At 39.4% G+C, this 167,283-nt stretch carries 142 protein-coding genes, 1 rRNA gene, 1 pseudogene, 2 riboswitches and 4 other annotated features; of the genes and pseudogenes, 91 read left to right on the forward strand and 53 right to left on the reverse strand.

All coding sequences use genetic code 11. The features are described 5' to 3' along the window. Window positions 1-901, forward strand: a 901-nt coding sequence (locus M5A78_RS05950; protein ID WP_248734371.1) for an RNA-guided endonuclease InsQ/TnpB family protein, incomplete at its 5' end; no start/stop codon positions are given. Between the two features lie 143 nt (window positions 902-1,044). Here M5A78_RS05950 and M5A78_RS05955 read toward each other — a convergent pair. From M5A78_RS05955 to M5A78_RS05965, 3 genes are all read right to left on the reverse strand, one after another. Next, complete coding sequence (locus tag M5A78_RS05955; protein WP_248734372.1) at window positions 1,045-1,311, reverse strand: phosphocarrier protein HPr; 267 nt, start codon at window positions 1,309-1,311, stop codon at window positions 1,045-1,047. Between the two features lie 72 nt (window positions 1,312-1,383). Then, complete coding sequence (locus M5A78_RS05960) at window positions 1,384-1,986, reverse strand: YitT family protein (protein WP_248734373.1); 603 nt, start codon at window positions 1,984-1,986, stop codon at window positions 1,384-1,386. 56 nt (window positions 1,987-2,042) lie between these two features. After that, a complete protein-coding gene (locus tag M5A78_RS05965; protein ID WP_248734374.1) occupies window positions 2,043-2,759 on the reverse strand; it encodes a ribulose-phosphate 3-epimerase in 717 nt (238 codons plus the stop codon). Window positions 2,760-3,291: 532 nt separating this feature from the next. On the opposite strand from M5A78_RS05965, the gene M5A78_RS05970 reads away from it, so the two are divergent. The 3 genes from M5A78_RS05970 (at window position 3,292) to M5A78_RS05980 (ending at window position 7,183) form a co-directional block, all read left to right on the forward strand. Next, on the forward strand, window positions 3,292-3,768 hold the full coding sequence (locus M5A78_RS05970) for a PTS sugar transporter subunit IIA (protein ID WP_248734375.1): 477 nt from the start codon (window positions 3,292-3,294) through the stop codon (window positions 3,766-3,768). Between the two features lie 355 nt (window positions 3,769-4,123). Continuing rightward, entirely contained in the window at window positions 4,124-5,527 is a 1,404-nt protein-coding gene (locus M5A78_RS05975) for a Sapep family Mn(2+)-dependent dipeptidase (RefSeq protein ID WP_248734376.1), read from the forward strand. A gap of 12 nt (window positions 5,528-5,539) precedes the next feature. Then, window positions 5,540-7,183, forward strand: a complete 1,644-nt coding sequence (locus M5A78_RS05980) for a PTS transporter subunit EIIC (RefSeq protein ID WP_248734377.1) — start codon at window positions 5,540-5,542, stop codon at window positions 7,181-7,183. Window positions 7,184-7,274: 91 nt separating this feature from the next. On the opposite strand, the gene M5A78_RS05985 is transcribed toward M5A78_RS05980, so the two are convergent. Together M5A78_RS05985 and M5A78_RS05990 are read right to left on the reverse strand one after the other, a co-directional pair. Beyond that, a complete protein-coding gene (locus tag M5A78_RS05985; protein WP_248734378.1) occupies window positions 7,275-8,801 on the reverse strand; it encodes a BglG family transcription antiterminator in 1,527 nt (508 codons plus the stop codon). A 16-nt stretch (window positions 8,802-8,817) separates the two neighbouring features. Further along, window positions 8,818-9,459: a transaldolase family protein gene (locus M5A78_RS05990; protein WP_248734379.1), complete on the reverse strand. Its 642-nt coding sequence runs from the start codon at window positions 9,457-9,459 to the stop codon at window positions 8,818-8,820. Window positions 9,460-9,759: 300 nt separating this feature from the next. Here M5A78_RS05990 and M5A78_RS05995 point away from each other — a divergent pair, with 300 nt between their 5' ends. Both M5A78_RS05995 and M5A78_RS06000 read left to right on the forward strand, forming a co-directional pair. Continuing rightward, entirely contained in the window at window positions 9,760-10,911 is a 1,152-nt protein-coding gene (locus tag M5A78_RS05995; RefSeq protein WP_248734380.1) for an iron-containing alcohol dehydrogenase, read from the forward strand. 19 nt (window positions 10,912-10,930) lie between these two features. Then, window positions 10,931-11,743, forward strand: coding sequence for a Cof-type HAD-IIB family hydrolase (locus tag M5A78_RS06000; protein WP_248734381.1), 813 nt, complete (start codon window positions 10,931-10,933; stop codon window positions 11,741-11,743). Between the two features lie 956 nt (window positions 11,744-12,699). Here M5A78_RS06000 and M5A78_RS06005 read toward each other — a convergent pair. The 7 genes from M5A78_RS06005 to M5A78_RS06035 all read right to left on the reverse strand — a co-directional run bounded on the left by M5A78_RS06005 (window position 12,700) and on the right by M5A78_RS06035 (window position 20,680). Next, window positions 12,700-12,894: a twin-arginine translocase TatA/TatE family subunit gene (locus tag M5A78_RS06005; RefSeq protein ID WP_248734382.1), complete on the reverse strand. Its 195-nt coding sequence runs from the start codon at window positions 12,892-12,894 to the stop codon at window positions 12,700-12,702. Between the two features lie 25 nt (window positions 12,895-12,919). Continuing rightward, window positions 12,920-14,524, reverse strand: a complete 1,605-nt coding sequence (locus M5A78_RS06010) for an FAD-dependent oxidoreductase (protein ID WP_248734383.1) — start codon at window positions 14,522-14,524, stop codon at window positions 12,920-12,922. Between the two features lies 1 nt (window position 14,525). Beyond that, window positions 14,526-15,122, reverse strand: a complete 597-nt coding sequence (locus M5A78_RS06015; RefSeq protein WP_248734384.1) for a cytochrome c3 family protein — start codon at window positions 15,120-15,122, stop codon at window positions 14,526-14,528. A gap of 18 nt (window positions 15,123-15,140) precedes the next feature. Then, window positions 15,141-15,599, reverse strand: a complete 459-nt coding sequence (locus M5A78_RS06020; protein ID WP_248734385.1) for a cytochrome c3 family protein — start codon at window positions 15,597-15,599, stop codon at window positions 15,141-15,143. 19 nt (window positions 15,600-15,618) lie between these two features. After that, entirely contained in the window at window positions 15,619-17,163 is a 1,545-nt protein-coding gene (locus M5A78_RS06025; protein WP_248734386.1) for an FAD-binding protein, read from the reverse strand. A gap of 254 nt (window positions 17,164-17,417) precedes the next feature. Then, window positions 17,418-18,113 (reverse strand): response regulator transcription factor, encoded by a 696-nt coding sequence (locus M5A78_RS06030; protein ID WP_248734387.1) that lies wholly within the window; start codon window positions 18,111-18,113, stop codon window positions 17,418-17,420. Then, window positions 18,107-20,680 carry a sensor histidine kinase gene (locus tag M5A78_RS06035; protein ID WP_248734388.1) on the reverse strand — a complete coding sequence of 858 codons (2,574 nt, stop codon included), beginning with the start codon at window positions 20,678-20,680 and terminating at the stop codon, window positions 18,107-18,109. Before M5A78_RS06035 ends, M5A78_RS06030 begins: the two co-directional genes overlap by 7 nt. A gap of 207 nt (window positions 20,681-20,887) precedes the next feature. On the opposite strand from M5A78_RS06035, the gene M5A78_RS06040 reads away from it, so the two are divergent. Further along, complete coding sequence (locus M5A78_RS06040) at window positions 20,888-21,307, forward strand: hypothetical protein (RefSeq protein WP_248734389.1); 420 nt, start codon at window positions 20,888-20,890, stop codon at window positions 21,305-21,307. Between the two features lie 161 nt (window positions 21,308-21,468). Here M5A78_RS06040 and M5A78_RS06045 read toward each other — a convergent pair whose 3' ends face one another. Together M5A78_RS06045 and M5A78_RS06050 are read right to left on the reverse strand one after the other, a co-directional pair. Further along, window positions 21,469-21,885 carry an NINE protein gene (locus M5A78_RS06045; protein WP_248734390.1) on the reverse strand — a complete coding sequence of 139 codons (417 nt, stop codon included), beginning with the start codon at window positions 21,883-21,885 and terminating at the stop codon, window positions 21,469-21,471. 9 nt (window positions 21,886-21,894) lie between these two features. Continuing rightward, window positions 21,895-22,212 carry a TM2 domain-containing protein gene (locus M5A78_RS06050; RefSeq protein WP_248734391.1) on the reverse strand — a complete coding sequence of 106 codons (318 nt, stop codon included), beginning with the start codon at window positions 22,210-22,212 and terminating at the stop codon, window positions 21,895-21,897. Between the two features lie 460 nt (window positions 22,213-22,672). Between M5A78_RS06050 and M5A78_RS06055 the strand changes: the two genes are divergently transcribed. The 8 genes from M5A78_RS06055 (at window position 22,673) to M5A78_RS06090 (ending at window position 32,186) form a co-directional block, all read left to right on the forward strand. Continuing rightward, window positions 22,673-23,110 carry an Rrf2 family transcriptional regulator gene (locus M5A78_RS06055; protein WP_248734392.1) on the forward strand — a complete coding sequence of 146 codons (438 nt, stop codon included), beginning with the start codon at window positions 22,673-22,675 and terminating at the stop codon, window positions 23,108-23,110. Window positions 23,111-23,220: 110 nt separating this feature from the next. Beyond that, entirely contained in the window at window positions 23,221-23,871 is a 651-nt protein-coding gene (locus M5A78_RS06060) for a DsbA family oxidoreductase (protein WP_248734393.1), read from the forward strand. Between the two features lie 122 nt (window positions 23,872-23,993). Continuing rightward, window positions 23,994-24,596, forward strand: a complete 603-nt coding sequence (locus M5A78_RS06065; RefSeq protein WP_248734394.1) for a nitroreductase family protein — start codon at window positions 23,994-23,996, stop codon at window positions 24,594-24,596. 458 nt (window positions 24,597-25,054) lie between these two features. Beyond that, window positions 25,055-25,287 (forward strand) — a binding site (T-box leader). A 49-nt stretch (window positions 25,288-25,336) separates the two neighbouring features. After that, window positions 25,337-25,569: a binding site (T-box leader), on the forward strand. 305 nt (window positions 25,570-25,874) lie between these two features. After that, complete coding sequence (locus M5A78_RS06070; protein WP_248734395.1) at window positions 25,875-27,635, forward strand: aromatic amino acid hydroxylase; 1,761 nt, start codon at window positions 25,875-25,877, stop codon at window positions 27,633-27,635. Window positions 27,636-27,845: 210 nt separating this feature from the next. After that, window positions 27,846-28,097 carry a 4a-hydroxytetrahydrobiopterin dehydratase gene (locus tag M5A78_RS06075; RefSeq protein ID WP_248734396.1) on the forward strand — a complete coding sequence of 84 codons (252 nt, stop codon included), beginning with the start codon at window positions 27,846-27,848 and terminating at the stop codon, window positions 28,095-28,097. Window positions 28,098-28,436: 339 nt separating this feature from the next. Beyond that, a complete protein-coding gene (locus M5A78_RS06080) occupies window positions 28,437-29,975 on the forward strand; it encodes a spore germination protein (RefSeq protein ID WP_248734397.1) in 1,539 nt (512 codons plus the stop codon). Then, window positions 29,962-31,062, forward strand: a complete 1,101-nt coding sequence (locus M5A78_RS06085) for a GerAB/ArcD/ProY family transporter (protein ID WP_248734398.1) — start codon at window positions 29,962-29,964, stop codon at window positions 31,060-31,062. Before M5A78_RS06080 ends, M5A78_RS06085 begins: the two co-directional genes overlap by 14 nt. Continuing rightward, window positions 31,059-32,186 (forward strand): Ger(x)C family spore germination protein, encoded by a 1,128-nt coding sequence (locus M5A78_RS06090; protein WP_248734399.1) that lies wholly within the window; start codon window positions 31,059-31,061, stop codon window positions 32,184-32,186. The genes M5A78_RS06085 and M5A78_RS06090 overlap by 4 nt, the downstream gene beginning before the upstream one ends. A 100-nt stretch (window positions 32,187-32,286) precedes the next feature. Here the strand turns inward: M5A78_RS06090 and M5A78_RS06095 are convergent, their stop codons facing one another. Continuing rightward, window positions 32,287-33,084: an alpha/beta fold hydrolase gene (locus M5A78_RS06095; protein WP_248734400.1), complete on the reverse strand. Its 798-nt coding sequence runs from the start codon at window positions 33,082-33,084 to the stop codon at window positions 32,287-32,289. Window positions 33,085-33,404: 320 nt separating this feature from the next. Here M5A78_RS06095 and M5A78_RS06100 point away from each other — a divergent pair, with 320 nt between their 5' ends. Next, window positions 33,405-33,962, forward strand: a complete 558-nt coding sequence (locus M5A78_RS06100) for an NADPH-dependent FMN reductase (RefSeq protein WP_248734401.1) — start codon at window positions 33,405-33,407, stop codon at window positions 33,960-33,962. A gap of 57 nt (window positions 33,963-34,019) precedes the next feature. On the opposite strand, the gene M5A78_RS06105 is transcribed toward M5A78_RS06100, so the two are convergent. Then, window positions 34,020-34,238: a DUF2922 domain-containing protein gene (locus tag M5A78_RS06105; protein ID WP_248734402.1), complete on the reverse strand. Its 219-nt coding sequence runs from the start codon at window positions 34,236-34,238 to the stop codon at window positions 34,020-34,022. 39 nt (window positions 34,239-34,277) lie between these two features. Further along, entirely contained in the window at window positions 34,278-34,496 is a 219-nt protein-coding gene (locus M5A78_RS06110) for a DUF1659 domain-containing protein (RefSeq protein ID WP_248734403.1), read from the reverse strand. Between the two features lie 294 nt (window positions 34,497-34,790). Between M5A78_RS06110 and M5A78_RS06115 the strand changes: the two genes are divergently transcribed. From M5A78_RS06115 to M5A78_RS06145, 7 genes are all read left to right on the forward strand, one after another. Beyond that, window positions 34,791-35,423 carry an FMN-dependent NADH-azoreductase gene (locus tag M5A78_RS06115; RefSeq protein WP_248734404.1) on the forward strand — a complete coding sequence of 211 codons (633 nt, stop codon included), beginning with the start codon at window positions 34,791-34,793 and terminating at the stop codon, window positions 35,421-35,423. Between the two features lie 503 nt (window positions 35,424-35,926). Then, window positions 35,927-36,556 (forward strand): AmiS/UreI family transporter, encoded by a 630-nt coding sequence (locus M5A78_RS06120; RefSeq protein ID WP_248734405.1) that lies wholly within the window; start codon window positions 35,927-35,929, stop codon window positions 36,554-36,556. Window positions 36,557-36,883: 327 nt separating this feature from the next. After that, a riboswitch (cyclic di-GMP riboswitch) is annotated at window positions 36,884-36,969 on the reverse strand. A gap of 460 nt (window positions 36,970-37,429) precedes the next feature. Then, window positions 37,430-38,437, forward strand: coding sequence for a glutaminase (locus M5A78_RS06125; RefSeq protein ID WP_406603669.1), 1,008 nt, complete (start codon window positions 37,430-37,432; stop codon window positions 38,435-38,437). 383 nt (window positions 38,438-38,820) lie between these two features. Continuing rightward, window positions 38,821-41,253 carry a sensor domain-containing protein gene (locus M5A78_RS06130; RefSeq protein WP_248734406.1) on the forward strand — a complete coding sequence of 811 codons (2,433 nt, stop codon included), beginning with the start codon at window positions 38,821-38,823 and terminating at the stop codon, window positions 41,251-41,253. A 29-nt stretch (window positions 41,254-41,282) separates the two neighbouring features. After that, entirely contained in the window at window positions 41,283-42,152 is an 870-nt protein-coding gene (locus M5A78_RS06135; protein ID WP_248734407.1) for a GGDEF domain-containing protein, read from the forward strand. Between the two features lie 183 nt (window positions 42,153-42,335). Continuing rightward, a complete protein-coding gene (gene glpK / locus M5A78_RS06140; protein ID WP_248734408.1) occupies window positions 42,336-43,826 on the forward strand; it encodes a glycerol kinase GlpK in 1,491 nt (496 codons plus the stop codon). 242 nt (window positions 43,827-44,068) lie between these two features. Then, a complete protein-coding gene (locus M5A78_RS06145) occupies window positions 44,069-45,730 on the forward strand; it encodes a glycerol-3-phosphate dehydrogenase/oxidase (protein WP_406603671.1) in 1,662 nt (553 codons plus the stop codon). 344 nt (window positions 45,731-46,074) lie between these two features. On the opposite strand, the gene M5A78_RS06150 is transcribed toward M5A78_RS06145, so the two are convergent. From M5A78_RS06150 to M5A78_RS06180, 8 genes are all read right to left on the reverse strand, one after another. Then, window positions 46,075-46,218, reverse strand: a complete 144-nt coding sequence (locus M5A78_RS06150) for a YvrJ family protein (RefSeq protein ID WP_248734410.1) — start codon at window positions 46,216-46,218, stop codon at window positions 46,075-46,077. Between the two features lie 131 nt (window positions 46,219-46,349). Next, window positions 46,350-46,568: a DUF2922 domain-containing protein gene (locus tag M5A78_RS06155; protein WP_248734411.1), complete on the reverse strand. Its 219-nt coding sequence runs from the start codon at window positions 46,566-46,568 to the stop codon at window positions 46,350-46,352. Window positions 46,569-46,607: 39 nt separating this feature from the next. Further along, entirely contained in the window at window positions 46,608-46,826 is a 219-nt protein-coding gene (locus M5A78_RS06160) for a DUF1659 domain-containing protein (protein ID WP_248734412.1), read from the reverse strand. Window positions 46,827-47,115: 289 nt separating this feature from the next. Continuing rightward, window positions 47,116-47,904, reverse strand: coding sequence for a sigma-70 family RNA polymerase sigma factor (locus M5A78_RS06165; RefSeq protein ID WP_248734413.1), 789 nt, complete (start codon window positions 47,902-47,904; stop codon window positions 47,116-47,118). 79 nt (window positions 47,905-47,983) lie between these two features. Continuing rightward, entirely contained in the window at window positions 47,984-48,457 is a 474-nt protein-coding gene (locus M5A78_RS06170; RefSeq protein WP_248734414.1) for a hypothetical protein, read from the reverse strand. A 168-nt stretch (window positions 48,458-48,625) separates the two neighbouring features. Next, window positions 48,626-49,366 carry a twin-arginine translocase subunit TatC gene (gene tatC / locus M5A78_RS06175; RefSeq protein WP_248734415.1) on the reverse strand — a complete coding sequence of 247 codons (741 nt, stop codon included), beginning with the start codon at window positions 49,364-49,366 and terminating at the stop codon, window positions 48,626-48,628. Between the two features lie 277 nt (window positions 49,367-49,643). Beyond that, window positions 49,644-49,775: a hypothetical protein gene (locus M5A78_RS24675; RefSeq protein ID WP_264760437.1), complete on the reverse strand. Its 132-nt coding sequence runs from the start codon at window positions 49,773-49,775 to the stop codon at window positions 49,644-49,646. Between the two features lie 5 nt (window positions 49,776-49,780). Further along, a complete protein-coding gene (locus M5A78_RS06180) occupies window positions 49,781-50,239 on the reverse strand; it encodes a hypothetical protein (RefSeq protein WP_248734416.1) in 459 nt (152 codons plus the stop codon). A gap of 332 nt (window positions 50,240-50,571) precedes the next feature. Here M5A78_RS06180 and M5A78_RS06185 point away from each other — a divergent pair, with 332 nt between their 5' ends. The 11 genes from M5A78_RS06185 (at window position 50,572) to M5A78_RS06235 (ending at window position 63,805) form a co-directional block, all read left to right on the forward strand. Next, a complete protein-coding gene (locus tag M5A78_RS06185; RefSeq protein WP_248734417.1) occupies window positions 50,572-51,975 on the forward strand; it encodes a M28 family peptidase in 1,404 nt (467 codons plus the stop codon). A 752-nt stretch (window positions 51,976-52,727) separates the two neighbouring features. After that, window positions 52,728-54,272 carry a glutathione ABC transporter substrate-binding protein gene (locus tag M5A78_RS06190; protein ID WP_406603672.1) on the forward strand — a complete coding sequence of 515 codons (1,545 nt, stop codon included), beginning with the start codon at window positions 52,728-52,730 and terminating at the stop codon, window positions 54,270-54,272. 423 nt (window positions 54,273-54,695) lie between these two features. Further along, window positions 54,696-55,619, forward strand: a complete 924-nt coding sequence (gene nikB / locus M5A78_RS06195; protein WP_248734419.1) for a nickel ABC transporter permease — start codon at window positions 54,696-54,698, stop codon at window positions 55,617-55,619. A 12-nt stretch (window positions 55,620-55,631) separates the two neighbouring features. Next, window positions 55,632-56,528, forward strand: coding sequence for an ABC transporter permease (locus M5A78_RS06200; protein WP_248734420.1), 897 nt, complete (start codon window positions 55,632-55,634; stop codon window positions 56,526-56,528). Window positions 56,529-56,542: 14 nt separating this feature from the next. After that, window positions 56,543-57,532, forward strand: coding sequence for an ABC transporter ATP-binding protein (locus M5A78_RS06205; RefSeq protein WP_248734421.1), 990 nt, complete (start codon window positions 56,543-56,545; stop codon window positions 57,530-57,532). Further along, entirely contained in the window at window positions 57,525-58,496 is a 972-nt protein-coding gene (locus M5A78_RS06210; protein ID WP_319942257.1) for an ABC transporter ATP-binding protein, read from the forward strand. The genes M5A78_RS06205 and M5A78_RS06210 overlap by 8 nt, the downstream gene beginning before the upstream one ends. A gap of 32 nt (window positions 58,497-58,528) precedes the next feature. Next, a complete protein-coding gene (locus tag M5A78_RS06215) occupies window positions 58,529-59,404 on the forward strand; it encodes a sugar phosphate isomerase/epimerase family protein (protein ID WP_248734422.1) in 876 nt (291 codons plus the stop codon). 67 nt (window positions 59,405-59,471) lie between these two features. Then, complete coding sequence (locus tag M5A78_RS06220) at window positions 59,472-60,539, forward strand: Gfo/Idh/MocA family protein (protein ID WP_248734506.1); 1,068 nt, start codon at window positions 59,472-59,474, stop codon at window positions 60,537-60,539. Next, entirely contained in the window at window positions 60,532-61,437 is a 906-nt protein-coding gene (locus tag M5A78_RS06225; protein WP_248734423.1) for a sugar phosphate isomerase/epimerase family protein, read from the forward strand. Before M5A78_RS06220 ends, M5A78_RS06225 begins: the two co-directional genes overlap by 8 nt. A 172-nt stretch (window positions 61,438-61,609) precedes the next feature. Further along, the gene (locus M5A78_RS06230; RefSeq protein ID WP_248734424.1) at window positions 61,610-62,764 is read left to right on the forward strand and encodes an ROK family transcriptional regulator; all 1,155 of its coding nucleotides are present in this window, start codon (window positions 61,610-61,612) and stop codon (window positions 62,762-62,764) included. A 39-nt stretch (window positions 62,765-62,803) separates the two neighbouring features. After that, window positions 62,804-63,805: an asparaginase gene (locus M5A78_RS06235; RefSeq protein ID WP_248734425.1), complete on the forward strand. Its 1,002-nt coding sequence runs from the start codon at window positions 62,804-62,806 to the stop codon at window positions 63,803-63,805. A gap of 83 nt (window positions 63,806-63,888) precedes the next feature. On the opposite strand, the gene M5A78_RS06240 is transcribed toward M5A78_RS06235, so the two are convergent. Both M5A78_RS06240 and M5A78_RS06245 read right to left on the reverse strand, forming a co-directional pair. Further along, window positions 63,889-65,427, reverse strand: coding sequence for an ABC-F family ATP-binding cassette domain-containing protein (locus M5A78_RS06240; protein ID WP_248734426.1), 1,539 nt, complete (start codon window positions 65,425-65,427; stop codon window positions 63,889-63,891). A 452-nt stretch (window positions 65,428-65,879) separates the two neighbouring features. Continuing rightward, window positions 65,880-66,638 (reverse strand): SDR family NAD(P)-dependent oxidoreductase, encoded by a 759-nt coding sequence (locus M5A78_RS06245; protein ID WP_248734427.1) that lies wholly within the window; start codon window positions 66,636-66,638, stop codon window positions 65,880-65,882. Between the two features lie 155 nt (window positions 66,639-66,793). Between M5A78_RS06245 and M5A78_RS06250 the strand changes: the two genes are divergently transcribed. The 5 genes from M5A78_RS06250 to M5A78_RS06270 all read left to right on the forward strand — a co-directional run bounded on the left by M5A78_RS06250 (window position 66,794) and on the right by M5A78_RS06270 (window position 72,945). Next, window positions 66,794-68,044 carry a helix-turn-helix domain-containing protein gene (locus M5A78_RS06250; protein WP_248734428.1) on the forward strand — a complete coding sequence of 417 codons (1,251 nt, stop codon included), beginning with the start codon at window positions 66,794-66,796 and terminating at the stop codon, window positions 68,042-68,044. Window positions 68,045-68,231: 187 nt separating this feature from the next. Then, window positions 68,232-68,520, forward strand: a binding site (T-box leader). Between the two features lie 157 nt (window positions 68,521-68,677). Next, on the forward strand, window positions 68,678-69,535 hold the full coding sequence (locus M5A78_RS06255; RefSeq protein ID WP_248734429.1) for an SAM hydrolase/SAM-dependent halogenase family protein: 858 nt from the start codon (window positions 68,678-68,680) through the stop codon (window positions 69,533-69,535). Window positions 69,536-69,816: 281 nt separating this feature from the next. After that, the gene (locus M5A78_RS06260) at window positions 69,817-70,374 is read left to right on the forward strand and encodes an ECF-type riboflavin transporter substrate-binding protein (protein WP_248734430.1); all 558 of its coding nucleotides are present in this window, start codon (window positions 69,817-69,819) and stop codon (window positions 70,372-70,374) included. A 37-nt stretch (window positions 70,375-70,411) separates the two neighbouring features. Then, window positions 70,412-72,124, forward strand: coding sequence for an ABC transporter ATP-binding protein (locus M5A78_RS06265; RefSeq protein ID WP_248734431.1), 1,713 nt, complete (start codon window positions 70,412-70,414; stop codon window positions 72,122-72,124). Next, window positions 72,115-72,945, forward strand: coding sequence for an energy-coupling factor transporter transmembrane component T family protein (locus M5A78_RS06270; RefSeq protein WP_248734432.1), 831 nt, complete (start codon window positions 72,115-72,117; stop codon window positions 72,943-72,945). Before M5A78_RS06265 ends, M5A78_RS06270 begins: the two co-directional genes overlap by 10 nt. 169 nt (window positions 72,946-73,114) lie before the next feature. Here M5A78_RS06270 and M5A78_RS06275 read toward each other — a convergent pair whose 3' ends face one another. The 3 genes from M5A78_RS06275 to M5A78_RS06285 form a co-directional block, all read right to left on the reverse strand. Beyond that, on the reverse strand, window positions 73,115-74,110 hold the full coding sequence (locus M5A78_RS06275; protein WP_248734433.1) for a hypothetical protein: 996 nt from the start codon (window positions 74,108-74,110) through the stop codon (window positions 73,115-73,117). A 142-nt stretch (window positions 74,111-74,252) separates the two neighbouring features. Next, window positions 74,253-74,876, reverse strand: a complete 624-nt coding sequence (locus tag M5A78_RS06280) for a hypothetical protein (protein WP_248734434.1) — start codon at window positions 74,874-74,876, stop codon at window positions 74,253-74,255. Between the two features lie 123 nt (window positions 74,877-74,999). After that, a complete protein-coding gene (locus tag M5A78_RS06285) occupies window positions 75,000-75,239 on the reverse strand; it encodes a hypothetical protein (protein WP_248734435.1) in 240 nt (79 codons plus the stop codon). Between the two features lie 210 nt (window positions 75,240-75,449). Here M5A78_RS06285 and M5A78_RS06290 point away from each other — a divergent pair, with 210 nt between their 5' ends. After that, window positions 75,450-75,764, forward strand: a complete 315-nt coding sequence (locus M5A78_RS06290) for a PadR family transcriptional regulator (RefSeq protein ID WP_248734436.1) — start codon at window positions 75,450-75,452, stop codon at window positions 75,762-75,764. 17 nt (window positions 75,765-75,781) lie between these two features. Beyond that, window positions 75,782-76,540 carry an HAAS domain-containing protein gene (locus tag M5A78_RS06295; RefSeq protein ID WP_248734437.1) on the forward strand — a complete coding sequence of 253 codons (759 nt, stop codon included), beginning with the start codon at window positions 75,782-75,784 and terminating at the stop codon, window positions 76,538-76,540. A gap of 235 nt (window positions 76,541-76,775) precedes the next feature. Here M5A78_RS06295 and M5A78_RS06300 read toward each other — a convergent pair whose 3' ends face one another. The 4 genes from M5A78_RS06300 to M5A78_RS06315 form a co-directional block, all read right to left on the reverse strand. Continuing rightward, window positions 76,776-77,852, reverse strand: coding sequence for a branched-chain amino acid aminotransferase (locus M5A78_RS06300; RefSeq protein ID WP_248734438.1), 1,077 nt, complete (start codon window positions 77,850-77,852; stop codon window positions 76,776-76,778). 93 nt (window positions 77,853-77,945) lie between these two features. Beyond that, window positions 77,946-78,707: an SDR family NAD(P)-dependent oxidoreductase gene (locus tag M5A78_RS06305; protein WP_248734439.1), complete on the reverse strand. Its 762-nt coding sequence runs from the start codon at window positions 78,705-78,707 to the stop codon at window positions 77,946-77,948. 178 nt (window positions 78,708-78,885) lie between these two features. Then, the gene (locus tag M5A78_RS06310) at window positions 78,886-79,029 is read right to left on the reverse strand and encodes a DUF4085 family protein (protein ID WP_248734440.1); all 144 of its coding nucleotides are present in this window, start codon (window positions 79,027-79,029) and stop codon (window positions 78,886-78,888) included. Window positions 79,030-79,070: 41 nt separating this feature from the next. Then, window positions 79,071-80,150 carry a nitric oxide synthase oxygenase gene (locus M5A78_RS06315; protein WP_319942258.1) on the reverse strand — a complete coding sequence of 360 codons (1,080 nt, stop codon included), beginning with the start codon at window positions 80,148-80,150 and terminating at the stop codon, window positions 79,071-79,073. 315 nt (window positions 80,151-80,465) lie between these two features. Between M5A78_RS06315 and M5A78_RS06320 the strand changes: the two genes are divergently transcribed. Together M5A78_RS06320 and M5A78_RS06325 are read left to right on the forward strand one after the other, a co-directional pair. After that, window positions 80,466-82,670, forward strand: coding sequence for a methyl-accepting chemotaxis protein (locus tag M5A78_RS06320; RefSeq protein ID WP_248734441.1), 2,205 nt, complete (start codon window positions 80,466-80,468; stop codon window positions 82,668-82,670). A 368-nt stretch (window positions 82,671-83,038) separates the two neighbouring features. After that, window positions 83,039-84,526: an aldehyde dehydrogenase family protein gene (locus M5A78_RS06325; RefSeq protein WP_248734442.1), complete on the forward strand. Its 1,488-nt coding sequence runs from the start codon at window positions 83,039-83,041 to the stop codon at window positions 84,524-84,526. A 140-nt stretch (window positions 84,527-84,666) separates the two neighbouring features. Here the strand turns inward: M5A78_RS06325 and M5A78_RS06330 are convergent, their stop codons facing one another. Both M5A78_RS06330 and M5A78_RS06335 read right to left on the reverse strand, forming a co-directional pair. Further along, entirely contained in the window at window positions 84,667-85,143 is a 477-nt protein-coding gene (locus M5A78_RS06330; RefSeq protein ID WP_248734508.1) for a glutathione peroxidase, read from the reverse strand. 82 nt (window positions 85,144-85,225) lie between these two features. Further along, window positions 85,226-85,897: a lysoplasmalogenase gene (locus M5A78_RS06335; protein WP_248734443.1), complete on the reverse strand. Its 672-nt coding sequence runs from the start codon at window positions 85,895-85,897 to the stop codon at window positions 85,226-85,228. A gap of 324 nt (window positions 85,898-86,221) precedes the next feature. Between M5A78_RS06335 and M5A78_RS06340 the strand changes: the two genes are divergently transcribed. The 8 genes from M5A78_RS06340 (at window position 86,222) to M5A78_RS06375 (ending at window position 96,131) form a co-directional block, all read left to right on the forward strand. Next, the gene (locus tag M5A78_RS06340) at window positions 86,222-86,437 is read left to right on the forward strand and encodes a hypothetical protein (protein WP_248734444.1); all 216 of its coding nucleotides are present in this window, start codon (window positions 86,222-86,224) and stop codon (window positions 86,435-86,437) included. Between the two features lie 314 nt (window positions 86,438-86,751). Next, the gene (locus M5A78_RS06345; RefSeq protein WP_248734445.1) at window positions 86,752-87,207 is read left to right on the forward strand and encodes a VanZ family protein; all 456 of its coding nucleotides are present in this window, start codon (window positions 86,752-86,754) and stop codon (window positions 87,205-87,207) included. Window positions 87,208-87,504: 297 nt separating this feature from the next. Next, window positions 87,505-87,722: a binding site (T-box leader), on the forward strand. A gap of 89 nt (window positions 87,723-87,811) precedes the next feature. Further along, window positions 87,812-89,074 (forward strand): tyrosine--tRNA ligase, encoded by a 1,263-nt coding sequence (gene tyrS / locus M5A78_RS06350; protein ID WP_248734446.1) that lies wholly within the window; start codon window positions 87,812-87,814, stop codon window positions 89,072-89,074. A gap of 47 nt (window positions 89,075-89,121) precedes the next feature. Beyond that, window positions 89,122-89,799 carry a protein rep gene (locus M5A78_RS06355; RefSeq protein WP_248734447.1) on the forward strand — a complete coding sequence of 226 codons (678 nt, stop codon included), beginning with the start codon at window positions 89,122-89,124 and terminating at the stop codon, window positions 89,797-89,799. A gap of 704 nt (window positions 89,800-90,503) precedes the next feature. Further along, on the forward strand, window positions 90,504-91,946 hold the full coding sequence (gene tyrP / locus M5A78_RS06360; RefSeq protein WP_248734448.1) for a tyrosine-tyramine antiporter: 1,443 nt from the start codon (window positions 90,504-90,506) through the stop codon (window positions 91,944-91,946). Window positions 91,947-91,982: 36 nt separating this feature from the next. Next, window positions 91,983-93,875, forward strand: coding sequence for a tyrosine decarboxylase (tdc, locus tag M5A78_RS06365; RefSeq protein ID WP_248734449.1), 1,893 nt, complete (start codon window positions 91,983-91,985; stop codon window positions 93,873-93,875). 209 nt (window positions 93,876-94,084) lie between these two features. Continuing rightward, the gene (nhaC, locus tag M5A78_RS06370; protein WP_248734450.1) at window positions 94,085-95,470 is read left to right on the forward strand and encodes a Na+/H+ antiporter NhaC; all 1,386 of its coding nucleotides are present in this window, start codon (window positions 94,085-94,087) and stop codon (window positions 95,468-95,470) included. A 361-nt stretch (window positions 95,471-95,831) separates the two neighbouring features. Beyond that, on the forward strand, window positions 95,832-96,131 hold the full coding sequence (locus tag M5A78_RS06375) for a YerC/YecD family TrpR-related protein (RefSeq protein WP_248734451.1): 300 nt from the start codon (window positions 95,832-95,834) through the stop codon (window positions 96,129-96,131). Window positions 96,132-96,299: 168 nt separating this feature from the next. Here the strand turns inward: M5A78_RS06375 and M5A78_RS06380 are convergent. Beyond that, window positions 96,300-96,506: pseudogene (locus M5A78_RS06380) on the reverse strand (DUF2500 domain-containing protein); the annotation flags it as partial. Window positions 96,507-96,995: 489 nt separating this feature from the next. Here M5A78_RS06380 and M5A78_RS06385 point away from each other — a divergent pair. The 4 genes from M5A78_RS06385 to M5A78_RS06400 all read left to right on the forward strand — a co-directional run bounded on the left by M5A78_RS06385 (window position 96,996) and on the right by M5A78_RS06400 (window position 105,364). After that, window positions 96,996-101,288: a S8 family serine peptidase gene (locus M5A78_RS06385; protein ID WP_248734453.1), complete on the forward strand. Its 4,293-nt coding sequence runs from the start codon at window positions 96,996-96,998 to the stop codon at window positions 101,286-101,288. Between the two features lie 355 nt (window positions 101,289-101,643). Beyond that, the gene (locus M5A78_RS06390) at window positions 101,644-102,528 is read left to right on the forward strand and encodes a hypothetical protein (RefSeq protein ID WP_248734454.1); all 885 of its coding nucleotides are present in this window, start codon (window positions 101,644-101,646) and stop codon (window positions 102,526-102,528) included. 57 nt (window positions 102,529-102,585) lie between these two features. Next, a complete protein-coding gene (locus M5A78_RS06395) occupies window positions 102,586-103,938 on the forward strand; it encodes a hypothetical protein (RefSeq protein ID WP_248734455.1) in 1,353 nt (450 codons plus the stop codon). A gap of 709 nt (window positions 103,939-104,647) precedes the next feature. Then, the gene (locus M5A78_RS06400) at window positions 104,648-105,364 is read left to right on the forward strand and encodes a polysaccharide deacetylase family protein (RefSeq protein ID WP_248734456.1); all 717 of its coding nucleotides are present in this window, start codon (window positions 104,648-104,650) and stop codon (window positions 105,362-105,364) included. A gap of 159 nt (window positions 105,365-105,523) precedes the next feature. On the opposite strand, the gene M5A78_RS06405 is transcribed toward M5A78_RS06400, so the two are convergent. From M5A78_RS06405 to M5A78_RS06415, 3 genes are all read right to left on the reverse strand, one after another. Beyond that, window positions 105,524-106,852 (reverse strand): (Fe-S)-binding protein, encoded by a 1,329-nt coding sequence (locus M5A78_RS06405; protein WP_248734457.1) that lies wholly within the window; start codon window positions 106,850-106,852, stop codon window positions 105,524-105,526. Further along, a complete protein-coding gene (gene glcD / locus M5A78_RS06410) occupies window positions 106,849-108,261 on the reverse strand; it encodes a glycolate oxidase subunit GlcD (RefSeq protein WP_248734458.1) in 1,413 nt (470 codons plus the stop codon). Before glcD ends, M5A78_RS06405 begins: the two co-directional genes overlap by 4 nt. Window positions 108,262-108,421: 160 nt before the next feature. After that, entirely contained in the window at window positions 108,422-109,543 is a 1,122-nt protein-coding gene (locus M5A78_RS06415) for a CdaR family transcriptional regulator (RefSeq protein ID WP_248734459.1), read from the reverse strand. A gap of 162 nt (window positions 109,544-109,705) precedes the next feature. On the opposite strand from M5A78_RS06415, the gene M5A78_RS06420 reads away from it, so the two are divergent. The 5 genes from M5A78_RS06420 to M5A78_RS06440 all read left to right on the forward strand — a co-directional run bounded on the left by M5A78_RS06420 (window position 109,706) and on the right by M5A78_RS06440 (window position 115,008). Next, a complete protein-coding gene (locus tag M5A78_RS06420) occupies window positions 109,706-110,569 on the forward strand; it encodes a Cof-type HAD-IIB family hydrolase (RefSeq protein WP_248734460.1) in 864 nt (287 codons plus the stop codon). Between the two features lie 168 nt (window positions 110,570-110,737). Beyond that, a complete protein-coding gene (murQ, locus tag M5A78_RS06425) occupies window positions 110,738-111,646 on the forward strand; it encodes an N-acetylmuramic acid 6-phosphate etherase (protein WP_248734461.1) in 909 nt (302 codons plus the stop codon). A gap of 25 nt (window positions 111,647-111,671) precedes the next feature. Further along, window positions 111,672-112,526, forward strand: coding sequence for a MurR/RpiR family transcriptional regulator (locus M5A78_RS06430; protein WP_248734509.1), 855 nt, complete (start codon window positions 111,672-111,674; stop codon window positions 112,524-112,526). A 116-nt stretch (window positions 112,527-112,642) separates the two neighbouring features. Then, complete coding sequence (locus M5A78_RS06435; RefSeq protein WP_248734462.1) at window positions 112,643-114,004, forward strand: PTS transporter subunit EIIC; 1,362 nt, start codon at window positions 112,643-112,645, stop codon at window positions 114,002-114,004. After that, complete coding sequence (locus tag M5A78_RS06440) at window positions 114,001-115,008, forward strand: MupG family TIM beta-alpha barrel fold protein (RefSeq protein WP_248734463.1); 1,008 nt, start codon at window positions 114,001-114,003, stop codon at window positions 115,006-115,008. The genes M5A78_RS06435 and M5A78_RS06440 overlap by 4 nt, the downstream gene beginning before the upstream one ends. 350 nt (window positions 115,009-115,358) lie before the next feature. Here M5A78_RS06440 and M5A78_RS06445 read toward each other — a convergent pair whose 3' ends face one another. Beyond that, the gene (locus tag M5A78_RS06445; RefSeq protein ID WP_248734464.1) at window positions 115,359-116,648 is read right to left on the reverse strand and encodes a globin-coupled sensor protein; all 1,290 of its coding nucleotides are present in this window, start codon (window positions 116,646-116,648) and stop codon (window positions 115,359-115,361) included. A 327-nt stretch (window positions 116,649-116,975) separates the two neighbouring features. Here M5A78_RS06445 and M5A78_RS06450 point away from each other — a divergent pair, with 327 nt between their 5' ends. Then, on the forward strand, window positions 116,976-117,254 hold the full coding sequence (locus M5A78_RS06450) for an AbrB/MazE/SpoVT family DNA-binding domain-containing protein (RefSeq protein ID WP_248734465.1): 279 nt from the start codon (window positions 116,976-116,978) through the stop codon (window positions 117,252-117,254). Between the two features lie 77 nt (window positions 117,255-117,331). Then, window positions 117,332-119,011 (forward strand): ABC1 kinase family protein, encoded by a 1,680-nt coding sequence (locus tag M5A78_RS06455; RefSeq protein WP_248734466.1) that lies wholly within the window; start codon window positions 117,332-117,334, stop codon window positions 119,009-119,011. A 209-nt stretch (window positions 119,012-119,220) separates the two neighbouring features. On the opposite strand, the gene gpmA is transcribed toward M5A78_RS06455, so the two are convergent. From gpmA to M5A78_RS06475, 4 genes are all read right to left on the reverse strand, one after another. Continuing rightward, window positions 119,221-119,988, reverse strand: a complete 768-nt coding sequence (gene gpmA, locus M5A78_RS06460) for a 2,3-diphosphoglycerate-dependent phosphoglycerate mutase (RefSeq protein WP_248734467.1) — start codon at window positions 119,986-119,988, stop codon at window positions 119,221-119,223. Between the two features lie 79 nt (window positions 119,989-120,067). After that, the gene (locus M5A78_RS06465) at window positions 120,068-121,369 is read right to left on the reverse strand and encodes an NCS2 family permease (RefSeq protein WP_248734468.1); all 1,302 of its coding nucleotides are present in this window, start codon (window positions 121,367-121,369) and stop codon (window positions 120,068-120,070) included. 253 nt (window positions 121,370-121,622) lie between these two features. Continuing rightward, entirely contained in the window at window positions 121,623-122,834 is a 1,212-nt protein-coding gene (locus M5A78_RS06470) for an aminotransferase (RefSeq protein ID WP_248734469.1), read from the reverse strand. Then, entirely contained in the window at window positions 122,831-123,337 is a 507-nt protein-coding gene (locus M5A78_RS06475) for an Lrp/AsnC family transcriptional regulator (protein WP_248734470.1), read from the reverse strand. Before M5A78_RS06475 ends, M5A78_RS06470 begins: the two co-directional genes overlap by 4 nt. Window positions 123,338-123,510: 173 nt before the next feature. Here M5A78_RS06475 and M5A78_RS06480 point away from each other — a divergent pair, with 173 nt between their 5' ends. From M5A78_RS06480 to M5A78_RS06495, 4 genes are all read left to right on the forward strand, one after another. Then, the gene (locus M5A78_RS06480; protein WP_248734471.1) at window positions 123,511-123,972 is read left to right on the forward strand and encodes a hypothetical protein; all 462 of its coding nucleotides are present in this window, start codon (window positions 123,511-123,513) and stop codon (window positions 123,970-123,972) included. Between the two features lie 616 nt (window positions 123,973-124,588). After that, the gene (galE, locus tag M5A78_RS06485; RefSeq protein ID WP_248734472.1) at window positions 124,589-125,560 is read left to right on the forward strand and encodes a UDP-glucose 4-epimerase GalE; all 972 of its coding nucleotides are present in this window, start codon (window positions 124,589-124,591) and stop codon (window positions 125,558-125,560) included. 278 nt (window positions 125,561-125,838) lie between these two features. Further along, window positions 125,839-127,152 (forward strand): dicarboxylate/amino acid:cation symporter, encoded by a 1,314-nt coding sequence (locus M5A78_RS06490; RefSeq protein ID WP_248734473.1) that lies wholly within the window; start codon window positions 125,839-125,841, stop codon window positions 127,150-127,152. Between the two features lie 376 nt (window positions 127,153-127,528). After that, window positions 127,529-128,362, forward strand: coding sequence for a YitT family protein (locus M5A78_RS06495; protein ID WP_248734474.1), 834 nt, complete (start codon window positions 127,529-127,531; stop codon window positions 128,360-128,362). Window positions 128,363-128,513: 151 nt separating this feature from the next. On the opposite strand, the gene M5A78_RS06500 is transcribed toward M5A78_RS06495, so the two are convergent. Next, window positions 128,514-130,541: a molybdopterin oxidoreductase family protein gene (locus M5A78_RS06500; protein WP_248734475.1), complete on the reverse strand. Its 2,028-nt coding sequence runs from the start codon at window positions 130,539-130,541 to the stop codon at window positions 128,514-128,516. A gap of 154 nt (window positions 130,542-130,695) precedes the next feature. Further along, a complete protein-coding gene (locus M5A78_RS06505; protein ID WP_248734476.1) occupies window positions 130,696-132,375 on the reverse strand; it encodes an N-acetylmuramoyl-L-alanine amidase in 1,680 nt (559 codons plus the stop codon). Between the two features lie 556 nt (window positions 132,376-132,931). Between M5A78_RS06505 and M5A78_RS06510 the strand changes: the two genes are divergently transcribed. Beyond that, a complete protein-coding gene (locus tag M5A78_RS06510) occupies window positions 132,932-133,378 on the forward strand; it encodes a ferritin-like domain-containing protein (RefSeq protein WP_248734477.1) in 447 nt (148 codons plus the stop codon). A gap of 136 nt (window positions 133,379-133,514) precedes the next feature. On the opposite strand, the gene M5A78_RS06515 is transcribed toward M5A78_RS06510, so the two are convergent. Beyond that, window positions 133,515-133,796 (reverse strand): hypothetical protein, encoded by a 282-nt coding sequence (locus tag M5A78_RS06515; protein ID WP_248734478.1) that lies wholly within the window; start codon window positions 133,794-133,796, stop codon window positions 133,515-133,517. Window positions 133,797-134,192: 396 nt separating this feature from the next. On the opposite strand from M5A78_RS06515, the gene M5A78_RS06520 reads away from it, so the two are divergent. Further along, a complete protein-coding gene (locus M5A78_RS06520) occupies window positions 134,193-134,807 on the forward strand; it encodes a transposase (protein WP_248734479.1) in 615 nt (204 codons plus the stop codon). Continuing rightward, entirely contained in the window at window positions 134,792-136,288 is a 1,497-nt protein-coding gene (locus M5A78_RS06525) for a YifB family Mg chelatase-like AAA ATPase (protein ID WP_248734480.1), read from the forward strand. The genes M5A78_RS06520 and M5A78_RS06525 overlap by 16 nt, the downstream gene beginning before the upstream one ends. 121 nt (window positions 136,289-136,409) lie before the next feature. On the opposite strand, the gene M5A78_RS06530 is transcribed toward M5A78_RS06525, so the two are convergent. Together M5A78_RS06530 and M5A78_RS06535 are read right to left on the reverse strand one after the other, a co-directional pair. Continuing rightward, the gene (locus M5A78_RS06530) at window positions 136,410-138,065 is read right to left on the reverse strand and encodes an aminotransferase class V-fold PLP-dependent enzyme (RefSeq protein ID WP_248734481.1); all 1,656 of its coding nucleotides are present in this window, start codon (window positions 138,063-138,065) and stop codon (window positions 136,410-136,412) included. Then, window positions 138,055-138,624: a glycerol-3-phosphate acyltransferase gene (locus M5A78_RS06535; RefSeq protein ID WP_248734482.1), complete on the reverse strand. Its 570-nt coding sequence runs from the start codon at window positions 138,622-138,624 to the stop codon at window positions 138,055-138,057. Before M5A78_RS06535 ends, M5A78_RS06530 begins: the two co-directional genes overlap by 11 nt. A 630-nt stretch (window positions 138,625-139,254) precedes the next feature. Between M5A78_RS06535 and M5A78_RS06540 the strand changes: the two genes are divergently transcribed. From M5A78_RS06540 to rbsK, 6 genes are all read left to right on the forward strand, one after another. Continuing rightward, the gene (locus M5A78_RS06540) at window positions 139,255-140,277 is read left to right on the forward strand and encodes a LacI family DNA-binding transcriptional regulator (RefSeq protein WP_248734483.1); all 1,023 of its coding nucleotides are present in this window, start codon (window positions 139,255-139,257) and stop codon (window positions 140,275-140,277) included. Window positions 140,278-140,310: 33 nt separating this feature from the next. Continuing rightward, window positions 140,311-140,709, forward strand: coding sequence for a D-ribose pyranase (rbsD, locus tag M5A78_RS06545; protein WP_248734484.1), 399 nt, complete (start codon window positions 140,311-140,313; stop codon window positions 140,707-140,709). A gap of 33 nt (window positions 140,710-140,742) precedes the next feature. Further along, complete coding sequence (locus M5A78_RS06550) at window positions 140,743-142,239, forward strand: sugar ABC transporter ATP-binding protein (RefSeq protein WP_248734485.1); 1,497 nt, start codon at window positions 140,743-140,745, stop codon at window positions 142,237-142,239. Further along, a complete protein-coding gene (locus M5A78_RS06555) occupies window positions 142,232-143,212 on the forward strand; it encodes an ABC transporter permease (protein ID WP_248734486.1) in 981 nt (326 codons plus the stop codon). The genes M5A78_RS06550 and M5A78_RS06555 overlap by 8 nt, the downstream gene beginning before the upstream one ends. A gap of 18 nt (window positions 143,213-143,230) precedes the next feature. Further along, a complete protein-coding gene (locus M5A78_RS06560; RefSeq protein WP_248734487.1) occupies window positions 143,231-144,190 on the forward strand; it encodes a substrate-binding domain-containing protein in 960 nt (319 codons plus the stop codon). Between the two features lie 93 nt (window positions 144,191-144,283). Beyond that, entirely contained in the window at window positions 144,284-145,216 is a 933-nt protein-coding gene (rbsK, locus tag M5A78_RS06565; RefSeq protein WP_248734488.1) for a ribokinase, read from the forward strand. A gap of 193 nt (window positions 145,217-145,409) precedes the next feature. On the opposite strand, the gene tagU is transcribed toward rbsK, so the two are convergent. Both tagU and M5A78_RS06575 read right to left on the reverse strand, forming a co-directional pair. Then, window positions 145,410-146,336 (reverse strand): polyisoprenyl-teichoic acid--peptidoglycan teichoic acid transferase TagU, encoded by a 927-nt coding sequence (tagU, locus tag M5A78_RS06570; RefSeq protein WP_248734489.1) that lies wholly within the window; start codon window positions 146,334-146,336, stop codon window positions 145,410-145,412. A 488-nt stretch (window positions 146,337-146,824) separates the two neighbouring features. Next, window positions 146,825-148,075, reverse strand: coding sequence for an N-acetylmuramoyl-L-alanine amidase (locus tag M5A78_RS06575; RefSeq protein WP_248734490.1), 1,251 nt, complete (start codon window positions 148,073-148,075; stop codon window positions 146,825-146,827). Window positions 148,076-148,398: 323 nt separating this feature from the next. Between M5A78_RS06575 and wecB the strand changes: the two genes are divergently transcribed. The 4 genes from wecB to M5A78_RS06595 all read left to right on the forward strand — a co-directional run bounded on the left by wecB (window position 148,399) and on the right by M5A78_RS06595 (window position 152,337). Further along, window positions 148,399-149,547: a non-hydrolyzing UDP-N-acetylglucosamine 2-epimerase gene (gene wecB, locus M5A78_RS06580; protein ID WP_248734510.1), complete on the forward strand. Its 1,149-nt coding sequence runs from the start codon at window positions 148,399-148,401 to the stop codon at window positions 149,545-149,547. Window positions 149,548-149,756: 209 nt separating this feature from the next. Beyond that, window positions 149,757-150,143, forward strand: coding sequence for an SMU1112c/YaeR family gloxylase I-like metalloprotein (gene gloA2, locus M5A78_RS06585; RefSeq protein ID WP_248734511.1), 387 nt, complete (start codon window positions 149,757-149,759; stop codon window positions 150,141-150,143). Window positions 150,144-150,502: 359 nt separating this feature from the next. Next, window positions 150,503-151,162 (forward strand): 5-bromo-4-chloroindolyl phosphate hydrolysis family protein, encoded by a 660-nt coding sequence (locus tag M5A78_RS06590; RefSeq protein ID WP_319942259.1) that lies wholly within the window; start codon window positions 150,503-150,505, stop codon window positions 151,160-151,162. Beyond that, a complete protein-coding gene (locus M5A78_RS06595; protein ID WP_248734491.1) occupies window positions 151,159-152,337 on the forward strand; it encodes a toxic anion resistance protein in 1,179 nt (392 codons plus the stop codon). Before M5A78_RS06590 ends, M5A78_RS06595 begins: the two co-directional genes overlap by 4 nt. Before the next feature lie 152 nt (window positions 152,338-152,489). On the opposite strand, the gene M5A78_RS06600 is transcribed toward M5A78_RS06595, so the two are convergent. Further along, complete coding sequence (locus M5A78_RS06600; protein WP_248734492.1) at window positions 152,490-153,266, reverse strand: M15 family metallopeptidase; 777 nt, start codon at window positions 153,264-153,266, stop codon at window positions 152,490-152,492. 226 nt (window positions 153,267-153,492) lie between these two features. Further along, window positions 153,493-153,577, forward strand: a riboswitch (cyclic di-GMP riboswitch). 52 nt (window positions 153,578-153,629) lie between these two features. Between M5A78_RS06600 and M5A78_RS06605 the strand changes: the two genes are divergently transcribed. From M5A78_RS06605 to M5A78_RS06660, 12 genes are all read left to right on the forward strand, one after another. Continuing rightward, entirely contained in the window at window positions 153,630-153,794 is a 165-nt protein-coding gene (locus tag M5A78_RS06605; protein ID WP_248734493.1) for a hypothetical protein, read from the forward strand. Window positions 153,795-154,159: 365 nt separating this feature from the next. Continuing rightward, window positions 154,160-154,306 carry a hypothetical protein gene (locus M5A78_RS06610; RefSeq protein WP_248734494.1) on the forward strand — a complete coding sequence of 49 codons (147 nt, stop codon included), beginning with the start codon at window positions 154,160-154,162 and terminating at the stop codon, window positions 154,304-154,306. A gap of 575 nt (window positions 154,307-154,881) precedes the next feature. Continuing rightward, complete coding sequence (locus M5A78_RS06615; RefSeq protein WP_248734495.1) at window positions 154,882-156,564, forward strand: serine hydrolase domain-containing protein; 1,683 nt, start codon at window positions 154,882-154,884, stop codon at window positions 156,562-156,564. Window positions 156,565-156,592: 28 nt separating this feature from the next. Further along, window positions 156,593-158,656 carry a glycoside hydrolase family 3 protein gene (locus tag M5A78_RS06620; RefSeq protein ID WP_248734496.1) on the forward strand — a complete coding sequence of 688 codons (2,064 nt, stop codon included), beginning with the start codon at window positions 156,593-156,595 and terminating at the stop codon, window positions 158,654-158,656. Between the two features lie 118 nt (window positions 158,657-158,774). After that, window positions 158,775-160,034: an exo-beta-N-acetylmuramidase NamZ family protein gene (locus tag M5A78_RS06625; RefSeq protein ID WP_248734497.1), complete on the forward strand. Its 1,260-nt coding sequence runs from the start codon at window positions 158,775-158,777 to the stop codon at window positions 160,032-160,034. Between the two features lie 861 nt (window positions 160,035-160,895). Beyond that, on the forward strand, window positions 160,896-161,798 hold the full coding sequence (locus M5A78_RS06630) for an ABC transporter ATP-binding protein (protein ID WP_248734498.1): 903 nt from the start codon (window positions 160,896-160,898) through the stop codon (window positions 161,796-161,798). Then, window positions 161,799-162,536 carry an ABC transporter permease gene (locus M5A78_RS06635; RefSeq protein WP_248734499.1) on the forward strand — a complete coding sequence of 246 codons (738 nt, stop codon included), beginning with the start codon at window positions 161,799-161,801 and terminating at the stop codon, window positions 162,534-162,536. A gap of 6 nt (window positions 162,537-162,542) precedes the next feature. After that, a complete protein-coding gene (locus M5A78_RS06640; RefSeq protein ID WP_248734500.1) occupies window positions 162,543-163,664 on the forward strand; it encodes a sensor histidine kinase in 1,122 nt (373 codons plus the stop codon). 3 nt (window positions 163,665-163,667) lie between these two features. Then, window positions 163,668-164,270 carry a response regulator transcription factor gene (locus M5A78_RS06645; RefSeq protein WP_248734501.1) on the forward strand — a complete coding sequence of 201 codons (603 nt, stop codon included), beginning with the start codon at window positions 163,668-163,670 and terminating at the stop codon, window positions 164,268-164,270. Window position 164,271: 1 nt separating this feature from the next. Continuing rightward, complete coding sequence (locus tag M5A78_RS06650) at window positions 164,272-164,487, forward strand: hypothetical protein (RefSeq protein WP_248734502.1); 216 nt, start codon at window positions 164,272-164,274, stop codon at window positions 164,485-164,487. A 729-nt stretch (window positions 164,488-165,216) separates the two neighbouring features. After that, the gene (locus M5A78_RS06655; RefSeq protein WP_248734503.1) at window positions 165,217-166,500 is read left to right on the forward strand and encodes a UDP-glucose dehydrogenase family protein; all 1,284 of its coding nucleotides are present in this window, start codon (window positions 165,217-165,219) and stop codon (window positions 166,498-166,500) included. 465 nt (window positions 166,501-166,965) lie between these two features. After that, a 16S ribosomal RNA gene (locus M5A78_RS06660) occupies window positions 166,966-167,283 on the forward strand; the annotation flags it as partial.

Raw genomic sequence — 167,283 nt, forward strand, 5'->3', positions numbered from 1 at the left:
ATATAAAAAAGCAGCTATTAAATGCAAGGATAAAAAGCTGCTGTTTAGCAATGGAAAACAACAATCCCCCTTAGTGATCCCTCAACCAAAGCACATTGATTTCCATACAATAAAAAGTGCCCAAATCGTTTGGCACAAAGATCAATACTGGATGCATATAGCGGTGGAGGTACCAAAACAAAAGCAAGTACAAGGTAATAAGGAAGCTGGCTGTGATTTAGGGCTCATACATGCGGCTGTTTTAAGTGACGGAAACAATCACTTCATTGTCACAGGAAGAGAACTTCGCTCGTTACAGCGCTACAGAAACAAAAAGTTAAAAGAGCTTCAGAAGCTCATTGGCCGGAAAAAGCCAGATTCGAACAAAAGGCAAAAACTCATTTTGTGTAAACGCCGTTTTTTAGAAAAACTGGAACGGAGAATTGAGTACCTATTGCATACGATTTCGAAAATGGTCACCGATTGGTGTGTGGAAAACCACATTAAAGCACTCTATATCGGAACACCGGATGGCGTTCAAAAGAATACGAAGAAGAAAAAGAAAACAAGAAAAGAAATTCGTCAACAATTGTCCAATTGGAGTTTTGGGCAATTAATTGAAAAAATAACATACAAATTGAAACTTCGAGGAGTCAAAGTCCAACTTGTGGAAGAGTCCTACACTTCCGGTACGTGCCCTTCATGCGGAGAATTCAGTAAACAATGGAATCGAAACTTCCACTGTCCGTGTGGTGCGAAAGGACATCGGGATCTAGTGGGTGCCGTGAATATTTTGGACAAGTCTATCAATAAACAATTCAAGAAAAATCGAGAACTACCAAAAATAGAAGATACAAAGTATCGCCGAGTCCTTTTAACCCCCATTGTCCCGCACAATGGGGCTAAAAGGGCAGTGGCGTAGTGCCTATGATTGGGCTGCGGTATGTGTTTTTCACTACATGTCGTAATGAACTGGAGAAGCAGTAAGACCTAGAAGCCCCGGCTGACAGGCGGCTTTGATGAAGGTTTAAAAAAGAATCCCCTGGATTTATCCATGGGGAGAAGTCAATCTGCTAACCCTTCCTTATTTAAAGTATCTTGCAAAGAGGTTAATGCCTCTTGCTCATCTTTACCTTCTGCACTGATTTTAATTTCAGCACCTTGTCCAATTCCTAGTGACATAACACCAATAATTGATTTTAAGTTAGCTTTTTTCTCTTTGTATTCGATATTTATATCAGAATCAAACTTACTTGCAGCATGTACTAACAAAGTTACTGGGCGAGCGTGTAGACCTCCCACAGCTATTACCTTGAATTGTTTTTCAACCATTACTATCAAACTCCTTCATAAGTTACAAATTGGTATTTTAATAAACATTGTGTCAATCCTAAATTTCCGCACCTATACAAGAGCACTAGATGAGAATTTTCCAACAATAAATTTAATGGAATAGATTATTACTAATAGTGATAGAAAAGAATAGATTGATATGCTATAGTTTTTACTAATCACGCCTGAACTAATAACAACGAGACCGTCTAGAACTAATAGAATCTTTGGTATTTTTAAAGATTTAAACACTTTATTGATGAGCAAGGCGGCAAGATCTGTTCCTCCAGTCGCACATTGTCTAACGATGGCAATACCAATAGCTGTTCCAACCAATAATCCACCAACAATCCCTGCTACTAATAAATTATCCGTTACGTGGGTATCCGGTATTAATTTTAGAAAAACAGGTCCGATTAATGTTATATATAATGTTTTCACTCCGAAACTCTTACCGAGAAAAATGACTCCCAATATCAATAATGGAATGGAAATCAGCGGGGACATGTATTCAACGGGCACTCCTGTAAAGGAGCTGAAGATAATAGACATGCCAGTTATACCGCCGGGTGCCATTGTATGCTCCTTAAAAAACAGATTAACAGCTAATGCTATTAATAAAGCAGATATTGTAATAAGTAAATAATCTTTAATCAATACTTCCTTTTTCATCATGTACTCCTTAGCTTTTAAAAAAAACCTCTCATTTTCATAATGAGAGATTTTCTTATTTATTCTAACCCGAATTTTTCTGATGCTGCATCAATAGCCGCTCTACATTTCTTAACTCCTGCTGTAATTCCTTCTTTATCTTTAAAAATAGCTGAAGAAAGAATGACAATATCAGGGTTACACTCAATTAGAGGGTCCATATTATCGAAGCGTAATCCTCCGTCGATAGCTAATTCACACTTTGGATTCTTTTCGTCAATCATCTTTCTTGCCCTTCTAATCATATCTAGGGAGCTCTTTCTCCAACCCCAATTGTCTTTTCCATCGGTTTCATCGACACCATGAACGACAATTTGCAAGCGATCGATATCATAAATTGCTTCATCCACAAAGCATAAAGGCGTGTAACATCCAACTGTTAAACCAACCTTCATACCAAACTCTCTACAGTAATTGATAATGTATGCCAATGGAGCCCCCAAGAAGTTTTCTGCAGGAATGATCAGCATATTACAACCTGCTGCTGCAATTTTTTCAATGAACAAGCGGTCCATATCTTTAGTATATATATGGCATTCGATGTGTTTATCAGTTATCGGTCTGATAGCTTCGATAATTTGGTGACCACCCATTAATTGCATGTTCTTCAAGTCGTGCATGTCTGCAGCATCACTATGAATATAGTCTATCCCTGCATTGGAAGCTTCCTCTACAACTGATGCAATGTGACCATAATTTACATGTGCTAACCCTGCTGCTATTTTAATATGTTTCATAAGTCAATCCCTCTTTCGCTTCACCATATTTGTTACATCTATTTCATTTGTAGAACTGAATAATTCACCTAGCAAACTTCCTTTAGAATATTGTTTGATTGTAGTCAACTAGGTAAAAATCCTTTGTGAGACTGAATTTTGCTTCTCTATGATTTCATCTTACATTTCTTTATTATTTACCGTCAATAGAGTGAGCTACTCTTAAAATTACCTTTAAATAGTGGTAAGAATTATACATCTAGGTTTTACCACAGTTACCTCTTGTAAGTAATGAATAGTATATTTCCTTTAATTGCAATGGCTTTTCGAGGAAGGTGGCACCAGTCGACCTACACGATGGTCTGTTCCAAAATGGAGGGGGTGCCTTATTATAGTGGTATAGGGTTTTTTCACTTAATTTTATAATTGCCCAAAAAGTAATTGTTTGTTTTTTTCTGTTTCTTTGTGGAAATGATTATACACTATCGCTTTATTGTATTAATAAAATATTGTGAATATAATTTAGTTAGTTTAACTGAAGGGAAGATAAAAAATGTTAAAATTTTTTAACAAGGAATTTCAATTATTATCACCTGTTGATGGAGAAACATTTGATTTGTCACTTATGCCAGATCCAGTATTTGCTCAAAAGATGGCAGGTGATGGGGTGGCTATAAATACATCGGGAGATATATTTGTGGCTCCTGCTGATGGAGAAATTACCCTTATTCTCGAAACAAATCATGCATATGGAATGAGAATGGACAGCGGAATGGAAGTATTAGTCCATATTGGTGTTGACACGGTAGAATTAGGCGGGGAAGGATTTACTCGACTTATAGAACCAGGTCAAAATGTTAAAGCAGGCACGCCTATCATAAAAATTGATCGAGAGTTTCTATTGGAGAAAAACTATTGTTTACACACACCATTATTAATAACGAATATCGACAAAACTAAATCGATTACTCCTCATTTAAATCAATCTGTCAAATCTGGCGAAGGTATCGCTATCTCATATAAAGTTTAAATACCATATGGAGGATGTTCAAAAACAACTAAGGACGTTTCCAAATGTTCAGCACTAAAATGACCCAAATCAGACCAAGATATTCTACATTTAAAATAAGAAGACTATTAAAACTTAGATTTTAATAGTCTTCTTATTTGTTTAGACAGCTTTTCTTTCTGTGACTGTTTACTCTCATACATATAGAAAGCTTTTAACATTTCTTCAAATGAAAATCACAACTAATTGCCATAATATTAAGGTAGTTATTATCAATATTGGAACCCTTGTCACTACATACCATGGCGCATATAATTTATTTGTGAACTGAATTAGAATATCAACTTCTCTATAAATCTCATTTACAAAGGAGGTAATGACTATATTAGACAGATCATATATACAAGAACAAATAAAAGGCGAGAAAGATAATCTCATAAGAGACATTGCCTCTCTTGTGGAAATACCATCCATAAGACATGTGGAGAATAAATATGAAAATGCACCATTTGGTAAAGATATACGAGATGCATTTGATATGTTCATAAAGATTGCAACAAGAGAAGGGCTACTATGTGAAGATTTCGAAGGCTTTGCACTACATGCTGAATACGGTAAAGGTGATGAAATTATCGGAATATTAGGACATCTAGATATAGTACCGATATTCGAAGACGATCAATGGAATACAGATCCCTTTAAGCTCGTTGAAATAGATGGGCATTTATATGGTAGGGGCGTTAATGATGATAAAGCTCCTTTGATCGCTGCACTATATGCCTTGAAAATTTTAAAAGAGGCTAATGTCGAATTTAAGAGAAGGGTGAGGTTGATTATAGGTGGGGCTGAAGAAACAACATGGGAATGTATGGAACACTATTTTTCCAATAATCCTCAGCCAATTTATAGTTTTTCACCAGATGGGGACTTTCCAATTGTAAATGGAGAAAAAGGAATCATAAATTATACTTATACGTACAGTGCAATTACAGATGTTGATAGTATGCATAATCTTATTAAAATTGAGACTAAAGATGAAGATGGCTTTGTATGTGATTATGCAAAAGTTACCTTTAAATCCTCTAATATTGATAAATTAAAAGAGTTACTAAAAGAGGCTGAATCAATTGTTATTGATGGAGAGAAAGTCATTGTTATTTACACTGGTTTGAGAGCGCTTTCTAGAAACCCTCATAGAGGGATAAATGCACTTTTTAAACTAGGTAAAGACTTAAACCATTTAATAGAATTGAATGCAAAAGGTCAATATTTAAGACGTCTTTTAAATCAATATTTTTTGGATGATGTAAAAGGGGAAAAGGTAAACCTTTATGATGAAGATGAAGTAATGGGTTTTACCACCCTTTGTTTAAAAAATGTGAACTTTAGAAACGAAGAAATTGTTATTCATTTCGATTTTAGATATCCAAAGTCATCAAATAAAAATCACATTAAACATACTTTTGAAAAAATAGCCGAGGACAATCATATACAACTAACCATTACGAAGGAACTAGATGTTCATTATGTAAGCCCAGAAAGCGAACTGATCAAAAACTTACAAATGGCATATAAAAATGTAACTGGTGAAGATGCAGAACTATTTTCTAAAGGCGGTGCCTCATATGCGAGAACATTAAAAGAAGGTGTAGTCTTTGGACCCACGTTCAGTGGTGACACGCCAAATACACATAAAGCAAATGAAAATATAAAACTGCAAACCTTATTTAAAGCAATTGAGATTTATTGTGAGGCGATATATTTATTGGCTTGTAAATAGAATGGGGGAATAATGTTGAAGAATAAGATACAGGTTATTTCAGGCGCTATGATGATACCTATTATTTTATTAGTTGTTGCGGGGGTATTTATTGGAATAGGTTCAGCATTTGTTAATATGGAAAATGTTGCGGCCCTCGGTCTAGCTGGAATTATTAAGGAAGGTGGATTTCTACATTCATTCTTTAGGGTCATAAATGACTTAGGATTTATGGTTATGAGATTCCTCCCAATATTCTTTGCTGTAGGGATAGCTTTTGGTCTATCCAAGAAAGAAAAAGGTTGGGGAGCTTTTGGCGGTTTAGTCATGTATATTGCTTTGAATACTGTTATCAGCACTATACTGAATATCAATGGATTGACTGCAGAATCTACAACAGCAGAAGCTTTCATGAAAGCAGGATTCTCTGATCAAGATGCATTAAATAAAAGTTCACTATATACAACATTTTTAGGGATTTTTACATATAACTTTAGTATTTTTGGTTCAATCATTTCAGGTGCTGTAGCAAGTGCCGTTCATAATAAATTTTGCAACCAAGAGTTGCCAAATGCACTTTCATTCTTTTCAGGTCCACGTTTTTCGATTATGATGATGTTTGTCTTTTCAATTCCACTAGGGTTACTTATGTATTTTATATGGCCATACATTGGAAATGGTCTTGCCGCAGTTGGCGGTTTCATTGGAAGCAGTGGTCTAATTGGAACATTTACTTTCGGAGCACTGGACAAGGCTTTATTACCAATTGGAATCCATCACTTAATTGCATTCCCGATCGAATATACAAGCATAGGGGGCGTTAAGGAAATAGGTGGTAAGATATTTGAAGGTGTAAATAATATAAAATTAGCACAAATGGGAGATCCGAATACAACTGAATATATCACACGTAATTTCTCAACAGGTCGTATTCTTAATCACTTTGGAGCGTTACCTGGCATTGGATTGGCCATTTATGTTTGCGCTAAGCCTGAGAATAGGAAAAGAGTATTGTCAATCTTAATTCCAGCCATACTTACAGCAATGTTGGTTGGTGTTACAGAGCCAATCGAGTATACATTTTTATTCGTAGCACCATTATTATATTTCTTTGTATATGTTCCAATGAATGGTCTTGCTTATGTATTAACGGAAGCATTCCATGTATCGATTATGGGAGAATCATTTAGAAACATGTTTCCAAACTTTTTACAACCCGATAAAGTGAGTGCATTACCTTTACTATTCCTTATCCCTTTATACTTTGCACTATTTTTCTTTGTCTTTAGGTTCTTGATTAAAAAATTCAACATTAAGACACCAGGACGTGGGGATGAAGAGGTAAAGTTCTTCTCTAAAAAAGATTACAAGGAGAAAAAAGGTGAAGTTGCAAAAAGTGAAGTTGCAGCTGCAGTTGCACAAACGGATCAAGAGGCTCAAATCACTGGTATAATAGCGGGGTTAGGCGGTGCTGAAAATATTGAAAACGTTACAAACTGTGCGACCCGACTTCGAGTAGAATTAAAGGATAGCGAAAAAACCGTTAGTGATAATGTTTGGTTAAACGAACTTGGAGCAATTGGTGTAGTTAGAAAAACTAAATCTATACAAGTAATATATGGTGCACATGTCATTATCTTGGCAAGCAAAGTAAAAGATCAATTAGGGTTGGATTAATAAAAAGAAGAAGTGATATAAATTGTATCGTAGAAGCAGTGGCTTTCCATTATAGACCATGTGCTTCTACGATTTTCTACTAGATTTCCCTTTAATTAGACAAACTATTTTTATCTGAATAGATTTTTTTGATAATTGAATTTAACAGTCGTATATCAAGTTCTTTCAAAAGAGGACTAATGGTAAGGATCCTAGTCGAATTAGTAATTGTCAATGGAATGGTTGTGATGATCAAATCAATACCTCGAAGATCATAATCGAATATAGAAGTAGATGTTTTTAATGCTACAATTTCTAGTTGATTGAATTCCATTTTCAGTTTATTGACTAAGAGCTGAGAAGTACCAATACTGCTATGACAAACGATAATTGTTTTTAAAGGTTTCTTGGCTCTGTCAATGGCTGTTACTAAATGAAGAGTCAAATAACCAATTTCTGATTCATCAACGTTACAATTCAAGGATTCTTTTATTATATAGGTAGACTGTTTGGCTACGTCATATGTGTATGGATAGACATTTTGTATATCCTCTAGAATGGGATTGTTTAGTGTTAACCCATGCTTAAGTCTGATAATGGCTGGAGCTAGATGCATGGTAAGAGAAGAAAGAAGTTCCTTATCTTTACATAACGGTATCGACAATGCCTTTTCCCAGCAGAGAATAACCTGTTTTGCAATTTTATACGATTCGTTCTGTTGTGATTCTTCTTGATCTTTGCTCGTATCAGTCTTAGAACCTTTAATATGCACAAGTAAATAAGCAATTTCATGTTGGTTAAATGTGATATTAAATTCTTCACCAACTGCATTAAATATAGTTTCGACTTCAAAGAATTCTGGATCGCTCTTTAGTTCCTCTAAAAATTCTTCGGAAAGAATGATATTCTTATTTTCAGAAATCCTTTTAATACATATGGCTATCAGTATTAAAAGTGAAAAAAGTGATTCGTCAGAAAACCTAAATCCACCTAATGAATTCTTAGTAAAAACTAATCTTTTAAGCGTAGGTAAATCAATATCTAAAATACTCCTTAAAGAAACTGAGAAAGTATCTTCCTCAGTTTCTTTATGTGATTGAAAATAGCCAACCAGTTCTAAATGACTCTTCTGCAACCTAATCAGTGATGTAATGGCTTTTCGCAAATTCTTTTCTTTCCCGATGATTTCTAACCCATGGTTTGTTTTACGAATTAGTTCAATTTTGTACTCCTTCAGCCATTGATGTATTTCTAGTAAATCTTTATGAATAGTTGCCCGACTCACATATAGTTGGCTAGAAAGTTCATGAATTCTTATCTTATTTTCACCCGTGAGTAATTTCTCGAGGATAATGCACTTCCGGTCCAGTGGAGAATAGGATTCAACCACATGTGTTTTTTCCTTTATCTCCTGCAAAACTCTTAGTTTTTTATTTTCTTCACCTAGTATTGCTACTCCTACGCCAGTTTTCTTATCCAAAACTAGTTGAAATTCTTTTATCCAATCTTCAAGCAAGAACAAATCATTTCTTATTGTTTTATTCGAAACGGCTAATGATTTTGAGATGGTATCGACAGTTATATAATCGTTAGATCGCAGCAAGAGTTCTGTAATTGTTGCCAAGCGTTTACTTACCATGCTATCACCCCGAATTCTATTTTAGAAGTTGTAGCCAATGATGTTCAAAAGTTTCGGCGCCATCGATTGTTAATTGATGAGACATGGCTTTTTCAAAAATACTATAAGAAACTGCTGCATAGTCTGCACCAGCTAATGCAGCTTGTTCTAAATGATGAACGTTTTTGATAGATGCAGCTACAACTTTTGTATGATAGTTCTTGTTTTTTATAACGCTGCAAATGTCCGTAATGGTCTGAATGCCATTCACGCCAATTTCATCATTTCTACCGATGAAAGGAAAAATATAATCAGTTCCTGCATCTATGGCTATCGTTGCTTGATTTGTATTAAATATGAGCGTAGTGGCTATCTTGATGCCTCTTTTGCTCAAGATGTTAATCAATTTAAGTCCCAACGGTGAAAAATTAACTTTGATAACAATAGTAGGATTAATAGCTAATATTTTATCTACGGAATCAAGCATTTCTTTCAAGGTTGGCTCAATGACTTCTGCAGTCAGGATTTTTGGTGACAATGCATTGACTTCTTTCAAGAAATCATAGAATTTAACACCTTCTTTAAGATACATGGATGGGTTTGCTGTAACACCGCTTACACCTAATGCTAAAGCTTCTTGTATTTCTTGTATGTTAGCCGTATCAATAAAGTATTGCATAGGTATGATCATTCCTTAAATTAATATTTTATCCTCTTTTTAAAACTTTACCCTTGATTATACACTATATTGAAGGTTACCAATAAAGGAAAATATGTATAATATTTGCCGTAATGATATGGAAAAAAGATTACTTCTATTCATTCGTAAATAGACGATAATTGTTTATAAAATACCATAAGTTTAAGCTAATTTTTGTTATGGCTCTTCTATTGAATAGTCAAGAGTACAAAACCTATAATGATTTTATAATAATGTTTTAGGCGTTCTCGAATAGTTGAAAAAATAGGAGGAAAATCCATGTTTAATTACTATCAACCATCTAAGATACATTTCGGAAAAGGTAGATTAAAGGAGCTAGCCAATATAGCAAGTAAATATGGGAAAAAGTGTTTGCTTGTTACTACGGAAAATGTCGCACCTTTAGATAAATTGTATGATAGAGTAAAAGAAATTCTTGGAAATGTAGCGATCGAAGTCATTCATTTTGATAAAGTCTTACCAAATCCAACAATAGAAATGGTCACAGAAGGGTTTGAACTGGCGAAAAGTGAGAAAGTGGATTTCGTCTTAAGTGTTGGTGGGGGTTCGAGTATTGATACCGCGAAAATAATAGCATTAACAAATGGATTGGATAAAATAGATTGGGATTATTTATTCTCAACCTATACAAATCCTTTTGAGGATTATGATAAATTAACGGATAAAAACTTGCCTTTAATAGCTGTATCAACGACTTCTGGAACGGGAAGCCAAGTTACACAAGCAGCTGTCATTACGAGAGGAACGGAAAAGAACACAATTTTCCACAATGATAACTTTTCAAATGAGTGTATAGTAGATCCCGAGTTGATGATAACTCTACCACCAAGAATTACAGCTTCTACAGGTTTTGATGCATTCACCCATGCTTTTGAGAGCTTCATTAATCCAAAGGCGTCAATTATGACGGAAATCCAAGCATTGAAAGCCATCGAGTTGGTAGTGAAATATTTACCGAAAGCTATGGAAGATGGAGCAAATATTAATTATAGAGAACAATTAGCAGTTGCCGATACCTTTGGAGGCATTAGTTTAGCAAACGCAGGTGCTGCTGCACCACATCCATTGTCAGAGATTATTGGCGGAGTTACACATATACCACATGGAGAAGCATTGGCAGTTGTATATCCAGGTTTTATAAAATTTTTCAATGATGACTATATAGAAAAGTTTGCCATAGTGGCTAGAACTTTCAATGTTGAATTAGAAAGTGTAAGCGAAAAGGAAGCAGCCACTGCTTTATACGATGAAATAACTAAGTTCTTATCCATGGTTGGATTGTCTAAGAAACTGAAGGATTTCTACATCTCAGATGATCAGTTTGAGCAAATCATTAACAATCCTATATTAGGAGTTTTACCATTTGGTTCAAAAGAAAAGCTTCAAGAAATTATGAGAGCATCCTATTAACTATTCTCTGGAGGTATTTATGAAGTATAAATTAATCTGCATTGATATGGATGGTACACTTTTAAATAATAAATTCACCATACCTGATGAGAATATCAGAGCTTTGAAGGAAGCTATGGAAAATGGCGTTAAAATTGCCTTAGTTACAGGAAGACCTTTTAATATTGCCAGCTACTTTAAACGATTTTTAGGTGATGACGTTTTAATTGTTGGTACGAACGGAACATATTATAAATATGGAGAAGTACTTTATAAAAAGACTCTATCTGCAGATGAAATCGAATCCATTTACAACATAGCCGAAAAACATAAGCTTACAGCATATTTTAAAGGTCATAACATTGTTCTTTCAAATGAAAAAATTCCTGAAAATCATCAATATAAAATGATTAACACCTATTTAAATGATGAGGAAAAAATGAATCTGTTTGATAATTGTTCTTTACAGTTTACTTTGGAAAACCATAATGAAAATATATGTAAATGTATCGTCTTCTCGGACGATACAGAGGCTGTGAATAAAGCGAAGCAGGAGTTAAAACAATATAATATTTTGGAAGTTGTTAGTTCACATGTGAATAACTTTGAGGCCATGCAGCTCGGAACATCCAAGGGAGTAGCTGTAAAGAGCTTATGTGACAGCTTAAATGTAAAGCCTGAAGAATTGATCTGTATTGGTGATAATGAAAATGACCTTTCAATGATACAATTTGCCGGACTGGGAATTGCTATGGGAAATGCCCCTGAGGAAATCAAACTGCAGGCAGACTATGTAACTGATAATAATGTAAACTGTGGTGTAGCAAAAGCATTGGATCTATTTCTAAAATAGAGGTTCATCATAACTTTTTGTGTGAAATCAAAAGTGGGGGACAAATATAAACTGAGTGACTATTTATTTCGTCTAAATGAGCTTGATCATCCACGAATGTTCTCTACTGAGCACCATATCGAGTTTTCAGGGGGGAATAATGTACCAGTGGGGATAGAAATTGAAGGCTATAAAGGTACCTCATTTTACGATAAAGTGGTTAGAATTTCATTGGATTAATAGACTAACAGGAAGAACCTAAATCAGGTTCTTCCTGTTTATTTTCTTTTTTAAAATGATGACAGAAGCATGCCTGTTAACGCTGTATGACCAAATTTCTGAACGAATCTCCCTGGTTCCCTAACCGCGCGAATCGGCGGCTCATTCAGTTTATGATGAACCAAATCAAAAAGATCCGTGCCAAGCAAGGTGATACAAGAGAGATTACTTTACTCTATTATTTAATGTGAAAAAGAAGTATTGATAACTTACAAGAAGTAACTGTGGTAAAGTGCCCGAAACCCAGCGGAAAGAGGTAAAAAGGTAACGTAGAGAGGTTCTACGTGCCCGAAACCAAGTGGAAAGAGGTAAAAAGGTAACATAGAGTAGTTCTACGTGCCCGAAACCAAGTGGAAAGAGGTAAAAAGGTAACGTAGAATGGTTCTACGTGTCCGAAACCAAGTGGAAAGAGGTAAAAAGGTAACATAGAATGGTTCTACGTGCCCAAAACCGCGGAGGAAGTTTCACCAAAGAGGTAATATAAAAAAGCCTTTGGTCCCATGAATCACATACATCTCTATAATAAGGAAATACAATTACCTGAGCCAGGCTGAATCTCTTCCTTTGTAAAACATAAAAATGCCTGGAAGTCGTCAGAGTTTAACTGACAACCTCTAGGCATCATCATCGAACAGAATTCTTGATACTTAACCGATCAAAAGGAAACGCGATCCGTCTCCTTTTTGACCGCAAACGACTTAATTTTTTTCGATTATTTCTTTGACATCTTTTACTTCGTCGACGATATCACCTGTCAGTTCCCTTGTCGAGCGCTTAAATTCCTTTATGGTCGTGCCAATTGCACGGCCTAGTTCAGGAAGTTTTTTCGGTCCAAACACAATCAGCGCCAATATGAAAATTAATACTAAACCGGGAATTCCTATGTTCGCCATCGTTCGGCCTCCTTTAGTAAACGGATTATTTCTTCTTTACCTGTAATTCTACGGGTATCATCGCGGAAACATTGTCACCGGAGATGAGCCCAAAAGCCCCACAATCCGGGACTGAGCAAGCGGTAAGACGCATTGCGCCGTGAACTCCGCCGGTTGCTTCACCAGCAGCGAACAGGCCTGTGAAGATTTCGCCCGTTGTGCTATTAAGCATTTGGGCCGCTTTATTGATCCGAACCCCGCCCGGAGTATACGTGCATTTTGGTGTCAAGGGCATCGCATAGAAAGGAGCTTTCTTTAATGCTGCGCCGTTCATCTGGGAAAAATCTTTGCTAAACTCTTTATCGACACCGCTGTCTAAGGCGGCGTTATAATCAGCGACCGCTTTCTGGAGAACCAATGGATCATAGCCGAAATGTTTGGCTACTTCTTTGATCGATTGGAACTTATACATTGTGCCTTGATAGCCATTTTTCGCGTCCATGCTCAATTGAAATCGCTGTTTATCATGGAAGTTATCAGCACCCGTTTGGTCGTAAATTAAGAGAGGTGCTTTCCCGTCAAATTTCTGCTTTTCTTTTAAAATGGTCATCCCGATGGTATTGCGGTTGCCAAATTCATTCACAAACCGCTTTCCTTCTGGATTAACGAGCATCCCCCACATTAGATCCTCGGTTGGAATGGGGTAAGCGAGGCGGAATAACGATAAATTAACCGCTTGTGCGCCGTGGGACAGGAGCATTTGCAAGGTTCCTGAACGCGCCCCCGGATTGGCATCACTGTTTGTCTCTTCTAAAATATCTGCCTCAGCACCAAGGAGCTTCTTATCGCGGCAGTATCCGCCGCTGGCAAATACAATCCCTTTGCGGGCGCCGACATACTTGATTTTGCCCGTTTGATTTTGTTCATCGTCCTTCTCTGGGGCATCGAAGTTAAAATAGTAGTTTTCTCGTACCTGGATACCGACGGCACGGCCATTATCAAAGACAATATTATCAACCCTGCAGCGTTTGCGCATTGTCAGCCGATCAGCTAAACTCTTTTTCGCATAGTCATGTAAGGGTCTAATGACAAAGGCTCCGCCCCCAGCCCAAACGGCACGGGCAACTGAATGTCCGCCCAGTTGTTTGAATTCCTTAAAAACGACGCCTCTGTCTTTAAGAAAATGATAAAAACGGGTGGTCATCGTTGCAACCGTTAATGCTAATTCGGGATCACCGTAATCCTCCGACACCTTTCTCATATCCTGAGCCATTAACTCCGGACTGTCTTTAATACCACGGGCCTTTTGCTCATCACTTCCGACACAGGAAAAATTTAATCCGCTGATGAGAGAGGTTCCTCCCAAAATATTCATTTTATCAACCACTAGTACTTTGTTGCCCTGTTCTGCGGCTGTAATTGCTGAGGTGGTTCCGGCAAGGCCGCTTCCCACGACGATAATATCAAATACCTCATCAAACTCGACATCGGTATTTTCCTCCGCCTCTACAAAAGGGGCTAAACTTGAAACTGAAAGGGCAGTCGCTGTGGCAGTAACTGCGCCTGCCTTTAAAAAGGTTCGACGATCCATCACTGTTCCTCCTCTTGTTTTTTTCTTTCCTTCATTCCTAAAAACGCAACAGTTCCTCACGTTATTTTTCGTCGAGGTATTTGTCCATATCGATTAACTTGTGGCGCAATTCACCATTATGGCCGACATTCGTATGACAGGATACACACTCAATCGCTTGCTTTGACCCTTTTTTGCTTAAGTAATACGTATGCATTTTCTTTGCTTTCTGATTGTCTGTCTTAAATTTGCCGTTATCAATGTCCTGATGACAGGAAATACAGCCGCTTGAGTAGACAAAATCCTCGCGATTTTTCCGATTCTGATAATATTTTTCATCGGAAAATTGCCCACTGAAATGCGTGATTACTTCTTTCGTCCCGCTGACGACTTTGGTAGATAAAAAATCGATTTGGGAATCCTGTGGTAGATGGCATTGGACACAGTCCGCTTTAAATCCTACTGAATTGGCTCCCCCATGAATATCGCGCTCATACGTTTTTTTAAAGGTATTCATTTCGTGACAGCTGCCGCAAAATTCAGACTTGCCTGTGGCGTGAATCACTTTTGTTGAAAATAACGCGATCATGATCGTGACAAACGCCGTTGCCAGGATAATTGTGATAAAGGCTGCTTTTCCTTTAACATAGCTTCGAATACTAAACTTTTTCGTTTTCATTTCGTTGCCCACCTTTCACTACGGAGTAGATTTCATCCAAACTTTTGTGTCATGGCAGTTCGCACAATAGTTGACCGATGGTTTATGTTCACGGTGACAGTCCGCACAATCCAATTGGTCTTTGTGGTGGAATCCATCATGTGGATTGACTTCCTTTTTATCTAAAAACGAGGTTCTTTTTGCTACTTTTTTATAATCACCATGACAGGTCAAGCATTGTTCTTTTTGCAAAGGAAGTACTTCCTTTGGGTCTTTAAAATCGCCATGGCATGTTACACAATCAAACCCTAGTTTTTTATGTTGATCATTTTTTGAAGGGTAATCTTTCTGGAGCTCCGTCAGTTTGGAAGCAGGAAGTGTTGTTGCCGGCATGTTAACTGCTGTCTCTTTACTTTGCTCTTTGGCATTCATGCCTTCATAGACAAAGGCAATACTAGCTATCACCAATACCCCAAGTACGATAAGTAATTTTTTCACGTTTGTTCGCCTCCTATGCCTAATTCAACTTCACTGCTTCCATGGCTGCCGCCTGTTCGCCTGCGATCATTCCAAATGTCCCGCAATCAAGCGTGCACATTCCTTCTATTATTTGGGCGCCGTGAACTCCGCCGACTGCTTCGCCAGCAGCAAATAAGCCCTTAAATGGTTTGCCAGTTGCCATTTTTAAAACCCGGGCCTTCGGATCAATTCGGAGACCGCCCGTTGTGTAATTGAGCTCAGGTTCTACTTTTATGACATAAAAAGGTGCATTCTTTACCGCGGCCCCGTTTAATTCGCCAACCATTTTCATAAACACTTCATCTTTTTTGCTATCAATGGTTTGATGATAGTCAGCAATGGTTTTTGCCAAGGCAACAACCGGAATGCTGTATGCACTGCTAAGCTCTTCAATGGAAGCAAATTGTTGGAGCGAGCCCGCCTGTACTGCGGCATCTCTTCGTTGCTTATCGGAAATCAGCTCAAATCCGGTCTTGTCAAATACACAAATCGGCGACTTACCGCCCAGTTTATTTTTTGATTTAAACGCAATTCGGCCAAACTTGTTGGGATTTCCTTCATCCGCAATTCGGCTACCGGCAGCATCGACCATTAATCCATAATAAAAGTCACGTTCATACAGTGGATAGGCAAAATGATACAACGAGGTATTAACGGGATGTGCCCCTTTTACAATCATTGCTTTCAGTAGTCCGGCCGTTGAACCTGGATGCGCCGATCCTGACAGCTCTGATAATTTCCCGAAATAGTTTGCTTCTCCCGAGATAAAGGCTTTATCATGGGCAAACCCACCGTTTGCTAAAATGATTCCTTTTGTTGCTCCGTAAACTTTGAAGACGCCCGAACGGTTAATCAGGTCATCATCATGGGTTTTGCTGCTCACGTATTGCTCGCGTACCTTTACGCCGATTACTCTGCCGTTAGCATCGGTGAGTACTTCATCGACTTTGACCTGCTTGCGAATCTCGCACTTGCCATTTAAATACGTGTGCATTTTCTCTAAAACTTTTTTACCGCCATCCGCGAGCCATAATGTCCGGGGCACAGAATGTCCTCTTAGCGGTTTAAGCTGCTCAAAGGTAATTCCAAGCTTGCTTAAAAGCTGATAAAAGCGAGGGCTGTTTTTCGCCATTTCCTTAATTAATTCAGGCGCTCCGTAGTTTTCGCCTACTTTCTGTAGATCCTTGATCAGGATCTCAGGGGAGTCCTTGATTCCTTTTTGTTTCTGTTCCGCACTTCCAGGGCAAGAAAAGTGAAATTCTTGGTTAATGGAACTGCCTCCTAGGTACTCCATTTTCTCGGCGATTAAGACCTTATTTCCTTTTTCGACGGCAGTCATCGCTGCCACTGACCCGGCCAAGCCGCTTCCGACGACAATCACATCAAACACTTCATCAAATTTGATTTTGCTCGATGAACCTTTCACAGTCTTTTTTGCAGTCTTCCCCAAGACCGATATGGGCAGGAGTCCTCCTACAGCCAAGACAGCAAAAGCCATTGCGCCCTGCTTTAATAATTCCAGGCGAGTTGTTTTTTCTTTCATTGTTCTAGTCACCTCGTTTGTGATTTTTTTCACAAAAAATACTTCATATCATCATGATAATAAAAAGCGCCTTACATCCTCATAACAGTCGTTGAAAAAGACCTTACAAAAACATTTCATTCAAAAAACGGACATAAATGAATTTTCAACGAAAAAAGGGCAAAAAAAGAGGCTGCCGCAAACGGTGTCATTCCCTGCTAACTCGCGATGAAGTGAGCAGGGGAATGATCTCATTTGAGACTGCCTCCAATAGGTTATTCGATCATGTATCCCACACCAGGATAGGTGATAATGTATTCGATCTTATTCTCGCCATTTGCTTTTCGTAATTTTTGCCTCAGTCTTGCGATTGTTACCCGTAAATAATCAATATCATTCCGGTATTCTGGACCCCATATCTGTTTCAGCAGTTCTTCATGGGTAAGGACTTTGCCGCGATTTGTGGCAAGGTAGGCAAACAGCTTGTATTCGGTATTGGAAACATCTGCTTTCCTTCCATCGACACTAATCCGTAGTTTGGCGTAATCAATTTGTAAATTTATTATTGTACTAGAGGTAGCAATTTCGGCTGGCGGCTGCTGCGCTCCTGTTCTTCTTAGGACCGCACGGATGCGGGCATATAATTCTTCTAATGTAAACGGCTTTGTCATATAGTCATCTGACCCTAAATCAAGCGCCGTCACTTTATCGCTGGCATCATGGCAGGCAGACAGCATAATAACGGGAACAGTAGAAAAACTGCGTAACGCTTCTAACACCTTAAATCCATCAATCTCAGGCATTAAGATATCAAGAAGGACTAAATCCGGCATGATTCGATCATAATTTTCGAGCATCTCATGCCCGTTTGTATAGGTGACAACTTCATAATTTTGTGTTCGTAAATTTGCGGACACCAATCTGATTATTTTCGGCTCATCATCGACAATGACAATTTTTTGTTTCAGCATTCGTTCACCTGCTCCACTTTTGGGATCACTATGGTAAAAGTACTTCCTTTATTGATTTCACTTGCAACGTTCACTTTCCACCCGTGGGAGTCGAGAATTCCCTTACAAATCGCGAGCCCAAGACCAGTCCCACCCGTTTTTCGGGTCCGTGAAATATCCACATGGTAAAATTTATCGAATATTTTCAGCAAATGTTCCGCTGCCATTCCAATGCCATTGTCCTGAAAATCGATAAAAATATTCCAGTCATCCTCATAGATCCTTACAAGAATCGTTGGATTGCCGCGGCTGTAGCGAATGGCATTGGTAATAATATTCCTGATTACTTGTTCGAGCCGTTTCATATCAAAGAAGAGTACTTGCTCTGACGATTCAGTCCACGTATAAATGATTTTTGCCTGATCAAAGGGGGGCTTCCTTAGTCCCTGCAGGACCCCTTCCACGAACGAACCGATTCTTGTCTGTTCTTTAATTAGGACAAGTGCATTGGAATCTATTTTCACAATATCAAGCCAATCACTAGTGAGCTGTTCAAGCCTTTTAACATCGTCCGTCATTCCAAGAAAAATTTCGTCAATAAACGCTTCCTCCCACTCCACATCCTTTCGCATCAAGGTTTCAATGCTGCTGTTTAAGGTGGTAAGCGGTGTTTTAAATTCATGTGAAGTAAACGAAATGAGTTGATTTTTTAACAAATCCATTTCTGTTTCCTTCGTAATATCGCGTAAGACAAGTCCGAAGCCAAAGGTTTCCTCCTCATCATGAACAGGAAACTTTGTAAGCGATAAATGTTTTTGCTTTCCGTCTTTTCTGTTAATGGCAAAATTCACATGGCTTGTTTGCTCGTCGAGAGCAGATAAAAGGTGCTCTCCATAATTCTCCTCGGAAAAACGGATAAGCGACAAAATTGCGGCTAATTTTTTATTTACGATCTGGACATGGCTGAGTTCAAGGGTTTGCGCAAATAAATCGTTCGCGTAGGTAATTTCCGCTTGCTTCGTAACTAAGACAAATCCATCATTCATATTTTCTGTCGCTGTCTTCAGAATGGCGTTTCGATTGCGAAGATGTGCCAATAACATGTCGTTATATACCACCATCGCTAAGGATCTCGCGAACACCTGCAGAAACTCCTGATTAGGTAAGTCGAGCATTTGTCCAATAAATAAATATCCGAGCCTCTTTCCGGTAACGGAAACAGGGACAGAAAACTGTCCAATCGGGAGTGGGGCGTGAGTACTTATTTCCTCTTCTGCCGCATATGTAACGGGAGTCTCTACTAATTCTGACAGTTCCTTAAGTGTAGACGATAGAAATTCCTGCGGTTCCATGACAGGTAAAGGCTGATAATTAAGCCTGTTAATTAATTCGAGCTGATGGTTTTTCAACACTAACCCTTTTGTCCGCTCCTCGATCCGTCTTTCTAAGTCTAGATTGAGGTTGATTAGTTCTTCGCGGTTCTGAAAAACTTTACTACCCATTTCATAGAACCGATGCAGGAGTAGGTTAAATTCCCGGGCAGCATTAAGAATCTGGATCCGATCAAAGTTTTTTAGCGAAAACGATTTTTCCTCAATGGCTGCCGAATAGTCAAGCAAAACATTAATGGGCTCCAACATCCGCCGTGACAAGAGCCGGGACAGATATTGAGTAAATAGAAGCGTTACGAATAAAACCATGCCAAGAAGAAATAAGGCACTACGGATACTTTCTGTTTTGATGGAAGCAGGCTTTGCCACATAAACCGTCCAGTTTAAGGAGGGGATCATTTCAAATTGTAAATATTCGTAACGATGATAGACGGTCGAGTAATACTCACCATCGCCGCGGTTGCGTTTTTCCAAATGATTCTGTTCCTTATGGTTTTTTACATCGTAATTCTTGCTGATTGAAGGCTGGACCGGATGATAAATAATTTTCTGCTCCTGATCCTCAACGACAGGGTAGGCACCTGTTCCGTAGTCATAATCGGTAATCAGATTGGTTAATGCAGTCAGATCAAGCGTGCCAAGGACATACCCTTGAAATTGATTTTCATAAAGAATCGGCGCTGCGATCATGATCAGTGGTTTTTTCGAATGTCGTCCTAACAGGATCGGCGTCACCACCGTTCGTTCCGCTGCTTTAATTTCCTTGAAATGGTCCCGATTGCTGATATCTTCCCCTAAAAGAAATTCTCCGTTTTGACGATTGCAAGGGTAGGAAGCGATAATTTTCCCTTCGCTGTTGCCAACGTACAATTCAATAAACCCAGGGAGCTTGGTTTTCCCACCTTTAAGAAGCATGGTCATAAACTCACGGTCGCTATTTTGCGATTGTGAGAGATTATAGCTTATCGATTCAATATAGTTAACATGAAAATTGACATACGTTTCAACCGATTCTGCCAGGCGCTGCGTGGCATACTTCTGATTTTTAGATGTCTGGGATATGAAATCGGTTATTTCGATACTATGAAAAATCCCGAGGATCCCAATAGGAACGATCGTAATAATAATAAAAATAAGCGATAACTGTTTTTTTATCGTCATGTTCTTCATGTCATGGGTCCTTTTCTCTGTTTTCAACGTTTTCCCTTTCGCTATTAGTGTAAATGAAAAATAGCCACTATAAGCGTCTGTACCTTGAACAGAATTCGACATTTTTAGATAAAAGATGTCGAAATAGGAGTGAAGTTCTAAAAGATTCATAAATTAGATGAAAAAACGTGATTTTGCCATTGTATAATCACTTTATACTTATATTTTTAACAGAATGTAGAGGATGAGAAGCACATGAAAAACCTGCTTAATCCGAAAAAACTTATGACCATCTCAATCGTAGTGACGGGATTTCTAGCTGCTTCTTTCATCGGTGCTCTTTTCTGGAACAAATCAGCGGGTGTTGCCACTTATGAGGAATATTTAAATGTGATCAAGGAACCGTACCAGCTCCTTTATTCCAATCTGCAAGCTCTCCCAGAGCATCCAACTGAGGCAGCAGTCTATCGAATTTACGATCAGTTTGATAGGGATGTTCATCAGGTGAAGATTTCAAGTCATGCAGAAAAGAAAGTGGAGGAGAACTACAAGCAGCTAATAGAGCTGCCTGAAACGTTTAAAGAGGATTATGATCGATCGGCCTATAAATACTCGACCCTCATCGGCCAGACGAGTCATGTGAAAATGATACTGGAGTATCTGGATGGCAAGTAATTGAGATGAAGGACACTTTACCAGCAACAGGATTTCATGAATAGGTTCATCCTTATTTTCTATTCTCCATCAAAGCTGCTCTATTGCTTTTTTACCAAAACCATTAAATCAATTTCCATGAGTTAAAAGGTATTACTACAAGGAAAAAACCAGAATGAAAATCATTCTGGTTTCCGGAAGTTTCTTTGTTCTCTAATTGAATTGAGGATGAGAATTTCAGCATTCTCATTCAAATCATCTATACGTTTATTTAAGAAGAATGCATCAATCCATGACCATATAACTGAACCTATTAAAAGGAAAATGAATATAGACATGAAAAATTGAGTAAAACCATTATAGTATTCCACTGTCGATAATATAATAATAATAGCAATAATCGGAATAATACTTGTTAATAGCATAGCTGAAGCATATTTATAATTCTCAGTATAGAAGCGATGCGCTCCAAAGAAACTCATTCCAGCCCATAAACCCCAAGCTGCTTCTTTATTTTTCTTCCGTTTTAACATTTCTGATTCAAGAACGGCTAGTTCCTCTAATGTAAGGTCCATCTTCGATATATTCAAGTTATTCATTGTTATCGATTAATTTCCTACCATAGAGTTCTTTTTAGCATTTTTTAATAAACGAATTTCTGAAAGGATTTCATTTTCAATCGTTTCGTTAGTATCTTTAATCATACCGTTTAGCAAGAATAGGTCAATAAATGTCCAAATACCTAAACCCCCAAATGTTAATAACATAGCAACAGCCGTACCTGTTTTCCCTAAATAAAAACGATGTCCACCGAAACCTCCAGTGAAAAACCAAAGCAACCAAGTAGTACCAGTTGATTTTTGTTTTTTGCTCATCTCTGAACTAAGGAGTTGTAAATCCTCTGATGTAAGATCTTGTTTTTTCATAATTGACATTTTCTAAATCCAACCCTTCGATATAATTTAATAGATTGCTCTATTAATTATATATTTTATCATCAAATTGTGAATAATTGTGAGAAATTTACTAATTTTGTGTAAAAAAATGTCTCTTTGACACGTATTAAGAAATATGACTTATACCCTTTAAACGCTTCCCGAACCTTGCATAATAAAATTGCCTTTTCCAAGTCGAGGAGTATAGAACCTTAAACATGAGGCGCTGACAGAACTTCAGCTGGCTCTCATGAATTATGTGTTAAAAGCACGGATGACAGTGCCTCTTTAGATTGATTAATAAACTAAGGTTAGTTTTTTATTCCTTATTTTAGTTTGCCCTTCCCAAGGTGACGTTGAACTTGCAAATATGATTTTAGATTTTTTATCACCAAGTAGTTGACTTCTATTTCTGTTGTAACTATAATAGTTACAACAAGGGGTGATGAATTTGAAAATTAGTAGTCGCTTTACAATTGCTGTCCATATTTTATCTCTCATAAACAATAATCCAGCAGCGATTTGTACTTCAGAATTTATGGCAGGAAGTGTAAATACAAACCCAGTTGTGATTCGACAAATATTGTCATATCTAAAGAAAGCTGGTCTAGTTCAAGTCCGCCGTGGAACAGGAGGGGCTTCTCTTGTGAAAGATTTACGTGATATTACGCTATTAGATGTGTATCGTTCAGTAAGCGTTGTAAAAGAAGAAAACTTATTTCATATCCATGAGCAGCCAAATCCAGATTGTCCAATAGGTGCTAACATACAAAATGTTTTAGAGGTTATTTTAGTACAAGCACAAGAAGCAATGGAAAGCGTGTTGGAAAACATTACAATGGAACAAGTAGATACAACATTAATAAATAGGATAAATTCTTCACAATAAATAAATCTCCATGTGCAGTTCTCTGTATTGAGACGTACATTTTTTTTACCCCTCGTTGTAACTATTTTCATTACAACGAAAAAATAATAAAGAGAAAGGTGAGAAACTAAATGACTGTAAAAATTAAAGCTTATTCTGATTTCATATGTCCATTTTGTTTTTTAGGAAAAGGCCCGTTAGATGAAATCGCAAAGGAAAAAGATGTTGAGGTAGAATGGATGCCATTTGAATTACGTCCGAGTCCATATCCGAAAATTGACCCATGGCAGGATCCTGCAAAATTAAGCTCCTGGGATTCCTTTATTCAGCCTGCTGCGAAGAAGTTAGGGATTGAAATGCGTTTACCGCGTGTTTCTCCTCATCCATATACAAATTTGGCTTTTGAGGGATACCAGTTTGCGAAAGAACATGGGAAGGGAAATGAATACCATCACAAAGTTTTCACCGCGTTTTTCCAAGAAGAACAAAACATTGAGGACATCGAGGTACTAACAAACATAGCCGGTGTTGTGGGACTTTCAAAGGATACTTTTAAGGAAGCATTAGTATCGCGGAAATATCGTGAAGCTCATCAAGAGGCTTTAAAACATGCTTATGATGAAGCGAAAATTTCGGCTGTTCCAACATTTGTGATTGGCGAAGAAGTGATTCAAGGGTTAGCTAGCAAGGAAAAATTAGCACAAGTCTTTGATAAGGAATTGGAAAAAAACAAAGCAAATGAACTTGATGACATGCAATGTGATAGGAATGGGTATTGCTAATACTAGATTCAAACAGTAGTGGACCGTTATAGGTATTTTCTTACTTTAAATAACGTTCGAACTGTAAAAAGATCTATGTATATATATAGTTTTTATATTAAACAAAAAATGGAGGATTCAAAATGTCAACAACTACAACAACTTTAAAAGAAGCAATCATCAACCGTCGTTCTATTCGTAAGGTGAAAAAGAATGAAAATATTACAAAAGAAAGAATCAACGAAGTATTAAAAACAGCTTTACATGCACCGACATCTTTTAATATGCAAAGTGGACGCATTGTTGTGCTTATGGACGCTGAGCATGAAAAGTTCTGGGATATCGTAAAAGAAACGCTACGTCCACTTGTTCCAGAGGAAAACTTTGGAGCAACCGTAGAACGATTACAAGGATTTCGCGATGGAGTGGGAACCGTTCTATTTTTTGAAAACCAAGAAACAGTAAAGCAAATGCAAGAAAATGCACCATCCTATAAAGAAAATTTCCCTAACTGGTCACAACAAGGAAGTGCAATGTTGCAGTACGCAATATGGATGTCTTTATCTGCTGAAGGAATTGGAGCGTCACTACAGCATTACAATCCAATTATCGATCAAGAAGTGAAACAAACTTGGAATATTCCAGGAGAATGGAGCTTAATAGCACAAATGCCATTTGGTGAGCCAAACGAAGAAGCTGGTGAAAGAACATTCTTGCCTTTTGAAGATGTTGTTAAATTTTATTAAATAGCCGAGAACTCTAGCGGTTTTAATCATGAGATGAATCGTCAGCGATTGCATTAGGAGGAAAAAGATGACAATTACCCTTCGATTCGCTGATATATCATAACAAGTCGCTGATAAAACCAACAGAGTCGCTGATATATCATAAAATTCGCTAAAAAGCTAAATATAGCAAGATCTTTTAGAGAAAAATTGGTGGAATTCGCATTTAAAATCATGAAGAGAATGAAAATTTTCATCCGAATCAATGGAATTTGGCAGATTTAGTAATAAAAGCAACAGTATTTGCGAAAACAGTCTTTAGAAAAGGTCACATATTTTATCATTTTTTTCGAAATGGAATAAGAAAAATCAGTATTGGAGCAGATTTGATTTAATACTATATCATTATAATATTTAAACCTTGACAATATGACTAATCTCCCTTTATAATTCGATTTACTAAAAGAAATGTTATATAGTGTAGAGCGTTGAAAGGAATACAGTAGTGCTTAGCAATTTTGTCTTCAGAGAGCTGATGGTCGGTGCGAATCAGTACAAACGTAAGCATGAATTACACTCCCGGAGTTTCTTTTTCGTAGTAAAGACATCTGTCTTTATGAAGGGAAAGACGGCGTCATAGCCGTTATCAGAATGAAGTGGTGAGCGTATGCTCGCAACTAGGGTGGTACCGCGAAGTCTATTCGTCCCTACTGGTTTATTCCAGTAGGGACTTTTTATTTTTTTTATAAAAATTTAATACAATACAAGCATAGAAGGGAATACAGTAGTGCTTAGCAATTTTGTCTTCAGAGAGCTGATGGTCGGTGCGAATCAGTACAAACGTAAGCATGAATTACACTCCCGGAGTTTCTTTTTCGTAGTAAAGACATCAGTCTTTATGAAGGGAAAGACGGCAACATTGTCGTTATCTGAATGAAGTGGTGAGCTTATGCTCACAACTAGGGTGGTACCGCGAAGTCTATTCGTCCCTACTGGTTATTCCAGTAGGTTTTTTTGTGTGGAAAAGGGGCGGAGCGCCGCAAAAACCAATCAGTATATTAAATCCGAGTGAAAAATAAACATTTTACACTTCGAATTAGGGAAGCTAAGCTCTGCTCACACCGCCTTTATTATGTTGACGTATTACTCATATCAAGATCATTTCCATGTATGGGTTGGGAGTTGAAACTCATGTTAGTTTTTTTTGAAAAGGAGGAGTAATGATGAAACTGAGAATTCGATTACCTTGTTAAGAGAATTCACAACAACATTGAAAAGATAGAAAGGATGAAATCTAGTATGAACGAACTATCAAAATCCACAAAACAGATTCCAGCTCATTTGAGACAATTTGTCTCGGAGCAGCACTATGAAGAGTACACACCGATTGATCATGCGGTATGGCGATATGTGATGAGACAAAATCATCATGCCCTAAAGGATTCTGCCCATCCGGCATATGTGGAAGGTCTCCGTGCATCAGGAATCGACACGGAGGCAATACCAAATGTATCAGACATGAACGAGCACCTTTCAAAAATTGGCTGGGGAGCTGCTATTGTAGATGGATTAATTCCAGGTGTTGCCTTTTATGATTTTCAAGCACATGGTATTTTGCCAATTGCCGTGGCTATTCGAAAGGTAGAAAACATCGAATATACACCGGCACCGGATATTATCCACGAATCCGTAGGTCATGCACCAATCCTATTTGATTCTAAATATGCTTCATACGTCAAACGATTTGGAGAAATTGGTTCAAAGGCATTTGCGACAAAAGCAAAACATGAAGTATTTGAGGCAGTAAGAAATCTATCTATTGTCATGGAAGATCGCCATTCCACACCTGAACAAATCGAAGAAGCAAAACGATTGCTAAGCGATAGGAAAAAATCAGTAACGGGTTTGTCAGAAGCAGATCAAATCTCGCGGATTTTCTGGTGGACAGTGGAGTACGGATTAATAGGAACGTTGAAGAACCCTCAAATATACGGTGCCGGACTGTTATCTTCTGTAGGAGAAAGCAAGCATTGCCTATCTGAAAACGTGGTAAAACTTCCTTTTTCTATAGAGTCTTGTATTCAGACAAGCTACGATGTAACGACCATGCAGCCGCAATTATTTGTTTGCGAGAATTTTGATCAATTAACAGAGGCTATCGAAAAGTTTGCCGATTCAATGGCCTTTCGAAAAGGTGGAACAGAGAGCTTAGATAAGGCGCTCCAATCTGGTGGTACGTCGACATTTGTCCTGAACTCGGGATTACAAATTACTGGAACGATCGAAAAAATGCTTAAGGATTCAGATGGAGAAGCTATTTACGTGAAAACAACAGGACCAACAGCTTTGGCTATGAATGATAAGGAGCTTCCTGGACATTCGAAAGCGATTCATAGTGGTGGATTTGGTACTCCAATTGGTTTATTAGAAGGGGGTATTTCTCTTGAAGAATGTACCGAAGAAGACCTTCTGACTTTAGGAATTGAAAAAGGTCGTAAATCGACTTTGACTTTTAAGAGCGGTATTCAAGTATCGGGAATTGTTTCAACTATTATCCGAAACAAAAACAAACTAAATCTCATTTCCTTCGAAAGCTGCCAAGTCACATTAGGAGATCAAGTGTTATTTGAAGAACAGTGGGGAACGTTCGACATGGCGGTAGGCTCAGCAGTTACATCTGCATTTCCAGGGGCTGCTGATGCAGAAGCATTCTTCGGTGTAGAAGAAATACCTAAAAAGGCAGCAACAGCACCAAGACTATTAACAGAACTAGAAAATATGTACCAAGCAATCAGAGATATTCGTAAAACAAAGACACTGGATGAAAATAGTTGGGCTGTTGTTCAAACCGTTCTTCAAGTGTTGAGAAGCTCTTATCCAAAAGAATGGCTGCTGCGCTTGGAAATTCTGGAATTGTTCTGTGAGCATGGTGTACAAACGTTAGAAACAGAACAGGTTCATCAAGAATTGCTCCATCTTAGCAAAACAGAAGAGCTTCAACGTCTTATCAAAAATGGATTATCGTTACTTCCACTTCAAAAGGAAAGTCAAGGATGTTAACAACATTGACTCCTTTAGAAATTCAATTGGAGTGTGCAAAACTTCAAAACTGGAAGGTAAAAAACGATAAAGTGAAACTTCAATCAGTGGGGGGGTTCCATCCCCCACTGATTGTTAGTTGAACCAATCGGGCTTTTACGGGCAGTTGATCCCTCGCTTATCCTTATTGATTCCCTCTAAGTCTTGAAGTGGGGGTCTTAATGCCCGTTAATGCGGGATAAATGGATCGAAAGGAAATATATGTTTAAAGATTACCTGCAAGGTATACAGTTTGTTTCAAAAATCGGCCAAATTGCTGAATCAAACCAACATCATCCATTTATCAATGTCCAATATAAAGCTGTTATTGTTTTGCTCAGCTCATGGGCTGCAAAAGGAGTAACAGCTTTAGATATTGATGTAGCAGTCGAATTCGAAAAAGCGTATGAACAAGTGAATCATACTATTTCATCCAGCGATTGATTATTATATCGGAAAAATTATTTGATGTACAGACGAGCAAAATTCTAGCTAGTTATTAAATGAGGCGGGCTTCATGGTGAAGCCCGCCTCTTACATATTAAAGAAGTTCGTAATCCGTCACATTGCAGGTAGAATCCAATAAGTCACGCTCCATGTAAAAGGGCTGGTGATAGAAACCAAGCCCTTCCTTTGCTCCCATCTCTGCAGATCACTTTGAATTTGCTGATGCCAACTTCATCGAAGATTGATCATGAGGAAGGACTTAAAATCTTATTTTTTGAATAAATAAACCACTTTAACACAACCTAAATAATATGCATTTTTTGGGAGGGTTGGTAAATGGTTTTATTTAAAAAAAGGAAAAAAAAGAATAATCTTTTAAAAAAAACGGATCAGACACAAGTAGAAGGGCCATTAATTTTCTCAGACATGAATGATAATCTGACGTATATAAAAAATCATCTTAATCATACAGCTGATTTAAAAATCCAAACTATACGAAATGGTGATTTTGAAACCGCGATTGTATTCATCGAAACGCTCGTTGATAAAGAACTAATACAAGATAAAATTATTGATCCGCTTTTTCAACTAAAGAGTTTTAAAGACAGAGAAGACATTGCCACTGTCATTAATTTAGAGACGATTTCATGTTCCAATCTTTCACAAGCGGTAAACGATCTAATTAATGGGAATACTTTGTTGTTTGTGAGTACAAGGGCTTACGCATTCTCCGTTAATACACAAAAATTTGGAAATAGGAGTATTACAGAACCTTCAAGTGAGAAAGTAGTAAGAGGGGCACACGATGGATTTATTGAAAGCCTAGGGGTTAATATTCAGTTAATTCGAAAACGTATTTTAAATCCAAACTTAACAGTAAAGTATTTTTCCGTAGGGAAAGAAACAAAAACGAAGGTAGCACTTCTATATATGAATCAGTTGGCTAACACTTATTTAATAACGGAAATTGAACGGAGGATTGATTCTATTTCCACAGATTTTATTATGCCTAGTAGCTATCTTGAGGAACTTATTGAGGATTCTTCATTTTCACCTTTCCCTCAAATGCTTAATACCGAAAGGCCTGACCGGACCATGGCTAATTTGCTTGAAGGCAGGGTTGTTCTATTGGTGGACAACACCCCTACAGCATTGATTTTGCCTGTTACTTTTTTTTCATTTTATCAATCTCCCGATGATTATAATTCACGCTTTTTCTTAGGCACTTTTTTCCGAATCGTTCGATTACTAAGTTTTTCTCTTGCCGTAGGATTACCATCTTTATATATTGCGATCATCGCTTTTCACTATGAAGTTTTGCCAGACCAATTAATATTGCCAGTTAAAAGTTCGGTTGAAAACATTCCTTTTCCCCCACTTCTTGAAGCCTTGATTATGTTGATTACCATAGAGTTAATTCAAGAAGCCGGAATCAGATTGCCAACCACAATTGGACAAACCATTGGAATCGTAGGTGGGCTTGTCATTGGCGATGCCGTAGTTAGTGCAGGTTTGATTTCAAATACGATGCTTGTGGTCGTAGCAATAACCGCCATTTCTTCCTTTGTAGTGCCTTCAACTGAAATGAGTGGATCGATGCGTATCATACGATTCCCATTTATGTTAGCAGCTGCAACGATGGGATTTATCGGAATTGTGTTTTGCTTTATGGTTATTCTCATTCATTTATGTAAGTTAGAGTCGTTTGGTACACCCTACTTTGCGCCATTGACTCCACTCCGAATAACAGATTTTAAAGACTCTATTTTACGATTGCCGATTTGGAAATTGAACAATCGTCCGTTGGATCCTCATCCGCAACAGCTTAAGCAACAATCCAATTCCAGAGACTGGGGAAAAGATGATGAAAAGTGAGCATACAATCACACAAGGACAACTGGTATTTTATATCATACAAACACAAATTGGTATCGCATTATTATCTTTACCCTATACGCTCTTTAAGGTTTCCAAACAGGATGCATGGATTTCTATCCTTATTGCTGGTATTTTTGTTCAGATCTTTTTAGTGATATTTTGGTTATTAAATAGTAGATTTCCTACATTAACTATTTATGAAATCCTGCCAAAATTAATAGGGAAAATTCTGGGTAAAGTAATGGTGTTTTTATATGCCTTTCAGTTTACACTTTTTTCAAGTGCAGTACTTATTTTTTATGGGCACCTTTTGAAAATATGGGTTCTGGAAAATACGCCAATTTTCGTTGTCATCCTGCTTTTGGTTTTTACAGGAGTTTACTTAGGTAAACAAAATTTACGTATTATTGCACGTTTTAGTGTTTTTGTTTCCTTTTTCTTACTAGTTCTCTTTGTCTTAGTTGCATTAAGCTTCAAGGATGCAAACTTCCTCTATCTATTGCCCATGGCCAAAACCGGATGGTTTACGATTTTAAAAGGATCGAAAGAAGCCACATTAGCCATCCTTGGTTTTGATGCGTATTTAGTTATAGGCCCGTTTGTCCAAGGTCCGGCAAAAGGAAAGTTAAAAGCCGTAACGATCGCGAACCTTTTTGTTACTCTTTTTTATACCTATTTGGTAGTTGCTTCCTTAGCCTATTTTAGTCCTGAAGAAATGAAAATCATCCCGGAACCCATTTTGTATCTTATAAAATCCTTCTCCTTTGGTGTGGTAGAACGTACGGATTTAGTGTTTATATCGATTTGGATGGTGATGGTAACCACCTCATTTGTAAATTATTTATATATTGCATCCACTGGAGTAGCTACTCTATTCGGACAGCCTTCTCATTCTAAGTTCGTACCCTATGTTGCAGGAGTTGCTGCTCTCATCGCGCTTTTCATTGATAACAGGGAAACAATAAAATTCTTTACTAAATTTGTTACCAATGCCGGAATGGTCCTAGTATTGTTTCTCCCCTTAATTCTTCTACTAATTTCGTATCTTACACGAAAAAAAGAAACTGGAGTGAAAAACTATTGAAAGGACTAAAATACCTTCTTGTTCTGTTGTGCTTATTATTTCTCTCAGGTTGTTGGGATCAGAACCCATTAAAAGATTCGAGTCTTGCCATGGCGAGTTCAAGTGATCTGAGGAGTGATGGAAAGCTATTATATGCTGCATCATTTCCGAGGAGCACACAAGGAGGAAAGGGAGGTTCACAACAACAAATAGTTGAAATTGTTTCAGCTACCGCCAATACTCCAAGAGAAGCTCAAATGAAAATTGATTCTAAAATATCGGGAACATTTGACTCTTCAAAATTAAGGGTACTGTTAATTGGCGAGGCTCTTGCTAAACAAGATATAAATTTATTTTTAGATGTTTTATATCGTAATCCAAAAACCGCGTTAAGTGCCCGTCCGGCGGTAGTAGAAGGAATGGCTATTGATCTAATTAACCTAAAATTAATTGGCGGCGAAGAAATCAGTAAATATTTAATAAATTCAATGCAAAGCTTACAGGATTTAACTATTGTTAACCATGAAAATATTGAATCAATATTTGCAAAAATGCTTGATCCAGGCCAGGATTTCTTGATTCCTTATATTAAATTGGATAAAAATAAATCGCGCGCATCAGTAAAGGGGTTGGCAATGTTTCACGGGAATAAATATTCTGGAAAGCATTTAACGGTGGATCAATCGATCATGTATCATCTCATGGAAAATGAAAAAGGAAAAATGGCTCGCTTCACAAAAAAAGTGATTAGCTCTCCTAGACCTTCCATGAATAATTACATTACAGTTAATGTAAAGAAAATGAAAAGAAAACTAAAGGTAGAAGTAAAAAAGTCTGGAGAGATAAACGCTCATATCCATTTAAACTTGAAAATGGATGTCATTGAGTACCCTCATAATCGATTGGCTTCAAAAGAGGAGATTCCAAAGTTAAATGAAATGTTATCAAAAGAGCTTACAAAAGAGGCGAAAACGGTCATAAAAAAAATTCAGGAAGCTAATTGTGACGGTTTAGGAATTGGGAGAAGAATCATCGCTTTTTATCCCAACAGATGGAAAAAATTGAATTGGGAAGTGGATTACCCAAAGATTCAAATTATTCCATCTGTCCATGTAGAAATCATTAGTCACGGAATAACCGATTAGAGGGTACAAGGCACCATCTATTTTGACAACTTTTTAGTGCTCCAGGCTTAGGTTCTATGACGAAATCAAACTATAAATTTTTATTTTCAAGGGAACTACATTATCGAGTTTTAATGGAGTTCCCCACTTGGTCATGTTTTTGAATAAACTGATTAATCATTCGGTTTAACTCAACCGCTGCCTTTGTAGGAATCTGATGCTTTTCATTTTTCATGAACATTAATTCATTCCGGGGCAATTTTTCGTGTAGGAGGTTTGCATAATAATGAAATGATTTATCTTTCGCACCAAAGACCAGTAATATGGGGTGATCAATCTTTTGTAGCTGATTGGTACAATTAAATTGTAGGCAATAACGATAATACTGCTCGATATTCCTTGCCTCTCCTTTTAGTGCTTCTTTCAGTATTTTTCTAAATGATTCCCGTGAATTGGAATTGCTCCATGAAACGGATAACGCCAATAGAGAAAGTGTTCTCGCGTTAGCTAGTTTGATGGCTAAAGAAATCCTCCGCGTTAGATACTTATCCTTCACTTCCGACAATCCGCTAACAACAATACCCCCTAATGCCCTGTCTGGGTAGGTCAGCAAAAATTCCAATAAAATAGAACCACCGGTTGAATATCCGCAAATGAACGCTTTCTTAACTCCCAGATGATCTAACAGATGTCTAATATCCTCAACAATTAGCGGATAAGTGACCGCTTGATTTGAATACGGACTTCTTCCGTGACCTCTCATATCAAAGGTAATCACTTTACATGTTTGCGATAATTCTTCAAGCTGGTACATAAAATTTGCGCTCGTGAGTAATGGCGGGTGAATAAAAATGATCGGAACCCCTTCCCCCTTAACGGTATAATATAGGCTGATACCGTACACATCCAACATCGGCATGCTTCTACTCACCTCATAAATCATCATCTTCATTTCTGGTCCGTATTGGTAACCTGTTTATCGCTGCGGGAAGTCTAACACCTTGACCTTCCTAGTTTTTTCCAAAGTCCTCTGAAACATTCCTGCCTGTTAGAGAAAAGAGGACCAAAAATGGCAAAAAAAGAACAAGTACAACGGTGTAGAATGGGGGAAACTAAAAAGGAAATAGTGAACTTCGTAGACTCCTTATGAAGGTTCGAGAAAATGTAAATATTTTATAGCCTGAACATACACAATAGTGATATATCAACCAAATTTATTCATCCTTGGAGGCATTGTATATGAAAGTTGTTGCTATAGTTGGAAGTATACGTAAGGAATCCTATAACCTTAAACTTGCAAAGTATGTTCAGAAAAAATATAAAGAACATATGGATATTGAAATATTAAGTATTCGCGACCTTCCTCATTATGATCAGGATACTGAATTAAATCCACCTCAAGTGGTGACTGAATTTAAAAACAAAGTGGCGAATGCCGACGCTGTTCTTTGGGTGACCCCAGAGTATAATTATTCGATCCCAGGAGTATTAAAGAATGCAATGGATTGGTTATCACGTGTCGATAAAATCATGATTGGTAAACCATCATGGATCATGGGTGCTACGATGGGAGTATTAGGAACAGTCCGTGCCCAGCAGCATTTACGCGATATTTTGTTTTGCCCAGGGATCGGTTCTCCGCTTTTACCAGGAAATGAAGTATATGTAGGAGCCGTTCATGAAAAAATCGATGAAACTGGGAACCTTACCCATGAACCGACGATAAAATTTATCGATACAGTTGTTGACAACTTTATCAATTGGTATAACCAATACCAACTTTGTATCAAAAAATAAGCGAATCTTACCATGATAAAAGGGGCCAACTTCATTATGAAGCCGGCCCCATCCTTATTAAACGAGTTCATATTCGGTCACATTGCGGTCAATGACTCTTGCTCCTTTTGCAGCGACAAACTTGCCGCTCGCCGTTGTGAAAACTTCTGCAGTAATAATCTGTTCCATTGCTTGTTTCACGGCTTCCTCATCAATTGGCTCTTTCGGATTGTCCACCGAAATACGTCCTGTCTTTCCAAACTCCGTGCCAAATTGCAATTCCAATGTTTTTGCCATGCTTTTCACCTCCTATCGCTTCAGTAATTCTCCTGACTCTTAAGCTAATATTTCGGAGCTGTCATTGCGCTCCACTTTGTTCAGCCTGCCATTGCATAAACCAGAAATCGCATGAGCTGCTTGATACAATTGATCTACACTTGCTTCCTTTTTGACATTGCTAAGCGTTTTGGCATTTAGGATTGGATTTCCTTCATCATCCATTCCTGTTTGAAACACCAAACGAAGTTTCGTCCCTTCTAATAACGCTTGTGCCATTGTTGCTCACCTCCTTTCACCTTTTATTTATTAAATAACGGGCAAAAAGGACATGGACGTAATATATTTTTTTGGAGGATTAACGTCTTCCTAGATTTCAAAAACTGTCTCCTTGAAATAGCTATCATCTAGGTTCACTAGGAAATACGAGAAAAGAGGACTGCTGTGCCAGGGTAGAAGCTCCATCCTTTCCAATTTTTATAAAGTGTATTTTGGTTGACGTTTATTCGAGTTTCATATATTATGAATCTGAGATACTTGCAACTAAGATAATTAAAGGAGACTTATAAAATAATGAACATATTAGTCGTAAAAGCAAATAACCGTCCAGCTTCAGAAGCTGTATCAAGTAAAATGTATGAAACTTTCATGGAGAACTTAGAAGGTGTAAATGTAACAACTTACGATGTATTTGCAGAAGATATGCCTTACTTTGGTCAAGATTTATTCAACGCTTTTGGTAAAATGCAATCCGGCGAAGCGATGACTGACGTTGAACAACGTATTTTAGCTGCAAAACAAAAAGCAATGGATGCATTATCAGCAGCAGACGTAGTTGTATTTGCATTCCCACTATGGAACTTAACGATCCCTGCTAAATTACAAACATTTATCGACTATGTATATGCAGCTGGTTTCGCATTCAAATATAACGAAAATGGCCAATTAGTCAGCTTAATGACTGACAAAAAAGCTGTTATTCTAAGTGCACGTGGCGGCATTTACTCAACTCCAGAGACTGCACCAATGGAAATGGCTGCAACTTATATGAAAAATGTTTTTGGCGGCGTATTCGGTATGGAAATCGTTGATGAAGTCATTATCGAAGGTCATAACGCAGCTCCAGACAAAGCGCAAACTATCATTGCTGAAGGATTAGCAAAAGTTGCAGATGTAGCAAGAAGTTTTTCTGCAGTTACGGCTTAAGCTTGTTTCTAACGTTATTGGAATTACGAAGATAATGTAATGATGTCCATATATATGTAATCGGACATTCGCTAAACAAAAGAGGACCGGGCGGTTTATTGCCCGGTTTTTTTGAATTCCATGATAGTCAGTTTTAGATTTGAGTGAAGGAAAAACGAACTGTAGGTCGGGAGCAGACGCCACTCAGCAAAGGGCGATTATGGGGAAAGTGGTAAAAATTAAGTTTACATTTTTTCAAAGGAAGCTTAACATTTGTTCACAACGTATGCTATAGTTATTTTGGAAATATTAAATGTAAGTATGAAGACGTTCGCTTTCTGTTACATGATAAGAAAGTATTTAATGCCCTTAAAGAGCAACTTGGCAAATGTGATTGATTGTACGTATGGGTTTATTAATATTGGTTGAAAAGGCAATTTCTCTTCTTAATAGAGAAGAGAAACTGCTTTTTCTTTTTTAAAAGGAGGGGAATGTTGTGAAAAGGGCTTTTCACAACGATTGATATGAGTTTTGTTGGTTTATTTCTTTCAGGTGCCGTTTTATTTCTAAACAGCCTAATGTCATTAGGGAAGGCTGAAGCAAAGAGTGTTGGGATTTTTAATATTTTCGTAGGAGCCATTCAAATCATTATTCCATTTTATTTACTCATGGTTTCGAATCCAAATAATTGGGATCTTTATAATATAGCGTCGATTTTTTTATTTGGCTTAACCTATTTATATGTGGGGGTAACCGTATTGAAGGGGCTTGAGGGCAATGGTCTCGGTTGGTTTTGCCTATGGGTTGCTATTATTGCTGTTGTTTATACCATTACATCTATTATCCACTTTCATGATGTGGTCAGTGCATTAACATGGGGAATGTGGGCATTTTTATGGTTTCTTTTCTTTTTATCCAATACGCTTAAAAAGAAAATTGATGAATACATTGGTATCGTTGCATTTGTACTGTCATGGGTAACGCTAACTATTCCATCGTTGCTTTACTTTTTAGGTATCTGGAATACACCCATTGTCTCTCAAATCTGGACCTATGTTTTAATTCTATCTATTTTTTATTTTGTTGCTAGTCTTGTCAAATGGAAGTTCACCTTTAAAAAAGAGAATGATGGTAAAGAGATTCAAGCGATCTAATTTAAAGTAGCACGTACAGGGTTTTAAAAAAGTATCTTTAATGCAAGAACCAGACCCGAAAGCCATCATGTTAAGATAAATTGAAGGAGCATTTAAGCATTTTTATGTATTCTTCGCACCAAAAGTAAAAAACGCTGATTGAGTAATTCAATCAGCGTCATAAACTTTTATATTTTGTTAGCTAGAAATGTCACGAAGGTACTAAGGATTATAGTGCCGATCATTATAGAGCCATATAGAATTCCTTTTTTCCTCTTTTTTCGAATCATAACTTCTTCCGGCGTAAGCCAATCTTTTTTTGACATCAATTATTCCCCTTTTCCTATTGATGGTAGCTGGCTGGCTTTGTCACAATAACAGAAGCCCCTATAGCTTTGCGTCATCACTTTTCAGTGACTTTGCCCTTAATTTAGTGCCACGACTATTATACTGTTATATCAAGTTGCTGTCACTACCTAGACTTTGCCGTAGATTGTAAGCTTTATGTTTTCGGAATCATTCAAGTGGACTATTTCCCCCTATTGTTTCCCTATAAACTTTTTCATATCATCAAATGTGATAATCTAAGAGCTAGTTTCCCCTATGTATAGGTTCCTATATTTATTATGACAAAATGAATGGTTAAATGTTGTGATTTTCTACACTGTAGGCTTGAAAATAATGAATTAACGAGTTGATAAAAAATGGTTGAATATATAGTTCGTTTAATATTTTTCATTATTTTTTGTAGTATTTTTTCTGTTCTATGGTCTAAATTTAAAATTAATATAAAATGTAAGTTGGATAGGCTTTTACTAATTCTTTGTAAAATATTCCTTTGAAGTAAATGGAGATAGAGAAGTAAACATAGCAGTAAACCTTGAGAGTAAGGAGTTGAAAAATATGGAAGTGACCAGAATAGAGGACAAAGAACACCGACAAAAAGAGGACCCATATATGAATGTTTTGGATGAATGGGTAACACATTATCGTTCATTTACTTCTGAAGGAAGATGTGCATCTTATATTCCTGTTTTGGAAAAGGCGGACCCATCGCATTTGGGCATCTGCATAATAGGACCAGATGGGACAATGATGAAATCTGGTAATTGGGATGTCGTTTTTACTTTGCAAAGCATTTCCAAAGTTATTAGCTTTATAGCTGTATGCTTGCATCATGATATTTCCTATGTGTTAGACAGGGTGGATTTAGAACCAACTGGTGATCCCTTTAACTCGATTGTTCGCTTAGAAATGCATAAGCCGGGAAAACCTTTTAATCCCATGATCAATGCTGGGGCTATAACAGTTTCTTCTCTCCTTCCGGGTGTATCAACAAAAGAAAAATTAGAGTCTTTATGTGAATTAATGGAGAAAATGGTAGGGAAACGTCCCACATTTAATGAAGAAGTTTTCCAATCGGAATGGCAAACAGCATATCGAAATAGAGCATTGGCCTACTATTTAAAAGAGACGGGTTATTTAGAAATAGAGGTTGAACAAGCATTAGAGGTTTATTTAAAACAATGTTCCTTAGAAGTAAATACAGAAGACATCGCTTTAATAGGATTGATTCTAGCCCATGATGGATATCATCCGATCCGTAAGGAACAAATTCTCCCCAAAAAGATAGCCAGGTTAGCCAAAAGTTTAATGCTGACTTGTGGAGTGTATAATGCTTCAGGTAAATTTGCTGCTTTTATTGGTCTGCCAGCAAAGAGTGGAGTTTCTGGGGGAATTATGGCAACAGTTCCACCGCGTGTAAGAATGGAAGAATTGCCGTTTATCAATGGATGCGGGATAGGCATTTATGGACCAGCCATCGATGAGTTTGGGACAAGTGTAGCTGGTGCTATGTTATTAAAACAGCTGGCAAATAGCTGGGACTTAAGTATATTTTAAAAATTTTCATATAGTAACTTTCTAGGAAAAAATCTATTCGAAATAAAAAAGCTCCTATTGTAGAAGTTGTTGACCTTGTTTTGGTCTCTTAAACAAACAAGTCTTCTACATAGGAGTTTTTTAATTGAATGGATCTGTTAATAGAAGGAATTCGATAGACGTTCTAATTCCTACCTTGGCAAATTATCTTTGAGCTACTTTTCGTTTTAAAAAATCATCATCTATGTTTAACAAGACTTTTTAAATAAAAGCAGAAAAAACAATTGGATAAAATTGGAGTATATTTCATTTATTTGTTTATGCTCCAATATTCGACAAAATATGCTAAAATTAAAAAGGTAGTAATCGCCATTTATTAAATGATTCAAGGGTGGGTGAATAAATTGATAAAGTTTCCATCAAAGGTGTATGGGGGAATTTCATTAAAAACATGGATCGTATTAATCGGACTCTATTTGTTCCCGCCCTTATTTAATTACTTTGATCTAGACGATCAGTATTTTCATAATGTTCTTTGGTTTTATTATCTTATCCCCACTTTATTGATTGTTTATAACAAAGGAATTGAATATGGAGGATTGGCCATTGTCGCATCTTCATTATTCTTCCTATCCGACGAATCCTTCCAAGAAAATGGAATCACGAAACATGAAATGATCCTCCTCTTTGAAATGATAACCATCAATTTACTTGTATCTATTATTATCGGGATTCTTGTTAAAAGGAATCGGCAAAAACAAAAGGAATTAAATCATACAAACAATTTACTGGAAAGTATTTTTCATAATCTTGATATCGGAGTTTGGTCGATAACTAAAAGGAAGAGTTTACTCCTATCCAAAGGAATCGAGAAAATTTATGGATTGTCCCGTGAAAAGGAATTACGAAACAATCAATTTTGGAGAAAGTCAATCCACCCTGATGATTTGTCTATTGCTGATGAAATTGATAATAAATGGGAAAACTCAGAGGGCTATCAATATGAGTACCGCATTTTACGGCCCAATGGAGAGGTCCGTTGGATACTTGACCAGGGGTTGCCTGTTTTTAATGAGAGCGGGGAGCATGAAAGATATGACGGGACAAACGTTGATATTACAAGACAAAAGGAACTAGAATTCCATTTAAAAGAATCAGAAGAAAGATATAAAAGTCTGGTCGAGAAAGCATTAGTTGGCGTGTTTATGATTCAAAATCACAAACTTGTTTATGTTAATCAATGGATTACCGAATTTCTTGGTTTAACAGAAAAAGAATTACTTGGAACAAGTTTACTGAACTATATGAAAGTGGCCGATCGGAACCGTATCGTTAACCATTTTCAAAAATTAATAGTGGGACAAGAATCGTTTTTTATCGATGAAATCCAAATAACAGATCAAGGTGAAGCAACTAAGTACCTTGAAATTCAAGCTACTTTAAGCTCTATCAATGGATCTTTAGCCATCATTGGAATTGCTTTAGATGTAACAGAGAAAAAGAAGACAAAGGATGAGCTTGAATACTTGGCTTATCACGATTCTTTAACAGGACTTCCTAATAAACATTACATAAATAAGGAAATTACAAAAGACTTTAATCTATCTAAAAGTTTAGGAATTCCCGTTTGCATCATGTGCCTAAATTTGGATCGGTTTAAATTAATTAATGATTCCTTTGGCCATCAAGTTGGTGATCAACTGGTTAAAATGGTTTCAAAAAGAATAATAGAATCTATAAAGCTAAGGCCTAATGGAAAGGCAATTCGAGCTGAAGGAGACGAATTTATTATTTATTTGCTAGATTCGAATGAGATGCAGGCACAGGATTTTGCTCGTAATTTATTGGAAGTCATCTCGGAACCTTTTTGTCTTGTCAATCAGGAAATCCGAATTGCTGCAAGTATTGGGATTGCCAAATTTGAAAGGGATGACTCTTTGGAGGAAGTGGTACAGAAGGCAAGTTCCGCTTTGCATTTTGCTAAAGAATTTGGGGGACATCAATATCAACTTTATTCTTCCCAATTTGGAAAACAAGCCAATCGGAGGCTTCAACTTGAACAACGTTTACGAAAGGCAATGGAGGAAAAGAATCTTGAAGTCGTTTATCAACCAAAATTAGATCTTTTTACAAATAGCATTTCTGGGATGGAAGCATTAATAAGATGGAATGATCCAATTCTTGGAGAAGTATCTCCGGCTGAATTTATCCCGATTGCTGAAGAAACTGGGATCATTATTTCCATTGGGAAATGGGTCTTAGAAACGGCTTGCAAACAAAACAGGGAATGGGATAGGAACGGTTATCCAAAGATCCATGTCTGTGTGAATATATCTAGCAAACAGTTTTTACAGGATGATTTTGTAAAAATGATTAAACATGTATTAAATGAGGCCGATTTGTCTCCCGAGTATTTAAATCTTGAAATAACGGAAAGAATCGCCTTATATGATATCGACGATGCGATTGGAAAATTACAGCAATTGAAGCAATTAGGGGTAAGTATATCTTTGGATGACTTTGGTACAGGATATTCGTCATTGAGCTATTTAAAATTGCTGCCAATCGATTTCTTAAAGATTGACCGTTCTTTTATAAGTGGTATTTTTGAAAATAAACAAGATGTAGCCATAATCGATTCCATCATTTCCTTAACTCATTCCCTCGGCATGAGAGTTGTCGCAGAAGGTGTAGAAGATGAACAACAGTTGAACATCTTAAGTGAAATGCGTTGCGATGAAATTCAAGGCTTTTATTATGCTAAACCCATGACAGCTAAAGATATAAATATATTTTTAGATAAAAAAGGTGAGTTTCATTTGGTGGATAGGGGATAAAGAGGTTTGATCAAGGGGGAAAGGAATCCATGATGTTAAGTTTATATATGAAATCCTTTGGGAGAATACCAAAGTTTATCATAGGGCTGTGCATTGTATTAACAATCAGCCCGGGTTTTTTGGCTCGATTGGATATGTTTTATATTGATGATATGGTTTGGTTTTTGTTGCTATTTCCATGCTTTATTTTTTCCTATTATTTAGGATTTGCTGGTGGACTCTTTGCTGCAGTGACCGTTAATATCTATCACATGTTTTGGTTTTTTTATGAAAAATACATTCGAATGGCAGAATTAGTCAACCAAGAATTGGCCCTTCATATGGGGGTTGCCATCGTTACTTTTCTATGTTCGATTGGCGTTGGATTATTATCGGAAAAACTAAAAGACAAACAGATACAATTACAAATTTTAAATCAAAAATTAAAACAATTGGCCTTGTATGATTCTCTAACAAGCCTTCCAAATAGACATTACTTTATGGAAAAACTATCCGAATCCTTGCTTGACGACCAATCCGTTTCCCTTATGTTCATTGATTTGGACGGATTTAAACAGGTGAATGATACATATGGTCATGTAGTGGGAGACAACATATTAAAAGAAGTAGCGCAACGATTAAAAGGGTTCTCGAATGATTTTACGTTTGTCAGCCGGCTTGGTGGTGATGAGTTTATTGTCATGTTAATTGGGGCTAACCAAGAAAAATCGAGCGAAATAGCGAAGGATATTTTAAGACTGTTACAGCTAAAGGTTAAGGATTTGATGATTTCGGCGAGTATTGGTATTGCAGTATCTAAACAGGGCGATACCCCTTCATCCTTATTAAAGAGTGCTGATACAGCGATGTATAAAGTTAAATCAACAGGAAAGAACGCTGTTGGTGTGGGTAGCCAGTAATCGAAATAAAATCCAGTAATAAAGCGAACTGAAGTCAACTTTAATCAGCCCTATATGTAAGAAGAAATAGCCATAAAAACAGGTGGGAACGGTGATGACGATTCCTGTTTGTTTGTATGGTTTTTTTCGTTGCAGCTATGGAAAAGATTAGTGCATAATCTATATAAAAGGGAGCGATCTAGGATGGAAAAATTTATTTTATCATTAGACCAAGGTACAACAAGTTCACGCGCCATACTTTTTAATAAAAAAGGAGAAATTGTCCATGTAGCTCAACAGGAGTTTCAACAATTTTTTCCAAAGCCAGGATGGGTTGAGCACAATGCAAATGAAATTTGGGGTTCCATTTTATCAGTAATGGCTTCTTGTTTAACTGAGGCTAACGTAAAGCCAGAACAAGTTGCGGGAATTGGTATGACAAACCAACGGGAAACAACTGTAGTTTGGGATAAAGAAACAGGGCAACCGATTTATCATGCGATTGTTTGGCAATCTCGCCAAACGGCAGAGATTTGTGAAGAATTAAAATCAAAGGGCTATGATCCATTATTTAGAGATAAAACGGGATTATTAATTGATGCCTATTTCTCAGGTACAAAAGTGAAGTGGATATTAGATAACGTTGAAGGTGCAAGAGAAAAAGCAGAGCGTGGAGAATTGCTTTTTGGAACAATTGATACATGGCTAATTTGGAAACTCTCTGGTGGAAGAGCCCATGTAACAGACTACTCCAATGCATCGAGAACATTGATGTACAATATTCATGACCTTAAATGGGATGAAGAATTATTAGATATTCTTTCTGTTCCTGCTTCCATGCTTCCAGAAGTCCGCCCATCCTCAGAGATATACAGTGAAACGGTGGATTATCATTTCTTTGGCTGCAATGTGCCAATTGCCGGGGTAGCCGGTGACCAACAAGCAGCATTATTCGGCCAAGCATGCTATGAAAAAGGAATGGCGAAAAATACGTATGGAACCGGTTGCTTTATGTTGATGAATACCGGTGAACAAGCAGTGAAATCTGAGCATGGTTTATTAACGACGATTGCTTGGGGGATTAACGGAAAAGTAGAATATGCATTAGAAGGAAGTATTTTTGTCGCCGGGTCTGCCATCCAATGGCTTCGCGATGGACTGCGTATGTTTAGGAATGCTGCAGAGAGCGAGAAATATGCTGTTAGTGTAGCATCAACCGAGGGTGTTTATGTCGTTCCAGCATTTGTTGGTCTAGGAACACCTTATTGGGATAGTGATGTACGAGGAGCTGTTTTTGGGTTAACACGTGGTACAACGAAAGAACATTTTGTCCGTGCCACATTAGAATCCCTTGCCTACCAAACTAAGGATGTATTGACTTCTATGGAGGCGGATTCAGGTATCTCGCTTAAAGCATTGCGTGTGGATGGTGGAGCTGTTGCCAATAACTTTTTAATGCAATTCCAAAGTGATGTGTTAAATGTACCAGTCGAACGTCCAGAAATTAGAGAAACGACAGCATTAGGTGCTGCATATTTAGCGGGTTTAGCAGTTGGTTATTGGGATAGTCAAGCGGAAATTGCAGCTCAATGGAATATGGATCAAGCGTTTACACCTGATATGGATGAAGAGGTAAGAGAAAATCTTTATACAGGTTGGAAAAAAGCCGTAATCGCTGCTAGGGCTTTTAAATAATAGCAATCTATGTGTCATTCACTTAAGTTAATATCTTGGCAGGAGAAACCAGAGAGACTATAGAAATCAGTGGAAATTGAACCATTGTGTTGCTATGGTCTCTTTTAAGGAAAAGGGAAGGAGCTCCGCAAAAATGAATCAGCTTATCTTGTATCAGTTAATAATAAACATTTTCTACGATTAGGTAGGGAGTTGATACTCAGGATAGGTTTTCGTCCCCATAGGAGGTAATCATAGTGAAAATGTTAAAATTTTCAGGTTTAAATAGGAGTACCATTTTAAAGGAAATGGCTGCAGAGGAATTTGATGTGCTTGTCATCGGTGGAGGAATAACAGGCTGTGGAGTCGCATTAGACGCTGCAACAAGAGGATTGAAAACGGTATTAGTAGAAATGCAGGATTTTGCTGGTGGGACATCGAGCAGGTCGACGAAGCTTGTTCACGGTGGACTGCGCTATTTAAAACAATACGAAGTAAAAATGGTGGCGGAAATAGGAAAGGAACGGGCGATTGTTTATGAAAATGGCCCGCATGTCACAACACCAGAATGGATGCTTCTGCCCATGCATAAGGGTGGGACGTTTGGAATGTTTACTACATCAATTGGACTACGTCTCTATGACTTTTTAGCTGGTGTTAAAAAAGGGGAAAGAAGAACGATGCTGTCTCCGGATGATACCATTCAGAAAGAGCCGCTTGTTAAAAGAGATGGATTAAAAGGCGGCGGCTATTATGTGGAATATCGCACCGATGATGCACGTTTGACCATCGAAGTCATAAAGGAAGCTGTTGCGAAAGGTGTCAAAGCAGTCAACTATACGAAGGTCATCGAACTGCTTTATCAAGCAGGAAAAGTGATCGGTGCTAAAGTGGAAAACTTATTAAATGGGACTATTCACACGATTTACGCCAAAAAAATCATTAATGCGACTGGTCCTTGGGTAGATGCACTGCGAGAGAAAGACCATTCGTTGACTGGAAAAAAAATGCGGCTCACCAAAGGGGTTCATTTGGTTATTGATCAAACAAGATTTCCTCTTAAACAGGCGGTGTACTTTGATACACCAGATGGTCGCATGGTATTTGCCATTCCAAGAGACGGGAAAACGTATGTGGGCACAACAGACACCTTTTATGATAATGATCCGATTCACCCAAAAGTGACCGTGAAAGACCGTGCTTATATTATTAAAGCGATTAATTATATGTTTCCAAAGGTAGAGATTAAGGAGGATGATATTGAATCAAGTTGGGCAGGGGTAAGACCGCTGATTTATGAAGATGGAAAGGATCCTTCTGAAATTTCCCGAAAAGATGAAATTTGGGTATCTGATTCAGGATTAGTTACGGTTGCCGGTGGGAAGTTGACTGGGTACAGAAAAATGGCGGAAACCGTGGTAGACTTAATCGTTAAGCCATTACAGAGTGAAGTAGGGCATCAGTTTAAAGCTTGCCAAACTAAGCATTTACCTATTTCAGGTGGACATTTTGGCGGCTATAGCAACTTTGTTTCCTTCATTGAGGCTAAGGAAAAAGATGGTGAGTTATGTGGATTCGCAAAAGACGAGTACCAAAAATTAGTTCATCGCTACGGTTCCAATATTGATGTTATTTTTGAGATAGCAAAAACCTATGACCCAAATAACAAATACGGTTTGCCCTTAGAGGTGTATGTTCAAATTATTTATGCTTTAGAGGAAGAAATGACAGTCAAACCAGTGGACTTTTTTATCCGCCGAACCGGGGCATTATTTTTTGATATTCAGTGGGTTCATGAGTGGAAACAGGCTGTCATCGAGTTAATGGCAGATGTTCTTGGATGGTCTGAGGAGGAGAAGGACATTTGTCAAGATGAACTAGAAACTCAACTGAAAGATGCTACGATTCCAAATGGAACGATGTGAGTAGGGAGGTGTTCTAGTAACTAGGGCTGTGTTTGGATTAGCTCAGCCCTTGCTTAGTCACGATTTCCTAATATCAAAAGGACTGTAACAAACCTTCCTTTAAATCATTTTCTCTCATCCTTTTAAGTACTTAAGTAAATTTCACCCAAGGCCCTTCTCGCGTGAGAAGAGCCATTGTTTCGTTATTCAAGTGGTACTATGCAGATCCCTTTGAGAGGATAAAGGTGGATTTATCCATCGAAACTCTTTTATTTTTCCACCGGGTCCGTTACAGCTTGAACGTCTTCACTAGTCTTTTTCTTTGCATGCACTTCTGGTTCATCGGGGTGGGGCAATGCCACTTGCTACGTTCTTTCCTTCATCCGTTCAGGAAGATTCTGAATCGATTGGACCACCATATCAAGCTTAGACTCAATCCGGTAAAGCAAATAAAGGGTCACAACGATGGGGAATCCTACTTCACTGATGATTGGAATGAATTGATCCATGAGTATGCACTCCCTTCTTTTTAAAATTCTTTTTTACTCAGACAAGATTAACTGATACATTATTGCAACGATCCGTTCCTTTTCCATACAAAAGAGGCCGGCTTCAGCATATGAATCCGGTCTCTCTGTTATTAAACAAGTTCATAATCGGTTACATTGCGCTCGATGACTTTTACCCCTTTTGCAGCGACAAACTTGCCACTAGCGGTTGTGAAAACATCTGTTGCAATAATTTGTTCCATCGCAAGTTTGACGACTTCCTCGTCAATTGGCTCTTTTGGATTGTCCAGCGACAATCGAGCAGTCTTGCCAAACTCCGTGCTAAACTGCAACTCTAATGTTTTTGCCATTTTTCTCACCTCCTATCGCTTCCATATTACACTTGACTATTAGGCTATAATTTCTGAGCTGTCATTGCGCTCAACTTTGTACAGCATATCATTGCATAACACGGAAATTGCATGTGCTGCTTGATACAACTGGTCAACAGATACATCCTTTTTAACATTGCTAAACGTCTTGGCCTTTAGGATCGGATTACCTTCATTATCCATGCCCGCTTCAAACACCAATCGAAGCTTCGTACCTTCTAATAACGCTTGTGCCATTGTCGCTCACCTCCTTTCACCCTTTATTTATTAAAAAATGGGCAAAAAGGACAGGCGCGAGAAAAATAATATTTTAAATCGGTTACAAGGCACCATCTAGTTATTTTTAAAAAGGAAAAAGCAATCGACATTCTTTTTAAGCAATGAAAGGGAGAAAATCGAGAAATGGAAGCCGGCTGAAGTGATTTCTAAACAATCGTTGGATGAAAGAGGAATCATTACAAAATGAGTAAGAAAAACAACCATGTAAAAACCGGCAAGGGCCTGATCGGCCTGCCGGTTTTGAAGTTTACGCATTTATTGTGGAGATGGGATAAGCTAGCCCTTGTTTCAACTTTACTAAAGCTTGTTTCAGGATGCGGCTGACGGTCATCTGTGACACACCTAGCTGATTGGCGATGGTTCGCTGCGACTCCATTTCGATTAAACTCAGATGCAGGATCTGCTGTTCCTTTTTGCTAAGCTGCGACCAAGCTAGGCTTAGATCCATAAAGGTTTCAACTGCCTGATATTCCCTGGCCTCGGCCCCAATCATTTCTGAAAGAGTAATCACTTCATGTTCATTATTAAGCGGGGCATCAAGCGATGCGACATGAGCGTTGGCTTGTCCAGCAAGGACTTTCTCCGTAACGTCCATTGATAGGTTGGAGTAATCAGCAATCTCTGAAATGCTAGGTGATCTCTCTTTTTTCACGGTTAATTCATCGATGGCCTGCTGAACTGTCACCCAGTTTTCTTTCATCCAGCGGGGCATTGGCTTGATCCAGGCTTTATCCCGCAGATAATTCATCATCGATCCTTTTATGCTTTTCCTTGCGTACGCTTCAAAGGGGGAGCCCTGTTTTTGATCATACCTTTCAAGCGACCGCAAGAGTGATATTTGTCCAACCTGAAATAAGTCATCATATAAATCGGGGCGATCTCGTGATAGTTTGCGTGCAGTTGAACCTACTAAATGCTTGTAGGACAAAAGCAGCTTGGTAGCTAATTGTTTGCATTTTGTCTGTTGATATAGCTGAATTTTGCTGTATTGCCTTTCCTTTGGCTTGGGAGAATGTGCTTCATGACTTTTCTTCATTAATACTTTCTCCTTTCCCTTAAGAGATTGGCTTTTTATTAGTGTCTATTATAAAAATTGTTATTATCGGTTACAACTGTTAACTCTTCGGTTCATATTGGATAGGGTCAGGAATCCACCCACTTGCTTCTAGTTCAGCGTTTGTTTGCATTGACTCCATTTCCTTCCCAAGCCGCATCATCTCATCCACATTCGGCACCATTGAATTGTTTAATTGTTTATGGTTAGGGAGATGGACAACCTTTTTTACTATAATATTTCTCAAATAATCTGCAATTTCATAAAGTTTACTTTCGGCTGCTTCTCTGACAGGTCGTGGAATTCTTTTTTCCCCATACAAAGATGGTTTTCCGAGCTTGGCCTGGTTTGGCTCGCCAGCGTTTTGATCAACAGGAATCTCTAACCAATAGGTTGATTCAGTGGAAGTATCTCGCAATGGTACTCTGTACTTTACAGATTGGTCTATTCCAATCAATGTAAATCCTTGACTTGTCAAAATTGAGTGTACCTTAGAAAATGGTCTCCTTTCAAAAACGAGAGCTTTCGTTTGCATTGTTATTCTCATCTCCTTGAATCGATTTTTGTTGATCGACAGCTTGTCGACTTATCCCTAATTACCCCGAAAAAAGGAAGATGAAACATTTTTTGTTTGGGGTTTCGGGGTAAAAAAGGTAAATAATTAAAAGAGACCAGATTCATTGTCGAATCTGGCCTCTATCATTTACTCAAGGTCTTCTGTGTTTAACAAAGCCATACGTTTTTGCTTCTTTTTATAGACAATTTTAGATAAGAAAATACTTATTTCAAATAAAAGGATCAATGGAACCGCTACTGATAGATGAGACATGATTTCTGGAGGAGAAATCATCGATGCAATAATAACTAGAATAAAATAGGCATACTTTCGTAGCTTAACAATTTTATAGGGATTTAAGATGCCCAGGGTTGTTAAAAACATTAAAATTAATGGCATTTCAAAAGCGATACCGAAGGGTAAAGTCATATCAATTAAGAAACCAACATATTTTTCTGCAGTAAATGAGGGAATCATAAGACCGTCTCCCATTTTTAGAAGGAAGGTCATGATGTTGGGAAAGATAAAAAAGTATCCAAACATAAGCCCTACGATAAAAAGTAAAAATAAGGCGGGTATATATGTCAATGCAGCCTTTCTTTCAAACGGTTTCAAGGCTGGCTTTACAAATAACCATATTTGCCATGCTAGTACGGGGATTGTTCCGGCAACTGCAATGACAGTGGCCAAGTGAAAAAAAATCCAGATGATGTCACTTGGTCCTAACACCATTAGCTTGTAGCCAAGGTTACCCATAAAAAAATTATAAATGTTTTTGGCAAAGATGAGCCCAAGAACAAGAAATAGGATAAAAGCCACGGCTGAAATGATCAACCTCTTACGTAATTCATCCATATGGTCTATTAAATGAAGTTCTTTATAATTCATGGAATTGCTCCCCTATTATTGGATAATTTGAATTATATCATTTGACTGATCCTTTGTTCCATACGAAATTTGTCGAAAATAGAATTCATCCACAATCGGCGAGCTTCTTTAAATGTACTCATAGCCAAGAACAGCGACGGCAAGAACGACAATTCCCAATACGCTAAAACCAATAGTTTTCCATTTCTTCGCATGTGGGAAAAGGCTGTCTCGGAAAGTTATTTTACAACAACTTTCTGGGACAGCCTCTTGTTCATTATCATTAGCATATACCTCATTAATTGGCGTCTTTTCCCATATCACTTTCTTTTGGCTGAGTAAAGAAAAAGATAAATAGAATGATTGGGAGCGCAATCAGAAATACTCCACCTGTTGATGGAGAAATGGTAGGAAAATCAGTTAATGACATACGTATCATTCCTTTTTAAATTTTTCGATTGGCTCTTGATGGATATTAAATCGTTTTGTCACTTTTTTATATCGGTGATAATCCTCTATTAAAGAAGGAAGAGAAGGCTCCGGGAAGGGCACTCCAAAGATTGGACCACTCACATTAAGTGTGAACTCTCTAGAACCGATAAAAATTCCTTCTACCACAATGGCTCCTTTAATGAGTAAAATAGCAAGAATGATATCAATTAGGTCCAGTAATATCGTTGCTGTTTTGTTTCCATTTATTCCTTCTAATCTTTGTGTTCCAGTGAGTGGTCCCCCTAAAGATAACCGAAAGGATTTTGTTGTTACGAACGTTCCTTTGATCGTAATTTGTCCAGTAAGTAACAAAGCAGCGGTCAGGGTATTAATATCGCGCTGAATCTCACGAATAAGATGCTTGTCATTTTTTTCTTCATGGTTCTTTTCCAGTAGGTGCACCCCTGCTTATATCCTATGCCTCAAAGGGTTGTCTGCCACTAAAATGGGTTGTTTGCAGGTCTTTAAAGTGACTGAAAATAAGAGGATAGGTCGATCTCGGTCACAAAGAAGGTGAAGCGGGCCTATTCAGGCATAAGTAGCGGGTATTTCCTCCTGTTTTTATTTCATTTTTCACCATTTATCAGCATGTGCTTACAAAAGGTGGTTTCTTTTCTAGGAACTTAGTAATTGAAATGGAGAATATCCTCTTATTTTGTAACACTTTAATAGTTTACCAAGTTACTGAAGTGATTAATAATTGAAAGCGATTACATTACTAGAGGAGTGGTTAAATGTCTAGGAAAAAAACGATGGCGGTATTATTAACGGCAGGGATAGTTTTAGGTGTTAATGGAGTATACGCACAGGGACCTCCTGCGGCACCGAACGCGCAATCTGCCACGGCTTTTGACAACAAAATTATCAAGAAGATTAGTGCGGACAACATGTATGATACGATTGCATTATTATCGGCACAACCGCGTGAGGCAGGGACGGAAGGAGAGTTAATAGGAGTTCAGTACATAAAAAGCCAGTTTGAGAAGTATGGCTATGAAACGGAGCTTCAGCCTTTTAAAATTTATAACACAGTAAAGGGCCCTCGAGTTGGGTCGCTCGTTATTAACGGTGAATCACTAAATCCCTACGTTTTCTCGGGATCCTATAGTGCAGAAGTAACGGCAGAAGTGATGAATGTTGGTCTTGCGCTCACTGGTACGGTGCCTGACACCGTAAAGGGGAAAATTGCCCTTATTGAACGCGGCACTAACCCTTTTGTGGAAAAAGTCAAAAATGTATTGGAAAAGGGAGCAGTCGGGGTCATTTTATATAATAATACCGGAACGGCCAATAATGTTGGAGTTGCAGATCCAGGCCAAAATATACCCGCTGTTACCATTACGAGAGCTCAAGGCCTTGCGTTAGTAGAGCAGCTAAAGAATGGTCCAGTTACGGCTCATGTCAAAGTAACGGGTTCCGGTTATATTGAAAAGACTTCCTACAACGTCATTGCCAAGATGAAGCCACATAAAAACAAGGATACTGGTCAAGTTGTCATGGTTGGAGCACACCATGATTCTGTACCAGGCGGACCAGGTGCAAATGATGATGCATCTGGTGTTTCAACAGTTCTTGAGCTTGCTAGAGTAATGGCAAATATGCCAATTGATACGGAGCTTCGCTTTGTTACCTTTGGTTCAGAGGAAAAAGGACTGTTGGGATCCTATCATTATGCAAGCACATTAAGTAAGGAAGAAGCTGATCGAATCGTTGCACATTTCCAAATGGACATGGTGGGAAGCAAAGATGCGGGCGGCAATAACCCCGCAGGCGGATTAATCATGTATACAATTGATGGGCAGAAAAATTTAGTAACCGATCTTGGTGCGGCTGCGGGTGCTAGAACAGCTGCCTCTGTAGCGATTCCATATGGTAAGTTAGGACGCAGTGACCACCAGCCATTCCATGAACTTGGAATTCCGGCAGCGTTATTCATTCACTCGCCGCTTGAGCCATGGTATCATACCCCGGCAGATACTATTGATAAAATTGACAAGAATAAACTACAAGAAACGGCTGAAATCGTTGGTGCGTCAGTCTATCAAATTGCAAGACCAGACACTCCAGCTTTAAAGAATGCAAGGGTTGCTCCGGTTCTAATAGATTACGATTTTGAGAATCGCCCGCCGGGTGCCTGACACAGCCCAGCAATACAAAACACCCCACGGAGGAATTGTTTTTCTGTGGGGTGTTTTCAGATTATTCTATCGGCATAGATGGGTTCTTGTATTGTGTCTTATAAATATGCTTATTTCTATTCATTCAGCATTCATTTATTTCCTTGCAGAGAGAAGTTATTTACTGACACTCATAACAGTTTCATTAATACCAGGACTACCTCTCATCGTTTATCCGTTTATTGATAGAAAGATGCGCGGAAGGACAATTAAGTTGTTAAGAAAGAAAAAGAGAAAACTGCAGGGACTCTTGCCATTTTAATGAGGTAGACCAAGGGGTTAGATAATTAGGCGTATTTTATAAATTATTAAAAAAGATGTTGAAAACGATTCCATTAGAAGTTATAATGATTTTGAATTTTAAAATAAATCTGAATTTATCTAAAAGAATTAAAAGCTAGCAAAAATGTTCATAAGAGGAATCAATATTTTTTTGTCCTATTAATTTCATCACTGGAGAAATTAATAGGTAATCTAATAAAAAATAAAGAAAAATAATAGTTTTTTATAGCATTTGTTAATACCATGAACAAAATTATTGCTAGGATTTAAGATTACTCTTATCTAGGATTCTTAATCCAAGGGGAGATAGGAGTGATTATAATCATATTTACTCAGGGATATAGCAGAGAAGGGTTCCACCCAGACCAAAACACCTGAAAAAAACAAAAAACAAAGGGGGAAATCAATTGAGCAAGGCACATTTTTGGAAAATGCTGTTGTTAGTTGTTATTTCGACAGTGTTGGTAGTTGGATGTTCTAGTAAAGAAAGTGGTGGGGAAAAGAATGACGGTAGCAAAAAAGGTGACAAAGAAATGGTTATCGCTGTCAATGAAAACTTCATTTCAATGGATCCACATAATACAGGAGATACCAATTCTAACTCTGTACAGTCAGCTATGCTTGAAGGCCTATTGGGATTTGATTCAGAAGGGAAAATAATAAAAAAATTAGCTGAAGATTATAGTGTCAGTGAAAATGCGTTGGAATACACATTTAAACTACGGCAAGGTGTAAAGTTCCATGATGGGGAAGCATTTAATGCTGAGGCTGTGAAAGCTAACTATGAAAGAATCATGAAGGACGATAGCCTCCGTTTAAATAGCCGCGGGTTTAATCTTATAACAAACATTGAGATTATCAATGATTATGAAATGAAGGTAACTTTAAAAGAACCTTATGCTGGAATGTTAACAAGATTTTCATCAGCGAAGATTCTTAGTCCTAAGCTGCTAGCAGAAGGAAAAGATAAAATTGGTAAAAACCCAGTTGGTACGGGCCCGTTTAAATTTGTTGAATGGGTTCAGGGAGATCATTTAACAGTTGAACGATTTGACGATTACTGGAATAAAGCGGACCGGGTAAAGAAAATCACTTATAAACCGGTTCCAGAAAATGGCTCACGTGTAGCTATGTTAAAAACAGGTGAAGCTCAAGTCATCTATCCATTACCAAGTCAAAACATAAAAGAGTTAGAGGGAAATAATACTATTAAGGTTGAAAAAATCCCTTCTACTATCGCTCGATATGTATCGATTAACACGATGAAAAAACCTTTTAATGACCCTCGTGTTCGCCAAGCATTGAACTATGCAGTAAGTAAGAAAGATTTTATTCATGTTGTTAACGCTGGATTTGGGTTGCCGTTAGACTCGGCTATTCCTAGTAAAACACTTTATTATAAAAAGCAGGAAGTGTATGAGCAAAATATAGAAAAAGCAAAACAGTTGTTAAAAGAAACTGGATATGAAAAAGGCTTTAAAACGGAAATATGGGGGAACACAAACTCCGATACCATGAAAGGTATGCAGTTTATCCAGCAGCAACTAAAAGCTATAGGTGTAGACCTAGAAATTAAATCAATGGAAGAAGGTACCCTATCAGACCAAATCTTCGGGGCAAAAACACCTGAAGAAGCAAAGTTACAGATGTGGTACGTAAGCTGGTCAGCCTATCCTTCTGATACTACCAATGCAACGAAGCCGTTATTCTACGGAGGTTCATTCCCTCCAAATGGAGCCAATACTGCCTATTATAAAAATGAGCAGGTAGACAAATGGATTGAGGAAGTTAATAAAACGGCAAATCCAGAGAAACAGGCAGAAATCTATGGTGATATTCAGTCTACAATCTACAAAGATGCTCCTTGGATTTTCCTTGGCGTTGATGAAATTCTAGCAGGTAAGAGAACAAATGTTGAAGGTGTGGCCATTTCTCCTGATGGCGGAATTGATGTAACTAACGCAAATATTAAGTAAATCAAAAAGGAGGCGGAGGGATGGTTCCTGATGCTTCCTTCTTTATCAGAAAGTTTTGATAGCTGTCTAGCTCTGGGCACCGTCAGCTTTTCTAGAAGATAAGAAAGTATAAAATTTTGACTTTGAGAATTGTCCAGCTCCAGCGCCCAGCGGCTAGTGGACTTCGCTCTTCTCCCTACGATAAGTCAACATCGGATCGCTTACGCTCTCCGTGTTGTCTAGCTGCAGCGCCTAGGGGCTCTGGGTCATAAGCCAATCCGTCAAGAAGGCTAAAAAGCAGCCTTCTCGCCGGCTCGTCTTATGCCTGTCGCCCCTGTGCAAGGCGCTTACGCTTTTCGATTTTCCTTTATCTCAGTCGAAGCACTCCAGTCCATACGCCGCTAAACGGGCGCTTACGCTTTTCTTAGAAAGGGGTTATCTGCTTTGCTCCAATATATTATTAAAAGAATTCTTGAAATGATTCCTATCCTATTCATCGTTTCGATCTTAATCTTCTTTTTCACTCACCTAATTCCAGGCGATCCTGCACGTTTAGTTGCCGGCAAGGATGCGACGTTAGAAGAGGTAACCATCATTAGAGCTGAGCTTGGGCTCGATAAACCAATTTGGGAACAATATGGTTCCTATATGAACCATTTATTTCACGGTAATTTAGGTACATCGCTAAAAACTGGCTTACCAGTAATGGACCTATTTGTTGATCGATTTATGCCATCCATTTATTTGACATTATTTAGCATGGTCTGGGCTTTGGTCATCGGTTTACTGATAGGTACCCTATCGGCCGTTTTTAAAAATAAATGGCCGGATTATTTCGGGATGGTTACGGCTGTTTCCGGAATCTCTTTACCTGGTTTTTGGTTAGGGCTAATTCTCATTCAAATTTTTTCCGTTCAACTAGGATGGTTCCCAACCGGCGGAGCAGAAGGGTGGAAAAGTTATGTTTTACCTTCGATAACGTTAGGTGCAGGAATCATGTCCATGCTTGCCCGTTTTACAAGGTCATCATTGCTAGAAACGCTCAAAGCTGACTTTATTCGAACTGGACGTGCGAAAGGATTAAAGGAGTCTGTTGTCATTCCAAAACATGCATTAAGAAACTCGTTAATTCCTGTTGTTACCATTGCTGGTCTCCAGTTCGGCTTTTTATTAGGCGGATCTGTAGTAGTCGAAACGGTCTTTAGTTTTCCTGGTATGGGTCGTTTATTAATTGATTCGATTGCCTTTAGGGATTACCCGGTTATACAAGCGGAACTATTACTGTTTTCCCTTGAATTTATACTTGTCAATTTATTAGTTGATATTCTCTATAGTTTTCTCAATCCTAAAATCCGCTACGTTGCTTAGAGGAGGGTAGTCATGGAATTATCTAAGACCGTAAATCAGAGCAACACCATCATCACAGAAAAAAAGTATTCACCACTCAAAGAGTTTTGGAAGAATTGGAAAAGGCAAAAGACGGCATTGTGGGCAAGTTTTTTTATTCTATTGCTGATTATCATTGCAGTTGTTGGGCCTTACATCGCACCATATGATCCCTATAAACCCGATTATAATTCCATGTTGCAAGGACCTGGTAGTAAACACTTCGCAGGTACCGATGAATATGGCCGAGATATTTTTAGCCGCTTACTAGTAGGTTCTAGAATTTCGCTGAGTGTCAGCTTTCTTTCTGTATTTTTGGGAGCCATCGTTGGCACAATTCTAGGACTTATAAGTGGATATTTCGGTGGTTGGTTAGATCGCTTTATCATGAGGTCAAGCGACGTGATGTTTGCTTTTCCCGATTTATTATTAGCGATTGCCATTGTCGCCATCTTAGGTCCGGGCTTAAATAATGTGGTGATAGCGGTATCTATCTTTAGTGTCCCATCGTTTGCGAGACTGGTAAGAGGAGCCACCCTTGAGGCAAAAGAAACGGTATTTGTAGAGGCAGCCAAATCAATGGGAGCCTCACATTTTAGGATTATGTTTCAACATATTCTTCCTGAAACTCTTGGTAGTTTAATCGTATTTATATCGATGAGAATCGGAACAGCGATTTTAGCTGCCTCTAGTTTAAGTTTCCTTGGTCTAGGGGCAAGTCCTGAAACACCGGATTGGGGAGCGATGTTGAGTCTTGGACGTGATTATTTAGGGACATCTTCACATGTAGTCATGATGCCCGGTATTGCCATTTTTTTAACCGTGTTGGCCTTTAATGTAGTGGGCGATGGCTTGCGAGATGTGTTGGATCCAAAAACGAAGAATGAATAAGGGAGTTTGATCGGATGGAGAAGCTGCTACAGATAGAAAAGCTTGAAACCGAATTCACGAAGGATAAACAAGCATTAAAAATCTTACACGGTGTTAACTTTCACATTAATAAGGGTGAAGTTCTCGGGCTTGTCGGTGAATCTGGGAGTGGAAAAAGCTTAACATCACTATCAATCATGAAACTATTTAAAGGGACGAGTGGAGAAATAAGCGGTGGCAGGATTCAATTTAATGATCAGGATTTAACGAATATATCTGAGAGTGATATGAGAAAGATTCGTGGAAAACAAATAGCGATGATTTTCCAAGAACCGATGACATCATTAAATCCCGTGATGAAAATTGGGGAACAGTTACTGGAGCCTATTCGCCTACATTTAGGCTTAAAAGAGAAACAGGCAAAAGCGCATGCCGTTTCTATTTTAAAAAAAGTAGGCATTCCAAGAGCAGAAGAAATCATCAACGAGTTTCCACATCAGTTATCCGGTGGTATGAGGCAAAGAATCATGATTGCAATGGCCATATCCTGTAATCCTCAGCTGTTAATAGCAGATGAGCCGACGACGGCACTTGATGTCACCATCCAAGCACAAATATTGGATTTAATGAAACAGCTTCAACAAAAAGAAAATATGTCTGTGCTTTTGATTACTCATGATTTAGGTGTTGTAGCCGAGATGTGTGATCGTGTGGTGGTTATGTATGCTGGAAGAGTTGTTGAAGAGGCAGATGTATTCGAGTTATTTGAAAGTCCAAAACATCCTTACACAAAGGGATTAATTGGTTCTGTACCAAAGCTTGGTCAAAAAAAGGAGAAACTGGACTCCATTAAAGGAAATGTCCCTGATCCAAGTAATTTACCAAAAGGGTGCAAATTTGCTCCAAGATGTAACAATGTCATGCCTATCTGTTATCAGGAAGAGCCGCCTGATCTGAAATTAGAAAATGGCAGGTCTTGTAGTTGTTGGCTATACAAAGAGGAGAGGGGGGACATTTGTGTCTAATACTCTTTTAAAGGTATCTGGGCTAAGGAAGTCATTTTCCATTCCTGATGGCATGTTTGGAAAAAAGAAACTATTAAAAGCCGTTCATGATGTGTCGTTCCTGATTCCAGAAGGGAAAACGTTTAGCCTTGTTGGCGAGAGTGGCTGTGGGAAATCAACGACAGGGAGACTGATTTCGCGGTTAATTGCACCGAGTGAGGGTGAAATCTGGATTGACGGAGAAGAAATCTCGCAAAGGAAAGAATCTCAGTTAAAAGCAATGAGGAAAAAAGTACAAATGATTTTCCAAGATCCATATGCCTCGCTAAATCCTAGAATGAAGGTTCGCGATATCGTAGGCGAACCACTCGCTATTCATACGAAGCTATCAAAGGCTGAACGGAATAAACAAGTATCTGAAATTTTAGAAGTCGTTGGTTTAAGTGAGTACCATGCGCATCGATATGCCCATGAGTTCAGCGGTGGTCAACGACAGCGCATTGGAATTGCACGGGCACTCATTATGAAGCCAAAGTTGATTATCGCTGATGAACCAGTCTCTGCATTAGATGTTTCGATCCAATCACAAATCCTAAATTTATTGAAGGATTTACAAGCCGAATTTCAGTTAACCTATTTATTCATATCCCATGATTTAAGTGTTGTTGAGCATATAAGTGATCATATCGGGGTTATGTACTTAGGAACCATTGTCGAGTCAGGACCAAAAGAGGAGATATTTTCTAACCCACAGCATCCCTATACAAAAGCATTATTATCCTCCATCCCGATTCCAGATCCGAGGTTAAGAAGAGAAAGGATTATTTTACAAGGAGATTTACCTAGTCCGGTTAATCCTCCAACTGGCTGCAGATTTCATACACGCTGCCCTGTTGCTATGGATATTTGTAAAGTAATGGAACCTCCAGTTAAAAAAGGACCAACTGCAGACCATTTCGTTGCTTGTCATTTAATAGAATCGTAGATTTTCAAAAATAATAATAGGAGAGGATATCAATGAAAGTAGGATTAAGTACGTATAGTTTAGTGAGAGAGCTAAGAGAAGAAACAATGACGGTATTAGATGTTATCCAATGGATTGCAGACAACGGTGGAGAACATATGGAAATCGTACCATACGGTTTTACTGTTGTAGATAATGTAGAATTAGCGGATCAAATAAAGAAAAAAGCGGAAACAGCAGGTATTGAGTTGTCAGCTTATTCGTTGCCGGCAAATTTTGTTCAGGAGACTGAAGAAGAGTTCAATGAGGAAGTGGAACGTCTAAAAAAACATGTTGATATCGTGAATCGTTTAGGGATTAAGATTATGCGTCATGATGTCACAGCATTTACTTTACAACCAGAAGAAATGACGATTCATTATTTTGATAAGCATTTCTCGAAATTTGTAAAAGGCAGCCAACTGATTGCTGATTATGCAGCACAATTCGGTATTACGACAACAATTGAAAATCATGGTTTCAATGTTCAATCTAGTGATCGTGTCCAACGTGTTATTCATGCAGTGAACCGTGAAAATTTTAAAACGACACTTGATGTTGGGAATTTTCTTTGTATCGATGAAGATCCATTAGTAGGGGTGAAGAAAAATATAAAATATGCGGCAACTGTTCATTTTAAGGATTTTTATATTCGTCCTTACTATGAAAACCCTGGGGACGGAGTTTGGTTCAGGACCGTCAATGAAAACTATTTGCGTGGAGCCATTGTCGGCCACGGCGATTTAAACATTCGTGAGATTATGAAATTAGTTAAAAACTCAGGATATGATGGTTACTTAACGGTTGAGTTTGAAGGAATGGAAGATTGCAAACTTGGTTCAAAAATAGGGATGGATAATGTAAGACGATTGTGGGATGAAGTGAAGTAATTTATAACACTGCATAGGAGTGACAAAGTGCAGTAATCTATAACAAAACGGAGAGGATGAATGAATGTTGGATAGCTTACGAGTTTGTGTGATTGGAACTGGATCGATTTCCGATATGCATCTTCAATCTTATGCGAACAACCCAAGATCCCTGTTATACGGCGTCTATGATTATTCAAAAGAAAGAGCGGAAGAAAAAGCAAAGAAGTACGGGATTGAAAAGGTGTATGACTCTTTGGAGGAAATTTTTAATGACCCTCATGTGGATGCGGTAAGTATTTGTACATGGAATAATACTCATGCTGAAATTTCAATTGCTGCCTTAAAAGGCGGCAAACACGTTTTAGTAGAAAAGCCGCTGGCGATGACGGTGGAAGAAGCATTAAAGGTGGAAGAGGCGACGCGTAAATATAAAAAAACATTACAGGTTGGCTTTGTGAGACGATTTGCAACGAACACGAAAGTTTTAAAATCCTTTATTGATAATGGGAAATTAGGAGAAATCTATTATGCCAAAGCATCATGCTTACGCCGCCTTGGAAATCCTGGCGGGTGGTTTGCAGATAAAGAACGCTCTGGCGGCGGCCCATTAATTGATCTTGGAGTACATATCATTGATATTTGTTGGTATTTAATGGGGCGCCCAAAAGTGAAGTCAATCTCAGGGAACACTTATCGTCAACTTGGAAATCGTGGGAACGTAGAGAATTTACGCTTTTATAAAGCGGCTGACTATGATAAAGACAAAAATACGGTTGAAGACTTAGCCAATGCTCTCATTACATTCGAGAACGGTGCTTCCTTGCTAGTAGATGTTTCTTTTACCCTGCATGCTAAGAAAGATGAAATACAAGTGAAATTATTTGGAACAAAAGGTGGTGCTGAATTAGAGCCGCAGTTAGTATTGATCAGTGAAGAAAATGACACAATTCTAAATATTTCTCCACAGATTGATCAGCTAACGTTTGATTTTTCAAATGCGTTTCAAAATGAAATTGATTCCTTTGTGAATTGCTGTTTGTCAGGGACAAAACCAGAAGCCCCGGTTGAAGACGGTGTTGAAATCATGAAAATTTTAGCTGGTATTTATGAAGCCTCAGAAGAAGTGAGAGGTGACATTTTAACTCATGCATAATGTAGAAGTGACAAATAAAATTGGAGTGATAGTTGATAGTCTCCGATTACCCATTCGTGAAGGCTTAAAGGCAGTCAAAGAAATGGGTGCCGATGGTGTTCAAATTTATGCTGTCGCCGGTGAAATGGATCCTCGGAATTTAAGCACGACCTCACGAAAGGAGTTAAAATCGTATATCGAGTCATTAGGATTAGAGATCTCTGCACTTTGTGGTGATTTAGGCGGTCATGGGTTCCAGGATTACCAACAAAATCAGGAGAAAATTGAAAAATCAAAACGGATTTTGGATCTTGCGATGGAACTAGGGACAAATATCGTGACCACACATATCGGCATTATCCCGGAGGAAAAGGAAAGTCCTATTTATGAAACCATGCAACTTGCATGTGAGGAGCTGGGGATTTATGCCAAAAGGATGAATGCCTACTTTGCGATCGAAACGGGCCCTGAAATCGCCTCAAGATTAAAGTCCTTTTTAGATAGCTTAAGTACAAATGGAGTGTCAGTAAATTTCGACCCGGCAAATATGGTAATGGTCACTGGTGATGATCCTGTTGAAGGTGTGAAGCTGCTCAAGGATTATATCGTCCATACCCACGTCAAGGATGGGATACGATTAAAACCAGTAAATCCTAGTGATGTCTATGGTGCTCTTGGCTATGGGGGTGGTACAGATCATGAAAAAATCGCTAAAATGGTTGCTTCTGGTGAGTATTTTAGAGAAGTGCCACTAGGTAAAGGTGCGGTCGACTTTCCAAAATATTTTGCAGCCTTACAAGAAATTCAATTTAACGGATATTTAACGATTGAAAGAGAGGTTGGCACGAGCCCGGTCAAAGATATCTCTGAGGCGATAGAATTTATTAAAACATTCAAAAAAGAATCGTATAATAGTTAATTAGGCCTAGACTTGTTTTTCAGCTTTAAAAGCACATCCTATGAAGAGAATCTAGTTAATGGATTCTCTTTAGGATGGTGGATTTAAAGAATGATGTTTGTTCTTTCGAAAGTGAGAACTAACATGATTTTTTAAGTAGCAAATCAAAATAATGCAAAAAGAAGGTAAATAAATGGAGAAACAAGATCAACTTTTAATGAAAAAACAAAACAAAAACTTAGTCCTTGAAATCATCAGAAATCAATCGCCTATTTCAAGAATGGAGATTGCAAAAGTAATTGGTATGAGTCCAACATCTATAACGAGAATTGTAAACGAATTACATATACAAGGGTATGTAAGAGAAACGGAATTAGTTACTTCTGGAGTAGGGAGAAAAGCTGCATTACTTGATGTATGTGATGATGTTCTATATACAATCGGGATAGAGTTAGATAAGTTAATCATAAAAATTGGCATCGTCAATTATGTTGGGGAAATTGTTGCTTGGAAGAGCGTAGAGAGAGAGGCATTTGAAGATTACAATGAAACACTGGATAAAGTAAATTTGAATTTGAAGGTATTGATTGATATAAATCGTATTCCTACTGAAAAAATTATTGGAATTGCAGTAGGGTTACCGGGATTAATTGATTATAAAAAAGGCGTTGTAATGGTTTCAGATCAACTAAAATGGAAAAATGTAAACCTGGCTGATGACCTGAAACAACTCACCCAATTTGATGTCATTGTTGATAATGAGTTGAAAATGAAAATAGTGGCAGAGAATTTTAAGGGAATGACAAAGGATTCTCGAAATGCTGTCCTAGTCGGGATTGGATCTGGTATCGGGTCGGCCATTATTCTAAACGGTGAAATATACCGTGGAGAAACAAATAATGCTGGTGAAATTGGTCATACGGTTATTGATCCAACTGGGAATGTCTGCCACTGTGGGAAGGTAGGATGTCTTGCAACCTATATATCCGAGGGTGCAATTCTTACGGATAGTAGGAAAGTGAAAGAGATAGGTTCGATTGATGATGTATTCGATTCCTACCGAAATGGAGAATCGTGGGCCATCAATATATTGGATCGAACATCGACTTATATAGCTCTTGCAATCAGCAATATATTATGTCTGTACAACCCTGAGGTAATTATTCTGAGTGGGAATACCATCGAAAAACTGCCTGAAATAAAAGAAGCAATTGAACAAAAATGTGAATTGTATATTTGGGAGCCAATAAAAGAAAGTGTGAAAATCGTCTATTCACAGTTAAGTGATCGTGGAGTTGTGCTGGGGGCAGCCATTCAGGCACAAAATTTGCTATTAAATATTGAGTAGTCAGTGGATTTTCTATTTTGCAACGAGGAGATGAATGAGTTGAATTACGTAACCTTAGTGGAAGAAACAAGGGCTGGATTGGTTGAAAATGTTCACATTGGAATGGTTTGTGGTGTAAATGATCGATTAGAAACATCATACCAGGTGGGAAATCAGGATCATTACACGTATTATCGATCTGCAGCAAAACCAATCCAAGCTATTCCTGTATTTTTAGCGAATGTAATAACTAAATATGGTCTGACAAGGGAAGAAGCAGCCTTGTTTACAGCGTCTCACAGAGGAGAAACCTATCATATAGATGCACTCGAATCGATGTTAAAGAAATTACCTGTCAATGAAGACGAATTGTTTTGTCCTCATGCATATCCATTAAATGTGAAACCAAGAGAGGAAATGTTAAGAAAGAACATGGTTAAAAGGAGACTTTATCATAACTGCGCAGGTAAGCATATGGGCTTTATCACAATCTGTCGGGAGTTTGGGTATCCTATTGAAGGCTATTGGGAAGTGGATCATCCGCTGCAACAACAAATTTTAAAAATCCTTTCAACATTATCTGAAGTACCAATTTCCGAGATTACCATTGGAAAAGATGGATGTGGTGTCCCTGTGTTTGCGATTCCGCTAAGAAACATGGCAATTACGTACTTAAAATTAGCTTGCCCTGATTTAATTGAGGACTCCGTCCTACAAAAAGCAGTAATTGAAATGACTAGTGTTATGAATGAACATCCTTTCATGATTGCTTCAAAACAATTTATATGTTCCCTTTTACTCCAAGATGAAAATATCGTAGCAAAAGGTGGAGCTCAGGGTGTGTATTGCTTCGGTTTAAAAAATGAAAGACTTGGATTTGCCCTTAAAGTGTTGAATGGTTCAGAAGATGTCTGGCCCAATATTGTAGCCTCTATTCTTGAGCAAATTGGTTACAAAAACAAAGAAACGATTACTAGATTAAGAGATTTAAAGCCATCAATCATAAAGAATGATGCAGGGGTTGAAGTTGGAAGGGTTGATGAAAGGTTTAATTTGGGCTAATTGAACAAGATTTGTCCCACAATGAAAAAAGTCCCTTACGTCTAAGGGACTTTTAACTGTTTAAAATATGAATAAATGGAGCTTCACTTTATGTCATCCTCTATATTTAGAAAACGATTCGCCCACTTTTGATAAAATTTTTCTTCATGCGAAACAAGTAATACACTGCCTTTAAAGTGAATTAATGCTTTTTGTAAAGATTCTTTTGTTTCCAAATCTAAATGATTGGTTGGTTCATCCAAAATGAGAAAATTACAAGACGAGAGGGTGAGCAGGCATAATTTCACCTTTGACTGCTCGCCACCACTTAGTGTTGCAATTGCTTGGGTAGTATGAGTATTCTTTACACCACATTGAGCCAATCGACTTCGAATTTCCTTCACGCCCAAGTTAGGATAAAAATCTGAGATAATTTGGAGAGGTGTTTTAGCTCCATCTTCCCATTTTAAATCTTGTTCGAAATAACCAATCTTTACTGATTCTGCAAACCGAAAACTACCTGCGACAGCTGAAATACGTTGAACGAGTGTTTTTAGTAATGTCGATTTTCCAATTCCGTTAAAGCCTGTAATCACAAGCTTTTGCCCACCTGAAACAGAAAAATTCAATTTGGGCAAAAGGGGTTTCTCGTAACCGACCTCAAGATCATGTACCCTGAGAGCCACCTGTGCGGAAAGTGAAACTTCCTGAAAGTTAAAGGTCGGTTTATGAGTGAACCCTGGTGGAGCCATTCGTTCCATTCTTGCAAGCTGCTTCCGACGTCCTTGAGCAATCTTGGTATTAATTCCAGCAATATTTTTTCGAATATATTCTTCCGTCTTTTCGATCTTTTTTTGTTGAGCGACGTATTGTCGGGTATAATCTTCTCGCAAATGCTCTTTTTGACGAAGAAAGTCTGAGTATTTCCCCGCATACTTTTTGATTGTTCCAAACTCAATATCACATATACAAGAAGATATTTTTTCTAAAAAATCATAGTCATGGGATACAACAATATAAGCGCCATCGAAAACTGATAAATAATTGGCAAGCCAATCCACGTGTTCTTTATCGAGAAAATTTGTTGGCTCATCCAACAATAGAACATTGGGCTTTTCAAGCAATAGCTTTGCTAGAATCACTTTAGCTCTCTGGCCGCCGCTCAACTCCTGAATGGGGCGATCGATGCCAATTGCATTAATCCCTAAGCCATAAACCACTTTATCGATGTGACTTTCTATTAAATAAAAATCACTCGTTTCAAGCTTCTCCTGGTATTTTGCAGCATGATCCATTCGATTGTAATTACCTGTAATCGCCATTTCTTGATAGAGATCATTCAGTTTTTTTTCTAATTCAAATAAATTGGCAAATGCTGATTTCAAATAGTCAATAATTGTTTTGGTTCCATTGATTTCGGCATATTGATCAAGATGTCCAATACGAATAGTAGGATGCCAATTAATCATTCCGCTATCTGGAATGATTTCTCCCATCAATATTTTAATAAGCGTACTTTTCCCTGCGCCATTTTGTCCTACAATTCCCATATGTTCACCTTTGTATAAATCAAAACTTGCTTTATCATATAATGGTTTGTCTAAAAAGCTGTGTGTTAAATTTCTGACTTCAAGTAAACTCATCTTTTTTCCTCATCTCCTAAAAATAAAAAAAGCAAAGAGACAGCGTCACTAGACGCTAGCTCTTTGCTTTGGTGGTTTTGCTGCATAGAAAGATCCAACAAATATCATTTCAATACGGAGAAAACGTATAGAAATATCCAAAACAAAGGGCCATAGACAAAGCATTGTCTATGGCCCTTTAATCTTTTATCCATCGGCAAATAGTCATACGCAAATAAGCATAGTAATACTACACTTTTTTAGCAAGCTATTTGCCGATGAATAGAGGAAACATGATGCTTCCTGATTAAGCTCCTGACGCAATGCTTCATCGTATACATTTGCGCGGAGCTAAGTTTTCTTATAAATATTCTAAGCCGCATAGTGATCATGGAAGGCACCTTCTTTACCATTTATTTTATCATCATATCACAAGAATGTTCTCAGAAATGACGACCCCTACTCGATGTAGCTTATAAAGTTAAACCACCATCTACAAGTACAACGGAACCGGTCATATAGCTTGCTTTATCTGATGCTAAGAAAGCAACCATTTCAGCGAGTTCGTTCGGATCAGCATAACGGCCCATTCTCATATTTGAAAACTCTTCTGGGATGTAACCACCTTTTGCAAACTGATCAGCAACACTAGCGGTTAAAGCTGTTTGAACACCGCCTGGGCAAAGCGCATTAATACGGATTCCTTTTTTCGCATATTCTAATGCTGCACCTTTCGTTAAACCGATAACCGCATGTTTGCTTGCAGAATAGACAGCTACACTATATTCAGAACGAATTCCTGCAGTCGAAGCCGTGTTAATAATCGATCCGCTTCCTTGCTCGTCCATCACTTGTAGTACATATTTCAATCCAAGGAATACTCCTTTTACATTGATGTCCATAATCCGGTCAAATTCGGATTCTTCTATTGTAGTGAAAGGTGCGAACTTTTGGATAATACCTGCATTATTGAAAAATATATCAATACGTCCATATGTTTCGACTGCTTTATTTACATAATTTTGTACATCTTCACTTTTTGATACATCAGCCTGAACGAAGATGCCTTCTCCACCTTGCTCTTTCACAAGTTTTAATGTTTCTTCCCCTGTTTCCTTATTGAAATCAACTAAGACAACGGTTGCCCCGTTACTAGCAAGTTTCAAACTGCTTGCTCTTCCAATTCCACTTCCTGCACCAGTAATTACAGCAATTTTGTTTGTTAATTCCATGTTCAATTCCCCTTTGTTTTAGATTTCTTACATCCACTATTTTATTGCTTATATAGGAATATTTATTGTATTATCATACGGATAATAGTATTTTTTTAATGTCAATAATAAATAGTGTAACCGATTTCAAAAAGTGAATGGAGTAGATGAAATAGATGGATATATCCAAAGAAGATTTACAATATATTTGTCAGCTTATTTCTGAAGTTCATCAAATACCTGTTTATTATATGAATCAATTTGGTGAGTTCGAATACGAATTTTCAAGAAGTGACCTTCGGAGTAATCACTATTATGTCCCGTTCAAGGAACAGATAAGTGTATATACTTATGAAGAGGATCCAAATGATTATCCTATCTTCTTTTCGAATTCAAATTTGAACTTTTTCTTTGTTAATCTTAAAAAAACAAATCATTTTTTAGGTACCATTATTGTAGGACCTGCCCTTGAGTCAGCAATATTGGATGAAAATATTACCAAGATCATGGATGCTTTTAAAGGTAACGTCAATAAAAGGGATCTCATTGAATACTATCAATCCATCCCCATTATTGATCATTATCAACTCCTAACAATTAGTTTAATGGTTTATTATTTGATTTATCATAAAACGTTAGATAAAACGTTTGTCCTAGAAAACAACAAACCGTTGGACCTCGTCATAATTGAATCAGAGAATCTGGACCTTGAGCTTTCAAAAGGAAGAAGGAATTTCATTTTTCATTCCAATCTTTCGTATGAACGGGTTTTACTTGATTATGTCAAAAACGGACGTATCGATAAATTAAAGGATATCTTCGAGTACTCCATTGTCGGTGAAGCAGAATTAGGGTTATTGTCGAGACGGAATCGCTTAAGAAGTGAAAAAAATTTAATGATAACTGGAATTGCCCTTGTTTGCAGAGCTGCCATTGAAGGTGGCTTAAACGAGGAAACGGCCATTACTTTAAGTGATTACTATATTCAACAACTCGAGGAATTAGGAAACTTAAAAGCAATATTGAAATTAACGGAAGAAGCCATTAGTGATTTTACCTATCGTGTGCACCAATTAAATGAAGAAAAATATTCTGCACCGATAACCGCTTGTCAACATTATATATATAACCATCTCTATGGCGACATTACCCTTGATCATCTTGCAGAAATGTGTCGTTTAAGTCCCAATTACTTATCATCGCTTTTTAAAAAAGAAGTGGGTATACCTTTAAGCGAATATATCCAACGACATCGAGTAGACGAAGCCAAAAAGCTGTTAGTTTTAACAAATTATTCGATTTCAGACATCAGCATGTGGCTAAATTTCAACGATCAAAGTTATTTTATAAAAATCTTTAAAAAATACACAGGTTTAACCCAAAGGCAGTTTAGAAATGATCATTCTTCTAATCATCCATCGACATGATGGAAGAAGATATGTAGATTTATAGGAATACATAAGTAGGGGAGCTTCTCGTTGTGAAAGATTCTTATGCCCATAGCTTCATCCCGTTCCTAACGAAACAAAACTATTTCGATTTTGTTGGATTTTTGCTTGACTATTTTGATTTTACAGAATATAATTTGATTAAATTTTCAAATCATATACACGATTTAAAGCGTTGAAGAGGAAAAGTAGGATTATGTTATTTTACACAGAGAGCTTCGGTAGCTGAAAAGAAGCAAAAATACGAATCTGAACAATGGCCTCAGAGCTTCGTGCTGAAAAGATCTATTGGAAGTTCATAATAGATCATAGTAGGTTCCGACGAGATTTGGTACTCGTTATCCATACCACAGTATATAGAGCAACAATTAAGCTCTCGTACTTGCAGAGGCTGTTTTGTGTGAACAAACAGTAAATTAAGGTGGTACCACGTGGATATAAACCACGTCCTTATCTATTTGCTTGAAATAGATAGGGGCGTGGTTTTTTTAATTATTCGGATTTTATTTCTTTGACTATGTCAGTAATTTTCAGATGCGATACTTCGAACGAAAAGCGAGGACTTTTTTCAGGAGTACCAAGCAAGAATATAAAAAGAAGGAGGAAAATATAATGAATAATCATCTCGTTTTACAAACTGATTTTGGTACAAGTGACGGTGCCGTCAGTGCTATGTATGGTGTGGCCATTTCCGTGAACCCAACGATCCGGGTTTTTGATTTAACCCATGACATTCCCCAGTATCATATTTGGGAAGGATCCTACCGATTATATCAGACAGTTTCTTACTGGCCGGAAGGAACGGTGTTTGTTTCTGTTGTCGACCCAGGTGTGGGATCGGAGCGCAGGAGTATTGTCGCAAAAACAGCGTTGAACCACTATATTATTACTCCTGATAATGGAACGCTCACTCATATTAAAAATAGTATTGGTATAGAAGAAGTGAGAATTATTGATGAAACAATCAATCGTTTACCACGCTCTGGAGAGTCGTATACGTTTCACGGACGTGATGTCTATGCTTATACTGGGGCAAGACTTGCTTCCAATTTAATTACGTTTGAGGAAGTAGGTTCAAAGGTCTCTGTTGAATCGGTCGTGGAACTGCCAAAGGCTGATCCGAGCATTTCCAATCATGTTCTCACAGGGCATATTGATATTCTTGATATTCGCTTCGGTAATTTATGGACTAATATTGATCGTGTCCTCTTCAAAGAGTTAGGGGCTGAATATGGAGATTCCTTTGAGGTGACGATTGAAAATGATACCCGCCAAGTTTATAAAAATATCATGACGTATGGTCGAACATTCGCAGACATCCATTTAGGCGAACCATTGCTTTATGTGAATTCACTTGATAAAATTGGTGTCGCGATTAACCAAGGATCCTTTGCCAATGCCTACCATATCGAAACGGGTGCCACCTGGAAAATATCTATTCGCAAAATACCTAAAATTGTATACAATTAATTTTATAAAAATGCTCATTTCTAAAAGATTGTTGTTTTCTTAGAATCGCTGATAAACTCATAGAGTCGCTGATAAATGACTTAGAGTCGCTGATAAAACTCATAAAGCCACTGATAAATGACATAGATTCGCTGATAAAATGAAATATTCGCTGATATATCAGTTAATGTAGCTGGTAAAGTGGAATTTTACACCTATGACATGACTTTACGGGGTTTGAAATTAGCTAAAAACACAGTTTTTATGAAATAGTCTATAAAAATACTTTGGGGGTTGAGGAAATGAAAAGAAATCAGTTATCAATAAAAACCATCGTGGCAATTGGGATTGGGTCAGCCGTATTCGTCATTCTAGGTAGATTTGCATCGATTCCAACAGGAGTGCCAAATACAAATTTTGACACATCGTATGGATTTTTAGCGTTAATGGCCGTTGTTTTTGGACCGATTGCCGGAGGATTGATAGGTTTAATCGGCCATGCCTTAAAGGATGCCATCTTCTACGGAACTCCTTGGTGGAGCTGGGTAGTCGTTTCTGGATTCGTTGGCTTCTTAATTGGTCTTGTAGCAAAGAAAATCAATATTGAATCAGGAATTTTTAATATTAAAAAAATCATTCTGTTTAATGTTATTCAAATCGTCGCCCAAGCGATAGGCTGGTTCCTGATTGCTCCATCCTTGGATGTTCTCATTTATGCCGAACCAGCGAATAAAGTCTATTTACAAGGGATTGTTGCTGGCGGGTTAAACATGGTGACAGTTGCCGTCCTTGGTACGCTGCTGCTTGCTATCTATGCAAAAAGCCGCAGTCAAAGTGGCAGTCTGATTAAGGAAGATTAATTAGACAAAAATGCACTGATCTACTAGGAGAAGATATATGAAAAAACCAGTTATTCAATTTCAAAATTATAGCTTTCAATATCGAAGTCAGGCGAAACCAACATTACATGACATTAACTTAACGCTCTATGAAGGGGAAAAGGTCTTAATTGTAGGTCCCTCAGGGTCTGGAAAAAGCACACTTGGCCATTGTATCAATGGCCTTGTTCCCTTTTCTTATAAAGGGGAAGTTTCAGGCAGCTTGAAAATCATGGGCGAGGATGTAAGGGAGTTAGACATTTTTTCCTTATCCAAAAAAGTCGGGACGGTTCTCCAAGATCCTGATGGTCAATTTATTGGTCTTACGGTGGCCGAGGATATCGCTTTTGCGCTAGAAAATGATTGTATCCCACAAACACAAATGTTTGCTAAGGTGGCCGAAGTGTCGAAAATGGTCGAAATGGAGCATTATTTGGACTCCTCGCTGCATCATCTCTCAGGAGGACAAAAGCAAAGGGTCTCCCTCGCTGGCGTCATGGTGGATGAGGTAGAGATTCTTTTATTTGATGAACCACTGGCAAACCTTGATCCAGCGACAGGAAAATATGCGATTGAGCTGATTGATCGAATTCAACAAGATACAAACAAAACCGTCGTGATCATCGAGCATCGCTTAGAGGATGTCTTGCATTGTCCAGTTGACCGCATCATCGTTGTGGATAACGGCAGGATTGTGAGTGATTTGACTCCTGATGAACTATTAGCCTCACCCGTTTTGGAGGAATGTTCCATCCGTGAGCCCTTATATGTGAAAGCAGCAAAATATGCTGGCTGTGAAATTACGGCAGAAATGCAGCCCACTCATATCGATTCCTTTCAAGTGGATGGATGCAAAGATCAACTCATAGACTGGTTTGAAAAAGTCGATCCCCCTCTTCCAAAAGTGAAAACAGAATCCGTTTTAGAATTAAAGGAGATCACTTTTGGCTATACACCAAAACAACAAACGATTCATGGTGTTTCTTTTTCGATTGAAAAGGGTGAAATGGTCAGTATCGTCGGAAAAAATGGCGCCGGAAAATCGACGCTTTCCAAATTGATTTGTGGTTTTGAAAAGCCGAGCTCAGGTCGAATTTATTACCGTGGTAAAGATATTAGCGAAGATACCATTAAAGAGCGTGCCTCAAGGATTGGAATGGTCATGCAAAATCCGAATCAAATGATTTCTAAGCAGATGATCTATGATGAAGTGGCGCTTGGTCTCGTTATCCGTGGTGTACCAGAAGCCGAAATAAAAGAGCGCGTTTGGCAAACACTGAAGATTTGTGGGCTGTATCCATTCCGTAACTGGCCGATATCTGCGTTAAGCTTTGGCCAGAAAAAGCGAGTAACCATCGCCTCGATCTTAGTTTTAGAGCCGGAGGTGATCATTCTTGACGAGCCTACAGCGGGACAAGATTTCCGTCATTATTCCGAAATTATGGAGTTTTTGGTGGAACTAAATCGTCAGGGGGTCACGATTATCATGATTACCCATGATATGCATCTCATGCTTGAATATACTCCGCGTGCGCTTGTGATTGCAGGTGGGGCCAAAATAGCAGATGACACGGCAGTCAATGTTCTGGCGGATTCCAAACTCATCATAGAGGCGAACTTAAAGGAAACTTCCTTATTTGAATTGGCAACTCGGGTGGGCATAAGCGAACCGAAAGAGTTTGTTAATCGATTTATCGCTTATGACAGAGAGGTGAGGCAGAAATGGCAGTAGAAATGCTTTCGTATATTGACCGACAATCGCCAATCCATCGGCTTACAGGTGTCACCAAGCTGATTTGCTTCCTTATCTGGTCATCAATCGCGATGCTTACTTATGATACACGAATTTTGGTCTTCCTCTTCCTATTTAGTATCTGTGTTTTTATCGTATCAAAGGTAAAACTAAAGGAAGTCGCCTTTGTCCTTTTGTTTATTTTGTTATTTCTCATGATTAATAATCTCGCAATCTATGTCTTTTCGCCGCAAGAAGGGGTCAAGATCTATGGGACAAGCCATGTGTTGTTTGAAATTAGTGAGCGCTATACGATCACACTCGAGCAACTTTTTTATCAATTAAATGTCACGCTTAAATATTTTACCGTCATTCCTGCGGCGATTCTGTTTATCGTGACCACCAATCCGAGTGAATTTGCGGCATCCTTAAATCGAATTGGCATCAGCTACCGAATTTCCTATTCTGTCGCGCTTGCGTTACGTTACATTCCCGATATTCAACGGGATTTTCGCAATATCTCCATGTCCCAGCAAGCTCGCGGGATTGATATGTCACGCAAAGAAAAACTGCCCAAGCGGATTAAAAATGCCGCTTCGATTATCGTGCCACTTATCTTATCAAGTCTCGATAAGATCGAAGTTATTAGCAATGCCATGGAACTGCGCGGATTTGGAAAAAACAAAAAGCGTACCTGGTACAGAGCACGCCCATTTCAAAAAATCGATGTATTAACCCTAATACTATTCGCATTCATTTTACTGGTATCCCTTTATGTGACCTTTGTTGATGGAAATCGCTTCTACAATCCGTTTCTTTGATTTTCCTGCCTGAGAAATTTGAAATCAGTAATCTTGTTTTGTAGTCACAAATTTTCCCCAGTCAGCAATTGAAACTTAGCAAAACAGGGTTATGCTTACTATAAGCACAGCCCTGTTTCAGTCACAATGATAGGTTCCTTTTTGAAAAATGCTCTTTTTTTCCATTTTTTCACTCATTTTCCCATTCGAGTACTGGCGGTTGGGAGAGATGGGCGGTCTGTTTTTTAAAGATAGGGATAAAATATTCCTCTATAAGATAATGGCTTGGGATGCTGTAGATTGCATTACCACCATGGTCATAAAAGATATACTGCCACTTTTTTAATGGAAGTTTTAAAAATCTTTCTGGTTTAGAAAGGGTATTTTTCTCCAGTTTGACGTTGGCGATATCGTTCAGATTGACATAGGTGCCGTCATCGAAACAGTAGTAATCTAAATAGTAGCCACGTATTTGAACCATGATATTTTTTTCTATTTTTTTCGCATGAAGATAGTTTAGTAACAGCGATACAGGTGGCAAAAGTAAGCCGAAAGTAAACCAATCCTTCACCCATATTAATGGTAAAAATAGTACAAAGAACAGGATGGCGATTGTATTGTTGCGGCGGTTAAATTTTGGTGTAGATTGATAGAAAACCTCATCTTTTTCGTTTGTCCCATGCTTTTCGGCAAGGTGTGAGCGAAAATCCTCTACGTGCTCCTTGAATGATTTCTCTCTCCAGGGCATGAAATCTGTGTATTCATCATCAAGGCTCGTCGGCTGCCATGGGGTTGGGATTTTGTCCGGATAATAAGCTCCCAAAAGCATCCGCATCCAGTCTTTATGGGCAAAGGTAGGGTCCGTTGATTTGAAGCGAACCACATAATACGTGAGATTGTCACCGTAAAGAACATCCTTTTCGTCAAACGTCCCCATAATTTCCACTTCATCGGGAAACCTTTCCACACCGTTAGGGCTATTGTAAAAAATGAATTCAGCACTTTCTTTGACAAAATATTTTTGATAGGATGGGTCGGTCGGCAATAACTCCGGTTTGTTTTTTTGAATAATCCCAAATGCCTCTTGTGAACCATCATTCCCAACGAGGATTTCTTTGATCGTTGGGGTGACAGAATCGGCATCTAGATTTCGTTTCCACAAGATCTCAATGTAATATAGTTTCAAGCGGTCGTCCTTCCAGTTTAGGATGAATTGAAGCTTGAGGAGTTCCTGATCTGAGCAAAGGGCGCTATAGATCGTGAGATAATTTTTTATATAAAAGCGCAGTTGGAAATAAGGGACCTTCCACGCTTCGTAAACGTATTCTCTAGGTGTATTCTTTGTCGTATTCCAGGTATTGGTCGAAAAGTGATTGCAGCTTTTCAATGATAAAGTCCTTGTCTAACGGTACATCCTCGCTGGTGATGTATTGATGTTGCAAGCCCATTGTGACAAGAAAATGATAATACCATTCATACCATGGATGAAGGTAAATATTGTTTTCCACCAATGCTTCAATCGCGGTCATTGTCCGGTCCTTTTGTTCAAAAATAAGGTTTCTTTCTTCATAGGCGGGAATGAAGGATGCTTGGAAATACAGTTTACTAAAGGTTTTTTTATATAATAATGTAGCCGACTCCGAGTTTAGGATTATAAGTCCGCTTAAGACTAGGTTGATAGCCTGATAGGAATACTTGAAGATGTTCCTTTCGAAGACGGGAAGCATGTCCTCATGGATAAAAACGCATGCAGCTTGAACTAAGGCAAGGGATGGATCGTCCCAATCTTCATCACTTATCGGCCATATTTTCCCTGCTTCCTCCAGCAAATGGATAACATCATCCATTTCCAACTGGTAATTCCAATTTTGTAATCCATCGATGGCTTTTTTTCGATCTTTGAGATTATTGCTTTTTAACAGGTTAATCAGATCTTGCATGGCGGCAATCATGTAACCAATCCTTTTCCAAATTTACAGTATATCTTCCATTTTACTTTATGATGGGGCCAGTCACCACAAAATTTTGGTGCCAGACCTCCACTCAGCCTAAATGCCCTTAGCACAATAAAGTCTTCAATCGAGGATGATTGTTATCATGAAGAGATAAGTACCTGTAAATAAGACAAATAGAAAAAAGAATGATCCATAGTAAAGGGCCCTTGATTTCGGGGGTTCATTACTATATCCAAATCCTATCAATAAACCACCGAAAATGGATAAAATTCCGAGCCCAGGATGGACCATGCTGCCCAGCCAAATCCCGCTAAGAAAAAGTAAAAAACCTATCTTTGGAACCAATTGCTGAAACTTCAAGGATCTCACCTCTTTATTTTTATTTTATTTTACCATTAGAAGGGTAGGTTGAACTGAGAAAAAAATCTTAATTTTCCCTCTTGTGGATTCCTTTTCCAAATGTTAAACTGATGCTATATTGCATTGCAAGGTAATGACAAGCAATGCAATTTATTTTATCAGCTATATTGTAATGCAATATAGAGAAGGCTCTTAAAAGGAGGGTAACCATTGTCATCAAGTCAGATGTTAAAAGGAATTTTAGAAGGCTGTTTATTGGCTGTTATTGCTAAGGGAGAAACATACGGATACGAAATGATTGAAAAGCTGGAATCTTATGGGTTCACGATGGTGAGTGAAGGTAGCATATATCCCTTGCTACTACGAATGAAAAAGGAAGCTCTTGTTACGGCAAGAGTCATCACCTCTCCTGCTGGCCCGAAACGGAAATATTACAGCTTAACAGCTAAAGGGTATCAAGAGTTTAAAGAGTTTACCGAGCGTTGGAGCGAGATGTCAGCCAGTGTTTCAAAACTTTTGAAGTAGAAATGGAGGAGAAGGAAATGAAGCTATCAGTAAAAAGCCAAGATTTTTTGGAGAATTTACGACTGTATTTATTTTCAAGTGGCAAACAAACAGATGAAATTGAGGAAGTAATGGAAGAGTTACGAGACCATCTCCATGAAGCAGAGTTGGCTGGAAAGAGTGTCGACCATATCATCGGTCAATCTCCGAAGCACTATATGAAACATTTATCAGAGGAGATGAGGACAGATTACAAAGGTTGGACAAAATTAGTTCCGATATTCATCATGGGGGTTTTTGCGTATATTCTCTTAGGTGATGCAATCAACGGGAAAATCCAGTACTCGTTACAGGAATTACTTGGTTTTCCTATCATCTGCTTGGTTATGTTGGGAGTCTACTCGATTACCTTCAAATTCATGGCAACGTCCAAACTTGCGAAGCTACAGGAATATAGCGTGTATGCGGGAATCAGCTTGTTATCCATTTCGTTATTTATTAGTTTGCTTTTGCTTGATACACCTTTTGATGCACCGTTGTTTCGACTGGAAACGATAATTGGCAGAATGATTGTAGGTGCGATTGCGGTCATCATTTTTATCGGGTTAGCGATTTGGAGCAGAAACTGGATCTCCGTCATTATCCCAGCGATATTATTTTTACCTGAAGTGATTACATCCTTTTTAACAATTAAGGGAGAAACGGAAATTATTTTATCGTCAATGCTTATGCTTGTTGGATTTCTGATCTTCTTTCTCATTCAATCCAAAAAAATGAAGAAAAGTGAATATAGGTAATTTTTTTCGGATCATTGCTATAAGCAAGAAGAGTCTAACCGCAATGACATAATAGAGCTGAAAAACGAGAACGGGAGGCTTTCCTGTTCTCGTTTTTTCTGAAGAAAAGAGGCGGAGTAGCGTTAACTTATCTATTTTCTTCTATATAGGATAAAAATTTTTACTCATTCTGTGATTTGAAGAGCTAATTCCACCAATTTATTCAAAAGGATTCTCGTATAGAACATCCTATCACTTAAACCTGAGCCACTTTCACTGTCCAGTTAAAGGGGTCTTCTTTTTTTCCGAGTTGTATTCCGGTCATTTCATTATAGAGACGCTGTGAGAGTTGGCCGATGTTTTGATCATTTATTGTTATTGTTTGATCGTTCCAATTTAATTCACCCACGGGTGAAATAACGGCAGCTGTTCCTGATCCGAAGGCTTCTTCCAGTTCTCCTCGCTCATATGCTGCAAAAACCTCTTCAATTGAAATTTTCACTTCGCGTACAGGAATATTCCAATATTTTAATAATTCAATGACAGAATCACGTGTCACACCGGGTAAAATGCTGCCATTTAATCTTGGTGTTATCACTTCACCATTGATCTTGAAGAAAATATTCATACTACCAACTTCTTCAACATACTTATTCTCTTTTGCATCTAACCAAAGGATTTGGGCAAAACCATTTGCCTCAGCCTTTTCTTGTGCCTTTAGGCTGGCGGCATAATTGCCAGCGGTCTTTACATGGCCAACGCCCCCAATTACAGCCCGGACGTAGTGCTCTTCCACATTGATTCTTACAGGGCTTAATTGGTTCCCATAATAAGCTCCTACCGGGGAAAGGATTACAAGCAATTGATATTGTTTAGAAGCCCGTACACCAAGATAGGGTTCCGTCGAGAAGATAAACGGGCGAATGTAAAGAGAGGTTCCTTCACCATCAGGAATCCAATCTTTTTCCGTTACAATTAATTGTTTTATGGCATGTAATAAAAAATCCTCATCAATTAGGGGGATGCACAGTCTGTCGCATGATTCATTCAATCTCTTCATGTTCTTTTCTGGACGGAAGAGCTGGATGGTGCCATCTGCTGTCTTATAGGCTTTTAATCCTTCAAAGATGGCTTGTCCATAGTGAAAAACCATCGAAGCTGGATCGAGTGTTAATGGTGCGTAAGGAATGATTCGCGGATCATTCCAGCCGATGTCCGTATGATAGTCCATTACAAACATATAATCGCTGAAATACTTCCCGAAACCAAGTGATGCAGTATCAGGCTTTACCTTTAAATCTGCTCTTTGAATAAATGCAATTTCTTGTTTCATGATTACACCTCGTATCGAATCTCTCATTAACTTTGTTGAAATTACGCTATCTTCAGTCAAAATCGCCTAGCTAAATTGAATTAGTCTATTTTTTCATTTCGTATTTCTTACCGCATAGTTAAATATAGGATCTCTAAGTTCATATTCATAGGTATACCCATCTACAATTCCAACTACTTTATTATTATCATAAAGATCTAGCATAAATCCTGCCATTTGTTTTGAGGTGTGAAATTTTGGTACAGCACCTTCATATTGAAATTCGTCTAGGTCAAGAGATCGTTTTGCGAACTCTGTTTCAGTTGCTGCAGGAGCCAAAACCTTCACTTGCATGTTCGCCCCTTTTGACTTAAGTTCATGAGCGAGTCCTTCTGTAAATGCACTTACGTAAAATTTAGTAGCACAGTAGGTAATAGCATCTGCAACAATTTTATAGCCGCCGCCTGATGATACATTAATAAGCTGAGTCCCTTCGACATCTGAATAATCGCGAACATAAAGAGAAGTAAGGATGGTTAAGGACTCGATATTCAAGTGTAACATGGCCTCAATCTTGTTTAAATTTTGTTCCCCAACGGAAGCAAAGTTGCCAAATCCAGCATTGTTAATCCATGTTTCAATTTGGAAATCACCAAGACTTTCGTAAAGTTTATAAGCATTCTCAGAGACTGATAAATCAGTTGTTCGAATAACAACATCTAAGTTTGGATTAATATGTGCGATCTCTGACTTGAGTTTTTCCAGATGATCTTTCCTGCGAGCTACAACGATTAAGTTTTTTCCACGAGACGCAAAAGCTAGTGCAGCTTCATAACCTATACCTGAGCTTGCTCCAGTGATAACAGTATATTTCATGTGTATTCCTCCTGAAATTTTATTATAGAGCCCGCAAAGCATTCCACAGCAACAATCCTAACTGATCTTAACATAAGGTGCGATCACATCCAAAAATGAAATAACTACAGTTAAGAAAAAGAGGATGTCCAAATCGGCTTTTGGACATCCTCTTTTTCTTAATCTTGTTTGAATTTATTTATTCAGTTCCTCCATCCATACATTTTGCACCAATTTTGAACTCTATGAACGGGCAATCCAATAAGACAGGAAGCTCAAAGCCTGTTTTGGTAGAATAACCTTCATCATAAAGCCAGAAAGCACCCTCCAGTTTATCAGGCATAGAAAGTTACATTATTCTTACATGAAAACTACCGCTAAACTTTAATAGGGTGCAGGTTGGTAAAAATAATTAGGCTTTTTAATCTCATTTTTATATGGTTTATGATAAATATGTGTGGTAGCAGGAGCTAATGGCGGGATGAGCCAAGCCCAATTACCAGTAACTGATCGTCCCAAATCCATCTCTATTTCTTCAAATTTTTTAAACTGTTGTGCCGCTGTATGATGGTCAACAATACTAACCCCGTCTTCTTTATAAGAATGCAAGACAGCTGTATTTAATTCTAGCAAGGCCCTGTCCTTCCATAACGAAAGATTACTTCTTACATCCAAGCCCATTAAAGTGGCGATCTGAGGAAGCATATTGTAACGCGTTTCATCAGCCAAATTTCGTGCACCGATCTCAGTGCCCATGTACCAACCATTAAAGGGAGCTGCCGTATAATGAATGCCACCAATTTCAAGCATCATCTCCGAGATAAAGGGTACGGCATACCATTTAAGTTGTAAGTCTTCGAACCACTCGTAATGAGGATGGCGAATGGAAACTTCAAGAAGAAGGTTATCTGGAATTTCAACTAATCGTGGACGATTGTCATTCATTTGGATAACTAAGGGTAAAACATCAAATTTACCGAACTTCGGTTCCCAACCTAGTTGAATACAAGTTTCTGTAAAAGCTATGGATTGGGGATCCCCTAAAACACCTTGTTCAGTCTGGTAACCTGCGTAGCGAATTAATTGATGATTCCATATCCGGACCTTTTTATTAGCTATTTTTGGTGGGAAAATAGTGATTGTAGGACGGATACGACCTTTATTCGTTGCATTCTTTATGTGCTCAAATAAAGCCTCAATCATCTCATCCTCTGTCGTTATCTGTCTCTTATCGATGACATGTAATTGTTCCCAAAATAATCTTCCGATACAACGATTACTATTGCGCCAGGCCAATTTTGCTCCATATTCTAGTTCCTCGCCTGTATGTTCATAATAGCCTTGGTTTTGGAACTCCTTGTTTATCTGATTGAGCCTGCATTCTAGTTCTTGATCCGTTTTATTTAATTCGCTATAACAAGTGCGAATAAACTCTTCTGCATCTTTCAGTATTTCGTTATTCAAAAGAATCCTCCTATAATACAATGTCCTAGGTTCTAACAATTTGTTCTGGTGTTAAGTGAACCCATCCAAATTAGTATTAAATAATTATTCTATCAGATTTAATTCGAATTTAGCCATCCTCTATGAAATTTTACCTCCCCTACAAAATAGTGATGTTTAAAAGAAAAGGATAGCAATAAGAGACTTTACTGCTTTAACAACAATTATAATATTTCCTCAATGTTAAACTCTTGTAAATTTTATTAAAATAAAGAAATCCACTAGGTCAAAAGGTGTATATTTTTATTATATATTATAAAAGAGAGAAGGAGAAACATGTGGTCTAAGAAGAAAGCATCAGGAAAGTGGCGAAAAGCACTTAGCGCTGGTTATATGAAAGTATCTATCGGGATGAAACTGTGGGGAAGTTATCTCATTATCATTTTATTCTTCGCATCTATCACGTTTGTTTCCTATCAAAACATAAACCAACTAAATGCTCAATTGCACATTTTAGGAACGTCCAAAGTGCCTGCGGGTGAATTAATCGGAAACTTAAAAGAAGAAGTTACCAGAATAAGTCTTTTTACTACCAAGCATGCCTTTGAACATAATGTTGAAGATAAAACAAAAATGGCAAAAAATGTACATAATGATATCAAAAAGATCAGAATACATATAGCAGAACTGGAAAAGTACGTAAATCAACCTGAAGATAAAAAATTATTAGCAAACTTCAATACTAACTTTAAGGAATACACAGCTGCTATTCCTGCATTCATTTCCAATTCGTTAACCGGGAATTACGGTGCGCTTCATAAACAGATGGAAGTATTAACACCTCTTGGAGAAAAAACCAACCTATCTCTCGATCAACTTCAAAAGGGGATCCAAAAGGACACGGAATCGATCATCGTGGATGCAGAGAAGAATTCTTCTAATGCTATCAAACAAATGATGATTGTATCTGTTATTGTATCCTTTTTCAGTATATTAGTAGCATTTCTAATTACGAGACTCATTAGAAGGTCTGTTTCTGGGGTAGTACAAAATGTTGATACCACCACACATTCTATTGCTGAGATTAAAAAGTCAATTGATCAAACGGTATTCAGTTCAGGAGAATTAGATATTTCTATGAACAAAGCAAACCATTCGGTAAGCGAGTTGGTTACTTCCATTCAGCAAGTGGCAGGGAATACCAAGGTAACAGCTTTTAGTGTTGATGAAATCTCTGCTGCCGTGGAACAAATGAGCGCTTCTGTTAATCAGGTTGCAGGAAGTGCCAATCATTTATCTGCTTCCACAGAGGAAACCTCTTCCGCGATTCAAGAGATGATGGCCTCTATCGAACAAGTTGCTGCAAACGTAAATTATGCCGGTGCTGGTGTGGAACAAATCTCTGCCGCAATTGAAGAAATGAGCAAATCGATAAAGGGCGTTAGTGAACATTCAGATGACTTGACGGTGCAGGCCAAACAAGCTTCTCATACGGTTGATGAAATGATAGTTTCCATTAAGCAAGTGGCGGACAGCGCGCAAACAGTCAACCAACTTAGCAACTCTGTGAAACATGATGCCCTTGAAGGAACGAATTCTCTCAATGAAACATTGAATGGAATGAAAGAGATTTCTCAGGTGATTATCCAAACAAGCGACGTAATGGTAAGACTTGGGAAGCGTTCGGAAGAAATCGGCAGCATTATCGAGGTCATTGATGAGATTGCAGATCAAACCAATTTGTTAGCACTTAATGCCGCGATTGAAGCAGCACGTGCAGGTGATCATGGAAAGGGATTTGCCGTAGTGGCAGATGAAGTTCGAAAACTTGCAGAACGTTCTGCGCAAGCCACAAAGGAAATTGCTGTCCTCATTAACGGAATTCAAGCAGAAACAGCGGTGGCTGTTACCTCCATTCAAGAAGAGGCTAACAAAGTAGAAATTGGGAATCAATTGGCGAATAAAACGAAACAAGCCATCACGAAAATTACTGATGGTATTGCACGAGTAACAGAGGAAATGAACCAAGTTGCCAGGGCGACAGAAAATCAAACAAAGAATAGCAAATCTATTACACTAGCGGTGGAGAATGTTGCAAAACGAGCATCCGAAATGACTTATTCCACTAAAGAGCAATCCGTCACTGCAGGGGAAATCGTAAAAGGGATTATGAATATAAAAGAGCAGGTCCAACAAATTTCTATTGCTACTACTGAACAAGCAAAGGAGGGGAATGCAATCGTAGTGGCCGTTGAAAATGTTACAAACCAGTCCAACTCTGTTACAATCGCAACTAAAGAACAGGTACTTACTTCAGAAGAAATTGTCAGAAATATCAACAGTATTAAGGAAATGGTTCAACAAATGACGATAGCGACCAATAAACAAGCCGAATATGGTCAGGAAATAAAACTAGAAGTAGAGAATGTTCTTCAACAAACGAAAGAGTTGAATGTCAGCATGGAGACACAAAGCCGAGAGGTGGTCGAGGTCGTCCAGGCGATTACCGGAGTAAATACACAAATTGACAAAATCAAGTAAGCCCATTTCGGGGGCATATGTCTTTGATGATTGGCGCCCGCACACTAGTGACTTTAGTCGTGAGTGTGCGGGCGTATTTTTTTGTTTTTTTAAAGAGTTAAAATATGACAAACGAACTTATGTTTGGCGAAAAATTTATTCATCTTCTTCGTCTCACTCAACCAGGTTTAATATTGCCGAATTATTACTTTAAGCAGAGAGATTCGAGCTAGTAGAGAAATGTCTAAAAATGGTGTCGTTAATTATTTGAATATTTGGATATCTTTTAGTTGAATACTAGTTTTTGGAAATGATAAGATAAAAAGTAGTATTGGAAGCGCTGTCAATTTCGGTCTAGGAAGTACATAAAACAAAGGGAGGAATAACATTTGAGTCAAGTAACAGTCAGTCTAAAAGAAAAGGTAGAAAAGTTTTTACTGGGGAAAAAGAAGCTGTACATTGATGGTCAATTTGTTGAAAGTCTCTCTCAAAAAACTTTTGATACGTATAACCCAGCAACTGGTGAAGTGCTTGCCGCTGTCTATGAAGCTGAAACAGAGGATATTGATCGTGCTGTAAAAGCTGCAAGAAAAGCCTTTGATGAGGGGCCGTGGTCGAAAATGGGCACAGCTGAGCGCAGCCGCCTTATGTACAAATTAGCAGATTTAATGGAACAGCATAAAGAGGAGCTTGCCCAATTAGAAACGTTAGATAACGGAAAGCCGATTCGGGAAACAACGGCAGCAGATGTTCCACTTGCAATCGAGCATATGCGCTACTATGCGGGGTGGGCGACCAAAATTGTTGGTCAGACGATACCTGTAAATGGACCATTCTTCAATTACACTCGCCATGAAGCTGTTGGGGTTGTCGGACAAATTATTCCTTGGAACTTCCCGTTGTTAATGGCGATGTGGAAACTAGGTGCAGCGCTAGCAACTGGTTGTACGGTTGTATTGAAGCCCGCGGAACAAACGCCTCTATCCGCATTGTTCCTAGCAGAATTAATAGATGAAGCAGGATTCCCGCCTGGGGTCATTAATATTGTCCCTGGCTATGGTGAAACAGCTGGTCAGCCGCTGGTCGATCATCCACTTGTTGATAAAATTGCTTTCACTGGCTCCACAGAAGTCGGGAAGCTAATTATGGAAAAGGCAGCTAAAACCCTGAAACGAGTTACACTGGAGCTTGGCGGCAAGTCGCCGAATATCATTCTCCCAGATGCCGACCTCACCCAAGCCATTCCAGGCGCATTAAACGGAGTCATGTTTAATCAAGGGCAGGTTTGCTGTGCTGGTTCAAGGGTCTTTATCCAGAAGAAGCAATTCGACAATGTCGTTGCCGATATGGTAAGCCATGCGCAAAAAATTAAGCAAGGTGCCGGTTTGCATACGGACACGGAAATTGGCCCACTAGTTTCGATTGAGCAGCAAAACCGCGTTCTTAGCTATATTGAAAAAGGGGTAAATGAAGGAGCCGAATTGTTAGTTGGCGGTGAGAATCCGTTTGAGCAAGGCTATTACGTGTCTCCAACCATTTTTGCCGATGTTCGTGACGAAATGACCATTGCCAAAGAAGAAATTTTTGGCCCTGTTATTTCAGCACTGCCATATGAGGATTTGGATGAATTGATTGATCGTGCTAATCAGACGAATTATGGACTGGCTGCTGGTGTATGGACACAAGATGTGTCAAAAGCCCATTATATTGCGAATCGTCTTCGTGCCGGTACGGTTTGGGTAAACTGCTACAATGCCTTTGATGCAGCATCTCCATTTGGAGGCTATAAACAATCTGGAATCGGACGAGAAATGGGATCCTATGCATTGAACAATTACACAGAAGTAAAGAGTGTTTGGATTGCATTGAAACAATAGAAGATAGTGTTCTTTATATTTTTCAGTGGTACGACATTAAAAATGGGGCTGTCCAGAAAGTCGATTTTTCGGCTTTTGGATACCCCTTTTTATGTTCAAGATCGTTGAGAATTTTTTAAAATAAAGCATCACCTTAGTAATTACAATAATTTTACTAAATCATACTCAATATTGCGTGGATCTGTTGTTGGTGCATAACGTTCAACAACTTGACCATTACGGTCGATAAGAAATTTTGTGAAATTCCATTTGATATTATTGGATAGGAGACCACCTTTCTTTTCTTTTAAAAATGTAAATAAGGGCTCTGCATTGTGGCCATTTACCTCAACTTTAGCAAAGATGGGGAAGGTTACACCGTAATTAACCTGGCAAAACTGAGTCGTTTTTTCTATTTGATTAAATTCTTGATTGTTGAATTGGGCACATGGGAACCCTAATACCATCAATCCACGATCCTTGTATTTATCATATAATTTCTGAAGCCCTTTAAATTGAGGAGTAAAACCACATTTGCTGGCTGTATTGACAATTATTAAGGGCTTACCCTCGTAGTCTTGTAATGATTTCTCCTCGTCATTGGTCATCTTTACATGAAAATCATAAACAGTTTTCATCATTTTACCTCCTACCTAGCTATTGAAATAATTGATTCCATTCGGTAAAACATCGTTGCTTTCCCACTTGCTGACTTTCTTTTTACAAATGGACATTTGTTCTTATGATTGTCTTACTGGTATCCGGCGCGAACGCTCGAAGGCTGCGGGCAATAAGAAATTGTGCGCTGTAATAGGTTATCATAATGAGCGGACCTGCAAAGGCTATATTGGAAACAAACATATTCCAGGATAAAATCGAGTCGGACACAACAAACAAAATGCTTCCAATTATTGCCCACTTGTTACCCGTCATGATAGCGGCCCAAGCCATTAAAGAAATCACGATGACGTAAATGAGAACAGGAAGAATGAGGGCATTGTTTCCTTCTTGTTGCAATGCAGCAATAATCTCTCTTCCGATCAGAAAGGCGTATAAACCAAGTGGTAAAATCATGGCCAAGCGAGACTTGGAAAATTTCCATTTACACAGAAAAGCTGTCATATAAAAGAGATGGCCGATGAGAAAGGCACTTAGACCAACTACAAACCAACGGAGCAGGCCATCACCCAGCATACAGAAAAACAATCCGAGTAAGATAATCCATGGGGGAATTGACTTTTTTGCGGGAAATTGTAAGTAAGCGTAACTAATAATCAACAACATAGGGATAAGTTTGAAGAGAATCTTAACAGAGTGTGGGCTATCAGGAATCATGAAAATGTAGATTAAGCCCATCAACAAAATAAGCGCGGGAAGCCAAGGAATTTTCATTAAGATTGCTCCTCTTTCTAAAAAATTTATTAGGAAGCGCACACCAATTGGATAAGTTTATGCTTACTATAATTATATTCTATTTTTTAACATTTTTTCCTTCTATTTTTAGCAGGGGGTCCAGCTAAATTTTAAGTGATATAGTGTATAAGCGAGACGACGACTCAGGTATTTTTAACAGACAAGGGAAAAAAATTTGAACCTTTATCTCGTGCCTAGCCTCGATGAGGGATAGCGCATGTTCACTATCTATATTATTCCTAAATTTGTCACAAGGATATTTCATTTTTTTGGCTAACTAGTATGGGTACAGAGGAGTTGGTAATGATGCAGGTCGGAGCAAAGAAAAGCCTTGTTTATATTCCCTCCATGGGTTTTTTGGAAGTGGTTGGGGAGGAACGAGTGAAAAGAAAAGAGGAAGCACTGCCTGAAAGTGAAATGATAGACAATACGATACTTAGAAGATTACAGAAACAGTATCCGGGATGCAGGATCATTCAAGATGGAAACAAATGGTCAGTCTTTCCTAAAGATTCCTAGTGACATTCATTCCCCTATTAAAAGGGAATTTGGTCAAAGTTTATCATAACCTTGTGGAAGTCACGCCCAAAATCATTGCAGTTTTTGTCGAAACGGTAAATAAAGCTTGTAATTTTCAGCAGAGGGCCTCCTCATGATTGAAGTGGATTCTATTAAACTAGCCGTCGTTATGGACCCTGATGCCTAAACACATCGTCTATTCAATGGATTCAAGTTATTACTGATACATCCTCTGTTTGTGGTATGCTGAAGAAAATAATCTTGATTGGAAAAGGTATATTTTTCAAATCAGTATGTAATATGAGGAGGATTGGATGGCAAAATCAAAAAGATTCTGGGTGTTCGCGTTAATTATATGGATGGCTGTTATTTTTTTCTTCACCCAGCTGCCATATTTCACAGGGGAAAGTACAGCCGGAGTCATCTTTAAGTTGTTTGCTTTTGAACATGATGTGATTCATTCACCTAATGCAGGGTGGGTATTAATAGATGTGCTAAATTTTATCATTCGAAAGGCTGCTCATCTCACGGCGTTTGGAATTCTTGCCTTTTTATTTTTTCAGGTGTTCAGGAACTTTCGATATCTCTATCTTCTTTCCTGGGTTCTTACCTTCCTGTATGCTATGACAGATGAATGGCATCAATCATTCGTCCCTGGAAGAACCGCTTCTTTTAAGGATGTTTTAATTGATGGCTTTGGGGCATTCATCGCCTTGCTGCTTACCTTTGTATATACAACTAGAAAAAGAAATGCTCGGATGAAGAAATAGGATGAGACCATTCCACTCCTTATTATCGTGTACCGATCTTTTTACTTATATCATTTTTGAGGCCGGATTCACTGTGAATCCGGTCTCCTATATTTTAATTTAGGTTTTTATGAATAAGCCGAGAACACCCGTGGGAACCACTGGGTAGCCTACTCAATTAGGGTTCGATAGAACCCTGTACGTAGGAATCTCGGTACTGAATCAAAATGTGAACATTTTTAAAAATTTTTATAATGTTTATGTATAGACGTTGACAATGTAATTTTAATTTACTATAATTGGCTACAATCTAATATATCAAATACATTGAAAGAGCCAGTAGCAGGTTGTCACTGTTATCGAGAAAGCTAGGGGTTGATGGAACCTAGCACAAACAAACCTGTGAATTACACTCTGGAGTATCTTAGGTAATGCTAAGCGGAATGGCAATCGATACTATTGCTAAGAGTGGTATGAATAGGCATCGTCCTATTTGTGCAATTTGGGTGGTAACGCGATTAAAAATCGTCCCTTCGTCTACAACTGTAGATAAGGGGCGATTTTTTTTTATATTCTTACCAATTTAAGGTGAGAAAAACTTACAAATTAAAGGAGCTGGAAAGACATGAACATCATTGATGAATTGGAATGGCGCGATGCCATTAACCAACAAACAGATGCAGAAGGATTACGTAAGCTAGTAGAAGAGCAAGAGATCTCTTTGTACTGCGGCGTAGATCCAACTGGCGATAGTATGCATATTGGACATTTAATTCCATTTATGATGATGAAGCGTTTCCAACTAGCTGGACATCATCCAGTTATTTTAATTGGAGGGGCTACAGGAACAATCGGTGATCCAAGTGGACGTCAAACAGAAAGAACACTTCAAACACTAGAACAAGTACAGGATAATGTTGATGCATTAACCGCGCAAATGCAAAAGCTATTTGACTTTGGCGGAAATAGCAGCGTTAAAATGGTAAATAACTACGATTGGACACATCAAGTAAACATTATTGACTTTTTACGCGATTACGGGAAACACTTTAGTGTCAATAATATGTTAGCGAAAGATATTGTAGCTAGTCGTTTAGATACAGGGATTTCATTTACAGAATTCTCATACCAGATTTTACAATCGATGGATTTCCATCACTTATACAAAGAAGAAGGCGTACGCCTGCAAATTGGTGGTAGTGACCAATGGGGAAATATTACAAGTGGTATCGACCTTATTCGTAGAAAAGAAGGACCAGAAGCAAAAGTCTTTGGATTAACGATTCCATTGCTATTAAAATCAGATGGTACGAAGTTTGGTAAAACAGCAGGAGGAGCGATCTGGTTAGATCCTAAGAAAACTACACCATTTGAATTCTTCCAGTTCTGGGTGAACACAGATGATCGCGATGTCATCAAATACTTGAAATTCTTCACCTTCTTAACAAAGGATCGAATTGACGAATTAACAGTGAAGGTTCAAACAGAGCCACATAAACGTGAAGCACAAAAAGTGTTAGCGGAAGAAATGACGAAATTTATTCATGGTGAGCATGCACTGCATCAAGCATTAAAAATTACAGAGGCACTATTTAGCGGGGATGTTAAGGCATTAACAGCAGATGAAATTGAACAAGGCTTTAAAAACATGCCGACTTTCCATGCTTCAAAGGAATCAAAAAATATTGTCGATTGGTTAGTGGAATTAGGAATTGAACCTTCTAAACGCCAAGCAAGAGAAGATATTAATAGCGGAGCCATTTCGATGAACGGAGACAAAGTAACAGATGTGAATACGGATGTTACAGTAGAAAATTCATTCGATGGAAGATTTATCATTATCCGTAAAGGTAAAAAGAAATACAGCCTAGTGAAATTAGGAGAATAAAACTCTGTAAAAACGTAGCGTTATGAAGTGGAAGTGAAGGATTAATTATGCTTCTATCATGGGAACGAGCAGTGGAATTAGCAAACTTTAATCACCAAGTGATAACAGAAGTAAATAAAAAGCAGCAAGTGAATTGGTTATTGGTCGATTTGGGCTTAGAAAATATAACCATGGAACAGATTAATCAGATCTTAGACAAGATGTTAATTGGCTTCAATCGGTTGTTTAAGTATAAGTCTATTCAACAAGCCAGTCTCGGTTATTTTAGGATGCTGGATATTGTGAAAAAAGGCGATAGGTACCATCCGAGAATTCACATTTTACTTCCAATGATCAAAAGTTACTTTCAAGGGAGATACTATATCAAATATGATAACTGGATCTCTTTGTGGAGTCGAGCAGTTGGGATCGGAAATGGGTTGTTTGTTAAAGTGAAAGTAGTGAACGGAAGAGATGCTGAACGTGAAAATATCCAAGAAAAATTGTTAAACTTTCGTGAACAAGAAAGTGAATTTCCTTTTCGAGAAAGTCAAATCATTACACCTAGACGTTTAATCGGATATAGCAAATTGTTAAAAAATGTAACTGAGCACTTGGGAAATGATAATAAACTTCGTTTAGACGTGGATGAATTTTGTATAAATGATCCTATTGCCAATCAAGCGTTTTTCCATATGTTAGACTGGCATCCAGGTGTAAGAGAAGAGGAAAAATTACTTTTTTAGTATAACAATCCAAATATTGGTTATGTAATTTTTGAAGGAAGAGTGGAGAAAGTCCACTCTTCCTTTTTTTATGGATTTAACTGTACTTATTAATCCTGCGACTTTTGGGCAGTAGGGACAAAAACCTGAAGGTTCTGATAAATCGAATGGAAAGTCCAATAAGAGGTGTGTCAACCATATGAATAAAAACCAAAAATAGGGAAGCGTGACTATATTGATTTTGTATTATTATTCATTAATATTAATAAATTTTAATCTAACTTTTTAAAGTAAAAGCTTTTATGCTTCAATCGATAAAAGCATAAAATCTTTAAAGCTTTGAATAATAAGTTTTTGATATTTTGTCACAAATGTTATTAAATCAATGGTTTTTGCGATGTTGACAAAACAAAAATACAGGAGTAGACTGACGTCGTAAGTTGAAATGTGAAGCGCCTCACAAGTAGGGATCTTAGTTTTAATAATGGATTTTCAACAAAACAAATGTTTATTTTATGAATATTATTCATGCTGTTTTTGGATGTATTCTACAAAATAACAGCATTGTTTGAAGAAAGGGATGATTCTATCAGATCTACAAACTTCGTATCAGCTAACATGTTTTCATACCCTAATTTTTAAAGTGAGCTATTCCATTGGAAATTAGCGTATTCATTCAGTTTATTATTCTATAAAAATTAAATACGGGAGAGAAGGATATTGTTATGGCTAAGACAAACAAATTAACGCTATTTGGGTTAATTGGAATTACCATGGCATTCTTTGGTACTGTACGTAGTGTACCAACACTTGCTATTACAGGGTGGACGCAAATCTTCTATATGCTAATTGCTGCGGTTGTATTTGCGTTACCGATTGCATTAATGTCGGCTGAGCTTTCGACAGGATTTTCTGAAGAGGGTGGGCCTCAGGTTTGGGTTAAAAATGCATTAGGTGATAAATGGGGATTTGTTACCTCGTGGTTATTATGGGTTCAAATGTTTTTTGGGATGGTAATGGTTTCATCAACTGTTGGTGTCCTACTAGGCTACGTTATTAATAAACCGGAATTATCTTCAAACAACTACTTTATTTTTGCAGTCATCTTAATTTCATACTGGGGTGTAACGTTATTAAACCTCAAGTTTGATATGGTAAAAATCGCTGGTAACTGGGGCGCTGTAATAGGTGTATATATTCCATTTGTTCTTCTCGTTGGTTTAGGTCTTATTCATATGATCAAAAATGGAATTCAGCCAAACAGTTACTTAGGACATTTTAAGCCAAGTGATTTAGTACCCAATTTTAAAGACTTAGGAAGCATTACGTATTTATCAGGGATTATCTTTATTTTTGCAGGGGTAGAGATTTCATCTGTACATGCCAATAATATTAAAAATCCTAAACGTAACTATCCGATCGCGGTTATCTCTTCTGTTATTTTGTTAGTCATCTTTAATATTATTGCTGGTTTAACCGTTTCTAACGCAGTTCCGAAAGGTAAGCTAGAGTTAGCTAATATTACACAACCATACATGATTTTCTGTCAAGACTTAGGAATTCCAACGATCTTTGTAAACATCATTTCTTTAATGATCTTAATTGGTGTTTTAGTGCAGCTTAGTGCATGGGTACTTGGACCAAGTAAATCTATGATTAAAGTAGCAGACGAAGGGAATCTACCAAAGTTCTTCCAAAAGAGAACCAAGAAAGACGTCCCGATCACGTTTGTCATGATTCAAGCCATTGTTATTTCGTTAGTATCTTTCTTATATGTAGTCGTTCCAGATATTAATAGTGCATTCCTAATTATTACCATTACGACAACGATTCTATATTGTATCGTATATGCTTTAATTGCTATTTCAGCCATTCGCTTACGCTATAACATGCCTAATATTAAGAGACCATTTAGATTAGGTAGTAAGGGAAATGGATTAATGTGGTTTGTCTCTCTTTTCTCTATGGCAGGTATCGTCCTTACGATTATTGTAAGTTTGATTCCACCATCCATTTTAAAACCAAGTCAGTATACAGGTTACGTAGCATTCCAAGTGATCGCTACAGTCGTTATGATTGGAATCGCTCTTATCATTAACAAATGTAAGAAACCAGAATGGAAGAAAGAAGAAGATCACGAAGTGGAATATTTAAAACAAGCGAATTAATGGATAAAAATTAATGAATTAATGGAGGAATTGAAAATGAAATACGAAATGCCAGATATTAATTTAAAAGCATTATTCTTAGGAGTTAAAGGGGAAAATACAGATTTATTTAAAGAATTATTATTAAAAATGGTCGATGAGCACGTTGGTTGGAGACAAAACTATATGCCACAAGACTTACCTGTGATCACGCCTCAAGACAAAAGCTCAAAAAGTTTCCAAGAAACGGCTGATCATATGCGCAGTGTGTTCAATCTATTATCTTCTAAACTACGTGCGAACTCACTACCTTGGCATTCTGCTGGTCGTTTCTGGGGACATATGAACTCTGAAACTTTAATGCCTGCGATCATCGCTTATTCAGCAGCCATGTTATGGAATGGTAATAACGTAGCCTATGAATCTTCACCAGGTACTTCTCAAATGGAAGAAGAAGTGGGACATGAATTTGCTGCACTTATGAGCTATGTAAAAGGGAAAAGCTGGGGTCATATTTGCGCAGATGGTTCCATTGCGAACTTAGAGGGCCTATGGTATGCACGTAACATGAAATCATTACCACTTGCGATTAAAGAAGTAGCTCCTGAATTTGTTGCAGGTAAATCTGAATGGGAATTACTGAATATGTCTACAGCAGAAATTCTAGATATTCTCGATCAAATTCCTGAAAAAATGGATGAAATTAAAGCTCATTCTGCACGTAGTGGTAAAAATCTACAAAAATTAGGGAAATGGTTAATCCCACAAACCAAACACTATTCTTGGTTAAAAGCGGCTGATATTATCGGTGTTGGTCTTGACTGTGTAGAAGAAATCGATGTTGATGACAACTATCGCATGGACATTGACAAATTAGAAGCGAAAATTCGTGAATTTGCAGCACAACAAATTCCTGTTCTAGGTGTAGTTGGCGTTATCGGTACAACAGAAGAAGGTCAAGTAGACCGTATTGATAAAATGGTAGAACTTCGTGAAAAATTAGCAAAAGAAGGCATCTATTTCTACATTCACGTTGATGCTGCTTATGGTGGTTATGCTCGTGCTATTTTCTTAGATGAAAATAACGAATTTATCGAATGGGAAAAAATCGATGAAGTATATGCTAAACACAACATCTTCTCTGAGCCATGTGAATGGTTAACAAAAGAAATCTATGATTCTTTTAAAGCAATGAATCAAGCTGAAACGATTACCATTGACCCACACAAAATGGGCTATATCCCTTACTCTGCGGGTGGAATTGTCATCAAAGATATTAGAATGCGCGATGCCATTTCTTACTTTGCAACCTATGTATTTGAAAAAGGTGCAGATATTCCGGCTTTATTAGGTGCTTATATGTTAGAAGGATCTAAAGCAGGTGCTACCGCAGCAGCCGTTTGGACAGCCCATAAAGTATTACCGCTAAATGTAACTGGTTATGGTAAATTAATCGGTGCAAGTATTGAAGGAGCTTATCGTTTTTACCACTTCTTATATGGAAAAGAATTCAAAGTGGGCGATAAAACCATCCGTCTGTATCCATTAACAAGACCAGATTTCAATATGGTTGACTATGTATTCAACGAAGTAGGCAATACCGATTTAGAAAAAATGAACAAATTAAACCATGACTTTTTCGATCAAGCTTCTTATGTGAAAGGCGGCTTGTACGATAATGAGTTTATTACTTCTCATACTGACTTCGCTATTCCAGACTATGGCAACAGCCCACTTCCATTTGTGAAGAGTCTTGGATTTAGCGAAAGAGAATGGGATCGCGAAGGCAAAGTTACGGTACTACGTGCTAGTGCGCTATCTCCATACGCCCATGATAAAGATGTATTTGAAGAATATGCTGGTGAGATCGAAAAAGCGATGCAATCTAAATTAGAAAAGATTTACAGTGAAATGGAAGCAAATGCAAAAGTTGAGGTTGCAGTACGTTAATCGTTTAATAGCTAGGTGAATAAAGTAGGGCATAAACATCCGCTGGAACAAGTTGAAAGTATTCATTATACTATCCAAAGCATTGTTTATGCCCTCTATCTATCTTTAATAGTTTGTCTACTATAGAGTTCAGATGTTAATTGTTCAATCGTTCACAAATATAGAAAGGTAGAATTCTATAACATTTGACTCATAAGGAGCTTATTAAAATGAAAAAAGAAGTCACTCTAAAAGAAAGTATCTTTCTTTTAGTCGTTTTATTAGCCATTATAGGCACCTGTATCATAGCCTTAGGTGTACCTCCTCAAGTGCCGATTTTAATTGCCATCGGATTGGTTGTGTTATTTGCAAAATTGAAAGGTTTTTCTTGGGATACCATTCATGATGGCATTCAAAATGGAATTACACCGGGTTTAATTCCGATCATCATATTTATGTTAATTGGGATTTTAATTAGTGTATGGATTGCAGCAGGAACCATTCCAACCATCATGATCTACGGCTTTAAAGTTTTATCTGCCAAATTCTTTTTACCTTCTGTTTTTGTCATCTGTGCATTGGTAGGGATAACAGTGGGCAGCTCCTTTACAACCATATCCACTGTGGGTATTGCCTTATTAGGAATGGGTCAAATGATGGGCTTTAACCCAGGGATGACTGCAGGTGCCATTATTTCAGGTGCCTTTTTAGGGAATAACATTTCCCCATTGTCTGATACAGCGAACTTAGCATCTGCTATTGCCGAAGTAGATTTATTTGACCATATTCGCAGCATGATGAAAACCATTATTCCAGCTTTTATAATATCTCTTATTTTTTTCGCAATTATGGGACACGGGGCGTCAGGATCAGCAGGGGATAAAATCGACGAACTCGTTCAAACACTTCATTCATCTTTTACCATTTCAGTTTTTACCCTAATTCCAGTATTAGTATTATTTATCTGTGCAAGAAAAAAAGTGCCAGCTATTCCGACGTTATTACTTAGTATCGCCGCTACCATTGGGATTATTTATTGTTACCACCCGCATACTAGCTTTAGCCAAATTGCTGTTTATATGCAGGATGGATTTGTTTCCAAAACAGGCGTCAAGACGGTAGATCAATTGCTTACTCGTGGTGGAATGCAAAGCATGATGTGGTCTGTTTCTCTTATCCTTCTAGCTTTAGCATTAGGCGGATTATTAGTAGAAATTAAAATTATTGAAAAGCTCATTTCAAGAATTTCGGGCGTGGTAAGTGCGAAAGGAAACTTGATACTAATGACGGCATTAAGCTCAATTGGGATCAATGTTCTTTTAGGCGAGCAGTATTTATCGGTTATTTTGCCTGGAAAAGCATTTAAATCACAATATGAGGCCATTCATCTAGAGCCGAAAAATCTATCTGGAATCTTAGCGAATGCCGGAGCTGCTGTGAATCCATTAATTCCATGGGGAGTGAGTGGTGTGTTTATCACAGGTACTTTAGGTGTATCTACGCTTCAATATTTACCGTTCGCAATCTTTAGTTTGATCGTTCCGGTCATTCATATTGCTTTAGGATTTATGGGCAATGACAAAAAACAAGTGGAAGAATACAAAAAAGCTAGTTAGCATTAAATATTGGCAATTTACAGAAATTACGGATAAAAGAGCTGGTGAATGCCAGCTTTTTTTTGCATTAATGAAATTATTCTGATATAGTCCATATTTTAGACAAAAATCCCTAATTATTAATATAAGGATGGGATTAATGATATTAAAAAAGTGATATAATACTTTATGCTCTTATTACAATAGATTTCTAGGTTGATATATTTGCAATTCATCGTTTCGGAGTGAACGTATTTTTCTGTGATAATTAATGGAATAAAGTGGAATGTTATTGTAGAAGAGTTTTCTTATCCTTCGACATAAGAAGTGGATTTTGATTTTGTGCGATACAGGCTACTCTAATGAAAGTGGTGGTAGGCATATGCTAATAGATCAATTACGTGGAAAAGATTTAGATGAATTTTTTGAAGCAATTTTAACATTAGAAACGGAAGAGGAGTGCTATAGATACTTTGATGATTTATTCACTGTGAAGGAGTTGAATACAATCTTTCAAAGATTTAAAGTAGCGAAATCTTTATATAATAAAAGTACTTATCATGAAATTGAAGAAAAAGTCGGAGCGAGTGCAGCAACCATTTCTCGTGTGAAGAGATCGTTATATTATGGAAACGATATGTACGATGTTGTTTTTAAGCGTATGAAAAAAAATCGTGAATGATTAGCTTAAAGATGAAAATGGGTGTTGTGGATGAAACGGCACATAGAATCGAAAAACGGCACATAACCTGGCCAAAATAGCACATAAATTTAAAAAACGGCACATATCCGTTTTTTTGCAGGTAAAAATCAAGAAAAAGGGCTCCAAAAATAATAAAAGGAGCTCTTTTTAATGGTGAAAATGGGTCAGCTGTCCGTTGTCCCCTTCAACAAGCATGCCATAATCAGTAACGATTACCTCAAATTCTATCCTATCTCCACTTTCTACCTCAAACGTAATAAAATAGTCACTATATGCCCTGCTTTCTCCGCGGCCGCGTACAGCGGTCCTTTTAGTCACTACTCTGGTATTCATGTTTAATTTAGGGGAGTGATTATTTTTATTCCATTAACAATTGTTTTTTATCTGCAGAGAATCTGTAACTTTCTTGAGAGGTTACATTCGTGTAATAACTTGTAAAATGGCATTTACGTTTTTTATGTGGAAGTGGGGAAAATAAAACTATTAAATTACTTAATGTGAAAATTTATCCATTTCTATGTATCAATTAAACTAGGACTATCGAATTGTTTTTAGAAAAAAATGGAATATTATCCTCGAAAAAGATGATGGAACTAGTCAAAAGGATATAGCTAAAATATGAAACAAGCAATGTCGACATTACTTTGGACTAATTTTCTAATTTTCCCAATAACAACTAAACTATCAATTTCTGAATATTCTAATTTATGTGACAAGATTCGACACAAAAGCCATTTTTAAAGGGCTATTTTTAAAGTAGCACCTAGTTATTGACATATAGTGTGCACCAGAAAGGAGGGTAGTAGTTTCAGTGAATAAGGAAAATACTTAGGGGGTAAGAGGATGAAAAGAAAACAACGTCGATGGTTATCGATTCTACTCACAGCCATTCTAGTATTGCCGTTGCTCATGCAACCGCAAATGAATGCGAACGCTGAAACAAAAGGAGTAAGTGTTTCAGCCAAGGATGAGCTACCAACACCAAAGCAAAAAGTAACGAATTCGTTGTACAAGCAATTTGAAGACCAAGATAAAGTAACCTTTCTCATCAAAATGAAAGAGCAGGTGGATGCTGCTAAAGTTGCAAAGGCGGCTGAGGATAAAGCCAAGCTGCAGAAGGCGACACCTGCAAAAACAAAATCATTAAAGCGAAACACAATTGTTTCCGAGTTAAAAGCAACGGCACAGGAAACACAGACTGACGTGTTAGCGTTTCTTGAAGAGCAAGTGAAGGCTGGAAAGGCCAAGGATGTTCATTCCTACTATATCGTGAATGCGATTGCGGTTACAGGAACGCAAGAGGTAATGGAAAAAGCAGCAGCTTTTCTAGAGGTTGAAAAAATCCTCCCGAACGAAACAAGACAATTGTTCGTTCCGGAAAAATCCGCAGGTACAGCTGTACAAGAACCGGCAGCAGGAACCAATTCGATCGAATGGAATATTGATCGTGTAGGAGCCCCTGCAGTTTGGGAAATGGGGATTGATGGCAGCGGGGTTGTCATTGGTTCGATTGATACCGGAGTGCAATGGAATCATCCAGCATTAAAGGAAAAATATCGCGGTTATAATCCAGCAACAGGTCAAGCGGATAATACGTATAGCTGGTTTGATGCAACTCGTGGTCAAACTACACCATATGATGATCACGGGCATGGAACACATACAACAGGAACAATGGTTGGTTCAGAGCCGAATGGTTCCAATATCATCGGTGTCGCACCAGGTGCAAAGTGGATTGCAGTAAAAGCATTCACGGCAGCTGGTGGCACGGATGCAGATTTATTAGAAGCTGGTGATTGGATGATTGCCCCGGGTGGAAACCCTGATATGGCACCAGATGTCATCAATAATTCATGGGGTGGAGGCCCTGGGCTTGATGAGTGGTACCGTCCGATGGTTCAGGCGTGGAAAGCGGCAGAAATCTTCCCGGAATTCTCTGCAGGAAATACAAACTTAAGTAATCCTGGCGGCCCTGGTTCTATTGCGAATCCGGCAAACTACCCGGAAGCATTTGCAACAGGAGCTACAGATATTAACAATAAACTCGGAAGCTTTTCCTTACTTGGACCATCTCCATATGGGGAAATCAAACCTGAAATTGCTGCACCTGGTGTAAATATTCGTTCTTCCGTCCCTGGTGGCACTTATGAAGGCGGATGGAATGGAACCTCAATGGCGGGTCCGCATGTATCAGCGGCAGTTGCCTTGTTGAAGCAAGCAAATGCAAGCTTAACGGTTGATGATTTAGAAAGAATTTTAGAAACATCAGCTATTCCTTTAACAGACAGCAAATATCCGGAATCACCAAATAATGGTTATGGCTCAGGATTATTGAATGTATTTGATGCCGTATCTTCTGTTGTTTCTGGTTTAGGGAAACTAAAAGGCCAGGTAACGAAAGAAGGAACCGACAGTGAAGCACCGGTGTTAACACATTCCCAACCTGCCACGGTTTTTGCAGGAATGCCGTTAACGTTAGAAGCTTCAGCTGCCGATAATATTAGTGTAACAAATGTATCGCTCCAATATCAAAAGCAAGATGGTTCATGGACTACTGTGGCTGCACAGCGGATTAGCGGCGATTACAAAAATGGAACGTACCGCGTGAATATTCCTGGTGCAGAGATTTCAGGCAATGCTTTCGTATATAAGTGGAAAGCTCTTGATTTCGGTGGAAATGAATCTGTTAGTGAACATAGGGTCACTGTTCTTCCAGGGATTACAGTAGGCTATGTTGCTGATTTTGAAAGTAATCCTAATGGCTGGACTTCTTACGGTGCCAACAATTCTTGGCAGTGGGGTAAGCCAACTAACGGTCCTGGAGCAGCTTTTTCCGGTGAAAAAGTATATGCGACAAATCTAACTGGAAATTATGATAGTAAAGCAAACGCTTCATTACAGATGCCGCCAATTGATTTGCCCGAAGGAAACAGTTATCTCCAATTTAAGCAATGGTATGAGCTTGAAAAAAACTATGATTATGGGCATGTATTTGTTTCAACAGACGGTGTGAACTGGGTTCAAAAGCTTCGCGTTAATAATCTGTCAAATGGCTGGATTGACGGTGAAGTGAATTTAAGTGAATATGCTGGCCAAAGAATTTATGTAGCTTTCAACATCACAACTGATGGCAGTGTGACAAAGCAAGGCTGGTATATTGATGATGTTCGTTTAACAAATGCACCACTTGCTGTATCACAAAAAACAGAGGTGGACGTCACAACTGAAAATGATGAGTCTGAAGCAGCTTCTGTTAAAAAAGAAAAGGTCAATCCGGATAAGTTAACTATGATGAGGCCTGAGGTGAAAAAGGAAGTAAGCACTGAAAAGGCTGCTCCAATGCAATTACCTATGCAGGCTCAAGTAACGGTTGTGGAATCCGGTCGTTCTGTAACCACTAATCCGGCAAATGGAAGCTTTGAGATGACACATGCAGCAGGAACATTTACGGTCATTGCTGAAAGCTATGGCTATCACTCGCAAACTAAATCAGTAACGATTGCACAGGACGGAGAAGCAACAGCGAACTTTACACTTCAGGAAAAGGCGAAGGGAACTGTTTCAGGAACGATCAAGAATAAGGCATCAGGACAGCCAGTTGCTGGGGCGACTGTATATGTTATTGAAGATGCAGCCGTTCAGCCTGTCCAAACGGATGAAAACGGACATTTTTCAATTACGGGCTATGAAGGTGACTATACTCTTAAAGTCATAGCACCACATTATTACAGTCAAGAAGCGACGATTAAACTAAAAGGGAACATTCAGCAGAATTTTGATATTAAGCCTTTTATTGGTTTCCCAGGTGAAATCGGTTATGACGATGGCACAGCAGAAAACGCGCGAGCTTTTTACGATGCCGGAAATGGTTGGGCTGTAAAAATGTCATTAGCAAAAGGGCAGAAAAAGGCATTAGTGACAGGCGGCTTGTTCCGCTTCTGGACTTCAGAATGGCCAGTTCCAGGCGGCACTGCCTTCAAAGTAGCCGTATATGATGCTTCAGGTCCTGAAGGTGCACCTGGTAAAAAACTAGCCGGTCCATTTGATGCTACTGCACTTCGAAATGGTCAGTGGACAAAAGTGGATATGAACAGCCATGGTATCCTTGTTGAAGGAGATTTCTATATCGTCTACATCCAAGCTGATGTAAATACGAAAGCACCTGGTCTGGGAACAGATGAGAATGGGCCAAATGCGAAGCGAAGCTGGCAGCTTGTTGGTGGCGCATGGACACCTTCTCCAGAAGCTGAGGGTAACTATATGATTCGTGCCGTGGTTGATTATGAAGTAACAGAACCATCGATTACCTCTCCTGTTGATGGAACGTTCACCAACGTTGAAACAGTAACTGTGAAAGGTGAAGCTGCACCAACGACAAAGGTTCATATATTTAATAAAGGCGTAGAAGTTGCGGCTGTTGATACAAAGGATGATGGCAGCTATTCTGTTGACGTGAAACTCAATAAGGGTGAGAACCAATTAACGGCAAAAGCATCTACAGCACAAGGGATGACGGATGCTTCCGCACCTGTAAATGTAACCTATGATGCCGATGCGCCGGAGTTAACGATTGGTTCGCCAACTGATGGAAGTAAATTGAATAAAGAAACCGTCACCGTTACTGGAACAGTCGCAGATAATTATTTAAATTTTGTCCTTGTCAATGGAACAACAGCAAAAGTTGAAAATGGAACCTATTCCGCCAGAATTATTCTGGATGAAGGAATCAATCAAATCAAGGTTTTGGCCAAGGATAAGGCAGGAAACACGACGGAAAAATCGTTAAAAGTTGACGTGAAATACACGCCACCATTGATTAAAAATGTAAAACCTTCTGAAGATAAGGAATTGAAGAAGGGTGAAAGTGTAAAGATTGAGTTTACAAGTGAGCCTGGTTTGAAAGCATCTTTCTTCATCCATATGCCGCTGACACAATCGAAAACATTACAATTAGCGAATGCAACAGAGCTTCCAATGATGGAGGTTTCACCGGGATATTATGTCGGATATTACACCGCTACGAAGGATATGATAGCCGACGGTGCCATCATTGAGGTGAAGGCTGTGGATTCCTATGGCAATGAGTCAAGACAAACAGCTGACGGAAAATTGTATATTAATGTAAAGAAAAAGTAATAAAGGAAAGTTAGCATCATTTATATCAAAAGGAGCTCTCCACTTTTTGTGGCAGTGCTCCTTTTTTTATATTTTGAAGTCGTTCGATAATAAGCAATTTACTATCCACATCAGTGAAATATTTACTAATAATCAGTTTTTTAAAATTAATGAACTTGGTTTTCAATAAACTATCGAATAGTCCGAAAATAGTCAGGAATTAATAAAAAATACCAAAAATAAGGGCCATCTGAATCAGGTGTTCTTAGGTGAATAGCATCGTTTTTTAGTGGGAGAGTAGAAAACGGCCAAAAAATGTCTAATTACCTCGAATGCTGTTCATGAACATTACGATGAGATGAAAGGGGGTGACATCTTGCACTTCCGCTATATTCTTATAACAGGTCTTATGGTTGGAGCAGCCGTGTTTTTACCGGACAATGCCTTTGCCGAAAAGAACGAACTAAGTGGACAGCAGCATTCTCAAAACGCGTCTGTACAAGCTAATATTTCAGTAAAAACAGATAACAGAGCTGTACAAACTAACGTTCCAGCAAAAGCTGAAAATACAAAATCCCTGAAAAATACTGCGGTGATACCTGAACCTGCTGTTAAAAATCAAGCTAGGGGAAAACAGACGGCATCTAACAATTCTATTCAACGTGCAGCTTCCCAAAAATCTGCTGCAGCAGCGCGAGAATTGCCGGAGCAGGCAAAGGGTAACATGCAGTCTGCACTAAAAAAGGCAGAGAAGGCCGACAAAACTCCCGAGTCTGAAAAAGCGGCCGCTCGACAGGAAAATCATAAAGGGTTAGGAAAGAATAAGCCTGCTCCTAAAAATGAAGCTGGGGATTCTGATTCCCTACCTAATACTATTATTGAAGTAAAAAACAAAGTCCAATCAGCGGGATTGGTCAAGGGATTCGAACCTAACTTGTCGATTTCAAAAAAGGAAGATAGTTTTGAACTCATTGTACCAGAGTCGCGAAAACAGGGACAGGTCCCAGCTAGTCAGGGAGAAATTCCAAAGATGAGCCTGGAGATTAACCCAACGCAAAGGACGAACAGTTCTGGGGGTCAATCTAATGATCGAATCAGCAGCGGAATAAGCACAATAAGCTTGATGGACAAATGGTTTGAATGGAACAAATATTATGAAATCAAACTTGTCCAGCCTTACCTCTCTCGAGATGCATTTTTAAATAACCAATGGGTGAATGCGCCGCCTGCACCACCACCGCAGGAAGCTCCTTTTTTATAAACCGTTTACCGCAGCTAAAAGCCACGGAACACGATAATAAAAGGAGCGAATTAAATTATGAAACATTATCTTAACATGAATAAAGTTGTTAAATCTTTAGTACTGGCTGGTGCATTGTCTTTTGGAATTTTTGCGGGAGGCCATTTTACTGAAGCAGCCGGCCCTGATAAGGAAAAAGCAGAACATACAGTTCAAGTAAAAAGTGCTAATAGCGTTAAGGCTAACGAAAAGGCAAAGCCTGCCGTTCCTGCAGCACCAGCTGTAAAAGTACAGCCTAAGGTAGAAGCAAAAGTAATAGTGAAGCCTAAAGAAGAAAAGGTTAACAAATCACAGGCGAGTGTGCATGCCAGTGAGACAGCAAAAATGCATGCTGCTCCAAATTCAGCGGTTCACGGTAAGGGTGAACAGGCTCAAGAAGTGGTAACGGAAGAGGAAATAACTGAAGAAACTCCAGTTCAAGAACCTGCAGCAGAAGTGGTTGCTGATGTTCATACTGAAGTAACCAATGATACAGAATCTGAAACGAAAGAAACAGCTGCTCTTGAAAACGATGTTGCTGTAAAAGTTGACGATGATGAAGTGGCAGTTAAAGAAGATGAAAAAACTGCAAATCTTGATTCTGAATCTGCAGTAAAAAATGAGGATAAAGAAGATGCTTCTGATGATTCAGATTCTGATTCCAATTCCAAGAAACTCAATTTTGTTACTGATGCAGTAGTAAAAACAAATGAGGACGATGAAGCGGATGCTCCTGAAGCAGATGCTGAGAAAGAAGCAAAGGTAAATCCTTCTGCTGCTAACAAAGCAAAATCTCAAGCGAGTGTACATGCAAGTGAGGCTGCAAAAGCTCATGCCGCAGCAAACTCCGCTGTCCTAGCTGGCAAAGAAGTTTCTGAAGATGTAGTAACTGAAGAAGCTGAAAAGGTAACTGAGGAAACTGCAGTAGTGACAGAAGAAGTTACTGAAGTAGCAGCTGAAGAAACTACAGACGAAGCAACTAAAGTTGAATCTGAAGAAGCAACAAAAGAAGTAGCAGCTGTAGAAAACGCTGAAGAAACTGTGAAGGTAAATCCTTCTGCTGCTAACAAAGCAAAATCTCAAGCGAGTGTACATGCAAGTGAGGCTGCAAAAGCTCATGCCGCAGCAAACTCTGCTGTCCTAGCTGGCGAAGAAGTTTCTGAAGATGTAGTAACTGAAGAAGCTGAAAAGGTAACTGAGGAAACTACGGAAGTGACAGACGAAAGTACTGAAGTAGTAACTGAAAAAACAACAGAAGACCAAGTTACTGAAGTAGCAGCTGAAGAAACTACAGACGAAGCAACTAAAGTTGAATCTGAAGAAGCAACAAAAGAAGTAGCAGCTGTAGAAAACGCTGAAGAAACTACTGTTGAAGCCGCAATAAAAGAATAATCAACTTTCCAAAAGAAACCGAGGGAATTTTCCTTCGGTTTTTCTTGGCCGATAGGAAAGTATAACTTTCTATCAGGCATAAGTGCAACTACGCCTCTATCTTCGCCCTTAGGGGCTCGCCAATCGGCGAGTTTTCTTTAGCAAATCAGAATTAATATCCATAAATTCTGAACGTATAAGTGCACTAAGAAGGACTTCAATCAATTCTGAAATATTCGAAATGAAGTAAAAAAACCGGACCGTGTCAAAGAGCTTTCGTTATTTTTTTACTCGATAGGCTCTCCGCTCGGCATATTCTGAACAAGGAATGCAGACCTTGATTACCCTTCCTTTGTCATCGATGTATTTTCTTAGAGGCTTTACTTTCCGTTTACAGATTATGCATTTATTATTTAAAAATTCAAAGAATGACATAATAATCCCCCTAAAACCGCTAGATTGAAATCTCTCAATATATTATTCTGAAACATCAATACCGTACCATATTGGAATCAAGATGTTAACCGGGATACTAACAGATAGGACGTGACTGACGGGCAAACCATCAACGTCAAAGATTCTTGTCTGCTGAGCCAGAGATGTGGTCGAAGATGAAATGACATAAATGGTAAATTGAACAATATCTCAACATAGTAATCATCATAATGGTGCAGATTATAAAGACTTACATTCTCGGTAAGAAAAGGATTGATAAAGGGGATTTAAAGTGATGAAATGGGTGCTCTTCGTTATTGTATTCATCTGTTTCTATACCAATATCTACACGAATGCAAATGCAGGGATGATCAAGCGAAAGCAGGTAGAGCCAACCGGGCAGGTTGTTTGGGATGTCACTACTAAGAAAAAGGTCATCGCTTTAACGTTTGACGATGGACCAAATCCTATCTATACACCACAGGTTCTGGCTGTCTTGGAAAAGTATAATGCCAACGCAACGTTTTTCCAGATTGGAAATCGAATGGAGCGTTATCCGGAGGTTGTCCAACAAGTTGTCGAGGCCGGTAATGAATTGGGCAATCATTCGATGACACATCCGTATGAAAATAAAGTTGGCTTTCAACAGATGCACTTTGAAATCATTCAGGCTGAACGTATTATCCAAAAGTACCAGCCAAACCATCCTAAGTTGTTCCGGCCCCCAGGAGGATATTTAGACAATGACTTACTACAGGAGGCAAAAAGACAAGGATACAAAGTCGTGCTTTGGTCCTATCATCAGGAATTAAAGGATTGGTCCCTACCTGGTGCACCAGTCATTGCCAATCATGTCATTCGGCATGCCAGGAATGGGGACATTATTCTCCTGCATGATGGCGGCGGCGACCGAAGTCAAACTGTCGAGGCTTTAAAAATTTTTCTGCCTGCCCTTAAGGAAAAAGGGTATCAATTTGTAACTGTATCGGAGCTGCTTTCTAATAAAGAATAATTCTGGGTGCCGTTCCCAAGGGTTTTATCAGCGAATCTAAAGGAATGGTCAGTTCGTACTTAAATCTCAATATAAAGCAGCATCTTTAGGAAGGGGCCATAAAAAGTAAAAGGGCTGACCCCAAAAGCATCAGACAATGACTCTTGGGACAGCCTCTTTTTATGCTTGTTTTACAGCCTCAATTAATAGGTCCACAATATGAACCCCTCTCATTTTTGAAGATAGCCCTTCTCTTTCAATCCCTAGCTGCATTTGCAACAGACAGCCAGGGTTTGCTGTGACAATTGTGGTGGCATGGGAAGATTTCGCTTGAACCATTTTGTAGTCGAGCATCACCATCGACATTTCTGACTCAACAATATTATAAATTCCGGCAGAGCCGCAGCAGCGGTCAGCATCTTTCATTTCATTATATTCCGCTCCTTCAATCGCTCGGAGAAGAACTCGTGGCGCGGATGCTGTTTTCATCACATTTCTTAGATGGCAGGAATCCTGATAGGTGATAACCTGTGGCGGAAGCTCTAATTTCACCTTTTGATGAAAGTCGACTGCTACCAATACTTCGGAAATATCCTTTATCTTTTCCTTGAAATCTTTTGCCCGGTCTTTCCAATCAGGATCATCCTTCAGTAAATGATCATAGTCGATTAGGAATGCGCCACAACCGCCGGCGTTGGTAATAATATAGTCCACGTTTAAGTTTTCGAAGGCGATGATATTTTTTTTAGCCAGATCCTTGGCAGTTTGTTTTTCACCGCTGTGTCCATGCAAGGCCCCACAGCATACTTGATTCTGTGGAATAACGACCTCACAGCCGGCTAATTGCAGCAGTTTCATGGTGGCATCGTTTGTCTTAAGGAACATCGTATCCATTAAACAGCCGCTGAAAAAAGCTACCCGGTGAACTTTTTCAGCGATTGCCGGTAGATATTCAGGACGATTTTTCATCTCTTTCATCGTCGGCACCTTAGGCAATACTTTTTCCATGGTAGCCAAACTTTCAGGTAAAAGTCCCAAAAAACCAATTTTTCGTGCAATCGTTTGAATTCCGGAGCGTTGATAGAATCCCAGTAAGCCTACTGTCCCGCGCATCCGATTTGGGTGCGGAAATAATCCTTGAAAAACTGTTTTTCTGACGATTCGTACTGGTAAAGAATGTTTCTTGTTTTGATTGATGATATCCCTGGCATCTTCTAATAAATGGCCATAATTCACACCAGAGGGGCAGACTGGTTCGCAGGCCCGGCAGCCGAGACAAAGTTCGAGTGAACGTTCAAAATCCTCATCCGGCTCAATCACCCCATCGACCACCGCCTTCATGAGGGCAATTCGACCTCTAGGGGAATGGGATTCTTTGTAGCCTGATTCAATATACGTTGGGCAAGTTGGCAGGCAAAAACCGCAACGCATACAGTTTAGCAAATCATCTTCGTTCATTCGGGCTTTAAATTGCTCTTGGATCTTTTCTTGCTCTTTCATGGTTGTCATTTTGTCACCACCACGCGTTTCTTGCTGTCTTTGGCAAAAACCTTCCCTGGATTCATGATATTATTAGGGTCAAACCCGTGCTTAATGGCTTTCATTGCTGCGATTCCTTCTTCTTTTAGCTTCCATTCGAGGTAGGGGGCTTTCATTGCGCCGACTCCATGTTCTCCGGTAATCGTTCCGCCTAAGGCAATCGCGTGTTCAAATATTTCGGCAAAGGCTTTTTCAACTCGTTCCATTTCTTCGTGATTCCTGGCATCGGTTGCACAGGTAGGGTGGAGATTTCCATCCCCGGCATGGCCGAAGGTACAAATGGTCAGCTGATATTTGTCAGTAATCTCATTGATGGCTTTCACCATATTGGCAATTTCTGACCTCGGGACCGTCGCGTCTTCGAGGATTGTCGTCGGCTTTAAGCGGGCAATCGCAGATAGTGCGGTGCGTCGTGCAGTCCTCAGTGCTTCAGCTTCTGCTTCAGAAGCGGCAATTTGAATCGAGACTGCCTGTTCCTGCTTACAAATATCGGCTATTCTTGTTAAATCACGTTCGACGACTTCAGGAGGTCCGTCCTGCTCGATTAAAAGGACGGCCTTCACATCAGTTGGCAGTCCGATTTTGGCAAAATCCTCAACTACCTGTAAGGTGGGCTGGTCAAGAAACTCAAGTGTTGTCGGAATGATTTTATTCGCAATAATCGCTGACACCGACTTGGCGGCAGCGGATAGGTCTTGGTAAAGGGCAAGCATCGTTTTTTTCGTTTCTGGCATCGGAATCAATTTAAGTGTGGCCTCAGTAATAACAACTAGTGTTCCTTCAGAGCCGACAAACAGACGGGTTAAATCATAACCAGCGACATCCTTTGCCAGCTTTCCGCCTGTCCGAATTATATCGCCATTAGGCAACACCACTTCGAGTGCGATGACATAATCGCGGGTTACTCCGTATTTGAGTCCGCGCAAACCACCAGAGTTTTCATTGATGTTGCCACCAATCGTGGAGATTTTCATCGAGCTTGGGTCAGGAGGATAGAAAAGCCCCTTTTCTTCCACGGCATGAATCATATCAAGAGTGATGACACCGGGCTGAACGGTTACGGTTAAATTCTCTTCATCAATTTCGAGGATCTTGTTCATATGTTTAAAAAGCATGACTATTCCGCCCTCAGTTGGGCATGTTCCGGCACAAAGGTTCGTTCCCGAGCCGCGTGGCACAATTGGAACCTTATATTGATTACAAACCTTTAAGATTTGTGAAACTTCCTCTGTGTTCCTCGGGCTGACAACGGCATCCGGCATCGACTGGAAGTTTGGCGTGGCATCATAGGAGTAAACTAAACGTTCTGTTTTGGAATCATCATAATTAGCCTTGGTCACAATGGCAATCAATTTTTCTTTCACTTCATTAATAAGCATTTTGTTTCCCCCATCCTCTCCGTGCTGCGTAAACTATTTTCATACTGTTTAAAGTATAAAAAAAAAAGAAGTCTACCTGCTATGGATAAACATCTAAAAAATAAGTATATTATTATTCTGTTTTTGGTTGTTTATCTAAAAAGATGGTAGCTAAAGCCTATTATTTTTTAAGCATTGGCTGTTCTTCTAAAAAAAGAATGGCTAGGTACAGACAGAGTAAATCGTGAATCTTGCTTGGGTTTAAATGTGTCATGTCCTCGACCTTTTTTAGGCGATAATGCAGTGTATTTATATGGATATGCAAGGATTGGGCCGTGTTTTTTAAGGAGTGGTTTTGCTTAAATAGTTCTGTTAGTGTTTCGAGCAATTCACTTTCAGATAATATCGAACCAATGGTTCGCTGGATGTAAGCTGATTTTACCTCAGGACGAAGCTCCTCAGTGATCATTTCAAGCATTAATTCCTCATCGAATATAATCTCTCGCTTACTTCGAGCAATTTTCAGCGCTCGTTCGGCCTGCTCATAGGAATGGCGTATCAAATTGCCTTCTCCTTTTTGTCCAACCCCTGCATAAGCGGAAATTCCAAAGGTATTCTTTAAAAATTGCAAAAAATGATTCAGCCGTTTTTTGATAGTTGTTGGATGAACAGTAGCGGAACTATCGATTAAGAGAATGATTCGTTCATTTCCGGACCGTGCTGTGACATCATGCTTACTTTGAGAAAATGATTTCAAAATAGAGGACCAAAAATCCCTTGAAAGGGGATAGTTTCTTTTGTCAAACTCAATAATGGCTGCCGTTCGATCTAGTTCAAGATTGATGGATAGCGTTCGAGCTTTATCCACTAGTTCAGGACTTGGCTCTTTTGTTTGCAGCCATTCCATTACGAAGGTTTCGATTGTTCGAGAGTGCCAATCAAATTGTTCGGCATAGTAGTTTTCACTAATTAGCAGCTCCGTCATTTTGCGAATGATTTCACCAAATGGGGTGATGGTTTCAGGGTCCCCAGTAATTCCAATCACACCAATGACCTCATTTTGAAACAAGATAGGAAGATTAATTCCCGGCTTTACCCCTTTTAATTGCGGTATCTCTTTTTCGGTGATGATCAGCTTTTTCCTGTTTTGTGAAGTGATTAATGCTCCTTCATGGAAAGCACCGACTCTCTCCCGATTGGTGCCAGCAATAATATGGCCATCTGTGTTAACGACAATGATTTCTTCACCGATTAATTTCCGGACTTCCTTGACAATTTTTTCCGCGAGATCGGGTTGAAGCAAGGTAAGCACCTCCCTTAATTTCATTATATCTAAATCCAGGCCCTGATTTAACATAAACGAACATACTCATTGAAAAAATAGGAAATAGAAAAACAATTTTGAAATATAATTTCAAAAAAAATATAATAATATTAAAAAATGACTTCATAAGGAGAGGTAAAAATGAAATATCGATTATTAGCGACTGACCTCGATGGGACATTATTAACCGATCAAAGAGAGATTGATATTGAAACAATAGAGGCGATTCAAGAGTACCGTAGAAGAGGGGGAAGGGTAGTTATTTGCAGCGGACGTTCCCCACTTTCAACAAGATGGATTGCCAATACCATCGGCCTAAAGGGAGAGCCCATCATTGCTTACAATGGCGCCATCCTGCTTGATGAGAATGGAGAGGTTAGCGAACAATCGGTTTTCCAGCATGAATCTCTATTGAGTTTCTGGGAATTATGCGAAAGGGAAGGGATCTATGCTCATTTTTATAAAGGGGATACGCTCCTAGTCCCAAAGGTAAATAAATGGAATGAGACCTGGATTGAAAATAATATTCCCTCTCTTAAAAGATCAGGCGGCGAGTTCAAAAACTGTCAAAGCTTTCGGGAAAAATGCCAGGTTCATGTCATTGAGCATTTTTACCAATATCTGAAGGAAAATCAACCTGAGATTACAAAAATAGCCGTTTTTGATGATAGCAATGCACTCGAAGATTTTTCCAAACGGATTGGGGAACAGATAGAGGATATGGAGATTAGCAGCAGTTTCAATTTCATCAATTTAGAAATTTCTCCGAGTGGTGTGACCAAGGCCTCCGCACTGTTAAAGCTTTCTGAGCAGTTAGGTATCCCTATCTCACATACCGCTGCGATTGGCGATAACTATAATGACGCCCTTATGCTTTCCGCTGCAGGATTAGGAATTGCGATGGGGAATGCACCTGATAAAGTGAAATTATTGGCAGATCAGGTGACGGGCAATAATAATGATGCAGGGGTGGCGAGGGCCATCCGCCGTTATTTACTGGATTAGTGCCATCCGCTTTGTTAGATGGTTCTGTTACAGTAGGGAAAAAGATTTTTTAAAATAACATTTCAGTATTTCTATAAAAATATTGAAATGTTATTTCAAAGAGAATATAATAAGTATATGAGTAACCGCTTACAGCGTAGAAAAGACCAATAGGAGGTCAACTATACTATGGAAGAAAATCTTGAATTATTAACAACAGAATCGCGCAATCAACAATCAATCAAGATTGATACGGCAAAGCCAATGGATATATTACGAATCATGAATGAGCAAGATCAATTAGTGGCGCTAGCTGTAAAGGATGTCTTACCAGATGTAGAAGCAGCGGTTCAGTTTGTATTTGAATCCTTTCAAAAGGGAGGGCGACTTATTTATTTAGGTGCAGGCACGAGCGGCAGGTTAGGGGTGCTTGATGCAGTCGAATGCCCGCCAACCTTCAGCACTGATCCAGAAATGGTTCAAGGTATTATGGCAGGGGGCGAAGGTGCCTTTATAAAAGCGGTGGAAGGAGCGGAGGATGATCCGGATCTCGGTGTTAGTGAATTGAAAGCATTGGGACTAACGAATGACGATACCGTTATTGGCATCGCTGCCAGCGGTCGAACCCCCTATGTGATTGGAGCACTTCGCTATGCACGAAGTATCGGCGCTAAAACCGTCGCCCTTTCATGTAATAAAAATGCGGCGATTAGTAAGGTAGCGGATCAAAGCATCGAGGTGATTGTCGGTCCGGAGGTACTAACTGGTTCGACTCGTTTGAAAGCTGGGACAGCCCACAAAATGATTTTGAATATGATTTCTACCTCCTCGATGATTCTTTTGGGGAAAGCCTTTGAAAATTTAATGGTGGATGTTCATGTGAGTAATCAAAAATTAAAGGAACGGGCGATTGGAATCATCCAGAAAATTACCGGGGTTTCTTATGAGATGGCCTTGGAGACTTTAGAAAAGGCAGATCTACAAGTCAAAACGGCGATCGTCATGATTAAGACGGATAGAACCAAACAGGAAGCAGAAACATTATTATCTGAAGCGAATGGGTATGTAAAAAAAGCAGTCCAAAATGTTGAAAAATGAATGGGATGAAAAGGTGGTCTTTGGTGTGGCAGCAGGCGGTTTAAAAATGATTCAAAATATGCTGGAACAGCTTCCGACTTCTGAACGGAAAATTGCGGAGTTTATTCTTGAAAATCCCCAAAGTATTTTAAACAGTACAGTCAATGACATCGGGATTCAAGCAAATACAAGTGGTGCAGCTGTTATTAGGCTTTGTAAGTCCTTGGGCTTAAATGGGTTTCAGGATTTAAAAGTAAGAATTGCAAGTGATTTAGTGAAGCCAGTCGAACAAGGGTATCGCGATATTGAACCTGGTGAATCCTTCTTCTCCATCGTTCAGAAGACAACCAGCAATAGTATCCAAAGCATCCGCGATTCGGAAGAGATGATCAATTATGATGAATTGGAACGTGCTGTACAAACCTTGTCACCTACTCAAAATGTTCATTTTTTTGGAATTGGTGCCTCTAATATTATTGCCAAGGATGCACAACAGAAATTCCTACGGATTCATAAAAATGCAACCGCTTTTACCGATACGCATCTTGTCGCTACTTTAATAGCTAATGCGAATAAGGATGATGTGGTGTTTGGGATCTCTCATTCAGGGGAAACACTCGAGGTCATTAAAGTGATGGCCCTAGCGAAAGAGCGTGGCGTTAAAACGATTAGTTTAACGAAATACGGACAATCATCGGTCTCTTCCCTAGCGGATATTAAGTTGTTTACCGCTTATTCCGGGGAGGCGCCGTTTCGAAGTGCGGCCACATCATCGCGCCTTGCGCAGTTATATTTAATCGATATTTTGTTTTTATCGATGGCGACTGTTCAATATGATGAGACGATTCACTCGATAGATAAAACAAGAGCAGCCATCCGGTTTATTAAAGAAGGGAAATAATATTGTAGGGGGTGATGTGAACACCATTCCGTTTCTTTTTTTCATAACAAGGTTGACTGAAGAAATAAATCAGAAGATTATGACACCATTAAACAACAGAGAAGAGGGGAATTAGCATGGCAGGAGAGAATAAAATTTTAGCCGAAAAGATTCTGGAACTTTTAGGAGGTCCAGAGAATGTTGGCCATTACACACATTGTATGACTAGGCTACGTGTTACACCGAAGGATGACACGATTGTCAACAAGGCGGCTATTAAGAAAATTGACGGGGTACTTGGAGTTGTTGAAGAAGAGACATTGCAAATTATTCTTGGACCTGGAAAAGTAAATAGAGTGACAGAAGAGTTTGGTAAATTAATAGATGCTTCAGGTGGCATCGATTTAAAAGAGAAGGCAGCAAGCAAAAAGGCCGAAATAAACAAAAAGAATGCCACTCCATTTAAGTTGTTTTTACGAAAAATCTCTAGTATTTTTATTCCTTTAATCCCGGCACTTGTGGCATCAGGGTTAATTACCGGTGTAACAAAAGCGATTATCCAGGCTGGATGGTTAGCGGCGGATTCGCAAATTGCCATGATTTTGACAGTAATAGGAAGCGGGTTGTTTGGTTACTTAGGTATTCTCGTTGGTATCAATGCGGCGAAAGAATTCGGTGGTTCACCTGCGCTAGGGGGCCTTGCAGGTATCTTAATCATTAACCCAGCAGCTGCGGGAATCGTATTGTTTGGTACGCCGTTGCTTCCTGGACGAGGCGGCTTAATTGGCGTTCTGTTTGCGGCCATATTTATTGCCCTTGTCGAAAAACGGGTACGCCGTTATGTTCCACAATCTCTTGATCTTTTTATAACGCCAACGGTTGCTTTATTGATTACTGGTATTGTAACTTATCTTGTCTTTATGCCGATTGGCGGTTTCATTTCCGATATTATTACAAAGGGTTTAACATCACTACTTGATGTTGGTGGGGTAGTAGCTGGCTTTGTGCTTGGGGCAACCTTCCTTCCGCTCGTTGTTACTGGTTTACATCAGGGTTTAACACCAATACACCTTGAGTTAATTAACTCAACGGGCATTGACCCGCTTCTTCCTATCTTAGCAATGGGTGGGGCAGCACAGGTAGGAGCTGCATTTGCGATATACTTTAAAACCAAAAAGACTCGCTTAAAAAGAGCCATTGGAGGAGCACTGCCTGCAGGTATTCTTGGTATCGGGGAGCCGCTTATTTTCGGTGTAACGTTGCCGTTAGGTCGTCCATTTTTAACGGCTTGTTTAGGAGCTGGCGTAGGCGGTGCTTTTCAAGCAGCGTTTCATGTCGCTACCGTTGCTGTAGGAGTCTCTGGTTTGCCACTCGCCTTCCTAGTAGTAGGTGGTCAGGTTCTTCTTTATTTATTAGGTGTATTGATTGCTTATGCGGCTGGTTTTGCGTTTACGTATTTATTCGGTTTCAAAGATGACATGGCTGGTGAGTTTGATTGATCGGTATTTCCTTTTACTTGAATGATTCAAGTGCAGAAGAACGGATTGCTACTGCTGGAAAAATGGGTGTGAAGCGGGCATTTACCTCGCTTCACATTCCGGAAGAGTCAGGCGATTTAGCCAGCCGCGCGAAAAAGCTGCTACAGACGGCGAAGGAAGCTGGAATAGAGGTTTATGCGGATGTATCGTTAAGAACACCTGAACACTTGGGATTGGCTAGCTTAGTTGAGTTAAAATCCTTAGGGGTAATGGGGTTGCGCTTGGATGATTTTTTTGATCACGATACGATTTTGAGCTTGGCGAAGGATTTCAAGCTTGCCTTGAATGCCAGCATTATGTTTGAGGAAGATGTACGTGCATTGCTGGAAGGCGGGTTAACAGCTAATCAACTGATTGCCTGGCATAATTTCTATCCACGGCGTGAAACCGGCTTAGCTGAATCGTTTTTCCACTCACAAAATGAACTTTATAAACGGTATGGTATTCCAGTTAGTGCCTATATTCCAGGAGACGGTGAAAAACGTGGTCCGTTGTTTGAAGGTCTGCCTACCTTAGAGGGGCATCGTTACGCAGATCCTTATCTGGCCGCGCTGGAATTGTTCCGGGCTGGGGTCGAGGATGTGTACATCGGCGATCCGGAAGTAAGTGTTGGCCTCTTAGAAAAATTAATAGAGTTTGACCGTGATCGTCGGGTTTCGATTCGAATCGAAGGTTTTCAAGAAGGAGAGTTTCGGCTCCGTCCTGATTTTTCCCGCGATGTTCTCCGCCTCATGGATACGCGAAGTTCTGATGGGGTAGTCCCTGAGAATACGGAGGCACGGCCAATCGGAACGATTACTAGAGATAATGACCGCTATGGGCGCTATCGCGGCGAAATCCAAATCACGCTTCATGACCTGCCCGCTGATGAGCGAGTCAATGTGATTGGCAGAGTTGTGGAAGCTGATTTACCGCTTCTTTCCCTACTCCAACCAGGTCAAAAGATAACATTCATTTATGCTTAGAAGGAAACTTTAAAGCAAAATATATAAGAAAAACAAAGCTAAATGGGAAGAACCTAGAGAATAGTCTCTAGGTTCTTCCTTTCACTATATATCGATAAATTCTGAACGCATCAGTGCAACTACACCTCATGAACGCGCCAATCGGCGAGCGCCTTGCGCTTTTCTTATAATATAAGAATTTATAACATTGGACTTCGAGAAATGTCCAGCTCCAGGCGCCATCGGCTAGTGTACTTCACTCTTCTCCCTACGATAAGTCAACATCGGTTCACTTGCGCTCACCGTGTTTCCTTTATCTCAGTCGAAGCGTTCCAGTCCATACGCCGATAGGCGGGCGCCTTGCGCTTTTCTTATAAATCTTGGACGATTTGAGCTAATTCCTTAGATGTATTAGCAAGGTTGCCAACCGCACTGTTGATTTCCTCAAAATAACCGGCGAAAGATTCCAATTCGTTCTCAATATGTTTATTTTGTTGTTTGCTTTGATTTACTTCATTTAAAATTTGGTTAAAGAAATCAGCTATTTCATTCATCTTTTGGAACCCATCTTGAACTAATTCATTCACCTGAACGGTCTTAGAGGTGGCGCTTATTATTTGTGTATTTGTTTTTTGAATTAACTCGGTCACATTAGAAACAGAAAGCTTCGTTTGTTCGGCTAATTTTCGGACTTCATTTGCAACCACCGCAAAACCACGGCCATGTTCTCCAGCCCGGGCCGATTCAATGGCAGCATTAAAAGAAAGAAGATTGGTTTGATTAGCAATTCCCTTTACAATACCTAAAACATCTTTAATTTCAGCTGAAATTTCCTCTAAGTGTTTAATTTCTGATGTAATATCTTGGGTATGTACTAGGATATTATCCATTTGTGCTTGCTGTTCATCAATCCGCTCTTTTCCCTGCATAGAGCGGGTTTGGACATTCTCTGCAGAACGAACACCTGAAGTTGCCAAATCCACCAATGATTCAGTCTTTTGAGTCAATTGGGATACAGAAGCGCTTGTTTGCTCAGTAATGACAGATAATTCTGCGGCTGTATGTGTAACACGTTCTCGAAGGTGTTTCTTTTGTTGTTCTTCTAATTTTATTCGTTCCATTTCTTCTTCGTAAGCGTCCAATACAAGCTGTTGTTCAAGGTTTAATAGTTTAGCTACCACATTAATGGCTTCTATAAGTTCGTTCGAATCTGTAATATATTGTTGTAGGACTGAAACGATAGTCGTAAATAAACTTTGAAAAGCTGCCATATACCATTTTGTTTTTAAACCAATTCGGACATGAACATGGGCAACCTGATTTCTTTGCAAAATAAATTTATCATCAATTTTCCCATCAAATAACTCAAATATATGTTTCTTTAAAGTGACTTTTAATCTTTCTACGGTTGAATTGTCGTTAATGATTTTTTTTAGTGAAGGCTCTAATTGAATACTGTTGTAGTAGTTGGTTACAATCAAATCCAAATGTTCTTTTAAAAATGGTTGGATGGTTTTGGCGATAGCTAGGTCCCGTGTAGTTAATTGAATAATTGAAAGTTGTTTTTGGAGTTCAGAGTGATTGCTATCTAAAACAACCTCTTTTTCCGCCGGTGGTAAACTTTCAAATAGTAATTCTTCATTTATTGTTTTCTGCAACATTTATTTCACCCTTCATTTCTAGTTTTTGGAATGAGTTACGGATGACTTTATGTCATAATAATTAATGCCTTAAATAGGCCAAAGAACCTAGAAAAATAAAAAATATACAATAATCATATAGTATCTGGATAAATTAATATACATGAAATTAAGAAATATGAATGACAATTCTGAGATTATGGTTTCTACGTTGGGCGGAGAGTGAACACTTTCTGCCTTTTTATGTGCTGAATCATTTTTTTTGTCAAAAAAAAGCCATATGTTTAATGTGTGAACTCTATTGTTGGTATGAAAAGTATGATTTATCCTACATAGGAGAGGTGAGTGATGATGATGAATCATGGGAAAATTTTTGGAACAACGAGTATGGGTGAAAGAGGCCAGGTGGTTATTCCATCAGAAGCAAGAGAGGAATTAGGGATTAAGTCTGGAGAGAAGTTTGTTGTTTTTGGGGATGCCCATAAGGGAACGGTTATCTTGGTAAAATCAGAGATTATGAACAAGTTTGCTAATTTCTTTTTTAACAAGTCGAAGAGATTCGAGAAAATCGCCAAAGAGATTTTTGATAAAACAGACAGTGAAATAGAAGAAGAGGAAAGAGAATAATTGATTGTAGTCGTAAAGCAGGGAGAATACCACGCAGGCTTGTCCCGTGGAGCTATCAATGAGAGGAGAGGACAAGGATGCGTGAAATGACACGCTTACTTTTCAACAAGAGATTTCGTAAAACGTTTTTGATGTTTATCGGGTTCTTTATCCAGTTTTGGTGGCTAGGAAAAACAAAGAAGTTTTTGCATAAAGAAAAAGCTCTCCAAAAATCAAGAGCTATCTATACTTCCCAAGCGAAAAAGTTCGCGCGGGTTGCAGTAGAAATGGGCGGCCTCATTATTAAACTAGGTCAATTTGTCAGTTCAAGGGTGGATATTTTACCAAAGGAATATACCGATATTTTAGCAGAGCTGCAGGACTCGGTAGCCCCCGTTGAATCAGAGATTGCCGTTAATCGAATCGAAGAGGAGCTATCTGGAAGTGTTTCCGAATTGTTTGCTTCCTTTGATCCAGCTCCAGTTGCAGCAGCATCGTTAGGACAAGTGCATAAAGCCGTTTTGAAAAATGGCGAGAAGGTTGCTGTTAAAGTGATGCGTCCTGGAATCGAGGCAACGGTTTCTCTTGATTTGGCCACGTTAAAGGTACTTATTGCCTTTGCTAGACGCTTTACAAAGGTAGCGAGATTTGTCGATTTAAACGACGTCTATGACGAATTTGAAGAGGTGATAATGGAAGAACTAGATTATATTAAGGAGGCAGGCAATATCAAATCTTTTCAAGCTTCCTTTCGTGAATTTCCAGGTGTCACCACGCCGAAGGTCCATTGGGAGCTAACCACTTGTAGAGTGCTGGTTATGGAATTTATTGAAGGTGTAAAAATAAATGAAATAGATAAACTCGAAGGGGCTTCTATTAATAAGAAGAAAATAGCGTCTATTCTTTATTTGTCGTATTTAAAGCAATTATTAGAGGATGGTTTCTTTCATGCAGACCCGCATCCTGGCAACCTGTTAGTAAAAAAGGACGGTACTATTTGCTATATTGATTTTGGCATGGTCGGCAAGGTTTCAGATGGATTGAAGGAAAACATGGTTAAGCTTGCAATGTCCATCTACCTGAAGGATGCTGGTGGGATTGTGGAGGCGTTCGCTGATCTTGGATTTTTGAGAAAACAAGCAGATAAGGCGGCGTTATCTAAGAATGTAAAAGTGATTCTTTCTGGTTTTTCCGAAGGTGGTTTTAACATTGACAAAATCAATAATGAGGGGTTCCTTGAGGAATTACGTGAATTTCTTTATGAGCAGCCGTTTCAAATTCCTTCGAGGATGACCTTTTTAGGCAAGGCAATTGTCACTGTGTTTAGTATTTGCAACGGGCTAGACAAGGATTTTAACATCGTGGCGAATACGAAGCCGTATGTGGAGGAGATCATGAGCAGTGGAACCGGTAATCCCGCTAGAGAGACGGTGCTTGATCAAGTCAAAAATACTTTCTTAAAAGTAATCCCTGCGTCGAGAAAAGTGTTTCATTTAGTAGACCAGCTTGAATCAGGTGAAATTGGAATGAAACCTTCTTATGCATTTGAAAAAAATCTACGGGAGCACCTTGCCTTCCAAACGAGAAAGATTATTTTCGCGCTATTTGGGACTGGATTATTGATTTCCGGTGCACAAATTATCGCAGTGAACGATATGGCAGGAATGATTATGATGGTCTGCGGCGGTTTCATAACGATTTTGCAAGCAGGCAGGAGATCTTCTACAAGAAGAAGAAGGGCCCATCCAAGGCCTCCCTTTATGAGTGTGAAGGAATAATCGGAGGAGCGGAGCTTTTAATTCACCCTCCTTATATCGATAAATGCAAAAACCACGGAAATCTGTCAGACAAGATAATCGTGGTTTCTTCTTTTTTTTCGCAGGGCTTTAAAGACTAACCTGTATCCTATCATCTCTTTTTACTACATGCGATAATTTAGATGTTTTTTTGTATCAGGATGATTGTCTCTAGTTTTTCGTTTCTATTTTTAACCAATCCAGTCGCAGTTTTCTGGATGATCCAAGTCCATATACCGCGGTATCGTGCCGTCAGCTACTTCTCCATCAGGGTGCAGATAGTAGTGGCGGATTGGTTTCAGGTCATGATCCAACTCATAGACGAGCGGAATGCTGTTGGGAATATTTAGACTTGCCACGCCATCATCAGGGATGTGATCAAGATATTTTACTAGTGCCCGTAACGTATTTCCATGTGCGGAGACGATGACATGTTTGTTTTCTATTAAGTCAGGAACAATCTGTTGCTGCCAATAAACTAATGCGCGTTTTTCGGTATCGAGCAAACTTTCCGTTAGAGGGATATTTTCTGGGCCGATTCCTCTATATTTACGGTCGGATTGGTCGCATGCGTGTTTCTCTTGAGAAATGGCTGGCGGCCGGACACTGGCTGACCTCCGCCACTCATTGACCTGTTCTTCCCCGTATTGTGAAATGATCTCGTCTTTGTTCATCCCCTGCAAGGCTCCATAGTGTCTTTCATTTAACCGCCAGGATTTTTGGGTGGGAATCCACATTAAATCCATTTCATGAAGCAGAATCCATAGCGTCCGAATCGCACGTTTGAGAACAGAGGTATGAGCGACGTCAAAGGTAAATCCATGCTTTGCTAAAATTTCCCCTGCCTCCCGTGCCCCTTTATAGCCATCATCGGTGAGATCAATATCCACCCACCCGGTAAATCGATTTTCAAGATTATAAAGACTTTGACCATGACGAATAAAAACAAGCTTTTTCAACTTAGATCACCTGAATTAGTTTTTATTCAGTATGTGCATAAATGGTGCCTGACACTCGTTAATAGAGAGATTTTCCCGTTTAATGCTGCAAAAAGGCGAGTTGAATAAAGAATAAGATGGCAAATACATAAAGAAGCGGATGAATTTCACGCCATTTTCCTTTTGCCAACTTTAGAATCGGATAGCTGATGAAACCGAGTGCAATCCCCGTTGAAATACTGGAAGTAAGCGGCATGCTTAGAATTGTCAAGAACGCAGGGAAGGCCTCGTCAAGTTCATCCCAGCGAATTTTTGCGATGCTGCCCATCATCAGGCTACCGACAATGATCAACGCAGGTGCGGTAATGGCGGGAAGTCCTGACACAGCACTAACGAGCGGCCCAAAGAAAGCGGCGAGAATAAACAGTACAGCTACTGTTAGGGAAGTTAAACCAGTCCTGCCACCAGCGGCGACACCTGATGTCGATTCAATATAGGCCGTTGTCGGACTCGTTCCAAACATCGCGCCAACAGCAGTAGCAATTGAATCGGAGAGAAGTGCTTTGCGTGCCCGGGGCAGCTTGTTATTTTTCATTAAACCAGCTTGGTTTGCGACACCAATCATCGTTCCGGTAGTATCAAAAATCGTTACTAATATAAAGGAAAAAACAACGGCGTAAAGGCTGTGGTGAATCACATCGGTCATCGCTGTCAATGGATTAGCGACAATAAGTCCTTCGGGAAGCGTAGGAAAACCAATGAATCCTTTATCAAATTTAAGCTGACCAGTAAAGAAGGCAATTACTCCCGTGATGATCATGCCAAAAAATAAAGCACCGTTGACCCTTAGCGCCATTAATATAAGTGTGATAGCAAGCCCTATTAACGTCAAAACGGCTAATGGGGTATGAAGATCTCCTAGACCAACGAGATTGGTCGGGTGGGCGGTGATAATTTTTGTTAAGCGTAGACTGATAAAAGCAATAAATAGGCCGATACCTGCTGTAATCCCGTGCTTGAGGTTTTCCGGGATGGCCTCAATTAATTTTTCCCTTAGCGGGGTTAAGGATAAAATGACAAAAATAATCCCAGCAATAAAGACAGCAGCAAAGGCTGTTTGGTAGCTAATCCCCTGATGACCGCCGACGACAGAATAGGCAAAGTAGGCGTTTAATCCCATTCCGGGTGCGATGGCGATTGGATAGTTTGCAAACAATGCCATCCAAAGTGTTCCGACAACCGCGGCAATGATGGTTGCTGTAAATACTTGATTAAATGGAACGCCAGCATCGGCAAGTATAACTGGGTTTACCACTACAATATAAACCATCGTGAAAAAAGTGGTGATGCCCGCTATGAGTTCTGTTTTTACATTTGTATGATTTTCTTTGAGTTTAAACATCGTAGTTCCTCCATAAAACCGAACGTTTTTTTAACAACTTATATATATTATTCGTTTTTTAGTTATTTTTCAATAGGTAATTTTATTGTATCCATTTTTTTGCCGGTCACTCCTAGTATGTTGTCAAAGCTCGGAACTGTACTTTACTTCAGAAAAAAACCACCCTGTTGAAAGCAGCAGGGTGGTTGTGTGAAATCGGTAAACGATTCAGGCAAAGGTTCGTTTTATCTATTTTTATAGTCAATTCGTTATGTTAATAGTAAATGGATTCTCCCACATGGTTATTACTGGATACACCTTTCGCTTCAATAAACCTCTGCATGCGTTTCAGTGCTTCCTGAAGCTGCGGCATAGAGGAGGCGTAAGAGCAACGAATATAGCCTTCGCCGCTTTCGCCAAACACATTGCCGGGAACGACCGCTACTTTTTCCTTCATTAGCAGCTCTTCGGCAAATTGTTCGGATGTAAGTCGAGTTGCCCTTATCGAAGGGAACACGTAGAAGGCACCGCCGGGGGTATGGCAGTCCAAGCCGATGTTGTTCAGTGTTTGGACAACATAATTTCGCCGTCTTCGGTAGCTTTTTTGCATTGATTCCACTTCGTGAAACGTGTTGCGAAGCGCTTCAATTGCACCGTATTGCAACATAGTGGGAGCACACATCGTCGTGTATTGGAAAATTTTCAGCATAACCTCGACCAATTCCTTAGGAGCCGCAAGCATCCCCAAGCGCCAGCCCGTCATCGCAAATCCTTTGGAAAAACCGTTGATTAAAATCGTTCTCTCATACATGCCGTCGATGGAGGCGAAGCTTGTAAAAGTTTCATCATAGGTCAATTCAGCATAAATTTCGTCGGAAACGACAAGTAAATCGTGCTTGTTAATCATTTTTGCGATTTCTATAAGCTCCGTTTCGTTTAAAGAAGTGCCGGTAGGATTGTTTGGAAAACAGAGCAAAATGGCTTTCGTTTTTTCGGTAATCGCCTGTTCTATTTGTTCTGGAGTCACTTTAAAGCCATTTTCAGCTGAGGTTGAAACAGCTATCGGTTTCCCGCCGGCTAATGAAACCAGGGGTGCATAGGATACAAACGCCGGTTCGACAATCAATACCTCATCACCCTGGTTTAAAATTGCCCGGAAGGCTAGATCGATCGCCTGGCTTGCTCCGACTGTGACAATAATTTGATTTTTCGCGTCGTACTCTACGCTAAATCTTGTCCTCAGATAGATGGAGATTTCCTCCCTCAATTCCAGCAAACCGGCGTTAGCGGTATAGGAAGTAAAACCTTGCTCCATTGATAAAATGGCGGCTTCGCGTATATTCCAAGGGGTGATGAAGTCTGGTTCACCGACACCTAGAGAAATTACGTCTTTCATACCGGCGGCGAGGTCGAAAAATTTTCTTATGCCGGAGGGCTGCAGCACCTTAGCCGTTTGTGAAATATAGTGGGCATAGTCGTTTTTCATGGTGAAACCACCATTCGTCGGTCTTTATCGTCAGCCCCGCTGTCAAAAATCACGCCATCATGTTTGTATTTTTTCAACATGAAATGGGTGGTGGTGGAGACGACGTTTTCAATTGTTGATAGTTTCTCCGATACAAATGCAGCGATTTGGTTCATCGTTTTTCCTTCAATGGTGATGGATAAATCATAAGCACCGGACATGAGATACAAAGAGGACACTTCAGGAAAACGGTAAATTCTCTCGGCGACCTCATCAAAGCCTACTCCCCGTTTCGGTGTTACCTTTACATCAATCATGGCAACGATGTTTTCTTGTCCCTCCACCTTGGTCCAATCAATTAAGGTTGGGTAACTCATAATAATTTTCTCGTCTTCTAGCTTTTTGATAGTGTTTTGGATTGTTTCTTCACTTGTCATGGCCATTAGGGCAATCGTTTCTACGGGTACCTTATGGTTTTCTTCGATTATTTTTAAAATCTCCAGCTCTTCACTGCTCAGTTTCATTTCTTCCCAGCCTCCTCAAAAAATCAACAACTCTCATTGTTGATTTTAATAGAGATGACCATGAGAACTCAATTAAAAAATTGTTTTTATACGGAGATTTAGCTTTAATGACTATTTGGACATGGTGGTGCATATTTTTAATATACGAGCTTTCGAAGATAGAGGAGATTGCAATGGCAAAAAAGTCTGCTCCATTCAAAGGATTAATCATCGGGATTTTATTGGTTGCTGGCCTTTTTCTAGTGTTTCAGTTTGTGAGGGTTTCCCCAGATCAACAAGCAAAGGCGGTTGTCGATGAGTTTTATCGCTATGAACAGGAGGGGGATTTCTCTAAATCATGGGCTTTATTTCATTCAGCGATGAAGAAAAAGTTCCCGAAGGGCGGGTACATTCAGGATCGAGCACATGTGTTTATGACTCATTTTGGGGTGGAAAGCTTTACGTATACAGCTGGTAAGCCAGAAAAAATAAAGAAATGGAAAATGTATAAAAACGGTCCAGCACTGGAGAATGTTTATAAGATCCTTGTTACTCAAACCTACAAAGGAAAGTACGGCAATTTTGACTTGAAGCAGGAGGTCTTTGTCGTGAAGGATAAGGATGAGTGGCGGATTGTTTGGGATTATAACCAATAAGAGAATTCGATATTTAGTGATGAATTGATTTTGTTCAATTTGAAAGAGAATCCTTTTCGGGGATTCTTTATTTTTGTCTAATTCTATAATATCACTGTGGACATATTGCTCCCTTTTATAAAAAATGAATAATAATTTTTAGCCAGCCGAAAAACGCGATCCATAATGGAATACTTAAGGTTGTCCCCCATATTAACCCAATGAAAAAATTCTCCTGTTTTTCCATGATATTCACCCCTAGTGAAAAGTTGAAAGCTATTAAAACGTCGTTCATCAGTATGGTCTGAAATAAGGAAAAAAAATCTCTCTTCACAAGAACAACAAGCATATGGGGCAGTCGATTGTTGAAATTCTACTTCCGGGTTAGACATCCCTTTTTTTCTAAAGATATCAAATGACAGCGGGAAAAAAAGGAGAAGCATGTCGGAAACAAAAAAATAATTTCGACAGATTGTGAGTGGTCCAATTTAGTGCCTGACACCCATTGACGGTATTTTCCACTAAAATGGAATCGATATATAGGGGTTCTTTTGGACCGTGTTTGTAACAAGATGTCCTTTCGTTAACATGTTATAATGGAGAAAGTAAATGAAATTCTAGCTAAGGGGAAATGAATATGATTCTCGTTGTTGGCGGGGCTGGTTACATCGGTAGCCATCTTGTGAAGGAATTAGTTGAAAAAGAAAAGGTCGTTGTGCTGGACAACCTGTCTACCGGACACCGTGCGGCAGTTGATAGCCGAGCTATTTTTGTAATGGGCGATCTCGGCAATGAGGATGACCTGCAAATGGTCTTTAGAAGCTATCCCATCAAGGCGGTTATGCATTTTGCAGCTAATAGCTTGGTTGGGGAATCCGTGGTCAATCCCTTGAAATATTATCAAAATAATGTTGCCTCTACTTTAACCTTATTAAAGGTTATGGAGAAATTTAAGGTGAAAAACTTTATTTTTTCCTCCACTGCTGCTACCTATGGAATTCCTGAGGTGGATGTTATTGATGAAAAAACGAAAACGGCACCCATTAATCCTTATGGTCATTCCAAGCTGATGGTGGAGCAAATCCTGGCTGATTTTTCAAAAGCATATGGCTTGAATTATGTTGTGCTTCGTTATTTTAATGCAGCCGGTGCCCATGAATCCACTGTTATTGGCGAAAGCCATGATCCGGAAACGCACTTAATTCCGATTGTTCTGCAACAGCTTTTAGGTCAGCGGGAAAAAGTGTCTGTTTTTGGCTCTGATTATGATACGGCGGACGGTACTTGTATACGTGATTACATTCATGTCACTGATTTAGCAGCTGCCCACATTCTCGCACTAGAGGCACTTTTAGCAGGAAAGAAATCGGCTGAAATCTATAATCTCGGCAATGGTCTAGGGTATTCAGTAAAAGAAGTCATTGAAACATGCGAAAAAGTTACAGGTGTGAAGGCGAATGTCGAAATGGCCGACCGCCGTGCAGGCGATCCGGCAAGGCTCGTAGCTTCATCGGCGAAAATCTTTTCAGAGCTAGGCTGGAAGGCGGAACGGAATCTAGAACGGATCATCGCAAATGCGTGGAAATGGCACCAAAATCAACAATATTAATGACGTTGCCATAGATGGTGCCTGCCACTATCATTGGATTTGTAAAAAAATGGAAAATGGTGCCTGACACCCAAGTCAAGCACTATTTTCCATTTTTTATCGTTTATTCGTTAATAAAAATCAACGCTGTGGATACTTGTATGGGAAAGCATGAATAGAAAATTCCTTCGAAAAAGGAAATGCTCAACAGCTTCGTTTGTTGAAGGAATTCAATATTTCGACATATTTGCGAATAATAAAGTTATTTACCTCGCGAGTGAACTTGAGTATTCTTTTTAATGAGAACTTATCTTTTTTATATGTTGAAAGGCAGTGGGACTGTGAAATCTATTTTTAAAAATTATCGTTTCACGATTATTTTGCTTTCCGCCATCGTAATTGGCGGTGCAGCAGGCTTGTTTTTTGGACCAAAGACGGCGGTGGTTAAGCCGTTTGGAGATCTTTTTCTTAATTTAATGTTCATGATGATTGTGCCCTTAGTATTTTTCAGCATTGCTTCTGCGATCGCGAATATGAACGGCATGAAAAGGCTTGGAAAAATTATGGGCAGCATCCTTGTTGTTTTCTTGGTGACTGCTTCTGTCGCAGCAATTCTGGGACTTGCCGGTGCCTCAATCATTCATCCCTTAGAAAATACCGATATTGCTTCAATTAAAGAGGTAATGAATCATTCGTCCGTTGAGACCGATGCAGAGAAACTAACGTTCCTTGACCATCTGGTCGCCACCTTCACGGTATCAGATTTTAACTTATTGCTATCGAGAAATAATATGCTACAGCTGATTGTTTTCGCGCTTTTATTCGGGATTTCTACGGCTGCGGTTGGGGAAAAAGCGAAACCTGTCAAGGACTTTTTATCAGCAGCGACAGCCGTAATCATGAAGATGGTCAGCATCGTCATGTATTACGCTCCGATTGGGCTCGGCTGTTATTTTGCCGCGGTTATCGGGGATCTCGGTCCGCAAATTTTAGAAGGATACGCCCGCTCGTTTGTGCTATATCTCATTCTTACAGTGATTTATTATTTTGGTTTTTTCACTCTTTACGCTTTTATCGCAGGAGGAAAGGATGGGGTCAAGCTTTTTTGGAAAAATGCCGTCACTCCATCTGTCACGGCACTTGCGACTTGCTCAAGTGCTGCCTGTATTCCCGTGAACCTAGCTATGGTTAGAAACATGGGGGTTCCAAAGGATATAGCTGAAACGATTATTCCACTCGGTGCGAATACGCATAAAGATGGTTCCGTTTTTGGCGGGGTGTTGAAAATTGTTTTTCTATTTGCTTTGTTTGGAAGAGATTTAACCAGCATCTCTAATATTTTGAGCATTCTGGCTGTCGCCTTTTTAGTTGGAGCTGTCATGGGAGCGATTCCTGGCGGAGGGATGATCGGTGAGATGTTGATTATCAGCGTGTACGGCTTCCCGCCTGAAACGTTGCCAATTATCGCCGTCATCAGCACCATCATTGATGCACCGGCAACACTGCTAAATGCCACTGGCAACACTGTCTGTGCCATGTTAGTGACACGGTTGGTCGAAGGGAAAAACTGGATTGTAAAGGCATTAAAAAGCGATGGAGAGGAAGTCGCATAGAGAGAGAGCATCTTCATGATGTCATTCATGGTGTCAGGTACCTTTTATTGATGGTGCCTGACACCTTTTTGACGGTACCTGACACCATTTTGATAGTGCCTGACACCTGTTTGATAGTGCCTGACACCATTTTGTAAAAAGGTTATTTTATAAGTAAACCCGGTTACCCGAGGTGCTGATTGATTCAAGCGTTGAAATTGAGGAGAGAACTGTGGTATTTTTTTGAGCTGTTCGGGGTCCAAGTCTAACTAGACTTGGACCCTTTTTTTCTAATGTAAGTAAATATTAGGTTAGAAGAAATAGATATTTTGTTATATCATAATAGTAGAAATTACTTATTGGGGCATGTGCTCGATTTTCAAAGGATGGAACTTTTATGAAAAAAACATTGAAGGATATGCTACTCATTTTAATTGGGGCATTTATTTTTGCAGTGGGTGTCAATTATTTTACAATCCCCAATAGACTGTCAGAAGGTGGGATATTAGGGATTACGATTATTACCCACTATTTGTTTGATTGGTCACCGGGTGTGGTGAACTTTGTTTTAAATGTACTGTTGTTAGCGATTGGCTATAAGTTTTTTGAAAAAAGAACGATTGTATATACATTGATTACGATTGCAGCCAGTTCTGGTTTTTTATATTTAACCGAGGACATCGGGCATCGGCTCACTAAGGACACACTTTTGGCTGCGATTTTTGCCGGATTGTTGGTAGGCGTCGGTTTAGGCTTGATTTTCCGTGCGGGTGGAACATCCGGAGGATCGACAATCATAGCAAGGCTAGCAAACCAATTTCTGGGTTGGAGTATTGGGAAGGCTATGCTCATTATTGATATTTTAGTCGTAGGAGGGTCAATTTTTATCATTGGCCTAGAGAAAGCGATGTACACCCTGTTGATTGTTTACATTGGAGCGAAAGCGATTGATTTCATTGTCGAAGGACTGGATGAAAGGGTCGCCGTCTTGATTATTTCCAATTCTCCCGAGTTGGTCCTGGCCAATATCACTAATAAAATGTCCCGCGGCTTAACGGTTTTGGATGGGCGTGGCGGCTATACCGGGCAGAATAAAGATGTGCTCTATATCGTTATCAATAAACAAGAAATCGTCCAGCTGAAAAATATTATCAACGATACCGACGAAAACGCCTACGTTACCGTCCACAACGTCCACGAGATGATGGGTAAAGGGTACAAGTCGAGTTAGGCAGTATTTGTTAGTGGTGTCAGGCACCGTTCGTGGACAAATGTCCGCGTAGAGAGGACGCTTTAAACAAGCGCCTGACAATGTCCGTGTGTCCACTACACACGGACATTTGTATTATTGTGGTGTCAGGCACCATATTGAAAAGGATCGTTTACATTTTCACTACACTGACCCGGCCGGAGAAGAAGGTGGCGCCGCCGCCCATGTCGGCTATGCGCTCGGGAGTTAGGGAGTTTACTAGCTGCTTTCCACCTTTTGTATCTGCCCAAAGGCCTTGTGTTACGACTACTCCTGGAAGGACGTTTTCCCCCACAGAAACCTTTAGCTCACATTCTCCGCGATTGTTCCAAACCCGTACCATTTCTCCATCATCAATTCCTTGTGCCATGGCATCATTACGATTCATATGCAATCTTGGTTCTTGTTCCAGCTCAATGTGCCTTTGGTTGTTAGAAAAAGTAGAGTTTAAGAAATTATGATTCGGCCCAGGGACAAATTGATAGGGGTGGTCCCCATCGTTTACCAACGGGATATAGGTTGGCAGCGGCGGGTATCCGTCTTCTTTCATCCTCTCCGAATAGAGTTCGATTTTTCCACTCGGTGTTGGCAGTTTTCCAGGGAACATCGGTTTGACCTTGGCCTTCATATATTGCTCCTTAACCAATGCCTCGTAGTTTATTCCTTCTATATAAGGATTTTGAGGGTTATCAAGTGCTGCAGCAATCATTGACACTTCTGTTTCTTGTAAAAGTGGATCATCGAAACCCATTCCATTAGCAAGCTGACGGAAAACGTCGACATTGGATTTCGCCTCCCCGTATGGTTCGATGACAGGCTGCTGAATTTGCGCAAAATGATGCCAGTACGATGTGTAAAGATCCGTGTTTTCAAAGGATGATGTTGCTGGTAAAACAATATCCGCATATTTGGCTGTCTCTGTTAAAAATAGATCATGGACGACGGTAAATAAATCTTCGCGCATAAGACCTTTCCTTACTTTCGAACTGCTTGGAGCAACAACCGCTGGATTCGAGCTGTACACATAAAGTGACTTTACCGGCGGATCTGCAGTCAATAATACTTCGCCAAGTAGGTTCATATTAATCACGCGGGTGTGTTTATTTATCAAAAGGTCAGGACGTTGCAAGTATTCGGTATTCGGAGCAAGGTAGGCCGAGTTTCCTTTGATGCACCCGCCGCCTTTCTCAAGCCATTGTCCGGTGAGAGCAGGCAGACATGCGACAGTTTTGACAAACATGCCGCCATTGTCATGATGTTGCGGGCCATTGCCAATCCGAATAAAAGAAGGTGACGCTTCGCCGTACATTCTTGCAAGCTTATAAATATTATCGACTGAAACTCCGGTAATTTTGGAAACGGAGGCCGGGTCATACTGCAAGACATGCTCCCTTAGTGCTTCATGGCCGACGGTATATTTTTCTAAAAAGCCTTGGTCAACCATGTTTTCGGAAAACAAAATATGCATCAGTCCGAGTGCGAGGGCGCTATCGGTTCCTGGTAATATTGGAATAAACCAGTCTGCTAATCTGCCAGTTTGATTTTTGTGGATATCGATGACGACAATCTTGGCACCGTTTTGCTTGCGGGCCTTTTGCGCAAGGGCGACCTGATGCATGTTGGTGCTGGCGGCATTGATGCCCCAAAAAATGATTAGTTTGGAATGAATGGTATCCTCCGGGTCGATCCCCAGGCTGCCGCCCATCGTATATTTGTAACCTACAGAGCCAGCGGATGAACAAATCGTTCGATCCAGCTGGGAGGCACCTAAGCGATTCCAAAACCGACGGTCCATTCCTTCCGCGCTGAGCCTGCCCATGTTCCCATAAAAGCTGTAGGGAAGAATACTTTCAGATCCATCTGTTTCGATAAGCTCTTTCCAGCGGGAGGTAATCGTGCTGAGGGCTTCAGCCCAGCTGATACGTGTGAATTTCCCTTCGCCTTTGGGTCCAATGCGCTTCAACGGGTACTGCAGCCGCTTTTCATCATAAATCCGCTCTATCATATTCCGTACCTTGTTGCAAATATGTCCGTTCGTCACTGGATGCTGTGGGTCTCCCTCAACTTTGACAAGTTTACCGTCTTTTTTATGTAGAAGTAATCCGCACTGATCTGGGCAGTCAAGCGGGCAAACCGAGTGGAAAATACCATTTTGTTCCATAATTGACCTCCTTGAGAATGTATATAGGAAAACGCACGCACCATGTGGGCATTGACCCGTTTGGTGCGTGCGTTTATTCATTTATTTATAAGTTTGAGAGTTATTTGAAAAGTCTCCCTCTTAATTAGGTTTGATTCTTTTCATCAAAACAAACTTATTGATCGAAAAACTTTACCAATCCATTAAGCAATCCAGTGCAGATTTTGTTTTGATAGCTGTCGCTCACCAGGTTTGCTCTTTCTTTATCGTTTGAGATAAAACCAATTTCCACCAAGACGGCTGGTGCTTGATTGCCTCTGATTACCCGGAAGCTTTCATCTTTCACGCCCCTGGAAACAGCACCTGTGGATTTAATGATTTCATCTTGGAGGTACGCTGCAAGCTTTTTGCTTTCTGCCGGCATGACCCCATCCTTAGAATTATGATAGGTTTCAATTCCTTGCGCGCTTGTACCATCAGCCGAATTTACGTGAATACTGATAAACGCATCTGGTTTTATCGAATTTGAGAATTCCACCCTACCATCCAGGGAGATGAATTCATCCTTGCTCCTGGTTAAATAAACAGTGGCACCACGGGTTTTGAGAAGTTCAGCAAATTTAAGGCTTACCTGCAAGTTGATGGTTTTTTCGAGAACACCCGCTGCCCCGGCACCGCTGTCATAGCCGCCATGTCCGGGATCTAATACTATCGTTTTTCCTGCTAACCCCTTAGATGTAGTAGGAATCCAGACACCACTATCCGAGAAAAAGTATTCCTTGCCATTCACGGTAATCAAGCCTGTCTGCATGACCCCATTTGTATCGGAATAATACCAATTTCCCTTATCCTGGAACCAACCTGTTGTCACCGCCCCTGAAGGATTTAAGTAATACCACTTATCTCCGTCCAGCAGCCAACCCTTTTGGAGCACACCTGTATCATTTGCATAAAATTTATTAGTGTCGATTGTAAACCAGCCACCTGTATAGAGAACCCCTTCATTATTGAAAAAGTATGCTTTGCCCTCTATCGTGGCCATTCCTGTGGTTAGTGCTCCACCGCTATCGAAAAAGTATCTATTACCTTGTTCATTATACCAACCCGTTAGCATGACTCCGTTTTGATCTAAAAGGTATTTTTTCTCCTTGTCAGTCAGCCAACCAGTTTGAATGATCCCTTCATTATCAGAAAAATACCAATTTCCATTGATTTTCCCCCAGCCGTAGACTAAGGTGCCATCTGTGTTAAATAAATACTTTTTTTCGATAATATTAAAACTGCCTGTTGCGGCTGATCCATCGCTTTTAAAATAATATTTTTTACCATTTAATTCCATCCATTGCTCCGCTTGCATGATCCCTGAACTATTAAAATAGTAAATTTTCGAAGCAAGTGTTGAGAGACCAATACTCCTCTCTCCGCTAGCTTTTAGAAAGTACCAGTTTGAATCAAGCATAATCCAACCTGTTCTCATCGAACCATCTGCCTGGAGGTAATACCATTGGTTTTTGGTGTTAAGCCATCCTGTTTTCATTGAACCATCAGCCTGGAGGTAATACCATTTGTTTTTGGTGCTAAGCCAGCCTGTTCTCATCGAGCCATCTGCTAGCAGATAGTACCATTTACCTTTTTGATTGAGCCACCCAGTCTGCATGGCCCCCTTGGCATCCATGTAATACCACTTATTCCTTATGTAGAGCCAGCCTTTTGCAGTCGTATTATTTTTGTAAAAATACCACTTGCCTTTTTCAAGTTTCCATCCTGTTGTGGCAGCATTGGAATGCGCAGCACCAAGTCCTATGCCTAATAGTAAAATAGTAAAGATCGATAATAGTAAAATTTTCTTTTTCAAAGCTAAATTCCTTTCATGCCTATATATTTAACTCTAAAGAGTCGGTACAACCTAATAAGAAGGTTGCGGGGCTTCCAATAATAGGATTTCTTCACGCTCCTTTCTATCAACCTTACCCAATACTTTCAGGTACATCCTTAATTTGTTAATTTAATAGTAACCTGCATTTTCCATTATGTGAAGGGAAAATCGACAATCTTTTTTCTGTCTTAGGGGTAGAAACCTTTATTAATGAGTGTTTAGGGGATTTAATCAATCAATTGGTTAAGACAGAAATATGGAAAATATGGTCGAGGAATGTACTTTGTTAGGATATAATGAGTATTTTGTCGTTTAAGAAGACGATTAGTCGACAATCTTCTTCCAAGTGTAACGAAAAAACACCTTTATTAAAAGGGTCAAATGGCAGATTTTATGAAACGTTTGATTAGGAAAAACATCACTGAAATCGAGTTAAAACTTGTATTTTTTTCAAAAAATAATTGGGCAGGCACCTTTTTTGCACGTGAACCATAGGATATTCATAAGTATAAAATAGGGAGATGAGAGCCTAGGTATGTATCCGTATTCAAATTACTATGATGCTTTAAATAGGCAGCCGAATAAGTTGATAAATGATATTGAAAAAGCAATTAACGGAGAGTATAGTGCGATAAATTGTTATGCTAAAATAGCAAAACTAGCCAGAAGAGAAAATGAGCGAAAACAAATTCTTGAGATTCGCCAAGATGAAATCAAGCATTTTCAACAATTTGGACAGATTTATACCAGTCTGACTGGTAGCCAGCCACAACCCAAAATCACTGAGCAATGTCCTGATGTTTATTTGGATGGGTTGGAATTTGCGCTTAAGGATGAGCAAAAAACGGTTGACTTTTACTTAGAAATTGCTGATTCCGCAACCGACGCATATATAAAAGAAACTTTTCGAAGGGCGGCTGCCGATGAGCAAAATCATGCGGTATGGTTTCTGTATTATTTTTCAAAAGCGAAAAAAACGTAGAAAAGGATGGGCAAACCCATCTTTTTCTGCGTTATTGAGAGTATGAATGAATGTTCCTAAAATAATCAGGGACATTCATAATATGAACGTGGATTTAATGAAGAAGTTCAGTACGTGGATGGGCAAAATAGTGAGACTAGTCATCGCCGTCTCCACCTGAGACACTGCCCCCGTCAGAGTCCCTGATCCAGGAAGAATTTTCTGCCTCGCTAGCCGAGTCCCTATAATAATCATGATGATGCTCATCTTGGCTAGCAGCATTTTTACCTTTTTTTTTAAGAGAAGGAAGAATAAAAAAGGCTGCAATAATGGCTAAGGTACCGAAGAACTCCTGTAATCCAAATATTAGATAAATGCCATAAACGAGAAGGAGAGCACCAATCATCCATTGAATGACTCTAACAATCTTCAGAGACATACCCCCTATACACAAAGTAAGAAAATAAAGCCATATATAATAAATATTAAGCCCCTGGAGTTTTTATACATAGTTTGGATGTCATCTTAGGTAAGGAGTCAGTAGGGTGTCAGGCACCGTCTGTGTACATTTGTCCTTCTGTGGTGGACAAAATGGTTTTGTTGGAGTTTAGGATTGGGGAGAGGGGTTTCGTTATTTTTTTTGGAGATTTGTACAGGATTTTTGGGGAAGATGTCGAATGGTATAAATGAGTTCAATTTTCTTTTTTTACCATTTTCCCCTAGATTTTCTCCACCTTTTTGGTAGACAGTGGTTTCACATACCTCTCTCGCTCAAATTTATTTCCCAACCCTACCAACCCAATATTTACTATAATTAAATAAGGAGTGATTGCACATGGTTCGCAAGGTACGTACTTGGTTTGAAGGGGCGAAGTATCATGTTACCAGCCGAGGAATTAGGAGAAGTTCGCTATTTTTCGAGGATGAAGATTACAAGAGGTACCTGTCATTAATAGAAGAGACAAGAGATCGATACCCCTTTATTCTCCACACTTACTGCTTAATGACCAATCATACCCATCTGCAGCTCGAAACACTAAAAACCCCACTAAGTACCATCATGAAAAACCTCAACACGAAATTTGCCAAGTATGTTAACAAAAAGTACGAATTCTCAGGACATGTTTTTGATAAACGGTACGGAGCTGAGCTGCTTAATTCCCCTGAATATGAGATAGACGTAAGCAAGTATATTCATTTAAATCCAGTGGCGGCTGGGATGGCAGCGGAGCCTGAGGATTATCCTTGGAGCAGCTATCGTGCTTATCTCTACGGCGAAGGTGAAGCGAACCCTCATATTGACACCAAACCAATCCTCTCCTTTTTCCCTGAACCACATCCCTATAATTATCAGCAATATTTGAAATCCTTAGTAACGGACAAGTTTTTTTGGGAGGATGGAAAAATCATTAAGCGCGAAGGGGTGTGGTTTCCATGTGGGCTCGAGTAACGAGTATTGGTTTAAAGGGGATGGAAGGCTACCGAGTAAATGTGGAGGTAGGGACATTTGTGGGGAATGATTCATTTAAAATTGTCGGTTTGCCCGATGCAGCTGTGAAAGAGTCAAAGGAAAGAATTATTGCAGCACTTAGTTTATTAGGTTATGTCCTATCAGGTAACAAAATTATCATTAATCTTTCGCCAGCGGACCAAAAGAAAATCGGGCCGATGTTTGATTTTCCGATGGCAATCGGTTTGCTCCTGAGTTTGCATGAGGTAGAAGCAATGATTCCTGCTGATACTGGTTTTCTGGGGGCGTTGTCCTTGGACGGTTCTGTGCAGCCTGTTGAGGGGCTGCTGCCTGCCGTGCTTGCAGCCAAGAGGCAAGGAATCCGGAGACTTTATATCCCTTTAGATGAACATCTTCCTGCTTTCGATATCGAAGGGTTAGAAATTATCTATGTTTCTTCATTAAAAGATGTCATCGGCCATCTTACAGGTCAATGGAATCCTTCTATTTTTAAAAAAATTGAAGTAGATAGAGAATGCGAAAATAATAGATATTTAGATTTTCAACAAATCATCGGCCATGCCGGTGCCAAATATGCACTAGAGGTAGCTGCTGCTGGAGAACATCATGTTTTGTTGACGGGCCCTCCCGGTTGTGGAAAAAGCTTATTAGCTGAAAGTTTTCCGTCCATTTTTCCGCTATTAACAAAAGAAGCGCAGCTTGAGGTACTCAGCTTGTATCAATTAAGCCGAAACGCTTACTCACAAAGTCAATTGCCCCCATATCGGAGTCCTCATCATTCCGCCTCAGGTGTTGCCATAATTGGAGGAGGCCAATACCCGAAGCCGGGCGAAATCTCGCTTGCCCACCGAGGTGTTTTATTTCTTGATGAAATCGGGGAATTTTCGAAAAAAACATTAGATATGCTGCGGCAGCCGTTAGAAAATGGTTCGATCACGATTAGCCGCACACATGCCTCGATTACTTATCCCGCTTCCTTTGTGTTGATTGCTGCGATGAATCCATGCCCCTGCGGATATGCGGGCTCGAATGCACATTATTGTACGTACTCACCTAAGCAAATTCTCTCTTATCAAAATAGACTCTCAGGCCCGCTGAGGGATCGATTTGATATTAATCTCAAATTAAGCCCAATAGACTTAAATGCTGCCAGGATGGCGCTGCAGGGGGAACTGTCAAAAATAGTGCAGGAAAGAGTAAAGGAGGCGAGGGAAAGGCAGTACGACCGCTATGGTCAGGAGGTTTGTAACAGCCGTGTCTCCTATGAAGTCCTATTGAGAACGAATCCTTTGTCCGACGCACAACAATCATTCATACAGCAACTGGCGATTAAGAATACTTGGAGCAACCGCACCCAAATCAAAATCATCCGCCTCGCCCGTACCATCTCAGACCTCCAAGCAAGCCCTGCTATCACCGACCAAAGCATAAGCCAGGCAATCAAGCTGAATACAGTGTAAAGGGTGTCAGGCACCCTTCGTGGACACTGTCCTCGTGGGATGGACAATCAGGTGGTGCATGTTTTTTGGGGGTAAGTGACAATCAGTGGGGGGTGGAAAAGATTTGGCACTGATTGAATTGTCACTTTATTAATGTGACTTTCCGCCCTAATTGGGCCCCTTCATTCGGGAGCTTTGACGTTGAAGCCTGAAGCTGCTTTAGTTCGTATGTGACAACCTGATAAAGAAGGTTAGTCATTTTTTCTAAAGTCGCGGTGGAATAATCGCCGATGCAAGCAATTTGCATCCAGTTTCGCTGCCGGAGGTACTCGCTCTCAAAGTGTAACAGGTAACCATTGTAATGAAGAACTCTCCCGATTTCATAAGATGAGACAGCTTTGGGCAGTGCAATGGTTAGAATCATAGGAGAATTATTCTCATTGCTTGTAATCAAATGATAGCCAGAATGTTTAAGGTTATTTCTCAACCATTGATGCGTTTCACTAATCTTTCTATATGTTTCGCTCGTCATGTTTTCTACTGCCACTAGCAGCGCTTCAATAAAGTTGGACGAATGAGAAAACGGGATACTGTCCGTGACCATATAGACACCCAAATCAATGTATTTTGGAAGGGCAGGGGACGGAGCAACCTGGTGATGATGAAAGACGAAGGACAACCCAGTGAACGCACGCAACGCTTTCCCGCTAACGCCGGTTGCTAAAAATACCCCCGATAAATCCAACTCCACCGCGCCAATGGAACTGATACAATCAAGACAAAGCTTAAGGCCGTACTCTTCCGCAATCCTCTTGAGGAGCGTCAGATCATTTAGCATGCCGGTGGATGTCTCACTATGCACAGCCCAAATCCATGTCGACTTGTTTGATAATTTTTCAACAATTTCTTCCTTTAAGAAAGCTTGCCCCCATTCTTTTTCCAATACATCGAAGCTAAGTCCCTGACGCTGCGCTTGTTCTACTATGCGGGTGCCAAACTCACCATTAGCCAATATGAGTCCTCTGCCTTTTATTAATGAAAGCTGGGCAGCCACGACTTCATTTGCGAGTGTGCCTGAACCTAGTAAAACCTGGACATACTGGGAGTTCGTTAAGTCGCATAGCAGATCCCTGATCCTGTGTAGTTTTTCGCGGAAGCCTTTAGTTCGATGGGAGTAGGGGCGGCCCATTAGTGCAGCGCGAACTCCGTCAGAGATTTGAACGGGCCCTGGTAAAAACGGTATCGCTGGATGAAGAATTCTACCTGCAAGCGATGCTTCAAATGTTTCTTTCGTTAAATACATGGGTTGAAAAAGGGCCTCTTCTGTACCGGTCAGCTGGGCAAATGGCTGGAAGCCCATTTGATTATATAGCTTTAATTGACGGACCGTTCCAGAGATAACAGCGACATCATACCCCTTTTCCAAACAATATTGAGCTAAAAATTGCGCAAGCCCAACAAAGACCCGCCCATTTCGAAATTCTTTTTTGACTGCCAGAAGCCTAACCTCGCAAGGGCGATTTACTATAATAGGGAGTGATTCTTCAATAGCACCAATTTTCCGGTCAAGCGAAAACGGACGGTTATCGCGAACAGCAACCATACCGATAAGCTCGTCATCTTTGATGCAAATGATGTATGTATTTTCATGGTGGAAAGGATCCACCAATTTTTTTAGCTCATTTTTTTCATGCTGAGGAATTTCTTCTGAAAAAGTTTGATAGTTTAATTGATGAATTCGTTCAAATTCGTTACAGCTTGTTGCAATTTTAAAAAAATACCCATGATTATTGTCCACGATCCTTCAGCCTTTCCTTGATATTTTCAGAATGTGTTAGAAAAATGACTACGATAATGGCGAGTGCCATTACACAGGTTATCCAATTATATGGCTTGAAAAATAGAAATATTGGAATGGCGAGGAACGCTCCTAACCCTGCAAAGGTAAAGCTTTTGGTAAATGGATAAAGGGCGAAAAATCCCACCAGGATTATGGGAATTAGCAGTGGATCGAAGTAAATCATCCCGCCAATAAAAGTGGAGATTCCTTTCCCACCCTTGAACTTCAATGCAACTGGTTTTATATGTCCAAGAATCGCCATACCTAGTCCAAACAATTGTATATACTCAGGAAAGTGAAGATAGCGGGCGATGAGAATAACGCTCACACCTTTTAATGCATCGCCAAGAAAAATGATAACGAACGCTTTCTTTCCATGAAGTCGACCGGCATTGCGAGCCCCGACATTCCCGCTTCCATGAAGGCGAATATCCTTGTGATACAGGGCTTTTGTAACCAGATACCCAAACATGATATTGCCAATTAAATAGGAAAGAACAACATACAACCATATCACTTGATTCACCGCCTAGGAAGAGGTAGAAATTATTATTGGTTCCTCTTAGAATGTTTGTTAAGATTTTACCATAGAGTCATAAATTTACTTTGCAAACTTAATTCCATTTTGAGGTGAAATGAGTTTGATTTCAATGGAAACTTTACTAGAATTCGAGAAACGAAAAAAAAGATAAGATTACTTCATGTCTCGTTCACCATCGAGATACCCGGATTTTTCAATACTCATTCACCATCGAGATACCCGGATTTTTCAATACTCATTCACCATCGAGATACCCGGATTTTTCAATACTCATTCACCAGCGATCTATACAAAGAAACATTTAAACCGTTACAATACTTTAATGATTATTTTTGGTGTCAGGCACCATGGATAAATTCTACTTCTATATAAAACTGATCTCGAAGAGTGGCTTTTCATGTTGTCATAAAAATTAACGGGTGTAATTTTTAAAATATTTAAAAAAATCTTGCGCTCATTTACGAGTGATGATAGAATCGAAATATAAAATCTAAACGTTTACATTTTTAATTAAAGGCACAAACCATTTTTTCCTTTAAAAAAAGAACTTAGGTAAAGAAAATCTAAACGTTTACATATTATTAGCTGAATTTAGGAGTTTTTTACATGGAGTGCAAACCGACAATTGAAGATGTAGCAAGGCTAGCTAAGGTATCAATCGCCACAGTGTCAAGAGTAATTAATAATCAAGGCGGGGTTCGAAAAGCAACTGAAGAAAGAATTGTAAACGCTATCAATGAACTTGGTTATATCCGCAGCGCTGTAGCTAGAAGTATGAAGAGAAAAGAGACTCATACAATTGGCATTATCGTTCCAGATATTAAAAATCCATTTTTTCCGCTCGTTGTCTCTGGTATTGAACAAAAAGCAAGGGAAAAAGGATATTATACGATTTTAAGTAGTACCAATGAATCGCCGATGGTAGAAGAGGAGATTGTTAAAATCTTTATTGAACGTGGAGTAGATGGAGTCATTATTACCACTGCAAATGAAGCAGGAGATCATATCAAATTGTTGCACGACCAAGGAATTCCAATTGTCGCTGTTGATAGGGCGATTAAGAATTTTGAAGTGGATACAGTATTGGTTGATAATGTGAACGGATCGTATCAGGCTGTACAGCATTTAATTTTACAAGGACATAAAAAGATTGCGATTATTTGTGGACCGCAAAATACAACACCTGGACATGAACGGTTTTTAGGCTATAAGAAAGCACTTGAGGAATATAATATCCCCTTTGATGAAAGCATGGTTATTCAAGGAGATTTCATGGAAGGAAGCGGCTACCATGCTGCACAAGAGCTGTTTGATTTAGAAACTAGACCTACAGCCATTTTTTCATCCAACAACCTAATGACGATTGGCTGTGTGAAGGCATTAATCGATTTGGATTGGAAATTGGGAGAAGAGGTTTCCTTTATTGGCTTTGATGATGTGGAAATTGCTACATTTATCAAACCGAAATTGTCTGTCGTATCTAGGCCGATGAATACACTTGGTGAGATTGCCGTCCAATTACTTTACGAAAGGATGAACGTGAAAGAAAATCTTCCAAAAAGGCAGTACCTTTTATCACCAGAATTAAAAATTCGTGAATCATGCCAATTAAGTAAGAAAAAAATCTAAACGTTTACATTTAAGAGGAGTGGAAGATAGATTATGAAAAAAGGTGGAATTTTAAATCCTAAGGTGAATCAATTAATCTCCGAAACTGGTCATACAGATACCATTGTAATCACTGACGCCGGCTTACCGATCCCTGAAAATGTGACACATCGGATTGACTTAGCTCTGAAAGAGGGAATACCAGGTTTTTTAGAGACACTTGATACTGTTCTAACTGAGCTTGAGGTTGAGAAGATTATTTTAGCAGAGGAAGTCAAAACAGTTAGCCCTGAAATGCATCAGCAAATTGTTAGCAGATTCCAAAACATTCCGATTAACTATGTCCCACATATCGAATTTAAGCAACAAACGAAACAAGCAAGAGGGTTAATTAGAACGGGTGAGTTTACAGGATATGCAAATGTGATTTTAGTAGCAGGAGTTGTTTATTAAAATATGAGATTCGTTCAAAGGAGGAATGGATGAATGAGGACAACGTTACTTGAAATGAGGGAAATCTCAAAAGAATTCCCTGGGGTAAAAGCTCTCGATCATGTATCCATTCATGTTAACCAGTCCGAGATTCTTGCTTTGCTTGGTGAAAATGGTGCTGGCAAGTCAACATTAATGAAAGTGCTTGCAGGCGTTCACCAGCCAAGCAATGGGCAGATATACATAAATGGCGAGCCAGTCACGATTGAGGGACCAAAGCATTCGCAAAAATTAGGCATTAGTATTATTTATCAAGAATTTAACTTGATTCCACATATGAGTGTAGCTGAGAATGTTTTTATCGGTCGGGAGCCCCGCAAAACAAAGGGTATCATCGACTGCAAACAAGTGAAGCAGGAAACGCGTAAGTGGCTGGAGCGGGTAGGGTTAACCCGGATTTCACCCGACACACTTATTACAGACTTATCCGTTGCGGAACAACAGTTGGTCGAAATAGCGAAGGCCCTTTCGTTCAACTCGAAGATTATCATTATGGATGAACCAACGGCTGCTTTAAATGATGAGGAAACGAACAAGCTACTTTCGATTATGAAAGAGTTGAAGCACCAAGGAATGGGAATCATTTTTATTACCCATCGCTTAGAAGAGGTTCAGAAGGTGGCTGACTCTATCGCAGTTTTAAGGGATGGAAAATATATCGGAAGTGCTTTGGTGAAAAATGTTACGAAAGACGATATGGTAACGATGATGGTTGGACGCGAGCTGACAGATTTGTTCCCGGAGAAGGGGGCTCCATCTAATGATGTAATCCTCGAGGTTAAAGATGTTTCGATTCCGGACATGCTACAAAACATTAATTTTACGATAAAAAAGGGTGAGATTGTTGGCATCGCCGGTCTTATGGGTTCGGGAAGAACTGAGCTTTCCAAGGCCATCTTTGGCTTATACCAAAATATGAGTGGGACCATAAAAGTAGATTCAAAGGTTGTTAAAAGCCCAAGGGGTGCAATTGATGCGGGAATTGCACTCGTTACCGATGACCGCAAACAGGAAGGTTTGGTCCTTGGACTATCGGTATATGAAAACCTACTTTTGCCGACTTATCGAAAAATTTCCCGTTTTGGAATTTTGAAGAGAAAAAAGAAGGATGAGATTGTGAACCGTTGGGTTAAGGATTTGAAAATAAAGGTTCATGACCCAAGTGTAGAAGTTAGAACGCTAAGCGGAGGAAATCAGCAGAAGGTGGTTCTTGGAAAATGGCTGCAGATGAATCCCAAGGTATTAATTTTAAATGAACCAACTAGGGGTATTGATGTTGGTGCAAAGGCTGAAATCTATCAGATAATGAAAAGGCTTACAGAGGACGGGATTTCGATTATCATGATGTCTTCAGAAATGCCAGAATTGCTAGGCATGTGCGACCGCATCTTAGTTATGAATGATGGAAGAATTACCGCGGAGTTCAACCAGAATGAAGCTACTCAGGAGAAAATCTTTTATTACGCATCAGGGGGTGTAATGAATGCATAGTACGACACCTGCTAAGCAAGAAAGGCAAAAGGGATCTTTTAACTGGTTGGCGTTGGTTGAAAAGTACCGTGTATTATTGATTTTTATTGTATTGTGTGTGATTGCAGGGGTTTTATCAGATGTTTTCTTTACAATGAGTAACGTGATGAACGTGCTTCGCCAAGTTTCGATTATTGCAATCATCGCGAGCGGAATGACACTGGTTATTTTAATTGCTGGAATTGATCTTTCAGTCGGAGCCGTTATGGCATTTTCCGGTGCTATTTTAGCAGGAGCTTTAACTGCTGGATGGCCGCTGGCACTAGCTTTATTAGCAGCTCTTGGCGTAGGCTTACTGTTTGGACTTTTTAATGGCTTTATAACAGCGAGATTTGGGGTGCCATCTTTTATTGCTACCTTGGCAATCATGGTTATCGCCCGCGGGATGACGCTTGTTTATACAAAAGGTTATCCGCTTGTTGTAAGTAATGAAGCATATCGTTTCATTGGTAGCGGCCGGTTATTTGGAATACCGATTCCAATCATCATCATGTTTATCATCTTTGGATTTATGTATTGGATGTTAAAATACACTAGCTTTGGACGTTATATTTTTGCCATCGGAGGAAATGAGGAAACAGCTATTCTTGCTGGTATTAATGTTAAGGCTATTAAAATAGCTGTATTTGGGATTGCAGGGCTTCTTTCAGCGTTATCCTCGATTATTTACACTTCAAGATTGATGTCAGCACAGCCAACTGCGGGGACAGGTATTGAATTGGATGCTATCGCAGCCGTTATTATTGGTGGGACGAGTTTAGCTGGAGGAAAGGGAGGAGTAACAGGGACGTTAATTGGCGCACTAATTATGGGTGTTCTTGATAATATTCTCAATTTGATGAACGTTTCTCCTTTCTATCAAAGTATTGCTAAAGGTCTTGTCATTTTAGTTGCTGTATTAGTAGATAGTAAGTTTTCAAAAATAAAAAAATAAACTGTTGGGGGTAGGAAGATGAAAAAGGTTATTTCTCTGTTAGCAATGCTTGCAATTATCATTGGTCTTGTGGGTTGTAGTATGGATGAAGGATCGAGTTCAAAAACATCCGGTTCGAAATCTAAGGATGGTAAGTTAAAAGTCGGTTTGTCGATGAATACCCTTAATAACCCGTTCTTCGTTGCAGTTAAAGAAGGGGCAGAGGCACAGGCGAAGGAAGATAAAATTGATCTTGTTGTTACGGATGCACAAAATGACCCTGGTAAACAACTAGCGGACGTAGAGAATCTTTTACAGCAAAATATTGATGTGTTAATTATTGACCCAGCTGATAGCGATGCCATTGCTGAGGGAGTCAAAAAGGCTAATGATGCAAAAATTCCTGTATTTACAATTGACCGTCAATCAAATGGTGGAGAAGTTATTACACATATTGGCTTCGACGCACTTAAGTCTGGTGGAATTGCCGGAAACTTTTTAAAAGATGCACTTGGTGGAAAAGGGAATATTGTTGAAATTCAAGGGATTTTAGGTACAAACGTAGGGCAGTACAGAAGCAAAGGGTTTAATGAAGTAGTGGACGCTACTCCTGGATTTAAAGTGGTGGCAAGACAGGCTGCTAACTTTGACCGCGGTCAGGCAATGAAGGTTATGGAGGACATCCTTCAAGCGAACCCTAAGATTGATGGTGTATACGCAGCAAATGATGAAATGGCACTTGGTGCATTAGCTGCGATTGAAGCGGCTGGCCGTCTTGATGAAATTACATTAATAGGCTGTGATGCAGTAGATCCTGCGATTGAAGCGATTAAGGGTGGGAAATTAGAAGCAACTATCGCTGAACCACCTGTTTTCCTTGGAAAAGAGGCAGTAAAGACAGCTTTGAAAATCTCTAAGAAAGAAAGTGTTGAAAAAGAAGTCATTCTTGATTCTACACTTGTAACTTCTAAGAATGTAAATGAGGTTAAGACAAAGTAATCGTTGTGTAGAATTAGCTGGTTTGATTACAATAGATTGGTAAAAACGCAATCCTTTTGCGTTTTTCCTATTTTATCAAATAGGAGGAGAGTTATGTCAAAGGTTGTTGTAGTTGGAAGTTATGTTGTTGATTTAATGAGCCGGACACCACATCTTCCGAAACCGGGAGAAACTGTTCTTGGCGGTCCGTTTAAGATGGGACCAGGGGGAAAAGGGGGAAACCAAGCAACAGCTGCGGCACGCTGCGGTTCAGAGGTCACGTTTGTAACGAAATTGGGTGAGGATGTTTTTGGAAGAGAAGCATTGAAGCATTTCCGAACGGAGAATGTAAATACGGAATTTATTAAGGTGGATCCTGGTCAGGCTACAGGGGCTGCGTTGATTGCTGTTGATGATAAGAGTGAAAATAGCATTGTCGTTGCACTAGGGGCGTGCGGGACGATTACGGAAGCAGAAGTGTTGGAAGCGGAAGAGAAGGTAAAAGATGCGGACATCGTTTTGCTCCAATTAGAAACTAGTATTGAGGCAGTTGTGACTACGGTGAAGCTTGCTTGGAAGCATCAAGTTCCGGTTATTTTGAATCCAGCTCCCTATCAGGAGTTTCCAAGAGAAATTCTTCGAGGTGTCGACTTTATTACTCCAAATGAAACAGAAGCCTTTGAATTGAGTGGTGTCGAGGTTGTCGATGAAGGTGCAGCGCTGGCAGCAGCGAAAAAGATTCATGAAATGGGTGTCGGTACTGTTATTATCACCTTGGGAAGCAAAGGGGCATTCCTTTATACTGGCGGGGAAAAAGGCGAACTTGTTCCGGGCTTTAAGGTTGAAGCTGTCGATACGACAGGAGCTGGAGACGCCTTTAACGGCGGATTTGCTCACGCATTAAGCACTGGTTCGTCAGTGAAAGAAGCCATGACCTTCTCCCACGCGGTCGCAGCCCTCTCAGTTACAAAGATAGGCACAGCTCCAGCCATGCCGTATAAACATGAAGTAGAAAACTTTTTAGCACACCTTGGTACTGTAAAATAAACAAAAATAGAGTTATAAGTATGGATGACACCAACAAAAGATAATGGTGTCAGGCACCACTCGTGGACATTTGTCTTTATCGGGTGGACACTGGGCGATCAGTTGTTAAATTATTCGAAGTGGGTGATGAAAAATGGCTGACTCATGATGTCGTTTTTTGAACGATTTGTTGAGTCAGCCATTTGACCATCTATTATTGCAATTCTAATTGTTTCTTTAGTTCTGTTTGAATTCTTTGCTTTTCTTCTGGTGAGACCAGGCCGTAGTAAATTTTATTGATCTTTGTGCCGGTTTCTTTTATCTCCATTTGTTGAATGTTTTTTCCAGTCTCCCGATAATTCTTTTGGATATCCATTATCTGATCAAACGTAAGATTTGTTTTAATATTTTTTCCAAGTGCAGTAAAGATATGTGAGAAATTCGTTAAGCTTGATAAGCTCATGCCTTCATTAATTACCGCTTGAATGATTTGACGCTGCCTTAATTGGCGGCCAAAATCGCCTCGTGGGTCATTATATCTCATTCTAGCAAAACTAAGGGCTTGTTCCCCGTTTAGAGCTATTTCACCTTTAGTAAAATGGAAGTCATTTTCTGTGAAATCCAGGTCGTTTTGGACCTTTACACCGCCAACAGCATCGACAATATCCTTAAATCCCTCCATGTTAATCTGCAAATAATAGTCGATTGGAATATCGAGGAAGTTTTCAACAGTGTCCATCGACATTGGAACACCACCGAAAGCGTAGGAGTGATTGATTTTATCCTCTTTGCCCTTTCCGATAATTTCCGTGCGGGTGTCACGTGGAATACTAAGCATTTTTACGGAATTGTTGTTGGGATTTACAGTCAAGACAATAATCGTGTCCGATCGTCCTTTGTCACCTTCACGTTCATCAACACCAAGCATTAGAACGGAAAAAGGATCCTTTTTTTCAAAGGCTACGGGTTTCTCACGTTTTATGGATATTTCTCGTTCGAGTGGTTGATGCATCGTCACAACTGCATTTTTAAAAGAATGATATACGGTGTATCCGTAAGCTCCTCCAGCTATCAACAGTACTAAAAGGACTATTCCGGTTACTCTTAACCATTTTCTAGATTTCTTCTTTTGAGACCTCATCTGATTAACCCCCCAAAAAAAATTACCAAATAGATACATCTTGAAAAATGTTTTATAAAAATATATGGTGTCAGGCACCGCTTGTGGACAGTCGGGATGAATGGCAGTATTCAATGTGGTTGTGGTTCTTGGTGATTTATAGTTTTAGATGATAATAATTACCTAGATGTAGTCATGATATCCACTGGAATGGGTAAGGTATGTACACCACCTCATTATTTAAGTGTTTTTAAGAGTCATTTGCTAGTGAAGCTACTAAAGAGTAAGCTTCAACTTAGCCTCCAATTTGAAAAATGTAAATTCCTATCCATTTTATCACTTGTAGTAAAAAAATCCCATTATTATTCGGATAAGTAATTATGATGGGAAGTTTGATCCGACTTGAACAAGTTTTAAATTAGAAGGCCAGGAGTTTTTTGAAAAGGGAGAGTTTAGTAAGGTAGTGTAAAAAGTAAAAGCCCTTCTTCTAGGAAGAGGGCCTTGCTAAACTATTGCTTTTTATTTTGGCTTGAATGCGTTTTTTCGTTTGAGTTTAATGAGGCGTTTTGACCAGAAGAAGGGGCAGTACCGCTATCAGTAGTGTTATTAATGATTGAAAATTTTCCATCAACCCTAGGGTTTTCACCCACAAACGGTGTTGTATTTCCACCTGTATTATCACTTGCTGGAGTTTTTCCATCTCCACTTCCACCTTTGTTTTCGTCAGCTGGAAGTACTGCTTCTTCGATTAACGCACCATTTTTTCCAAAGGTATATTCCTTACCACTAATAGTCTGTTGACCAGATAACATCGACCCATCGCGATCAAGGTAATACCATTTGTCATTATCATTAAGCCAGCCAATCGCCATTTCACCGTTTGTTTTCAAGAAATACCACTTGAATTTATATTTAATCCACCCTGTGACCATGGCTCCATCCTTACCATAGTTATACCATTTATTATTAAATTCCACCCAGCCTGTCTTCATAACTCCATTGTTATCAAGAAAATACCACTTACTCTCATCTTTTACCCAGCCTGTCTTCATAACTCCATTGTTATCAAGAAAATACCACTTACTCTCATCTTTTACCCAGCTTGTCCTCATAACACCATTGTTATCAAGAAAATACCACTTACTCTTATCTTTTACCCAGCCGGTTTGCATAACACCATAGGCATCAAGAAAGTACCGCTTACTCTTAACCTTCACCCAACCTGTTTGTTTCCTGCCATTTTTATAAAAGAACCATTGAGCATCCTTTTTCACCCATCCATTATTGGTACTCTGACAGCTTTTAATAAAACTGCTCCATCGAAGTAGTAAATTTTGGGGGCAGTTCTTACCCGTCCAATGCTTATGAGGAACAATATGATCAATCGGTATGATATATCTGCTCATTAAATATTGGACGACTTCGACTGTATTGGAAACCGTCTTCTCATAGTCGCCGTCTGCATTCACACACATTTCGATATGAATCGACGTTCGATTGCCAGGGCCGTTTCTACCATCGCCGGCGGCCCAAGCCACCTCCTCAAACGGAATCGACTGTAGGATTTCGTGATCATCGATTTGCAAATGCCAAGATGCTGTCCGCTCGTTGCCGCGCTGCTGTAATCGAGCATGTGCCTCCGCATCTGCTCCCGCACTTGTATTATCGGTTTCATGAATGGTAATGAATTTTGGCACCAATTTTAGGCCTGGACGAGTGTCGGTGTTAGACACAGGAATGAGTCGTTGAATAATATCCATAGCTAATCCTCTCCTTTATTATTTTATTTATGTAAAAAAGGAACATTTGGTCAGTGCTTGGGCTTATTTAACTCGTTATTTGAAAAAAAGTAGATCAAAATGATTTAATCAAACTCTAATCGAGCTCCGTAATGGTGTTTTAGTTTCGGTAATCGCTTTTCCCTTCATTTGTTATTTGTTATCATGTTAATGGGCTTATCTTAGTCGATCATTTTTTTATTCTTCATGAGAATTGTGACAAATGTGGGCTTTTCTAACCGTTAATTTTTCAATTAAAGATATGAATTGTATAATAACAGTAGATAGACTACTTGGAGGTTTTTATAGTGAATCAATTGAAGGTAATGACAGTTTTCGGGACTAGGCCAGAAGCAATTAAAATGGCTCCGCTTGTCAAAGAATTAGAGAAATATCCTGATAAAATAAAATCAATTGTAACGGTCACAGCACAGCACCGCGAAATGCTAGACCAGGTTTTGAATATTTTCGAAATTACACCTGATTACGACTTAAATATAATGAAAGAAAGACAATCATTGATTGATGTTACGACCCGATGCTTAGAAGGGCTTAACCAGGTGTTGGCGGAAGTAAAACCAGATATTGTCTTGGTACATGGTGATACCTCAACAACCTTCGTGGCAAGCCTGGCCGCTTTTTATCATTCCATTCCGATTGGACATGTGGAGGCAGGACTCCGGACACATAATAAGTATTCGCCATATCCTGAGGAAATGAACCGCCAGCTGACGGGCGTCTTGGCTGATCTTCATTTTTCGCCAACAGTTCAATCAAAGCAAAACCTTTTGGTTGAGAATAAACGAGAAGAGGCCATTTTTATCACAGGTAATACGGCGATTGACGCGTTAAAAACAACCGTCAAAGACAATTACACTCACGCTGTGTTAGACAAGCTAGGGAATGATCGATTAATTTTAATGACGGCACACCGCCGTGAAAATACGGGAGAACCAATGGAAAACATGTTCCGTGCGATTCGCCGGGTGGTTGAAAAGCATGAAGATGTTCAGGTGGTCTACCCTGTCCATATGAACCCTGTGGTCCGTGAAATTGCCAATCGAATATTGGGAGAGAACGACCGAATTCAGCTCATCGAGCCGCTAGATGTGATTGATTTCCATAACTTTGCTTCAAGAGCCTATTTGATTTTAACTGACTCCGGTGGTGTTCAGGAGGAGGCACCTTCCCTCGGAGTGCCAGTTCTTGTGTTACGTGATACAACGGAACGGCCGGAAGGTATTGAAGCGGGTACATTAAAATTAGCAGGAACCGATGAAGAGACCATTTATGGTCTGGCGGATGAGCTTTTATCCAACCAGGAGGCACATGACCAAATGGCAAAAGCCTCAAACCCATACGGAGACGGCTTCGCCTCTAAACGAATCGTCGAAGCCATCCTCTACCACTTTGAAAATGGCACGGAGAAACCAACCGACTTTGGTGAAAACTAAAGTAGTGTTAACGTTTCATTGAAATGGTGTCAGGCACCCTCCGTGGACATTTGTCCGTGTGGAGAGGACACTTTAGAATGAGATGTGGTTTCAGTTGTTGATGCTGCAAGTTGAGTATAATCCAATATTTATTTGCCCCCTTTATCTAAGAAGACTGGCAAATGAGTTGTTTATCGGACTATGTTAGATTAGAAAAGGCGAGATCATTCATGAGGCTAACGAAAATACATCATATTGCGATAATCTGTTCTGATTATCAAAAATCAAAGGATTTTTATGTTCAGATTCTAGGGATGAAGCCTGCTCAAGAGGTTTACAGGGAGGACAGAGATTCCTATAAACTGGACTTGGAAGTGAATGGGTATTATCAGATTGAGTTATTCTCATTTCCAAATCCACCAGAAAGGACGAGCTATCCGGAAGCGGTGGGTTTAAGGCATCTAGCACTCGAAGTAGAAGACATTGAAGAGGCAGTTTCTTATTTAACGGAGCAGCAAATAAAGGTCGAGGCCATTCGTGTCGATCCTTTTACAAAGAAAAAATTCACTTTCTTCGCTGATCCTGATGGACTCCCGATAGAACTTTATGAACAATAATAGTAAAAGAGGAAATAAATGAAAAAAGCAGGTAATCATTACTGATCCTGCTTTTTTCATTCTATAAATCTGACAATTCACTCCTGCTAATCCTTCTCGAAAAAAACTAATAGAAAACCCTGTAAAAGATTACTGTTTGTTACCGTAAAATGTTAAAATAATGGTTTTATAAAGTAAAAATACGTCTCTAGCCCTAGATTTCTTTCCGCTTGTAGTCTATAGCAGGCAGGATTTTTTTCGTGTATTGTTGAAGTAGTAAATGGAAATAACTTTCTTCTGATGAGTTTTTTCACGGAAGTGAAACCTTTATTTGCTTTCTTTCGTATGAATATAATGGATAAATAGTCAGGAGTCGATTAATGATGAACCCTTTTCTTTCGTTTATTGTCCGCTCGTTTGTGGCCGTCCCGATAACAGTAATCACTTGGCTGATATGCATTTTCCCAATTGGGCTGACATTTTGGCCGTCAATAGGATATGCAATACTTGGGGGAATCCTTACCCATATTGTCCTTTCCTTATACATGAACCGTCACTTTATAAACAAGCATCAGCTATCAAGAAAAGAATACCGCTATATTAAGAAAAATTTAGTCGAAGCAAAACAGAAAATCAATCGCCTGAATAAAAACCTTTTCACGATTCGTGATCTTGCATCTGTAAAGCAACGGCTTGATATTCTCCGGATTACAAAAAAAATCCACAAGATGACCACTAAGGAGCCGAAGCGCTTTTATCAAGCAGAGCAGTTTTATTTTTCCCATTTAGATTCAGTCGTCGAGCTCACTGAGAAATATAACTTTTTATCCTCCCAGCCGAAACAGAACACCGAAATGGGGCAATCCCTCATTGAAACGCGTAGAACAATAAATGAACTGTCAAAGGTTTTGGAAGAGGATTTATATCATGTGATTTCTAATGATATTGATACATTGAATTTTGAAATTGATGTAGCAAAGCATACGATTAATAAGCAAAAGGATTCTAAATTCCCGGAAAAGAATAGGTGGCTTAAATGAGCGAAAACAACCCATTGGAACTGAATAAAACTGGAAATTTATTAGATGATATACTAGCCGATCCGTTTGGTGATAAACTTGAACTGGCCAAAGACCCTGTCGCACAAACAAGTGAGGTTAAACCGGTCAAATTAATTGATGTGATTCCGGAGGAGAACCGGGCAAAGGCGTATCAGATTGCTGAGCAAATTGATCCGACAAACCATCAGTCGATGATTTTATACGGAACCCAAGCTCAAGGAAAGCTATTATCCTTCTCACATATGATGCTTGAGCATGTTCAGAAAAAGGATGTTGGCGAAATTGGAGAAATCATTAGTGATTTAATGAAGAGGCTTGATGAGGTAAATCCAGATGAACTAAAGGATGGGAAGCCATCCTTGTTTGCTCGTATGTTTGGGAAAATTTCCGGCTCTCTGCAAGAGGTACTTTCCAAATATCAAAAAACAGGAGCGCAAATTGACCGGATCAGTGTGAAGCTGGACCGCAGTAAAAACGTCCTGTTATCCGATATCAAATTGCTTGAACAGCTTTATGAAACAAATAAAGAATATTTCCATGCTTTGAATGTATATATTGCCGCGGGGGAAATTAAGCTTGAAGAAATGCAGGAGAAAACCATCCCACAGTTGAAAAGAGCGGCTGAAGTGACAAATGATCAAATGAAATTTCAAGAAGTCAACGATATGATTCAATTTGCCGACCGTTTAGACAAGCGTCTGCATGATTTGAAATTAAGCCGTGAAATCACGATTCAAAGTGCCCCGCAAATCCGTTTGATTCAAAACACGAACCAAGCGCTTGTGGAAAAGATTCAATCGTCGATTATGACGGCCATTCCATTATGGAAAAATCAAGTGGCCATTGCATTGACACTCATTCGCCAACGTCATGCGGTCGAGGCTCAGAAGCAGGTTTCTAAAACAACCAATGAGCTCCTGTTGAAAAATGCAGAAATGCTAAAAACGAATACAATCGAAACCGCGAAAGAAAACGAGCGCGGCCTTGTCGATATTGAAACCCTCAAGAAAACTCAGGAAAGCTTGATCAGCACGCTTGAGGAAACAATGCGTATCCAAGAAGAAGGCAGACATAAGCGCCGCCTTGCCGAACAAGACCTAGCTACAATGGAAAACGACCTGCGATTGAAGTTGTTGGAAATTAAGGGGAAATAGCATAAAAGGTGCCTCCACTGCAGGGGCACCTTTTTTTATTTCAATGTCCGCCCCACGCGGGCATTTGTTCATCTGTGGTGTCAGGCACCATCCAGGCACCATCATAGAAAAAGGCACCACACTAGAAAGCAAAAGGAACACCAATCAACCAATTAATTATTGACTGGTGCAGCATTGACGTATTCTTCGAGGGTTATGCCGCGGCTCATGATTTCTTTGGCAATTGATTTTCCAACGTATCGGAGGTGCCATGGTTCGTATGTGTAGCCGGTGATAGCATCTTTTCCTTTTGGATATCGGATGATAAAGCCGTATTCGGCTACATGATCCTGAAGCCAGGCTGCCTCTTCCGTTCCGCTGAAGCATTCCTCGGCTGCACATTTTCCGTCTTCACCGGTCACATCAATGGCAAGGCCTGTTTCGTGCTCACTCGTGCCGGGAACAGCACTATAGGTCTTGGCTGCTTCATAGCCATCTCTTTTAACATAGGAATTAAACAAAGACGTTTGGACAGCGTGAGATCTGTAGGCCGAAACACCTAGTAAATTCACACCATCTTGTTTGGCGCCAGCAAATAATTTTTCGATTGCAGCTGCGGCTATTGCCCGCATTTTTCGTTTTTCTATTTTCTCTTTAAAGGTGAAAGGTATATTTGGATAAGTCAAATCATTTGGCTTGTAATCATCAGGCAGCTTATTCAGCTTGTTAATTAGCACAGGGACTGTTTCAGGATTAGAAACAACTTGGATGCTTGTACCATTCTGACGATACTTGACATTTTTAGTGTCAGCTGATGGCTTGTTAGCAGAGGGTGGAGATTGAGTGACCATTTTTTTATCGTTTTGAACAAAATTATTTTTTCCTGAGCAACCTGCTAAAGGAATCATAAGAGCGATAGAACAAAGAATAATAGATCGAAATTTTGCCATGTTAAACTTCCTTTTTATTAAAATTATCTTCATTTACAGCATGGGCATTATAAGAAGCTTTAAAACATACTAGTAAAATAAAGCCCACACTCCCAAGACGTTAGTAAATCGCAATATGTTACATGTTTTTTAATTTTTCGAAATGACCAAATTTTTACACTTCTTGGGTCTATAGACTCTTTTTTTAAATTATTAAGTTGCTTATATTTTTTATAAACACATAAATCGTACGAAACGGCAAAACCATTGAAAAATGGTGACGCAAAACTAAAGGGGCTAATGTTTAACGACAATGCTTGCCAGTTACCGAACACGACTAACTCCTTCGATTTATGTCAACCAACTTATTAAGGAGGTTTTCATATGTTGAAAATGATTATTAGGGGTAAATATTATTATCATTTATTCCAGCAGCGCCACAACCAACTGTTGCAGCAAGATTGCCTTTGTGACGAGTTAAGAATGAAGCTAAAGGTAAAAGCAATTTATCATAGTAGTAAAGCTGTTGAACTGGGCTCAAGGATGTAACTGAATCAAAAATGGAAGTAGCCTAGAATGTCTAGGCTTTTTATTATGATAAGGCACTACGCTATCTTTAAACATATCAAAAAATAGAAGTGAAGAAAAGAAAAATAATATCGAAATCACTAGGAAAAATTTCCCTCTTTTTCAAGCAAAAAGCATCGGATGATTAAGATCCCGGCGCCCAAGTTTGTACATGTTAACCCCTTAAATTTTGAATATGCTTTTTTTTCATCTTGGTAAAAACCAACTCTAGTGATTAAATTCTTGGAATATTTTGTGAATTGGTGAACAAACTCATATTGACACCTCGTTTGTGGTAAATACATCCTTTCAAATTGGTTATTCTAATAGTAAAAGGAGGCTTTTTTTTGAAAAATAACATGGATGAAACAAGTGAAGGATTGAATCAAATTTTCGAGATTATTAATGCTAAAGGCGATGAAGGTGAACTTAAGGAAATTGTTGAAAAAGAAAGAACATCCACCAATAAAAAGCAAGCTGACATTTCAGAATAGAGAATCAATAGTGGGGAAAAATGGGGCTTAGAATAAATTTCTAGGTCCCTTTGATATGGACATTGGAGTTATCCTCAAGGTAGGTAAATAGTTGTGAATAATATTATAGAAATTGTGGATATAATTTTTAAAAATGTGGATAAACGCAGGCGAAATGTGGATAAAAAAATTTCAGGTCAATTAATGTCGGTAAACAATAAAAATATGTTGATAAACTTGTGGATATCATTAAAATGTTGTTGGTAACTTCTAAATATATGTGGATATAGCCTTTAAATCTGTGGATATTACATATCCGTCAATTAGTCTTCAAGGAAATGTAACCTATATTTTCCTAACTGATTCTGGGGGTTCGCCTGTCTGATATATTCAATTTCAAGAAATTTCAAAAATGATACTAATGATGCACTTCTTTATACCCGATAATATAAGCGAATAGGGCTTTAATAGGACGTATGTGGTATAGACGACTATACACTGCTGCAGATATGATTAAAATAAGTTGTAAGCGTTACCATTCTTCTGTACATAATGGGACGCCTACAATTAATTCATTAATCATTAAAGGGGGACTTATGAAAAGAAAAACTTTACTCATTTCTTCTATTTGCACCGTTTTTTTGGGAACCACCACTGCTTTTGCGACAAGTGACACAACCATTGTACCAACGATTGAAAAACATGAAAAAAAGAGTTCTTCTACATCACAGAAACCTCACCCAGTTTTCACCTGGAATTCAACAGTCATCCCAGTATCAAGCGTTCTTCATCACAGCACGGCAAGAGGGGCTGGAATGGTAGAGACGCCACTTCAGCAAATCGACCAGATTATGAACCAAGCGATTTCGGAAAAAATCATGCCCGGTGCAGTTGCCTTTGTCGCTAGGGGCGGGAAAATAGTGAAACATACGGCCTATGGTAATTCAGCTCAATACACCGACAAGTTTACCGAAATGGAAAACCCAGTTCCGATGCAAGAGGACACGATTTTTGATCTGGCATCCATTAGTAAAATTTTCACAGCTACAGCCGTTATGATTCTTTTTGAAAAAGGATTATTTGAACTGGATGACCCGGTTGCCGAGTATATTCCGGAATTTGCTGCAAACGGCAAGCAAAACGTCACCATCCGCCAGCTGCTGACACACACATCCGGCTTTGTCTCCTGGATTCCTCTCTATACGAAAGGGAGTTCACGCGATGAGAGACTGCAGTTAGTTTTTCAACAGCCATTAAAAAACCTTCCCGGGACCGCCTACGAATACAGCGATTTAAACATGATCACCTTGGGAGCGTTAGTGGAACGATTATCCGGCCAGCGTCAGGATGAATTTGTGAAAGAGCATATCACCGGGCCTATAGGGATGAAGGACACGATGTATAATCCACCAGCTCGACTGAAAAACCGCATTGCTGCGACTGAATTTCAATCCACTCCAAATCGCGGCCTGGTATGGGGCGAAGTTCACGATGAGAATGCCTGGTCGCTTGATGGGGTGGCTGGCCATGCCGGTGTTTTTTCAACAGCTGAAGATCTTGCTAAGCTAGCTCATATTTTCATCAATGATGGGAAGTATGCTGGAAAAAGGATCTTGAAGCCAGAAACGGTTAAGCTATTGCTCGAAAATCAGAATGAGAAATTCCCTGGTAATGACCATGGACTTGGCTGGGAACTTGGACAAGGCTGGTATATGGATGCCTTATCGGAAGGAACCTATTCCTTTGGACATACTGGTTATACAGGAACATCGATTGTCGTCAGTCCGAACAATAAAACGATTGCGATTTTACTAACCAACCGTGTTCATCCGAGCAGAAATACCGTGTCCACGAATCAAACAAGAAGATTGTTTGCCAGGCAGGTAGCAGACGCCATTCCAGTTTCGATTCCTGGCAAGGATTCGGCTTGGTTTACCGGGTATGGAGATAAGCTGAACCGTGTGATAGAGGCTGACCTTCATCTGAAAAAGGACGCGAAACTGATGTTTACTACTTGGTATATGACCGAGGATGGCTGGGATTTTGGCAATGTGGAGATCTTCAAAGACGGCGCCTGGAAAAAACTTGCTGAGTTCACTGGCACAAGTAATGGCTGGGAGAAAAAAGAAGTGACGATTCCGAAAGACGCGGAAAAATTGCGCTTTTTTTACAAAACGGATACGGCAACGAACGGCCGCGGCTGGTATATCTTGAATACGAAACTTGATTCTTCGGAGCTGAAGTTTAGCAGCAATGAATGGCAGTTAAGAAATTACTAATTTTTTAAAAAATAGAGGAGGGGAAACCATGCGTAAATTTTTCAAAACGTTTATCACCTTATTCTTGGCATTTGCCCTATTGTTAACAGGGATGCCCCATTCGAAAGCAACAGCGTCTTTGGGTATCAAGGATGTAGTCATTGACCTTAACGTTCCGCAAGTGACAAGAGAAGTGAAAGACAACAAGATTAATTTAAATGCCCTACATGTTTATGAAGACGGCCACTTTATGTTGGCTTCGGAGAATCTAACCTGGAAGTCTTCCAATAAAAATGTCGCCTCTGTCAAAGAGGGTCTAGTTACCTTATCAGGGCACAATGGAAAAACCTTTATCTCTGTCGGCGATGACAGGTACAATGATCGAATCTCGATTCAATACAAAGGGAATCAAGGAGAAATCTTGATTGAAAAAGAAAAAGGAACACGCTATGACCTCATTGGTAATGCACGTAAGCATATGACAATGGAAGAAAAGGTCGGGCAAATGCTAATGCCGGATTTCCGTACATGGAAGGGTAGCAATGTCACGAAAATGAATGATGAAATTGCCCAACTTGTTAAACAGTATCATCTTGGCGGCGTTATATTGTTCCGTGAAAATACGGTAACGGCTGAGCAAACAACGAAGCTAATTAGCGCTTATCAGGACGCTACGGAAAAGTATGGACTGTTGATTTCCGTTGACCAGGAAGGTGGAATTGTTACCCGCCTGCAATTCGGAACCGATTTTCCAGGGAACATGGCGCTTGGAGCCTCAAGGTCTGAAGAGGTAGCCGGAAAAGTTGGCAAGGCGATAGGGGAAGAGCTTAACGCTGTGGGCATTAATATGAACTTTGGCCCTGATCTCGATGTTAACAATAATCCCGATAATCCAGTCATCGGGGTTCGTTCGTTTGGTGAAAGTCCAGAACTCGTTGCCAAATTGGGCAAAGCTTATATCAAAGGGCTTCACGAAACTGGAACAGCTGCAACAGCAAAGCATTTTCCTGGGCATGGTGACACCGCAACCGATTCGCATTTAGGACTGCCCGAGGTGCCACATGATATCGACCGTTTGAAAAAGGTGGAATTATATCCGTTCCAGCAAGCGATGAATGCCGGCATTGATGCCGTAATGACGGCTCACGTTACTTTCCCGAAAATCGATAACACAAAGGCCATTTCGAAAAAGGATGGAACGGAAATTGCTGTTCCCGCCACGCTATCCCACAAAGTGTTAACGGGTCTTATGCGCGAGAGTATGGGATTTAAGGGAGTGATTGTGACGGATGCCATGAACATGCAGGCCATCGTCGACCATTTTGGTCCAGTAGATGCCGCTGTTCGTGCAGTGAAAGCAGGAACAGATATTCTCTTAATGCCTGTAGGTCTTGAACTAGTAGCCAATGGCCTATACGATGCAGTGAAATCCGGTGATATTTCAGAGGGAAGAATTGACCAGTCAGTTGAGCGGATTTTAACGCTGAAATTAAATCGCAGCATCGTCAAGGCTGAAGTGGAAAAGAGCCTTGATGAAAAGATAACTAATGCTATAAAAGTTGCGAGATCAGCGGAACATTTACAGGTAGAAAAAGAAGCAGCGGCTAAATCGATTACACTTGTGAAAAATAACGGTGTGCTTCCGCTGAAGGCGGCAACTGACGATAAAATTGTGGTTGTCGGTTCGAGCGCTTCTGTTTTAACAGCTCAAGTGAAAAAGCACCACCAAAATGTAACCGTTATTGATACCACGGCTCCACTTTCAGAACAAAATTTGGCGATCGCGAAAACGGCAAAATATATCATTGTTGGAACGAATACTTCGACAGTGAGCGGAAGATTGCCTTCTGCCAATTTAATGAAGTTGGCCAATCAAGTGATAGAGCAAACGGAAGCATCGGTTATTGGCGTAGGGATTCGAAATCCATATGATGTTATGGCTTACCCTAATGTAGATGCTTATCTTACACAATATGGAACGAAGGATGTAAGCTTTGAGGCCTCTATTAACACGATTTTTGGCGTAAATAAGCCAACGGCCAAGCTTCCGGTTACGATTTACAGCCAGGATGGCAGCGTATTATACGGATTTGACCATGGTTTAGGATATTAATTTTTCTAGGTAGAGTCTTGTTTTGACCGAATTTAAGGTTTTGTCCATTTTTTAGAGTGTTTTGTCTTATTAGATATATCATGGAAATAATACTACCAAAACTACGAGGGGGAGAACGATGAAAAAGAAATGGCTTACGGGTATTCTCGCGCTATTCCTAGTCCTTTTCACGGTAACGGCGGCAGTTGCTAAGAATGATAAAGAGAAAGAAAAGAACACTGGGAAGTTCCGTATAGGTGTTGAGGTGTTATTAAAGGATCGTCTGGATTTAATTAAAGGGAAGCGTGTGGGTTTAATTACCAATCCCACAGGTGTCGATCAAGAGCTTACTAGTATCGTAGATTTGATGTATAAAAACTCGAATGTAAGACTGACTGCTTTATACGGCCCTGAGCATGGTGTCCGCGGCAGTGCCCAGGCTGGCCAGTATGTTGAATCGTATATTGATGAAAAAACAGGAGTCCCAGTATACAGCCTTTATGGAAATACGAAAAAGCCTACCAAGGAAATGCTTAGCAATATCGATGTATTGTTATTCGATATTCAGGATGTAGGGGCACGTTTTTACACGTATATTTACACGATGGCGTTAGCGATGGAAGCGGCTAAAGAAAATAATATCCCCTTCATCGTACTTGACCGTCCAAATCCAATCAGCGGCGCAAAGGTTGAAGGACCAATATTAGAGGATAAATATTCCTCGTTTGTAGGTGAATATGCGATTCCTGTCCGCCACGGAATGACAGTCGGTGAATTAGCTAAGCTATTCAATAAGGAGTTCGCCATCGGTGCTGATTTAACGGTTGTTAAAATGGAAGGCTGGAACCGGAGCATGTATTACGATGACGCTGATCTACAATTCGTCATGCCGTCACCGAATATGCCAACTTTGGATACGGCATTAGTTTATCCTGGTGCCTGTTTAATCGAAGGAACCAATGTTTCTGAAGGACGTGGTACAACAAGACCGTTTGAATTGATCGGAGCCCCATTTATTAACAGTGATGATCTTGCGGCAAAACTGAATTCTTATCATTTACCTGGCGTTAAATTCAGAGCTGCATCGTTTATCCCTTCTACATCAAAATTTGTGAACAAGTTAAGCCATGGTGTGCAAATCCATGTAACAAACCGGAATGCATACAAACCAATTGAAACAGGACTTTACATTGTCAAAACCATCCATGACATGTATCCGAATGATTTCCAATTCCGGGCACCGGGCAGCAACGGAATCTCCTTCTTCGATAACCTCGTCGGCAACGGTTCCATCCGTGCCGGAATCGAAGCAGGAAAATCAATCGAACAAATGAAAAAAGAATGGCAGCCAGGACTAAACAAATTTATGGACATCCGCGAAAAATATTTACTTTACTAGTTTTTCTATATTGCTACCTCTATATTGGTGCCTGACACCCTTCGTGGACATTTGTCTGCGTGGGGTGGACATGTTAATGGGTGCCTGATACGCCTCAAATTTTGTCAAATAAAGAATCATGAAGGGACTTTCATTTATGGAGGTCTCTTTTTCATTGGAAAGGGTGCGTTTTTTGGTGGTTGACTCTACTAGAATGGATTAAATTGGCTCTCTTCGCAAATACTGCTGTATTTTTTTCTTATTAAACTTCTTTCTTCGGGTGTAAAACAACGTAGGACCCCATCTACATCGACTAAGCTCACATTTTTCGGGGAAAAGCCGATGTAGACTGCATCTACATCGACTATTACTCTCCTTTTTGAGTGGAAAGCCAACGTAAAATCCTTCTACATCGGCTTTAGCTCTCTTTTTTGGGGAGAAAGCCTATGTAGACCGCTTCTAGATCGACTAATGTTCACTTTTTTCGGTAAAAAACCTACGTAGAGCCCATCTACATCGGCTTTAGCTCTCTTTTTTGGGGAGAAAGCCTATGTAGACCGCTTCTAGATTGACTAATGTTCTCTTTTTTTAGTAAAAAACCTACGTAGAGCCCATCTACATCGGCTTTAGCTCTCTTTTTTCGATGGAAAGCCAACGTAGAATCCTTCTAGAGCAGTGAATTTTATAATACATCAGCGAATCGAAGGGTAATTGTTAGATTGTCCTTAAATTTCAATAAAAGCAACAATTTATGGAAAAAACAGCCATTAAATTCTAATAAAAAAATGACATTTGTCATCTGTTTTTGATGACATTGCTTACTAAAAATTTCCCTCCCCTGCATACTACAATGAAATCAAGAAAGCAGGAGGTGTTCGGAAGATGAACGAAATTTTAAGCTTAACGAACGTGACAAAGTCATTTCAACATAAAATAGCGGTTAACGATGTAACTTTCACCATTGGGAAAGGAGAGGTGATGGCCATTCTTGGGCCGAACGGGGCCGGGAAAACAACGACGATCTCGATGATATTAGGACTGCTAAAACCAACCGCAGGAGAAGTCCAATTATTTAACCACCAGCCACACGAAAAGCAAGTCCGAGAAAAAATCGGCACGATGCTACAGGAAGTCAGTGTGATGCCAGGTTTAAAAGTACGCGAAATCCTCGAACTAATCAGATGCTACTATCCTGAGCCGCTCGCTATGGAGGAGCTTATCGACTTAACAGGCTTGACCGAGCAAGATATGAAAACCCGAGCGGAAAAACTTTCAGGCGGACAAAAGCGTAGGCTTAGTTTTGCGCTCGCTCTCGCCGGAAATCCCGAGCTCGTCATTTTTGATGAACCGACAGTAGGTATGGATATTACCTCAAGAAATCGTTTTTGGCAAACCATTCACCATCTGGCTGACCAAGGCAAAACGATTATTTTTTCCACGCATTATCTGCAAGAAGCGGATGATGCCGCGGACAGAATCTTACTGTTTAAAGACGGTGCCGTTGTCGCTGACGGAACGCCGGCGCAAATCAAGTCAAGAATTTCGAAGCAATCCGTTTCCTTTATCGTCGACCCAGAAATATCACTAGAAAACCTATACCTTCACAGTGAAATTGATGATATTTACCGAAAAAATAATCGTGTCTACGTCCAGTCGAATAATACCGACCGAGTACTAGAGCTAATTTTTCAAGAAAAAATTGGTGCCCGCGATATTCAAATTGAACGAGGCAAGCTAGAGGAAGCGTTTGAGCAACTGACTAGCAGCGCAAAGGAGGCCATATAAATGAAAACATTTCAAATGCAATGCAAATTCGAGATTATCAGGGTGTTAAGGAATCGCTATTTTGTGTTTTGGTCGCTTGTAATGCCGATTCTCTTCTATTATATTTTTACAAATGTAGTGAATACGAATGCGCCGGATAAGGCGGAGTGGCAGGCACATTACCTCATGTCAATGACAGTGTTCAGTGTGATGGGCTCGTCAATGATGACACTTGGAATCCGGATGGTCCAAGAGCGCTCGCAGGGCTGGTCGACATTTATTCGCATCACACCATTATCTGACACCGTATATTTTGCGGCACAAATGATGGGCCAAAGTGTAATACATCTGCTGTCGATTACAATTATTTTTATTGCAGGTGCACTAATCAATGATGTTTCGCTTACAGCCCTAGAATGGGTGATGAGTGGGTTGTGGATATTACTCGGATCATTGCCATTCCTCGCCATCGGGACTTTAATTGGAATGATGAAAAAAGTAGAAACGGCTGCTGGTATCAGCAATGTGATTTATATGGTGTTGGCGGTTGCTGGAGGACTTTGGATGCCGCTTGAGATTATGCCAAAAATGATGCAGTCCATCGGTAAATGGCTTCCATCTTACAATTTTGGTAACGGTGCTTGGGAAATTGTTCGCGGAAATATGCCTGAATGGAAAAATATCCTGATTTTAATCGCCTATTTGGCCGTGTTCATGCTACTATCGAAATATGTTAGAAGAAAACAAGAAGCGGTGTGATTTGGTTTGAAATGGTCAATCTTTCCAAGGCGATTTGGCTTTTTCCCTTATATTTTTCTTATTTATATAGGATTTCCTGTTTTATATTTAACGAGGGAAACGGGAGTGAAGCAGCTCATTGGCTATGGGATGGTGCTGCTGTTTTTGGTGACGTATCGCCAGCTTTATTTCCCAATAGGAAAAAGAAAGTTCACCTACTGGTTAGCGGTGCAACTAGCGATTGTGTTTATGTTTAGCATGTTTTATCACTTAAACTATATGTTTATGGGATTTTTTCCGGCGAATTTCATTGGCTGGTACCAGGAAAAAACAGCCTTTAGGCGTGGGCTGCTTGGCTTGGTGTGTGTGCAAATTACTCCGTTCATCTATCATGTGGTACAGACGAAGACCTTTTTCACCCCGGCAGAGCTCATCTACTTCGTCCCTTTTCTCATCATTATACTGATTTCTCCGTTTGGAATCCGCTCGATGAATCGCCGAATGGATCTAGAAAAGAAGCTTGATCGAGCAAATCAGAAAATTGAGGAGTTGGTAAAGCGTGAAGAGAGGGTGCGGATTGCCCGTGACCTCCATGATACGCTTGGTCATACGCTCTCCCTTCTGACATTAAAAAGTCAGCTTGTTCAACGGTTGATTTCAGGTGACCCGGAACGGGCTCGTATCGAGGCGAAGGAAATGGAAGTCACTTCCCGTGCAGCACTAAAGCAGGTGCGTGAGCTAGTAACAGATATGCGCGCAGCTACCATGGCTGAGGAGCTTCCTCAGGTTCAGCAAATATTACGAGCAGCAGGAATTACCTATGAGTATGATGGGGAAGTTGATTTTTCAATGCTTTCTCCTTTTACGCAGAATATCGTCGGGATGTGTATTCGTGAGGCGGCGACGAATGTCGTTAAGCACAGCAAGGCGACCCATTGCTCCGTTTCTATTTATCTATCCTCTGAAAAAATGAATGTTGTGGTGCGCGATGATGGCATGGGTGTTGCAAGGAACAAATTGTTTGGCAATGGCTTGAAGGGAATGGAGGAGAGGCTGGCATTGATTGATGGGGTACTTTCTCTTTCGAATAATAATGGAGCGGTGTTAGAAATAGCGATTCCAATTGTAATAAAAAGCAGGGGGTGCTGAAGTGTGATTCGCTTGTTTATTGCTGAAGACCAAAGAATGTTATTGGGAGCACTTGCCTCCCTCCTAGATTTGGAGGCGGACATGAAGGTAATTGGCCAGGCTATGAATGGTGAAGAGGCACTGGAGGCGATTTTGGCACTTGAGCCGGATGTCTGCCTGATGGATATTGAAATGCCCGTTTTGAACGGACTCGAGGTGGCTGACGAACTCGCACGGCGCTCGTCTCCTAGTAAGGTGATCATCCTAACCACCTTTGCCCGCCCAGGGTATTTTGAACGTGCAGTAAAAATTGGTGTCCATGGATACCTACTTAAAGATGGGGAAATTGATGAACTTGCGGGTGCAATTCGCGCGGTGACAGCCGGAAAACGGGTGTTCAGTCCGGAGCTCACTTTTGACGTCATCCGCGAAGAAAATCCGCTGACCCCAAAAGAACAAGAGATTTTAAGATTAGCATCCTTAGGAAAAACCACTAAGGAAATTACTTCCGAACTCTACTTATCTTCCGGAACCGTCCGGAACTACATCTCAGAAATCATTCACAAACTCGATGCCAAAAACCGCACCGAGGCCGCCAGCATCGCCGAGAAAAAAGGCTGGATATAGAGTGTCGTTTATGGTGTCAGGCACCAAAAGTGGACAAATGTCCATCGATGGTGCTTCGGTGGTGCCTGACACCGTCCGTGGACATTTGTCCATCACTGGAGGACAGATTGAAAGGGTGGTACCTGGCTCCATCTTTATTTTGTTGTTTCAAAGGATTAAGAAGATAGTATTGATTCGGTTCGGTTCCATTAATAATGGGACCGAATTTTTAATTTAGGTTCTTTTTTCATAGATTGTTGCTTTTATTGAAATTTAAGGACGATCTGACCATTCCCCTTCGATTCGCTGATATATCATAAAAGTCGCTGATAAAAGGAACTAAATCGCTGATAAAACCATAAAAGTCGCTGATAAAAGGAACTAAATCGCTGATAAAACCATAAAAGTCGCTGATAAAAGGAACTAAGTCGTTGATATAACCATAAAAGTCGCTAATAAACCATTTAAAGTCCCTGATAGACTGAATATAGCATGTCCTTTAAGAGAAAAATTGGTGGAATTAGCCTTTAAAATCATGAAGCGAAAAAAATTACCATCCTTATCAAAGGAATTAGGGAAATTTAGTAAGAAAAGCAACGGTATTTGCGAAAACAGTCTTAGTTTCTCTAGATGAAATTCCTCCTAAATAGGCAGAAATCGTCCTGAAATAGATAGAAAATCCTCCGAAATCTATAGAAATCCCTCAGAAGTCTGAAAATATTGTCCCACCTGTTTCATTCCAAATAGCAATCCCGTGCGCCATAAATTATACAACTCCAAATTTATAGCCCTTTCTAGTTTAGACAAACTTCCTTCAAATACATTTAGGAATAAATTATTACTAGTTCATGAGGAATATACAAGCTATGGGTTAGAGATTGAATGATACCGCTTTGAAATTGCCAAAAGCTCCATGTATGTCAAGTTGATTAATTATATAGGTGGATTTAAGGAGGAATAAACAATCGTGAATATCTTAATCGTCGGAACAGGATATGTGGGAACGACGACTGGCCTTCTTTTTTGTGAAATGGGTCATCAGGTAACAGGACTAGACCTTGATGATAGCAAAATACAAGGACTTAAAGCTGGAAAATTACATTTCTACGAGCCAGGTCTTGAGGAATTATTAATCAAGCATGTCGCAGCTAAAAATTTTATGTTTACAAAAAATACTAAAAAGGCTGTAAGAGAGAATGATGTTATTTTCATTTGCGTTGGTACTCCACAGGATGCAGACGGGAGTGCAGATCTCTCATATGTAAAAAATGTTGCCGAATCGATCGGTAAATATATCAACAACTATAAAGTCATTGTGACGAAAAGTACGGTGCCAGTTGGGACGGCAACGTTAGTGACGGAATGGGTTAAGAAAAAGCAAAAGGGGCAGATTCCATTTGACGTCGTCTCTAACCCCGAGTTCCTTCGCGAGGGTTCCGCCCTTCAGGACGCTTTAAATCCCGACCGGATTGTCATCGGTACAACAAGTGAAACGGCGCGAACAATCATGAAAGAATTATATAATGACTTCCACTGTCCAATTATCGTAACCAATCCAAAAGCCTCCGAAATGATTAAGTACGCCGCCAATTCCTTCCTCGCTATGAAGATTTCCTATATTAACGAGTTAGCTAAAATGTGTGATTACCTTGAGATTAATATAAATGATGTTTCAATGGGAATCGGACTCGACCAGCGGATTGGTCCGCAGTTTCTTCGAGCGGGAATGGGATATGGTGGTTCTTGTTTTCCGAAAGATGTGAATGCGTTAATCCAAACCGCTAAGGAAAATGGTCAGCCGCTTACCATTTTAGAGAGTGTTGTAAAAGTTAACGAAGCACAGCCAGTTTATTTCATTGAAAAAATAAAGCAGGCACTTGGTGGGGATTTAACGAATAAGACGATTGCTGTGCTTGGCTTATCGTTTAAAGCGAACACGGACGATACAAGAGAGTCGCCAAGTCTGATACTGATTGATAGATTAGTAGCAGAACAGGCCCAGGTGAAGGCGCATGATCCAAAAGTGAAAATGGCAGAGGGTGCTCTCGTGCAATTACAGACGGTGGAGGAAACGGTTACGGGTGCGGATGCAGTCATCCTTTGCACGGACTGGGATGATTATAAGAATCTGGATTGGGTAAGCCTCAAGTCGTTAGTGACGCAGCCGTATCTGTTTGATGGGAGAAATATGTTAGATAAAGGGGCTGTGGAGGGGCTAGGCTTTCATTATGTAGGCATTGCCAATCATTAGCGAATGAAAAAAGAGCATCGCTTTCGAAAAACGGATGCTCTTTTTTAATAGATTGTTTCATTTATTGAAGTTTTAGGACGATCTGACAATTACCCTTCGATTCACTGATAAATTATATAATTCGCTGATATAAGTAACATATTCGCTGATAAACAACTGATTTTCGCACCTATATTCTCACAGGTAGAAAATAGAATGGATATTATTCTAAAAAAACTTTAGAAAAGGTATTGACCAATCTACATATATCCTGTAATATATGAAAAGTCGTCAGCGAGGCGATGAGCAGTAAAAACAAAGTTGTTGACATTAACAACTTGAAATGCTATATTAATAAAGTTGCTTCTGAAAAAAGAGGTAACGAACTTGTTCTTTGAAAACTAAACAAACAAAAACGTCAACAAACAAAAAATTATTAGTTTCAATTGAAACTAAGCCAACGTAACATTTATGAGCTAATCAACTTTCTTGGAGAGTTTGATCCTGGCTCAGGACGAACGCTGGCGGCGTGCCTAATACATGCAAGTCGAGCGAATCAATAGGAGCTTGCTCCTGTTGATTAGCGGCGGACGGGTGAGTAACACGTGGGCAACCTGCCTGTAAGACTGGGATAACTTCGGGAAACCGGAGCTAATACCGGATAATCCTTTCCTTCACATGAAGGGAAGCTGAAAGACGGTTTCGGCTGTCACTTACAGATGGGCCCGCGGCGCATTAGCTAGTTGGTGAGGTAACGGCTCACCAAGGCGACGATGCGTAGCCGACCTGAGAGGGTGATCGGCC

The organism is Neobacillus rhizosphaerae (assembly GCF_937468385.1).
Classification (GTDB): Bacteria; Bacillota; Bacilli; order Bacillales; family Cytobacillaceae; genus Neobacillus; species Neobacillus rhizosphaerae.

What these genes read in the sequence shown, in the direction of transcription:
- M5A78_RS05955 (WP_248734372.1), bottom strand. Translation starts at nt 1,311, where the DNA reads ATGGTTGAAAAACAATTCAAGGTAATAGCTGTGGGAGGTCTACACGCT.
- M5A78_RS05960 (WP_248734373.1), bottom strand. Translation starts at nt 1,986, where the DNA reads ATGATGAAAAAGGAAGTATTGATTAAAGATTATTTACTTATTACAATA.
- M5A78_RS05965 (WP_248734374.1), bottom strand. Translation starts at nt 2,759, where the DNA reads ATGAAACATATTAAAATAGCAGCAGGGTTAGCACATGTAAATTATGGT.
- M5A78_RS05970 (WP_248734375.1), top strand. Translation starts at nt 3,292, where the DNA reads ATGTTAAAATTTTTTAACAAGGAATTTCAATTATTATCACCTGTTGAT.
- M5A78_RS05975 (WP_248734376.1), top strand. Translation starts at nt 4,124, where the DNA reads ATGACTATATTAGACAGATCATATATACAAGAACAAATAAAAGGCGAG.
- M5A78_RS05980 (WP_248734377.1), top strand. Translation starts at nt 5,540, where the DNA reads ATGTTGAAGAATAAGATACAGGTTATTTCAGGCGCTATGATGATACCT.
- M5A78_RS05985 (WP_248734378.1), bottom strand. Translation starts at nt 8,801, where the DNA reads ATGGTAAGTAAACGCTTGGCAACAATTACAGAACTCTTGCTGCGATCT.
- M5A78_RS05990 (WP_248734379.1), bottom strand. Translation starts at nt 9,459, where the DNA reads ATGCAATACTTTATTGATACGGCTAACATACAAGAAATACAAGAAGCT.
- M5A78_RS05995 (WP_248734380.1), top strand. Translation starts at nt 9,760, where the DNA reads ATGTTTAATTACTATCAACCATCTAAGATACATTTCGGAAAAGGTAGA.
- M5A78_RS06000 (WP_248734381.1), top strand. Translation starts at nt 10,931, where the DNA reads ATGAAGTATAAATTAATCTGCATTGATATGGATGGTACACTTTTAAAT.
- M5A78_RS06005 (WP_248734382.1), bottom strand. Translation starts at nt 12,894, where the DNA reads ATGGCGAACATAGGAATTCCCGGTTTAGTATTAATTTTCATATTGGCG.
- M5A78_RS06015 (WP_248734384.1), bottom strand. Translation starts at nt 15,122, where the DNA reads ATGAAAACGAAAAAGTTTAGTATTCGAAGCTATGTTAAAGGAAAAGCA.
- M5A78_RS06025 (WP_248734386.1), bottom strand. Translation starts at nt 17,163, where the DNA reads ATGAAAGAAAAAACAACTCGCCTGGAATTATTAAAGCAGGGCGCAATG.
- M5A78_RS06030 (WP_248734387.1), bottom strand. Translation starts at nt 18,113, where the DNA reads ATGCTGAAACAAAAAATTGTCATTGTCGATGATGAGCCGAAAATAATC.
- M5A78_RS06040 (WP_248734389.1), top strand. Translation starts at nt 20,888, where the DNA reads ATGAAAAACCTGCTTAATCCGAAAAAACTTATGACCATCTCAATCGTA.
- M5A78_RS06045 (WP_248734390.1), bottom strand. Translation starts at nt 21,885, where the DNA reads ATGAATAACTTGAATATATCGAAGATGGACCTTACATTAGAGGAACTA.
- M5A78_RS06050 (WP_248734391.1), bottom strand. Translation starts at nt 22,212, where the DNA reads ATGAAAAAACAAGATCTTACATCAGAGGATTTACAACTCCTTAGTTCA.
- M5A78_RS06060 (WP_248734393.1), top strand. Translation starts at nt 23,221, where the DNA reads ATGACTGTAAAAATTAAAGCTTATTCTGATTTCATATGTCCATTTTGT.
- M5A78_RS06065 (WP_248734394.1), top strand. Translation starts at nt 23,994, where the DNA reads ATGTCAACAACTACAACAACTTTAAAAGAAGCAATCATCAACCGTCGT.
- M5A78_RS06070 (WP_248734395.1), top strand. Translation starts at nt 25,875, where the DNA reads ATGAACGAACTATCAAAATCCACAAAACAGATTCCAGCTCATTTGAGA.
- M5A78_RS06075 (WP_248734396.1), top strand. Translation starts at nt 27,846, where the DNA reads ATGCGGGATAAATGGATCGAAAGGAAATATATGTTTAAAGATTACCTG.
- M5A78_RS06080 (WP_248734397.1), top strand. Translation starts at nt 28,437, where the DNA reads ATGGTTTTATTTAAAAAAAGGAAAAAAAAGAATAATCTTTTAAAAAAA.
- M5A78_RS06085 (WP_248734398.1), top strand. Translation starts at nt 29,962, where the DNA reads ATGATGAAAAGTGAGCATACAATCACACAAGGACAACTGGTATTTTAT.
- M5A78_RS06095 (WP_248734400.1), bottom strand. Translation starts at nt 33,084, where the DNA reads ATGCCGATGTTGGATGTGTACGGTATCAGCCTATATTATACCGTTAAG.
- M5A78_RS06100 (WP_248734401.1), top strand. Translation starts at nt 33,405, where the DNA reads ATGAAAGTTGTTGCTATAGTTGGAAGTATACGTAAGGAATCCTATAAC.
- M5A78_RS06105 (WP_248734402.1), bottom strand. Translation starts at nt 34,238, where the DNA reads ATGGCAAAAACATTGGAATTGCAATTTGGCACGGAGTTTGGAAAGACA.
- M5A78_RS06110 (WP_248734403.1), bottom strand. Translation starts at nt 34,496, where the DNA reads ATGGCACAAGCGTTATTAGAAGGGACGAAACTTCGTTTGGTGTTTCAA.
- M5A78_RS06115 (WP_248734404.1), top strand. Translation starts at nt 34,791, where the DNA reads ATGAACATATTAGTCGTAAAAGCAAATAACCGTCCAGCTTCAGAAGCT.
- M5A78_RS06120 (WP_248734405.1), top strand. Translation starts at nt 35,927, where the DNA reads ATGAGTTTTGTTGGTTTATTTCTTTCAGGTGCCGTTTTATTTCTAAAC.
- M5A78_RS06135 (WP_248734407.1), top strand. Translation starts at nt 41,283, where the DNA reads ATGATGTTAAGTTTATATATGAAATCCTTTGGGAGAATACCAAAGTTT.
- glpK (WP_248734408.1), top strand. Translation starts at nt 42,336, where the DNA reads ATGGAAAAATTTATTTTATCATTAGACCAAGGTACAACAAGTTCACGC.
- M5A78_RS06145 (WP_406603671.1), top strand. Translation starts at nt 44,069, where the DNA reads ATGTTAAAATTTTCAGGTTTAAATAGGAGTACCATTTTAAAGGAAATG.
- M5A78_RS06150 (WP_248734410.1), bottom strand. Translation starts at nt 46,218, where the DNA reads ATGGATCAATTCATTCCAATCATCAGTGAAGTAGGATTCCCCATCGTT.
- M5A78_RS06155 (WP_248734411.1), bottom strand. Translation starts at nt 46,568, where the DNA reads ATGGCAAAAACATTAGAGTTGCAGTTTAGCACGGAGTTTGGCAAGACT.
- M5A78_RS06160 (WP_248734412.1), bottom strand. Translation starts at nt 46,826, where the DNA reads ATGGCACAAGCGTTATTAGAAGGTACGAAGCTTCGATTGGTGTTTGAA.
- M5A78_RS06165 (WP_248734413.1), bottom strand. Translation starts at nt 47,904, where the DNA reads ATGAAGAAAAGTCATGAAGCACATTCTCCCAAGCCAAAGGAAAGGCAA.
- M5A78_RS06170 (WP_248734414.1), bottom strand. Translation starts at nt 48,457, where the DNA reads ATGCAAACGAAAGCTCTCGTTTTTGAAAGGAGACCATTTTCTAAGGTA.
- tatC (WP_248734415.1), bottom strand. Translation starts at nt 49,366, where the DNA reads ATGAATTATAAAGAACTTCATTTAATAGACCATATGGATGAATTACGT.
- M5A78_RS24675 (WP_264760437.1), bottom strand. Translation starts at nt 49,775, where the DNA reads ATGTCATTAACTGATTTTCCTACCATTTCTCCATCAACAGGTGGAGTA.
- M5A78_RS06185 (WP_248734417.1), top strand. Translation starts at nt 50,572, where the DNA reads ATGTCTAGGAAAAAAACGATGGCGGTATTATTAACGGCAGGGATAGTT.
- M5A78_RS06190 (WP_406603672.1), top strand. Translation starts at nt 52,728, where the DNA reads ATGCTGTTGTTAGTTGTTATTTCGACAGTGTTGGTAGTTGGATGTTCT.
- M5A78_RS06200 (WP_248734420.1), top strand. Translation starts at nt 55,632, where the DNA reads ATGGAATTATCTAAGACCGTAAATCAGAGCAACACCATCATCACAGAA.
- M5A78_RS06205 (WP_248734421.1), top strand. Translation starts at nt 56,543, where the DNA reads ATGGAGAAGCTGCTACAGATAGAAAAGCTTGAAACCGAATTCACGAAG.
- M5A78_RS06215 (WP_248734422.1), top strand. Translation starts at nt 58,529, where the DNA reads ATGAAAGTAGGATTAAGTACGTATAGTTTAGTGAGAGAGCTAAGAGAA.
- M5A78_RS06225 (WP_248734423.1), top strand. Translation starts at nt 60,532, where the DNA reads ATGCATAATGTAGAAGTGACAAATAAAATTGGAGTGATAGTTGATAGT.
- M5A78_RS06230 (WP_248734424.1), top strand. Translation starts at nt 61,610, where the DNA reads ATGGAGAAACAAGATCAACTTTTAATGAAAAAACAAAACAAAAACTTA.
- M5A78_RS06240 (WP_248734426.1), bottom strand. Translation starts at nt 65,427, where the DNA reads ATGAGTTTACTTGAAGTCAGAAATTTAACACACAGCTTTTTAGACAAA.
- M5A78_RS06245 (WP_248734427.1), bottom strand. Translation starts at nt 66,638, where the DNA reads ATGGAATTAACAAACAAAATTGCTGTAATTACTGGTGCAGGAAGTGGA.
- M5A78_RS06250 (WP_248734428.1), top strand. Translation starts at nt 66,794, where the DNA reads ATGGATATATCCAAAGAAGATTTACAATATATTTGTCAGCTTATTTCT.
- M5A78_RS06255 (WP_248734429.1), top strand. Translation starts at nt 68,678, where the DNA reads ATGAATAATCATCTCGTTTTACAAACTGATTTTGGTACAAGTGACGGT.
- M5A78_RS06260 (WP_248734430.1), top strand. Translation starts at nt 69,817, where the DNA reads ATGAAAAGAAATCAGTTATCAATAAAAACCATCGTGGCAATTGGGATT.
- M5A78_RS06265 (WP_248734431.1), top strand. Translation starts at nt 70,412, where the DNA reads ATGAAAAAACCAGTTATTCAATTTCAAAATTATAGCTTTCAATATCGA.
- M5A78_RS06270 (WP_248734432.1), top strand. Translation starts at nt 72,115, where the DNA reads ATGGCAGTAGAAATGCTTTCGTATATTGACCGACAATCGCCAATCCAT.
- M5A78_RS06280 (WP_248734434.1), bottom strand. Translation starts at nt 74,876, where the DNA reads ATGATTGCCGCCATGCAAGATCTGATTAACCTGTTAAAAAGCAATAAT.
- M5A78_RS06295 (WP_248734437.1), top strand. Translation starts at nt 75,782, where the DNA reads ATGAAGCTATCAGTAAAAAGCCAAGATTTTTTGGAGAATTTACGACTG.
- M5A78_RS06300 (WP_248734438.1), bottom strand. Translation starts at nt 77,852, where the DNA reads ATGAAACAAGAAATTGCATTTATTCAAAGAGCAGATTTAAAGGTAAAG.
- M5A78_RS06305 (WP_248734439.1), bottom strand. Translation starts at nt 78,707, where the DNA reads ATGAAATATACTGTTATCACTGGAGCAAGCTCAGGTATAGGTTATGAA.
- M5A78_RS06310 (WP_248734440.1), bottom strand. Translation starts at nt 79,029, where the DNA reads ATGCCTGATAAACTGGAGGGTGCTTTCTGGCTTTATGATGAAGGTTAT.
- M5A78_RS06320 (WP_248734441.1), top strand. Translation starts at nt 80,466, where the DNA reads ATGTGGTCTAAGAAGAAAGCATCAGGAAAGTGGCGAAAAGCACTTAGC.
- M5A78_RS06330 (WP_248734508.1), bottom strand. Translation starts at nt 85,143, where the DNA reads ATGAAAACTGTTTATGATTTTCATGTAAAGATGACCAATGACGAGGAG.
- M5A78_RS06335 (WP_248734443.1), bottom strand. Translation starts at nt 85,897, where the DNA reads ATGAAAATTCCTTGGCTTCCCGCGCTTATTTTGTTGATGGGCTTAATC.
- M5A78_RS06340 (WP_248734444.1), top strand. Translation starts at nt 86,222, where the DNA reads ATGATGCAGGTCGGAGCAAAGAAAAGCCTTGTTTATATTCCCTCCATG.
- M5A78_RS06345 (WP_248734445.1), top strand. Translation starts at nt 86,752, where the DNA reads ATGGCAAAATCAAAAAGATTCTGGGTGTTCGCGTTAATTATATGGATG.
- tyrS (WP_248734446.1), top strand. Translation starts at nt 87,812, where the DNA reads ATGAACATCATTGATGAATTGGAATGGCGCGATGCCATTAACCAACAA.
- M5A78_RS06355 (WP_248734447.1), top strand. Translation starts at nt 89,122, where the DNA reads ATGCTTCTATCATGGGAACGAGCAGTGGAATTAGCAAACTTTAATCAC.
- tyrP (WP_248734448.1), top strand. Translation starts at nt 90,504, where the DNA reads ATGGCTAAGACAAACAAATTAACGCTATTTGGGTTAATTGGAATTACC.
- tdc (WP_248734449.1), top strand. Translation starts at nt 91,983, where the DNA reads ATGAAATACGAAATGCCAGATATTAATTTAAAAGCATTATTCTTAGGA.
- nhaC (WP_248734450.1), top strand. Translation starts at nt 94,085, where the DNA reads ATGAAAAAAGAAGTCACTCTAAAAGAAAGTATCTTTCTTTTAGTCGTT.
- M5A78_RS06375 (WP_248734451.1), top strand. Translation starts at nt 95,832, where the DNA reads ATGCTAATAGATCAATTACGTGGAAAAGATTTAGATGAATTTTTTGAA.
- M5A78_RS06385 (WP_248734453.1), top strand. Translation starts at nt 96,996, where the DNA reads ATGAAAAGAAAACAACGTCGATGGTTATCGATTCTACTCACAGCCATT.
- M5A78_RS06395 (WP_248734455.1), top strand. Translation starts at nt 102,586, where the DNA reads ATGAAACATTATCTTAACATGAATAAAGTTGTTAAATCTTTAGTACTG.
- M5A78_RS06400 (WP_248734456.1), top strand. Translation starts at nt 104,648, where the DNA reads ATGAAATGGGTGCTCTTCGTTATTGTATTCATCTGTTTCTATACCAAT.
- M5A78_RS06405 (WP_248734457.1), bottom strand. Translation starts at nt 106,852, where the DNA reads ATGACAACCATGAAAGAGCAAGAAAAGATCCAAGAGCAATTTAAAGCC.
- glcD (WP_248734458.1), bottom strand. Translation starts at nt 108,261, where the DNA reads ATGCTTATTAATGAAGTGAAAGAAAAATTGATTGCCATTGTGACCAAG.
- M5A78_RS06420 (WP_248734460.1), top strand. Translation starts at nt 109,706, where the DNA reads ATGAAATATCGATTATTAGCGACTGACCTCGATGGGACATTATTAACC.
- murQ (WP_248734461.1), top strand. Translation starts at nt 110,738, where the DNA reads ATGGAAGAAAATCTTGAATTATTAACAACAGAATCGCGCAATCAACAA.
- M5A78_RS06435 (WP_248734462.1), top strand. Translation starts at nt 112,643, where the DNA reads ATGGCAGGAGAGAATAAAATTTTAGCCGAAAAGATTCTGGAACTTTTA.
- M5A78_RS06445 (WP_248734464.1), bottom strand. Translation starts at nt 116,648, where the DNA reads ATGTTGCAGAAAACAATAAATGAAGAATTACTATTTGAAAGTTTACCA.
- M5A78_RS06450 (WP_248734465.1), top strand. Translation starts at nt 116,976, where the DNA reads ATGATGATGAATCATGGGAAAATTTTTGGAACAACGAGTATGGGTGAA.
- M5A78_RS06455 (WP_248734466.1), top strand. Translation starts at nt 117,332, where the DNA reads ATGCGTGAAATGACACGCTTACTTTTCAACAAGAGATTTCGTAAAACG.
- M5A78_RS06465 (WP_248734468.1), bottom strand. Translation starts at nt 121,369, where the DNA reads ATGTTTAAACTCAAAGAAAATCATACAAATGTAAAAACAGAACTCATA.
- M5A78_RS06470 (WP_248734469.1), bottom strand. Translation starts at nt 122,834, where the DNA reads ATGAAAAACGACTATGCCCACTATATTTCACAAACGGCTAAGGTGCTG.
- M5A78_RS06475 (WP_248734470.1), bottom strand. Translation starts at nt 123,337, where the DNA reads ATGAAACTGAGCAGTGAAGAGCTGGAGATTTTAAAAATAATCGAAGAA.
- M5A78_RS06480 (WP_248734471.1), top strand. Translation starts at nt 123,511, where the DNA reads ATGGCAAAAAAGTCTGCTCCATTCAAAGGATTAATCATCGGGATTTTA.
- galE (WP_248734472.1), top strand. Translation starts at nt 124,589, where the DNA reads ATGATTCTCGTTGTTGGCGGGGCTGGTTACATCGGTAGCCATCTTGTG.
- M5A78_RS06490 (WP_248734473.1), top strand. Translation starts at nt 125,839, where the DNA reads ATGAGAACTTATCTTTTTTATATGTTGAAAGGCAGTGGGACTGTGAAA.
- M5A78_RS06495 (WP_248734474.1), top strand. Translation starts at nt 127,529, where the DNA reads ATGAAAAAAACATTGAAGGATATGCTACTCATTTTAATTGGGGCATTT.
- M5A78_RS06500 (WP_248734475.1), bottom strand. Translation starts at nt 130,541, where the DNA reads ATGGAACAAAATGGTATTTTCCACTCGGTTTGCCCGCTTGACTGCCCA.
- M5A78_RS06510 (WP_248734477.1), top strand. Translation starts at nt 132,932, where the DNA reads ATGTATCCGTATTCAAATTACTATGATGCTTTAAATAGGCAGCCGAAT.
- M5A78_RS06515 (WP_248734478.1), bottom strand. Translation starts at nt 133,796, where the DNA reads ATGTCTCTGAAGATTGTTAGAGTCATTCAATGGATGATTGGTGCTCTC.
- M5A78_RS06520 (WP_248734479.1), top strand. Translation starts at nt 134,193, where the DNA reads ATGGTTCGCAAGGTACGTACTTGGTTTGAAGGGGCGAAGTATCATGTT.
- M5A78_RS06525 (WP_248734480.1), top strand. Translation starts at nt 134,792, where the DNA reads ATGTGGGCTCGAGTAACGAGTATTGGTTTAAAGGGGATGGAAGGCTAC.
- M5A78_RS06540 (WP_248734483.1), top strand. Translation starts at nt 139,255, where the DNA reads ATGGAGTGCAAACCGACAATTGAAGATGTAGCAAGGCTAGCTAAGGTA.
- rbsD (WP_248734484.1), top strand. Translation starts at nt 140,311, where the DNA reads ATGAAAAAAGGTGGAATTTTAAATCCTAAGGTGAATCAATTAATCTCC.
- M5A78_RS06550 (WP_248734485.1), top strand. Translation starts at nt 140,743, where the DNA reads ATGAGGACAACGTTACTTGAAATGAGGGAAATCTCAAAAGAATTCCCT.
- M5A78_RS06555 (WP_248734486.1), top strand. Translation starts at nt 142,232, where the DNA reads ATGCATAGTACGACACCTGCTAAGCAAGAAAGGCAAAAGGGATCTTTT.
- M5A78_RS06560 (WP_248734487.1), top strand. Translation starts at nt 143,231, where the DNA reads ATGAAAAAGGTTATTTCTCTGTTAGCAATGCTTGCAATTATCATTGGT.
- rbsK (WP_248734488.1), top strand. Translation starts at nt 144,284, where the DNA reads ATGTCAAAGGTTGTTGTAGTTGGAAGTTATGTTGTTGATTTAATGAGC.
- tagU (WP_248734489.1), bottom strand. Translation starts at nt 146,336, where the DNA reads ATGAGGTCTCAAAAGAAGAAATCTAGAAAATGGTTAAGAGTAACCGGA.
- M5A78_RS06575 (WP_248734490.1), bottom strand. Translation starts at nt 148,075, where the DNA reads ATGGATATTATTCAACGACTCATTCCTGTGTCTAACACCGACACTCGT.
- gloA2 (WP_248734511.1), top strand. Translation starts at nt 149,757, where the DNA reads ATGAGGCTAACGAAAATACATCATATTGCGATAATCTGTTCTGATTAT.
- M5A78_RS06590 (WP_319942259.1), top strand. Translation starts at nt 150,503, where the DNA reads ATGATGAACCCTTTTCTTTCGTTTATTGTCCGCTCGTTTGTGGCCGTC.
- M5A78_RS06595 (WP_248734491.1), top strand. Translation starts at nt 151,159, where the DNA reads ATGAGCGAAAACAACCCATTGGAACTGAATAAAACTGGAAATTTATTA.
- M5A78_RS06600 (WP_248734492.1), bottom strand. Translation starts at nt 153,266, where the DNA reads ATGGCAAAATTTCGATCTATTATTCTTTGTTCTATCGCTCTTATGATT.
- M5A78_RS06605 (WP_248734493.1), top strand. Translation starts at nt 153,630, where the DNA reads ATGTTGAAAATGATTATTAGGGGTAAATATTATTATCATTTATTCCAG.
- M5A78_RS06615 (WP_248734495.1), top strand. Translation starts at nt 154,882, where the DNA reads ATGAAAAGAAAAACTTTACTCATTTCTTCTATTTGCACCGTTTTTTTG.
- M5A78_RS06620 (WP_248734496.1), top strand. Translation starts at nt 156,593, where the DNA reads ATGCGTAAATTTTTCAAAACGTTTATCACCTTATTCTTGGCATTTGCC.
- M5A78_RS06625 (WP_248734497.1), top strand. Translation starts at nt 158,775, where the DNA reads ATGAAAAAGAAATGGCTTACGGGTATTCTCGCGCTATTCCTAGTCCTT.
- M5A78_RS06630 (WP_248734498.1), top strand. Translation starts at nt 160,896, where the DNA reads ATGAACGAAATTTTAAGCTTAACGAACGTGACAAAGTCATTTCAACAT.
- M5A78_RS06635 (WP_248734499.1), top strand. Translation starts at nt 161,799, where the DNA reads ATGAAAACATTTCAAATGCAATGCAAATTCGAGATTATCAGGGTGTTA.